Origin of the sequence: Flaviflexus salsibiostraticola (genome assembly GCF_003952265.1) — a bacterium.
GTDB classification, from domain to species: Bacteria; Actinomycetota; Actinomycetes; order Actinomycetales; family Actinomycetaceae; genus Flaviflexus; species Flaviflexus salsibiostraticola.
On record NZ_CP034438.1, the window covers coordinates 1491416 to 1722101 of the forward strand.

The 230686-nt window shown below is 66.1% G+C and carries 204 protein-coding genes, 5 tRNA genes, 2 pseudogenes and 1 riboswitch (2 of these 212 cut by a window edge); of the genes and pseudogenes, 104 read left to right on the plus strand and 107 right to left on the minus strand.

Annotated elements, in window-relative coordinates; translation table 11 throughout:
- From dtd to EJO69_RS06890, 5 genes are all read right to left on the minus strand, one after another.
- Positions 1-325 carry the 5' portion of a D-aminoacyl-tRNA deacylase gene (gene dtd / locus EJO69_RS06870; protein WP_126040488.1) on the minus strand. Its footprint begins 107 nt before the window's first position, so the window shows 325 of its 432 coding nt (coding positions 1-325); it begins with the start codon at positions 323-325; its stop codon lies off the left edge, out of view.
- Entirely contained in the window at positions 325-627 is a 303-nt protein-coding gene (locus tag EJO69_RS06875; protein ID WP_126040490.1) for a DUF2516 family protein, read from the minus strand. Before EJO69_RS06875 ends, dtd begins: the two co-directional genes overlap by 1 nt.
- On the minus strand, positions 624-1685 hold the full coding sequence (ygfZ, locus tag EJO69_RS06880; protein ID WP_126040492.1) for a CAF17-like 4Fe-4S cluster assembly/insertion protein YgfZ: 1062 nt from the start codon (positions 1683-1685) through the stop codon (positions 624-626). The genes EJO69_RS06875 and ygfZ overlap by 4 nt, the downstream gene beginning before the upstream one ends.
- Positions 1682-2239 carry a heme-binding beta-barrel domain-containing protein gene (locus EJO69_RS06885; RefSeq protein WP_126040494.1) on the minus strand — a complete coding sequence of 186 codons (558 nt, stop codon included), beginning with the start codon at positions 2237-2239 and terminating at the stop codon, positions 1682-1684. Before EJO69_RS06885 ends, ygfZ begins: the two co-directional genes overlap by 4 nt.
- Before the next feature lie 134 nt (positions 2240-2373).
- Positions 2374-3102, minus strand: a complete 729-nt coding sequence (locus EJO69_RS06890; RefSeq protein ID WP_126040496.1) for a hypothetical protein — start codon at positions 3100-3102, stop codon at positions 2374-2376.
- 604 nt (positions 3103-3706) lie between these two features.
- Between EJO69_RS06890 and EJO69_RS06895 the strand changes: the two genes are divergently transcribed.
- Positions 3707-4849: an IS1249 family transposase gene (locus tag EJO69_RS06895; RefSeq protein WP_281272833.1), complete on the plus strand. Its 1143-nt coding sequence runs from the start codon at positions 3707-3709 to the stop codon at positions 4847-4849.
- Positions 4850-4982: 133 nt separating this feature from the next.
- Here EJO69_RS06895 and pstB read toward each other — a convergent pair whose 3' ends face one another.
- The 8 genes from pstB to EJO69_RS06930 form a co-directional block, all read right to left on the minus strand.
- Positions 4983-5762 (minus strand): phosphate ABC transporter ATP-binding protein PstB, encoded by a 780-nt coding sequence (pstB, locus tag EJO69_RS06900; RefSeq protein ID WP_126040498.1) that lies wholly within the window; start codon positions 5760-5762, stop codon positions 4983-4985.
- 23 nt (positions 5763-5785) lie between these two features.
- The gene (gene pstA, locus EJO69_RS06905; protein ID WP_126040500.1) at positions 5786-6889 is read right to left on the minus strand and encodes a phosphate ABC transporter permease PstA; all 1104 of its coding nucleotides are present in this window, start codon (positions 6887-6889) and stop codon (positions 5786-5788) included.
- Positions 6886-7992 carry a PstC family ABC transporter permease gene (locus EJO69_RS06910; protein ID WP_245993537.1) on the minus strand — a complete coding sequence of 369 codons (1107 nt, stop codon included), beginning with the start codon at positions 7990-7992 and terminating at the stop codon, positions 6886-6888. The genes pstA and EJO69_RS06910 overlap by 4 nt, the downstream gene beginning before the upstream one ends.
- A gap of 76 nt (positions 7993-8068) precedes the next feature.
- Positions 8069-9259 (minus strand): phosphate ABC transporter substrate-binding protein PstS, encoded by a 1191-nt coding sequence (locus EJO69_RS06915; RefSeq protein ID WP_245993540.1) that lies wholly within the window; start codon positions 9257-9259, stop codon positions 8069-8071.
- 155 nt (positions 9260-9414) lie between these two features.
- On the minus strand, positions 9415-10398 hold the full coding sequence (locus EJO69_RS06920; RefSeq protein ID WP_126040504.1) for an NUDIX hydrolase: 984 nt from the start codon (positions 10396-10398) through the stop codon (positions 9415-9417).
- Complete coding sequence (locus EJO69_RS06925; protein ID WP_245993543.1) at positions 10395-12707, minus strand: RNA degradosome polyphosphate kinase; 2313 nt, start codon at positions 12705-12707, stop codon at positions 10395-10397. Before EJO69_RS06925 ends, EJO69_RS06920 begins: the two co-directional genes overlap by 4 nt.
- A 51-nt stretch (positions 12708-12758) precedes the next feature.
- Positions 12759-13562 carry a mycothiol synthase gene (gene mshD / locus EJO69_RS12430; protein WP_211331375.1) on the minus strand — a complete coding sequence of 268 codons (804 nt, stop codon included), beginning with the start codon at positions 13560-13562 and terminating at the stop codon, positions 12759-12761.
- Positions 13562-14170: a hypothetical protein gene (locus EJO69_RS06930; RefSeq protein ID WP_126040506.1), complete on the minus strand. Its 609-nt coding sequence runs from the start codon at positions 14168-14170 to the stop codon at positions 13562-13564. Before EJO69_RS06930 ends, mshD begins: the two co-directional genes overlap by 1 nt.
- A 126-nt stretch (positions 14171-14296) precedes the next feature.
- Between EJO69_RS06930 and EJO69_RS06935 the strand changes: the two genes are divergently transcribed.
- Positions 14297-14368: transfer RNA gene (locus EJO69_RS06935), tRNA-Lys, on the plus strand.
- 120 nt (positions 14369-14488) lie between these two features.
- On the opposite strand, the gene EJO69_RS06940 is transcribed toward EJO69_RS06935, so the two are convergent.
- Positions 14489-15169: a GNAT family N-acetyltransferase gene (locus tag EJO69_RS06940; RefSeq protein ID WP_342769237.1), complete on the minus strand. Its 681-nt coding sequence runs from the start codon at positions 15167-15169 to the stop codon at positions 14489-14491.
- Here EJO69_RS06940 and EJO69_RS12315 point away from each other — a divergent pair.
- Positions 15168-15344, plus strand: coding sequence for a hypothetical protein (locus EJO69_RS12315; RefSeq protein WP_164519896.1), 177 nt, complete (start codon positions 15168-15170; stop codon positions 15342-15344). The genes EJO69_RS06940 and EJO69_RS12315 overlap by 2 nt on opposite strands.
- Positions 15345-15487: 143 nt before the next feature.
- Here EJO69_RS12315 and EJO69_RS06945 read toward each other — a convergent pair whose 3' ends face one another.
- From EJO69_RS06945 to EJO69_RS06965, 5 genes are all read right to left on the minus strand, one after another.
- A complete protein-coding gene (locus EJO69_RS06945; protein WP_126040511.1) occupies positions 15488-15757 on the minus strand; it encodes a GlsB/YeaQ/YmgE family stress response membrane protein in 270 nt (89 codons plus the stop codon).
- Between the two features lie 128 nt (positions 15758-15885).
- Positions 15886-16731, minus strand: a complete 846-nt coding sequence (locus tag EJO69_RS06950; RefSeq protein ID WP_126040513.1) for an EamA family transporter — start codon at positions 16729-16731, stop codon at positions 15886-15888.
- 101 nt (positions 16732-16832) lie between these two features.
- Complete coding sequence (locus EJO69_RS06955) at positions 16833-17570, minus strand: endonuclease/exonuclease/phosphatase family protein (protein WP_164519897.1); 738 nt, start codon at positions 17568-17570, stop codon at positions 16833-16835.
- Positions 17554-17979, minus strand: coding sequence for a peptide-methionine (R)-S-oxide reductase MsrB (gene msrB / locus EJO69_RS06960; protein WP_126040517.1), 426 nt, complete (start codon positions 17977-17979; stop codon positions 17554-17556). Before msrB ends, EJO69_RS06955 begins: the two co-directional genes overlap by 17 nt.
- Positions 17976-19508, minus strand: coding sequence for a mechanosensitive ion channel family protein (locus EJO69_RS06965; protein ID WP_126040519.1), 1533 nt, complete (start codon positions 19506-19508; stop codon positions 17976-17978). The genes msrB and EJO69_RS06965 overlap by 4 nt, the downstream gene beginning before the upstream one ends.
- 78 nt (positions 19509-19586) lie before the next feature.
- On the opposite strand from EJO69_RS06965, the gene EJO69_RS06970 reads away from it, so the two are divergent.
- The 5 genes from EJO69_RS06970 (at position 19587) to EJO69_RS06990 (ending at position 21392) form a co-directional block, all read left to right on the plus strand.
- The gene (locus tag EJO69_RS06970; RefSeq protein WP_126040520.1) at positions 19587-20066 is read left to right on the plus strand and encodes a very short patch repair endonuclease; all 480 of its coding nucleotides are present in this window, start codon (positions 19587-19589) and stop codon (positions 20064-20066) included.
- Between the two features lie 238 nt (positions 20067-20304).
- Positions 20305-20377, plus strand: a tRNA-Glu gene (locus tag EJO69_RS06975).
- A 25-nt stretch (positions 20378-20402) separates the two neighbouring features.
- Positions 20403-20476, plus strand: a tRNA-Asp gene (locus tag EJO69_RS06980).
- 35 nt (positions 20477-20511) lie between these two features.
- Positions 20512-20584: transfer RNA gene (locus EJO69_RS06985), tRNA-Phe, on the plus strand.
- Positions 20585-20651: 67 nt separating this feature from the next.
- The gene (locus EJO69_RS06990) at positions 20652-21392 is read left to right on the plus strand and encodes a GNAT family N-acetyltransferase (RefSeq protein ID WP_126040522.1); all 741 of its coding nucleotides are present in this window, start codon (positions 20652-20654) and stop codon (positions 21390-21392) included.
- Between the two features lie 72 nt (positions 21393-21464).
- Here the strand turns inward: EJO69_RS06990 and EJO69_RS06995 are convergent, their stop codons facing one another.
- The gene (locus EJO69_RS06995; protein ID WP_245993545.1) at positions 21465-25340 is read right to left on the minus strand and encodes an ExeM/NucH family extracellular endonuclease; all 3876 of its coding nucleotides are present in this window, start codon (positions 25338-25340) and stop codon (positions 21465-21467) included.
- A gap of 336 nt (positions 25341-25676) precedes the next feature.
- Positions 25677-25919, minus strand: a pseudogene (locus tag EJO69_RS12760) (lamin tail domain-containing protein); the annotation flags it as partial.
- Between EJO69_RS12760 and EJO69_RS12575 the strand changes: the two are divergent.
- From EJO69_RS12575 to EJO69_RS07005, 3 genes are all read left to right on the plus strand, one after another.
- On the plus strand, positions 25837-26031 hold the full coding sequence (locus tag EJO69_RS12575; protein WP_245993548.1) for a hypothetical protein: 195 nt from the start codon (positions 25837-25839) through the stop codon (positions 26029-26031). The pseudogene EJO69_RS12760 and the gene EJO69_RS12575 overlap by 83 nt on opposite strands.
- Positions 26032-26187: 156 nt before the next feature.
- Complete coding sequence (locus tag EJO69_RS07000; protein ID WP_245993551.1) at positions 26188-26661, plus strand: phage holin family protein; 474 nt, start codon at positions 26188-26190, stop codon at positions 26659-26661.
- Positions 26654-26935 carry a DUF3618 domain-containing protein gene (locus EJO69_RS07005; RefSeq protein WP_164519899.1) on the plus strand — a complete coding sequence of 94 codons (282 nt, stop codon included), beginning with the start codon at positions 26654-26656 and terminating at the stop codon, positions 26933-26935. The genes EJO69_RS07000 and EJO69_RS07005 overlap by 8 nt, the downstream gene beginning before the upstream one ends.
- A gap of 74 nt (positions 26936-27009) precedes the next feature.
- Here the strand turns inward: EJO69_RS07005 and EJO69_RS07010 are convergent, their stop codons facing one another.
- Positions 27010-27198 carry a BldC family transcriptional regulator gene (locus tag EJO69_RS07010; RefSeq protein ID WP_126040527.1) on the minus strand — a complete coding sequence of 63 codons (189 nt, stop codon included), beginning with the start codon at positions 27196-27198 and terminating at the stop codon, positions 27010-27012.
- A gap of 173 nt (positions 27199-27371) precedes the next feature.
- Here EJO69_RS07010 and EJO69_RS07015 point away from each other — a divergent pair, with 173 nt between their 5' ends.
- A complete protein-coding gene (locus tag EJO69_RS07015) occupies positions 27372-27581 on the plus strand; it encodes a DUF3073 domain-containing protein (RefSeq protein ID WP_126040528.1) in 210 nt (69 codons plus the stop codon).
- 107 nt (positions 27582-27688) lie between these two features.
- Here the strand turns inward: EJO69_RS07015 and purM are convergent, their stop codons facing one another.
- The 6 genes from purM to EJO69_RS07045 form a co-directional block, all read right to left on the minus strand.
- Entirely contained in the window at positions 27689-28762 is a 1074-nt protein-coding gene (purM, locus tag EJO69_RS07020; protein WP_126040530.1) for a phosphoribosylformylglycinamidine cyclo-ligase, read from the minus strand.
- Entirely contained in the window at positions 28759-30225 is a 1467-nt protein-coding gene (gene purF / locus EJO69_RS07025; RefSeq protein ID WP_126040531.1) for an amidophosphoribosyltransferase, read from the minus strand. The genes purM and purF overlap by 4 nt, the downstream gene beginning before the upstream one ends.
- Positions 30215-31723: an RNB domain-containing ribonuclease gene (locus tag EJO69_RS07030; protein WP_126040533.1), complete on the minus strand. Its 1509-nt coding sequence runs from the start codon at positions 31721-31723 to the stop codon at positions 30215-30217. The genes purF and EJO69_RS07030 overlap by 11 nt, the downstream gene beginning before the upstream one ends.
- A gap of 9 nt (positions 31724-31732) precedes the next feature.
- On the minus strand, positions 31733-31984 hold the full coding sequence (locus tag EJO69_RS07035) for a hypothetical protein (protein ID WP_126040535.1): 252 nt from the start codon (positions 31982-31984) through the stop codon (positions 31733-31735).
- Complete coding sequence (locus EJO69_RS07040; protein ID WP_126040537.1) at positions 31981-32349, minus strand: sterol carrier family protein; 369 nt, start codon at positions 32347-32349, stop codon at positions 31981-31983. The genes EJO69_RS07035 and EJO69_RS07040 overlap by 4 nt, the downstream gene beginning before the upstream one ends.
- A gap of 71 nt (positions 32350-32420) precedes the next feature.
- A complete protein-coding gene (locus tag EJO69_RS07045) occupies positions 32421-35114 on the minus strand; it encodes a bifunctional metallophosphatase/5'-nucleotidase (RefSeq protein ID WP_164519900.1) in 2694 nt (897 codons plus the stop codon).
- A 234-nt stretch (positions 35115-35348) separates the two neighbouring features.
- On the opposite strand from EJO69_RS07045, the gene ptsP reads away from it, so the two are divergent.
- Positions 35349-37016: a phosphoenolpyruvate--protein phosphotransferase gene (ptsP, locus tag EJO69_RS07050; protein WP_126040541.1), complete on the plus strand. Its 1668-nt coding sequence runs from the start codon at positions 35349-35351 to the stop codon at positions 37014-37016.
- A 149-nt stretch (positions 37017-37165) separates the two neighbouring features.
- On the opposite strand, the gene gdhA is transcribed toward ptsP, so the two are convergent.
- The 8 genes from gdhA to EJO69_RS07090 form a co-directional block, all read right to left on the minus strand.
- Positions 37166-38518 (minus strand): NADP-specific glutamate dehydrogenase, encoded by a 1353-nt coding sequence (gene gdhA, locus EJO69_RS07055; protein WP_126040543.1) that lies wholly within the window; start codon positions 38516-38518, stop codon positions 37166-37168.
- 166 nt (positions 38519-38684) lie between these two features.
- Positions 38685-39758 carry an IS110 family RNA-guided transposase gene (locus EJO69_RS07060; protein ID WP_126042269.1) on the minus strand — a complete coding sequence of 358 codons (1074 nt, stop codon included), beginning with the start codon at positions 39756-39758 and terminating at the stop codon, positions 38685-38687.
- Between the two features lie 363 nt (positions 39759-40121).
- Complete coding sequence (gene purL / locus EJO69_RS07065; protein WP_126040545.1) at positions 40122-42380, minus strand: phosphoribosylformylglycinamidine synthase subunit PurL; 2259 nt, start codon at positions 42378-42380, stop codon at positions 40122-40124.
- Positions 42377-43066: a phosphoribosylformylglycinamidine synthase subunit PurQ gene (gene purQ, locus EJO69_RS07070; protein WP_126040547.1), complete on the minus strand. Its 690-nt coding sequence runs from the start codon at positions 43064-43066 to the stop codon at positions 42377-42379. The genes purL and purQ overlap by 4 nt, the downstream gene beginning before the upstream one ends.
- A complete protein-coding gene (gene purS / locus EJO69_RS07075; protein ID WP_126040549.1) occupies positions 43063-43314 on the minus strand; it encodes a phosphoribosylformylglycinamidine synthase subunit PurS in 252 nt (83 codons plus the stop codon). The genes purQ and purS overlap by 4 nt, the downstream gene beginning before the upstream one ends.
- Positions 43315-43424: 110 nt before the next feature.
- Positions 43425-44324, minus strand: a complete 900-nt coding sequence (locus EJO69_RS07080; RefSeq protein ID WP_126040551.1) for a phosphoribosylaminoimidazolesuccinocarboxamide synthase — start codon at positions 44322-44324, stop codon at positions 43425-43427.
- A 173-nt stretch (positions 44325-44497) separates the two neighbouring features.
- Complete coding sequence (gene purD, locus EJO69_RS07085; protein ID WP_126040553.1) at positions 44498-45715, minus strand: phosphoribosylamine--glycine ligase; 1218 nt, start codon at positions 45713-45715, stop codon at positions 44498-44500.
- Between the two features lie 140 nt (positions 45716-45855).
- On the minus strand, positions 45856-47733 hold the full coding sequence (locus EJO69_RS07090; RefSeq protein WP_126040555.1) for a phosphoenolpyruvate carboxykinase (GTP): 1878 nt from the start codon (positions 47731-47733) through the stop codon (positions 45856-45858).
- 364 nt (positions 47734-48097) lie between these two features.
- Between EJO69_RS07090 and EJO69_RS07095 the strand changes: the two genes are divergently transcribed.
- Positions 48098-49132, plus strand: a complete 1035-nt coding sequence (locus EJO69_RS07095) for a hypothetical protein (protein WP_126040557.1) — start codon at positions 48098-48100, stop codon at positions 49130-49132.
- A gap of 88 nt (positions 49133-49220) precedes the next feature.
- Here the strand turns inward: EJO69_RS07095 and EJO69_RS07100 are convergent, their stop codons facing one another.
- The 4 genes from EJO69_RS07100 to EJO69_RS07115 form a co-directional block, all read right to left on the minus strand.
- Positions 49221-50504: an adenylosuccinate synthase gene (locus EJO69_RS07100; RefSeq protein ID WP_126040559.1), complete on the minus strand. Its 1284-nt coding sequence runs from the start codon at positions 50502-50504 to the stop codon at positions 49221-49223.
- A 222-nt stretch (positions 50505-50726) separates the two neighbouring features.
- A complete protein-coding gene (locus tag EJO69_RS07105) occupies positions 50727-51632 on the minus strand; it encodes a class C sortase (protein WP_245993840.1) in 906 nt (301 codons plus the stop codon).
- Positions 51632-53359, minus strand: a complete 1728-nt coding sequence (locus EJO69_RS07110) for a SpaH/EbpB family LPXTG-anchored major pilin (protein WP_126040560.1) — start codon at positions 53357-53359, stop codon at positions 51632-51634. Before EJO69_RS07110 ends, EJO69_RS07105 begins: the two co-directional genes overlap by 1 nt.
- A 49-nt stretch (positions 53360-53408) precedes the next feature.
- Positions 53409-54926 (minus strand): SpaH/EbpB family LPXTG-anchored major pilin, encoded by a 1518-nt coding sequence (locus tag EJO69_RS07115; protein ID WP_126040562.1) that lies wholly within the window; start codon positions 54924-54926, stop codon positions 53409-53411.
- An 803-nt stretch (positions 54927-55729) separates the two neighbouring features.
- On the opposite strand from EJO69_RS07115, the gene EJO69_RS07120 reads away from it, so the two are divergent.
- Entirely contained in the window at positions 55730-58096 is a 2367-nt protein-coding gene (locus EJO69_RS07120) for a glycogen/starch/alpha-glucan phosphorylase (RefSeq protein WP_245993554.1), read from the plus strand.
- A gap of 162 nt (positions 58097-58258) precedes the next feature.
- The gene (locus EJO69_RS07125; protein WP_126040566.1) at positions 58259-58693 is read left to right on the plus strand and encodes a hypothetical protein; all 435 of its coding nucleotides are present in this window, start codon (positions 58259-58261) and stop codon (positions 58691-58693) included.
- 158 nt (positions 58694-58851) lie between these two features.
- Here EJO69_RS07125 and EJO69_RS07130 read toward each other — a convergent pair whose 3' ends face one another.
- From EJO69_RS07130 to EJO69_RS07150, 5 genes are all read right to left on the minus strand, one after another.
- The gene (locus tag EJO69_RS07130) at positions 58852-59259 is read right to left on the minus strand and encodes an arsenate-mycothiol transferase ArsC (RefSeq protein ID WP_126040568.1); all 408 of its coding nucleotides are present in this window, start codon (positions 59257-59259) and stop codon (positions 58852-58854) included.
- 96 nt (positions 59260-59355) lie between these two features.
- Positions 59356-60375, minus strand: a complete 1020-nt coding sequence (locus tag EJO69_RS07135; protein WP_126040570.1) for an NADPH:quinone reductase — start codon at positions 60373-60375, stop codon at positions 59356-59358.
- A gap of 259 nt (positions 60376-60634) precedes the next feature.
- A complete protein-coding gene (gene fbaA / locus EJO69_RS07140) occupies positions 60635-61657 on the minus strand; it encodes a class II fructose-bisphosphate aldolase (RefSeq protein WP_126040572.1) in 1023 nt (340 codons plus the stop codon).
- Positions 61658-61957: 300 nt separating this feature from the next.
- Positions 61958-62947: an asparaginase gene (locus tag EJO69_RS07145; RefSeq protein ID WP_126040574.1), complete on the minus strand. Its 990-nt coding sequence runs from the start codon at positions 62945-62947 to the stop codon at positions 61958-61960.
- A 2-nt stretch (positions 62948-62949) separates the two neighbouring features.
- Entirely contained in the window at positions 62950-64227 is a 1278-nt protein-coding gene (locus tag EJO69_RS07150; RefSeq protein ID WP_211331378.1) for a hypothetical protein, read from the minus strand.
- Between the two features lie 128 nt (positions 64228-64355).
- Here EJO69_RS07150 and EJO69_RS07155 point away from each other — a divergent pair, with 128 nt between their 5' ends.
- The 4 genes from EJO69_RS07155 to EJO69_RS07170 all read left to right on the plus strand — a co-directional run bounded on the left by EJO69_RS07155 (position 64356) and on the right by EJO69_RS07170 (position 67145).
- On the plus strand, positions 64356-65048 hold the full coding sequence (locus tag EJO69_RS07155) for a GntR family transcriptional regulator (RefSeq protein WP_164519901.1): 693 nt from the start codon (positions 64356-64358) through the stop codon (positions 65046-65048).
- A 122-nt stretch (positions 65049-65170) separates the two neighbouring features.
- A complete protein-coding gene (locus EJO69_RS07160) occupies positions 65171-65416 on the plus strand; it encodes a hypothetical protein (protein ID WP_126040578.1) in 246 nt (81 codons plus the stop codon).
- Positions 65417-65538: 122 nt separating this feature from the next.
- Positions 65539-66336 (plus strand): hypothetical protein, encoded by a 798-nt coding sequence (locus tag EJO69_RS07165; RefSeq protein WP_126040580.1) that lies wholly within the window; start codon positions 65539-65541, stop codon positions 66334-66336.
- Positions 66333-67145: a Sir2 family NAD-dependent protein deacetylase gene (locus tag EJO69_RS07170; RefSeq protein ID WP_245993556.1), complete on the plus strand. Its 813-nt coding sequence runs from the start codon at positions 66333-66335 to the stop codon at positions 67143-67145. Before EJO69_RS07165 ends, EJO69_RS07170 begins: the two co-directional genes overlap by 4 nt.
- Positions 67146-67188: 43 nt before the next feature.
- On the opposite strand, the gene hemQ is transcribed toward EJO69_RS07170, so the two are convergent.
- From hemQ to EJO69_RS07185, 3 genes are read right to left on the minus strand one after another with little or no spacing between them, the layout of a single operon-like run.
- A complete protein-coding gene (gene hemQ, locus EJO69_RS12705) occupies positions 67189-67893 on the minus strand; it encodes a hydrogen peroxide-dependent heme synthase (protein WP_342769199.1) in 705 nt (234 codons plus the stop codon).
- Positions 67894-67903: 10 nt separating this feature from the next.
- Positions 67904-68884 carry a ferrochelatase gene (locus EJO69_RS12710; protein WP_126040581.1) on the minus strand — a complete coding sequence of 327 codons (981 nt, stop codon included), beginning with the start codon at positions 68882-68884 and terminating at the stop codon, positions 67904-67906.
- Positions 68877-70175: a glutamyl-tRNA reductase gene (locus EJO69_RS07185; protein ID WP_126040583.1), complete on the minus strand. Its 1299-nt coding sequence runs from the start codon at positions 70173-70175 to the stop codon at positions 68877-68879. The genes EJO69_RS12710 and EJO69_RS07185 overlap by 8 nt, the downstream gene beginning before the upstream one ends.
- Before the next feature lie 56 nt (positions 70176-70231).
- On the opposite strand from EJO69_RS07185, the gene hemE reads away from it, so the two are divergent.
- From hemE to hemL, 6 genes and pseudogenes are all read left to right on the plus strand, one after another.
- Positions 70232-71227 carry a uroporphyrinogen decarboxylase gene (hemE, locus tag EJO69_RS07190; protein WP_211331379.1) on the plus strand — a complete coding sequence of 332 codons (996 nt, stop codon included), beginning with the start codon at positions 70232-70234 and terminating at the stop codon, positions 71225-71227.
- Positions 71191-72522: pseudogene (locus EJO69_RS07195) on the plus strand (protoporphyrinogen/coproporphyrinogen oxidase); the annotation flags it as partial. The gene hemE and the pseudogene EJO69_RS07195, both read left to right, overlap by 37 nt.
- 83 nt (positions 72523-72605) lie before the next feature.
- The gene (gene hemC / locus EJO69_RS07200; protein ID WP_164519902.1) at positions 72606-73472 is read left to right on the plus strand and encodes a hydroxymethylbilane synthase; all 867 of its coding nucleotides are present in this window, start codon (positions 72606-72608) and stop codon (positions 73470-73472) included.
- Positions 73469-74149, plus strand: a complete 681-nt coding sequence (locus tag EJO69_RS07205; protein ID WP_126040591.1) for a uroporphyrinogen-III synthase — start codon at positions 73469-73471, stop codon at positions 74147-74149. The genes hemC and EJO69_RS07205 overlap by 4 nt, the downstream gene beginning before the upstream one ends.
- 19 nt (positions 74150-74168) lie before the next feature.
- A complete protein-coding gene (hemB, locus tag EJO69_RS07210) occupies positions 74169-75101 on the plus strand; it encodes a porphobilinogen synthase (protein ID WP_126040593.1) in 933 nt (310 codons plus the stop codon).
- Entirely contained in the window at positions 75094-76389 is a 1296-nt protein-coding gene (hemL, locus tag EJO69_RS07215) for a glutamate-1-semialdehyde 2,1-aminomutase (RefSeq protein ID WP_245993559.1), read from the plus strand. Before hemB ends, hemL begins: the two co-directional genes overlap by 8 nt.
- A 133-nt stretch (positions 76390-76522) precedes the next feature.
- Here the strand turns inward: hemL and EJO69_RS07220 are convergent, their stop codons facing one another.
- The 4 genes from EJO69_RS07220 to EJO69_RS07235 form a co-directional block, all read right to left on the minus strand.
- Positions 76523-77107, minus strand: coding sequence for a TrmH family RNA methyltransferase (locus EJO69_RS07220; RefSeq protein WP_245993561.1), 585 nt, complete (start codon positions 77105-77107; stop codon positions 76523-76525).
- Positions 77104-77679, minus strand: a complete 576-nt coding sequence (locus EJO69_RS07225) for a LemA family protein (protein ID WP_126040598.1) — start codon at positions 77677-77679, stop codon at positions 77104-77106. The genes EJO69_RS07220 and EJO69_RS07225 overlap by 4 nt, the downstream gene beginning before the upstream one ends.
- Positions 77680-77983: 304 nt before the next feature.
- Complete coding sequence (pyrE, locus tag EJO69_RS07230; RefSeq protein WP_126040600.1) at positions 77984-78547, minus strand: orotate phosphoribosyltransferase; 564 nt, start codon at positions 78545-78547, stop codon at positions 77984-77986.
- 38 nt (positions 78548-78585) lie between these two features.
- Positions 78586-79362 (minus strand): SDR family NAD(P)-dependent oxidoreductase, encoded by a 777-nt coding sequence (locus EJO69_RS07235; RefSeq protein ID WP_126040602.1) that lies wholly within the window; start codon positions 79360-79362, stop codon positions 78586-78588.
- Between the two features lie 30 nt (positions 79363-79392).
- On the opposite strand from EJO69_RS07235, the gene EJO69_RS07240 reads away from it, so the two are divergent.
- The gene (locus EJO69_RS07240; RefSeq protein ID WP_126040604.1) at positions 79393-80187 is read left to right on the plus strand and encodes an exodeoxyribonuclease III; all 795 of its coding nucleotides are present in this window, start codon (positions 79393-79395) and stop codon (positions 80185-80187) included.
- A 3-nt stretch (positions 80188-80190) separates the two neighbouring features.
- On the plus strand, positions 80191-80463 hold the full coding sequence (locus tag EJO69_RS07245; RefSeq protein WP_126040606.1) for a hypothetical protein: 273 nt from the start codon (positions 80191-80193) through the stop codon (positions 80461-80463).
- A 57-nt stretch (positions 80464-80520) separates the two neighbouring features.
- On the opposite strand, the gene EJO69_RS07250 is transcribed toward EJO69_RS07245, so the two are convergent.
- Positions 80521-81288 carry a serine hydrolase domain-containing protein gene (locus EJO69_RS07250; RefSeq protein ID WP_126040608.1) on the minus strand — a complete coding sequence of 256 codons (768 nt, stop codon included), beginning with the start codon at positions 81286-81288 and terminating at the stop codon, positions 80521-80523.
- A gap of 16 nt (positions 81289-81304) precedes the next feature.
- Here EJO69_RS07250 and EJO69_RS07255 point away from each other — a divergent pair, with 16 nt between their 5' ends.
- A complete protein-coding gene (locus EJO69_RS07255) occupies positions 81305-82066 on the plus strand; it encodes an HAD-IIA family hydrolase (RefSeq protein WP_126040610.1) in 762 nt (253 codons plus the stop codon).
- 89 nt (positions 82067-82155) lie between these two features.
- Entirely contained in the window at positions 82156-82491 is a 336-nt protein-coding gene (locus tag EJO69_RS07260; protein WP_126040612.1) for a YnfA family protein, read from the plus strand.
- A 7-nt stretch (positions 82492-82498) separates the two neighbouring features.
- Here the strand turns inward: EJO69_RS07260 and EJO69_RS07265 are convergent, their stop codons facing one another.
- Positions 82499-83047, minus strand: coding sequence for a GNAT family N-acetyltransferase (locus EJO69_RS07265; RefSeq protein ID WP_126040614.1), 549 nt, complete (start codon positions 83045-83047; stop codon positions 82499-82501).
- Positions 83048-83180: 133 nt separating this feature from the next.
- Here EJO69_RS07265 and EJO69_RS07270 point away from each other — a divergent pair, with 133 nt between their 5' ends.
- The gene (locus EJO69_RS07270) at positions 83181-83654 is read left to right on the plus strand and encodes an ASCH domain-containing protein (RefSeq protein ID WP_126040616.1); all 474 of its coding nucleotides are present in this window, start codon (positions 83181-83183) and stop codon (positions 83652-83654) included.
- Between the two features lie 57 nt (positions 83655-83711).
- On the opposite strand, the gene EJO69_RS07275 is transcribed toward EJO69_RS07270, so the two are convergent.
- The gene (locus tag EJO69_RS07275) at positions 83712-84485 is read right to left on the minus strand and encodes an LLM class flavin-dependent oxidoreductase (protein ID WP_126042424.1); all 774 of its coding nucleotides are present in this window, start codon (positions 84483-84485) and stop codon (positions 83712-83714) included.
- A 38-nt stretch (positions 84486-84523) separates the two neighbouring features.
- Here EJO69_RS07275 and EJO69_RS07280 point away from each other — a divergent pair, with 38 nt between their 5' ends.
- The 7 genes from EJO69_RS07280 to EJO69_RS07315 all read left to right on the plus strand — a co-directional run bounded on the left by EJO69_RS07280 (position 84524) and on the right by EJO69_RS07315 (position 90723).
- On the plus strand, positions 84524-85960 hold the full coding sequence (locus EJO69_RS07280) for a recombinase family protein (RefSeq protein WP_006358979.1): 1437 nt from the start codon (positions 84524-84526) through the stop codon (positions 85958-85960).
- A 181-nt stretch (positions 85961-86141) separates the two neighbouring features.
- On the plus strand, positions 86142-86354 hold the full coding sequence (locus EJO69_RS07285) for a hypothetical protein (protein WP_006215449.1): 213 nt from the start codon (positions 86142-86144) through the stop codon (positions 86352-86354).
- Positions 86354-86602, plus strand: coding sequence for a hypothetical protein (locus EJO69_RS07290; RefSeq protein WP_006215448.1), 249 nt, complete (start codon positions 86354-86356; stop codon positions 86600-86602). The genes EJO69_RS07285 and EJO69_RS07290 overlap by 1 nt, the downstream gene beginning before the upstream one ends.
- A gap of 351 nt (positions 86603-86953) precedes the next feature.
- Positions 86954-88366, plus strand: a complete 1413-nt coding sequence (locus EJO69_RS07300; RefSeq protein ID WP_245993563.1) for a Rep family protein — start codon at positions 86954-86956, stop codon at positions 88364-88366.
- A complete protein-coding gene (locus EJO69_RS07305) occupies positions 88363-88953 on the plus strand; it encodes a hypothetical protein (protein WP_126040620.1) in 591 nt (196 codons plus the stop codon). Before EJO69_RS07300 ends, EJO69_RS07305 begins: the two co-directional genes overlap by 4 nt.
- The gene (locus EJO69_RS07310) at positions 88950-90236 is read left to right on the plus strand and encodes a relaxase/mobilization nuclease domain-containing protein (protein ID WP_126040622.1); all 1287 of its coding nucleotides are present in this window, start codon (positions 88950-88952) and stop codon (positions 90234-90236) included. The genes EJO69_RS07305 and EJO69_RS07310 overlap by 4 nt, the downstream gene beginning before the upstream one ends.
- 10 nt (positions 90237-90246) lie before the next feature.
- A complete protein-coding gene (locus tag EJO69_RS07315) occupies positions 90247-90723 on the plus strand; it encodes a hypothetical protein (RefSeq protein ID WP_006215443.1) in 477 nt (158 codons plus the stop codon).
- A gap of 370 nt (positions 90724-91093) precedes the next feature.
- On the opposite strand, the gene merA is transcribed toward EJO69_RS07315, so the two are convergent.
- The gene (gene merA, locus EJO69_RS07325; RefSeq protein WP_126040624.1) at positions 91094-92515 is read right to left on the minus strand and encodes a mercury(II) reductase; all 1422 of its coding nucleotides are present in this window, start codon (positions 92513-92515) and stop codon (positions 91094-91096) included.
- A gap of 105 nt (positions 92516-92620) precedes the next feature.
- Between merA and EJO69_RS07330 the strand changes: the two genes are divergently transcribed.
- Positions 92621-93010: a heavy metal-responsive transcriptional regulator gene (locus EJO69_RS07330; protein ID WP_006215441.1), complete on the plus strand. Its 390-nt coding sequence runs from the start codon at positions 92621-92623 to the stop codon at positions 93008-93010.
- 43 nt (positions 93011-93053) lie between these two features.
- On the opposite strand, the gene EJO69_RS07335 is transcribed toward EJO69_RS07330, so the two are convergent.
- Positions 93054-93302 (minus strand): LLM class flavin-dependent oxidoreductase, encoded by a 249-nt coding sequence (locus EJO69_RS07335; protein ID WP_211331380.1) that lies wholly within the window; start codon positions 93300-93302, stop codon positions 93054-93056.
- Positions 93303-93598: 296 nt separating this feature from the next.
- On the opposite strand from EJO69_RS07335, the gene EJO69_RS07340 reads away from it, so the two are divergent.
- Genes EJO69_RS07340 through EJO69_RS07350 form a run of 3 tightly spaced genes read left to right on the plus strand, consistent with a single transcriptional unit; the run spans position 93599 to position 97336 of the window.
- A complete protein-coding gene (locus EJO69_RS07340) occupies positions 93599-94603 on the plus strand; it encodes a methylenetetrahydrofolate reductase (protein ID WP_126040626.1) in 1005 nt (334 codons plus the stop codon).
- 25 nt (positions 94604-94628) lie between these two features.
- Positions 94629-96941 carry a 5-methyltetrahydropteroyltriglutamate--homocysteine S-methyltransferase gene (metE, locus tag EJO69_RS07345; RefSeq protein ID WP_126040628.1) on the plus strand — a complete coding sequence of 771 codons (2313 nt, stop codon included), beginning with the start codon at positions 94629-94631 and terminating at the stop codon, positions 96939-96941.
- A 56-nt stretch (positions 96942-96997) separates the two neighbouring features.
- Positions 96998-97336 (plus strand): DUF4440 domain-containing protein, encoded by a 339-nt coding sequence (locus EJO69_RS07350; RefSeq protein WP_126040630.1) that lies wholly within the window; start codon positions 96998-97000, stop codon positions 97334-97336.
- A gap of 211 nt (positions 97337-97547) precedes the next feature.
- On the opposite strand, the gene clpB is transcribed toward EJO69_RS07350, so the two are convergent.
- Together clpB and EJO69_RS07360 are read right to left on the minus strand one after the other, a co-directional pair.
- Complete coding sequence (gene clpB / locus EJO69_RS07355; protein WP_126040632.1) at positions 97548-100157, minus strand: ATP-dependent chaperone ClpB; 2610 nt, start codon at positions 100155-100157, stop codon at positions 97548-97550.
- Between the two features lie 125 nt (positions 100158-100282).
- Entirely contained in the window at positions 100283-101725 is a 1443-nt protein-coding gene (locus EJO69_RS07360) for an amidase (protein ID WP_126040634.1), read from the minus strand.
- Positions 101726-101899: 174 nt separating this feature from the next.
- Here EJO69_RS07360 and moaA point away from each other — a divergent pair, with 174 nt between their 5' ends.
- The 6 genes from moaA (at position 101900) to EJO69_RS07390 (ending at position 110757) form a co-directional block, all read left to right on the plus strand.
- Positions 101900-102988 (plus strand): GTP 3',8-cyclase MoaA, encoded by a 1089-nt coding sequence (gene moaA, locus EJO69_RS07365; protein ID WP_211331381.1) that lies wholly within the window; start codon positions 101900-101902, stop codon positions 102986-102988.
- On the plus strand, positions 102989-103234 hold the full coding sequence (locus EJO69_RS07370) for a MoaD/ThiS family protein (RefSeq protein ID WP_126040638.1): 246 nt from the start codon (positions 102989-102991) through the stop codon (positions 103232-103234).
- Between the two features lie 404 nt (positions 103235-103638).
- The gene (locus tag EJO69_RS07375; protein ID WP_126040640.1) at positions 103639-106083 is read left to right on the plus strand and encodes a DMSO/selenate family reductase complex A subunit; all 2445 of its coding nucleotides are present in this window, start codon (positions 103639-103641) and stop codon (positions 106081-106083) included.
- A gap of 427 nt (positions 106084-106510) precedes the next feature.
- Positions 106511-109069, plus strand: a complete 2559-nt coding sequence (locus EJO69_RS07380; RefSeq protein ID WP_126040642.1) for a DMSO/selenate family reductase complex A subunit — start codon at positions 106511-106513, stop codon at positions 109067-109069.
- Positions 109070-109084: 15 nt separating this feature from the next.
- Entirely contained in the window at positions 109085-109723 is a 639-nt protein-coding gene (locus EJO69_RS07385) for a DMSO/selenate family reductase complex B subunit (protein ID WP_126040644.1), read from the plus strand.
- Positions 109723-110757, plus strand: a complete 1035-nt coding sequence (locus EJO69_RS07390; RefSeq protein WP_126040645.1) for a dimethyl sulfoxide reductase anchor subunit family protein — start codon at positions 109723-109725, stop codon at positions 110755-110757. Before EJO69_RS07385 ends, EJO69_RS07390 begins: the two co-directional genes overlap by 1 nt.
- Positions 110758-110836: 79 nt before the next feature.
- Here EJO69_RS07390 and EJO69_RS12765 read toward each other — a convergent pair whose 3' ends face one another.
- Positions 110837-110944, minus strand: a complete 108-nt coding sequence (locus EJO69_RS12765; RefSeq protein ID WP_425454744.1) for a hypothetical protein — start codon at positions 110942-110944, stop codon at positions 110837-110839.
- 255 nt (positions 110945-111199) lie between these two features.
- Here EJO69_RS12765 and EJO69_RS07400 point away from each other — a divergent pair, with 255 nt between their 5' ends.
- Both EJO69_RS07400 and EJO69_RS07405 read left to right on the plus strand, forming a co-directional pair.
- Complete coding sequence (locus tag EJO69_RS07400) at positions 111200-111835, plus strand: TorD/DmsD family molecular chaperone (RefSeq protein ID WP_126040647.1); 636 nt, start codon at positions 111200-111202, stop codon at positions 111833-111835.
- On the plus strand, positions 111832-112704 hold the full coding sequence (locus tag EJO69_RS07405; protein WP_126040649.1) for a 4Fe-4S binding protein: 873 nt from the start codon (positions 111832-111834) through the stop codon (positions 112702-112704). The genes EJO69_RS07400 and EJO69_RS07405 overlap by 4 nt, the downstream gene beginning before the upstream one ends.
- Positions 112705-112831: 127 nt before the next feature.
- Here the strand turns inward: EJO69_RS07405 and EJO69_RS07410 are convergent, their stop codons facing one another.
- Positions 112832-113881 carry a molybdenum cofactor biosynthesis protein MoaE gene (locus EJO69_RS07410; RefSeq protein WP_211331383.1) on the minus strand — a complete coding sequence of 350 codons (1050 nt, stop codon included), beginning with the start codon at positions 113879-113881 and terminating at the stop codon, positions 112832-112834.
- 112 nt (positions 113882-113993) lie between these two features.
- On the opposite strand from EJO69_RS07410, the gene EJO69_RS07415 reads away from it, so the two are divergent.
- From EJO69_RS07415 to mobA, 4 genes are read left to right on the plus strand one after another with little or no spacing between them, the layout of a single operon-like run.
- A complete protein-coding gene (locus EJO69_RS07415; protein WP_126040651.1) occupies positions 113994-115145 on the plus strand; it encodes a ThiF family adenylyltransferase in 1152 nt (383 codons plus the stop codon).
- Positions 115142-116356 (plus strand): molybdopterin molybdotransferase MoeA, encoded by a 1215-nt coding sequence (locus EJO69_RS07420; protein WP_126040652.1) that lies wholly within the window; start codon positions 115142-115144, stop codon positions 116354-116356. The genes EJO69_RS07415 and EJO69_RS07420 overlap by 4 nt, the downstream gene beginning before the upstream one ends.
- The gene (moaC, locus tag EJO69_RS07425) at positions 116353-116832 is read left to right on the plus strand and encodes a cyclic pyranopterin monophosphate synthase MoaC (RefSeq protein WP_126040654.1); all 480 of its coding nucleotides are present in this window, start codon (positions 116353-116355) and stop codon (positions 116830-116832) included. Before EJO69_RS07420 ends, moaC begins: the two co-directional genes overlap by 4 nt.
- Positions 116829-117380 (plus strand): molybdenum cofactor guanylyltransferase, encoded by a 552-nt coding sequence (mobA, locus tag EJO69_RS07430; RefSeq protein WP_164519903.1) that lies wholly within the window; start codon positions 116829-116831, stop codon positions 117378-117380. Before moaC ends, mobA begins: the two co-directional genes overlap by 4 nt.
- A 140-nt stretch (positions 117381-117520) precedes the next feature.
- Here mobA and EJO69_RS07435 read toward each other — a convergent pair whose 3' ends face one another.
- Genes EJO69_RS07435 through EJO69_RS07450 form a run of 4 tightly spaced genes read right to left on the minus strand, consistent with a single transcriptional unit; the run spans position 117521 to position 120121 of the window.
- Positions 117521-118216, minus strand: a complete 696-nt coding sequence (locus EJO69_RS07435) for an ABC transporter ATP-binding protein (RefSeq protein WP_126040657.1) — start codon at positions 118214-118216, stop codon at positions 117521-117523.
- Positions 118213-119007, minus strand: a complete 795-nt coding sequence (locus EJO69_RS07440; protein ID WP_211331384.1) for an ABC transporter permease — start codon at positions 119005-119007, stop codon at positions 118213-118215. Before EJO69_RS07440 ends, EJO69_RS07435 begins: the two co-directional genes overlap by 4 nt.
- On the minus strand, positions 119004-119729 hold the full coding sequence (locus tag EJO69_RS07445) for a substrate-binding domain-containing protein (RefSeq protein ID WP_126040659.1): 726 nt from the start codon (positions 119727-119729) through the stop codon (positions 119004-119006). The genes EJO69_RS07440 and EJO69_RS07445 overlap by 4 nt, the downstream gene beginning before the upstream one ends.
- Positions 119726-120121, minus strand: coding sequence for a TOBE domain-containing protein (locus EJO69_RS07450; RefSeq protein ID WP_126040661.1), 396 nt, complete (start codon positions 120119-120121; stop codon positions 119726-119728). Before EJO69_RS07450 ends, EJO69_RS07445 begins: the two co-directional genes overlap by 4 nt.
- 571 nt (positions 120122-120692) lie before the next feature.
- Here EJO69_RS07450 and EJO69_RS07455 point away from each other — a divergent pair.
- Positions 120693-122768 (plus strand): prolyl oligopeptidase family serine peptidase, encoded by a 2076-nt coding sequence (locus EJO69_RS07455; RefSeq protein ID WP_126040663.1) that lies wholly within the window; start codon positions 120693-120695, stop codon positions 122766-122768.
- Here the strand turns inward: EJO69_RS07455 and EJO69_RS07460 are convergent.
- Positions 122761-122991 carry a hypothetical protein gene (locus tag EJO69_RS07460; protein ID WP_126040665.1) on the minus strand — a complete coding sequence of 77 codons (231 nt, stop codon included), beginning with the start codon at positions 122989-122991 and terminating at the stop codon, positions 122761-122763. The two genes, EJO69_RS07455 and EJO69_RS07460, sit on opposite strands and share 8 nt — an antisense overlap.
- Positions 122992-123282: 291 nt before the next feature.
- On the opposite strand from EJO69_RS07460, the gene EJO69_RS07465 reads away from it, so the two are divergent.
- Together EJO69_RS07465 and EJO69_RS12320 are read left to right on the plus strand one after the other, a co-directional pair.
- Positions 123283-124311: an NAD(P)-dependent alcohol dehydrogenase gene (locus EJO69_RS07465; RefSeq protein ID WP_126040667.1), complete on the plus strand. Its 1029-nt coding sequence runs from the start codon at positions 123283-123285 to the stop codon at positions 124309-124311.
- A 255-nt stretch (positions 124312-124566) separates the two neighbouring features.
- Positions 124567-125316, plus strand: coding sequence for a hypothetical protein (locus tag EJO69_RS12320; RefSeq protein WP_164519798.1), 750 nt, complete (start codon positions 124567-124569; stop codon positions 125314-125316).
- Positions 125317-125344: 28 nt separating this feature from the next.
- Here the strand turns inward: EJO69_RS12320 and gluQRS are convergent, their stop codons facing one another.
- The 5 genes from gluQRS to dnaK form a co-directional block, all read right to left on the minus strand.
- Positions 125345-126259 carry a tRNA glutamyl-Q(34) synthetase GluQRS gene (gene gluQRS, locus EJO69_RS07475; RefSeq protein ID WP_126040671.1) on the minus strand — a complete coding sequence of 305 codons (915 nt, stop codon included), beginning with the start codon at positions 126257-126259 and terminating at the stop codon, positions 125345-125347.
- 105 nt (positions 126260-126364) lie between these two features.
- The gene (locus EJO69_RS12685) at positions 126365-126820 is read right to left on the minus strand and encodes a heat shock protein transcriptional repressor HspR (protein ID WP_126040673.1); all 456 of its coding nucleotides are present in this window, start codon (positions 126818-126820) and stop codon (positions 126365-126367) included.
- Entirely contained in the window at positions 126817-127815 is a 999-nt protein-coding gene (locus tag EJO69_RS07485; protein ID WP_126040675.1) for a DnaJ C-terminal domain-containing protein, read from the minus strand. The genes EJO69_RS12685 and EJO69_RS07485 overlap by 4 nt, the downstream gene beginning before the upstream one ends.
- A gap of 56 nt (positions 127816-127871) precedes the next feature.
- Positions 127872-128510 carry a nucleotide exchange factor GrpE gene (locus EJO69_RS07490; protein WP_245993568.1) on the minus strand — a complete coding sequence of 213 codons (639 nt, stop codon included), beginning with the start codon at positions 128508-128510 and terminating at the stop codon, positions 127872-127874.
- Complete coding sequence (gene dnaK / locus EJO69_RS07495) at positions 128507-130360, minus strand: molecular chaperone DnaK (RefSeq protein ID WP_126040677.1); 1854 nt, start codon at positions 130358-130360, stop codon at positions 128507-128509. Before dnaK ends, EJO69_RS07490 begins: the two co-directional genes overlap by 4 nt.
- Before the next feature lie 384 nt (positions 130361-130744).
- Between dnaK and EJO69_RS07500 the strand changes: the two genes are divergently transcribed.
- Both EJO69_RS07500 and EJO69_RS07505 read left to right on the plus strand, forming a co-directional pair.
- Positions 130745-131368 carry an SRPBCC domain-containing protein gene (locus tag EJO69_RS07500; protein ID WP_126040679.1) on the plus strand — a complete coding sequence of 208 codons (624 nt, stop codon included), beginning with the start codon at positions 130745-130747 and terminating at the stop codon, positions 131366-131368.
- A 228-nt stretch (positions 131369-131596) separates the two neighbouring features.
- Positions 131597-132316, plus strand: a complete 720-nt coding sequence (locus EJO69_RS07505; RefSeq protein WP_126040681.1) for a MarR family winged helix-turn-helix transcriptional regulator — start codon at positions 131597-131599, stop codon at positions 132314-132316.
- Here the strand turns inward: EJO69_RS07505 and EJO69_RS07510 are convergent.
- Both EJO69_RS07510 and EJO69_RS07515 read right to left on the minus strand, forming a co-directional pair.
- On the minus strand, positions 132313-133299 hold the full coding sequence (locus EJO69_RS07510; protein WP_126038221.1) for an IS481 family transposase: 987 nt from the start codon (positions 133297-133299) through the stop codon (positions 132313-132315). The two genes, EJO69_RS07505 and EJO69_RS07510, sit on opposite strands and share 4 nt — an antisense overlap.
- 165 nt (positions 133300-133464) lie before the next feature.
- A complete protein-coding gene (locus EJO69_RS07515) occupies positions 133465-133947 on the minus strand; it encodes a hypothetical protein (RefSeq protein WP_126040683.1) in 483 nt (160 codons plus the stop codon).
- A gap of 313 nt (positions 133948-134260) precedes the next feature.
- Between EJO69_RS07515 and EJO69_RS07520 the strand changes: the two genes are divergently transcribed.
- Entirely contained in the window at positions 134261-135763 is a 1503-nt protein-coding gene (locus EJO69_RS07520; protein WP_126040684.1) for a hypothetical protein, read from the plus strand.
- A 72-nt stretch (positions 135764-135835) separates the two neighbouring features.
- On the opposite strand, the gene narI is transcribed toward EJO69_RS07520, so the two are convergent.
- The 5 genes from narI to EJO69_RS07545 are packed head-to-tail and all read right to left on the minus strand — an operon-like array spanning position 135836 to position 144008.
- Entirely contained in the window at positions 135836-136594 is a 759-nt protein-coding gene (gene narI / locus EJO69_RS07525) for a respiratory nitrate reductase subunit gamma (protein WP_126040686.1), read from the minus strand.
- Complete coding sequence (gene narJ, locus EJO69_RS07530) at positions 136581-137282, minus strand: nitrate reductase molybdenum cofactor assembly chaperone (RefSeq protein ID WP_126040688.1); 702 nt, start codon at positions 137280-137282, stop codon at positions 136581-136583. The genes narI and narJ overlap by 14 nt, the downstream gene beginning before the upstream one ends.
- A complete protein-coding gene (gene narH, locus EJO69_RS07535) occupies positions 137282-138937 on the minus strand; it encodes a nitrate reductase subunit beta (RefSeq protein WP_126040690.1) in 1656 nt (551 codons plus the stop codon). The genes narJ and narH overlap by 1 nt, the downstream gene beginning before the upstream one ends.
- Positions 138937-142659 (minus strand): nitrate reductase subunit alpha, encoded by a 3723-nt coding sequence (locus tag EJO69_RS07540; RefSeq protein WP_126040692.1) that lies wholly within the window; start codon positions 142657-142659, stop codon positions 138937-138939. Before EJO69_RS07540 ends, narH begins: the two co-directional genes overlap by 1 nt.
- A gap of 14 nt (positions 142660-142673) precedes the next feature.
- The gene (locus EJO69_RS07545) at positions 142674-144008 is read right to left on the minus strand and encodes a nitrate/nitrite transporter (protein WP_211331385.1); all 1335 of its coding nucleotides are present in this window, start codon (positions 144006-144008) and stop codon (positions 142674-142676) included.
- Positions 144009-144267: 259 nt separating this feature from the next.
- Between EJO69_RS07545 and EJO69_RS07550 the strand changes: the two genes are divergently transcribed.
- From EJO69_RS07550 to EJO69_RS07585, 8 genes are all read left to right on the plus strand, one after another.
- Entirely contained in the window at positions 144268-144834 is a 567-nt protein-coding gene (locus tag EJO69_RS07550) for a TetR/AcrR family transcriptional regulator (RefSeq protein ID WP_126040694.1), read from the plus strand.
- Positions 144835-145130: 296 nt separating this feature from the next.
- Positions 145131-145856 (plus strand): biotin--[acetyl-CoA-carboxylase] ligase, encoded by a 726-nt coding sequence (locus tag EJO69_RS07555; RefSeq protein ID WP_126040696.1) that lies wholly within the window; start codon positions 145131-145133, stop codon positions 145854-145856.
- An 11-nt stretch (positions 145857-145867) separates the two neighbouring features.
- Positions 145868-147640: an acetyl/propionyl/methylcrotonyl-CoA carboxylase subunit alpha gene (locus tag EJO69_RS07560; protein WP_126040698.1), complete on the plus strand. Its 1773-nt coding sequence runs from the start codon at positions 145868-145870 to the stop codon at positions 147638-147640.
- A gap of 35 nt (positions 147641-147675) precedes the next feature.
- Positions 147676-149241, plus strand: a complete 1566-nt coding sequence (locus EJO69_RS07565) for an acyl-CoA carboxylase subunit beta (RefSeq protein WP_126042434.1) — start codon at positions 147676-147678, stop codon at positions 149239-149241.
- 12 nt (positions 149242-149253) lie between these two features.
- Positions 149254-158358, plus strand: a complete 9105-nt coding sequence (locus tag EJO69_RS07570; RefSeq protein ID WP_126040700.1) for a type I polyketide synthase — start codon at positions 149254-149256, stop codon at positions 158356-158358.
- On the plus strand, positions 158355-158810 hold the full coding sequence (gene acpS / locus EJO69_RS07575) for a holo-ACP synthase AcpS (RefSeq protein ID WP_245993570.1): 456 nt from the start codon (positions 158355-158357) through the stop codon (positions 158808-158810). Before EJO69_RS07570 ends, acpS begins: the two co-directional genes overlap by 4 nt.
- 836 nt (positions 158811-159646) lie before the next feature.
- Positions 159647-160567 (plus strand): hypothetical protein, encoded by a 921-nt coding sequence (locus EJO69_RS07580; protein WP_126040702.1) that lies wholly within the window; start codon positions 159647-159649, stop codon positions 160565-160567.
- A 70-nt stretch (positions 160568-160637) separates the two neighbouring features.
- On the plus strand, positions 160638-161258 hold the full coding sequence (locus tag EJO69_RS07585) for a hypothetical protein (RefSeq protein ID WP_126040704.1): 621 nt from the start codon (positions 160638-160640) through the stop codon (positions 161256-161258).
- A 234-nt stretch (positions 161259-161492) separates the two neighbouring features.
- Here EJO69_RS07585 and EJO69_RS07590 read toward each other — a convergent pair whose 3' ends face one another.
- Complete coding sequence (locus EJO69_RS07590; protein WP_126040706.1) at positions 161493-162116, minus strand: NUDIX hydrolase; 624 nt, start codon at positions 162114-162116, stop codon at positions 161493-161495.
- 81 nt (positions 162117-162197) lie between these two features.
- Here EJO69_RS07590 and EJO69_RS07595 point away from each other — a divergent pair, with 81 nt between their 5' ends.
- A complete protein-coding gene (locus EJO69_RS07595) occupies positions 162198-163157 on the plus strand; it encodes an L-lactate dehydrogenase (RefSeq protein WP_126040708.1) in 960 nt (319 codons plus the stop codon).
- Between the two features lie 102 nt (positions 163158-163259).
- Positions 163260-163751 (plus strand): hypothetical protein, encoded by a 492-nt coding sequence (locus tag EJO69_RS07600; protein WP_126040710.1) that lies wholly within the window; start codon positions 163260-163262, stop codon positions 163749-163751.
- Positions 163752-163784: 33 nt separating this feature from the next.
- Here EJO69_RS07600 and EJO69_RS07605 read toward each other — a convergent pair whose 3' ends face one another.
- Positions 163785-164288 carry a hypothetical protein gene (locus EJO69_RS07605; protein ID WP_126040712.1) on the minus strand — a complete coding sequence of 168 codons (504 nt, stop codon included), beginning with the start codon at positions 164286-164288 and terminating at the stop codon, positions 163785-163787.
- 140 nt (positions 164289-164428) lie between these two features.
- Between EJO69_RS07605 and EJO69_RS07610 the strand changes: the two genes are divergently transcribed.
- Entirely contained in the window at positions 164429-165787 is a 1359-nt protein-coding gene (locus EJO69_RS07610) for an FAD-dependent oxidoreductase (protein WP_126040714.1), read from the plus strand.
- 234 nt (positions 165788-166021) lie between these two features.
- Positions 166022-166981, plus strand: coding sequence for an ROK family glucokinase (locus EJO69_RS07615; RefSeq protein WP_126040715.1), 960 nt, complete (start codon positions 166022-166024; stop codon positions 166979-166981).
- Positions 166982-167054: 73 nt separating this feature from the next.
- Here EJO69_RS07615 and EJO69_RS07620 read toward each other — a convergent pair whose 3' ends face one another.
- From EJO69_RS07620 to EJO69_RS07630, 3 genes are all read right to left on the minus strand, one after another.
- Positions 167055-168524, minus strand: a complete 1470-nt coding sequence (locus EJO69_RS07620; protein WP_211331386.1) for an alanine/glycine:cation symporter family protein — start codon at positions 168522-168524, stop codon at positions 167055-167057.
- A 186-nt stretch (positions 168525-168710) separates the two neighbouring features.
- A complete protein-coding gene (locus EJO69_RS07625; RefSeq protein WP_126040717.1) occupies positions 168711-169619 on the minus strand; it encodes an ATP-grasp domain-containing protein in 909 nt (302 codons plus the stop codon).
- Positions 169620-170032: 413 nt separating this feature from the next.
- Positions 170033-171232 (minus strand): MFS transporter, encoded by a 1200-nt coding sequence (locus tag EJO69_RS07630; protein WP_211331387.1) that lies wholly within the window; start codon positions 171230-171232, stop codon positions 170033-170035.
- A 196-nt stretch (positions 171233-171428) separates the two neighbouring features.
- On the opposite strand from EJO69_RS07630, the gene EJO69_RS12325 reads away from it, so the two are divergent.
- The 5 genes from EJO69_RS12325 (at position 171429) to EJO69_RS07655 (ending at position 174943) form a co-directional block, all read left to right on the plus strand.
- Positions 171429-171935 carry a YflT domain-containing protein gene (locus EJO69_RS12325; protein WP_245993572.1) on the plus strand — a complete coding sequence of 169 codons (507 nt, stop codon included), beginning with the start codon at positions 171429-171431 and terminating at the stop codon, positions 171933-171935.
- A 97-nt stretch (positions 171936-172032) separates the two neighbouring features.
- On the plus strand, positions 172033-173364 hold the full coding sequence (locus EJO69_RS07640) for a DUF4921 family protein (protein WP_211331388.1): 1332 nt from the start codon (positions 172033-172035) through the stop codon (positions 173362-173364).
- Positions 173364-173678 (plus strand): DMT family transporter, encoded by a 315-nt coding sequence (locus EJO69_RS07645; protein WP_126040719.1) that lies wholly within the window; start codon positions 173364-173366, stop codon positions 173676-173678. Before EJO69_RS07640 ends, EJO69_RS07645 begins: the two co-directional genes overlap by 1 nt.
- Entirely contained in the window at positions 173675-174046 is a 372-nt protein-coding gene (locus EJO69_RS07650) for a DMT family transporter (protein ID WP_126040721.1), read from the plus strand. Before EJO69_RS07645 ends, EJO69_RS07650 begins: the two co-directional genes overlap by 4 nt.
- 84 nt (positions 174047-174130) lie before the next feature.
- Positions 174131-174943 (plus strand): glycerophosphodiester phosphodiesterase family protein, encoded by an 813-nt coding sequence (locus EJO69_RS07655; RefSeq protein ID WP_126040723.1) that lies wholly within the window; start codon positions 174131-174133, stop codon positions 174941-174943.
- Here the strand turns inward: EJO69_RS07655 and EJO69_RS07660 are convergent.
- From EJO69_RS07660 to EJO69_RS07705, 10 genes are all read right to left on the minus strand, one after another.
- Entirely contained in the window at positions 174900-175751 is an 852-nt protein-coding gene (locus EJO69_RS07660; protein WP_126040725.1) for an ABC transporter ATP-binding protein, read from the minus strand. The genes EJO69_RS07655 and EJO69_RS07660 overlap by 44 nt on opposite strands.
- Entirely contained in the window at positions 175748-177373 is a 1626-nt protein-coding gene (locus tag EJO69_RS07665; protein ID WP_245993574.1) for an ABC transporter permease, read from the minus strand. Before EJO69_RS07665 ends, EJO69_RS07660 begins: the two co-directional genes overlap by 4 nt.
- Before the next feature lies 1 nt (position 177374).
- A complete protein-coding gene (locus EJO69_RS07670) occupies positions 177375-178352 on the minus strand; it encodes a thiamine ABC transporter substrate-binding protein (protein WP_211331389.1) in 978 nt (325 codons plus the stop codon).
- Positions 178353-178402: 50 nt separating this feature from the next.
- Positions 178403-178507: riboswitch (TPP riboswitch) on the minus strand.
- 15 nt (positions 178508-178522) lie between these two features.
- Positions 178523-178783 (minus strand): DUF4235 domain-containing protein, encoded by a 261-nt coding sequence (locus EJO69_RS07675; RefSeq protein WP_126040729.1) that lies wholly within the window; start codon positions 178781-178783, stop codon positions 178523-178525.
- A 39-nt stretch (positions 178784-178822) separates the two neighbouring features.
- Positions 178823-179203 (minus strand): monovalent cation/H(+) antiporter subunit G, encoded by a 381-nt coding sequence (gene mnhG / locus EJO69_RS07680; RefSeq protein WP_126040731.1) that lies wholly within the window; start codon positions 179201-179203, stop codon positions 178823-178825.
- Positions 179193-179573 (minus strand): MrpF/PhaF family protein, encoded by a 381-nt coding sequence (locus EJO69_RS07685; protein WP_126040733.1) that lies wholly within the window; start codon positions 179571-179573, stop codon positions 179193-179195. The genes mnhG and EJO69_RS07685 overlap by 11 nt, the downstream gene beginning before the upstream one ends.
- Positions 179570-180205: a Na+/H+ antiporter subunit E gene (locus EJO69_RS07690; protein ID WP_126040735.1), complete on the minus strand. Its 636-nt coding sequence runs from the start codon at positions 180203-180205 to the stop codon at positions 179570-179572. The genes EJO69_RS07685 and EJO69_RS07690 overlap by 4 nt, the downstream gene beginning before the upstream one ends.
- The gene (locus tag EJO69_RS07695) at positions 180202-181773 is read right to left on the minus strand and encodes a Na+/H+ antiporter subunit D (RefSeq protein ID WP_126040737.1); all 1572 of its coding nucleotides are present in this window, start codon (positions 181771-181773) and stop codon (positions 180202-180204) included. Before EJO69_RS07695 ends, EJO69_RS07690 begins: the two co-directional genes overlap by 4 nt.
- Positions 181770-182246 carry a Na(+)/H(+) antiporter subunit C gene (locus EJO69_RS07700; protein WP_245993575.1) on the minus strand — a complete coding sequence of 159 codons (477 nt, stop codon included), beginning with the start codon at positions 182244-182246 and terminating at the stop codon, positions 181770-181772. Before EJO69_RS07700 ends, EJO69_RS07695 begins: the two co-directional genes overlap by 4 nt.
- Positions 182243-185272 (minus strand): Na+/H+ antiporter subunit A, encoded by a 3030-nt coding sequence (locus EJO69_RS07705; RefSeq protein WP_126040739.1) that lies wholly within the window; start codon positions 185270-185272, stop codon positions 182243-182245. The genes EJO69_RS07700 and EJO69_RS07705 overlap by 4 nt, the downstream gene beginning before the upstream one ends.
- Positions 185273-185405: 133 nt before the next feature.
- On the opposite strand from EJO69_RS07705, the gene EJO69_RS07710 reads away from it, so the two are divergent.
- Positions 185406-187583 (plus strand): (Fe-S)-binding protein, encoded by a 2178-nt coding sequence (locus EJO69_RS07710; RefSeq protein WP_245993577.1) that lies wholly within the window; start codon positions 185406-185408, stop codon positions 187581-187583.
- Between the two features lie 115 nt (positions 187584-187698).
- On the opposite strand, the gene EJO69_RS12435 is transcribed toward EJO69_RS07710, so the two are convergent.
- Positions 187699-188829, minus strand: a complete 1131-nt coding sequence (locus EJO69_RS12435) for a chromosomal replication initiator protein DnaA (protein WP_211331569.1) — start codon at positions 188827-188829, stop codon at positions 187699-187701.
- A 216-nt stretch (positions 188830-189045) separates the two neighbouring features.
- Between EJO69_RS12435 and EJO69_RS07720 the strand changes: the two genes are divergently transcribed.
- The 5 genes from EJO69_RS07720 (at position 189046) to EJO69_RS07740 (ending at position 194488) form a co-directional block, all read left to right on the plus strand.
- On the plus strand, positions 189046-189990 hold the full coding sequence (locus tag EJO69_RS07720; protein WP_211331390.1) for an AEC family transporter: 945 nt from the start codon (positions 189046-189048) through the stop codon (positions 189988-189990).
- Between the two features lie 10 nt (positions 189991-190000).
- Positions 190001-190507 (plus strand): GNAT family N-acetyltransferase, encoded by a 507-nt coding sequence (locus EJO69_RS07725; protein ID WP_126040741.1) that lies wholly within the window; start codon positions 190001-190003, stop codon positions 190505-190507.
- A gap of 218 nt (positions 190508-190725) precedes the next feature.
- Positions 190726-192099, plus strand: a complete 1374-nt coding sequence (locus tag EJO69_RS07730) for an ABC transporter substrate-binding protein (RefSeq protein ID WP_126040743.1) — start codon at positions 190726-190728, stop codon at positions 192097-192099.
- A gap of 71 nt (positions 192100-192170) precedes the next feature.
- Positions 192171-193529, plus strand: coding sequence for an ABC transporter permease (locus tag EJO69_RS07735; protein ID WP_211331391.1), 1359 nt, complete (start codon positions 192171-192173; stop codon positions 193527-193529).
- Positions 193526-194488, plus strand: a complete 963-nt coding sequence (locus tag EJO69_RS07740) for a carbohydrate ABC transporter permease (RefSeq protein WP_126040745.1) — start codon at positions 193526-193528, stop codon at positions 194486-194488. The genes EJO69_RS07735 and EJO69_RS07740 overlap by 4 nt, the downstream gene beginning before the upstream one ends.
- A gap of 128 nt (positions 194489-194616) precedes the next feature.
- On the opposite strand, the gene dcd is transcribed toward EJO69_RS07740, so the two are convergent.
- Positions 194617-195195, minus strand: a complete 579-nt coding sequence (dcd, locus tag EJO69_RS07745; protein ID WP_164519904.1) for a dCTP deaminase — start codon at positions 195193-195195, stop codon at positions 194617-194619.
- Positions 195196-195351: 156 nt separating this feature from the next.
- Here dcd and EJO69_RS07750 point away from each other — a divergent pair.
- A tRNA-Gly gene (locus tag EJO69_RS07750) sits at positions 195352-195422 on the plus strand.
- A gap of 151 nt (positions 195423-195573) precedes the next feature.
- Positions 195574-196509: an aldo/keto reductase gene (locus EJO69_RS07755; RefSeq protein ID WP_126040749.1), complete on the plus strand. Its 936-nt coding sequence runs from the start codon at positions 195574-195576 to the stop codon at positions 196507-196509.
- A 23-nt stretch (positions 196510-196532) separates the two neighbouring features.
- Here the strand turns inward: EJO69_RS07755 and EJO69_RS07760 are convergent, their stop codons facing one another.
- The gene (locus EJO69_RS07760) at positions 196533-198338 is read right to left on the minus strand and encodes a glycoside hydrolase family 15 protein (protein WP_126040751.1); all 1806 of its coding nucleotides are present in this window, start codon (positions 198336-198338) and stop codon (positions 196533-196535) included.
- A gap of 99 nt (positions 198339-198437) precedes the next feature.
- On the opposite strand from EJO69_RS07760, the gene EJO69_RS07765 reads away from it, so the two are divergent.
- Positions 198438-199694: a glucose-6-phosphate dehydrogenase gene (locus EJO69_RS07765; RefSeq protein ID WP_164519905.1), complete on the plus strand. Its 1257-nt coding sequence runs from the start codon at positions 198438-198440 to the stop codon at positions 199692-199694.
- Between the two features lie 142 nt (positions 199695-199836).
- Here EJO69_RS07765 and EJO69_RS07770 read toward each other — a convergent pair whose 3' ends face one another.
- Positions 199837-202767, minus strand: coding sequence for a type ISP restriction/modification enzyme (locus EJO69_RS07770; RefSeq protein ID WP_164519906.1), 2931 nt, complete (start codon positions 202765-202767; stop codon positions 199837-199839).
- On the opposite strand from EJO69_RS07770, the gene EJO69_RS12330 reads away from it, so the two are divergent.
- From EJO69_RS12330 to EJO69_RS07790, 5 genes are all read left to right on the plus strand, one after another.
- Positions 202735-203118, plus strand: coding sequence for a hypothetical protein (locus tag EJO69_RS12330; protein WP_164519907.1), 384 nt, complete (start codon positions 202735-202737; stop codon positions 203116-203118). The genes EJO69_RS07770 and EJO69_RS12330 overlap by 33 nt on opposite strands.
- A gap of 260 nt (positions 203119-203378) precedes the next feature.
- Positions 203379-203783 (plus strand): hypothetical protein, encoded by a 405-nt coding sequence (locus tag EJO69_RS07775; RefSeq protein WP_126040756.1) that lies wholly within the window; start codon positions 203379-203381, stop codon positions 203781-203783.
- Between the two features lie 115 nt (positions 203784-203898).
- On the plus strand, positions 203899-204579 hold the full coding sequence (locus EJO69_RS07780; protein WP_126040758.1) for a YqeB family protein: 681 nt from the start codon (positions 203899-203901) through the stop codon (positions 204577-204579).
- Between the two features lie 28 nt (positions 204580-204607).
- Complete coding sequence (locus EJO69_RS07785; protein WP_126040760.1) at positions 204608-205027, plus strand: (deoxy)nucleoside triphosphate pyrophosphohydrolase; 420 nt, start codon at positions 204608-204610, stop codon at positions 205025-205027.
- A 108-nt stretch (positions 205028-205135) separates the two neighbouring features.
- Complete coding sequence (locus EJO69_RS07790; RefSeq protein ID WP_126040763.1) at positions 205136-205792, plus strand: TetR/AcrR family transcriptional regulator; 657 nt, start codon at positions 205136-205138, stop codon at positions 205790-205792.
- A gap of 1 nt (position 205793) precedes the next feature.
- Here EJO69_RS07790 and EJO69_RS07795 read toward each other — a convergent pair whose 3' ends face one another.
- From EJO69_RS07795 to EJO69_RS07820, 6 genes are read right to left on the minus strand one after another with little or no spacing between them, the layout of a single operon-like run.
- Positions 205794-206393, minus strand: coding sequence for a tetratricopeptide repeat protein (locus tag EJO69_RS07795; protein WP_126040764.1), 600 nt, complete (start codon positions 206391-206393; stop codon positions 205794-205796).
- A complete protein-coding gene (locus tag EJO69_RS07800; protein WP_164519908.1) occupies positions 206390-207373 on the minus strand; it encodes a vWA domain-containing protein in 984 nt (327 codons plus the stop codon). The genes EJO69_RS07795 and EJO69_RS07800 overlap by 4 nt, the downstream gene beginning before the upstream one ends.
- On the minus strand, positions 207370-208374 hold the full coding sequence (locus tag EJO69_RS07805; RefSeq protein WP_126040769.1) for a vWA domain-containing protein: 1005 nt from the start codon (positions 208372-208374) through the stop codon (positions 207370-207372). The genes EJO69_RS07800 and EJO69_RS07805 overlap by 4 nt, the downstream gene beginning before the upstream one ends.
- Positions 208368-208781 (minus strand): hypothetical protein, encoded by a 414-nt coding sequence (locus EJO69_RS07810; RefSeq protein ID WP_126040771.1) that lies wholly within the window; start codon positions 208779-208781, stop codon positions 208368-208370. The genes EJO69_RS07805 and EJO69_RS07810 overlap by 7 nt, the downstream gene beginning before the upstream one ends.
- The gene (locus EJO69_RS07815; RefSeq protein WP_126040773.1) at positions 208774-209664 is read right to left on the minus strand and encodes a DUF58 domain-containing protein; all 891 of its coding nucleotides are present in this window, start codon (positions 209662-209664) and stop codon (positions 208774-208776) included. Before EJO69_RS07815 ends, EJO69_RS07810 begins: the two co-directional genes overlap by 8 nt.
- Positions 209661-210653, minus strand: coding sequence for an AAA family ATPase (locus tag EJO69_RS07820; RefSeq protein WP_126040775.1), 993 nt, complete (start codon positions 210651-210653; stop codon positions 209661-209663). The genes EJO69_RS07815 and EJO69_RS07820 overlap by 4 nt, the downstream gene beginning before the upstream one ends.
- Positions 210654-210712: 59 nt before the next feature.
- Here EJO69_RS07820 and EJO69_RS07825 point away from each other — a divergent pair, with 59 nt between their 5' ends.
- Genes EJO69_RS07825 through EJO69_RS07835 form a run of 3 tightly spaced genes read left to right on the plus strand, consistent with a single transcriptional unit; the run spans position 210713 to position 214450 of the window.
- On the plus strand, positions 210713-212707 hold the full coding sequence (locus EJO69_RS07825; protein WP_126040777.1) for a bifunctional copper resistance protein CopD/cytochrome c oxidase assembly protein: 1995 nt from the start codon (positions 210713-210715) through the stop codon (positions 212705-212707).
- Positions 212708-212723: 16 nt separating this feature from the next.
- On the plus strand, positions 212724-213617 hold the full coding sequence (locus EJO69_RS07830) for a hypothetical protein (protein ID WP_126040778.1): 894 nt from the start codon (positions 212724-212726) through the stop codon (positions 213615-213617).
- A gap of 53 nt (positions 213618-213670) precedes the next feature.
- Entirely contained in the window at positions 213671-214450 is a 780-nt protein-coding gene (locus EJO69_RS07835) for a YwiC-like family protein (RefSeq protein ID WP_126040780.1), read from the plus strand.
- A gap of 166 nt (positions 214451-214616) precedes the next feature.
- Here EJO69_RS07835 and hisC read toward each other — a convergent pair whose 3' ends face one another.
- Positions 214617-215672 carry a histidinol-phosphate transaminase gene (gene hisC, locus EJO69_RS07840; protein WP_126040782.1) on the minus strand — a complete coding sequence of 352 codons (1056 nt, stop codon included), beginning with the start codon at positions 215670-215672 and terminating at the stop codon, positions 214617-214619.
- 35 nt (positions 215673-215707) lie between these two features.
- Between hisC and EJO69_RS07845 the strand changes: the two genes are divergently transcribed.
- Both EJO69_RS07845 and EJO69_RS07850 read left to right on the plus strand, forming a co-directional pair.
- Complete coding sequence (locus EJO69_RS07845; protein WP_126040784.1) at positions 215708-216091, plus strand: phage holin family protein; 384 nt, start codon at positions 215708-215710, stop codon at positions 216089-216091.
- Positions 216088-216846, plus strand: a complete 759-nt coding sequence (locus EJO69_RS07850) for a fructosamine kinase family protein (protein WP_126040786.1) — start codon at positions 216088-216090, stop codon at positions 216844-216846. Before EJO69_RS07845 ends, EJO69_RS07850 begins: the two co-directional genes overlap by 4 nt.
- A 28-nt stretch (positions 216847-216874) precedes the next feature.
- Here the strand turns inward: EJO69_RS07850 and EJO69_RS07855 are convergent, their stop codons facing one another.
- Positions 216875-218554, minus strand: a complete 1680-nt coding sequence (locus tag EJO69_RS07855) for a long-chain-fatty-acid--CoA ligase (protein ID WP_126040787.1) — start codon at positions 218552-218554, stop codon at positions 216875-216877.
- Between the two features lie 117 nt (positions 218555-218671).
- Here EJO69_RS07855 and purB point away from each other — a divergent pair, with 117 nt between their 5' ends.
- Positions 218672-220009, plus strand: a complete 1338-nt coding sequence (gene purB, locus EJO69_RS07860; protein WP_126040788.1) for an adenylosuccinate lyase — start codon at positions 218672-218674, stop codon at positions 220007-220009.
- Positions 220009-220752 carry a DedA family protein gene (locus EJO69_RS07865; protein ID WP_126040789.1) on the plus strand — a complete coding sequence of 248 codons (744 nt, stop codon included), beginning with the start codon at positions 220009-220011 and terminating at the stop codon, positions 220750-220752. Before purB ends, EJO69_RS07865 begins: the two co-directional genes overlap by 1 nt.
- A gap of 132 nt (positions 220753-220884) precedes the next feature.
- Here the strand turns inward: EJO69_RS07865 and EJO69_RS07870 are convergent, their stop codons facing one another.
- Positions 220885-221829: a Ppx/GppA phosphatase family protein gene (locus EJO69_RS07870; protein ID WP_126040790.1), complete on the minus strand. Its 945-nt coding sequence runs from the start codon at positions 221827-221829 to the stop codon at positions 220885-220887.
- 54 nt (positions 221830-221883) lie between these two features.
- On the opposite strand from EJO69_RS07870, the gene EJO69_RS07875 reads away from it, so the two are divergent.
- From EJO69_RS07875 to pgm, 5 genes are read left to right on the plus strand one after another with little or no spacing between them, the layout of a single operon-like run.
- Positions 221884-223272 carry a hypothetical protein gene (locus EJO69_RS07875; protein WP_126040791.1) on the plus strand — a complete coding sequence of 463 codons (1389 nt, stop codon included), beginning with the start codon at positions 221884-221886 and terminating at the stop codon, positions 223270-223272.
- Positions 223269-223514: a heavy metal transporter gene (locus EJO69_RS07880; RefSeq protein WP_126040792.1), complete on the plus strand. Its 246-nt coding sequence runs from the start codon at positions 223269-223271 to the stop codon at positions 223512-223514. The genes EJO69_RS07875 and EJO69_RS07880 overlap by 4 nt, the downstream gene beginning before the upstream one ends.
- Before the next feature lie 10 nt (positions 223515-223524).
- On the plus strand, positions 223525-226107 hold the full coding sequence (locus tag EJO69_RS07885) for a lysylphosphatidylglycerol synthase transmembrane domain-containing protein (protein WP_126040793.1): 2583 nt from the start codon (positions 223525-223527) through the stop codon (positions 226105-226107).
- Positions 226104-227387, plus strand: a complete 1284-nt coding sequence (locus EJO69_RS07890) for a DUF2079 domain-containing protein (protein ID WP_211331392.1) — start codon at positions 226104-226106, stop codon at positions 227385-227387. The genes EJO69_RS07885 and EJO69_RS07890 overlap by 4 nt, the downstream gene beginning before the upstream one ends.
- Before the next feature lie 45 nt (positions 227388-227432).
- Positions 227433-229085, plus strand: a complete 1653-nt coding sequence (pgm, locus tag EJO69_RS07895) for a phosphoglucomutase (alpha-D-glucose-1,6-bisphosphate-dependent) (protein ID WP_126040796.1) — start codon at positions 227433-227435, stop codon at positions 229083-229085.
- 107 nt (positions 229086-229192) lie between these two features.
- Here pgm and EJO69_RS07900 read toward each other — a convergent pair whose 3' ends face one another.
- Positions 229193-229801 carry a CPBP family intramembrane glutamic endopeptidase gene (locus EJO69_RS07900; RefSeq protein WP_126040797.1) on the minus strand — a complete coding sequence of 203 codons (609 nt, stop codon included), beginning with the start codon at positions 229799-229801 and terminating at the stop codon, positions 229193-229195.
- Positions 229802-230102: 301 nt separating this feature from the next.
- Here EJO69_RS07900 and EJO69_RS07905 point away from each other — a divergent pair, with 301 nt between their 5' ends.
- Positions 230103-230686, plus strand: the 5' portion of a protein-coding gene (locus tag EJO69_RS07905) for an IS110 family RNA-guided transposase (RefSeq protein WP_126042269.1). 490 nt of this gene lie beyond the right edge of the window; only the first 584 of its 1074 coding nucleotides appear in the window; its start codon is at positions 230103-230105; the stop codon falls past the right edge of the window.

Consider the following 230686-nt stretch of genomic DNA (forward strand, 5'->3'; position numbering starts at 1 on the left):
GCTCCGCGACCGCCTCGTAGAGCGGTTCGGCGACTTCCCCCGGAGCGGCGGTGGTCCACGACGGCCGCCGGCCCTTCCTCACGTCGCCGTAGAGCGTGAATTGGGAGACGACGAGGACCTCGCCGCCGACCTCCGTCACGCTCATCTCCGTCTCCCCATCGAAGACCCGCAGGTCCGCGATCTTGCGGGCGGTGAGCTCGACCTCGCGCTGGGTGTCCGACGGGGTGACGCCGAGCAGGACGAGGAGTCCACGACCGATCTGCGATACCCGCTCGCCACCGACGCTCACGCTCGCGCTCGAGACGCGGGAGATGACAGCGCGCACTACCAGGAGCCCCCGCGACGGTTGCCTCCGCCCCCGCGGGGGATCTCATCGAGCCTCGGCTTGATCGAGCCGAGGTAGTAGACGACGAGCACGAAGAAGCCGAGGGAGATGAGGAACGAGCCGGGGATGCGGAACGGCATGAGGCCCGCGCGGACGACGAGGCCGAGCAGGAGGACCCCCACCCACTTCCACTTGCTCATCGTTCCCGCCCAGTCGAAGGCCGCCTGCTGGCGGGTGGCCGCGTCGATGACCGCCCACAGGAAGAGGGCGATGACGAAGAGGTTGAACAGGGCTCCGATCATGACGGGAGCCTGCGGATCTTAGGCCGGTCATAGGACAGCTCCGTGCGCCCGTCAGGGTTGACGATGACCTCGGCGAGGGCCGGGATGCCATCGACCGTCAGCGCCGCATCGACAGGCGTGTTGCGCTTGAGTAGTCCGAGGGCGACGGGACCATGGTCCATGTCCCTCGCCGCGCTCGTCACCGTTCCCACGGTCTTCTCCCCCATGAGGATCTCGGTGCCGCGGGCGGGCAGTCGCTCCTCGGAGCCGTCGAGCTGGAGCAGGACGGCTCGGCGGGGCGGGCGGCCGAGATTGACCGTCCGGGCGATCGCCTCCTGGCCGCGGTAGCAGCCCTTCTCGAGGTGGACCGCCGTGCGAAGCCAGTCCCATTCATGCGGCAGCGACTTCTCGTCGACGTCGATGGCCGGGCGGGGCCTGAGATCGACGATGCGCTGGGCCTCCCAGGCGAGCATCCCCGCCATCGTGCCCTCCCATTCATCGATGGCGGCCATGAGCTCGTCCTTGGGCAGGAGGGCGATGAATCGCTCCTGACCCCTGGCCGGGTGGTCATCGGTGCTGGGGCCGTAGGCGACAGACTTGGCGCCGACAGCGGGCCACGGATCACGCCACGTGAGGACTGCGCGCGGCACGGCCGCGCTCCCGTACCCACCGAGGAGCGCGAGATCATCGCGGAGAACGATCTCCACCCGCATCATGAACTTCATCTTCTGCAGGAAGGAGCGCAGCTCCTCCCCGAAGCCGGCGTCGGTGATGAGGTGGAGGGTTTCGCCGTCATCGACGACGTAGGCCGCGACCTGGATTCGCCCCTCGACCGTGAGGAGGATGAGCTCGGTGGACTCCCCCGGCTTGAGATCGGTCAGGTGCTGGGTCGTGAGGCTGTGGACCCACGTGAGGCGGTCGGGACCGCTCACGGTCACAACCTCGAGGTGCGACAGGTCGACGAGGGCGGTCCCGGCGAGCAGCGCGCGCTGCTCGCGGGCAGGCGATCCGTAGTGGGCGGGAACAGCAGCATCGATGCCGTCGCCGAGGACGGCGCCGGGAAGGCTCGCGGTGCTCATCGCTTGATCGCCACCTTCGACAGGCGGCCCGCGGCGTAGGACTGCATCTCTTCCCCAAAGGCGGCCATGTCGTAGGCGAACAGCAGGTCGGATTCGACCATGCCCACCTGCAGCTGGCTGGCGTTGACGTGAGCGCCCGTCGCGGAGCGGACCATCGCATCCGATACCAGGCTCATCCGAGGAGACTTCACGACGCCGACGTAGAGGGCGACCCGGCCGTCCGGGGTGGCGATCATCGCCTCGACCTCGCCCTCCGTCTCGGGGGACTGCCGCAGGTAGCCTGTGGCCTCCTGCCAGAGCCGATCCTCGGTCAGCTGGGCGACACCGATGTGACCCGGCAGCTCCTTGTCGATGTCATCGGGGTTCTCGTTCGCGAGGTACCACGTCGACTGGATCGTGAGGTAGGGGCCGCCGTTGTTGGAGACCTCGAGCTCGCAGATGATTGCGGCGTCATCGATCCCCGGGTAGCCGAGCATGCCGTAGCCCCGCCACCTGCCGACCAGCCACGCCATCGGATAGGTCTCGGGCGCCAGGCCCTCTGGAATTTCAAACATGGCTCCAGCCTAGCGAACCGCGCAATGCTGGACGAGAACCGTGCCCTCCGCACTTTCCCAGCCTCCATGCGGATCTCCGGTCATGGCGCCGATTGCGGCCGCTCGCCGTGCGCTGTGTTCGCGGCGGGCGCAGATCAGGTGATGACGAGGGCGAGCGTATAGGCGACAACCGCGGCCGCACACAGCGGCACCATCGCCAGCGTCGCCCCCGGCCGGCGCCTCGTTGCAGGCGGCAGCCGCCGAAGGATTGAGTCGAACATTGCGAGGATCGAGCCGGCCGCAAGGCCCGCGAGGGGTGCTGCGTACCAGGCGATATCCGAGAACAGCATGAAGAGCAGGCCGCCCGAAAAACCGCCGGTCATGTAGACGACGTGCCGGAGGCTGCGCAGGGAATGCGGAATAAGGATCTCGAGGACAATCGCCACGGCAACAGCGGTGAGAACGGCCCGCGCCGCCGTCACTCCGGCATCGAGTGCGAGCGTCCGGGTCCACAGCGCCCCCATGACGACGAGCATGGAACCCGCCACCGTTCCGGAGATCTGCTCGAGTAGGCGCGGACGGCCATCCCGCCTCGCCATCTCCGCGACGAAACCGACAACGACGGTGAAGCCCGCGACGAAGGCGAGCTCACGCACACCGAAGAAGTAGGCAACGGCGTTCGCCGCGACGCTGACGGCGACGATGACCCTTCGGGCAGTGCCAGGGTTGGGCAGATCGATGAGGAAGGCCCACCCCGTTGCGAGGATGAGGCCAATGATGACGCCGGCGACCGCAGTGGCGACCGGGCCAAGCGACACCGCGCCGAAGAGGACTGCTGCGCCGACAAGGCTGACAAGTGCCCGCGCGCGGGCGCTCATCGTCATCTCCACTCCATTCACCACCCCTTGATCTTGCCATGAGTGCTGGCCTTACGCCGATCTGCCGGTCGAAAGGCGAGCAGAACCGTGAAAGAAAGTGCATGGGACGTCAGGTGCGGATGCACGCCCGGGACTTCCGTCGCGTGACCTGGCCCACAGGTTGACGCGGGGTCCAAAGACGACAAGAATATGAGTACGGCATCGGATCGCGAAAGCCCCGGGCTCCAACTATTGCCGCTACGAGCGGCCTACGCGCCGACAGGCGCTATCCGGTTCGGTGTCGCTACAGTCAGCGCCGGCATTGCCGGCGCTGACTTCTTTCTTCGGTCGGATGCTCGGCTGCGGCTTATAGGACATTTCGTGTTGGTTTGACCCTGATCTTTTGTTGCTGTGCCGCCATTAGGCCGGTGTTGAAGTTCGTGCGGCTGAACTTGATGGGTGGACATTTCGTGTTGGCTTGACCCCGACCTTTGGTTGCTTTGACGCGGAAAAGTGGGGGTTGAAGTTGGTTTCACGGGGCCGGCTTATAGGACATTTCGTGTTGGTTTGATCCCGACTTTTCGGCGCGTTCTCACCGAAAAGGCCGGGTCCAAGTTGCCTGATAGGGAGGGTGAACACTCCTTATTGCCGCCCGTGCGAGCAGGCGATGACACGCTATGGAAAGACCAGTACGGGACGTCAGCGCTACCGCTGTGCCGGGTGCAGGACGAGTCGCGTAGCGGCGATCGACACCTCCGCGAAAGACTTCGCCCTGTTCTTGTCCTTTCTGTTTTCCCGCCAGCGCCAGCGAGACCTGCCCGGGGCGGGACGGACCTTCCGTCGGCGCACCGCACGGTTCTGGCAGCTGTGGCCCACCCCCGAGGTGGTCGACGAGGTCCACCGGGTAATCTACGTCGATGGGATCCACCTCGGACGCAGCGCCGTGATCCTGATCGCCTCCACCGACACCCATGTCGTGGGCTGGTACCTCGCACGCAGTGAACACAGCCAGGCCTGGGGTGCGCTGCTGGCCCGGATCGCACCGCCACAGGTAGTGGTCACCGATGGTGGATCAGGCTTTGCCAAAGCCCGCCGGGCGCACTGGCCCACCACGAAGGTCCAGCGCTGTACGTTCCATGCTTTCAGCCAGGTGCGTCGCCAGACCACGACCCGGCCCCGCACTCAGGCCGGAGTGGAACTCTACGGCCTGGCTAAAGCGCTGCTCCACGTCCGCGATAACACCGGGGCCGCGGCATGGCTGGCCGCTTACACCCAATGGCGCGCCACATGGGAGGCCTTCCTGGCTGAGCGCACTCGACTCGCCACGGGGCAGGTCGTACTCACTCACCAGCGTCTGGTCACGGCCCGCTCAGCCCTCGATACGCTGATCCGGACCAAGACCTTGTTCACCTACGTCGATCCCGCCAACTTCCCGGTCGACGCCTACCTGCACATGCCACTGCCAGCGACGAATAACCGGATCGAGGGTGGGATCAACACTCAACTGCGGGCCCTGCTACGCGATCACCGCGGGATGAGCCTGGACAGGCGGATCAAAGCGATCATGTGGTGGTGCTACATGCACACTGAATACCCTGCCAGTCCCGCACGCATCCTCAGGACCATGCCCACCGACACCCAGATCCAGGCCTACTACCGAGCTGCGGCCAGCCGCGGCGAACACGCCCGGGACATCGGCCTGCCGGGCATCGGCACCGCAGCCGTCTGGAACGAGCTGCACCACTCGACCAGCTACATCACAACCTGGGACTGACACCCCTCCGATCAAACAAAACCAACACATTTTGTCCTATAAGCCTCGGCTGCGTAGCGAAGAGCATCCCCGGAAGACAATCTCTTTCACGCAGATGCCCGCCGGCTGGAGCCGGCGGGCATCGCGTTGAGGATCAGCCGAAGCGGCCGGAGACGTAGTCCTCCGTGTCCTTCTTGGCCGGGTTGGAGAAGATCTTCTCCGTCGTGTCGTACTCGATGAGGTGGCCGGGCTTGCCGGTGCCCTCAATGTTGAAGAAGCCGGTCATCGACGATACACGAGCCGCCTGCTGCATGTTGTGCGTGACGATGACAATCGTGTAATCCTTCTCGAGCTCACGGATGAGGTCCTCGATTGCGAGAGTCGAGATCGGGTCAAGCGCCGAGCACGGTTCGTCCATGAGGAGAACCTCAGGCTTGACCGCGATGGCGCGGGCGATGCAGAGGCGCTGCTGCTGGCCACCGGACAGCGACGAACCGGGACGGTCGAGGCGATCCTTGACCTCTTCCCAGAGGTTCGCTCCGCGGAGCGAGAACTCGACGAGCTCCTCCGCCTCGGACTTCTTCATTTTGCGGGAGTTGAGCTTGACGCCCGCAAGGACGTTGTCCGCGATCGACATGGTCGGGAATGGATTCGCCCGCTGGAACACCATGCCGACCGAGGCGCGGACGTCGACAGGGTCGACTCCGGGTGCGTAGATGTTCTTTCCGTCAATGATCGCGTCGCCCTCGACCCGTGCGCCGGGAATGACCTCGTGCATGCGGTTGAGTGACCTCAGGAAGGTCGACTTTCCACAGCCGGAGGGACCGATGAGGGCGGTCGTTGAGCGGGGGGCGATGTGCATCGTCACGTCTTCCACGGCGAGGAAGTCGCCGTAGTAGATGTTGAGGTGCGAGACGTCAATGCCTTCGTTCACAGAATGTTCCTTTGTCGGTCAGCTTATCGCTCGCCCTTGGGCGCGAACGCCCTGGCGATGAAGCGGGCTAGGAGGTTGAGGAGGAGAACCAGGAGGATGAGGGTGAGCGCACCCGACCACGCCAGCTCGCGTGTTGCCTGGTTCGCCCAGGATGAGTAGACGTACGTCGGCAGCGTCTCCATGTAGCCGGTGAACATGTTCCAGTTGAACACGTTCGTCGTGCCGGTCGTGATGAGGAGCGGAGCGGTCTCGCCGATGATGCGGGCGACGGCGATGACGACGCCGGAGACGATGCCGGGGAGCGCCGTGCGGAGCACGACCTTGATGATCGTGCGGGACTTCGTGACACCCAGCGCGTACGACGCCTCACGAAGCTCGTTGGGGACGATGCGGAGCATCTCCTCCGTGTTGCGGATGACGATCGGCGTCATGAGGACGACGAGCGCGACAGAGCCCATGAAGCCTGTCTTCATCTGCAGCGCAGCCGACGTTCCGACGAAGTACTCGGCAATCGTCGGGATCATCGCGGCCGCGAAGAGGCCCGCGACGATCGACGGGATGCCGGTCATGATGTCGACGAGGAAGGTGACCGTCTTCGCCATCGGCCCCGTGCCGTACTCGACGAGGTAGACCGCCGTCATAATACCGAGCGGGACGGCGATGAGGGCCGTCGTACCGGTGATGAGGAGCGTGCCGAGGAGGGCATGGCCGGCGCCGGTCGCGTGATCGGCGAGCGTGAGGCCGTTGCGGTCGTTCGTGAGGAACTCCCACGTCAGCTCGCTGTAGCCGTTCGACAGCACCATCCACAGGAGTGAAATGAGCGGGGTGACCGCGAGGAGGAAGGCGGTGACGATAAGCCCACCGATGAGCCTGTCGGTTGCGTACCTGCGGCCCTCGACGATGAATGCGATGACAGTCGAGATGATGAGGTAGAAGACGACCGTGAGGACGGCGGTGGCGATCGGGGTGATGCCCTCTGTGCCCCAGAAGTGGAGCAGGCCGGCCGCGAGGACGAGGGCCACAAGAATGATCGCGGGCGTGAACCACGTCGGGAGTCGCCTGCCACGGGAGGCCATCCGCTGGGGAGGCGCCTCCTGCTGCTGCGGCTGCTGGGTCAAGATGCTCATGCGTTGGCCCCCGAGAATTCCTTGCGGCGGTTGACGATGCCGCGTGCGATGAAGTTGACGACGAAGGTGAGGACGAACAGCAGCAGGCCGAGCGCGATGAGGAACGGCTGCTCAAGCGACGGATTGTCCGGCGTGCCCGCGCTCGCCTCGGGCCAGCGCAGCGCGATCTGGGACGCGATCGTCGAATGCTGTCCGACCGAGAAGATCTTGAAGTTGATCTCGAGGCCTGCGGAGAGAACCATGAGGAGCGCCATCGTCTCGCCGAGTGCGCGGCCGAGGCCGAGCATCGAGGCGGACACCATGCCCGACCTGCCCATCGGCAGAACGGTCATGCGGATCATCTCCCAACGGGTCGCACCGAGGGCCATCGCAGCCTCCTCCTGGAGGCGCGGGGTCTGGATGAACACCTCACGGCAGAGCGCCGTGATGATGGGCAGAACCATGATCGCGAGAACGACCGCGCCCATCGCCAGGTTTCGTGCGGGGCCGGCTGACATCGTCACGATGTCGGGAGTGATCGGCCACCAATCCCAGTTCGCGGCAGCGTAGTCGAAGCCGGGCAGGCCACCCGTCCAGACCGCCTCGCCGTCGACCATCTGCTCCTCGCCGGCAAGCCAGACGAGGAAGGGCCGGAACGTGGTCTCGATCCACGAGAAGATGGGCCGCAGGATCGGCTCGAGAGTCGACATGCCCCACATGCCGAAGATGATCGAGGGGATGGCCGCGAGCAGGTCGATGATGTAGCCGAGGCCCTGCGCAAGCCGGCGCGGCGCGTAATGCGAGATGAAGAGCGCGATTCCGATCGCCAGCGGCACGGCGATGATCAGCGCCATGATCGAGGAGAGGACGGTGCCCCACAGAGCGCGGGCGGCGAAGCTCCAGAACGTGATCGGCTCACCGCCGACCTGGGCGAACCCGACGTCCGCCTGAATCTCATCCGCCGGCGCTGTGTACACCTGGTAGGACTGGAGGAGCAGGAAGAAGGCCACCGCGCCGAGCAGGACCAGGATGGCGATCCCCGCCGCGTACGCGAAACCCCGGAAGGTCCTGTCCCCGCTGGAGCCCGCCGATCGCTTCGGCCTGCTCGTCGTGACTGTTGACACGCGATACTCCTTTTTCAGCGCCCGTAGGCGGGCTGGCCAAAGGCCAGCCCGCCATCAGGCTCCACAGTGCGGCAGATTACTGGGTGACGATCGAGTCGATCGCGGGCATAACCCGGGATTTGAGGTCGTCAGAGATCGGGGCGTTGCCGCCGCCGGCTGCCGTCGCGGCCTGCTGGCCTTCGCCGGATGCCATGAACGAGAGGTAACCCTTGACGTTCGCGGCCTCCTGCGCATCATCGTACTCGGTGCAGGCAACGACGTACGAAATCATGACGACCGGGTAGGCGTTCTCGACGGAGCCATCACGCTTGAGCTCAACCGTGAGGACCTTGTCGGTCGCATCGGCGGTCGGCTCAGAGCCGTCCACGATCGCGGCCGCAGCCTCGGGCGAGTAGGCGAGGAACTCGCCGTTGACCTCGACGTTGGCGGCCGACAGGTCGCCGATCTGCGAGGCGTCACCGTAGGTGATGGCACCCTCGGTCTGAGCGGTGAGGTCCATGACGCCGCTGGTCTTCTCAGCGGACTGCGTGCCCGAGATCGGCCATGCGTCGTTCGGCTCGTAAGGCCATGCCTCTTCGCCGGCTGCCTCAACGATGTACTCGGTGAAGTTCTCGGTCGTGCCCGAGTCGTCGGCGCGGTTGACCGGGACGATGTCGAGGTCGGGGAGCTCGACGCCCTCGTTGTCGGCGGCGATCGCCTCGTCGTTCCAGTTGGTGATCTCGCCCGAGAAGATCGCGGCGACGTTCGCGGCCGAGAGATTGAGGTCCTCAACGCCGGGGAGGTTGTAGGCGATAGCGATCGGCGAGATGTAGAGCGGCAGCTCGAGCACCTCGGAGCCGCAGCGGTTGGCGGCGGCGTCGAGCTCTTCCTCGCTGAGAATCGAGTCAGTGCCGGCGAAGGAGACGGCGCCGGAGATGAACTGCTCGCGGCCCGTGCCCGAACCGGTCGGGTTGTAGTTGACGGTCACGCCGTAGTCAGCGGAGAAACGGTCACGCCACGCCTGCTGTGCGTTCGCCATCGACGAGGCGCCGGAGCCGTTGAGCGAGCCGGAGACGCCAAGCTCGCCGATCGGCGTGGGGACGTCGGACGGACCCTCCGAGTCGCCGGAGTCGGTGGTCTCAGCGTCAGTGGTCTCCTCGGCCGCGTCGGTCGTCTCGGGTGCGGCTGTGTCCTCGGCATCGGAATCGTCCGAGCAGGCGGCAAGTGTGACGGCAAGGGCGGCGGCGAGAGCCAGCGACGCGGCCTTGCGGGAACGGGTGATGTTCACAGTAGATTCCATCCTTCAGATCGGGGTAGGGCGGAGAGCCCGTGACCGAGACCAACGCTAGGGCGGGTTGGTGAAGCGAGAACCGGTTTGAGGTTAACGGTGCGTGAACGATGCTATGATCCGGCTCACGAAAACGCCAGAGGACGTGGTCCCAATCATCCCAAAACGGACGGGCGGACCTTTTCGAGGGAAACAATTGTTGCCGAATGTCCGCGCCGGCGGGCGACGTGCGCGACGAGAACCTCACCCGTCCTCAGCCACGGATCAGTCTTCGGGACCTGCTTGATGATCGAATACTGCGCCCTGTTCTCGAGGGCCGCGACGATCGTCGGCAGCGTGGGCCGGTGCACGCAGATCACGGCGGAGGCCTCGTTTCGGCGCACCATGAAGTCGACGAGCTTATCGACAACCTTGGGCTTCGACTCGTGCGAGGCCTCGGTCAGCTCGTCATACATCTCAATCTCGGTTCGCAGCGCCTTCGCGTACGGCCTCATCGTCGCAACGCACCGCTCCCACGGACTGGAGACCACCCGCGTCACCCCATAGGCGGCGAGCAGCGGCACGAGCTCCCTCGCGTGCTTCTCACCGATGGGGGTGAGGGGACGGGTCGCCTCTGTGCCGGAGCCGCCCTTCCACGCCGACCTCTTCATCGCCCGCGTGTGCCGGGCGACCAGGAGGGGCCACGTCTTCAGCTTGCCGTCGGAGTACTGGTCGATGAGTTTTCCGAGCAGTTCCCGATCCGATTCGTGGGCGAGCATCTGGTATGCGAGCCGGGTCGGGATCCAGCGCTTCTCATCGATCTCACTCTCCTTCGCGGGCTTGACCCGCGGGCGAGACTTGTAGACCTTCGTGTTGATCGAGAGTGGCTGTGCGGCCCAGTAGTGGGTCGTCTTCTTCCGGCCGTCCCCCAGGCGGTAGGAGACCTTCCCGAGAGGCTGGCCGAGGCTGATGGCGATGCCCGTCTCCTCCTCAACCTCACGCACAGCGGCAACCTGGATGTCCTCACCATTGTTGAGCTTGCCCTTCGGGATCGACCAATCATCGTAGGAGGGACGGTGGACGAGGAGGACCTCGAGGGTCCTCCCGTTCAGCCGCCAGACGATCGCCCCCGCGGCAAGGACGTCCGCCCGTCTGCTCAACTCTTCACCCTGGCCCGCGCACGGGCCATGAGGAGCTCCTGGATATCGGCCAGCTTGTTGCCCTCATCATCCTTGTGAACGCGGCGCCAACCAGACGGCTCGAGATGCCACGACGACGTCGTGTCGGCCGTCGCGAGGTTGAGCAGCTCGATGAGATGGTCGCGGTGGCCGCGATCGGCGATGGTGATGAGGGCCTCGACGCGGCGGTCGAGGTTGCGGTGCATGAGATCGGCGGAGCCGATGAGGACCTCCGGGTCCCCGTCCTTGGCGAAGGCGAAGACTCGTGAATGCTCGAGGTAGCGCCCGAGGATCGACCGGACCGTGATGTTCTCCGACAGCCCGGGTACACCGGTCCGCAGGGCGCAGATGCCGCGGACCTGGACGTCGATCTGGACGCCCGCCTGCGAGGCGCGGTAGAGGGCGTCGATGATCTTCTCGTCGACGAGGGAGTTGACCTTGATCTTGATCCACGCCTCCTTGCCCGCCTCCGCGTTTCGCGCCTCGCGGTCGATGCGTTCGATGAGACCGGTGCGGACGGTGCGGGGCGCGACCAACAACCGGTGGAACTTCGACCGCGGCGCGTAGCCGGACAGCTGGTTGAACAGACGGGTCAGGTCTTGGCCGACGTCGCGGTTCGAGGTCAGGATCCCCAGATCCTCGTAGCCGCGCGCGGTCTTCGGGTGGTAGTTGCCGGTCCCGACGTGGCAGTACCGGCGCAGGCCATCCTCCTCCTGACGGACGACGAGGCAGATCTTGCAGTGGGTCTTGAGACCGACGATGCCGTAGACAACGTGGACACCGGCGCGCTCCAGCTTCCTCGCCCACTCGATGTTCGCAGCCTCGTCGAAGCGTGCCTTGATCTCGACGATCGCGAGCACCTGCTTGCCCGCGCGGGCCGCTTTGATGAGGGAATCGACGATCGGGGAATCGCCGGATGTCCGGTACAGGGTCTGCTTGACCGCCAGCACCTGCGGGTCGGCCGCGGCCTGGGCGATGAACTGCTGGACCGAGGTCGAGAACGAGTCGTAGGGGTGGTGGAGGAGGATATCCCGCTCCCTGATTGCATCGAAGAAGTTCGTCGGCGTCGACGACTCGACCTCGGCGAGGCCCCGAGGTGTCACGGGGACGAACTTCTTGTACTTGAGTTCGGGGCGATCGAGATCGTGGATGACGTTGAGCCCGGTCAGGTCGAGCGGGGGCGGCAGATGGTAGATGTCGCTCTCGCGCACGCCCAGCTCACGTGCCAGCAGGTTGAGGACATGGTCGGAGGTTCCCTCGGCGACCTCGAGCCTGACGGCGGGACCGAAACGGCGCCGCGTCAGCTCCTTCTCCATCGCGGTCAGGAGGTTCTCGGCGTCATCCTCCTCAACCTCGACGTCCTCGTTGCGGGTCACGCGGAAGGTGTCGTATTCGACGACCTCCATGCCCGGGAAGAGGTAGTCGAGATGGGCGCCGATGATCTCCTCGAGCGGCACATACGAGGTGTTGCCTCCTGTGGTAGGAACGTCCTCGGGGCGGTACGGCCTGCCGTCGGCATCGACCGCGATGAAACGCGGAAGCAGCGGAGGAACCTTGACTCGAGCGAAATGCTCCTTGCCCGTCTGGGGATTGCGGACGACGACGGCAAGGTTGAGCGAGAGTCCGGATATGTAGGGGAAGGGATGGGCGGGATCGACCGCGAGGGGTGTCAGGACGGGGAAGATCTGGGCGCGGAAGAACTTCCGCAGCCTCTCGTGCATCGTGTCATCCAGCTCGTTCCAGTGGAGGATGTCGATCCCCTCGCCGGCCAGCTTCGGCTTGACGTCCTCGGAGAAGACGCGAGCATGGCGCGCGGTGAGCTCGTGGGCGCGGACCGAGATGCCCTCAAGCACCTGGCGGGGCGAGAGCCCGGCCGCCGACGGGACGGCCAGTCCGGTGGCGATGCGGCGCTTGAGGCCGGCCACCCGCACCATGAAGTACTCGTCGAGGTTGGAGGCGAAGATCGCGAGGAACCACGCCCGCTCGAGCAGCGGCAGATCCTGATCCTCGGCCTGTTCGAGCACCCGCTCGTTGAAGGCGAGCCAGGACAGCTCACGGTCGGCGAACCTGCCGTCCGGCAGCTCGTCGCTCTCCTCCTCGTCGGCCAACTCAGTCTGCTCTGTGAGGGTGGCGAGCGGGACGGCCGATCCGACACGGGCGGCCGCACGGATGCGGGCCCTGCGGGCGAGCTGATCCTCCTCGTCGTCGATCAGATCGGCCCGGGTTGGGGTATCGACTGCGTCGCCGTCGATGTCGCTTCCGTCAGGAGTGGTATCAGGTTCGCTGTCCATACGGATATCATTCCATGTCCAGGCAGACTGGAACATTCATCTCGGGAAAGCTCAACCGAGCTCGTACTGGATGTCGCTCCGGGCCAGCGTGAAACCGGCCCGCTCGTAGGTGGCGAGGGCCGACCTATTGTCGCCCTCGACGTAGAGCATGACCTGGTCGGCGCCGCCTTCCGCGAGGTCGGCGAGGCAGTGGGCGGTCAGCCATCCGCCCAGTCCCCTCCCCTGCCAGGAGGGGTTGACTCCCAGGACATAGAGCTCGGCAGGGTCGCGCTGCAGCCAGTAGTAGCCGACGATCTCGTCGCCGACGACAGCGACGGTGATCTCCCCGCCGCTGGGGTGGATATCGGCCTCGGTCATCGCCCCCTGCTCCGGGTGGTCGGCGAATGCGAGGGCATTGACGGCAACAAGCGCGCCGGCGTCCGCGTCCCGGTACGGGCGAAGTGCGACATCGTCCCTATCTGCAGGGCGAGCCGCATCGCCAAGATCCCGCCTCAGCTGAAGAAGCTCCCGCACAGAGGTGAGCCCCGTGCTTGCCGCGAGCGCCGCAGCCGCGGGGAGGTTGCCGTGCGACCACAGCCGCATCGGATTGACGGTCTGGGAGACATGCTCGACGAGCCGCCGCCCGATCCCCTGGCCGCGGTGCTCGGGATGAACGGCGAGCTCGCTGCCCTCCTTGCCCATACAGGCGAGGCCAACGAGCTCCGCGTCGTAGATCGCGAGGTACCGAGCCGGCCGGTCTTCGGCGACATCCCGGTGGGACGCCTCTCCGAATGCCTCCACATCATCGTGGTGCTCGACGAGGGCCGCGAACGTCCTAAAGGCGTCCAGGTCCGGGCGAGCAGTCGAAATCCGCATCAGTCGAGTCGCCCCTTGTCGAAGAGTCCGGCGCCGATTGCCAACTCCTTCGCCGTCTCGATGAGGGCGTCGTTGCGGCGGGTCACGAGAGTCGCCAGGTCATGGGTATCCGATGAGATCCATACGGCGTCGAGATTGCCGAGGAAGAACGCGAAGGCCGCGGAGTCCCGGAGCAGGTCGGCGAAGCCGTCTGCTCCCTCTCCGGCGAAGACCGATGCCCAGCGCTCCTGGATCTCGGCGGGCGTCCGGGGTTCCGGGCGCTCTTCGCTCTCGGCCACCGCACTGCTCGCAGCGTGACGGCGCGCCACATCGTCCGGCTCGCGCCTGATCCACTCGCTCAGCAGGTATCCGCGCCAGAGCATTCCGCCAAGAGTGTCGGCGGGCGCCCGCACCCAGGCTTCGGCGATGAGGTCGATGCCCTCCTCATCGATGAGGGCCATGATCCGCTCGCGCACGTCATCCTCAATATTCTGGCGAGAATCCGTCGGGACAAGAGCCTGCGCGGCCGCGTGGGAGATGAGGGAGCTCTCGGCGGGATCCGGCTCACCCGTCAGGTACTCGACCTGCTCGGGGTCGATCTGGGCTGGCCTTCTGGGACGCTTGTTCATGATGTCCTCCCTCAGTAGAGACTTCCTCGTACCCTATTGTCTCTCATCACAGCCCAGGTGATGAGCACCTTCACGAGGCAGATCTGGTGCTAGTATCGTTGCTTGGCTCCACGTCGAGCCGAAGGCGGGCCTCTAGCTCAATGGTAGAGCTCCGGACTTTTAATCCGTAGGTTGTGGGTTCGAATCCCACGGGGCCTACCGCTTCCCCCGGTGACGCCGTATAGGCCGAGCCGGGGGATTTCCTGCTCTCCAGCGCTCCGGCGCGAACTCCATCGCTTCCTCAGCACCATTCGCACCCTGCAGCGAACCTTGCCGCCCTCAGACTTCGGCGCTCAACTGCCGTGGGGATCGAACTGCGGAGTGCAGCAGCATATCGACCCGCCGTCCCCCAATCACCTGATGCTGTTTCACCAGTCCTTCAGGCTCATATCCTGCAGTCTCCGCCGTGCGTCGCGACGCGATGTTCCACGGCTCAATGTAAAGCTCGATGCGCTGCAGCTCCAGCAGCGTCCACGCGAAGTCGGTGAGCGCGGTCAGGGCCTGTGCGGCGACGCCACTCCCCCTGAACTGGGGCGCGACCGCATACCCGGCGGACGCTCGGCCCGCCTCAATCGCCGTGAGCGACAGACCGGCCTGGCCCACCCCCTCATCCGAATCGCGAAGCGCCACGCAGAAGGAGTAGCCCGCACCGGTCGCGAGGCGTTCGTGCTGCCTGTCGATGTAGGCGAGTGCCTGAGCGCGGTCCGCGCGCGCCGGCAGCGTGCCGGTCATCGGCACGTAAGGATCGGTCGCCAGGTCCTGCAGCATGGGGACGTCATCGGCCCTGAAGGCTCTCAGATGAACGGCGCCATGCGCGGGTGGCGACGAGGGCATGACCAACGGGAGCCTCACGTCATTTACAGCCTTTCTGAAGTCGACGATCGTTTCTCCGGAACTGAGCCTCACGAGAATCTGGTCACGGCCCGTATTGCGGGGCATCCTGCGGCAGGATGATCTCATGGACGATTCAGAGAAGAACGCCAAACTGACTCGCACGATTCGAGTTCTCTATGGCACCGACCCAGTCGAGGCCCAGCGGCAGCTCGACTGGTGCAACGACAACCTCGACTCCGATGATGACATTCCCGTCATCGCGCAGACCCTGCGGGAGATCATCGGCGAACAGAGCGCCTGACTTTGGGGGTGCCGATGCCCCATCTGAGGCGTTGTCGGATTCGCTTTCTGTGCGGCTGAGCGCCCGGCGCCGGCGAGCAGACCCCACTCTTATGCGAAAGGTGGGCCGGTTGCCCGGCCCACCTCTGCTGTCATTGAGGAGCTCTACATTCGCGTGCGGCGGCTGCTGCTTCCGCGGTTGGTGATACCGATGTAGAGAGAGATGAGAACAATGGCGAGGACGATCGACACGACCCACTTGAGGATCGTGGAGTCGGAGCCCATCGGGCCTTCGACGAGCCACCAGCCGAGGGCAGTGCCGCCGGCGCCGAGGATGATCGTCCAGATCATTCCGATGTTCTGATCGCCCTTCATGAACAGACGGGCGAGGGCGCCGATGATGGCGCCGACAATGATTGTCGCAATGATACCCATCGTGGTTACCTCCTGTTGCGGGAGCCGTTTGTCGACTCCGTTCGTGCCTACAGTAGATGTGAACTCGCTGATCCGCGCGTTATAAGCGAATTGTTCCCCTGAATTTCACCATCCCCGTAAACAGGTGGTTATTTATCAGCCTGCCGTGAAATGTTGCGGACTGCCGGTCGATAGCTTGATACGAACACCGCGATCGAGATGAGAAGCAGGCCGAGGAGCTCGCCGACCGTCGGCAGCTGGCGCAGCATGGCGAAGGCGACGACAGTGCTCATGGCCGGCAGGATCGAGTTGAGGATCGCGAATGTCGTGGCGGGTACGTTTCGCAGGACGAGCTGGTCGATGACATAGGGAACGGCGGACGAGAGCACGGCGACGAACACGAGGGTGAGCCAGAATGCCGCGTCGGGACGGAGACTGATCAGCTCCGGCACCGCGAGCGGGCTGTAGACGATTGCGGCTCCCGCCATCGCCACCGCGAGGCCATCAATGCCCCTGTCGAATCCCGCGACACTCTTGCCGAGCAGCATGTAGGCGATCCAGCAGAGCCCAGCCGCGAGTGCGAAGAAGAATCCGAGCGCCACGTCGGGGTCGGTGAGGTCGAGCCCCATCCACGAGATGAGGAAGACACCGACCGCGACGAGGATGACGGATATCGTCGATCGCTTCGTCCGCGCCGTACTCGCAAGGAGAACGGGTCCGAGGAACTCGAGGGCAACGGCCGTTCCGATCGGGATCCGAGCGATCGCCAGGTAGAACAGAATATTCATCGCCCCGAGCGCCAGCCCGAAGGCGAGCGCCCTGCGCTTGTGCGGGTAACGCCACGGCCTGCGCCAGGCGAGGAGGAAGAGGGCGGCGAAGAAGATCCGCCCCCAGCCAACGGCGGTGCCCGACGCGAGCACGAAGAGTCCCACAGCGATCGAGGCGCCGACGTATTGGGAGAGCCCCGACAGGAGCATGGCAGACACGTTCTTCACCCAGCCAGTATGGCCGGGGTGCGACGATCAAAGCCAAAGCAGACCACGTGGCGGCGCACGCCCGCCGGAGCCGAACCGTCGGCCAGCTGTGGTGGATGCGCTCAGGCGGGGAGGGCGATGGCGGCGAAGACACCGCGATGGTCGGAGAAGGCGAACCGCTCGATGGAGGCCTCTTCTGCCTCGAGGCTGGCAACGATGTAGTCGAGCTGGAAGCGGGGCCTATCGGCGGGGTAGGTCTTCCCATTCACGAGGCTCGGCCAGATCGATCTGTTCTCGCGCTGGTTGAAGTCGCCTCCCAGCACCCACGGTCCGGGCAGTGTGTGAAGGAAGGCCTCCGCCTGGCGGAGCTGATCCTCCCCCACTCCCTCATGCCACGACAGGTGGGTTGAGGCGACCGTCACCCGCTGCCCTCCGACGTCGAGCGTGCCCGCGAGGACCTGCCTCGGCTGATCCATGTCGACATGCATGTTCCTCATGCGGGGCAGGGGCCTCGACGTTGTCAGGTGGTGATGGTGCCACGTGGCGGGGTAGCGGGAGGCGATGCCGACGCCGGTTCCCCGCTCCCCTGGTCGGGTCGGCCTCGGCCGGACGAGCGGCAGAACCGTGGCCCACGTGCTGCGGCCGGGAAGGAACTGCGAGTACTCGAGCCCGCACGCCCGGGCGACCTGCGTTGTGTGATCGACACAGCGGGACGTGAGGACGCCTCGATCCGCCTCCTGGAGGAGGACGACATCGGGCCGCAGCGCCGCAATCTGGGACAGGCCCCGGGCGAAATGGTCCCGGGGCCTGCCCTGCTGCAGATTGAGTGAGAGAACCCGCAGGCTACCCCTCGACTGCATCTCCACCATCGGCAGGGATGAAGGTGAGGGAGACGGAGTTCATGCAGTAGCGGTTGCCCGTCGGGGTCTGCGGAGCATCGGGGAAGATGTGGCCAAGGTGCGAATCGCACGCCGCACAGCGGACCTCCGTGCGGACCATGCCATGGGTGCGGTCCTCAATGAAGGTGACGGCGTCGTCCTTCGCCTCGTAGAAGCTCGGCCAGCCGCAGTGTGCATCGAACTTCGTACCGGCCTCGAAGAGCTCGGTGCCGCACGCCTTGCAGGCGTAGGTGCCCTCGCGCCCCTCGTCGAGCAGTCGGCCCGTGCCCGGACGTTCCGTCCCGGCCTGACGGAGAACCTGGTAGGAGATCGGGTCGAGCCGCTCACGCCATTCGTTATCGGACAGTGTCAGGAAGTTGGTGTCGCTCATCTCGTCTCCTCAGAGTCATTGTCTGTTGCCCCATCATCGTCCACTGCGTTCCTCTGCGCAGCCCTGCGTTCGCGTTCGGCGATCGCCTCCTCGCCGGGCCCGGAGAACCCCTTCTTCCGCTCCTCTGCCTGGGCCGATCCCGTGAAGAGGGATGCCTCGTGGCCGGGCTTGACGTCCGTCGCCGTGTGCGGGGTCGAGGACAGCTCGTCCTCGGAGCGCTCCACGGGGCTGCGGGCCGCAAGAGATCGGCGGTGCGGCAGGTAATCGGTGGGGAGGACGACGGTCTCCTCGAGGTCGACGTCCTTCTGCGGGGTGCGCGGCTTCTCGACGGGGGGCTCCTCATCGATGAGCTCCTTCGGATCCGGGTACTCGGCCACGGCCGCCTCGAGATCCTCGATCGACGCGTACAGGCTGCGGGTATACGGCAGAGCCCTCGGCACCTTCTCCTGGATCCATTTGACCATGTGCTCGCGCGTGTAGTTGCGCAGGTCGGTCAGCGTCGCCGAGTCGGCGGCCGAGACGAGGATGGCGATGCGGACGCGCCCATTCTCCGCGGAGTCGACCTGGAGGACGGCAGTCCTGCCATCCCATAGGTCGGTCTCGTTCAGGCACCTGTGCATCTCCGACCTCATCGCATCGACCGGGACCTGCCAGTCGAGATCGAAGTAGACCTTGCCCAACATGTCGGTGTCGCGTCTCGTCCAGTTCTCGAACGTCTCTGTCGTCAATTTGGAGGAGGGGACGATGAGGCGCCGACCATCCCACACCCGAACCACAACATAGGTGAGGGTGATCTCCTCAACGACGCAATACTCGCCGTTGATGATGACGACATCATCGACACGGAGGGAATCGGAGAAGGCGACCTGGAGGCCCGCGAACACATTGCCCAGCGTCGACTGGGCGGCGAGGCCGGCGATGACGGAGATGAGGCCGGCCGACGCGAAGAGGGATGTCCCCGCGGCCCTTGCCGACGGGAAGGTGATGAGGACTCCGCCGATGCCGAACGTCCACACGAGCGCCACGAGGACGCGTCGCACGATCTGGAACTGGGTCTGGATCCGCTTCGCCCTCTTCGTCGCCGTCCGTTCGACGTGGCGAAGGACCGCCGCCTCAAAGCCGACGACGAGGCTGGCGACGAACCACGTGCCCGCGATGATGATGAGGATGAGGCCGATATGGAAGATCGGGTGGCGCCAGCCCGGTTCCACCTCCCCGGCCGCGGGCTCGCTGCTGAGCGAGAATCCGATCCAGGCACCGGCGAGCATGAGGGTCAGCTGCAGCGGACGCTTCGGCGGCCCAGGGGCGGGCTCCAGGATCGGGTGCCGGCGGCCCGCCACCTGTGCGATGACGATGAGGAGGATGGCGGTCAGGAGGCCGATCGCGGCACCGATGAGCGCTGAGCCGATGATGCTGACGATGTCGACCGTCACGGTCACAGCCTGCTCGACACCCTGCTCAAGCGTCATCTCCCCCGACGGATCCTCGGTGGGGTCGACCGTGGACGCAAGGTGCAGTAAAGCCTTCATAGATTCCACACTATTCCACCGATTGCACTCACTTCGAGAGGTTCACTCAGGCGACCGGCCCGGACTATCGTGCGGGGTATGGACAGGCCGAAGCCGTCGTCGTACACCGCCCAGCAGACGATGAAGGCGAATAGGCGCCGGGATACGAGGGCAGAGCTCGCCGTCAGGCGCCTCCTTCATCGCGCCGGCGCTCGGTACCGCGTCGATTACGCTCCTGATCCTGCCGACCGTAGGCAGAAGGCCGACATCGTCTTCACTCGGGCACGGATCGCGGTCTTCATCGACGGATGCTTCTGGCATGGCTGCCCGCAGCACTACATCCCACCGAGGTCGAACGCCGACTACTGGCTTTCGAAGATTGAGGGCAATAGGAAGAGGGACGCAGACACCTCCGCACACCTGAAGGCCGTGGGGTGGCGGGTCCTGCGGTTCTGGGAGCACGAAGACCCCGCCGCCATCGTCGAGCAGATCCTGCAGGAGCTGATCACCGCCCGAGCAGGCCGCTCCGCTGCGGTGCTCAAAGCGGAGGAGACTGGGCAGGAGGGGGTCGACCGCTGACGGCCCGCCGTCTGCCATGAAGACGCGCCTCCACGAGGCGCTGACCCGAAGCAGAGCAGGGCTCAGACTTCCGCCGAAACCCCTCCACAGTGGGTCCGGCAGGGGCGTCGGAACCCCCCCCCGAAAAGCCGGTGAGTAAGGACACAGGCTCCGCTTTGCATTGCAGGCAGATTTCTAGTTATGCTGGTCTAGCTTCGAGCGGGACGGAAACGGCACGAGCGAGGCAACCAGGATACTGGCCCCGATCGTCTAGCGGCCCAGGACCCCGCCCTTTCACGGCGGTAACACGGGTTCGAATCCCGTTCGGGGTACGGCGAAGGTCGAACAGTATATCCAGGCCCTGTAGCGCAGTTGGTTAGCGCGCCGCCCTGTCACGGCGGAGGTCGCGGGTTCAAGTCCCGTCAGGGTCGCAGATTGCCCGGCTATGCCGGGCAATCTTACATAAGCCTCTGTAGCTCAGTTGGTAGAGCGTTCGACTGAAAATCGAAAGGTCATCGGATCGACGCCGATCGGAGGCACAGAAATCCCCGGGTCTCCGGGGATTTCCTGTTTCTACCACAATGTGACAGCCCGTAGGCTTTCTCCATGTCGATCACACTTGAGGTGCCGGATCCCGCTGAGGTGGCCTTCGTGCACTCACTCACGCGCAGCCGCGTTGCGGGCAGCTTCCAGGGCACGCGACTCATCATCAAAGTTGACGGCGCCGCCGCCGGCGTCGGCCTCATCTCCTCACATGACGCGAACGCGAATCTGCTCGTCGTACGGGCGGACGCCAGTCATGACCTCGAGGAAACCGGGCTGGCGCTTCTCGCGGAGCGAGCCCTGTCGCGATCGAAGACCTCGACGGTTACCCTCCACCACACACCAGTACGACCGGATGACACCGACAGCGCCGCCCACCCGCTCGATCAGCGGGAGTGGGCCCTCACCCAGTCACTGATTGTTGAGGACTTCGGCAATGCAGACTCCCCCGGCATCGCAGCCCTCTGCCGCGCCGAGGGCTGGCGGACATACGCCGATCCGGACGTCGCGGCACAGGGTTGCGCAGCTCCCGGGGTGACGACACTCGTCGTGCGCAACACCCTGACCGGCACCGTCGCGGGCTTCGCGCAGGTGCTGTCGGATGGGATCGCCCAGGGCTACCTCGCCCAGCTCATCGTCCACGCCGCCTACCGTCGAATCGGCCTGGCCCGAACGCTCGTCGAAAAGGTCTACGCCAGGAGCGGCGCGAAGCGTCTCGACCTGCTGACGGACGACGCGCAGGCCTTCTATGACTCCTTCACGGGCGAGGCGAAGCCCGGTTACCGGATCTATCCGGGTTCCTGACTGATGACAAGAGGCTCCCCCGGGGTTATCCCCGGGGGAGCTCCTTACTGGACTAAGCCCGAAACGTCAGTCTCAGACGATCCTGTTGACGGCCGGGGTGTCGATACCATCGCCATCCCAGTCACCGATCAGGACCTTGTCGCCAGCGCGACCGTATGCGATCTCGTGGTCGGCGTGGCCGCCCTCGAGCTCGTTGTTGACGTAGAAGACATTGCCGCGGCGAACCGCGATCGTGTCGTATCCATCGCCGTCGAAGTCGCCCACGTAGACATCGTCACCGGCGCGGCCGTAGACGAACGACATCTCCGCATGGCCGCCGACGAGCTCGTTGTTGACGTAGAACGTCGTACCGCGGCGAACCATGAGGGTATCGACGCCGTCGTTGTCCCAGTCGCCCGCGAACACCTGATCGCCGGCCCGACCGTAGTCGAACTGGATCTCGGCGTTGCCGCCGACGAGCTCGCTGTTGAGGTAGAAGGTGTTGCCACGACGGACACCGAAAGTGTCCTTGCCATCGCCGTTCCAGTCGCCGACGAGGACCTCATCGCCCACGCGGCCGTAGTTGAACGAGACCTCGGCGTTGCCACCGACGAGCTCGTTGTTGCCGTAGAAGGTGTTGCCACGGCGGACGGCCAGGGTGTCCTTGCCATCGCCATCCCAGTCGCCTGCAAAGACCTCATCGCCGCGACGTCCGAAGGAGAAGACGAGCTCGGCGTAGTGCGAGGTCCAATCGTTGGCGATGAAGAAGACGTTGCCGCGGGGAGCCGGAGCCGGCTGCGGAGCAACGTACTCGAAGGTCCACTCCGTCACCGCATCGTCCGCGAGGACATAACCCTCGGCAGCACGCGCAGTCACAGTCGTGTCCTCCGTGATCGCCACCGTACCGGCCTCGACAACAGCGCCGCCGATCAGGTACTCAACACCCTCAACCTCAGGAATGGTGATGACGTTATCCTCGAAGGCCGGAGCAACAGGAGTCACCTCAACAAGAGGAGCAACGTACTCGAAGGTCCACTCCGTCACCGCATCGTCCGCGAGGACATAACCCTCGGCAGCACGCGCAGTCACAGTCGTGTCCTCCGTGATCGCCACCGTACCGGCCTCGACAACAGCGCCGCCGATCAGGTACTCAACACCCTCAACCTCAGGAATGGTGATGACGTTATCCTCGAAGGCCGGAGCAACAGGAGTCACCTCAACAAGAGGAGCAACGTACTCGAAGGTCCACTCCGTCACCGCATCGTCCGCGAGGACATAACCCTCGGCAGCACGCGCAGTCACAGTCGTGTCCTCCGTGATCGCCACCGTACCGGCCTCGACAACAGCGCCGCCGATCAGGTACTCAACACCCTCAACCTCAGGAATGACGATGACGTTATCCTCGAAGGCCGGAGCAACAGGAGTCACCTCAACAAGAGGAGCAACGTACTCGAAGGTCCACTCCGTCACCGCATCGTCCGCGAGGACATAACCCTCGGCAGCACGCGCAGTCACAGTCGTGTCCTCCGTGATCGCCACCGTACCGGCCTCGACAACAGCGCCGCCGATCAGGTACTCAACACCCTCAACCTCAGGAATGACGATGACGTTATCCTCGAAGGCCGGAGCAACAGGAGTCACCTCAACAAGAGGAGCAACGTACTCGAAGGTCCACTCCGTCACCGCATCGTCCGCGAGGACATAACCCTCGGCAGCACGCGCAGTCACAGTCGTGTCCTCCGTGATCGCCACCGTACCGGCCTCGACAACAGCGCCGCCGATCAGGTACTCAACACCCTCAACCTCAGGAATGGTGATGACGTTATCCTCGAAGGCCGGAGCAACAGGAGTCACCTCAACAAGAGGAGCAACGTACTCGAAGGTCCACTCCGTCACCGCATCGTCCGCGAGGACATAGCCCTCAATGGCGCGTGCAGTCACAGTCGTGTCCTCGGTGATCGCCACCGTACCGGCCTCGACGACAGCGTCGCCGATCAGGTACTCAACTCCCTCAACCTCAGGGATGGTGATGACGTTGTCCTCGAAGGTCGGAGCCTCGGGGCTGACGACGACGACATCGTTGACGCCGGGAATGTCGAGTCCTACGACGATGGGGTCGTGGTCCGACGAACGGAACGGGCTGTTCTCCTCGAAGAGGTCGGCCACGTTGTAGTTGTAGCGCGAGTACTCGAGGGCGATCGCCTCAACGGAGTTGATGTTCCACACCGCCGCGTCGGTCACCCACTCGGAACCCTCTGCACTGGCGAAGATGTGGTCGAGGGACCCGACACGCTTGCCGAAGGTGTACGTGTAGAAGTGAGTGTCGTGGAGGGCACTCTGAGCGCGCAGGAGGTTGGTGTAACCCGCCGCCTCGAGAACCCGGAGCGGATCCTCAGCAGAGTACGAGTTGAAGTCACCGACGAGGAAGACCGGCATATCGCCGTACTCCGCATCAGCGAAGGCGACAAGCGCCTGGGCTTGGGCGATGCGGTCCGGGTTGGCGTTGCCCTGGCCCGTTCCGTCGTCCGTGCCGGACCCCTTCGACTTGAAGTGGTTGTTGATTGTCGCGAACTCCTCGCCGACCGGCTCGCCGGCAGCATCGAGTGCCTGCCATGCCTGGCCGAGCGGCTCACGAGCATTGCCGAACGCGGCGCTGCCGATGAGGATCTTCGAATCCTCGGTCGGAGCGACCTCGTCAACCTGGTAGATGAAGGCGAGACGAATGACGTCTTCGTTCGTCGGAAGCTGAGCCGGCGAGGCGGCGTAGCCCCACTTGTCGAAGCCGGCGTCAGCGTTGAGCGCTGCAACCAGGTCCGCAAGCGCCGCGTCGCGGTTCTTTCCGAATGCGGCAGACATCTCGATCTCCTGGATGCCGACGATGGAGGCGTCGAGCTCCTGGATGGCGGAGACGATCTTGCCCTCTTGGCGTGCAAGGTTCTCTGCGTTGAACGCACCGCGAGCCTGGCAGCCACCCCTCACCGTGATCGGGTTGCCCTGACGGTCGTTGTAGGAGGTGCATCCAACAAGGTCGGTACCGAGGGTGGTGAAGTAGTTGAGAACGTTGAAGGTGGCGATGGTGACATCTCCGCCGACCACGGGGGCGTCAGCCACCCGGGTGTTCTCGAACGCGACGAAGTCGTCGTTCTCGCCCGTCACCGGCACCGTGGGCTGAAGGTTCCACTGGAAGCGGTAGTCGAGGATGACCGGCTCGTTGATCTGGGCGTCGGCGCCGACGCGAACCGGATCGGTGATGCTGATGTAAGGCAGCGGGAGCTGGTGGTTGTTGTTGCTGAAACTCGTGTAATCGCGCGACGTACCATCATCCAGCGTGATCATCTTCTGCAGGTTCTCGGCGACGAGGGCATCGTGCAGAGCCTTCTCGTGAACCGGGTGGTAGATGTCCGTCGCGGTGGGGAGCGGAGCATCGTCCATCGCAAGCGCGACCGAACCGTATCGGTTGGTCTCGTACGTATCGGTGACGGTGAACTGCACCTCGGCAACATCAAGCAGCATGCCCTCGAGGCGCTCGCGCTGAGCGTCCGTCGTGAGGTCAACAGGCGTGACGACCGCGGGAGTCGGTGCCTCGAATGCCTCATCCAGCACGGTGATGGTCGGGCTGGAGAGCTGCGTCAGCGTGTAGTATTCACCGGCCGTGCCCGTGACGGAGATGTACTGTCCGACCTCGACGGTGGGGGCGGAAGCCGTGTAGACGAAGATGCCGTGCGACGCATCGCCGATCTCTCCACCAGTGCCCGGGGTCTGCATGTAGAATCCGTTGAAGCCGCCGGTCGGGTACACGGCCGTGACAACGCCATCGGTCGTGACCTTCTGGCCGTTGAGAGGCGTCGCGCTACCGGTGCCCTGGATCTCGGCGATCGTGACAGTTGTGGGATCCGGATCAGGATCCGGATCGGGGTCGGTGCCACCACCGGTGCCAGCGGAGTTCTGCGGGGTAGGTGCCGAGACCAAAGTGAAATCGACAGAATTATTGTCAGTGTCGACGCCATTTGTACGGGTGATCGAACCTGGAGTCGACGTGTTTGTACCGGGGTAGGCAGCGACTGCCGTCTCGAACTTATTGGATCCGCCCCAGCCTACGAAATCAACGAACACTGGGTCGCCGGCCCTGTTGCCAGATGGAACTCCGGTAAGCCTACTCGTTCCATCGACAAGCCCGAATGATCCCGTAGTGCCGCTAGGAGCCAAGCTTGACGTGACATCCGGCGTGGGAAGTGCCGTGCCGTTGGACCCATTGCTGTTGAGCTGGATGAGGAAGTAGCCATCCGCTTCGATGGACTTCCCACTAAAAGTAATGACGGTCGCATTCGCGTCCGCGCTCGTTTCCGCGAAATACTGAAGCGACATACTGCTGAGATCGATCGTCTGCTCTGTAGGATTGTAGAGCTCGACAAACTTGTGAGTGTACGGCTGACCTGACGATCCGCCTCGGGTATATACCTCGTTGATGACGACGTCGCTGCCGTCCGGAGCCGCCTGGGCGGGTATCGCCCATACCGGCGAAACGATCAGCGCTCCGGCGCCGATCATCGCCAATCTCCTGTTCAGAGATGATTTCATATGTCCGTCCTCTTTAACTAGACCAACCGAGACACTTTTAGTGAATCTCTCCCAACCTGCCATAGATGCGCAGGTGGTGTGACCTGTTTCTCCAAACAGACCTTCGCGGTTTGGAAATGTATCACCGGAAATTTGAGGGCCGTTCTCTCGAGAGCGAAGTATTGAGGCGCGCGCTGGCAGTGTTATCGCGATAGAGTGAGGGAGATCTATCGACGAGTTCATCGGAAGGAGATGGACGGTGACAGCATCCGAACACGAGAACAGGGGACCCGCGGTCCCATCGGACCTCGGCGGGTCGACACTGCCCCCCGTTGAGGAGAAGCAGAATCCCCGCTCGATCGGCGAGCTTGTTGCCGGCATCAGCGAGCGCTTCTCCCGCCTGATTCGGGATGAGATCGAACTGGCGAAGGTGCAGGCTGCCGCGAAGGCTCAGAAGCTCGGAGTCGGTGCAGGCCTCCTGGCTGCGGCCGGCGTACTCGCTCTCTACGCCTTCGGCATTCTCCTCCTCGCCGCCGTCTGGGGCATCGCCAACGCACTGCCGCTGTGGCTCTCCGCCCTTATCGTCGGCTTCGTTCTTCTCCTGATCTGCGCAATCCTCGCTCTTGTCGGCATCAAGAGCATCAAGAAATCGAACGAGTATGTCGTCGACCCCAAGTCCGGGCTCATCAACGACATCGAAGCAGCGAAGAAGGGACTGGCCACCGATGAGTGAAGCACCCAAGCGCAGCGCGGCCGACATCGAGGCCGACCTTCAGCGCACCCGCCAGGAGCTGACCGACGTCGTCAACGAGCTCTCGACGCGCCTTGACCCGAAGGCCAACGCCGCCGCCGCGGCTGAGGAGGCCAAGGCAAAGGCGAACGAGTTCCTCGCCAAGGCGAAGGCCGTCCCGACCGACGCGAGCGAAGGCGACTCGACCGCAATCGGGATCCTTGCCGCCGCTGCCGCAACAGCGGCTCTCGCCGTCTTTCTCATCTTCAAGAAGTAGGGCGACACCAGGGCATGAAGAATGGAGGGGCGTCATCGCCCCTCCATTCCACTATTCTCAGCGCAGCTGGTCGGCTAACGCCTGACTGTTGATTCGAGAAGCCGCTCGACCTCGTCCCTCCGGAAGCGACGGTGCCCCCCGAGCGTGCGAATCGATGACAGCTTCCCTGCATTGGCCCAACGCGTGACCGTTTTCGGGTCAACGTGGAACAGCGCGGCAACCTGTGACGGCGTCAGCAGGTCTGTTTCGGTCTGTGTGTGCATTGGTCCTCCTCAGCTTCACGGACGCTGTGTCCAGATTCGCAGTAAATGCCAGGTTATTCCGGGGTCCAAGGTCCCGAATTCTGGAATTGCCTGGCGTGACGTAGAATCTGGAGTGCCGTCGTTATACTCTGAGGGCATGTAACTGACCGAACTAGTTGAGGGGGGTCGACGCCATGGGGCGCGGCCGTCAGAAGGCCAAGCAGCGCAAGGTCGCTCGCAATCTGAAGTACACCAGCCCGGATACTGATTACCGTGCGCTGGAGCGTGAGCTTGTCTCGAGGGAAAGTGCCATCGCCGAAGAAGAGCCGGACGATGTCGACGAGGAGTACTCGGATTACGAGTACGGCTACTACACCGATGAGGACGAAGAAGGCGCCGTCTGAGTCGGGGCTGAGGCTGAGTTGGGGCGCGGATATCATCCGCGCCCCAAGCCTTTTCCCTCATTGAATGGGCTCGCAGCTTTTGCTGCGAGCCCATTCTCGTTCGGTGTCTAGAGTCCCGCGTACTGACCCGTCAGGCGGACACCGCCGCCCTGCACGCCCTTCGCGCCGCGCAGCGCCTGGCCGCCGTCGTCTGCCAAGACCCGGCCGGCCTCCCACGCGGGAATACCCGCGGCGACGCAGGTGTCGATGACGGCCTGGCCGTGCTCCTGGGGAAGAATCGCCAGCATGCCGATCCCAAGATTGAGCGTCCCCTCGAGGTCCGCGGTCGGCACACCTCCGAGGTCGGCGATCACCTTGAAGATCGGGGGGACCTCCCACCGCTGGACCTCGGCGAGGAGACCCTGCGGGAGGACCCGCGCAAGGTTCGCGGCGAGTCCGCCGCCCGTGACATGGCAGAAGGCGTGGGCGCGGTCGGCGACCTCGAGGCACACGTTCGTGTAGAGCCTGGTCGGGACAAGAAGCTCCTCGCCGATGGTCCGGCCGAGATCGTCGACGTGCTTCGTGTAGTCCCAGCCGTTGACCTCGAGGACCTTCCGGACGAGGGAGTAGCCGTTCGAGTGGATGCCGGAGGACGCCATGGCGATGATGACGTCGCCCTCGCGGACACGCTCGGGCCCGAGCACGGCGTCGGCTTCGACGACGCCGGTGGCCGCCCCCGCCACGTCGTATTCATTCTCGCCGAGGAGGCCGGGGTGCTCGGCGGTCTCGCCGCCGAGCAGCGGCGTATTGATCGATGCGCAGGCGTCGGCGATGCCGCGGACGATGTCGGCGATCCGCTCCGGAACGACCTTCCCGCAGGCGATGTAATCGGTCATGAGGAGGGGCTTCGCCCCGACGACGACGATATCGTCGACGACCATGCCGACAAGGTCCTGGCCGATCGTGTCGTGGATGTCGAGCGCCTGCGCAATGGCAACCTTGGTGCCGACGCCGTCCGTCGATGTCGCGAGGTACGGCTTCCTGTAGGCGAGGAGTGCGGAGGCGTCGAGAAGACCCGCGAAACCGCCGACTCCCCCAACAACGGCCGGGCCATGTGTGCGTGCGACAGCAGACTTCATGAGCTCCACTGCGCGGTCACCTGCCTCGGTGTCGACGCCTGCCTGCGAATAGGTGATCTTCATGAGTCCTCCGACAAGGGGTCAAGCCCGGCCGCCGCTCGTGCGTGGTCGACCGGGAGCGGGTACTTCCCCGTGAAGCATGCCGTGCAGAGGCGATGCTCGGGGACGGTGGTGGCGGCGATCATGCCCTCTTCGGAGATGAAGCCGAGGCTGTCCGCCTCGATCGAGGCTCTGATCTGCTCGATCGTGAGGCCGGATGCGATGAGTTCGGCGCGGGTTGCGAAGTCGATGCCGAAGTAGCAGGGCCACGTGACCGGCGGTGAGGAGATCCGGACGTGGATCTCGGCGGCGCCCGCGGCCCGCAGCATCCGCACAAGCGCACGCTGGGTGTTGCCGCGGACGATCGAGTCGTCGACGACGACGAGGCGCTTGCCCTCGATGACCTCACGCAGCGGGTTGAGTTTGAGCCGGATGCCGAGCTGGCGCATGGTCTGCGTGGGCTGAATGAAGGTGCGGCCCACGTAGGCGTTCTTCACAAGGCCCTGGGCGAAGGGGATGCCCGATTCCTGGGCGTAGCCGATCGCGGCGGGGGTGCCCGAGTCGGGTGTGGCGATGACGATGTCCGCGTCCACGGGGTGCTCACGGGCGAGCACCATTCCCATCTCGTTTCTCGCCGCGTTGACGCTGCGTCCGGCGATCGTCGTGTCGGGCCTGGCCAGGTAGACGTACTCGAAGATGCAGCCGCGAGGCGTGGCATCCGCGAAGCGCTGCGAGCGGACGCCGCTCTCATCGATGGCGAGAAGCTCACCGGGCTCGATCTCACGGACGTAGGTCGCACCGACGATATCGAGGGCGGCGGTCTCGGAGGCGACAACCCAGCCGGAGGCGAGCCTGCCGAGCACGAGCGGCCGGAAGCCGTAGGGGTCGCGGGCCGCGTAGAGCGTGGTCTCGTCCATGAACGCGAGCGAGAAGGCGCCCCGCAGTGTCGGCAGCACCCCCATCGCCGCCTCTTCGAGGGAGCCGTATTCGTCGAGGCAGCCGAGCAGGGCCGTCATGACGGCCGTGTCCGTCGAGGATCCGCGGCCGAGCTCGCCCGTGAGGTCCTCACCGGACTTCTCCCGCACGCTCTCCATGAGTTCCTGCGTGTTGACGAGGTTGCCGTTGTGCGCGAGCGCGATCGTGCCGTACGGGGTCGGGCCAAGGGTTGGCTGGGCGTTGCGCCAGGCCGATCTCCCCGTGGTCGCGTACCGGACGTGGCCGACGGCGATGTGGCCAGCAAGCGGCCGCAGATGGTCCTCGTTGAACACCTGGGACACGAGACCCATGTCCTTGTAGACGAGGATCTGCTTCCCGTTCGAGGCGGCGATGCCGGCGGATTCCTGACCGCGGTGCTGAAGTGCGTAGATCCCGAAGTAGGTCAGGCTCGCGACGTTCTCCCCCGGTGCCCACACCCCGAAGACGCCGCACTCGTCCTGTGCCTTCTCCTCGGGATCAAGGACGTCGGTCAATCGACCGTCACCGTTCATGTCTCTCCTCTACATGGTGGAACTGGGGCCCCTCGGGGCTGACTTTGACGAGCCTGACCGAGATGTCTTTCCCGATCGGGAGGTCCTCCCCGTGGATGACGGCCTCAACAGCAGGCTCACGGAGCATGACGATCCCGAGCGGCTCACCATTGCTGTCCGTGTCGATGACGACGCCGCGGAAGATCTCACCCTCCCGGCCGGAGAGGATGAGCGCCTCGAGGGCGTTGACGGCACCGCGCTCGTAGGCCGCCGCGCGCTGGCCCGCCCTGGCCATCGTCTTCGGCAGCGTGGGCAGCGCCTCCGTCACCCACGCCGGCACGTCCTCGCCGGCACAGATGCAGCGGCACACCTCAAGCGCATACCGGTCGACGAGGCGCCGCAGGGGCGCTGTCACGTGGGAGTAGATGGAGGCGATGGCAGCGTGGCCGGTCTGTCTGTCACCTCGAGTGTCGTCACCAGCCGCGCCCTCAGCCGGCTCGTCCGACTCACCGCCGGTCGACTTCGCCGGCAGGGCCAGGTAGGAGGCGCCCCGGAAGAGTCCCGCCGCCTCGTTGAGGAACGCGGCGTGGCCAGCGTTCGAGGAGTCGAGGGATCGGACAAAGGTCGGGTAGTCCATGTCAGCCGGCCACTCGAGGTCGAGTGCGGTCGCCACCTGGCGGAGCCTCACGTAGTCCTTCTCGCGAGCCGGGGGAAGCGTGCGGAGAATGCCGATCCCGGCCTTCTTCATCATCCGCGCCGCTGCCATGCCCGTCAGGAGGGAGATCTGCGCATTCCACTCATCGACGTCCGTCGTGCCGCGGTAGGCGAGTTGAAATCCTCCGTTGGTCGCCTCGATGAGCTGTTCCGGCAGGTCGAGGGAGACTCCTCCGCGGGCGATCTCCCGCTCAATGCGGAGCCGACCCACCTCGGACAGCAGCTCGGTGAGGTCCGCCGGCACCTGGCCCGGCAGGGTCCCGTCACCCTCGTGGGCGCGCTGCACCTGCCGGTAGGTGAGCTGGGCACGCGATCGCACCTGGGCGAGCTCGACTGTGGCGTGCTGGAGACCGCCCGCCTTGTCGAGGTGGAGGTTCCAGAGGTAGGCGGGGCGGTCTTCGCCCTCGAGGAGCGATGCGACTCCCGCGGCAAGCTCTCGCGGATGAAGTGGGATGGACCCGTCGGGGCCGTAGAGCGTCACGCCTCGGGCGTGGACCTCACGGTCGAGGGTGCCGCCCGGCTCGATGAAGAGACCGACCGCGCTGATCGCATAGCGCACGAGGTAGCCGTCACCCTCCCGCGAGAGGTGGAGCGCCTGGTCGAGATCCGCCGCATCCGGCGGATCGATCGTGACGAAGGGAATGTCGCGATGATCGGGCAGCACCGACAGGTCGACTGGTCGAATGTCGGCCACAGCCTCGGCAGGATAGTCGACGGAGATACCCAGCCTGTCGCGCAGGCCCGCCATCGCGGCGAGAACCTCTCTCGGGTGTGCGACGTTGACGCCGACGATGCGCTGAGCCATAACCGACCGCTATTCGGACGTCTTCTTGAGCGATCTCCGGTCGAGGAGAAGCGCTGTCAGGGCGCCGAGGGCGAATCCGATCGGCACGGTGAGAAGAAGCACTGCGAACGTCACGTCGCTCAGCTCGTAGCGGCCCGCGTTCGGACCGAATTGGACGAGAAGGATCCCGACAAGTGCGCCGAGGATCGCGCCGACGAGCATGAAGCGGCCGTACTTGGGGGCGCGCCGCGGGTCGGTCACGTAGAATTCCTCGTCAGTCATGGCTGCCTTCCTCGAAATAACGGCAGTGCCTCACTGAGGTCCGCCCGGATGCCAGACGCTCCCACTTTACCTGCACGAACAGCATCATCCCATCCTGTCCGTCCGCACGCGAGATCGAGCCAGGTCTCGAGATCGATCTCGACAACGTTGGGTGGGGTGCCCCGCCGGTGGGTCGGGCCGCCGATCACCTGAACAGCCCCGACGTAGGGCACCCGCACCTCGACGGCCTTCCCAGGGCGGAGGGCTGCGAGCTCCTCGAGGGCGCCCCGACCCGCGGTCCGCTTCTCTGCCATCGTCAGCTCCTCACCCGCCAACAGGCGGGCGAACAGCCCATCGACGATCCCCGGCTCAATGCGTCGCTTCATAGCCCTCACAATAGCGGGACGCCCACCGAGCGGTGGGCGTCCCTGTCTGCTATCCGCCGGAGCGGGATCAGTTATCGGCGCACGGCCGGGGTGTCGACTCCATCGCCATCCCAGTCGCCGACGAAGACATCGTCACCGGCGCGACCGTAGGCGAGCTCCAGGTCGGCGGGGCCGCCCTCAAGCGCGTTGTTGATGAAGAAGACATTGCCGCGACGGACCGAGATGGTGTCGTAGCCATCACCGTCGTAGTCGCCCGCAATCGCCATGTCGCCGGTGCGTCCGTAGTTGTACGAGATCGTGGCGTTGCCGCCGATGAGCTCGTTGTTGACGTAGAACGTGTTGCCGCGACGGACGGTGATCGTGTCGACCTCGTCGTTGTCCCAGTCGCCCGTGAAGACCTCGTCGCCGACCCGGCCGTAGTCGAACTGGACCTCGGCCTTGCCGCCCTTGAGCTCGTTCATGAGGTAGAAGGTGTTGCCACGGCGGACACCGAAGGTGTCGGAGCCGTCGCCATCCCAGTCACCCACGACGACCTCGTCACCGAGGCGTCCGTAGACGAACGAGGTTTCGGCGTCGCCGCCCTTGAGCTCGTTCGTCACGTAGAAGGTGGTGCCGCGACGGACAGCGAATGTGTCATCGCCGTCGCCATCCCAATCGCCCACGAGAACCTCATCGCCCACGCGGCCGAAGCTGAACTCGGTGTCGGCGACAGTCGAGGTCCAGTCGTTGGAGACATAGAACCAGTTGCCGACCGAGGGGACGACCGCCGGGGCCACCGTGACCGGGACGGTCACATCAGTGTCGACGGCGCCGCCTTCGAAGGTGGTGACGATGCGGAGCTCCGAGTCTGCCGGTGCGTTGCCCGGAACAGCGAACGAGACGCTCGCGCTGCCGGTGTTGTCGAGGTTCGGGGTGACATCGGTGTTGATGTCGGAGGATCCGACCTCGGTGCCGTTGAGGTGGAGCGTAACCGTGGTCGGCTTCTCCTCGAGAGCGGTGTAGGTCAGCGACCACAGGTCGACCGTGCCGGTCTTGCCCGCGGTGAGGTCGGCCTGCATGCCGATCGAGCGCTGGCCCAGGGGCAGCACGTCGGCCTCGCCGGCGATGAGGTAGTTGACGTAGCCCTCGAGGTCGACGATGCCGGTCTCGCGGAAGTTCGTGCCCTCACGGAAGACTGTGAAGCCATCCTGGCCGCCGAGGAGGAAGGTGTTCGACGCGACGGTGTAGGTGGCTGCCCGATCGACCGGGACGCCATCGATCCAGACATCGATGATGTCTCCGCCGTCAGCGGCGAGGGGGTTGTACGTGTAGGTCACGTTGTCCGACAGGCCGAGGCGCAGGACCGGGCGCGAGGCGCCGGGCTGGAACTGCTGCTCGAGCATGGTGTAGACCTGCTCGCCGGTGAGGTCGATCGAGCCGACCGTGTTGCCGAACGGCTGGGTCGAGTACGCCTCGCCGTAGGTGACGACGCCATCGCCGTCCTGGTCCATGTCCGCGCGGACACCGCCCGGGTTGATGATGCCGAAGTCGGCGCCGACAGCGGTCGAATTGACCGTCATGAGGGCGGCGTTGGCGAGGTGGTTGCCCATCGAGGACTCGGTGCCACGGTTGGCGCCCATATCTGAGCCGCTGTTCGTTCCGCGGTAGGCGTTCTCGGTGATCTCCGCGAGAACCTCAGCGCCGAGGACCTCGGCCTGCTCAATCGCGTCATCGACAATGGCCTGGATGGTGGCATCCGGGGTGACCGACTCGTCGAGCTCGATGATCGCCGCCTCGTCGACCGTGACGACGCCCTCGGCGTCGACGGTCAGCGTCGCGTGACCGAATGCCTGACCGTACTGGCCGGCCTGGATGATCGGCGCGCCGGCAACGGTCTCGGACACGTTCTGGATGTGAGTGTGACCGGCGAAGACCAGGTCAACGTCCTCCGACATGCCAACGGCGACCGAGTCGCCCTCGTGGAAGAGGGAGACGACGACATCGGCTTCACCATTGGCGTCGTCGCCGTCCTTGAGTGCAGCCGCCACCTCGTTGGTCTTGGCGACCGGGTCCTGGAACGTGAGTCCCTCGATGCCGTCGGCCGCGACGATCGTCGGAGTCGTCTCGGTGACGGTGCCGACGAAGGCCACGTCGACGCCGTCGATGTTGACGATCGAGTAGGGAGGCGTGTTGATCTCGGGCGCGCCGTCGACGTTGACGCCGAGGTACTCGAAGTCGATGAGGGGAAGGACGCGATCCCTGAGGTCCGCGTAACCCTTATCGAACTCGTGGTTGCCGACGGCCGAGACATCGAGGCCCATGGCGTCGAGGACGTCGAGCGTTGGGACATCCTGCGCGATCGAGGACACGAAGGCCGAACCGCCGATGTTGTCACCGGCGGAGGCGAAGAGGGTGTTCGGGTTCGACGTGCGGATCACGTCCATCTGCGTCTGCAGGAACGGCATGTTCTCGATGTAGCCGTGGAAGTCTGTGATTCCGAGGATGTCAATCGTGACGGGCTCGGTATTGGTGTTCAGCGGAGCGACATCTGCGTCGCCAGTCTCAGTCTCAACGACTGCCGGGGTCTCGTCCGGGGCCGGGGCCTCACCGGTGGTGTCCTCGGCGGGGGCGTCTGTCTCGGGTGCTGGTGTGTCGACGACCGCTGTGGTTTCGCGGTCCTCGTCAGCCGGTGCAGCAGCCGCCGGGGCAACGATGCCCAGCGCGGCGATTGCCGTCGCAGCGGTCACAGCAAGGGGGCGTTTTGTGCCCTGTAGGTGAATTCGCATCACATACATCCTTATCTCTGGAGTAATCTATGGCACATTCCAACCTACATGCGATTGATGTACGGCGGGTTAACTTTGAGGAACCGCTTCGCCTGGGCCATTCTTCGGCGAAATTCCGCCTGCGACCAGCGCAGAGACCCCGCCGCCCGAGACGTGGTCACCTCCCGGGCAGTCCCGCGACGCCGATACAATGCATAAAAACCACATACTCTCTGCATTCGGGAAGGACCACGAATGAAAGCGTCGCTCACCCTCTACGGGACTCCGGTCGTACCGGGCGTCTCGTACGCGAAGACCGCCTGGAGCCGGTCAGTCCCCGAACCCGAGGAGACGGCCGAAACCATCCCAGCGGAATCGCGCGAGAGCGAGAAGAACCACTTCGCGGCGTCGGCCGACGCGGTGGCGCAGCGGTTGAGGGACCGCGCCGCCAACACCGTCGGCACCGCCTCGGACATCCTCGCCGTCTCCGCGGGCTTCGCGGCCGATAAGGGCTGGCGCCGCGAGGTGTCGAAGAGGATCGACTCCGGGACACCCGCCGTTCAGGCAGTCGCCCAGGCGACCCAGATGTTCGTCGAGATCTTCGAACAGGCCGGCGGCCTCATGGCCGAGCGTCGAACCGACCTGCTCGACATGAGGAATCGTGTCATCGCCGAGCTGCGGGGCGAACCGGAGCCGGGTGTACCCGTGCCGGACGAGCCCGTCATTCTCCTCGCCGACGATCTCGCACCCGCGGACACCGCGGGCCTCGACCCTGATCTCATCCACGGCATCATCACACGACTCGGCGGGCCCACCTCCCACACGTCGATCATCTGCCGCCAGCTCGGCATCCCCTGCATCGTCGCCGCCCGAACCCTCTCCGAGGTCCCGGAGGGCGTCGACCTCATCATGGACGGCGACTCCGGTGAGTTCTCGGTCGATCCCGACCATGAGGAGGCCGAGGCGCTCGCGAGGATCGACGCCGAGAGGCGCAGGCTCGCCCGGGAGTGGCATAGCCCCGCACAGACGAAGGACGGCCACACCGTCGAGATCCTCGCCAACGTCCAGGACGAGCCGGGCGCCGCACGCGCCGAGGCGTCCGAGGCGGCCGGCATCGGCCTCCTCCGCACGGAGCTCTCCTTCCTCAACACCCCGACCGAGCCCTCGGTCGAGGAGCAGGTCGAGATCTACAGCTCCGTGTTCCGGCACTTCCCCGGCCAGAAGATCGTCGTCCGCACGCTCGACGCCGGGTCGGACAAGCCGGTGGCCTTCGCCTCCGTCCCCGATGAGGAGAACCCGGCCCTCGGCGTGCGCGGGCTGCGCACCTCCGGTATCGACATGGGCCTGCTCACCCGCCAGATCGAGGCCCTCGTCCAGTCCGCCAAGCGGCACGATGGCCCGAGCTGGATCATGGCCCCCATGGTCTCGACCGTCGCCGAGGCCCGCTGGTTCGCGTCGATGATCCGCGAGCACGGCCTCACCGCCGGCATCATGATCGAGGTCCCGTCGGCCGCGATCATGATCGACCAGTTCCTCGAGGAGATCGACTTCGTCTCGATCGGCACGAACGACCTCACCCAGTACGTCATGGCCGCCGACCGCGGCAACGCGAATCTCGCGACCTACACGGACAACTGGCAGCCCGCCGTCCTCACCCTCATCAACCACGTGGCCCAGGCCGGCATCCGCCACGGCAAGCCCGTCGGAGTCTGCGGTGAGGCCGCGGCCGACCCGAACCTCGCCGCGGTCCTCATCGGCATGGGAGTGACCTCGCTGTCGATGGCGTCCGGCGCGATCCCCTACGTCGGATCCAGGCTCGCCACGGTCACCCTCGAGCAGTGCCGGGAGGCGGCTGCGGCCGTTCTCGAGGCGAGCGACCCGAACGGAGCCCGTCAGGCGGCCCTCGCCGTCCTCAACGGTTGACTCTGATCCATGCGGGCCCCGCCACGGCGGGGCCCGCATCTCCACCACCGCGCGCAGACGGATCCAAGGAGCTCCCGGGAGGAGCGTCGCACCAGAAGAAGAGAAGAGGCGGCGGGCCTATGGCCCGCCGCCTCCTTCCATTGTTTGTCTTAGACGAGACCCTGCGCGATCATCGCGTCCGCGACGCGGACGAAGCCCGCGGCGTTGGAGCCCGCGACGTAGTTGTCGGGTCGGCCGGTGTACTGCATGGAGTGCTCCGCACACTGGGTGTGGATGTCCTCCATGATGGCGTCGAGGCGTCCCGCGACGTCCTCAGCGGTCCACGACTGGCGTGCCGAGTTCTGCTGCATCTCCAGCGCGGAGACAGCCACGCCGCCCGCGTTCGCAGCCTTGCCGGGGCCGTAGAGGATGTCGGAGTCGTCGAACACGTCGACGCCGTCCGCGGTGGTCGACATGTTCGAGCCCTCGGCGACGGCCTTGACGCCGTTCTTGATGAGGGCGCGGGCGTGGTCGGCGTTGATCTCGTGCTGCACGGCGGACGGGAGCGCAATGTCGACGGGCACGTCCCAGATGGAGCCGCGCTGGTGGAACTCGGCGCGGGGCCGCTCCTCCACGTAGTCGGCGACACGGCCGCGGTAGACCTCTTTGATCTCCTTGAGGAGGTCGAGGTCGACGCCGTCGGCGTCGTAGACCCAGCCGGAGGAGTCGGAGAAGGTGACGGGGCGGGCGCCGAGCTGGATGAGGCGCTCGATCGCGTAGATCGCGACGTTGCCCGAGCCGGAGACGGAGACTGTCTGGTCCTCGAGGTCCTCGCCGCGGGTCTTGAGCATCTCCCGGGTGAAGGCGACGAGTCCGTAACCGGTCGCCTCCGTGCGGACGCGCGAGCCGCCCCATCCCACGCCCTTACCGGTGAGGACGCCGGCTTCGAACTGGCCGACGAGCCTCTTGTACTGGCCGTACATGTAGCCGACCTCGCGGCCGCCCACGCCGATGTCGCCGGCGGGGATGTCCATGCTCGCGCCGATGTTGCGGTAGAGGCCGGTCATGAACGACTGGCAGAAGCGCATGATCTCAGTGTTGGACCGGCCGGCCGGGTTGAAGTCCGAGCCGCCCTTGCCGCCGCCGATCTGCTGGCCGGTGAGGGCGTTCTTGAAGATCTGTTCGAAGCCGAGGAATTTGACGATTGATGCCGAGACGGTCGGGTGGAAGCGGATGCCACCCTTGTAGGGGCCGAGGGCCGAGTTGAATTGGACGCGGTATCCACGGTTGACGTGGTACGTGCCCTCGTCGTCAATCCACGGGACGCGGAAGTGGATGACTCGCTCAGGCTCAACGATTCGCTCGAGGATTGCCTCGTCCTGGTACTCGGGATGCTGCTCGAGGACGGGCGCCAGAGTTGTCAGCACACCCGCGACGGCTTCGTGGAACTCCGCCTCGCCTGGGTTACGAACGGCCAGTCTGTCGAGGACTGACTCAATGTAGTTATTCGCAGTGCTACTCATGGCAAGAACGTTAGTTCATCAGAAGAACTCGACCTATCCATGTCCACTGCGAAATACTCCACATTTTCGCGATCTTCCGTTGATTTCTCGCGGTTATCGGACGATTCGGAAGAAGTGGCGGAAAAACGGCGCTCCCGCGCGCCTGCCCCTGACGCCCTTCTAAGTGTCAAGCAGCAATCTGCGTCTGATTGATTACCTGGGTTCTGGTTTTGAGCGCGTAGAACATTTCCCGTGCGAGGTATCGTTTCACGCACCTGAGGGCTTCCATTTTGGAGTGCCCTTCGGAGAGTTTCTTCGCCACATAGTCCTGGGTTCTCGGGTCGGTTCTGAGTCTGCCGATCGCGATGATGTGCAGGGCAGAGTTGGCTTGCCGGTCACCACCCCTGTTGAGCCGGTGACGGTGTGTTTTGCCTGATGATGCCGGGATCGGGCTCGCCCCACACAATGCTGCGAACGCGGCTTCTGAAGTCAGCCGGTCGGGGTTGTCTCCCGCAGTGATCAGCAGCTGAGCTGCAGACTCATAGCCGACCGCTGGTTTTTTGATGAGGTCTGGGGCGAGATGATCAACAATGTTTTTGATCATGACATCAAGATCAGCGATCTCATCAGTGAGTTCCAGGTACCTACGTGCAAGGGATTTCAAAGCGATCTTGTACGCGCCAGTGACATCGCGATACTTCGTGAGATCTGGTCGCCATGCGGCTAGGGTGCGGATGAGTTTCATGCGAGTCAGGGTGCGCAGCTGGTCACGGAGTTCGTCTGGTGCTGACACGATGTTCATGCGGATCATCTGTAACGCGACTCGTCTGGCAGCGACCGCAGTTTTACGGGACACTTTCAACACCCGTAGGGATTCAACCAGCCCGTCACGGGTTTTCGGGGTCACGGCACGCACCCGGGCATAGGCTGCGTGAGCAGCATTCTCTGCATCGAGGGTGTCGTCTTTGCCTTTGCGCCTTCGGAGGGCTTGGTCGGGGCCGGTGACTTCGAGTACTTCGATATCTTGTGCGTGGAGGTAGCGCAACAGGCCCGCCCCATAGGTGCCGGTGCATTCCACCCCGATCCTGGCGATCTGTCCGAAGGAGCGTAACCAGTGCACGAGCAGCTTGTACCCATGCCTGGTCGTAGGAAAGAATTCGGTTGCGAGTACCCGGTCGTGCTGATCAACTACCGCAGCAACATGCAGGTCTTTGTGGGTGTCTACGCCACCAACGACAGTGATGAAAGGTTGTGAGGTCATGAGGTTTCTCCAATCGATGTGCATTGTTTGTGGTGCTTTCGTATCGACCGGTAACCTGGACAAGACAGTAAAGAGAAAAGGTGTTCAGGCCCTTCTTGAGTCACATGATCACGGCGAGGCGAAAGCCTCGCCGTGAGTGTTCTCGAATGGTCGACAGGTCCGGGGAAAGACACGCTGGTCGATCAGAGTGTGAGTCAGAACCTTTCGGGAACACTCACGGCACCTGACCGACTGTTCAGGGGTCGATCGCTGTGTGGGTCAAACCATTCGAGAAGATCAGGCACTTCTATTCTTACTGTCTCTCTGGAGGGGGCCTGCGCGCGGGAGTGCACCCTATCGGGTGAGGAAACCGCTTGGCAATACCTACTTCTGCGGTGCCCGAGGAGTGGGACCGACGAGCTCATCGAGAAGGAACGAATACGTCCCTTCACCCTGAATGACGAGCCGATCACCGCCCGTCGTGCCGATCCGTGCGGCGAACACACCCTCCGCCTCAGCGGCGGCGTGGACGGCCGGGAGCAGCTCCTCGGGAACGGCGATGACGGCCCGGGCCTGCGACTCCGAGAACAGTGCGACGAAGTCGTCCACCGCGAGGGCCGACAGGTCGACCGAGGCGCCCACGCGGTTGCGGAGCACCATGTCCGTCAGGCTCTGGATGAGGCCGCCGTTCGACACATCGTGCGCAGCCCTCGTCACATCCGCCTCCGCAAGTGCGATGAGGACGCGACCAAGTGCCGCCTCACGACCCAGATCCACGCGCGGCGGGACGCCGCCGAGGTGGCTGTGGATCGTGCGCGCCCAGGCAGAGCCGTCGAGCTCGTCGGCGACGTCGCCGAGGGCGACGATGGCGAGGCCCTCCTCCGCCCACCCGGACGGCCGTGCGACGGCGACGTCATCGAGGACGCCGAGCATGCCGACGACCGGGGTCGGGTTGATCGACTCGTCGCCGGACGAGTTGTAGAGCGAGACATTGCCGCCGGTGACGGGGATCCCGAGCTCGGCGCAGCCGTCCGCGAGACCCTCCATCGCCTTGACGAGCTGCCACATGAGCTCGGGCTTCTCCGGGTTGCCGAAGTTGAGGCAGTCCGTCACCGCGAGCGGTGTCGCACCGACGGTGGCAACGTTGCGGTAGGACTCGGCGAGTGCGTGGCGCGCACCCTCGTAGGGGTCGAGCTTCGTGTACCAGCCGTTGGCGTCGGTCGCGATGGCGACGCCGCGCCCCGTCTCCTCGTCGACGCGGATGACACCCGCGTCGTCCGGCTGGGCGAGCGCGGTGTTGCCGCGGACGAAGCGGTCGTACTGACTCGTCACCCAATCCTTCGGCGCCTGGTTCGGCGAGTGGAGGAGCGCGATGATCTGGTCCCGCAGCTCCTCACCCGGGACCGGGCGGGTCAGCCGATCGCTCGTGTCGGCCTGGAGGGCGTCCTGCCAGGAGGGCCGCTCGTAGGGACGATCGTAGACGGGGCTGTCGATCGCGACCGTGGCCGGATCGACATCGACGATCCTGTGGCCGTCGTGGTCGATCGTCAGCCTGCCGTCGCCGGTCAGCTCGCCAATGACGGAGGCCTCGACCTCCCACTTGTCGATGATCGCCATGAAGTCGTCGAGGCGCTCGGGCGAGACGATCGCCATCATCCGCTCCTGCGACTCGCTCATGAGGATCTCGCCCGCGTTGAGCGTGGGATCGCGCAGCAGCACCTCTTCGAGGTTGACGTGCATGCCCGAACCGCCGTTGGCAGCGAGCTCCGAGGTGGCGCAGGAGATACCGGCGGCACCGAGGTCCTGGATCGCCTCCACCGTGTTCTCACGGAACAGCTCCATGCAGCACTCGATGAGGACCTTCTCCATGAAGGGGTCGCCGACCTGGACGGAGGGCCGCTTCGTCGGCACGCCGCCGTCGAACGCCTCCGAGGCGAGGATCGACGCGCCGCCGATGCCATCGCCGCCGGTGCGGGCACCGAAGAGGACAACCTTATTGCCGACGCCTTCGGCGTTGGCGAGGTGGATGTCCTCGTGGCGCATGATGCCGACCGCGAGCGCGTTGACGAGGGGGTTGCCCTGGTAGGAGGAGTCGAATTCGACCTCGCCGCCGATGTTGGGCAGGCCGAGGCTGTTGCCGTACCCGGCGATGCCGGAGATGGCACCACCGGCGACGCGCCACGTGTCGGCCTCATTCGGGTCGCCGAAGCGCAGCTGGTCCATGACCGCCACCGGGCGTGCACCCATGGCGATGATGTCGCGAACGATGCCGCCGACGCCGGTCGCCGCACCCTGGTAGGGCTCGACGTAGGACGGGGAGTTATGGGATTCGACCTTGAAGGTGACGGCCCAGCCGTCGCCGATGTCGACGACGCCCGCGTTCTGGCCCATGCCGACGAGCAGATGCCTCTTCATCGCCTCGGTCGTCTTCGCCCCGAACTGTTCCTTGAGGTGCTTCTTCGAGGACTTGTAGGAGCAGTGCTCGGACCACATGACGGAGTACATGGCGAGCTCCGCGTTGGTGGGCCTGCGGCCGAGGATCTCCTTGATGTAGGCGTACTCGTCGTCCTTGAGTCCGAGGGCCGCGTACGGCATCTCCTCATCGGGGCTCGCCGCGGCCCGGTCTACGGTGTCGTGGATCATCGGAGTACCCCCATGAGTGACTGGAAGATGACGAGGCCGTCTGTGCCTGTGCGGATGCCGGCCTGCGAGTCGGGGCCGAAGCCCGCCTCGACGGCGTGCTCCGGGTGGGGCATGAGGCCGACGATCGAGCCGGTCTCGTCTGCGATGCCGGCGATGTCGTTGTGGGAGCCGTTGGGGTTGCCGTCGAGGTAGCGGAACACGACGCGGCCCTCCCCCTCGAGCTCGGCGATCGTCTCATCGTGCGCCTGGTAGGATCCCTCGCCGTTCTTCAGCGGGATGACGATCTCATCACCCTCGGCGAATCCTGACGTCCATGCGGTCGAGGTGGACTCGACGCGCAGGCGCTGCTCGCGGCAGATGAACTTCTGGTGGTCGTTGCGGACGAGCGCTCCGGGAAGGAGCCCCGACTCGCACAGGACCTGGAAGCCGTTGCAGATGCCGAGGACGGGCATGCCCGTCTTGGCGCGGTCGATGACCTCCTGCATGACCGGGGCGAGGGCGGCGATGGCACCGCACCGAAGGTAGTCGCCGTAGGAGAAGCCGCCGGGGATGATGACCGCGTCGACACCCTTGAGGTCCCGATCCGCGTGCCACAGTTCGACGGGCTCGCCACCGGCGAGCCTCACAGCCCTCCGCGCGTCCCCCTCGTCGAGAGTGCCCGGGAAGGTGATGACTCCGACTTTCACTGGTCCTCCGCATAGACGCCGACAACGTCCTCGATGACCGGGTTGGAGAGCATGTTCTCCGCCGCTCGCCTGGCGGCCGCGAGGGCCTCCTCTGTGACGGCACCATCAACGGCAAGCTCGAAGCGCTTGCCCTGGCGGACGTCGGTGAATTCGGTGAAGCCCTGGTGTGGGAGAGCTCCGGCAATGGCCTTACCCTGAGGATCAAGGATTTCAGGCTTAGGCATGACTTCTACGATGATTCGTCCCATACCAGGGATTCTAGACCTCGCGGGGCCTATCGCACTGACCGGTTCGACCTGTGGGCGGGAGGTGAGCGATCACTCCTTCCGGGTTCACCCCCGGAGCCGGAGCTGACCGATCAGTCCTCCCAGGTTCGCCCCGTCAGCCGCTCGTAGGCGCGGACGTAGCGCTCCTTCGTCTTCTCGACGACGTGAGTGGGCAGCTCCGGCGGCTGGGAGACCCGATCCCAGCCCGATTCGTCGGAGGTCAGCCAGTCTCGGATGTACTGCTTGTCGAGCGACGGCTGCGGGCGGCCCGGTACGTACTCGCTCTCGTCCCAGAACCGCGACGAGTCCGGGGTGAGGATCTCATCGCCGAGGACGAGGCCGGACTCCCCCGGCTGCATCCGCCGACCGAACTCAAACTTCGTGTCCGCGAGAATGATCCCCCTGTCGGCGGCGATCTCTCGAGCGCGACGGTAGAGGGCGATCGACGTGCCCCTCAGCGCACGGGCAACATCCCTGCCGACCATCTGCTCCGCCCGGTCGAACGTGATGTTCTCGTCATGCTCGCCCATCTCAGCCTTCGCGGCGGGCGTGAAGATCGGCTCGGGGAGCCGGTCGCTGTCCTTGAGACCATCGGGCAGCTCGATCCCACAGACGGCGCCCGTCTTGCGGTACTCAGACAGCGCCGATCCGGTGATGTAGCCACGAACGACGCATTCGACCGGCACCATCTCGAGGCGTTCGGTGATCATCGCGCGCCCCTCGACGGCCTCCGGAACATCAGTGGAGATGAAGTGGTTCGGTGTCACATCCCCGAGCTGCTCAAACCACCACAGCGTCATGGCGGTGAGGATCTTGCCCTTGTTCGGGATGGGAGTCGGCAGGACGTGGTCGAACGCGGAGATGCGGTCCGAGGCCACGATGAGAACCGTGTCGCGCCCGTCGTGCGTCGCCAGCTCGGTGGGCGCATAGAGATCGCGCACTTTGCCGGACTTCACGTGCGTCCACCCCGGCAGGTTGAGAGAGGGATTCATGGGGTCATCTTCCCATGAAAGGCCACGTGCGGCCCGGGGTTTCGGTCTCGATTCTCACGGCTCGATCCGTTGCCCCAACCTGCGGAAACACCGCAGGAAGACACCCCGCGGCCACGCGCCGTCCTCCATATCACCACCGCGGTGAATCCGGCGCCCCAGTCGCTGCCGGCGGCTCAGACTCCGGCGGCGATATCGGTTCGGTACTGGGCGCCGTCGAACGGGCGGATCCGCGCGTACGCGTCCTCGCGGGCCTCGGCCACCGTGTCGCCGTACCCGCGGACGCACAGCACCCGCCCTCCACAGGAGACGATCTGCCCATCCTCCATCGTCGTCCCAGCCTGCACGTCGTCCGCCTCGCACTCGACCGGGACACCGATCCGGAGCCGGCCCGGGTAACCCTCACTTGCGAGGACGACGGTGACGACAGCCCCGGGATCCCATTCGAGCGGAGGCAGGTGCTCGAGCCTGCCGGTGGCGGCCGCGAGGAGGACCTCCGGCAGCGGCGTGCGCAGGCGCGGAAGAACCGCCTGCGTCTCGGGATCGCCGAACCGGACGTTGAACTCGATGACGCGGATGCCGCGGCTCGTCAGCGCAAGACCGACATAGAGGATGCCGATGAAGGGCGTGCCCATCCGCTCCATCTGGCGGATCACGGGGTAGGCGACCCGGTCGAGAGTCTCCTCGACCAGACCCTCCGGGGCCCACGGCAGCGGAGAGTATGCGCCCATCCCGCCCGTGTTCGGCCCCTCGTTGCCGTCCTTGAGCCTCTTGAAGTCCTGAGCGGGTTCGAGCGGGATGACGGTCCTGCCGTCGCAGACGCAGAGCAGAGAGATCTCCTGCCCGTCGAGGTATTCCTCGATGAGGACCGAGCTGCCCGCCTCGAGGCACGCGTACGCGTGATCCCGCGCCTCCTCAAGGTCGCCTGTCACGACGACGCCCTTGCCGGCCGCCAGACCGTCGTCCTTGACGACGTAGGGGGCGGGGAACATCTGCAGCGCCTCGTCGACCTGCTCACGGGTGGTGCAGATGTGGGCCATGGCTGTGGGCACCTCGGCGAGCGCCATGATCTCCTTTGCGAAGGCCTTCGACCCCTCGAGCCGTGCGGCCTCGCCGCCGGGCCCGAAGACGGCGAAGCCCGCCGCACGGAGATCGTCGCTCACGCCCGCGACGAGTGGTGCCTCGGGGCCGATGACAACGAGGTCGACCTCGTGCTCGCGGGCGATCTGCTCCATCGCTCCACCGTCGAGGATGTCCCCGTCGAGGCACTGCGCGTTCTCGATCTGGGCGATGCCGGGGTTGCCGGGGACTGCGATGAGGACGTCGGCGTGCGGTGCCATCGCCAGTGCAAGAGCGTGCTCGCGGCCGCCGGAGCCGAGGAGGAGGATCTTCATGGGACGAGCTTACCGCCGCGGGGATTGCATGACGGGGTCGGGGCGGTGATGCCCGAAGAGTGGGCGGGCCCGGACACGTTGATGGGCAGGCGCCGAGGCGCCTGCCCATCGCACCCTATGCGAAGAGAGTGCTGCGTGCTCTACGAGAGCAGAGCGCTGCGTGCGGCCTCGATGCGGCCGCGGAATTCGGCGAGCTCGCCATGGATGGCGGGCGGAACCTTATCGCCGAACTTCGTGAAGTACTCCTCAACCTGGTCGATCTCGTTCGCCCAGGCGTCCGGGTCGGTCTCGAAGAGCTTGTTCCACGTTGCCTCGTCGACATCGGTGCCCTCGAGGTTGAAGTCCTCCAGCTTGGGGTAACGGCCGGTGATGCCGTCGACTGCGTCGACCCGACCATCCGCGCGGCGGACGATCCAGTCGAGGACGCGTGAGTTGTCGCCGAAGCCGGGCCACATGAAGCGGCCATCCTCGTCCTTGCGGAACCAGTTGACCTGGTAGACCTTCGGGAACTTGTCGCCGAGCTTCTCCTGCATCTCGACCCAGTGGCCCCAGTAGTCGGCCATGTTGTAGCCGCAGAAGGGGAGCATGGCGAACGGGTCGTGGCGGAGCGAGCCCGCCTTGACGTCGGTCGCGGCAGCGGTGACCTCAGAGGCGACCGAGGCGCCGATGAAGACACCGTGGGCCGACGTGTACTGCTCGGCGACGAGCGGGACGTTCGTCGCGCGGCGGCCACCGAACAGGATCGCGTCGACTGCGACGCCCTCCGGCGCCTCCCAGTCGGGCGAGATGATCGGGCACTGGTCGGCTGGAACCGTGAAGCGCGAGTTCGGGTGCGCGGCGAGCTTGCCCGCCTCGGCATCCGCCTTCGTGTAGTCGTTGCCGTGCCAGTCGATGAGGTGGTCCGGCATCTCACCGTCGACGCCCTCCCACCACACGTCACCATCGTCTGTCAGGGCGACGTTCGTGAAGATCGAGTTGGCGCGGGCGGTATCCATCGCCATCGGGTTCGTCTTGTAGGACGTGCCCGGTGCGACGCCGAAGAAGCCGGCCTCGGGGTTGATGGCGCGGAGCCTGCCCTCGGCGTCGGGACGCATCCAGGCGATGTCGTCGCCGATGGTCTCGACCGTGTAGCCCTCGATGGTGGGCTGGAGCATGGCAAGGTTCGTCTTGCCGCAGGCGGAGGGGAAGGCAGCCGTCACGTGGAACTGCTTGCCGGTGGCATTCTCGGTCAGGCGGAGGATGAGCATGTGCTCGGCCATCCAGCCATCGCGGCGTGCCATCGTCGAGGCGATGCGGAGTGCAAAGCACTTCTTGCCGAGCAGCGCGTTGCCGCCGTAGCCGGAGCCGTACGACCAGATCTCGTTGGTCTCCGGGAAGTGGGTGATGTACTTCTCCTCGTTGCACGGCCACGAGGTGTCGGGGCGCTCGTTGCCCTCAGCGTCGACCAGCGGGTAGCCGACCGAGTGGACAGCGGGGACCCACTCCTCGCCCTTGCCGATGAGCTCGAGGGCGGGAATGCCCATGCGCGTCATGATCCTCATGTTGACGACCACGTACGGGGAGTCGGTGATCTCGATGCCGAGCTGGGAGATCGGGCCGCCGATCGGGCCCATCGAGAAGGGGATGACGTACATTGTCCGGCCGCGCATCGAGCCGTCGAACAGTCCCTTGAGGGTTTCCTTCATCTCCTTCGGGTCGGCCCAGTTGTTCGTCGGACCAGCATCCTCCTCCTTCTCGGAGCAGATGTAGGTCCTCGACTCGACGCGTGCGACGTCCGAGGGCAGCGAACGCGCGAGGAAGGAGTTCGGTCGCTTTTCGGGGTTGAGCCGCGTGAACATGCCCGACTGGACCATCTGCTCGGTCAGCAGGTTCCACTCCTCGTCCGAGCCGTCTGCCCAGAAGATGTCCGTCGGCTTGGTCAGGTTCGCGATTGTGGTCACGAATTCGATGAGATTATCCGGAGCGATCTCCGGAGCTTCCGCCTTGACAGCCTCAACTGTGTAGGTCTTGTCAGTCATCGCGCTTCCTCCTAGAAACTGGGCGATGGTGTTTCCTTGTTTGGTCAAGCACCGATATAGATTATTCCCCGCAATGAGCCTTTTGAGCTGGGACTATTGGCATTATTCCGCTTTGGAGATAACTAGGACTGTTGACCTAAAAACCCCTTCAATGGTATCCCATTTTCGGCTTTAAAAGACCGTTTTGGGCGTTTTGCCCACCCGTTTTGAAACTCCGACCATTCCGGACAATGTTCACCTGCAATTCATCTCAATCTGCAGGGCCGGCCTCCCCACAGGACTCCCCGCCGCCTCTGGTGGTCGGAATACGGCTCCCGCCGTATCCTGGACCTCAATTGCATGACGGCGCTCTGAAAGGACAACCATGAGAAGCCGAACCACGAAGGCCCTGGCGATAGGCGCCATCGCCCCCACCCTGCTCATCCTCTCAGCGTGCCGCGCCGACATGGCGATCGAGATCAAGGAGAGCGGTGCCGCCAACGTCGTCCTCGAATTCGAGGACACGACCGGGGAGCTCGAAGGCCTCGGCATCACCTGCGACGACATGTTCTCCGACCTCGGCATCGAGGACCCCCTCGACACCGCAGTCGAGGAGGAGGTCTCGATCGAGGACATCTCCGGCGACAACCTCGCCTGCCGCATGACGACGTCGACCACCGAGAGCGTCGTCGACGGTGAGGTCCTCATCGACAACGGTGACACCTTCACATTCGTCGGCGAGGCGGACCCGTCGATGACAACGGAGGACATCCCGCCGGGGATGGACTTCGAGTTCACGGTGACGATTCAGATGCCGGGTCAGATCACCGAGGCGACTAACGGCGGCCAGATCGACGGCAACAGGGCGACCTACGATGCGTTCGAGGCATTCTCAACCGGCTTCGAGGTGACCGGCAGCAAGACCGGTGGCGGCGATCAGGCCGAAGACAATGATGGCGACACCGCGGACGATGGCGGCTTCCCCGTGTGGGGCTGGGTCCTCATCGGCGCCGGCATCCTCCTCCTCATCGGCCTGGTCGCCTGGATCCTCTCCAACAGGAACAAGAACCAGGGCCCCGGTGGCCCCCAGGGCCCGTACGGACCGGGTGGCCCCTACCCGCCGCAGGGCGGACAGTTCGCCGGACCTACGAGCGCCTTCGGCGTCCCGCAGGTCGGCCATCACGACGCCCAGGGTGGCCAGTTCCAGGCCCCGCACGGCGGCTACCAGCAGGGCGGCCACCCACAGCAGGGCAACTACCCCAGCCAGCAGGGCGGCTACCAGCAGAACGGCGCCTGGAACCCCGACACCAACTACCACGGCGGGCAGAGCCAGGGCGGGCACGGCCACGACGCGGGTCAGGGCGGCGAGCGACGCCCGGATCCCACCGACCGCTACCGCGGCGACCAGGACGGCCGATGACGGCCGAGTGATCCGATCGGCGAACTGACAGAGATAGGGGTGAGGGCGGGAGAAATCCCGCCCTCACCCCTATCTCCAGCGCCGCTCGTTACACGAGCGGGTGGCGGACGATCGTCTGCTCGCGGCCGGGGCCTACTCCGATGGCGGAGATGCGGACGCCGGAGAGCTCCTCGAGCGCAAGGACGTAGTCCTGCGCGTTCTTGGGAAGCTCGTCGAAGCTGCGTGCGTCCGAGATGTCTTCGCTCCATCCGGGGAAGTACTCGTAGATCGGCGTCGCGTGATGGAACGACGTCTGGTCGGCCGGCATGTCATCGTGGCGGACACCGTCGACGTCGTAGGCGACGCAGACGGGGATCTCCTCGAGCGTCGAGAGGATGTCGAGCTTGGTGAGCACGAGATCGGTCAGGGAGTTGACCCTGGTCGCGTACCGCGCGACGACAGCGTCGTACCAGCCGCACCGGCGGGGCCTGCCCGTCGTCGTGCCGTATTCGCCGCCGCGCTCGCGCAGCCAGTCGCCGGACTCGTTGAGGAGCTCGGTGGGGAAGGGACCTTCGCCGACGCGGGTGATGTAGGCCTTGGCGACGCCCGCGACGCGGTCGATGCGGGTGGGGCCGACGCCCGAGCCCGTGCATGCTCCGCCGGCCGTGGCCGAGGAGGAGGTGACGAACGGGTAGGTGCCGTGATCGACGTCGAGCATCGTCGCCTGGCCGCCCTCGAAGACGACCGTCTTCCCCTCATCGAGCGCCTCGTTGAGCAGGTTGGTGACGTTGCAGACCATCGGCTCGATGCGATCCGCGTACTTGAGCAGCTCCTGCGTCACGAGGTCGACATCGGCGGCCTTCGTGTTGAAGACCTTGAGGAACATGCTGTTCTTCTGGTCGAGAGCGGCCTCGACCTTCTGGCGGAGGATCGACGCATCGAAGAGATCCTGGACGCGGATGCCGATCCTGTTCATCTTGTCCGCGTAGGTGGGGCCGATGCCGCGACCGGTCGTGCCGATCTTCCTCTTGCCGAGGAAGCGCTCGGTCACCTTGTCGAGGGTCCTGTTGTAGGACGGAATGATGTGGGCATTGGCGGACACGCGGAGCCGCGAGGCGTCGACGCCCCGGCTCTTCAGCTCATCAAGTTCCTGGAACAGCACATCGAGGTCGACGACAACACCGCCGCCGATGACGGGCGTGCACGTCTCCGTGAGAGCGCCCGCAGGAATGAGGTGGAGGGCGAACTTCTCGCCGTTGACCACGATCGTGTGGCCGGCGTTGTTGCCGCCGTTGAACTTGACGACATAGTCGACGTCGGTGCCGAGCTGATCGGTTGCTTTGCCCTTCCCCTCGTCGCCCCATTGGGCTCCGATGACAATAAGTGCGGGCATCGTGTGTCTCCTTCAATACTCGGTCTGCAGGCCAGTTCAGTCTAGACCTGCGCGCCAACCGGGACTTCGGTGTCTCGAGGTGCGGCCGACGCCCACGAGCATACTCGCCCCACCTGCGGGACCATGCCTTATTCATTGAGGATCACAACGTCTGCAGTCGAGGTCACTCAGTGACGCTGGGCCCCGTTCGCGCCTGCTGGTGATGGCCTCGCCACTCGCCGATCAGCCGCTGTGGCTGGCGCGCCTCGAGCGGTCCGCATCGACCCGAACCGCGGCCCGCCCTCTCGGGCGGAACAGGATGAGGCCTGCCGCGAGCGAGCCTGCGGCGAACCACATCGCCCACCAGGGGAAGCCTGCACCCACCCCGACCCCGAGATCCTCAATCGATTCGGCGGCGGCGTCGGTGCGCTGGGCGTGGACGAGCAGCCGGTGGCTGTTGACACCGATCGGCGTGCACGTGAAGAGGGTGACCCAGTCCTCGCCCTCGACGATGGCGAGGGACTCGGTCTCCTCAGCGTCAACGATCTCAATCGCCTCGACTCGGTAGTGGTGCTCCTCCCCGAGAACACTGATCCAGAAGATATCCCCCACCCCCGCCTCATGCAGCGGCGAGAAGAGCTTCGCTCTGACGAGTCCGCTGTGGGCGGTGAGGACCGAGCGCGTGCCCGGCCCGCCCACCGGCAGGGAGGCGCCATAGAGGTGGCCGACTCCGGAGGAGATGACGGTGCCGGATGTCCCGTGGTAGATCGGGAGGCTGATGCCGACTCCCGGATAGCTGAGCGTGCCGATGGCGTCCGTGCCGCTGACCCTCAGCATCTCCTCGTAGGCGGCATAGAGCTCACTGCCGATGATCGAGTCCTCGAGTTCGGAGACGTACGGGTCAGTGAGCGGGCCGGGGCTCAGCTGCTCGTTGTAGGCGTACGCCGCATCGAGCACTCGCTGCCGCTCGGCACTCGGGGCGCTCTGGACCTGACTGACATAACCGGCGATCACGGACTCGTGCGCGCGTGCGCTGAACCAGTCGGCCGCCTGCGGATAGAGCAGGAGCCCGATCCCGATCATGGCGAACACCTGGAGGAGAACGTCCCGGCCGACCCGCCGGCGCCTCGACACCTCGGCTCGGAGCATCACCGCTCGCTCTCCCTGCGCCTGCCGCGAAGCAGAGCAATCCCGCCGCCCACGAGGAGGAGACTGAGGATGCCGGCCCCGGCGAGGCTCGCCCCTGTGAACGGCATTCCGCCGGGACGCTCGACAACCGGGCCTGGCCCTGGCGCAGCACCATCCGAGGTCCCACCGCTGGGGCTCTCTATGCCGCCGGGCCCATCTCCGGGGCTCTCTGTGCCGGTGCCGATGCCGGGCTCGCCGTCACCGGCGAGCACGATACAGACGAGCGTGGGACGGACCGTCTCGGCGGTCTCCTCGACGACAGCACCGATCAGAGCGGCATCGGCCCAGCGCCACTCCTCGGGCACGGATGTGGGCGCCACCCAGTAGCGACGGAAGAGAGGATCGGAGGGTGCCCGGTCGAGACCGTTGACGAAGCCCGAGTAGCGCAGACCGGTGATATGGAGGAGACCATCGGCATCGGTCCTCCATTCGCGGACGCCGCCAATCGTCACGGGGTTCCTACCCGCAGCCGCATCACCGCGGGACGTGAACACCTGGAATCGGGCGCCCGACAGAGCGATATCGGGCTCCCCCTCAAGACAGAAGGTGAGGGCGAGCGTCCCCCATCTCGTCGTGGCCTCTCCGGCCAGGCTCGGCATGGAATACTCAGATGTCGCCACACCGGATGACTCGACGCTGGGCGCCCGGGCGCCGGATGCGGCACGAGTCCCGTCGACGCCCCCGGACGAGGTGAAGAGCCGCACCTCGGTCGTGTGCTCACCCTCGGTGAGGATCCGGGTGCGATAGGAGATGACAACACTGGCGGCCGGGTCAAGAGCCCTCGCCGCGCTGAGCCTCTCACGGCCCGTTGCCGTGAACAGCACCTCGAGGGTCTGCCTGCCGTCCTCTTCCACCACCCGGCTGGTGTAATCGCCGGCTGCCAGCGGCTCGGCGCCGCGGCCGTGCAGGATTACTGTGTCGGTCGCCCGCCCCACCAGCCTGGCTGAGGGCGCCAGAAGACTCTGGACGCGGTACGCATCCATGGTGGTCGGAATTCCCGTCCGCGTCGTCCATGTGACCGGATCGCCGAGAGCCACGGCCGTTTCGTCATCCACTTCGATCGACGCGCTCACAGTCTCGGCCTTCGGGTACACGTGAACCGTGTAGAGCCAGTCGCTGCGGCTCTCCGGGTTGGTCATGGGAAGGCTGACGAGAAACGGTGCGGCACCGGCCACGCCCTCAGGCGCATGGGTCTCCTCAACGAGGTAGAGGCCGACACCGAGAGTGCCCCGCGGTCCGCCCAGCCGGAGCACACCATCAGGCCCCGTGACACCCCGATCGACCGGGTTCCCCGCGGCGCTGCGCAGAGCCTCTGCCACCGTCAGCCGCGACGCCACCCGTTGGCCCTCCGCGGTCGACACATCGACTCCCGGCACCATGCGGATCTCGAAGGTGGCGCCTGCGACCGGCGTGCGAGGGGATCCGGGGTCATCCAGCGGCCGCCCGTCGGATATGGCGGTCACCGGGCCGTCGAACCTCGTGATGACGAGCTCGGTGACAGCATGCGGGTCGATGAGGGGCGTGGCGGCAGCCGGAGCTGCCAGCGAGGGCAGAATCAGGAGAACGACGGCGAGAAGAACGGCTCGTGCCAGCCCGCCCACGACTGGGCGAGCTGGCACGGGGGCAGGTTCTGCGGGGCCCCAGGAGCGAGCGTGCACTCCGGGCGACGCCGGCTTGGTCTCATCCATGCGGCACCCCTCCCCGGCCCGCTCGGCAGTGCCGAGCGGGCTCTCTGAGTCAGACCGCGGCATCATCCCTGCGGCGGCGTGACGCGACGAGGACGAAGCCGAGGATGGCGAGGCCGGCGACGGTGAGCACGGCCGTGCCCTGGCCGCCGGTCAGCGGCAGAACGAAAGCACCCGTGTTCGGCGCCTGCTCGATTGTCAGCGTCTGGCTCACCGAGGTGAGGTCGAGCTCGATCGGATCGGGGAGCAGCTGGTGCCCCTCGGGGGCGGTGGTCTGAACGAGCCAGTAGGTCTGGTAGCCCTCGGAGCCTGCCACAACTGCCGCGCCGTCCGCCCAATCGCTGAGGCGCAGGCCCTCGATCGTGAAGGACCCATCCTCTCCGGTCGTCCACGAGTCCGTGCTGTCGGCCATGACGAGGCGCCCCGTGGCGCCCCCTGCCAGAGCATCGGCCTGCGAGGTGTAGATCCGGAAGACGGCGCCGCTGAGGTCCGCGCCGCCCGTCAGCTCGACGGTGGCAGATCCGTAGCGGATCTCCGCGCTCGCGGGGAGCGGACGGCCGAGATCCTTCGCATCCTGGTTGGGATAGACCAGCGCGGTGTTGGTGATGGCGGCGGCCGCAGCGACAGTGGTCTCGAAAGAGAGAACGACCCTCGCATCGGGGTCGGCATTGACCGCTGCCGCGAGCGCCGCACGACCGGTTTCGGTGAACTCGATGTCGAGGGTGGTCGATCCGGACTGCGGAGTCGTCGTGGCGACGAAGGCGTCGGGATTGGCGAGAGTGCGGCTGACTCCGTCGACGGTGGAGGAGATGGTCACCGCCACCGAGCTCTCAGCGAGAGTCAGCTCTGCATCGGTCAGCGTATCGGCGATGCTGAAGTGATCCGGTGCCATGAACCGGTCGGACGGGCCGGTCGCTGCCGGGTTGGCGACTGTGGGAATGTCGGCCGTGACGGTCCAGGCGACGCTGCCGCCGATCGAGAGGACGTCCCTGTTGACGACGGTCTTGTCAGCGCTGATGACGGAGCTCTTCGGATAGATGGAGAGGTCGGCCAGCCAGCCGTCCAGCGTGTCCGGGTCGGTCATCGGGAGGGTCATGAGGAAGGGCTCGGCCGCCGTCACTCCCAGCGGAAGAGACGCTACATCCTCGTCGACGAGGTAAACGCCGCGGGGCAGTGTTCCCGACACGGTGCCATCGGGGCCGGTGGTGCCCAGCACAGTGGCAGGGGTATCGCTGATCGCGGCGCGTGCGGCGGCAACGGTCAGATCCGCCGCATAGTTCTGGCCAGCGTTCGTCCCCGCGTCGTTCGCCTGCCCTGCGGCAGTGCCGGGGACGAGCGTGTAGCTGAAGGTCACGCCCTCGATGGGGGTGCCGACGGCGGCGGGGTCCTGGACTCCCGAGGCCACGGGTCCGAGAACGTCCGGCTGCTCGAGCTTCGTGATGGTGACATTGACGGTGTCCGGCGGGTTCGGCAGGGTGACGGCCTGGGCGGCTCCACCGCCGACGACCATTGCCACCGTCGTCAGGACCGCTCCCGCGGCGGCGAGCAGTCCTCTCTTCTTATTCATCATGTGTCCTCCCTCAGGGACCCCGGCCGTGGCCGGGTGTGTAAAAGCTGATCCGCACGCCGGCACTGAGCGGGCGATGCGTTGGTTCTGTGGGCAACGATGGCGCGGGGTGACGGGTGAGTCGAGCTCCTCGCCGACGGAACGCCGATGCTGGCGACGGCGATGTCCTCGCGGAATCTCCGGTCGCCCGTGCGGTGGGTGATGGACTGCCCGCGAACCTGGGATGGCAGGCCTCGCGGTGGGCAGATTCCATCGAGCAGAGGTGGGGTGGCGGAACTGGCGGCACGGTGAGCTCGCAGCTGCATCGCACATCACCCACTTCTCTCTTTGGCAACCGAAGGCCGTTGACAGGCCCTTGAGACTGAGTACTCCGATCAAGCAACATATCGTTGTATCAACAGGCGTTGTTCCGGCGTTTGCACCTTCTTTGACAATAAGGTAGGCGCGCTTCCACCGATGATGTCCGAAGCCGCCAAAGGGTACATTTCGGGCACGCTTCTCGGCAGCTCTGGTCGCCGGATATAACGTTCGGGACCATGGTCCCGGCACGACTGGGCTTTCGCGCCAAGTCGCGCGCATCAACAAGAGGGTCGCCGTCGCCAGTCGATCGCGACTGACGAGCCGCCACTGCGCGCGACATCGTCGCTCGACCGGATACCATGATCGGCGTTTCGCCTGGCAGCGTCAGTCCCTCGGTACCCTCCCCCACCGTTCAGTCACGATGCCGGATAGTTTTCGTCCGATGGGCGGGACCAACTACTGTGGAAAGCAGGGCATCACTGCCGCCTTTAATCCAAGGAGAAAATGTGACTTCTGATCTCACTTCCAGCCTGGGCTCTTTCACCCGAGCTGTCGCGGGACGGTCCCCTGAATCTTCTACCCCCCTGGAGGTCTGGGCAGGGCTCTCTGCCACCATCGTCGACCGCATCGCCGAGGACTGGGAGCAGTCCGCGCTCCGCGCCTCGGCCGGCCGCCAGCAGCACTACTTCTCTGCTGAGTTCCTCATGGGACGCGCGCTGCTCAACAATCTGACGAACCTCAACCTCGTCGACGACGCGAAGAAGGCGGTCGAGGCCTACGGCCAGAACCTCTCCGACGTCCTCGAAGCCGAGCGGGATGCAGCGCTGGGCAACGGCGGCCTCGGCCGCCTCGCTGCCTGCTTCCTCGATTCGTGCGCGACGCTCGATCTGCCGGTGACGGGTTACGGCATCCTCTACCGCTACGGACTCTTCAAGCAGTCGTTCGAGAACGGCTTCCAGCATGAGCATCCGGACCCCTGGATGGAGGAGGGCTATCCCTTCGTCGTCCGCCGCGAGGAGCAGTCCCGGTACGTGAAGTTCGACGATATGGACGTCCGCGCCGTGCCGTATGACATGCCGATCACGGGCTACGGCACGAACAACGTCGGCACCCTCCGGCTGTGGAAGTCGGAGCCGATGGAGGAGTTCGACTACGACGCCTTCAACTCCCAGCGCTTCACAGACGCGATCGTCGAGCGTGAGCGTGTTGCCGACCTGTGCCGCGTGCTCTACCCGAACGACACGACCTACGAGGGCAAGGTTCTCCGCGTCCGCCAGCAGTACTTCTTCGTCTCGGCCTCGCTGCAGGCGATGGTTGACGCCTACGTCGAGAAGCACGGCGATGACCTCACGGGATTCGCCGAGTACAACTGCATCCAGCTCAACGACACCCACCCCGTCCTCGCCATCCCCGAGCTCATGAGAATCCTCCTCGACGATCACGGGATGACGTGGGAGGACGCATGGGAGGTGACGACGCGGACGTTCGCGTACACGAACCACACGACGCTCGCCGAGGCGCTGGAGACCTGGGAGTACTCGATCTTCCAGCAGCTGTTCGGCCGCGTCCTGGAGATCGTGGCCGAGATCGACCGCCGCTTCCGCATCGACATGGCGCAGCGCGGCATCGCCGACCATCGCGTCGACTACCTCGCCCCGATCTCGAACGGTCGGATCCACATGGCATGGATCGCCTGCTACGCGAGTTTCTCGATCAACGGCGTCGCAGCCATTCACACGAACATCCTCAAGAAGGACACGCTCCAGGACTGGTACCAGATCTGGCCGGAGAAGTTCAACAACAAGACGAACGGAGTGACACCGCGGCGCTGGCTCAACCAGTGCAACCCGCGCCTCGCCCGCCTGCTCGACAAGCAGGTCGGATCGGACGCGTGGGTCTCCGACCTCGACCTGCTCAAGCCACTGGCGAAGAAGGTCAAGGGCAAGCGCCTCATCAACGAGCTCATCAAGGTCAAGAAGGCGAACAAGCAGGACTTCGCCGACTGGATCGAGAAGCGCCAGGGCATCACCATCAACCCCGACGCGGCCTTCGACGTCCAGATCAAGCGCCTGCACGAGTACAAGCGCCAGCTGCTCAACGCCTTCTACGTGCTCGATCGCTACTTCCAGATCAAGGACGACCCGAGTCTCGATGTGACCCCCTCGGTCGCGATCTTCGGCGCGAAGGCAGCCCCCGGCTACTTCCGCGCGAAGGCGATCATCAAGCTCATCAACGAGATCGCGGAGCTCGTCAACAACGACCCCGAGATCGGTGACAGGCTCAAGGTTGTCTTCATCGAGAACTACAACGTCTCCCCCGCCGAGAAGGTCATCCCGGCTGCCGACATCTCCGAACAGATCTCGACGGCCGGCAAGGAGGCCTCCGGCACCGGCAACATGAAGTTCATGATGAACGGGGCGCTGACGCTCGGCACCCTCGACGGCGCCAACGTCGAGATCGTCGATGCCGTGGGCGAGAACAACGCCTACATCTTCGGCGCCAAGGAGGAGGAGCTCCCCGAGCTCATGGCCTCCTATGACCCGTACGCGACGATGGAGGCGACGCCGGGACTCACCCGTGTTGTCAACGCGCTGACCGACGGCACGCTCAATGACGGCGGCTCCGGCATGTTCGCCGACATCCGCCGCTCACTGCTCGAGTCCGGCCCGGATGGCTCCGATGTCTACTACGTCCTCGGTGACTTCGCGTCCTACCGCGAGGCCCGCGATCGCGCCCTCGAGGACTACCGCGACGAGGTCGAGTGGGCGCGGAAGTGCTGGCTCAACATCTGCGCATCCGGCCGTTTCTCCTCTGACCGGACGATCCGCGACTACGCCAACGAGGTGTGGCACATCGAGCCGATCGAGAAGTGATCGACCTCTTCCCCGGGAGCAGCCGCTCCCGGGGAACTGCTCTCTGCAGGCGATGCGCCTCCTCTCCATCGGCGGCCCCTCCACCGACCGCCGATGGAGAGGAATCTGCGCCGCTCCGACCCGGCCCGCGTAGTCTGTCGGTAACGAAGAAACGGGGACCACATGATTGACAGGCTGATCAAGGCTGATCCACTGGCGGACGCAGGCATCACCGCCGCGACGACTCTCACGTACTACGCGCTGCCGGACTTCGTCCGGTCCAAGCTCCTTCGATACCTCGGGAAATCAGTCCTGCTCGGACTGTCGACCGGGCAGGCCATCGTCACCGCGAACGCGACGCTGCCGGAGGACAGGGAGAACATCCGCAGGCTGCTCGACAGGGCCGATAAGGACACGATCAGAAAGACGGCCGGCATCGTCGCCGCCGCGGGACTCGCCACGACCGTCGCCGCGATCGCGGGTGAGAAGTACATCTTCAACCGCGGCGAGCGGGCACGCGACGCCGGTGCGCGGCTGCCCCACACGAAGCAGGGCCTCGTCCTCGCCGCGCTCGCAGGCGGGCTGGTCTACGCGATCGAGAAGGCCGAACAGGACTGACGCCCCGCGGGCTCACTGGGCGGAGTCTTGTGCGGATGGAGGAAAGCGCGTACGCAGGAGCTGAGATTCAGTCGATCCCGCTCAGCGCAATTCACGCCGCCGCGCGAGTCAGAGCACCTCCGGCGCTGAGAACTCCAGCGGGTACGGCAGTCTGCCGGTCAGGCAGATTCCCCGGTCATCTCCGCGTAGAGGCTGTCGACTCGTCGGGCGATGTCATCGCGCACCAGCCTCATCCGCTCCATGCCTTCGATTCCACGCAGCGACGGCTCATCGGTCACCCAGACGTCGACCTGCTTCGCGTCCGCAAAGAGGCCTGGGTCCGCCTCCTCGCCGAGGATGACGACCCGGTCGACACTCGAGACGACCGCGGGATCAAGGCCCTTCGGGTGCTCGCCCTCGACGGATCCACCGACCTCGGCTAGGCTCTCGACCGCGAGCGCGTTGAGCTCGCCAGCGGGCTTGGTGCCGCAGGAGTGGACGTTGATCCCCTCTTTCATTCGCATAAGGGAGGCGGCGATCTGTGACTTGCCGCCGTTCTTGACACAGACGAACAGGACTGAGGGCATGGTTCCTCCTGGAGCGGTGCGATGCCCGGGCGGGCACACCTGCGAGTGTAACGACTGTGTGCGGCGACGTTTTCTGGGGGCCGCCGATTGAACAGGCTAGAGCGTCACCAGCGCCTTGCCGTGGAAGCCGGGCGCCTCAACGGCCGCGTGCGCCTGCCCGATCTCGTCAAGGCTGAAGAGGACGATGGGAAGGCCGTGGGCCTCGCCCACGCTGAGGGCGCCCGCCTCGAGCGCCCACGTGACCGTGTCGGCGGCCCACTGCATCTCGTCCTGCGGAAGCTCGATGGTACGGATGCTGCGGAGGGTGATGTTCTTGGCCTGAAGGGCCCTGAAGTCCACCTCGGCCGAATTCCCGCCCTCGCGGGCGTAGAGTGCGATCGTTGCCCTGAAGGCGGCGAGGTCGATGTCGGACTGGATGTTCGCGGCTGGGCTCACGTCGACGATGAGGTCGTAGCCGTCCGGGCTGAGCTCCCGCAGAGCCTGTTGGGCATCCGTGCGCGTTCGATCGACACTGGCGTCGGCGCCGGCGAGCTCCACGGCCTGGAGCTTTGAGGGGGAGGCTGCGACGACAACACGTGCGCCGAGATGCTTCGCGAGCTGAATGGTGAAGTGCGCGACCGCGCCGCCACCGCGCACGAGAACGGACCTGCCCGCGAGAGCATAAGTCGACGGGACAATGAGCCGGTCCTCGTGCCGACTGAGACAGAGCGCCGCGGTGATGGCGGGTATGCCGAGGCTCGCGCCGAGATCGAACGACGCGTTCTCCGGGAGGGGCATCACCCTCTCGGCAGGTACGACCGCGAGATTGGCAGCTGTGCCGACTTCTCTGCCCACTCCCCAGACCCACACACGCTGTCCTTCAGTGAGCCCCGCAGCGTCCGACCCAAGGCGACGGATGATGCCGGCTCCATCGGTGTGGGGGATGAGCCCACCCTCGGGTATCGGGACATTCTGCGCCCCAGCACGCGTTTTCACATCGAGGGGGTTAATGCCCGACCTGCGGATCTCGACGACGACGTCGTGCGGGCCCGGATCCGGGACATCCTGCGCCTCGACACCGATCACACTCGGGTCTCCGAACTGTCGATAGCGTGCCACCCTCGGCTGGTCGACCATGGAACCACTCCCTGCTTAATATTTGCGAGCAGACTGTCCCAAGGACGCGCTCACTCCACCACCCTACTCACTGGCCTTGCGGGCGGGGCAGGTACTGGATGGTGAGAACGCGGAGGTGATGGTCGGCGGCTCGCCCTCGTGGTCGGCTGACACGAGGTGAGGCGCGTCGGAGAGGGGGCGCCGTCAGCGACGCATGTCTCTTCCAGGCACGAGAAAGGCGGCAGGCCTCATGGCCTGCCGCCTTCCGATGAAGAGGGTGTTACTTGATGCGGGTGCCGACAGAGCCGAGCTGCTGGCAGGCCTCGACGATGCGGTCGGCCATGCCCTTCTCGGCGGCCTTGCCCCAGGCGCGGGGGTCGTACATCTTCTTGTTGCCGATGTCGCCGTCGACCTTGATGACGCCGTCGTAGTTCTTCAGCATCCAGTCGGCGACGGGACGCGTGAAGGCGTACTGGGTATCGGTGTCGATGTTCATCTTGATGACGCCGTTCTTGACAGCGGTCGCGATCTCCTCCTCCGAGGAGCCTGAGCCGCCATGGAAGACGAGGTCGAACGGCATCTCCTTGCCGTACTTCTCGCCGACAGCCTTCTGAATCTCGCCGAGGAGCTCGGGGCGGAGCTTGACGAAGCCGGGCTTGTAGACGCCGTGGACGTTGCCGAAGGTGAGGGCGGTCAGGTAGCGGCCCTTCTCGCCGAGGCCGAGGGCCTCGACCGTGGCAACGCCGTCTGCTGCGGTCGTGTAGAGCTTCTCGTTGATCTCGCCGACAACGCCGTCTTCTTCGCCGCCGACGACGCCGATCTCGATCTCGAGAATGGTGTTGGCCTTCTGGGAGAGCTCGAGCAGCTCCTTGGCGATCTCAAGGTTCTCCTCGAGCTCGACAGCAGAACCGTCCCACATGTGCGACTGGAACGCGGGCAGCCCGCCATTCTTGACCTGCTCGGCCTCGATCTCCAGAAGCGGGCGGACCCACGTATCAATGTTGCCCTTGGCGCAGTGGTCGGTGTGGAGGGCAACGGTGACGTCGTAGTTCTTCGCGACCTCGCGTGCGTAGGCCGCCATCGCGAGCGAGCCCGCGACGCGGTCCTTGCGGGTGGAGCCCGACCAGTACTCTGCACCGCCGACGGAGACCTGGATGATGCCGTCGGACTCAGCCTCGGCAAAGCCCTGCAGCGCAGCGGTCAGTGTCTGCGAGGACGTGACGTTGATCGCCGGGTACGCGAAGCCCTGCTCCTTCGCGCGGTCGATCATCTCGTTGTAAACCTCGGGGGTTGCAATAGCCACGGTGGGACTCCTTCGTTAGACGGCTGTAACCACCGTTTATTCTCGCATGATCCGTGGTGTTTCAATAGGCCCACCAGGGGGAAAGCGATGGAACGTTCCCAAGATCACGGCCGATTTCACGCGGTTTCTGCCGTATGCCGAGACTCGAGAGCGTCCAGCGAGATCCAAGCCGCTGCCACCTTCCGTGCACAGAGGTCGAGTCAGCGGGCTCGCTTCGCGCGGCACCCTGCGCACCATCCGGCTCCGACGACAGAACCGCGCCCCGTGGGGCGCGGTTCTGTCGCGGCGGTTCGTGTGTCGCTAGAATCCCCTCGCGGCGATCTCCCTGCGGATGGTAGCCTCGTCTGCTCCGAACTCAAGGAGCACGTGGACGAGGAGCCGAGTCTTGCGGGCCGTCAGGAAGCCGGTCGGGATGAGCCCACGCGCGATGAGGTCCTGTTCGGAGCCTGGGTACCCGTAGGACTTCTCGAGGGTGGTGCCGCTGCCCGTGCGGGAGGCCATGATGACGGGGATGCCGCTCCTGACAAGCTCCTCGCACGCATCGGACACCGGCTCGGACATGTGCCCCACTCCGGAGGCCTGGACGACAAGGGCCGGGGGCTCGAGGGAGGCGATGGCCCGCACCCAGTCCCCCTCGTCCCCGAACGGGGTCTCGACAATGGGAATGCGGATCGGACCATCACCCGGCGCCGGCAGCGGGTCGAACATCCGCATCGGCCGAAGCGCCATCCGCAGCCGTCGCTCGGCAACCCGGCCGACCGGACCCCAGCCGGGCGACTGGAACGTCCACACAGCCGTTGCATGGGTCTTGGCGGCAAGGCGGGCGAGGTGCACGGTGTCGTCAAGGACGACGAGTACTCCCATCCCCCTTGCGTCCTCCGACCCGGCGGTGACAACGGCGGCCAGCAGGTTGGCGGGCCCGTCGGCACCCGGCAGGTTCGGCGATCTCATCGCCCCCGTGACGACGAGCGGCTCCTCCCGATCCCATAGGAGATCGAGGAGGTAGGCGGTCTCCTCGAGGGTGTCGGTGCCGTGAGTGAGGACGACGCCCGTCGCACCCTCGTCGATCGACCTCGTCGCGAAGTCGAGCGCATCGAGGACGTTCCTTGGAAGAATCGCGGGTGAGGCGACGTTCGAGATGGTCTCGGCGCGGATCTGTGCGACGTCGGCGAGAGCAGGTACTGCCCCCACCAGATCATCCGCGGACAGTTCTGGCCTAACGGCACCCGTACCCTCGGCCGACATGGCGATGGTTCCGCCGAGAGCTCCGACAGCGATGATCGGCTTCATGATCAGAATCCTCCGAGAACGACGGCGACGATGGAGACGAACAGCAGTCCACCCAGCTGGGACGGCCGCTGGAAGCGGTTCGCCGCCTTCAGCTCAGATCCGGGAACCACAGGAACTGTGGTCGCGAGTGCAGCGACCGGGCCGCCCGTGAGGAAGTATTGCATGATCGCGGTCGGACCGGCTGCGGCGACAGCCGCAGCCAGCGGATTCACATCACCCTGCGCCATGACGATGGTGAGCATGGGGAGGATGATGGCGGCGGATGCGGAGTTCGACTGCGTGAGAAGGCCGGCTACGGCCGAGACGAGCACCAGCGTGATGATCGGGGCAGCCTCGATGAGAGGCTCGAACCAGCCGCCGAGAAGGCCGGTGATGCCAACGGCCGCGATGACGCCGGAGAGGTAGAGAAAGCCGATCGTGGCGATGAGCGGGATGGCGACGCGCTTGACCGATTCGAGCATCGACTTCTCCGCCTCCATTGGATTGGCGCGGGCCATGATCATGACGATGACCGAAACGACGAAGCCGACCGCGAAGACCGGGTAGCCCATGGCGAAGCCCACGACAAGCAGGAGGAACGGCAGGAGGACCCACCAGACTGACGGCTCTCCCTCCTTGCGGGCGAACTCGGACAGAGCCTCCTTCGATTCCTCGGCGGACGTCGCCTTGACCTTCTTGACGTCACCACGCATGCGGGCGAAGGACAGACCGAAGATGGTGAGCGCAGTCGCGAGGCCGATCGCGTTGATCCAGCCGAAGGTGATGCCGGCTGTGGCGATGACGGCGAGGAGCGTGGGGTGGGTGAATCCCGCGAAGTTGCCGAGGTGGCCCGCGTGGGCGTGGGTGCCGGCGGACTTGTTCGGGTCGACACCCAGTTTGACCGAGGCCGGTCCGGTGACGACGGCGGTGATGGCGGGCTGGGTGAAGCCGGTGAAGCCGCCGATGATCCCGGCGGCGATGCCGCCGGAGGCGGCGACGCCCGGCCCTCGTCCGAGCTTGTTGCCCTGGCGGATGATGGCGTTGACGAGAACCCTCAGGTATCCCGTGTGCTCCATCGCGCCGATGAAGATGAGAACGCCCGCCATATCGGCGATGACGGGGTTGAGGCCGCCGATGACGAGCGACTTGATCGTCGTGTCCTCGGCTTCTCCCGTGACCGGGATGCCGTAGACGAGCGCCGCAAGCGTGGCGCCGACGATGGCGGTCGTGTAGAGCGGCGTTCTGCCGACCACCATGAGGATGATCGTCACGCCGATCAAAATCTGTCCTGCGATCTCCACGGGAGCTCCTTCCGAGATGAATATTTCTTATAAGATATATTCTGTAAAATTCGACTCGATGGACTTATGTCCCGAGGGAAGCATTGCGTTGGGAGCTGATGGTGGAAGATGGACCAAGGGAGGTGGCGATGACCCGCAACACAGAGCACGCCGGCACGTGGCTGACGGGATCGCCGCGCTCTGCCGGAGCGCCGCGGACCCAGGCGGACTACGCCCATACCGCGATTCGGAAGGCGATCATCACCGGTCGGCTGAAGTCCGGGGACAGGCTGGTCCAGGCAGACCTCGCCCGCGACCTCGATCTCTCCATCACGCCGGTGCGAGAGGCTCTTCAGCGGCTCAACGAGGAGGGTCTTGTGGCCTCCCTCCCCTATCGGGGAACGACTGTCGCCTCGCTCGATCTGTCGGCAATCGAAGAGATCTACAGCATGAGGAAGCTGATCGAGCCTCTTCTCATCCGCAGGACGATCGATTCCGTCACCCAGGAGGACATCTCACTCGGCCTCAGCCTCATCGAGCAGATGGAGGGAACAGATGATCTCCTCGATTTCACAGCCATCAACGAGAGGTTCCATGAGGTCACGATGAAGTACGACAGCTCGTGGACCTCGCGGATGGTCCAGATGCTGGCGGGAGCCTCATCCCCCTACGTGTCGATCTCGCTGCGACTGCGGCCCGAGCAGGTCGAGGAATCCCACGCCGCCCACCGAGCCATCATCGACGCCCTCATCGCGAAAGATACTGAGCGGGTCGTCGAGCTCGAAGTCGAGCACCTGGACTCGACTCTGCGAATCCTTCGGGAACTGGGCAGCCAGGTCTGATTCCGTTCGGCAGCATCCGCCGCGCCCTGTCCCGGGCAGTCGCCCCGACCGCCACCCGCGACCCGATTTCCCAACCGCGGACGCGGCCGATGTCGTAGCGTGGCAGGAGAAAGGGGGCACTCATGGCTGACGATTCCCGCGAGCGCCACGGCGAGGACAGGCACGATGACCACGACGACCGGCCCGCCGACAGGCGGCACCCCGATGACCTGCTGGGCCACAGCGCCGATTATCGGATCGCCCGCAGTGCGAGCGGCGGCTCGAGCGGAGACGACTTCAATCTCCTGCGCAGCAAGCCGGCCCTCTACCCGGCGATAGCCGGCCTCATCCTCGTCATCGCAATCCTTCTTCTCCCGCTCATCCTCTGACATCTCCCGCTCATCCTCTGAGCGCAGAGTGCGCGGCCGCAGGGGTTGGAACCGACTGCTCAGAAGCAGCCTGCCTCACCCCCACCGGCGGCCGAACACGTGCCGTACGTATACTGGTCGGCATGCGCATCGGCACCAGTTCCTCAGCCCTCCACCTCGCTCAGGCCGCGGCCGCAGGCGACACCCTGCTCGTGGCAGACGGCTTCGACGGGTACGAGATCGTCGAGGTCGATGGCGGGCCTGAGGCCCTGCGGCAGGCCCTGCTCGCCGGTCACTGCGACGTCGCCGTCCACGCGGCCTCCGACATTCCGCTGGCCGATCATGTGGATCTCTCCGTCGTTTTCCTTCCTCGGGAGAGCCCTCAGGATGCGTTCGTCGGTCCCACGGACTATCGGGGCATGCCCCACGGGGCGCGGGTCGGGGTCGATTCGGCCAACCGCGCCGCGCAGATCACCCACTTCCGGCAGGACCTGCGGCCAGTCGACATCGGCGGGGACCTCGAGGAGCGTCTCGCTCGGGTCGGCGAGCTCGACGGCATCATCGTCTCCCGGGCAGAGCTCACCCAGCTCGGCCGCGACATCGGCCAGGATCTGCCCTACGAGGTCATGGTGCCCGTCGCGGGCCAGGGGGCGGTTGCCCTCGAAGCGCGTCGCGGCTCGCAGGTCGAGCACACTCTCGACCTCGTCGACGATCAGACGACGAGACTGGAGATGATCGCCGAGCGCAGCTTCGTCCGCGAGCTCAACCTCGCGCCGTCGGCCCCGGTCGGCGTTCTTGCCCGCTCGACGGGCAGAACGGTCGCGCTCCACGCCCGGTTCATGGGCAGCGGCAAGGTCGAGATCCGGCGCAGCTCCAACAATCCCGAGAAGCTCGGCCACGATCTCGCGGCCGAGTTCATCCGCCGCGGGGTGCGGGCGTGAGCATTGAGCGCCTCGCGGAGCTCATGAGCCGCGGCGATGTCGTGGTCGTCTCCGGTGCTGGGCTCTCAACGGATTCCGGTCTGCCCGACTATCGGGGCAGTGGAGGCTCGGAGAAGCCGAGCGTCGACTTCGACATGTTCACGGGCTCGCACACGTGGCAGCGCTGGGTGTGGCAGAGGAACCAGGAGACGTGGCGGGCCCTCGACGCCCTCGCACCGACGGAGGGTCATACGATTCTCGCCGAGTGGGAGCGGGACGGCATCGTCACCGGCACCGCGACGCAGAACATCGACGGGCTCCACGTCAAGGCGGGCTCGGAGAGGGTGGCGGAGATGCACGGGTCGTTTACCCGCGTGACCTGCCTCGACTGCGGCGAGGTCACGGACCGGGCCGCCCTCGACCCCCGGCTGCGCGAGCTGAACCCGCACACGGTCGACGATCCGGATCCGGCGAATGCGGCGATCCTCGCCGAGGCGGACTATGCCAAGGCGGCCGAGTCCACGTTCACCGTCGCCCAGTGCGCCTCCTGCGGGGGCACCCTCAAGCCCGACATCGTCTTCTTCGGCGAAGCCGTTCAGGCGATGGACGAGGCCTTCGACTACGCCCGAGACGCGAAGACGATCCTCGTGGTCGGCAGCTCCCTGCTCGTCATGACGGGGATGTGGGTCGTCACCCAAGGACTGTCCTCCGGCGCCGACATCGCCATCATCAATCGCGGGCCGACTCAGGCCGACAGGCTTGCGGATGTGCGGATCGAGGGCGGGATCTCCGAGACACTCGCAGCCGTCGACAAGATCCTCACAGGCTGACGCAGCCCGGGTGGTCCCGCTGCACGAGCGATCGTAACGGTCGCTATTCTCCCTGTGGTTGGCGGACTGCCCACTCCGAGAGTGAGACGCGCGAGCCCGTATAGAAGGGCGTATCAACTCGCACGTGCCTACGCGCCTCCGTGTATCGGAAGTCCCTCATGAGGTCGACGATACGGTGGAGCTCGTCCGCCTCAAGAGCAAGGATCCACTCGTAATCGTTGAGCGCGAAGCAGGCGACCGTCGACGCGATGACGTCCTTGTAGGGAACGCCCTTCATGCCGTGGTCCCGGAGGATCGCCATCCGCTCGTCGTCCTCAAGCAGGTACCACTCGAAGGAGCGGACGAACGGATAGACGGCCATATACTTCGGCGCCTCATCGCTGAGAAGGAATCCCGGCAGGTGCCTCTTGTTGAATTCAGCGGGCCGGTGCAGGCCGGCCACCGACCAGACAGGAGTGATCGGAAGTTTCGACCCGAGCAGGGCATGATAGGCGGCCTGCAGCTCCTCGATCGTCTCGGCATGCCACCACACCATCAAGTCAGCATCTGCACGGAGCCCTGCGACGTCGTAATAGCCGCGCACCGTCACGCCGGTCGCCGCAACCGCGGATTCAGCGTCGGCGACGACGGTTTCGCGCTCGTCCGGCGAGATCTCGCCGGTCGTCGCGAAGACGGACCACATCGTGTAGCGGATCGACGTGTTGACATGATCAACGGTCTCGTCGTCAGGGGCGTGCAGTGACGTCACGTGTGTCTCCTTAGAGTGCGGGGAGGGTTGCGGAGCGGGAGAGTGCACAGCAGTTCTCCTCGCAGTATGAGGTTCTGCCGGGATTCTGCAGTAGGTCGGCGATTTGGGAGATGAAATCCGGATCGGTGCCCACAGTCGCGGCACGCTCGAATGCGAGGCCGAGCTCTTCCGCCTTTGCCTTCGCCTCGGTGTCGAGGTCGTAGAGGACCTCCATATGATCCGAGATGAAGCCGATGGGCGCGACGACGACGCCCGTGATGCCGTCAGTCTTGAGATCCTCGAGATGATCACAGATGTCCGGCTCCAGCCATGGAGTGTGCGGGCTTCCAGAGCGAGAGCAGTACGCCATGTCCCAATCCTCGACGCCGAGCTCGTCCGCTATCCGGCGCGCGAGATCGAGATGCTGCTGCTCATATGTCATGCCGAACTCCAGACCGGATGAGTCGTTCATCGCGTTCGGGATCGAATGAGTGACGAAGATGAGTCGCGACCCGGGAGCCGCCTCCAAGGATTCTCGAACCGCAGTCACGCTCGCCCGGTAGAAGCCGTCGGTATTCCAGAACTGCTTCACCTTGCGGATGGTCAGATCAGGCAGATCGACCTCGCCCAGCCAGCGCGCGAGGTCCTCTCGATACTGACGGCACGATGAGTAAGAGGAATAGGCCGATGTGGCGATGGCAAGGATGTTCCGCGCGCCGTTCTCGTACAGCTCCTTGATGACATCGTTGCCGTAGGGCTCCCAGTTGCGGTTGCCGAGCGCGACGGGTGTGTGATCACCGCGCCGTACGAGCTCGTCGCGAAGATCCTCGACAAGGGCGGCGTTGAGCTCGTTGATCGGCGATTTGCCGCCGAACATGTAATAGTGCTCCCCCACCTGCTCAAGGCGTTCATCGGGGATCCCCCGGCCTTTGGTTGCATTTCGCAGGAACGGAACAACCTCCTCGGGCCTGTTCGGGCCTCCGTAGGAGACGACGAGGTAGGCATCAACCATTCGAGTTATCCTTTCGCGGGCATGCCGAAGGGGCAAGGACCGGGTCGGTCGGTTCGGGGAGCGCCATTCCGAAGACGAGCTCGGCGGCCTCATGGAACTGGTGTCCCCGACCGCTCTGGGCTGCCTGCTGAGCGGCTCTCGTGGGGTGGTAGGCGATTGCGGCAGCCAGACGCTGCAGGGCGCGGACGGCATGTTCCGCCGGCACATCGCCCGCGGCCGGCATCCTGCTCAGCTCCTTCTCGAGCTCGGTCGCGTACATGTTCCGGACGGCGACGATGAGCGGGTCCATGGTCCTGCCGAGGAGATCTCCGTCGAGCTTCTCAAGTCCTTCAGCGATGAGCCGCTGAGCACTCTCGACATCCCCGGCGGCCGCTGCCGGGACGTGCCTGCGCACGGTCTCAAGGTCGATGAGAGTGACATCCTCGAGGTCGCCCGCCGCAGATTCGACGTCTCTCGACCTCGCGAGGTCGACGAGAGTGAGCGGCCCTCGGGTCTTCTTCGCCTTACGCACGGCGTCCACGGTCAGAACCGGCGATCCAGTGCCCCTGCAGAGCACGATGACATCGGGCCACGCCAGGTCGAGTTCCGGAGAGAACGAGATTCCATGATCGGCCGCGAACTGTCGGCCGCGCCCGGACTTGGACCATACCCGCACCTCCTCCGCGCCGCGCTCCTCGAGCGCCGCGACCGTCGCACCCGCATACGCGCCTGTGCCGACGAGCAGAACATTGACGCCCGACCAGTCGGTTGCCGGGACGGTGGGACCGCCGATGTCGTCCCAGTGGTACTGACCGCGTTCACATGCGACGTTGCCCGCCAGATCCAGTGCGACGCCGACGATGGAGCGGCCAGCACGGGAGAAATCGGTCTTCGCCGCGATTTCACGGGATGTGCGGAGCGCACCCTGGAGCGTCTGTTCGAGGAGGGGCGAGGTGGTGCCCTCCTCACGGGCCTCGGCAAGTGCCCGGCGGAACTGCCCGACGATCTCCCGCTCTCCGACGACCATGGAATCGAGCCCTGAGGCAACCTCGAACACATGCCGAGCAGCGTCAATTCCGGTGAAGGCCGTGATCTCCACCTCGCTGCCCAGAAGCTCCATAGCCTTCCGGGCCGCGTGCTCCTCCGCCTCGAGATACACGTCGTATCGGTTGCACGTCGACAGCACCACGGCGCCCGAGATCCCCTCGCAGCCGAGGATGTCCCGCTTGATGCGGGCGCCCCGCTGGGCGAGTGACTCGACGTCAGAGATCTCGAGATCGTGGTGATTTGCTGTTAGGACCACAAAGCTCACGAACCAATTGTCTCCCTAAACTGGCTTCAAGGTCCACTTCATCGGAGAATGGGCATGTGCACCTTCTCAACGATGCAGCCCGGGGTATCCGCGGCGAGCGTGTTCCCGTCTGGTTTATGAGGCAGGCCGGCAGGTCTCTTCCCGAGTATCGAAAGCTCCGTGAGAACACCAACATGCTCGACGCGTGTCTGACTCCGGAGTTGGCGGCGGAGATCACCATGCAACCCGTGCGCCGGCACGGTGTCGATGGCGCAGTTTTCTTCTCCGACATCGTCATCCCGCTGAAGATCGCAGGCATCGATGTCGATATCAAGCCTGGAGTCGGTCCCGTATTCGGCAGGCCAGTTCAGTCGGCCGCCGACATCACTGAGCTCACCTCCCACACACTCGAGGACTCTCCCGAGATCCGCGAGGCGATCGGGATCTGCGTGCAGGAGCTCGATGTCCCCGTGCTCGGCTTCGGCGGCGCACCGTTCACGCTCGCCGCCTACATGGTTGAGGGCAGGCCCTCCCGTGATCATCTGGGGGCGCGCGCACTCATGCACGCGGACCCTGCGAGTTGGGACCGACTGATGACATGGGCTGCCGACATCACCGGTCGCTTCCTCGAGATCCAGATCGAAGCCGGCGCCTCCGTCGTCCAGCTGTTCGACTCCTGGGCGGGCTCGCTGTCGGTCGCCGATTACGAGTCGAAGGTGCTCCCCTACTCCAAACTGGCGCTCGAGCGGGCGACCGTGCCGACGATCCACTTTGGGACCGGCACCAGTCTCTTTCTTGAGCAGATGGCGTCGTGTGCTGACGTGCTGGGCGTGGACTATCGGATGCCGCTGGACGAGGTGGCTCGTCGCGTCCCGGGGAAGCCGCTGCAGGGCAACATCGACCCGGCTCTCCTCGCAGCGCCCTGGAGCGTTCTCGAGGAGCACATCGACGCGGTGCTGGCCGCGGGCCGCGCAGCCCCCTCCCATATCCTCAACCTGGGCCACGGCGTGCCGCCCACGACCGATCCGGATGTGCTCACGCGCATCGTCTCCTACGTCAAACAGACCCTATGATCGTCATCGTCGGGGGCGGCCTCGCAGGCCTCATCACTGCGCGCGAGCTCTCCCGAGCCGGCCACGAGGTCACACTTCTCGAGAAGCGCGACAAACTCGGCGGGCTCGTAGCCGCAGAGACGATCGGCGGCGTCCGGGTCGATATCGGCGCGGAGTCGTATGCTCGGCGCTCTCAGCGCGTCACCGATTATCTGGCGTCGCTGGGCTTGGAGACGCTCCTTCCCGCGGGGCGGTCGTGGATCTGGGATGGTGCGGCCCTGCCGATCCCTGCGGACTCGTCCCTCGGCATCCCTGCAAATCCCTCAGCCGACGACGTCGCGTCGATCATCGGCGACACCACGCGCGCCGAAGAGGACCTCACCCTCGGTCCTGAGGTCGGCAGTGATGCGGACACCCTGGGGGATCTGGTCGAAGCGCGTATGGGCACAGCGGTGCGAGAGCGGCTTGTACGCCCCATCGCCGGCGCAATCTACTCCTCGGACCCGTCGAACCTCGCCATCAACCCGCAGCTCAAGGCTGATTTCCTCGCCGAGGGAAGCCTCGCGAAGGCAGTCGCCAAAGGACTGTCCGGGCCAGCGGTCGCCTCGGTCGTCGGCGGCATGTTCCGCCTCGTCGACACGCTCGCCAGGCAGGCCCAGGAGGCTGGCGCCGAGCTCCTCACCTCCGCGACGGTCACGTCACTCGGCAGGGCTCCGGCCGGGCAGACGACTGTCACTGCGCTCGTCGAGGGGGCGGAACGCTCGTTCGTCGCCTCGCACACCGTCCTCGCGGCCGATCTCGCCTCCGCCCGGTCCCTCCTCGGACACGTCATGGATCTTGAACCGTTGACGATCCCGCAGGGGAGACCGACGACGCATGTGACGCTCGTGCTCGATGCGCCAGAGCTGGATGCGGCACCCCGAGGATCTGGTCTCCTCTGTGTCGCAGGGTCGTCGCGCGCCAAGGCACTGACCCATCTGTCCTGCAAGTGGCCATGGTTGCGCGATGTCACCGACCGCCACATCATCCGAGTGTCCTACGCACTCAACGAGGACATGTCGGCAGGCCAGGCTCTGGCGGACGTCAATCAGCTCATGGGTGTCGCCCTCACCGAGGAGGTGATTGCTGGCTCCCGCACTGTGCGCTGGGGCGGAGCCCTCACGCCATCCACCCCTGAGCTGAGGGCGTGGGCGGACGCGCTCGAGCCGCCCCCCTCCATCAGCATCGTCGGCGCGTGGAAGGCGGGCACCGGCATCTCTGCCGTCATCCCCCACGCGCTCGACACGGCTGCGGCGATCCTCGCGCGACTCAGGTAGAGCACCCTCGTCGCTTGTGCTGATTCCGGGACTGAGCCGCCGCTTGCTCCCGAGGCACACCGCGGGGTCGTATCATGGCACATATGCATACGCTTCGCGTCGGCACTCGGACGTCCTCTCTCGCCGTGTCCCAGGCAACCGCAGTCGCCCGGGACATCGTCGAGGCTGACCCCAATCTCACCGACTTCGAGATCATCGGCATCACCACCAAGGGGGATGTCGATCGGTCCCCGCTCTCTGTCATCGGCGGCACGGGCCTCTTCACCTCGGCCGTCCGCGATGCCCTGATCGCCGGTCAATGCGATATCGCGGTCCACTCTGCGAAGGACCTTCCAGCGGCTGATCACCCCGCTCTATCGATCTTCTTTCCCCCGCGGGTGAGCCCCCATGATGTGTTCTGCGGCCACGTCGACTACCGCGATCTTCCTCCCGGTGCCACGATCGGCTCAGGCTCCCCTCGGCGCGCGGCACAGCTTCTCCACTTCCGGCCGGATCTCACGGTCGTCGACGTCCGCGGCAATGTGCCGACGAGGCTCGCACGCATCGACCATGACCTCGACGGCGTCATCCTTGCGCGTGCAGGTCTGCTGAGGCTGGGGATCGACACAGGTCAGGACCTGCCCTTCGACGTCATGGTCCCCGCTGCCGCCCAGGGCGCCCTCGCGCTTGAGACCGTCAAGGGCTCGCCGTTCGAAGAGCCGCTGTCACGCGTCGACGACCGCAAGACACGGCGTGAAGTCACCGCAGAACGCGCCTTCATGGCGGCAATGGGAGCGGGCTGCACGACACCGGTCGGGGTGCTCGGGGACGCATCCGGATCGACGGTCTCTCTGCATGCGCGCTACGTCGGCGGCGGTGCAGAGGTTGAGGGCCGACTCATCGCCGACGATCCCATCGCCGTCGCGACCGAGCTGGCAAACGAGTTCATCGACCGCGGAGTCGGAGAATGAGAGTCGCCATCACTCGACCCCGCTCCGCTCTGACACAGGGCTGGCACGCGATGCCGGTCACCTCCCGGAGCCCGATCCCCTCAGGGATTGCCGCCGTTGCAGACGCGCTGAGGGTGGGGAACACGGACTGGATCGCGGTGACCTCGCCCTTCGTCTTCCATGTCCTCGAATCGAACGGCATCGCCCTGCCGAGGGACCTGCATCTGGCCTGCGTCGGCGAGGCCACTGCCGCGGCCGCACCGAGAGATGCCGACTTCATCGGCCCCCCGCCCGCGAGCGCTGAGGCCATGGTCCGCTCATTCCCACGCGGGACGGGACGCGTCCTCTTCCCCTGCTCCGTCCAGGCGAGCACAGTCCTCGAAGAGGGTCTCCGCGATCTCGGCTACTCGGTCGACCGCGTTGACATCTACCGCTCCGAGGATGATCCCGTCGGGGTTGCCGCGCTGGCCTTGCTCGAGTCGGATGCCGTGATCGTCACGGCGGGCAGCGCTGCCCGTTCGATCGCCGCGCACTGGCCCTCGAACGCGACCCTGCCCCCGCTCATCGCCATCGGTGAACCGACCGCACACGCCCTTCACGCGGCAGGAATCCCTGCTGCCGCCACCTCTGCCACCCCCGATCGCAACGGCCTCGAGGCCTGTCTGGAAAGGATCAGCCGTGATTCATCGACCGCGTAGATTGCGCACCACCCCCGCCATGAGAGGCCTCGTCCGAGAGGCCGGCTTCACCGCCGGCAGCCTCGTCCTGCCGATGTTCGTCCGCGAGGGCATCTCCGAGCCCGCACCGATTGCCTCGATGCCGGGCGTCTACCAGCACACGATCGATTCCCTCAAGGCCGCGGCTCGGGAGGCTGTCGATGCCGGGGTCGGCGGTCTCATGCTCTTCGGAGTCCCGGCCGACCATGACGCCCTCGGCTCGGCTGGCGTGGACCCCGACGGAATCCTCAACCGTGGGCTGCGCGCCCTGAAAGAGGCAGTGGGCGATGAGGCTGTCATCATCGCCGACCTGTGCCTCGACGAGTTCACCGATCATGGCCACTGCGGCGTCCTCGACGTCGACGGAACGGTGGACAACGATGCGACGCTGGAGATCTACAGCGCGATGGCGGTGGAACAGGCTCGCGCCGGAGCCCACATGCTCGGCCTCTCGGGCATGATGGATGGCCAGGTCTCCGCCTGCCGAACGGCTCTCGACGAGGCCGGCTTCACCTCCGTCTCGATTCTCGCCTACTCAGCCAAGTACGCATCCGCCTATTACGGCCCCTTCCGAGAGGCAGTCGACTCGCAGCTGAAGGGCGACCGCCGGACATACCAGATGGATGTGGGAAACCGGACGGAGGGCCTGCGAGAGGCTCTCCTCGATATCGACGAGGGAGCGGATGTCGTCATGGTGAAACCCGCAGGCTCCTACCTCGACGTTCTGTCGGATGTCGCCCAGGCATCGACCGTCCCCGTCGCCGCCTACCAGGTGTCCGGCGAATACGCGATGATCGAGGCGGCGGCGGCCAACGGCTGGCTGGATCGAGACCGGACCATCATGGAGTCAGTCACCGCGATCACCCGTGCCGGCGCCACCATCATCTGCACCTACTGGGCCACCGAGATCGCGAAGAAGGTATCACGTGTCTGATCTGTTCACACGCGCGCAGCGCGTCATCCCCGGCGGCGTGGACTCGCCCGTCCGCGCTTTCGGCTCGGTCGGCGGCTCCCCCGTCTTCATCGACCGGGCCTCCGGTCCCTTCGTCTACTCCCGCGAGAGGCAGTACATCGACCTCGTCGGGTCGTGGGGCCCTGCCCTGCTCGGGCACGCTCACCCCGTCGTCGTCGACGCTGTCCAGCGCGCCGCAGAGCGCGGCCTCTCGTTCGGCGCTCCGACCGAGGCCGAGATCGAACTCGCCGAACTTGTCATCGACCGGGTCGATCCGGTCGAGAAGATCCGTTTCGTCTCAACCGGCACAGAGGCGACGATGACCGCGATTCGTCTGGCGCGCGGGTTCACGGGCAGGGATATCGTCGTCAAGTTCGCCGGCTGCTACCACGGGCATGAAGACTCCATGCTCGTCGCGGCAGGGTCTGGTGTCGCCACCTTCGGCATGTCGTCCTCCGCCGGTGTTCCGAAGGGTACGGTCGAAGACACCGTCGTCCTGCCCTACAACGACCGAGAGGCGGTCACGCAGCTGTTCGCCTCCCACGGCGATCGCATTGCCGCCATTATCACCGAGGCGGCTCCCGCCAATATGGGGGTCGTCCCGCCCGAGCCCGGATTCAACGCCTTCCTCAAGGCGGAATGCGAGAAGAGCGGTGCCCTTCTCATCCTCGACGAGGTGCTGACTGGGTTCCGCGTCTCTCGCGCAGGCTTCTGGGGCATCGATCAGGCCACCCCGTACGAGCCGGACCTCCTGTGCTTCGGCAAGGTCATCGGCGGGGGCATGCCTCTTGCGGCACTCGGCGGACGCGCGGACGTCATGGACCACCTCGCACCGCTCGGCCCCGTCTATCAGGCAGGCACTCTCTCTGGAAACCCATTGGCGACGGCGGCCGGCATCGCCACGCTCACACTGGCCGACGATGAGGTCTACGCGGCAGTCGACAGGGCCGCCAACGCCTTATCGGATGGCCTCTCACGGAGCCTGACCAGCGCGGGAGTCGCCCACACCATCCAGAAGGTCGGCTCGCTCTTCTCCATCCTGTTCTCGGATGACCCAGCGGGCAGCTACGACGACGTGATCGCACAGGACCAGTTCCGCTACGCGCCCTTCTTCCACTCGCTCCTCAGCTCCGGCATCCATCTCCCACCGTCCGTGTTCGAAGCCTATTTCGTCTCTGCGACGCACGACGAGGAGATCATCGCTCGCATCCTCGACGCCGCCCCGGAAGCGGCTCGCGCGGCAGCCGAAGCATCCAGCGCCCGCACCTGAGCATCATCGTGTCGGCCCGCAGTATCACCACCATCACCCGCGGGCCGACGCAGGCCGACAGGCGATGTGCGGATCGAGGGTGGGATCTCCGAGACGCTCGCAGCCGTGGACCGGCCCCTCGCCGACTGAGGGTTCAGCCCCTGTACTGGTGGGTGACCGACCAGGAGTGGATGGCGATCGCGGCCGCGGCCGCCACGTTCATCGACCTCGTCGACCCATACATGGGAATCTGCCGCACCTCGGTGCACTCCGCCAGGAGCTCGGGCGAGATCCCGTTCGATTCCTGACCGAAGACGAGGATCGACCGTTCGGGCAGTGGGCTCGCCTCAAGGTCCGTACACCCCGGGACGTTGTCGATGCCGATGATCGCATAGCCGTTGGCCTGCGCCCATCCCGCCAGATCGGCCGGCTCGGGCTGGTGGATGATGTCGAGATAGCGGTCGGTCACCATGGCCCCGCGCCGGTTCCACCGGCGCCTGCCGACGATGTGGACACCGCCGACGTTGAACGCATTGCCGGTGCGCACGATCGAGCCGATGTTGAGATCGTGGTCGAGATTCTCGATCGCAATGTGGAGCGCCGACCGCGACTCGTCAAGGTCGGCCCTGATCGCCTCAACGCTCCAGAACCGGTACCGATCGACGACGTTGCGCGTATCGCCCTGCTCGATCAGCTCGGGATCGAGCCGCGGGTCGACCGCCTGCTCGGCGTCCGTCACTCGGCCACCCCACCCGCGGCGGCCACTGCGGGTACCGGCATCGCCGTCCACGTGGACTCGAAGCGCTCGGCGGGCCTCAGCCCCATGAGGCGAGCGACAACAGCGCCCGAGGGAGTCTCGAGCACGGCGTTGTAGGCATCGACATCGGCGTTATAGGCCCGCCGTTCGCCGGAGATGCGGTCGTCGATGGCGGCAAGCTCGGCTCGAATATCGCAGAACGGGCCCGAGGCCTTGAGGCCGGGCGTGCACTCGCCCGTGGCGAGCGCTCGGTCCACTGCCGCGCTGAGCTCGCCCTCCAGTCGCGCCTGGTCGGCAGCGGAGCCCCGGGCCTGCTGGGCGCGGCCACGCGCCTCGACCAGGTCACTCACGACCTCATCTGGCGCTCTACCCGTGAGGGCGTCGATGAGCATGGGGATGAGCTGGCGACGCCGATGGCTCTCGACCTCGATCTGCTGCCAGGACCCCTCCACCCTCTCGTGCAGGTGCCTCAGGCTCCTGCTGCTGGCACCAGCCCATGAGGCGAGGATGAGGATGATGAGGGCGACGGCGCCGAGGATGACTCCGACATGCATGGATGACTCCAGTCTCGATGATCAGCGGCACCAGCATAGTCCCTCGCCGCTGTTCGGCCACTGTGCCTCCGAGCACGGCCCGCCCGGGGCGGACCGACGTCCGCACGCACCCGCCAGCTCACGCCGAGTGCGCACATCGGATGTGGCACGATCGACGGCGCGCGCCGACGCGATGGGACCACTCCACGAAGGTTTTCGCCTGGCGCTGCTCACGAGTGAGCGATCAACCCGCCGCGTTGGAGTCGACCGCGCCCGACTCCGCGGAGCGCACCCGCCAGCCGGGTATGGCTCAGCAGGATTGGGCTCAGCGCAGCTCGTCGATGGAGAGGGCCGCGAAGTAGGGCACGCCCGCCGCTTCGATCCGCTCCTTCGCACCCGTATTCCGGTCGACGACGACGGCGACGGCGACAGGCTCCGCGCCCGCCTCACGTGCGGCCTCAAGTGCCTCGAGGGGAGATCCACCGGTCGTGGACGTGTCCTCGAGGATGACGACCCGGCGGCCCGCGATCTCGGGTCCCTCGACCCTCCGTTGCATGCCATGGCCCTTCGCGGCCTTGCGGACGACGAAGGCGTCGACGGCCAGGCCCCGCGAGGCGGCCGCATGAAGGATCGCGGCTGCGACGGGATCCGCTCCCATCGTCAGTCCACCGACCGCGTCGATCTCATCGGGTCCGAACCCCGACTCCTCGAGCATGTCGAGCATGACGTGGCCGATGAGGGGGGCGGCCTCGTGGTGGAGGGTCGCCCTCCGCATATCAACGTAGTGGTCCGACACAAGGCCGGAGGCGAGGGTGACCTCACCCTCGATGACGGCGAGTTCGCGGACGAGCTCGATGAGGCGCTGGCGCTGGGGGTCGTTGTTCTTCACGGGCCCCAGTCTACGTGTGCGGGGGCGCAGGAGCTGAGTCAGGTGCCGGCGGCACGGCCGGAGCGGCCGGGCCCGGCGACCCGGCGGACGAGTGCCCGCGGTGAGAGCCGGAGGATCCCCGCCGCGGCCGCGTAGACGGGCGAGGGAGTGACGATGACGCGGCCGCGACGGACGGCGTCGAGGGAGCGGGAGGCCACCCTGTCGACGGGGATGAAGGCGAACTCGGGCCACTGGCTCGCGTCGACGTTGGTCCGTGCGTGGAAGTCGGTGTGGACGAGTCCCGGGCAGGAGACGGTGACGTTGACGCCGTGGGGCCTCAGGGTCTCGGCGAGGCCCTCCGAGAAGGTCCGGACCCAGGCCTTGTGGGCCGAGTAAGTGCCCTGCGCGGTCAGCGAGGTCATCGACGAGATGTTGAGGATCGCGCCGTAGCCCCGCCGGGCGAACTCGCCGGCCGCGGCGTGGCAGATGATGAGGATGGCGCGGGCCATGACATCCATGCCCTCGAGCTCACGGTCGAGACTGCCGCCGAGGAAGCTCTGGCCGAGCCCGAATCCGGCATTGTTGACGACGAGGCCGATGGGGCGCTCTCGGCTGGCGACACGCTCCCCGACCGCGCGGGCGCCCTCCTCCGTGGCAAGGTCGGCGCGGAGCGTCTCGACCTTCTGCCCGGTGAAGGTGCGGATCCTCTCCGCGTACTCCTCGAGGGCCGGGACGTTCCGAGCGACGAGGACGATGTCATTGCCCTCGGCCGCCAGCTGCCAGGCGATCTCTCGGCCGATGCCGGAGGTGGCGCCGGTGACCAGTGCTGTACCCATATCGAGAGCCTAGCTGGAATAATGGCCGGCATGAGACTTGTGACCTGGAATGTGAACTCCGTCCGCACCCGCATCGATCGCGTCATCGGCTTCCTCGAGCGTTCGAATACGGATGTGCTCGCCATCCAGGAGACGAAGTGCCGGGTCGACCAGTTCCCGTACGCACCCTTCGAGGAGGCCGGCTACGAGGTCGCCGTCACCGGCCTCAACCAGTGGAACGGTGTTGCCCTCATCTCCCGCGTCGGGATCGAGAACGTGCGCACCCAGTTCGAGGGCCAGCCCGCCTTCGCGAAGCCCGATCAGGAGCCGGTGGTCGAGCCGCGTGCGATCGGCGCCACCTGCGGCGGGATCGACGTGTGGAGCCTCTACGTCCCCAATGGCCGGTCGATCACCGACCCGCACTACGCCTACAAGCTGTCATTCCTCACGGCGCTCGCAGAGCAGGGCAGGTCGCGCCTCGCCGACGACCCCTCGGCCGACATCGCCCTCGTCGGCGACTGGAACGTCGCACCTCAGGATCACGACGTGTGGGACATCGAGCTGTTCCAGGACAACCTCTATGTGACCGATGGCGAGCGCCGCGCGCTGCAGTCCGTGGTCGACGCCGGCTTCGCCGAGGTCACCCGCGAACACGAGCCGGACCAGTACACGTTCTGGGAATACCAGCAGCTCCGCTTCCCTAGGAACGAGGGGATGAGGATCGACTTCCAGCACTTCTCCCCCTCCCTCGCCGGACGAGTCGCGCACGCGAGCATCGACCGCGATGAGCGCAAGGGCAAGGGTGCCTCCGACCACGTCCCCGTCATCGTCGACATCGAGGACTGACCGATGCCGTGCCCCGCTCTGCCCTCCCACGAGCCGCCCGTCTATGGCTCGGCGCAGCCGCGCCGGGCGGGCACGGCTGCGGGCGTGCTCGCGATCCTCTTCTTCTGGACGGGGACGATCGGGTGCGCACTCGGCTACGTGTCGATCGCGCAGGCCCGCAGGGCCGGGGACTCTGCCTCGCTTGGCATCATCGGCTTTGCGCTCAGCTTCGCCGTGTTCCTCGGCGTCTTCGTCTACGTGCTGCTCGGCGTCATCGACGTGTGGGGCGCGCTCTGACGGGGCACTGCCGACTCACCCCGGGGCGCTCAAGGGGTTCGTTCTGAGCCTGCGGGCTCAGAACTCCTCGCCCGCCCTCATCCGGTCCGTCAGGCCCGGCCACAGGTCCTTGTGCTTCTGGCCGAAGTCCTCGTCGCCCAGATAGACGCCGGTCAGCTGGACCTCGGGATCGACCCAGAGGAACGAACCGGACTGGCCGAAGTGTCCGAACGCCGATGGCGAGAAGGTCGCCCCGAGCCAGTGGGGGTCCTTCGTCGCCCTGATCTCGAAGCCGAGACCCCATGCATTGTCCTGCTGCCGGCCGTAGCCCGGCAGGATCCCGGACAGTTCGCCGAAGCTGGGTGACGTCGCCTCAGCGAGAAGCTCCTCGGGGATGAGGGTGGGCTCAAGGAGCTCTCGACCGAAGGCCGCAAGGTCCGCGGCATTGCCCTCACCCGAATGGGCGGGTGATCCCTCGATGAGGATCGAGGACAGGCCGAGCGGCTCGAGCACCGTCTGCTCGATCCAGGATTGGATCGACGTGCCGACTTTCGTCTCGATGTGCTCTCCAAGAACCTCGATTCCCAGGTTTGAGTAGACGCGGCGCCGGCCCGGCTCCGACACGGGGCCGCCCTCGTCGAACGGCAGGCCCGAGGCGTGGCCGAGAAGATGGCGGATGGTCGCGGGTCCCGCCTCCTCGTCGAGGTCGAGCAGATGCCGGTCGACGGCGATGAGGGCGGCGTAGGCTGCGAAGAGTTTGGTGACTGACGCGAAGCGGAAATTCCGTTCGATGTCGCCGCGATTTCGGATGACTTTGTCTACAGAACTGAGAATGACGGCTTCCACGTGCTAAGTGTAGGACATGAGCTCTTGGCTGATTGATATGGATGGCGTCCTCGTACACGAGGGCCTGGCACTGAACGGGGCCCGGGAATTCCTCGGGCGCCTCGAAGAGAACGGCATCCCCCACCTCATCCTGACCAACAACTCGATCTTCACGCCGCGCGATCTCGCCGCGCGGCTCTCAACCTCCGGCATCGAGGTCGACGAGAGCCGGATCTGGACTTCGGCACTCGCCACGGCACGATTCCTCGCCACCCAGTCCGATTCCCGCCGCGCCTACGTGGTCGGCGAGGCGGGCCTGACGACGGCTCTGTATGAAGAGAACTTCATCATGACGACCGCGAACCCGGACTTCGTCATCCTCGGCGAGACGCGCACCTACTCCTTCGAGGCGATCACCAACGCTATCCGCCTCATCCAGGGCGGCGCCCGCTTCATCGCCACCAACCCTGATGCGACCGGCCCCTCCGCCGAGGGCGACCTCCCGGCGACCGGTGCCGTGGCGGCCATGATCGAGAAGGCGACGGGCCGGAGCCCGTTCTTCCTCGGCAAGCCCAACCCGATCATGCTCCGCTACGGCCTCAACAGGATGGGCGCCCACTCGGAGAACACCTCGATCGTCGGCGACCGCATGGACACCGACATCCTCGCCGGTATCGAGGCCGGCCTCCGCACGCACCTCGTCCTCACGGGTTCGACCCGCCGGGAGGACATCTCGAAGTTCCCGTTCCGGCCCGAGCACGTCCACAACTCGATCGCCGACGTCATCGACTACGTCTGAGCAGATCCCACTGAGGGGCGCCGTGGTTCACACCACCGGCGCCCCTCCTTCTGTCTGCCCGTCCCCGGGTCTCGTGCCATCATGTCGGCATGGACATCTCGCGTTCGATCGCCCTCTTCGTCGCCGCAGCGCTCGCCGAGATCGGCGGGGCCTGGCTCGTCTGGCAGGGGGTGCGCGAGCATCGGGGTTGGCTGTGGATCGGTGCCGGCGTCATCGCCCTCGGCATCTACGGGCTCGTCGCCACGCTGCAGCCGGATGCGAACTTCGGCCGGATCCTCGCCGCCTATGGCGGGGTGTTCGTCGCGGGATCGCTCCTGTGGGGAATGGCGATGGATGGCTTCAGGCCGGACCGCTACGACGTGACCGGCGCCCTCCTCTGCCTCCTCGGAGTCGCCGTCATCATGTACGCGCCGCGGGGCGCCTGATCCAGCGTTAGGAGCTGGCCGGGATCTCCCACGAGATCGGGGTGGCCGTACCCGACTGCCAGTCGCGCCGCAGGATGCTGTACGCGACGGAGGCGAGTGGCTCGGCTCCATCGACCGGCCACCCTTCACGGTAGTAGGCCTCCTGGACCCAGCCGCACCTCTCGAACACGCGCCTCATCGGGACATTGTCCTCACGGGTCTGACCTTCGAAGCGGTTGACCTCGGGCATGAGGCGGAAGATCCTGTCGGTCGCGACGCGGAGGATGTCCGCCGCAAGACCCAGGCCCCGAGCCGACTCGGCGAGCCGCAGGTCGAACAGCGGCGCCATATCCGTCAGGTCCTCATAACGGAAGAACCCGATCCGCCCGTGCGTCTCGTGCTCGATCCAGTAGGAGTCGTTGTCCTCATCGCGGTAGGCGCCGGCGGCGATCAGCTCCTCCACCTGCTCGGCCGTAGGCCTGGCATTGACATGGAAGGGGAAGGCATTCGCCGTCATGAAGGAGACGAGCGCGTCGCGTTCTGCTGCGGGGTCGATTCGGGTGAGGCTGATAGTCACAGGCAGAGACTATACGCACCCCGCTGGCCGCCCTGCACCTGCTGATGAGCAGGTCAGAAGGACTCGTCGACAGCGCTTGGACCCCGCTGCCGCAGGCGTTATCCTCCCGCCCAGGATCGGATACCCTGGCGCGATGACTGTTGAAGAGTTCTGGAGGGAATGCCGCGAGGCGCTGCCCGGCCTGCCGGCGGACATGCCGGAGGCATGGGCCTTCGGGGCCCTGCCCGAGCATGCCGATGAGCTGCTGGCCCTCGTCCTTGCCGGCACGAAGACCGCGACAGCGTCGTCGCTGTGGGATATCGAGGCCACCGGCGAGATGATGCCGAGACCGGGCGATCTCAGCATCATCCTCGACGGCAGTGGGACCCCGCGTGCCCTCATCGAGACGACGGCGATCGCGATCGTCCCGTTCGATGAGGTATCGCAGGAGCATGCGTTCGCCGAGGGCGAGGACGATCGGACACTCGACTCATGGCGGGAGATCCACGAGCGCTACTGGCGCCGCCACTCGGAGAGTCCCCGGGGCTTCGAGAGGGGAATGCCGGTCGTGTGCGAAGAATTCCGGCTCCTGCACAGCTCATTCAACAGTAGCCCTCTCTCGTGCTGACCGCCCGGCCTGCTCAGTCCTGCCCCACAATCGAGCCTCGAAGCGCTGACGGCTCCATCAGCGCCAGCCGAGGCCCGGCGCGATGTGGGAGAGGACGGAGTCGATGAGGCGGCCATTGAATTCGACCCCGAGCTGGTTCGGCACTGTGAGCAGGAGGGTGTCGGCGGCCTGAAGCGCCTCGTCCTGTCCGAGCTGCTCGATGAGGGCATCGGGTTCGTCCGCGTAGGTCCTGCCGAACACGGCCCGGGCGGAGTCGAGGTGTCCGAACTGGTCGTTGCGGCCTCCGGGGATCGAGTACCTCCGATCCTCGTCCGTGACGATGGGGAGGATCGACCGGGACACTGACACCCGCGGCTCGAAGCCGTGGTCGTGGCGCGCCCATTCGCTCCTGAACTCTTCGATCTGTCGGCGCTGCTGGACGTGGAAGGGCTCGCCCGACTCATCGTTCTTCAGGGTCGACGACATGAGGTGCATGCCCTGGCGAGCGGCCCAGCGGGCGGTCGAATTCGAGCCCGCACCCCACCAGATCCGCCGCCGCAGACCCTCCGAGTACGGCTCGATCCGCAACAGGCCCGGCGGGTTGGGGAACATGGGTCGGGGATGCGGCGCGGCGAACCGCCTGCCGTCGATGACCTCGAGGGCCTCCTCTGTGTGGGCGCGCGCCATGTCGGCGTCGGACTGACCCTCGCCCGGCTCGAATCCAAAGTGACGGAAGCCGCCGATCACCTGCTCCGGCGAGCCGCGGGAGATGCCGAGCTGGAGGCGACCGCCAGCGATGAGATCAGCCGCCCCCGCATCCTCCGCGAACTGGAGCGGGTTCGCGTACTGCATATCGTGGTTGCAACGCCCGTTCACGTAAGCTTGGTTGCATGGTCGAACTGGTAGCGCTGAGGAAGACGAACGAGGTGGCCGCGTACGTCCGCGCCTCCATGGACCGCAAGGGCGACCGCTGGACGGTCGATACGCAGCTGAGGAAGATCAGGGCGCTGGCCGAGGCCAAGGACTGGAACGTCGTCGAGGTCTACGAGGACAACGCGGTGTCGGCGACGAAGAAGCGCCGCGCTGGCACCCGGTGGGCCGAGATGCTGGACGACGCCCGCGCGGGCCGGTTCTCGATGGTGGTCGCCGTGGACATGGACCGGCTCCTGCGCAGCACGAAGGACCTGAACACGCTGATCGACCTCGGTCTGCGCGTCGTCACCGTGGACGGCGAGATCGATCTCTCGACGGCGGACGGCGAGTTCCGGGCGACGATGCTCGCCGCTCTCGCCCGGTTCGAGGCGCGTCGCAAGGCCGAGCGACAGATCAGGTCGAACGAGCGCCGACGTGCCGAGGGCATCCCCACGTCCGCCTGGAAGGCGTTCGGATGGTCGAGGGAGGGTGAGCTGATCGAGGAAGAGGCCGACGCGGTTCGGCGGGCCTTCGACGCGTTCCTCGGCGAGCCGTCGCTGTCGATCCGGCGCATCCGCGAGGACCTGAACAGCGCTGGTCACCTCACCGCCCGCGGCTCGGAATTCTCCGTCGATGCCGTGCGCTACCTGCTCGCGAACCCGCTTTACTGTGGCTACATCAAGCACTACGCATCCGGCGAGCTGTACCCGGTGCAGGGCGAGGCGTTCCCGCCCATCGTCAGCGAGCAGACGTGGCGGACCGCGGTGGCGAAGCTGGAGGACAACGTGCGGAGGTCGGCCAGGCAGGGCAACCAGCCGAAATACCTCCTGTCGACGATCGGGCTGTGCGGGAAGTGCGGTGCGACGCTCGTCTCGGGGACGAACAGCCGCAAGCAGCCGACGTATCGCTGCGGCGAGCAGTTCCACCTCACCCGCCAACGCGAGCCCGTCGATGCGATGGTCACCGAGGCAGTGCTCACCCGCCTGTCGTCGGTGGACGTGCACGACCTCGTGATGCCGCAGGAGGACGACGGGCCGGACCGCGAGGAGCTGCTGACCGAGCGGAACGCCCTGGTCGAGCGCGTAAAGGAGCTGAGCCCGCTGCTGCGCGACATCCATCAGCCGGTCCTGGAGATCACCGCGGCGATCAACGACGTGAAGGTCCGCATCGACGAGATCGACGCGGAGCTGCTCGACCGCTCGGTATCCGTGGCGGCGAAGCTGCTGGCAGACGTGGAGGAGGCGGTCGGCACCGCGGAGCGTCGCGAGGTTGTCGAGTCGAAGTGGAAGGCGTTGGACATAGACCGCCGCCGGATGCTCGTGGACGAGCTGGTGACTGTGACCATCGAGCCCATCGCGCCCGGTCACGTGAAGTTCGACCCCGACCTCATTCGCATAGAGCCGCGTCGCGACTGACTCATGAGTCAACTCGTCATTGCAATGGTGAGTCGACTCGCGGGAGAGTGGTTGCAGACAAGAAGATCCCACCGGGGCCGCGACTTAGAAGCGCGGGGTTCTGCTCCCGGATGAGTAGCCGGTCAAACAGCCCAACTACCGTGGCGGGGAACCGGAAGATACTCATATCTGAGGACTTCCGATGTCTGTCGTTATCGACGTTCCCCGCGCATCCGCGCTTGACTGCCCTGCTCTCGATCAGGACTCGTCTCCCGTTCCGCATGCTGATGGGCTCGATCCCGTCATCGCCGCCGCCCGCGCCGCCGGTCGCCGAGCCGGTGAGCGCCTGGCACTCACTCCGCTGACGCCGCGACAGCGCGCCGCCGTCGCCGCCGTGATGGGCGGTGGTCGCTGATGAGCGCGAACTCCGCCGCCTTCGATCACCTGACCAGCTTCCGCTGGCGACAGGGCGACCCGTCCCTCGCCGATGGCGAGGCCCAGCTCTACGACCTCGGCGTGCTCCGCTCCGTGCTGGAGGAGGCCGTCGAGATCGCCGTCGCCGACGCCCGCGCCGACGGGGTGACCTGGGCCAGGATCGGCGACGCCCTCGGCGTCACGCATCAGGCTGTCATCAAGCGCTACGGCCGGGGCGGTGGTCGCTGATGCACGCCGACGCACGCAACCTCAGCACCGCACCCGCCGACCTGACCCCGCCCGGAGGGCCTGGCCTGGCACCCGCCGAAGGCGGGCTGCCCATCGCCGTGATGACGGTCCGCAGCCGTGCTTCGCACTCCAAGAGTTTCGGGGGCCTCATTCGTTCCTACGGGCGCGGCAAGGGCTTGTCGATTGCCGCGCCTTGCAACAACGCGCCTGGTCAGAAGCCGATTCCGTCTTCGCTGCGTCGCGTCGCCTCGCGGGTTCATTTGAGGTCTCATTTGGGGGTCAATACGGGGTCATTTAGGCGCCGCACCCCCTCTGCGGCCCTCCACGCCGCCTGCGACGGGGGTGGTCGCCGTGGCTAAGCAGGAGAACAACCCGACGAGCATCGGGCTCACGCAGTACCTCGATCCGTCGTACTGGACCTGGGCTGCCGAGGACCCGAACGGGGCCGCGCTGCTCGAGCAGGGAGCCGGGGCGATCCTCGCCTACGTCGCGCAGCGGCTCGAGGCCATCGGCTGCGGGGTCATCGAGGCCTACGGAATCGTGCACGACAAGGATGAGCGCGAGGTCTGGAGCGACACGGAGAAGGCTCTGGTGGTCGAGCCGAAGCCCGATCACCTGCACGCGGTCATCAAGTTCGCCAGCCGTGCGAAGAGCGCGCCGCTGGATCGGCTCGCGTTCGGCATCGGCGTCGAGCCCCAGTACGTCGAGAAGCCGGGCCGCGGTCGGTACGCCTTCGACAACATGCTGTCGTACCTGACTCACGTGAAGTATGCGGACAAGCATCAGTACGCGCCGTCGGAGGTCGCCACGGTGCGCGGGCCGGACTACCTCGGGATCGACGCCCAGCGCCGGGAGACCTGGCTCAAGGGGCGCGCCCACGTGAAGAAGAAGGTCGTCGCGGAGAACTTCGAGGACATGCGGGAGCGGGTGCTGCAGGGCGAAATCACGCGGGATCAGATCATGCTCACGGACGAACTGTTCGACATCTACTCGCGGCATCAGCGGGAGATCGACGACGCGCTGTCGGCCTACGGCCAGCGCCGCGCGTACCGGGCGGCCGCGAAGCTGCGCGCCGGTGCCTTCTCGACGCACGTGGTGTTCGTCCACGGGGATGCCGGGATCGGCAAGACTCGGTTCGCAACGGATTTCATCACCGAGGCGATTAGCGCGGCCAATGCACATGGCGAGCGGTGGCAGGTCTACCGTGCCGCGACGGGGAACCCATTGGATGACTGGCGGGGCGAGGAGGTGCTGCTGCTGGACGATCTGCGGGCCTCGGCGATGGACGCGAACGATTGGCTGCTGCTGCTCGATCCGTATAACGCCTCGCCTGCGAAGGCTCGGTACAAGAACAAGGGCGAGGTGGCTCCGCGCCTCATCGTGATTACGGCGACGATCGAGCCGGTCGAGTTCTTCTACTACGCCCGCCAGAAGGGCAACGTGGACGAGGCGCTGGACCAGTTCATCCGCCGCCTGGCGTCGGTCGTGAAGGTCTACCGCGCCGACGACATCAACCGCTACCTCGTGCAGCACATCGGGAAGATCGAGCCCTACGAGTGGCACCAGTGCAGCATCCCGACCGCCGCGCACACGCCCGGCATGTACGGCAACGCGTACCACCAGAACGCCGGGTCGCGGGAACTGACGTACGGTCCGGAGACCTCGGCGGAACACGACGCGGACGGTGCGGTCGCGGAGCTGCTCAGCGGGCTCGCGGTGCGAAGTCCGGACGTGCCGCTGGCGCTGATCGAAGGTGCCGCATGAGCACCGATCAGCATTCGCTCTTCCAGGGGGTCGAGGGGGCCGGAGGCCCCTCGCAAGCAGGGCTGGAGGACACGAGCGTCAGCGATGTGTCCGACAGGCCTACTGCTTGCCACTCTGGCGTACAGGTGGAGCAGCAGACCGACTCCCAGGTGAACACCGGTCGGGCTGATGCGGAGGCTGTGCGTCAGAGTCACGGCGGCGCGAAGCGTCGTCGTGGGGGCCGCGCGAAGCTCGATACCGACTTCGGGGAGGAGACGCTCGCGGCGCTTCGCACTCTTGCGAAGCGGCTCGGGCTGGCTCCGAGCACGTGGGTACGGACCGTCGTACGCGATGCCCTCCACGCCTCCCGCTCGGAGGAGTTGGACGCCGCCGTGGCGGCGCACCTGCTCGGGGTCGAGGCGCGTGTGCAGGCGTCGGCGGACGCTCGTGAGCTGGCTGCCCAGGTGCGCCCGCTGGCGATCAACGTCAACGACTTGGATCGCCGCGCGCGCGCCGGTGAGGCGGTGGCGCTGTCGTCGGAGGTGCCCGAGCTGATCGAGCTGCTGCGCGAGGTCCGCGCCTTGCTCGGGGATCGGACGGCCGCATGAGCACCACCCACTACAGCCCGAGCACCAGCGCCGCCGACGCCGAGCGCTATATCCGCGGGAAGGAGGACGAGCGGGGCGTCGCGATCACGTGCGAAGTGCCGGGAGGCCCTGGCGCATTCTCGGCGCGCGCACGGGCGCTCACGCAGAACACCACGCGCGAGGTCGAGGCGCTGCATTACCGGCAGTCTTTCAGCGACGAGGAGTTCGACCCGAAGAACCCGGAGCACGTGCAGCGGGTGAACGATCTCGGCTATCAGCTCGCGAAGAGGATGCACCCCGACTCGGACTGCCTCGTGGTCAGTCACGTGGATGGCCGGGGCAGAAAGCCGCATAACCACATCTTGGTCATCAATCACAGCAACCGGACCGGAAAGGCGCTCTCGGACTACCGGACGTTCCACGATCGCAAGGCCGGGAACCAGCGGGGCGTGCAGTCGGCGAACGACGAGCTGATGCGAGAGCACGGGCTCTCGGTCGTGAAGCGGCTGGAGCACGCGCCGAAGGACTGGGAGCTGCGCCGCGAGGACTTCGAGGAGGGCGGGCTCGACCGCGAGATGGGTGACCGGATGAGCGCCGCACTGGCCGACCCCCGCGTGGTGGACAAGGCCGGTCTCGAAGCGGTGATCGAGGAGCAGAACCAGCAGCTCGACGACGCCGGGGAACGTGTGCCGAGGATGCGGCTGCACAGCCCCGTCAGCAAGAAGGGCAAGCGCGCCGGGCAGGAGACCTGGACGCTCTACATCGAGGACCGCCGCGGCGAGTCCGGCCGCGCCGATCGCCGCAAACGCGCGAGCGCGCTCTCGGCGGACTTCACCCCGGAGGGCGCGCAGGCGTTCTTCGACTACCACCAGCAGCAGAAGGAGCAGGAACATGAGCGCAGCGCTCGACAGGCTGAAGCAGCAGAACGGGCCCGTGCAGTCGCCGCAGCCGCTCGGCAGTCCGGAGACGATGGAGCTGTTGACCTCGATCCTCGCCGCCGTCGAGGCGCAGAATACGAGGATTGCCACGCTGACCGAGCAGCAGAAGAAGCTCGCGGGGTTCGTGAAGGTCATGGACGAGGAGACGACGAGGCGGCTGGAGCGGATCACGACCCCGGCGTCGACCTCCTCGCCCTCCAGCGACGTGTCCGCGAGGATCGCGAGTATCGAGAGCAGGCAGAACGAGATCGCGAGCACGCTCGGCGAGTTCGCGCAGAGTCTCAACGGCGAGAGCTTGAACGCCGCGTCGCGAACCTTGGTCGCGGAGGCGCAGAAGAATCGCGCGGCTACGGCCTCGGCGATTGAGGGTCTGAAGGTGCAGGCCACAACGAACCAGAAGCTTGTGAGCCAGGTCGGCGGCGCGGTGCAGCGGATCGAGAAGCGTACTGAGGAGCGGGTCGAGAAGGCCGTCGAGCAGGTCGCCGGGGAGGCCTCGGCCACGATGACCGCGAACCTCGACGCCTCGAACGAGCGCGCCGAGCGGATGATGGCGGCGACGGCGAAGCTCGAAGCGCGTCAGCTCTGGTCGGCCGCCGCTGCGATGTGCCTCGCCCTGCTGCCGGTGGTCGTGGTCGTCGCCGGGCTCTGGATGGGCATCGCCGGTCTCATCACGGGCGCTCAGTGGGCGCTCGACGTGGACGGGCGCATCTGGCTCGGCATCGGGCGCTGGCTCGTGGTCTCCGTGGGTCTCGCCGGGGCCGGCTACGGGCTCTTCGCGTCCGTCCGCTCGGCCGCCGGTCTCGTGGAGACGTGGAAGGGTCGCGGGGTGCCGAAGTGGCCGAGGTGGCGATGATGGCTGGATCCGCTCGAGCTACCGGTTCCGATCAGCGGTCGAAGGATTTTCGCAGCAGCCGGTCCTGCGGCCTCGGTGCCGCCGCCCTAACCTGACGAGCATCCCCGCCGTGACGGCCATCACGACGGCGATCCCGGCACCGATGATCCAGGGGTTACCGAGGAGCCCACCGACGCCCGCGAGTGCTCCGCCCGCCGCGATGAGCGGCAGGCCGCAACAGAGCAGCAACGGAAGCGCGCAGCATGCCAGCAAGAGCAGTCCGGTCCCTGCAGCGACGACGGGACCGGCGCGCCGTTCGTCGCGGTCCTGATCGGCGCTCGTCGTCTGCACCTCTTCAGGATGAGATCTCCCCGATTGCCTGCGCTGCCGGTCATGCGCAGCACGACAGCAGCGACGGGTCGGTGGTGAAGGCCTTCGTGGCGATCCGGATGCCCTCGGCCATCGTCAGGTAGGGAGCCCAGGCGTCGGCGATCTCGGCGACGGTCTTGCCGAGCACGTGGACACCGGCGGCGGCGAGCTCTCCGGCGTCCTTGGCGACGGCGGTCAGGCCGAGGATCTCGTTCGTGTCGGCGTTCACGACGATCTTGATGAACCCGCGGGTGTCGCGGTTGACCAGCGCGCGGGGCACGTGGTGCAGCGGCAGGACGCGGCAATCGCAGCGGATCCCCGCAGCAAGCACTTCCTTCTCGGTCATCCCGACCGCTCCGATCGCGGGCCCGGTGAACGTCACCCGCGGCAGGCGGGAATAGTCGACGGCACGATCGGCGTCGGCGAACGCGTTCTCGGCGACGAGGGTGCCGTGGTGGGCGGCGACGTAGACGAACTCGGGGTGCCCGGTCACGTCGCCCGCGGCCCAGATCCGCGGGTTCGAGGACCGCAGCCGGTCGGAGACGACCACCTCGCCGGAGTCCCCGGTCTTCACCCCGACCGCATCGAGGTTCAGGCCATCGGTGACGGGACGGCGTCCGAGGGCGACGAGCACCTGCTCGGCGCGGAACTCCTGCGAGTCGCCGGACACGTCGGCGGTCACGACGGCCTCGCCTCCCGTGCCGCGGGAGACCCGGGTGGGCACCACGCGGCGGACGACGCGGATGCCTTCGTCGGCGAACGCCTCCTGAAGCGCCTTGGACACCTCCGGCTCCTCCTTCGAGGCGAGCCGGGACCGCACCAGCAGCGTGACCTGCGAGCCGAGGCGAGCGAACAGCTGCGCCTGCTCCAGGGCGACGTAGCCGCCGCCGAGCACCAGCAACGACTCAGGAACCTCAGCGAGTTCCATTGCCGTGGTCGAGGTCAGGTACCCGGTCTCCTCCAGGCCGTCGATCGGCGGAGCCCACGGGCGAGAACCAGTCGCGACCAGGAAGTGGTCGGCCTCGATGGTCTCGACCGTCCCGTCGCCGGCGATGATCTCCAGTACCGGGGCGTCTGGGCCGCCGGCGAACGATGCATCGCCGCGGCGGACCTGCCAGCCGTAGGAGTCGGCGACGTCGGCGTACTTCTCGCCGCGCAACGACTCGACCAGCGCCTGCTTCCCGGCGATCAGCGCAGGCATGTCCACTGTCTCAGCCGTCGCCGCGATCCCCGGGAACCGGCCTGAAGCGTCGGCGGCGACGTGACGGGTGTCGGCAGCGGCGATGAGGGCCTTCGACGGCACGCAGCCGGTGTTCACGCAGGTGCCGCCGAGCGTCCCGCGCTCGATCATCACCACCGACTTGCCGAGCGTGGTCGCACGGATGGCGGCGGCGAATGCTCCGCCTCCGGATCCGATGATGGCGAGGTCGTACTTGGTAGGCATCGCTGCTCCTGTCAGTCCTTGGCTTTCTGCTCTGTCTCAGCCATACTGGACCTTCCAGTGCAGGGGAAGGTCAAGCCTGCTCCTGCCGAACGATCGGAGGCCGCGATGCGCATCGGAGAACTCGCCGAACGCGCGGGCACCACGGCGAAGACGCTCCGCTTCTACGAGGGGCAGGGGCTGCTTCCGCCGGCCGAGCGCACGCAGTCCGGCTATCGCGACTACGCACCCGAGACGGTCGCCCGGATCGACTTCGTCCACCGCGGCCAGGCCGCGGGCCTCACCCTCGCCCAGATCCGCCAGATCCTCGACATCCGCGACGGCGGCCATGCGCCCTGCGAGCACGTGCGCGACCTGCTTGACGTGCGCCTCGCTGAGATCGAGCAGCAGATCGCGCAGCTCTCCGTGCTGCGCGACACTATCGCGGACCTCAGACAGGACGCCGCGCACCCGGACCCTGAAACGTGCAGCACCGATCAAGTGTGTAGGTACTTGTAGACGACGGTAGCCAATGACTCCAACGCTACAACCCCGATATGCGCTACCGCATGTCAATGACCCCGGTGCCGATCTCGATCCTCTCGGTTCGGGCTCCGATCGCGGCGAGCAGCGGAAACGGTGAAGCGAGCTGCCGAGCGAAGTGGTGGACCCGGAAGTAGGCCCCGTCCGCCCCGAGCTCCTCGGCAGCGACGGCGAGGTCGATGCTCTGGAGGAGCGAATCGGAGGCGGAGCGGACCTGGGAGGTCGGGTGGTCGGTCCAATGTCCGAACGAGAGAAAGCCGATCTTCATACCGCCCTCAACGCAGGGCCCACGCAGGGCATTCCCCCACCCAGCGGACGACCGGCCCGTCTGCTCTCCGAGACGTACGTATCACCTTCTGGACAGAGTGTGACGCTGAGGGAATGTCGGAGAAGATGGGGGCATGTTCGCGCCTGTGATGACGATGACCCGCTCCGCCGGGGATCTTCGCGCGCGAATGTGCAGCTGACTCCTTGAGCTTCCCGGGGCTTTCCCCGGCATGCTCACACGAAACCTTTCAACGGCCCGAAAGCGTATTGTCAGAGCACACGTCAAAGGAATCTCTTATGTCGTCAATCTTCGGTGGACCCCTCGTATCCTTCGAGCTCATGCCGCCCCGCAATCCCGATAACGCTCCAAAGTTCTGGGGCACCGTCAAGCGCCTCATGGATTTTCGTCCCGACTTCGTCTCGGTCACCTACGGTGCCGGCGGCAGGAATGCGGACACGGCGCACGAGGTCATCGCCCAGCTGGTCCGGCACACCCCCGTCCAGCCGATCGCCCACTTCACGTGCGTCGGCATGTCCCGCGCCGGCGTCTACGAGGAGCTCGCGAAGTACCTGCGCACGGGGGTGCGCACCTTCCTCGCGCTGCGGGGCGACCCGCCGGTCGGGGATCCCGACTGGTCCCCCGCACCCGACAGCCTCCAGTCGGCCGTCGAGCTGGTCGCCGCGATCCGCGAGATCGAGGAGAAGACCTGCGCCGAATCCCCCTCGGCAGCCCTGCGAAAGGCTTTCCGCCCCCTCACCATCGCCGTCGCCGCGTTCCCGAACGGCAACCCTGCCGCCGGCACGAACGTCGATGACGAGGTGAACCGCCTGCTCGTCAAGCAGGCGGCGGGGGCGAGCTTCGCGATCACCCAGCTGTATTGGGATCCGAGCGTCTATGTCGACTTCGTGGCGCGCAGCCGCCGTGCGGGCGTCCACATCCCGATCGTGCCGGGCATCCTGCCGCCCGTGGAATCGCGTCGCCTCCACCGCACAGCCGAGCTGACCGGGATCGTTGCCCCACGCGGGCTGCTCGAGTCGATGGAGGAGGCGGAGCGGGCCGATGCCGAGAGCGGCGAGAGCACCCACGCGTACGACATCGGGGTGTCCTACGCGGCCTGGCTCGCCCGGCAGGCTCTCGAGGCGGGCGCCCCCGGCCTCCATCTCTACACCTTCAACCGGGCGGAACCGTCCCTCGACGTCCTTCGCCGCCTCGGCATCACCCATGACGAGCCCGACGATCATGCCCTGCGGCCCGTGCCGACAGCGTCCGCCGTCAGCCTCTCACCCCAGTACCAGATCTGATCCGACACACACCAAGGGAAAATACATGTCACTGCCATCCACCATCCTCGGATATCCGCGAATCGGGCGTAAGCGCGAGCTCAAGAAGGCGGTCGAGTCCTACTGGGCCGGCGGTATCGACGCCGACGGTCTCGCGGCCGCCGAAGCAGAACTCCGCCGGGCGAACCTCGCCCGCCTCGTTGAGCTCGGCCTCGGCGCGGACGACTCCTCGCTTCCGGAGAACTCCTCACTGTACGACCAGGTACTCGACGTCACCCACCTCCTCGGGGCGGCGCCCGAGCGCTTCGCCGGCCGGGAGGGCCTCGACCTGTACTTCGCGCTGGCGCGCGGCGACTCGTCCGTCGCCCCGCTCGAGATGACGAAGTGGTTCGACACGAACTATCACTACCTCGTCCCCGAGATCGGCCCCGATACTCCGATCTCGTTCGCGAACCGGGATGTTGTCGACCGCTTCACGCAGGCGAAGGGGTGGGGCTACACGACCCGTCCCGTCATCGTCGGCCCCGTCACCTACCTCGTCCTGTCGAAGCCGGCCGGCGAGAACGGCAGCCCCCTCGATCGCCTCGATGATGTCGTCGCCGCCTACGGAGAGCTCCTCACCGCGCTCGCCGAGGCCGGCGCCCAGTGGGTCCAGTTCGATGAGCCGGCGCTTGTCTCGGATAATCTCACCGTCCCCCGCACCGAGATCGCCCACCTCGTCGAGCAGGTCTGGACGGGCCTGGCGGCACGCGAGAACCGCCCCAACATCCTCCTCGCCGCACCCTACGGCGATTCCTCGGCCGTCTTCCCCGCCCTTGTGAGGACGGGTGTCGAGGCGATCGGCGTCGACCTCGACCGCGGCACACTCCCGACGCCGGAGTCCCTCGCGAACGAGGGGGTCAGCCCCTCGGATCTGGCCGGACGGACCCTTGTCGCCGGCGTGGTCGACGGCCGCAATATCTGGGCGACCGACCTCTCTGCGGCTGCCGAGAAGCTCGAGGCCGCCCGGGGGCTTGGAGCCGATGTCCTTGTCGGCACCGCCACCTCCCTCCAGCACGTCCCCCACGACACGGCCCTTGAAACCTGGGACGATCCCGCGCTCAACGAGAACCTCCACGCCTGGCTCGCCTTCGCGGACCAGAAGGTCGGTGAGGTCGTCCTCCTCGACCGCGGCATCCGCACCGGCCTCGACTCCATCAGGGCTGAGCTCGATGCGAACGCCGCTGTCCTCGCGCAGCGCGCCGCGACCGAGGGTGTCTCGGTCCCCGCAGTCCGCGAGCGCGTCGCCGCCCTGACGGGTGCGGATCGGACGCGCGGCGACTATGCCGAGCGCCGGGCCGCCCAGGCGGCACGCCTCGGTCTGCCGGACCTGCCGACCACGTCGATCGGCTCCTTCCCACAGACCGCCGAGGTGCGCCAGGCCCGCGCCGCGCACGCCCGGGGCGACATCGACAACGCGGCGTACGAGGCGCGGATGAAGGAGGAGATCGAGCGCACGATCCGTCTTCAGGAGGAACTCGACGTCGATGTCCTCGTCCACGGCGAGGCCGAGCGCAATGACATGGTCCAGTACTTCGCGGAGCTGTTCGACGGCTTTGCGGTGACGAAGCACGGCTGGGTCCAGTCCTACGGTTCGCGATGCACGAGGCCCTCGATCCTCTGGGGTGACGTGGCGAAGTCGCGGGAGATGACGGTGCCGTGGTGGTCCTACGCCCAGTCGCTCACCGACCGTCCCGTCAAGGGCATGCTCACCGGGCCCGTCACGATCATCGCCTGGTCGTTCGTCCGCCGGGACATTCCCCTCTCCGAGGTCGCTGACCAGATCGCTCTGGCCCTGCGGGATGAGGTGGCCGCTCTGGAGGAGGCCGGCGCAGCCGTCATCCAGGTCGATGAGCCGGCCCTTCGCGAGCTGCTCCCCCTCGATCAGTCGAGGCACGCCGACTACCTTGCCTGGTCGGTGGGAGCATTCAACGCCGCGACGGCGGGAGTCGAGCCCGCGACGCAGATCCACACCCACCTCTGCTACTCGGAGTTCGGGCAGATCATCGACGCGATCGCGGCACTCGACGCGGATGTCACCTCAATCGAGGCAGCCCGCTCACGCATGGAGGTGCTCCCCGATCTCAAGGAGCACGGCTTCGCGCAGGGCGTCGGCCCGGGCGTGTGGGACATCCACTCCCCCCGTGTGCCGTCCGTCGAGGAGCTGACCTCCCTGCTCGAGCTCGCCGTCGAGTCCGTCGATCCGGACCTGCTCTGGGTCAACCCGGACTGCGGCCTCAAGACGCGCGGCTACGAGGAGACGATCGCCTCCCTCACGAACCTGGTCGCCGCGGCGAAGGCCGTCCGCGCCACAATCTGATCGACTGATCTGTCTGGGGCTGCTCACGCAGCCCCAGACTCATCTACAGTGCTGCCATGGCACTCCTCGATGACCTGCTGGCCTACGAACACCGTCTCTCCTCTGCGGATATTGGCTTCTATCGGCATATCTGCAGACCCGATGCCCTGTTCATCATGCCGGGCATGATCGCGTCCCTCGAGGAGGCGATCGCGGGGCTCGAGCAGTCCCCGCCCTGGGACAGCGTCGATCTGTCCGACGTGTCGCTGCGCATGCTCGGCTCGAACGCCGCCGCGATCATCTACCGATTCACTGGCACCCGCGGGACGGCGACCTACAGAGCCGACATGGTGTCCACGTATGAGAACAGAGGTGGATGGCGACTCGTCCTCCATCAGCAGACGCCGCTTGCCTGAACCGGACCACTGACGGCCGTCCTGCTGGGCGCGCTGCCTGATGACTGTGCCTATGGCTGTGCCTGATGGCGCCTGAAGGACACTCGCGTGTTGCCGCATGGCCGCAGGCGCTGCTCACACATCAGAATCGGCTCTGTCCTTGAACGAAGGACAGACGGCTGTGGGGCCAGCCGCTCATCGCGGCTGGCCCCACAGGGTCGATCGACCGGTGTCAGGCGACCGGTTCGGTGGAGACGACGGTGAGGGTCATACCCTGGCCGAGATCCTCGGGGGAATCGACCATGACGGTGTCGCCGTCGCTGACCGTGCCGGCGAGGATGAGCCTGGCGAGCTCGTCGCCGATCTCCCGCTGGATGAGGCGGCGGAGCGGCCGGGCACCGTAGGCGGGATCGTATCCCTCGACGGCCAGGTAGTCCCGCGCTCTCGGGGTGACATCGAGTGTGATCCGGCGGCTCTGGAGCCGCTGTGCCAGGTGCGCGACCTGAAGCTCGACGATGCTGGCGATCTCGCTCATGCCGAGTGGCCTGAAGTAGACGATGTCATCGAGGCGGTTGAGGAACTCAGGCTTGAAGGCTCCCTGGACTGTCCGGTCGACAGCCGCCCTCTTCTCCTCCTCGCTCAGCGTCGGGTCCGCGAGGAACTGTGAGCCGAGGTTCGAGGTGAGGATGAGGATGACGTTGCGGAAGTCGACCGTCCTGCCCTGACCATCGGTCAGTCGACCATCGTCGAGTACCTGGAGGAGGATGTCGAAGACCTCCGGGTGGGCCTTCTCGACCTCGTCGAGGAGGACGACGGCGTAGGGCCGTCGGCGCACCGCCTCGGTCAGCTGACCGCCCTCCTCATAGCCGACGTAGCCCGGAGGCGCACCGACGAGACGGGCAACCGAGTGCTTCTCCGAGTACTCCGACATATCGATTCGGATCATGGCCCGCTCATCGTCGAAGAGGAAGTCCGCGAGCGACTTCGCGAGCTCCGTCTTGCCGACGCCGGTCGGGCCGAGGAACAGGAACGAGCCGGTGGGCCGATTCGGGTCCGCGATGCCCGCACGGCTGCGCCGCACAGCGTCCGACACGGAGGCGACGGCCTCCTTCTGACCGACGAGGCGCTGGCCGATGACGTCCTCCATGTGGAGGAGCTTCTCGGTCTCGGTCGCGAGCAGCCGGCCGACGGGGATGCCGGTCCAGGCGGCGACCACCTGGGCGATCTCGTCCGCGTCGACATGCTCGGCGATCATCGGCTCGAGGCCGTCATCCGGGGACTCGTCCGCCTCACCCTCGGCGATTCTCTGCTCGACCTCGGGGATGTCGCCGTTCTGGATCCGGCCGGCATCCTCATAGCGGCCCTCGCGGATCGCCCGCTCGAGTTCCGTGCGGAGCTCGTCGAGCCTCACCTTGAGGTCGCCGACGCGGTTGCGGCCGGCCTTCTCGTTCTCCCACCGGGCATTGAGTGCGGCGAGCTCCTCCGACCTGTCGGCGAGTTCGCTGCGGATCTTGTCGAGCCGCTCGGCATCCGTGTCATCACCAAGCGTGTCGACGAGGTAGGACTCCTCCATCTTCAGCCGGTCGACCTGGCGCTGGAGGGTGTCGATCTCCTCGGGCGAGGAGTCGAGCTCCATGCGCAGCCGTGACGCCGCCTCATCGACGAGATCGATCGCCTTGTCGGGGAGCTGACGGCCGGAGATGTAGCGATCGGACAGCTCCGCCGCCGCGACGAGCGCACCGTCGGAGATCGTCACCTTGTGGTGGGCCTCGTACTTGGGGGCGATGCCGCGGAGGATCGCGACCGTGTCATCGACCGAGGGCTCGCCGACAAAGATCTGCTGGAACCGCCGCTCGAGCGCCGGGTCCTTCTCGATGTTCTCGCGGTACTCGTCGAGCGTGGTCGCACCGACGAGGCGCAGCTCGCCGCGGGCCAGCATGGGCTTGAGCATGTTGCCCGCGTCCATCGACCCATCCGAGCCGCGGCCCGCACCGACGACGGTGTGGAGCTCGTCGATGAAGGTGACGATCTCACCGTCGGAGTCCTTGATCTCCTGGAGGACCGCCTTGAGGCGCTCCTCGAACTCCCCGCGGTACTTGGCGCCCGCCACCATGGCGGCGATGTCGAGGGCGATGAGTCGCTTGCCGCGCAGAGACTCGGGCACATCGCCGTCGACGATGCGCTGGGCGAGGCCTTCGACGACGGCGGTCTTGCCGACGCCGGGCTCACCGATGAGGACGGGGTTGTTCTTCGTGCGGCGCGAGAGGACCTGGACGACCCGGCGGATCTCCGTGTCCCGGCCGATGACCGGGTCGAGCTTGCCGTCGCGGGCGATCTGGGTGAGGTCCTGGCCGTACTTCTCGAGCGCGTCGTACGTGCCCTCGGGGTCCGGGGAGTCGACGCGTCGGCTGCCGCGAACCTGGCCGAGGACGTCCTGCAGCTGGTCACGGCCGGCGCCGGCCGAGCGGAGGATGTCGCCAGCGCTCGACTGCGAGGCCGCGAGCCCCATGAGGAGGTGTTCGGTCGAGACGTAGGCGTCGCCGAGCGCGGTCGCCTCCTTCCCCGCATCCGACAGCACGAGGCTGAACGGACGGGAGGCGGCCGGTTGGGCGACTGAGGAACCCTGCGCGCCGGGAAGCGCGGTGAGCGTCGCCTGTACGCGCTGATTGAGGGCACCCCGATCGACGCCGATCGCGTCGAGCATACCGATGGCGACGCCCTCGTTCTGCCCGAGCAGGGCGGCGAGGAGATGAATCGGTTCGAGCTGAGGATTGCCGGCCCGGACTGCCATCTCCAGCGCGGAGGAGATGGCCTCCTGCGACTTGGTTGTCAGCTTATCCATGAGACTCCTTCACGTACTGATGCTTCACAGGATAGAACGCAGATAAACTTGAGTCTATTCCACTCAACTCTGGATGTGGTGCCAACCTCGGTGCACGCGGGTCCGGACCAGAGTCCGCTGGGCCCTCACCGGGAGTGATCGAGCCCCGGTTCGCGGATGGTCGGCCACGGATCCGCCTGCTCGATGTCACGGGCGAGGGAGAGGAGCAGAGCATCCCCGCCCGGCCGCACCGCCCCGAGCATGGCGCCGAAGGGAAGCTCGACCCCATCGACCTCGGCTCGATGGACGGGCAGGGTGATCGAGGCGTTGCCCGTCATGTTCCACGCGCTCGCCCACGGCGTGAACCTCATCTGCGCCTCGAAGTCCGCCTTCCCGTCGGGGAGCCTGATCTCCCCCGGGTGGACGGGCGGACCGGACAGGGTCGGGGTGAGGATGACATCGACATCGGACCAGCCGGTCGCCGCCTTGCGGGCGAGCGTCTGGACGGCGCTGATGGCGATCGCGAAGTCGGCGGCGCTCAGCCTGCGCCCCTCCTCCCGCAGCCACCGCGTCAAATCGGTGACGGACTCCTCGTCCTCCTTCGACAGGGGGATCGCTGCGGCCGCACCCGTCCAGAGCGGCATGAAGGCGAGCCAGTCCTCGGGCGTGAAGGGTCTGTGCACTCGTGTCACCGAATGCCCGAGGGATTCGAGGGTGCCTGCGAGCCGGAGGGCCGCCTCTTCGGCGTGGGGATAGAGGTCGACGGAGTCGACATTGAGCGGCTCGAGGAGCAGCCCGATCCGCAGCAGGCCAGTGGCCTTTCTGCTCGCCTCAAGGTAGCTGCCCGCAAGGTCAAGCACCTCATCGCGAGGCGCGTGATAGCTCTCGCCCGGCCACGGCTTCGCGAGCACGTCGAGCAGGGCCGCCGAGTCCTCGACCGTGCGGGTGATGACCCCGTGGGTTGTCAGACCGGATCCACTGACCCCGGCCGGTCCCGGCGAGACAACCCCACGCGAGGCCTTGAAGCCCACCGCGCCGCAGGCGGCGGCGGGAATGCGGATGGAGCCGCCGCCGTCGGAGGCGTGGGCGGCAGGGACCATGCCGGTCGCCACGGCCGCGGCCGCGCCGCCCGAGGAACCTCCGGCGGTTCTGCTGACATCCCACGGGGTGCGGGCGGGCGGCCCGATCTCCGGTTCCGTGTAGGCGGGGAAGCTGAACTCCGGGGCCGACGTCTTGCCGACCATGAGGGTCCCCGCCTCCTTCAGCAGCGTGACGACGCCATCGTCCTGCTGGGCGACATTGCCGACGAAGATGGCGGCGCCCTGCTCCCAGGGCTGGCCGGCGACCGGGGTCGCGTCCTTAATCGGGAGCGGCACCCCGTCGAATGGTCGAGTGGAACCCTGCGCCACCCGCGCATCCGTCTCGTCCGCCTGCCGGCGCGCCAGCTCTTCGGTCAGATGCGCGAAGGCGCCCACCTCGGGGAAGTCGGCGATGCGGGCAAAGGTATGGTCGAGGACCTCGTGGGCCGAGACCTCGGCGGATCGGATGGATGCGGCGAGCTCGAGTGCGCTCAGTTCATGGATAGACATTGAACCTCCTCCGACCATCCTACGAACGATGCAGGATAGATCACAGAATCCACCCTCCGCCTGTGAGACTGAAGTCCCTGGGTCAGCGTTCTCATGTTGTCTGCGTGTCGTGGCCAACATGCATTTCCACATGCAAACCTGGAGAAAATGGGCACTCTGCCATATCTTGGAGGCATGAGTGGAAGTGTCGTTTTGGGAATCCCGTCCGTGCGCAGCGCAGTGCCGGACGTGTCGGAGCGCCCAGACACTCCGCTTCTCACAGACCGCTTCGGCCGGATCGGCCGCGATCTGCGGGTCTCCCTCACCGACAAGTGCAACCTGCGATGCCAGTACTGCATGCCTGCCGAGGGCATCGACCCGCTTCCCAGCGATCGGCTCCTCACCGACGACGAGATCGTCCGCCTCATCAGCATCTCCCTCACCCACCTCGGGGTCGAGGAGGTCCGGTTCACAGGCGGCGAGCCGCTGCTGCGCAAGGGTCTCGAATCGATCGTCACCGCCGCATCGCAGATGACGAATCACCTCGGCCACAAGCCCGAGCTGTCGCTCACGACCAATGCCCTTGGGCTCTCGAAGAGGGCAGCGAAACTCAAGGCTGCAGGCCTCGACCGCGTCAACATCTCCATCGACTCGATCGAGCCGGAGGTCTACGCACGCCTCACGCGGCGCGACCGGCTCAAGGATGCGGTCGAGGGAGCGAGGGTGGCTCAGGAGGTCGGCCTGACCCCGGTCAAGATCAACGCCGTCCTCATGCCCGGCGTCAATGACGATCAGGCGGTGCCGCTGCTCAAGTTCTGCCTCGACAACGGCTACCAGCTGCGCTTCATCGAATACATGCCGCTCGGCCCGCGAGGCTCGTGGAAGCGCAGCGACATGATCACCGCCGAGGACATCCTCGGCATGCTCGAGACCGAGTTCGAGCTGACGCCACTGGGCGACACGGTGCGCGGCACCTCACCCGCCGAGCTGTGGGAGGCCTCGAGCCCCCATCACCCCACCGGCAGTGTCGGCATCATCGCCTCGGTCACCCGCCCGTTCTGCGGCACCTGCGACCGCACCCGCCTGACGGCGGACGGCAAGATCCGCAACTGCCTTTTCGGGGACTCCGAGATCGACCTCATGGGAATGATGAGGGGCGGGGCGACCGACGAGGAGATCGCCAACCTGTGGCGCGGTGCGATGTGGGTCAAGAAGGCCGGTCACGGCATCGACGATGAGGGCTTCCTCCAACCGGATCGCCCCATGAGTGCAATAGGTGGATAAATGGTAGAGATACGATACTTCGCTTCCGTGGCCGAGGCCGCGGGCACACCGACCGAGCTCATCGCCATTCCCGATGGCATGACCGCCGGCCAACTCCGCTCGCAGCTCGCCCATCAGAGGCCGGGTGAATTCTCCCGCCTAGTCGGCATCTCCGCCCTGCTCGTCAACGGCGTGAGCGCCGATGACGTCACGGTCCTCCCGGAACGCGCGAAGGTCGACGTTCTGCCGCCCTTCGCGGGCGGATGAGAAGCACCCGCATCACAGTCACCTCAACCGGCCGGCCCCTCCCTGGGGCCGGCCGCTGTCGTGGAACCAGCAGGCGCTCCGCTCGCGTGATGGTCTCGCCGCAGCGCCATTGGGCGGCTCGCGACGACAGTGCGCGCACATCCTTAGAAAATCGGACAAACCACCATAAATCCGTATTAACCTACATCTGTCTGTCCAAATATCCGTCAACTCGGACGACATTCGTCCACCATGCACGCTGACACCTTTTCCTCCTCGCGTCGACAGGGAGGAATCCGCACCAACAAGACGATTGATGCGATCGCCATGTCCGATTTGCGAGCCCCGTCGTAGGACCTTCAGCCCGACATCCGCCAGAACACTGAATGGACCCTGAAGTGAAGCCACACTTTAAGGAGCTCTCAATGACTTCGATTGCGGACCACAGGGTCTCAAGACGTTCATTCATGAAGTGGTCAGGCGTTGCAGGAGGATCTGCAGCGCTCGTAGCCACGGCCGCCCATGTCGGCATGCCCGGAATCGCCCCCGCCGCTGCTGCGGATGGCATGGAGGGTGTCGACGCCACCGTCTGGAACGCCTGCCTCGCCAACTGTCAGTCCCGCTGCCCGCTCCGCCTCCAGGTCAAGGATGGCACCGTTGTGCGCGTCCTCCCGGACAACACCGGCTCAGATGAGCTGGGCGACCTTCAGATCCGCGCGTGCGTGCGTGGACTCAACCAGCGCGAGCGGATCTACTCCCCCGACCGCATCAAGAAGCCGGTCAAGCGCGTCGGCGCGCGCGGCGAGGGTAAGTGGGAGGAGATCTCCTGGGAGGAGGCCTTCGACACGATCGCGTCCGAGATGAAGCGCGTCAAGGACGAGTACGGCAACGAGGCTCTCTGGTACCACTACGGCTCGGGCTCGACGGGCGGCAACATCACGAAGCGCGGCACGTGGCCCCGCCTCATCAACACCTTCGGCGGCTACCTCGGCCAGTACGGCGATTACTCCACCGCACAGATCACCGCCGCATTCCCCTACCAGTACGGCGGCTGGATGGGCTCGAACTCCCTTGAGGATGCTCAGCATTCGCAGCTTCAGGTCATGTTCGGCAACAACCCGCTCGAGACGCGAATGTCAGGCGGCGGCGAGCTCGGCGTCGTCCAGAGGATCCGCAAAGACTTCGGCGTCCGCACGATCTCAATCGATCCGCGCTACAACGATACTGCTGTCGATGCGGATGGCGAATGGGTCCCGATCCGTCCGGGCACCGATGCTGCTCTCATCGCTGGCATGATCCACGTCATGGTGACCGAGGACCTCCAGGATCAGGACTTCCTCGACACCTACTGCGTCGGCTTCGACGAGGACACCCTCCCCGAGGGCGCCGCGAAGCACTCCTCCTACCGCTCCTACCTCGAGGGCAAGGGCCCCGATGGGATCGAGAAGACCCCCGAGTGGGCCGCGGATATCACCGGCGTCCCTGCCGACCGGATTCGCCGGCTCGCCCGCGAGATCGCGACAACGAAGCCGTGCGCCGTGACGCAGGGCTGGGGCGTCCAGCGCCACGCCAACGGTGAGAATGCGGCGCGCGCCGTCTTCACACTCGCAGCAGCGATCGGCCAGATCGGCGTCAAGGGCGGCGGCAACGGCGCCCGTGAGGGCAACTACAGGATCCCCGTCAAGGCGTTCCCCCTGTTCGACGGTGAGGCCCCTCCTGTCAGCACTCAGATCTCGTGCTTCAACTGGATCGATGCCATCAATGACGGACCGTCGATGACGGATGTCAAGGACGGCGTGCGCGGCAAAGAGAAGCTCGACGTCGGCATCAAGCTCATGGTCGTCAACGCCTCGAACACGCTCATCAACCAGCACAACGGGGTCCACGTCACTCAGGAGACGCTCAAGGACGACAGCAAGTGCGAGTTCATCGTCGTCATCGACCACCAGTGGACCCCGAGCTGCGACTGGGGCGATATCGTCCTGCCCTCGACCACGAACTTCGAGGAGAACGACCTCATCCCCGGCGGCAGTTGTGGCGACATGGGCTGGGCGATCTGGGGCGGCAAGGCCATCGAGCCGCTCTACGAGACCAAGATCGGCTACGAGATGTGCACGGAGATCGCGAAGCGTCTCGGCGTCGAGGAGGAGTTCACTCAGGGCCGCACCCAGGAGGAGTGGCGCACCTGGCTGTTCGAGGGCACGAAGGCCGACTTCCCCGACTTCCCGTCCGAGGAGAAGATGGAGCAGATGGGCGTGTACCGCCACCACAACCCCGCGGGCACGACGATCGCCATGAAGGACTTCCGCGAGGACCCGGAGGCGAACCCGCTCATGACCCCGTCCGGGAAGATCGAGATCTACTCCGCTCAGCTTGCTGAGATGGCGAAGACCTGGGTCTTCGAGGGCGTGACCGAGGGAGACAAGCTCACGGCGCTACCCGAGCAGATCGACACGTGGGAGGGCGCCCTCGAGGCACGTGAGAACACGGAATACCCACTCCAGTGCATCGCCCACCACTACAAGGGCCGCACACACTCCTCGTACGCAAACCTGGCCAAGAACCTCGAGGCGCATCCGCAGATGGTGTGGATCAACCCGAAGGATGCGGCAGACCGGGATATTGAGAACGGCGACATCGTCGACGTGTTCAGCCCCCGGGGGACACTGCGGACCGAAGCTCGCGTCACCCCGCGCATCGCACCCGGTGTCGTCTCCGTGCCCCAGGGCGCCTGGTATACGCCCGACAAGGATGGCGTCGATCTCGGCGGCAACATCAACACCATCATGAAGTACCACCCGTCCCCGCTCGCGAAGGGCAATCCGGGCCACACCTCGCTGGTCCAGATCAAGCGTCACAGCCGGGTGTAAGAGGTCGCGGGCACACCGCACCGTTTGAGGGGGATGAGCTCTCCGGGATATCCGGACCTCATCCCCCTTGTCGTACCCCACCGCCGGCAGGCTGGGCGGGCCGCCACGACCGACCCCGTTCATGCTCTGGACACCTGCCTCTCGCACCAATTCCTGCCCGCACCATTTCCGCAACAGTGGCTTACCTTAATTGGACGTCGATCACTCCCTGGGACCCAGGTCACTTCTTCGTCCATTAATTTCCAAGGCCGCTTTCAGGAAGTGACATTTCCCCAGGTTGTCGCGGTATCTCGAGATCGGGGTATTTTCCGGTAACTGGGCCAAATCGGAAATCTCGTGAGTTAGACGAAGGTCCCATAGTGCCCCTATTTACAACCGCAAAACTGCAATTATTCAACAACTAGCAAGCAACCTTGGGAGGTTCACAATGACAATTGTTGAAGCTGGGGGCCGACGCGGGCTGTCGCGTCGTTCCTTTATGAAGTGGTCCGGCGTCGCCGGCGGCTCTGCAGCCCTCGTCGCCACTGCCGCTCATCTCGGCATGCCCAGCACCGTGGCCAACGCCGCGGAGGGCGTTGAGGATGCGGACGCGACCGTCTGGTCTGCCTGCACCGTCAACTGCGGCTCCCGCTGCCCCCTCCGCCTCCAGGTGAAGGACGGGACCGTTGTCCGCGTCCTCCCTGATAACACCGGCGATAACGAGCTCGGCAACCAGCAGGTTCGCGCGTGTGTCCGTGGCCGCTCGCAGCGCCACCGCATCTACAACCCCGACCGTCTCAAGAAGCCGATGAAGCGCGTGCCCGGCACGAAGCGCGGCGACGAGCAGTGGGAAGAGATCTCCTGGGAGCAGGCTCTCGACGAGATCGCCGAGAAGATGGAAGACATCAAGGGACGCTACGGCAACGAAGCGTTCTACATCCAGTACGGCACCGGCGTGCTCGGCACCGTCATGTCGTCCTCGTGGCCGCCGGATCAGAGCCCGCTGGCCAGGATGCTCAACTACTACGGCGGCTACCTCGACCACTACTCGGATTACTCCACCGCGGGCATCACCCAGGCCTACCCGTACTTCTACGGCACCTGGCTCTCCTCGAACTCCTTCGATGATGCGAAGAACTCGAAGCTCCAGGTCATGTTCGGCAACAACCCGCTCGAAACACGTATGGGTGGAGCGAGCCAGCTGTTCGTCACCCAGAAGACCAAGGAGATCTCCGGAGTCCGCACGATCGTCATCGATCCGCGCTATTCGGAGACCGCAGCGGTCCTCGGCGACGAGTGGATCGGCCTGCGCCCAGGCACGGATGCCGCGCTCATTGCCGGCATGATCCACGTCATGCTGGAGGAGGACCTGCAGGATCAGGACTTCCTCGACAAGTACTGCGTCGGTTTCGACGAGGACACCCTCCCCGAGGGGGCCCCGAAGAACTCCTCATATCGCTCCTACATCGAGGGCAAGGGCACGGACGGCGTCGAGAAGACCCCCGAGTGGGCGGCCGACATCACCGGCGTCCCCGCCCAGAAGATCAGGCAGCTCGCCCGTGAGATCGCCAACGCCAAGCCGGCCGCGATCACGCAGGGCTGGGGCTCGCAGCGCCACGCCAACGGTGAGAACACCGCTCGCGCGATCTTCCTCCTCGCAGCCGTGACCGGCAATATCGGCGTCGCCGGTGGCGGCACCGGTGCCCGCGAGTCCGCACAGGGACTCGGCATCTCCAGCCCGTTCTACTCGGAGATGAAGCCCAACGCATCGAACAAGATCATCTCGGTCTTCGGCTGGATGGACGCGATCGAGCACGGCCCCGAGCTCAACACCTTCAACGCAGGTGTATGCGAGAAGGTCGCCCCCGGTGTCCGCGCCAACAAGGTGCCGGTCGATGACGAGGGCAACCCGACCAACATCAGCCTCGAGGTCCCGATCAAGGCCCTCTTCCAGTACGGCTCGAACTCGCTCGTCAACCAGACCGGCGACAACAACCGCACCGTGAAGATCCTCCAGGACGAGTCCCTCGCCGAGCTGATCGTCACCTGCGACATCCAGTACACGGTTTCGGCGCGCTACTCGGATTACATCCTCCCCGGCACGTCCACCGCCGAGGAGACCGACATCCACCCCGGTGAGGGCTCAGGCCCCATGGCCTACGGCATCGTCTCCACCCAGGCGATCGATCCCCTCTACGAGTGCAAGTCGATGTACGACATCTGCACCGAGCTCGCCGACAGGCTCGGCATCAAGGATGAGTTCACGGGCGGCAAGACCCGCGAAGAGTGGCTCCAGGCCACCATCGATGCCAGCCGCGAGGCGGATCCCGAGCTTCCGACCTACGAGGAGTGGAAGGAGATGGGTATCTACCGCAGGAATGCTGGCCCAATCGTTTCGGCAGCCGACTTCCGCGAGGATCCCGAGGCGAACCCGCTTCCGACCCCCTCCGGCAAGATCGAGATCTACTCGAGCCGCCTTGCAGCCATGGCTGAGAAGTGGGAGTTCGGAGTCTTCCGTCCCGAGCTCGAGGGCGACAAGCTGACCGCCCTCCCCGAATACACCGAGGTCTGGGAAGGCGTCCACGAGGCTCGCACCTCGGAGAAGTACCCGCTCCAGGTCATCGGCCACCACTACAAGGCCCGCACTCACTCCAGCTACGGCAACGTCGACTGGATGAAGGAAGCCCACACGCAGTCGGTGTGGATCAACCCTGTTGACGCTGCTGAACGCGGCATCAAGAACGACGATGAAGTGTTCGTCTACAACGAGCGCGGAACCGTCAGGCTGCCTGCAAAGGTGACCGAGCGCATCGTCCCAGGCGCACTCTCAATCCCCCAGGGTGCCTGGTACGACCCGAAGACCGATGTCAAAGCCCCTTCGGGCGCCAACCTCGACCTGCCGGTCGACATCGCCGGCTCGGTCAACACTCTCACGTCGCACCATCCGTCGCCGCTGGCAAAGGGCAACGCCGTGCACACCACAATCGCCAACGTCGTCAAGGCCTGAAAGAGGTAAATAGAAATGGCTACCGCTGAAGTTACAGCAGGAGCGAACTACGGGTTCTTCTTCGACCAGACACTGTGCACGGGCTGCAAGGCCTGCCAGGTCGCCTGTAAAGATAAGCACGACCTTCCGGTCGGCATCAACTGGCGTCGCGTCGTCGAATACTCGGGTGGCTCCTGGCAGCAGTCCGGGAACACGTTCACTCCGAACATCTTCACCTACTACACGTCGATCGCGTGCAACCACTGCGAGGACGCCATCTGCATGGAGGTCTGCCCGACCACCGCGATGTCGCGCCGCGAGGATGGCACGATCTACGTCGACTCCGACAAGTGCGTCGGATGCCGCTACTGCGAGTGGGCCTGCTCCTACTCCGCACCGCAGTTCAACGCAGAGACCGGTCAGATGACCAAGTGCGACCTCTGCTACGACTACCGGTCGACCGGTCAGGACCCGGCCTGTGTGGACGCCTGCCCGTCGCGTGCGCTCGACTGGGGTCCTATCGACGAGCTGCGTGAGCAGTACGGAACCACCGACAACATCGCGCCGCTCCCGGATCCGTCCGTGACCAACCCGCGCCTGGTGATCAACCCGCACCGCGACGCCCAGTCCTGGGATTCGCAGTCCGGCGCCATTGCGAACCCGAAGGAAATCTGATGAACCTCCACGAACTCCCCATGATCATCTTCACGGTCCTGGCGCAGCTGAGCGTCGGCGCATTCGTCGCGCTCGGTGTGATCAACGTTCTCGGAATTCCGAGGTACGGCCGTGACACCATCGAGCGGGTCACCGACCCGGCGATCTACGCGATCGGCCCGACTCTCGTCCTCGGCCTCATCGCCTCCATGTTCCACATGAACGACGTCTCGAACATGTTCAACGTCATCAGGAACTGGGACACCTCCTGGCTGTCCCGCGAGATCATCTTCGGTGTCGGCTTCGCCGCCCTCGGCTTCCTCTTCGCCATCATGCAGTGGTTCAAGATCGGCAGCCATGCCGTCCGGCAGATCATTGCCGGCCTCGCCGCGGTCGTCGGCCTTGGCCTCATCTACTCGATGTCGATGATCTACTACTCGGTCGAGACGATCCCCGCGTGGAACACCTGGGCCGTTCCGTTCCAGTTCTTCGCGACGACCTTCCTCCTCGGCGGTCTCGCTGTCGGATCGGCGATCCTCATCCACATGTCGCGCCGCTTCAAGCACACCGAGAAGTCCACCAACGGTGACGAGTTCACCGAGGTGGATCCCCCGATCCGCACGAATGGTGGAGTCGGCCTGCTCGAGCGCACCCGCGTCCGCGCAGAGACGATGACCCGCGAGCCGATCACAGCGACGTCGAAGGACGTCAAGGTCGCACAGTCGGTCATCCGGTGGATCGCCATCACCTCGGTCGTCATCGGTGTCGCCATCTTCATCGGCTACATCGTCCACATCACCGGCCTCGCAACCGGTGTGGCAGAGCAGCAGCTCGCCGCTGAGCAGTACCAGACCGCATTCTTCCTGGTCCGCCTTGCTCTCCTCGGCATCGCCGCTGTCCTCCTCGCCGTGTACACCTTCAAGTCCGCGAACCAGGAGTTCACCACCCCGAAGACCATGACGGTCCTCATGGTGTCGGCACTCGTGCTCGCCACTGTCTCTGAGTTCATGGGCCGCTCGGTCCACTACGACACTCTCTTCCGAGTGGGAATGTAGTCCTGACAGGGAGGAAGGGCGGCACCGACCGGTGCCGCCCTTCTCTTGTCGCAGAGCCTTCGCAGTGGATGCGGTCAGATCATGCCTGCTCCGGCGACTGATCCTTCATGTACTGGTCGACAAGGGATTTGATTGTGGCGATGAGGGCGGTCGATTCGCCGTCGCCCCGGCCGACCGCGATACCGATGAGGAACGCAGTGAGCGGCGCACCCGGCCTCGAGGGCCGTAGGCGATCTTTCCGATCAGCTGAAGCAGCGGGGCCTCGGCCTCTGCCATGACCTCGGGAGCGATGTTGAGCTCCTCAGCAACTGCCGCGAGCCAGCTCCTCATGGCCTCCATCTTCTCGGGAGAATCCTTCGACATCTATTCCTACCTTTCCTCGGCGTAATGCCCTTATTGTCCCACGACGCTAGACTTAAACGAGAACCCTCAAAGGAGAAACGTGAATCCTTCCCTACCTTCCCCGGAATCGCTCGACCGCCTCGCCGCAGCCTTCGCCACGCTGGGCCGACTCCACCTGCAATCGCCGGATCAGGAGACGCTGGACCAGCTCAAGGGGCTGCTGGACGAGTGGCCGCTCGACGCGAAGGACGACACTGCTTTCGGTCTCGACGAGCTGCGCAAGTCCTTCGACAAGGACGAGACCGTCGCTGAGATCCGCCGGGACCACAACCTGCTGTACGGGGTGACGGCGACCGCCAAGGTGCCCCCGTACGAATCTGTCCACCGCAACCAGGACCGGCTCGTCTTCGACAAGGAGACCCTTGAGGTGAGGGCAGAGTACCGCAAGCTCGGACTCCAGGCACCCAAGCTCAATCAGGAGCCGGATGACCACATCGGTCTCGAGTTCAACTTCATCGCCCAGTCCTGCCTGCGCAGCCTCGACGCCCTCGACCAGGGGTCGACGACGGACGCGTCCCGCTACTACGGGATCGGCGCGGTCTTCATGCATCAGCACATCAATGAGTGGGTGCCGCAGATGCTCGAGCAGGCCGCCGAGGCCGCTGATACCCACTTCTATTCGGGTGTCATGTACCTGTCCCTCGGCGCGATCGGCGCATTCGCAGAGGCCGAATGACCAGCCTTCGCCTCCTCCACTCCTGGCTGCGGGCCAATGAGCCCGGGCCGATCGCGCTCGTCGCCGGAGGGGAGCCGGAGCTGGTCACAGAGAAGGACATCCCCGCGGTCCTTCTTCCCGGGCCCCTCGGGGAGGTTCCCGCGCATGAGCTTCTTGAGGCCCTCGGCCTCGGCGCCATGGTCATCCACCTCCACGGGGATCCGGGCCCGCTCGAGACGCTGAGGACGACCCTTGCGGTCGCGGGAATCGATCGTCTCCAGCTCGGCACCCCCGCCGTCAAGCCGCGCGAATCGTTCGGCGTCGAGGACGTCCCGCATTCGCGGCGCAATCTCTTCGGGCTGGGCAGATCCGATCTGCCGCTGCCGGACGAGACCCTGCTGCCGGAGGACCGGGAGCGTCTCGCCCTCCGGAGCCTCCTCGAGGCTGAGGGAGTGGACCCGTCGGCCCTGTCCGAGGCGCCCTCCCACGGCCTCGTCCTGCGGACGTCGGGGTGCACGGCGTGCGGTGTATGCGTCAAGGCATGCCCGACGGAGGCCCTCGAGCTGTCCCACCTGGAGACCGGCCCCGACCGGCGGATCACGACCCTCGCGGTCTACGACTCGGCCTGCATCGGCTGCCGCCGGTGCGTCGAGCTGTGCCCCGTCGACGCCTTCACGGTCGCGGGACCCACCTCCTGGGAGACGAGGCTCGGCGAACGCTCCCGCAGGCCGCTGGAGACGATCCCGACGGTGCGGTGCGAGCGCTGCAAGACGTACTTCCCGATGAGGGAAGGCGGGACGCTGTGCGCGACCTGCAGGGCCACCCGCGAGAACCCGTTCGGCATCCGCTGGCCCGAGGGCGTCCCGAAGCCACCCGGAGCCCGGTTCTGAGTTCGAATCCAACGTTGAAGCCCCACCTGCCGTGCAGGTGGGGCTTCATTGTCAGTGAGCACCGACGGCGTCACGATCGCTCAGCGGGGACTCTGTCCTCGTCCGCGATGACCGTTCCGCGAGGAGGTCAGGCCGAGCCGGTCCATTCGTGTGAGCCGTCGGGGAACTGCTGCTTCTTCCAGACGGGCAACTGCAGCTTGACCTGTTCGACGACCTCGTTGAGCGCGGTGAAGGCCTCAACCCGGTGTGCGGCGGAGACGGCGGCGCCGAGGGCGATGTCGCCGATGGCGAGATGGCCGGAGCGGTGGACGACGGCGATCGCCTCACATCCGGATGCCTTCGCCACCTCGTGGGCGACCCGTGCGACGACCGTGCCCGCGTCGGGGTGGGCCTCGTAGTCGATGGAATTGACCGAGCGCCCAGCATCGTGGTTCCGGACGATTCCCTTGAAGGTCATGACGGCGCCGGCCTCGGGCCGCTCAACGAGCCGGACGAGCTCGTCCATGTCGATCGGGTCGCCGGTCACGGTCGCGTAGACGACATCGGCATCGTGATCGGGGTGCTCGGAGGCATGCTGAGTCTCCCAAGTCGCCTGGGCGTGCGGGGTCAGCTGGACCTTCGCGCCGTGGTGGTGGGCGGCGGGAACATCGAGGGTCGAGAGGTGGCCGCCGTGGTCGTGGGAGAGGTGCGGGACCGGGTGGTCCCCGCCCTCGAGCTGGTCGACAACGTGGTCGAGCAGAGGGCCGATGACGTTGATCGTGTCCGTCACGCCTCCCCGGGAGCCTGGCGCGTTGACGACGAACGCGTCTGCGCCGTCGACGGTGACGATGCCGGCGAGTGCGCGGGAGAGCGGCGCTGCCGGAGCGTTCTTCGCGGCCTGGCGAATGAGGGACTCGATCCCGTCGAGGCGCTTGGAGATGAGGGGAAGGGTGCCCTCCGGAGTCTCATCGCGCGGGGAGATGCCGGTGCCGCCGGTGGTGACGATGACGCGGGCACCCTCTCGCACCGATTCCTCGATGGCGGTGCGAACGGAGTCCGCGCCATCCGGGATGATTCGGGTCCTGTCGACAGACACGGACCAGCCGCCCAGAAGGGCAGCGGCAAGGGGGCCGGACAGGTCTTCTCTTTCACCGCGGGAGCATCGGTCCGAGACGGTGAGAACATGAGCGCTGATCACGTGCCCATCCTACCGTCAAGGCTGGGTAGGACGGGGAGCGGCCACCGCGAGAGTGGGCAAAACGACCCTGGTCCCAGAAATTGGACAGGCTGAAACCGGTAGAATCTGCACTATGCTGCCTCTCGTCGAACCGGGCCCACCGCTGACCCCAGAACAGACCGTCAGGTACTCGCGCCACCTCATGCTGCCGGAGATCGGCGACATCGGGCAGCGGAGACTGAAGAACGCCCGCGTTCTCGCGATCGGTGCGGGCGGCCTCGGGTCCCCCTCGCTGCTCTATCTGGCCGCCGCCGGAGTCGGCACCCTCGGCGTCATCGACGATGACCTGGTCGACCGGTCGAACCTGCACAGGCAGGTGCTCCATACCGACGCCGGTGTCGGAACCCCCAAGGCATCCTCCGCCGCACGGGCCCTCACGGACCTCAACCCGGATGTGACGGTTGTCGAGCACAGGCACCGCCTGACTGAGGACAACATCGACGAGATCTTCTCTCAGTACGACCTGGTCATGGACGGGACGGACAACTTCCAGACCCGCTACCTCGTCGAGGCTGCCTGCACGCGACTCGGGATTCCCGAGGTGTGGGGGTCGATCCTCCAGTTCAACGGCCAGGTCTCCGTCTTCTGGACGGGTGAGCGCGCCGTCGCCGCTGGGGCACCGGGTCCCGATGGGATCAGCCTGCGCGACCTGTTCCCCACTCCCCCGCCGCCCGGCGATGTCCCGTCGTGCGGTGACGTCGGCGTGCTGGGCGCCCTGCCCGGCCAGATCGGGACGATCATGGCGACCGAGGCGGTCAAGCTCATCTGCGGCATCGGCGAACCCCTCGTCGGCCGCGTCATGGTCGTCGACACTCTCAAGGCGGAGATCTACACGGTGCCCTTCGGCCCGCGTCCCCTGCCGCGCCCCGAGCCGCTCACGGCCGCACAGCTGCTCCCGTACTGCTCCGCACCGAAGGTGGCGGAGGTCGACATCGTCGAGTTCGCGCGACTGCGCGAACAGGGCGTCCGAGTCCTCGATGTCCGTGAGGACTCCGAGCGCCGCGCCGCCCACCTGCCCGGCTCCGAGCACATCATCCTGTCGGAGATCCTCGAGCGGCCGGAGCTGGCCGCGGGCGAGCAGCCGGTCTACGTGCACTGCAAGGCGGGCGCCCGCAGCGCCCGCGCGGTGGAGGCGATGGGCAGGGTCGGCATCCAGGCCATCAATGTGGCCGGCGGTCTCGACGCCTGGCAGGCAGCCGGTTACGACGTGGAGGTTCTCGCATGATCAGTTTTGATGAGTACCGGGAGCGCGTTCTCGCGCTCGGCTCAGCGCTCTCAACGGAGGCAGTGCCCCTGCACGCCGCCCAGGGCATGGTGACGGCCGAGCCGGTGTTCGCCCGCTTTGCCGTCCCCCCATTCGATAATTCGGCGATGGACGGCTTCGCCGTCCGCTCCGAGGATGTTGCCGATGCCCCGGTCACGCTCCGGGTGGCGGCAGATATTCCTGCCGGCCGCACCGACATTCCCGAGCTCGAGCCCGGCACCGCGATGAGAATCATGACGGGCGCACCGATGCCGAAGGGCGCGGATGCGATCGTCCAGGTCGAGAAGACCGCGAACCCGGGCCAGAACATGCTCGGCGAGGCACCCGATGAGGTGACGATCCTCGAGGCCGTGCCCACGGGCAGGAACCTGCGGCTCGCGGGCGAGGACATCGCCGCCGGGGAGCTCGCCGTCGAGGCCGGCGTCCGACTCGGTGCTACCCAGCTGTCGGCCCTGGCCTCGATCGGCCACGGCTACGTCACGGTTCACCGCCGGCCCGTCATCGGCGTCCTGTCGACAGGCTCCGAGCTGAGGAAGCCCGGCGAGGATCTCCTGCCCGGCCAGATCCCCGACTCGAACTCGACCCTCGTCCGGCTCATGGTGCGGGACGCTGGTGGACGCGACATTCTCCTCTCCTCGTCGACGGACGACGTCGATCGCTTCGGTGCGACGATTGAGGAGCACGGCTACCTCGATGCCCTCATCACAACCGGCGGCGTCTCCGCCGGCGCGTTCGATGTGGTCAAGGAGTACCTGACGAAGCAGGGAGTCGACTTCGTCGCGGTTGCCCAGCAGCCCGGCAAGCCGCAGGGCTCCGGCATGATCACGATCGGCGATCGCCCGATCCCCGTCCTGTGCCTGCCCGGCAACCCGGTCTCCGTGTTCGTGTCGATGAAGGTCTACGGCGAGGGCCTCATCGCCACCCTCTCCGGACAGTCCGACACCGACATCCCCTGGCAGTTCTGGAAGTCCGGAGCCTCGTGGACGACGCCGGCCGGCAGGGCGCAGTTCATGCCCGTCGTGGCCGACGGCGATCGGGTCATCCCCGCCGCCGCGGGCGGCTCCAAATCCCACCTCGTCTACTCGCTCATGAAGACCCGCGGGCTCGCCTACATCCCCGCCGAGGTCGAGAGCGTCGACGAGGGTGACGATGTGAGAGTGTGGTGGCTGTGAAATTCACTCATCTGACCTCGACCGGTGAGGCCCACATGGTCGACGTGTCCGCGAAGAAGCCGTCCGTCCGCGAAGCATCGGCCGTCGGCACCGTCACCTGCTCCCCCGAGGTCGTTCAGGCGCTTCGGGACGGCACCGTCCCCAAGGGTGACGTCCTCGCCGTGGCCCGCATCGCCGGCATCGCCGGCGCCAAGCGCGTGCCCGATCTCCTTCCGCTCGCCCACCCGATCGCCCTCCATGCGGCAACCGTCGATCTGTCGATCGAGGACCACGGGGTCGACATCAGGGCGACCGTCCGCACCGCCGACATCACGGGTGTGGAGATGGAGGCGCTGACCGCGGTCACCATCGCGGCCCTCGCCATCGTCGACATGGTCAAGGGCGTCGACCGCTCGGCTGAGATCACGGGATGTCGGATCATCGCGAAGTCGGGCGGCCGCTCGGGAACCTGGTTCCGGCCGGGCTACGAGGAATGATCGGCGCGATCGTCCTCGCGGGAGGCAACGCCCGCAGGCTCGGCGGGGCCTCGAAGGGTGACGTCGTCGTCGGCGGGCAGACGATGCTGACGTCCGTCACCGACGCCTGCCAGGCCGCTGGCGTGGCCCGTGACAACATCGTCGTCGTGGGCCATGCCGAGACCGAACTGAAGAGGACGGTCGAGGACCCTCCGCGATCGGGCCCCGCCGCCGGCATCGGAGCCGGACTCGACCACGTGACAGGAGACCGGCTCTTCATCCTCTCCTGCGACATCCCCTTCATCGCCTCGGGCCTGCCCACCCTCATCGACTCCTACGCCGGCGACGGTGTGTGCTTCGGCGGCGAGAAGCCCCAGTATCTTGCGGGCCTGTATTCAGCGAGCGCCGTGCGCGCCCGCGCGGAGAAGCTGATCGAGGAGGGCGGCCTCGCGGGCCTGCCCGTCCGGGCGCTGCTCGGCGCGCTCGATGTCACCGTGCTCGGCCCCAGCCCCGCCGCTCGTGACCTCGACACGTGGGACGAGGTCGAGCAGGCCCAGCGGGAACGTTAGACCGCGAAGGCTCCGTCGCTGAGCTGGCACCGACCGCAGGTCGTGGAGGCCGGTCGGCCGACCCTCCCTCACGCGGGAGTGAGCAGGATTCTGGCCTGCGGCGTGCACATCGCCTGATTGGGGCGCATGGACGGGGGTTCTCATCCCCCGAGGAAGTACCTGCGCAGCAGGGAGTTCTCGTCACCCATACGCTCATCCACCGGCCCGTAGTCGGAGACTCTTCCGTCGGCAAGGACCGCAACATCGTCGGCGAAGGCGCGGATGTCGGCAATGTCGTGGGTGACGACGACACCGGTGCGACCCTGAAGGGCATTCCGGATGAGGGACCGGAGCTCGACCGCCGCAGCGACGTCCATCGCCGCCAACGGCTCATCAAGAAGAAGGATCGTCGGTTCGACGGCGATGGCGCGGGCGAGGGCGACACGCTGCTGCTGACCGCCGGACAGCTGATTCGGCATCCTGTCGGCGAGCTGGTCGATGCCGATCCGTGCGAGATGGTCGTGGGCGTGCTCGCGTGCCCTCTGCCGGTTCACGCCCCTCGCCCGCAGCCCGAACGCCACATTGTCGAGCGCCGACATGTGTGGAAACAATGTCGGGTCCTGGGAGAGGAGGGTGATGGGCCGCCGGTGCGGACTCACCCACTGATCGCCCGCGACAACCGTCCCATCGAGCGCGATGGTCCCGCCCGGATCGGGGACGATGAGACCGGCGAGGAGGCCGATGAGGGAGGACTTGCCGGAGCCGTTGCGGCCGATGACGGCAAGGGTCCGGCCCTCCCCGTGCTCGAGGTCGAACCGCAGTCCCCTGTCGGCGATTCCTGCGTGGAGCGAGATCATGCGGTCCTCACCCTTCTCCCGCCGGCGGTCAACGAGACGACGAGGAAGGCGAGGACGAGAAGGACGAGCGACAGGGCGAGAGCCGTGTCCGGGTCGACCTCGCGCTGGAGATAGATGGCAAGTGGAATCGTGCGTGTCGTTCCCTCAAGGGAGCCCGCGAAGGTGAGCGTCGCCCCAAACTCACCCAGGCACCGGGCGGCCGAGAGAGCCGTCCCCGAGACGAGCGCCGGCAGCATCATCGGGAGGGTGACGTGGACGAGGATGTGGGTGGGTGATGCGCCGAGAGTGGCCGCGATCTGGGCGTGGGAGGTGCGGTTCGAGCGGAGTGCCGCCTCGAGGGAGGTGACGAGGAACGGCATGGCGACGAAGACCTGCGCCATGACGACAGCGGTCGACGTGAAGGCGATGTCGATGCCGAGGACCGACAGCTGTTCGCCGAGCAGCTTCCTCTTCCCGAAGGTCGACAGGAGGGCCAGTCCGGCGACGACCGGGGGCAGGACCATGGGGATGGTGACGGCGACCCGGACGAGCTCCGCCGCCCGGCCCGTCAGCCGGGACATGTAGACGGCGAGCGGAACTCCGAGGAGAACACAGATGATCGTCGAGATGGTCACCGTGCGGAGTGAGACGCCCAGTGCCGCGAGCGCGGTGTCGGAGATGAGGATGCCCGGCACATCCGCCCACGGCATGTCGATGAGCATGCCGACGATCGGCAGAGCCAGGGCGAGGATGGCGAGAGCTGCGCCGATCAGTATCCATCGGGGCGGCGCCCCCGCAGTCCGCCACATCATGGGATCGAGAACCCGATGGCTTCCATCCGCTCCCGGCCTGTGCCGGTCGTGAAGGCGTCGATCCACGTCTGCTCGAGCTCGTCCGCCTCAGAGGATCCGATGACGAGCAGCGGGTAGACGTTGGGGAAGTCCTCCGAGAGGGGTATGGCGATGGTCTCGACGGAGTCGCCGGCGCTGTTCGCATCCGTCCGGTAGACGAGCCCGACGTCGCCCTGGCCGGAGGTGATCTTGCCGAGCACATCGGTCACCGACTGCTCCTCCGACACAGGAGTGAGAGTGAGTCCGTTCGCGGCGGCGAGCTGCTGGGAGACCTCGCCGCAGGGAACCTGGGGTGCACAGACGATGAGGTCGGATCCGTTTACGGACTCGTCGAAACCGATGATGCCGGCCGGATTGCCGGCGGGCACGGCCATGACGAGCTCGTTCGTGGCGATGACGTCCAGCTGTGTGCCGAGACCGCCATCGATGATCCGATCGGCCGTGGACTGGTTGGCGGTCACGAGGATGTCGGCGCTCGCACCGGCGTTGATCTGCGCAACGAGGTCGGAGGAGCCGGAGCAGACCGTCGTCACGTCGGCGTCGATGTCATCCGCCGCTGCCTCGGCGAGGTCGCACATCGACGCGGCAACCATGACCGTGAGCGCGCGGTCCTCGACTGCGCCGCCCTGCGAACAGGCCCCCAGCACGAGAAGGCCAGCGCCCATTGTGAGCAGCCGCTTCATCTGATGACCCCTGATCTGACGGACACGTTCGTCGCCTTGACGAGCGCGGTGGCAGGTGAACCGACCTCGAGCTCCATCTCCTTGACGGCTTCGGCGGAGATGAGGGAGACGACGCGGTAGATCCCGCACTGGAGGTCGACCTGGGCCATGACCCCGTCCATCTGGATCCGGGTGACGATGCCGGCGAACTCGTTGCGAGTCGAGACCGCCCCATCGTGGTCGGCCTTGCCTTCGGCGAGTCGAATCGCGAGCGACGCGACAGACTTCCCGTCAACCCAGATTCGCCCGCCATCCCGGCGGGATTCGAGGGATCCGTCATCAATCCAGCGGCGGATCGTGTCATCGGAGACCCCGAGCAGCCGTGCCGCATCCCGAACCTTGTATTCAGACATATTCAGAAGATTACACCGCAGATACGGCCAGCTGTGGACGATGGTCCCGCAATTGCAACGTTCACATGCAGCCCCCATCTCACCTGTTCGCTCGCAGAGGATCGGACACGTCAATGGTGTCGAATCCCACACTCGAGGGCATTCCGGGGGTAAACTTGTGAGCACGCCGATCGAATGGTCGGTGATCCCCGACGGAAGGAGGCCCTATGAGTTATTTCGTTAAGGCAGAGGAAGCGAACTCTGCGAAGGCCGTCCAGGTCTCCGACTAGTCGCCCCGGTGCAGCATCCCCAGAGGGAATGCGCCAAGCACCGCCAAATAATCTAGGGCGTCAGAGTTCCGATCACTCGGACATGAGTACACGCTGAACTTGCCCGCTGTGCCCGGCCAATGGCCGGGCACAGTGCTGTTCCGAGGAGTTTCACCGACCGGGCGTACCTCACGACGTATGCTCCACCGCAGTCCAGGAGCCCGTGAGAGACAACGGCCTCGGGCCGACAGCTTTCTCATCGCGTCACAGCAGACCATGGAGGCAACGGTGCCCGCCCAGCGCACCTCACCTAAACTGTCCACATGACTGATCCGAGGCTATGGCTGGAAGATTCGAACGACGTGGCTCTTGAGTGGGTGAAGGAGCGCACCGAGAGGACGCTCGACTCATATCGAGGAAATCGATTCGACGCGAAGCGATCCGCCATCTTCGACATCCTCTCCGCCAAGGACAAGCTGGACCTCGGTACCCTGCGCGGGGATTACGTCTACAACTTCCATACGGATGCGGATCATCCGCGCGGCCTGTGGCGGCGGACCACCCTCGAGAGCTACCTGGACGAGCCCGAGTGGGATGTCCTGCTCGACATTGACTCCCTCGGCCAGGAGGAGGGTGAGTCGTGGGTCTTCGGCGGGGCGAATCTCCGCAGGCCCCTGTTCGACCGCGCCCTTATCACCCTCAAGCCCGGCGGTTCCGATGCGAACGTCGTGCGCGAGTTCGACCTCGACACTCGGACGTTCATCACCGACGGATTCGAGGCGCCCGCCTCGAAGGGCTCGATGTCGTGGATGAGGAGGGATTCCGATGCCGTCCTCATCGCCCGCGACTTCGGCGCGGGCACCCTCACCGACTCCGGGTACCCACGGTCCGTGCGCCTCTGGCGGCGCGGCACCGATATCGATGACGCGCCGACCATCCTCGAGGGCGAGCGCGAGGACATCCTCGTCTCTGCCAGCCACGATTTCACGCCGGGCTATGAGCGCACCTTCGCGGTGCGTGCCAAGGACTTCCGGGACACGGTCGTCTATGAGGTCGACCATGACACGCTCGAGCTCAAGGAGATTCTCCTGCCGCACAGCGCAGGCGTGGGCACCATCCGCGACTGGGCCGTCGTCGAGCTGCGATACGACTGGGAGCTCAAGGGCGAGACCTTCCCGGCGGGCTCGCTGCTCGCCCTGCCCTATGAGGATGCGCTGACGGGCCCCGTCCCGGAGCGGATCGTCAAGATCTTCACGCCCACTCCCCAGGCATCCCTGGCCGGGATGACCGAGATCCAGTCCGGAGTCGTGTTCACGACTCTCGACAACGTCCGTTCCCGCGTCTACTTCGCCTCCATCGACACCTGGGAGGTCACCGAGCTCCACCCCGAGCTCGGTGAATTCGACTCGATCGGCGTCGGCGCCGTCGATCGCGAGAAGGGCGATGCCGTGTGGGTGACGACGACGGGCTTCCTCACGCCGACAACGCTCCTGTACGGGACCGCCTCGAAGGACGGCCTCGACGTCACGACGGTCCGCTCCACCCCGGAGCGCTTCGACGCCGACGGAATGGTGGTCGACCAGCGATGGGCGGTCTCCGCCGATGGCACGCGGGTGCCGTACTTCCTCGTCGGGAGCCGGCAGGCGCTCCGTGGCGAGCATCCTGCACGCTGTCTGCTGGATGGGTATGGCGGGTTCGAGGTCTCGCGCACCCCGGGCTATCTCGGAACGTATGGGAAGGCGTGGCTGGAGGATGGCGGCGTGTACGTGCTCGCCAACATCCGCGGCGGCGGCGAGTTCGGGCCCGCCTGGCACCAGGCCGCACTCACAAAGAACCGCAAGCGCGCCTATGAGGACTTCGCAGCGGTGGCTCGGGACCTTGTCGCCACGGGGGTGACGACCGTGCCTCAGCTCGCCGCGATCGGCGGCTCGAACGGCGGCCTCCTCATCGGCAACATGTACACGACCTACCCCGAGCTGTTCGGAGCCCTCGTCACGCGGGTTCCGCTGCTCGATATGAAGAGGTTCTCCCACCTGCTGGCCGGCGCGTCATGGATGGACGAGTACGGGAACCCCGACACGGACGACTGGGACTTCCTCCAGCGCTACTCGCCATACCACAACGTCGCGGAGGACGGCGAGTATCCGCCGATTCTCGTCATGACATCGACGAAGGACGATCGGGTTCACCCAGGCCACGCGCGGAAGTTCACGGCGCTCCTAGAAGAGCTTGGGCACAACGTCGAGTACTACGAGAACATCGAGGGCGGACACGCGGGGGCGGCGGATGCCGAGCAGAGCGCGCTCAGCCTGGCACTCATCTTCGAGTTCCTCAATCGTCGACTCGCCGAGGGCCCCAGGGCAGAAGAAAAGCCGGCCTCAGCCGACTGCGTCAGATAAAGAGGGCGTAGAAGCCGACCATGCCGAGAATGACGATCACGGCGAGAACGGACTTCCACACGGGGGGCTTTCGCGGGGTGTAATCGTGTCCAGGCACATATCCTCCGAAGTCGTAGCCACCAGAGTTCAGGCGCTTCTGTCCGCGGGTTCGATTCGTCAATCCAGGCCTCCCCAAAAGAATAGACAAGGTGGCGCGCAGCGTCCGCGACGTGAGCCGCGCCATTCCACCCATGGTACTGTGCCCGACCGAGAATGACCTAGAAACCGGCGGGTTCCGTCGATCCTCGCTGTAGCAGAAAGCAACGTAGCGATCTTCATGCCATAGTGAGCGCTGGTCACATCATGGCCTCCCGGTGGGACAGGCTGATCGCACGCCGAGATTGCATACCGCCCTGATGAGGGCCGTTTTACGCTTGTTCACGCGCCATCGAGCCTTTGTGTCATCCCTTGTGGGCGGCGTCACGCTGGCATAGTCTCAAAGGACTACTTCACCTCCAATGACGGAAGGGTCTCAATGAAGGCAGTAAGAATCCACAAGTATCACGAGATGCCGAAGCTCGACGAGGTTCCGGAGCCGGAGATCACCGGCCCCTGGGATGTCATCGTCAAGGTCGGCGCGGCAGGCCTGTGTCGAACAGACCTCCACATTATTGAAGGGCAGTGGGATCCGATCCAGAACCCCACGCTCCCCTACATCCTGGGTCATGAGAACGCCGGCTGGGTGCATGCAGTCGGCCCCGCTGTCACCAACGTCGAGGTTGGCGACACGGTCATCATGCATCCGCTCGTCACATGCGGGCTGTGCCCCGAGTGCCGTCGCGGCAACGACTCGCACTGCTCGAACTCGTCCTTCCCCGGCCTCAACGCTGAGGGCGGCATGGCCGAGTACATGCTGACCAATGCGCGCGCCGTGGTGAAGCTCGATCCGAAGCTGCAGCCGCGGGACATCGCCGCACTGGCGGATGCCGGTCTCACGGCCTACCACGCGGTTCGCAAGACCGTTCCGAAGCTCCATCCCGGCACTCACGTTGTCGTCATGGGCTCCGGCGGCCTCGGCCACATCGGCATCCAGTCGCTTCTCGCACTGACCCCGGCCCAGATCACTGTGGTCGACAAGTCGGAGGCGGCACTCGAGCTCGCGAAGAGCCTCGGCGCTCATCACACCGTGCTGAGCACGGATGATGAGACTGTCATCAAGCAGGTCCATGACATCACCGGCGGCGGCGCCCACGTTGTTCTGGACTTCATCGCGGAGATGGGCATGGAGCTCCTTGGCCCCCAGCTCATCCGCAACCAGGGTGACTACTACGTCATCGGCTACGGCGGCATGGTGAAGATCGAGACCCTCTCGATCATCTCCCGCGAGATCAACGTCATCGGCAACCTTGTCGGCACGTACGAGGATCTCGTTCAGCTCATGACGCTCACAGCAGAGGGCAAGATCTCCCTTCACACATCCGTCTACGACCTTGCGGCGTATGCGGATGCGATCAACGACCTCGACAACGGTCGACTGGTCGGTCGCGGAATCCTCGTTCCGTAACCACCGGGTAGTCAGTGGCGGCAGGGCTGATGCCCTGCCGCCACTCTTCATATTCCCCACAATCCGCGGCGAGCAGTCGGCCCGTGAGCGCCAACTTCTGACACAGAGATTCATTGTGAGCGGAAGCGCATCCGTCGAGAAACGCCATGACCATGACTCTCATTCCGTGGAGATAAAGTCCCAATGTGCCCTTTCCAGCGGATACGGTGACCTAAGACAACCCCCTGAACTCGGAGAGCCTCGATGATGACCCGCATGTCTGTCGCACTGATTGCCCTCGGCGCCCTTACCCTCGCCGGCTGCTCCTCCGTTGAGGAGGCCGCGCCAGCAGCCTCCATCGAAGAGACCGCGACGTCCCCCGAACCGACATCAGCGGCGGAAGAGACGGCAGCGGCCCCCACGGAAGCTCTACCAAGTCCCGAAGCTGCGCCGGAGCCTCAGCCCGCCCCGGTCCCTGCGCCGCCCGCACCGGCACCCGCCCCAGTTCCTGAGGCGGCCGCACCCGCAGCCCCAGCGCCCGCGAATCCTCCGGCCAACACCTCCAAGTTCGGCCCCACGGTCAAGAACGGTCGCGGCAATGTCGTGAAGAGCATTGGACAGCTCGCGGGATATGACCAAACTGCTTCCGGGAACATGACCGTGGAATTCAGAGTCACTGGAATCCGGCCGAACTTCCAGTGCACCAGCAGCTACTCCGGTCCATCACTCAACGGCAACTACATTGCCGTCTCGTTTGAGGTTGAGACGTTGCCGTCGCTCGCGGAGGCTCCCGTTCCAGCGTTCCACCTCAGCGAATACAACATGGCCATCCTCTCCCCCAGCGGCGTCCTCGAGAACGATTCCGTTGGAAATGCGCCCTGGTGCCTTCAGGATTCTGAGGAGCTGCCCTGGGGCATAGGCCCTGGCCAGAAGGCGTACGGCACGATCGTCCTGGACAGCGCACACACCTCAGGCAGCCTCCTCATCGCCCTCCCTGGAGGAGCCAGATGGGAGTGGACATTCTGAGTCCGGCGCTCTCAGCAGCAGAGACGGCCTAGAATTCGGGATTGTCTGGATCGAAGACCCACGGCTCTCTCGAGATGCGATCCAGCTCGAGCTGCTCGAGGAAGTCGACACCATTGTCACTCTCGATGCCGAGCGAACGCGAGATGAGGGAGAAGATCTGCGCTGTCTGCCATCCCAACTCGTGGAGCTGTCCGAGCGTGACGGCCCCGTCCCTCTTGGCGAGCCTCTGACCATTCGTGTTGAGCACGAGCGGGACGTGGATGTAGTCCGGACTCTCAAACCCGAGCAGCCGCTGAAGGTACACCTGACGGGGTGTTGACTCGAGCAGATCGTCTGCTCGGACCACCTGTCGGACCATCTGATGCTCGTCATCGACCACGGCCACGAGGTTGTACGCATAAGCACCATCACCCCGCCGAACGACGAAGTCGTCGATGTATCCGGTGTATTCGCCACACACACGATCGGTGATGGTCAGCGCCTCACCCGAGGTGCGCAGTCGCAGCGCCGGCCCCCGGTCCAGAGGGGCGAGCTTCTCACGCCCGGCCTCTCGCTCACTGGCCGACAGATCCCGACACGTCCCGGGGTAGGCTCCCGGCGGCGCGTGCGGGGCACGCGGGGCGTCACGGATATCGGCGCGGGTGCAGTAGCACTCGTACAGAAGATCCTTCTCGAGCAACCGGTCGACGACCTCGGCGTAGGCAGCGGTACGCTCGGACTGAAAGAGCACGTCACCGTCCCAGTCGATGCCGATCGCGGCCAGGTCGGAAAGCTGGGAATCGACGTATTCCAGGCGGCACCTCTCGTCGAGGTCCTCCACCCTCATGACGAATCCGAGGCCGGCCCTGCGGGCGCAGGCCCAGGCGATGAGGGCGGTGCGGAGGTTGCCGAGATGGAGGTCGCCACTGGGCGAGGGCGCATAGCGGCCCGCTGCGTCGGTCATCACTCACCTCCAGAGGCAAGGATAATGGAAGGATTGTTGAACGAGCAGAGCCGCCCCGTGGGCGGCTCTGCTCGAGTCCTGCATCGCTTTACGGCCGTCACGCGCTTACTGCCTCGGTCGCCAGATCACGAGAGCGGAGCCGCTTCGTCGAGTGTCGGCCGGTGGGCGCTCGCCGCGCGACAGCGCGATGATCGACCCATCCTGGGTTGCGGCGAAGACGCGCCCTTCGACCGCCTCCTTCTCGAGGAGCATGGTCTTGAGGCGGTCGAGCGCCGACTTCAGACGGCCGTTCTCCCGCCTGAGCCTCTTGACCTCATGCTCGAGCTTGAGGATGCGGGAGATGCCGGCGAGGTTGATGCCCTCCTCCTGGGAGAGCTGCTGGATCTCCTGCAGCGCCTCAACGTCGTTGAGGGAGTAGCGGCGGCCACCGCCCTTTGTCCGGGAGGCGACGACGAGTCCGAGCCGGTCGTACTGACGAACGGTCTGGGCATGCATCCCCGCCATCTGCGCCGCGATCGAGACGGAGAAGACGGGTTCGTTCCTGGACAGGGAGGGGCTCATGACACCTTCGCCATCCTCGCGAAGTCAGCACGCGGGTCAGCGTCGCCGGTCGCCTGATGGAAGGCCTCGACGGCCTCCTTGGCCTCGTTCGACAGCTTCTTGGGCACGACGATCTTGAGCGTGACCAGCATGTCCCCCGGGGTCCCCTTGCCCTTGACCCCGCGGCCACGCACCCGCAGCGTCGTCCCTGAGGACGAGCCGGCGGGGATCTTCACGGTGACGGAGTCGCCGTGAACCGTGGGCACCTGGACCTGAGCGCCGAGCGCCGCCTCCGAGAAGGAGACCGGCAGCGTCATCTTGACGTTCTTGCCGTCCAGCTCGAAGACCGGGTGCTTCTCGACCGAGATCGTGAGGATGAGGTCGCCGGGCTCGCCGCCGCCCTCACCGGGCTGGCCCTTGCCCCGCAGACGGATCTTCTGACCGTCGTGGACGCCGGCCGGGATCCGCGCCGTGAAGCGCTTGCCATAGTTCGAGACCTGGACGGTCGTGCCGGACACCGCCTGGGCGAGCGAGATCGACGTCGAGGCGGTCTCATCGGCACCCTTCTGGGGTCGGCGGCCGTAGCCGCCCCGGCCGAAGCCCTGCCCGCCGAAGGGGCTGCCGCCCCCGCCACCGCCGAACATGCCGGACAGAATGTCCTCAAAGCCGCCCGCACCGGTCGTGTGGGTGCGTGCTCCGCCCCCGCCGAACATCGACGAGAAGACGTCTTCGAAGCCACCGCCGCCGCCCGCACCGCCTGCGGAGAAGCGGGCACCGCCCGCGCCCATCGCGCGGATCGCGTCGTACTGCTTGCGCTCCTCGGGATCCGAGAGGACGGCGTATGCCTCACCGACGTCTTTGAATCTGCTCTCCGCAGCCGCGTCACCCGGGTTCTTGTCCGGATGGTGGGTGCGCGCGAGCTTGCGGTAGGCCTTCTTGATCTGGTCCTCGGTCGCGTCCTTCGGAACGCCGAGCACCTTGTAGAAGTCCTTGGTCAGCCAATCCTGACTAGCCATGGCGCATCACCTTTCTCGATCGTGTGCCGGGCCGCTGGGCGGCCCGGCACTGACCGTCACTGCGGAGAGACAACGCCCACCCGTGCGGGGCGGAGAACCTTGTCTCCCATCTTGTATCCGGGCTGGATGAGGGTGCCGATCTGCTCGGACTCCACATCCTCAGAGGGGGTGTTCATGAGCGCGTCGTGGATCTCTGGTTCGAACGGCTCGCCGACCGCCCCGAATCGCACAAGCTGGTAGTTCGTCGCGAGGGTGTTCTCCACCTTCGTGGCGATCTGGCCGGCCGGGCCCTCGAGGTCATTGTGCTGCCGGGCCAGCTCGATGTCATCGAGGACGGACAGGAGCGTCTCGAGGACGGAGGCGATGCCGGCCTGCTTCTGGGCGGCGGCCTCCGACTTCGAGCGTCGGACGTACGCGTTGTACTCGTGGGAGACGTTGTAGACGTCGGCGCGAGCGCGGGCGAGCTGATCCTCGAGATCGACGATCTTCGCCTGAGCGGCATCGAGGGGATCGATTTCGGCCACCTCAGAATGCGGGCCGTCGCCGGCCGGCTCGGGGGCCGCGGCCTCAGCCGCGGGCCCCTCACCGGACTCAGTCCGATCCGACGCAGCCTGCGCTGCGGGATCCAGCTGAGTCTCGTCCACTCCGCCAGAGTCCTCGGAGATCATCTCGTCGGGCGTCTGGTTGTCATTCACTTGTCGTTACCATCCTCGTCGTCGACAACCTCGGCGTCGACAATATCCTCGTCGCCCTCAGCAGGCTCCTGTCCGGAGCCCTCCGGGGTGCCGGCATCCTGCTGGGCGTAGAGCGCCTCGCCGATCTTCTGCGACTTCTCGGTCAGGGTCTCGTTGGCCGTCTTGATGGCCTCGACATCCTCGCCCTCGAGCGCGGACTTCAGGTCGTCGACAGCGCCCTGGACATCGGAGACGAGAGCATCGTCGAGCTTGTCCTTGTTCTCCTTGAGGAGCTTCTCGATGGAGTATGCCTGCTGCTCGGCGAGGTTGCGGAGCTCAGCCTCCTCCTTGCGCTTGGCGTCCTCGGCCGCGTGGGCCTCGGCCTCCTTGATCATGCGGTCGATCTCGTCCTTCGGCAGGGCCGAGCCGCCCGTGATCGTCATCGACTGCTCCTTGCCGGTGCCGCGGTCCTTGGCGGACACGTGGACGATACCGTTGGCGTCGATGTCGAAGGTGACCTCAACCTGGGGCATGCCGCGCGGGGCGGGTGCGATTCCGGTGAGCTCGAAGGTGCCGAGCGGCTTGTTGTCGCGGGCGAACTCGCGCTCACCCTGGTAGACCTGGATGAGGACCGACGGCTGGTTGTCCTCCGCGGTCGAGAAGACCTCGGAGCGCTTGGTCGGGATCGCGGTGTTGCGCTCGATGAGCTTCGTCATGACGCCGCCCTTCGTCTCGATACCGAGCGAGAGGGGGGTGACGTCGATGAGGAGGACGTCCTTGCGGTCACCGGTGATGACGCCAGCCTGGAGGGCGGCGCCGACGGCGACGACCTCATCCGGGTTCACAGACTTGTTCGGCTCCTTGCCACCCGTGAGCTCCTTGACGACCTCGGTCACCATGGGCATACGCGTCGAACCGCCGACGAGGACGACGTGGTCGATCTCGCTCAGCTTGATGCCCGCATCCCTGATCACGTTGTTGAAGGGGACCTTCGTGCGCTCGAGCAGGTCGCTCGTCATGTCCTCGAACTTGGCGCGCGTGAGCTTCTCATCGAGGTGCAGCGGGCCGTTCTCGGTCTGCGAGAGGTACTGGAGGGTGATGTTCGTCGAGGTGGCGGAGGAGAGTTCCTTCTTCGCCTGCTCGGCGGCCTCCTTGAGACGCTGAAGCGCGATCTTATCCTTCGACAGGTCAACGCCGTAGTTGTTCTTCGCCTGGCCGACGAGCCAGTCGACGATCTTCTGATCCCAGTCGTCACCGCCGAGGCGGTTGTCGCCGTTGGTCGCACGGACCTGAATGGTGGAGAAGTCGTCATCGTCCTTGCCGACTTCGAGCAGGGACACGTCGAACGTGCCACCGCCGAGGTCGAAGACGAGGATGAGCTCGTCCTCCTTGCCCTTCTCCAGGCCGTAGGCCAGAGCGGCCGCCGTGGGCTCGTTGACGATGCGCTGCACGTTGAGGCCGGCGATCTGGCCGGCGTCCTTCGTGGCCTGGCGCTCGGCGTCGTTGAAGTAGGCGGGCACGGTGATGACCGCGTCGGTAACCTCTTCGCCGAGGTAGGCCTCAGCATCGTTCTTCAGCTTCGTGAGAATGAAGGCAGAGATCTGCTGCGGGGTGTACTTCTTGTCGTCGATGGCGACAGTCCAGTCCGTGCCCATGTGGCGCTTGACCGACTGGACGGTGCGCTCAACGTTCGTGACGGCCTGGCGCTTGGCGATCTCGCCGACGAGAACCTCGCCCGACTTCGAGAAGCCGACGACGGACGGGGTGGTGCGCGAGCCCTCTGCGTTCGCGATGACGGTGGGTTCGCCGCCCTCGAGGACAGCAACGCACGAGTTCGTGGTGCCGAGGTCGATGCCTACTGCACGTGCCATAGTGAATATCTCCTTCCGGGCCGAAGCCCTGCCGCCGAAGCGGCATCAAAATTTTCCTCCTCAAGTGTGGACCGTTCGGGAGGGTTATGTCCAACCGACTGGTCTTTTCTTGAGTCCACTCATGTCAACTTTAACGCTACATGCTTTATTCCCACCAGCCGAAAGTGCCGCCACTGCGCGGATTCCAGATCCTGAGGGCCGGCTGAACGAGGTCGGTGTCGTTCAGCTCTCGGTGGAGCCATGCTTCGTACAGATCGCCTCCGCCGGCACCCGCCCAACCCGATTCTGCTGACCGTGGACAGCTTCGGAGCGCGACTTCCGTCGTGCTCTGGCACGTACAGGTGAGTAGGGTGAGGAAGAGGATCAAATGCAGGGGAGAAACCGATGGACTTCGACGCTCAGGTCAAGGCGGTCACGCGGCGCACGGCGGACCGAGGCAGGAAGCACATTGTCGAGCTGGAGCAGGTGCTCACAGCCGAGCCCGCAGCGGTGTGGGACGCACTGACGAGTCCAGATGCGATGAGCCAGTGGTTCGACAACCTCGAGGGCAGCCTTAAAGAGGGCGGAGAGTATCGCCTGACCCTCAGCCGACACCACGGTCGCATTCGCGATTGCGTTCCGAACCGGCGCCTCAGCGTGACCTGGGAGCACGAGGGGTCCTTCTCAAGCCTCCGCATCACACTCGCATCGGCGGGCGAGGGCACCCGACTCACGCTCGCGCACGAGGTCCTGGCTGATGAGCATTGGGAGACATTCGGGCCGGCAGCGACCGGCATCGGCTGGGACGGCGCCCTCTACGCGCTGTCGCTCTACCTCCAGGGCGATGCGTCATCACGACCGGACGAAATGGCGGCGCTGATGGCAACGCCCGAGGGGCTTCAATACATCAGCGATCTCGCCGAAGCGTGGAAGCGCGCCCACATCGCCGGCGGTGCCAGCAGGCCGGAGGCTGAGGAGCTGGCGGCGAGAACAGCAGCTTTCTACCGGGGAGAGCCGCCGCCGAAGTAGCGTTCGAGCTTGCCGGAGGCGACACATCGCCTCTCACCCGCCCCTCGATCTCTTTGTCCGAGAAAGGCGGGAAGCATCATCCACGAGCGGCCCGAGACCACTGGTCTCGGGCCGCTTTGCGTCACTCCTCACTAAATCTGATGGTACCTGTTGCATCACCACTTCTCCTGCCCTATATTTACAGCAGGCACCTTTTCAACAGGTACCAATTTGAAGTTAGGAAACAGTGTGAACGACGATCTCTACAGAAAATTCAAGTACACGATGCATCTCATGAAGCCGCACCGCAGGGGCGGCCGCGGTCGCGGCCCCATCCATCCCGCCGCCGATCCCACGCGCGGGCAGGGCCGAATCCTGGCAGCGCTCAAGCTCCAGGACGGCATTCCGACGAGGGAGCTCGCCTTCATCCTCGGCATGAGGGTGGCATCGCTCAACGAGCTTCTCGTCAAGCTCGAGGCCGCGGGCCTCGTCGCCCGCGAGCAGTCACCCGAGGATCGCCGGGTCGTCCTCATCTCCCTCACCGAGGACGGTCGGAGCATCGAACAGCTGCGCCCCGAGGTCCCGGACGTCTTCGAAGCGCTCACTGAGGATCAGCGGGACCAGCTCGATGCGATCCTTGACGCCATGATCGCGCACCTCGAGGAGGGGTTCGGCGAGCCGAGCGAGGACTTCACGTCATGGACGGAGCGCGTCCGCGAGCGCGTCGGGGACGACAGGTTCGAGGCGTGGATGAGGGATGCCGAGAAGCTGGGCCCCGAGAGCCCGGTTCACCACTACGCGCGGCGGCGCGGACTCCACCACATGCACGCCGGGTTCCAGGGCGGACACGAAAGGCACCGTGGTGGCGGGTGCGAAGGTGGACACGAGAAGCGCCGCGGCGGCGGCTGCGAGGGCGGCCATGAACGTCGCGGTGGGGGCGGCCGATGCGACCACGGAGACATCTCCTAGCTGTACTGTCCGGGGAGGTTGGTTAAGCGGGTGATTGGGGCGAGCCTGTCGCAGGCTGTGTGGGGTCGGTGATGATTATAGTGATGCAGCCATCCTGGTAGGGCGTCTCGTCGCTCGGTTTCTGAGGTGTAGCAGCGGGCGTAGCCCCACCCGTCTGCCAGGGTGCGGTGGAAGCGCTCGATCTTCCCGTTGGTCTGGGGTCGGTACGGGCGGGTCCGTTTTGCTGTGATCTTCAGCCTGGCGCAGGTTTCGCGCCATAATATCGAGCGGTAGGCCGGACCGTTGTCGGAGAGCACTCTTTCGACGGTGACGCCTCGGGTGTTGAACCAGGCTGTGGCCCGCTCCAACACCCCGACGGCAGTGAGAGCGGTTTCATCATTGTGGACTTCGGCGTAGGCGACGCGAGAGTAGTCATCGATGACGGTGTGGACGAAGGCGTGGCCCATCTTCGGGTTGTGGTGGTGGTTGCGGGCCTTGTCCGGCGTTGCTATGCGGTTGCGGCCTCCCTGTTGGCGACCGACGAAGCGCCAGCCGCCGCCATCGGGGATGTTGCCGAGCTTCTTCACATCGACGTGAATCATCGAGCCGGGGTGGGGGTGTTCATAGCGGCGCACCGGCTCCCCGGTGGCGCGATCCATATGGGCGAGTCGGTTCAGCCGGCAGTGGCGCAGGATCTGATGAACGGTCGAGGGTGCCAGCCCGACCCGGACGGCCAGCTGGACCGGCCCTTCCCGCAGCCGCAGCCGCAGGCTCACGATTCGTCTTCTGATCTTCAGCGGGGTCTGGTAGGGAGAGGTCTTCGGGCGAGAGGAACGGTCCTGCATGGACTCACCAGCCCGGTAGCGGTCGGCCCAGCGTTTGACCGTCGGCCAGGAGCATTGGAACCGAGCCGCGACCTCGGCAATCGGCACCTGCTGGTCGACGACGAGCCGGGCGACGGTCAAACGGGCGCGAGGGGTCAGGGCTGCATTAGCGTGGGACATACGGAGGGCCTTCCTCGGAGTGCTGGTTTCGCAACTCCCACTCAACCGCGGAAGGCCCTCCCTTCACGTCACAAGTCAGCGCGTGTCATCGCACTGCCTCAACCAACCTGTCCGGTCAGTACACCTAGGCCCGGCGCTCCGGACAGAATGCCCTGGGATGTCGGCTCAGTCGTCCCAGGGTCGGCAGCCCGTGTTGACCTGGAAGATAAGGCCGCTGCCACGAGCCTTCGTCACGTGGACAACGCCGCCATCGGCCCTGTTGTAGAAGTCGACATAGAACCACGCGCTGCCGCTCGAGTCGATCATGTGGTCGTAGCCGATGGGCTCCACTTCCTCTTTGACGATCTCGAGGATCCGGGGGAAGTCCTCATCGGCAAGACCGAAGGTCATCCCCTCATCCCGCGACGTGTATCGACCCTCTCCGCTCGGGAACGTGCACGTCGCGTAGTCACCGCTGACGTAGCGGGTCTGGCTGACGTTCTCCCAGAGCTGGGCCCCGAACGTGAGGTCGATGCGCGCCCGAACGTTCTCGAGCGCGCGCGCCAGCAGAAAGTCCGCCGTCGCAATATCGACGCGGGCGGCGAGCGGCTTGTCGCCGTCGAAGAAAAGGCCTTCCTCCACCATCGACGCAGTACTCCCAATAGTCATGTGGAATATTTACCAGCCACGTGCTGTGTGCCACCGGGGCCAAGGTCCCTTGCCCCGCGGCGGTGGCTGCGGATAATACCATGCCGTTGCGGCGGTTCACGCCTGCGCCTCTGACATTCTCCTGCGATTCGGTCGATGAGCCTGATGGATGAAGGCCTTACCGGGCTGAACGAGTAACACTGTAGCTGTGACAGGCACCACGTGTCGAGATAATTGGAGCGGTTCGCTCTACCAGGTTTGTGAGCCTGGGAATATACTGAGCACACAGCATCTGACCCGGGCCGATGGGGCTCATGGCTGGAAGGGAACTGTCATGGCCGCCAGAATCATCTTCACCGTTCTTGCCCTGATCGCCGCCGTCTTCGCTCCCGCATCGTCTGCCGGCGCGGCGGACGCGAAGAACTTCGACCCGGGCTACATCATCTCCGACAGCGAGTTCTACGACTGGGACTCGATGACCGCACCCCAGGTGCAGTCCTTCCTCGAAGGCGTCAACCCGAACTGCGTCGCGGGCACCGACGGCACCCCGTGCCTGCAGGACTACACCGAGAACACCCCCGACACCCCGGCGCGCAGCGGCTGCGCCGCCCACGTCGGGCGGACGGGCGAGGTCGCCTCGAAGATCATCGCCGACGTGGCGAAGGAATGCCGGATCAACCCCCAGGTCTTCATCGTCCTCCTCCAGAAGGAGCAGGGGCTCGTCCTCGCGACCGGTAGCCAGCTGACTCCGCAGCGCTACGAGCGGGCGACGGGGCTGTCCTGCCCCGACGGTCCGGATGGTCAGCCGATCTGCGATCCCGCGCACGGCGGCTTCTACAAGCAGGTCCGCGGAGCCGGTGAGCGGTACAACGACTACCGAGACAAGCCGACCATGTACAAGAACTACCGGCCCGGGCAGACGTGGAACATCATGTACCACCCGAACTCGACCTGCGGCACGGGCCCGGTCTATATCGAGAACATGGCGACCACGCTCCTCTACACCTACACGCCGTACCAGCCGAATAGGGCGGCCCTCGACAATCTCTACGGCTCGGGGGATGCCTGCTCCTCGTACGGCAACCGCAACTTCTGGCGCTACTACACCGACTGGTTCGGCAATCCGACCGCGGACAACTGCATGACGACGGGTACATGCCAGTTCTTCCTCGTCAACGACTGGACGACGACGCAGGCCCGCCTTGGGGTCCGGATCACCAACGCGCCTGCCGGTACCCCGCTCGCGGGCACGTGGGCGTCAGGCGCCCCCGAATCCGTCGGCGTCCGCGCGGACGCAAACATGTACCTGCGGACCGACCATTATTCCGGGCCCGCCTCCATCGTCTATCGGTACGGCCGAGTGGGCGATGACGTGTTCGTCGGCGACTGGAACGGCGACGGCATCGACACGCCCGCGGTCCGCCGCGGCAACACGTGGTACCTCACCAACACGGTCGGCGCTGCGTATGCGGACATCAAGTTCACATTCGGCAGGGTGGGCGACACGGTCCTCATCGGCGACTGGAACGGTGATGGCATCGACACCCCTGCGGTCCGACGCGGCAACACCGTCTTCCAGTCGAACAGCTTCGACGGGGGGATCGCCGATCATACGTACAGCTATGGCCGCACGGCTGATGAGGTCATCGTCGGCGACTGGAACGGCGACGGGATGGACACGCTCGGCGTGCGGCGCGGCAACACGTACTACCTGAAGAACACAACGACAGGCGGCGTCGCCGACATCGTCGTCAACTACGGGAGGGCCACTGACCGCGTTGTCGTCGGCGACTGGAACGGCGACGGCATCGACACGCTCGGCGTGTACCGGCCCTAAGCATCACAGACGGGGCCGGCAGGGTGACGCAGATGAGGGGACCATGCGGTCCCCTCATCGTCATGCGCACTGTCAGCGCTTGGGCTTGCCGCCGCTGAAGTCGACGCGCTCCCAGCCGCGCTTGGGCTGCTGGGTAGAGATCGTCCTCTGGCGCGAGCGGTAGACGATGTCGGGGCGGGTCGTGTACCCGACCGGTGCCGAAAAGGCGTGGACGAGCCGGGTGAACGGCCAGATCGCGAACAGGAGGAAGCCGGCGATGACGTGCATCTGGAACGACAGCGGCACGCCGACCATGAGCTCCGGTTCGGGGTTGAGGATGAAGAGGTTCCGCAGCCAGGGCGAGATCGTCTCCCGGTAGTCGTACCCGTGGCCGGAGGTGAACACCTGGTTGATGAGGGTGGCGATCATGCCGAGGAGGATCGGCACGGCGAGGAAGATGTACATGATCTTGTCGTTCCTCGTCGTCGCGAGGAAGACATCACCATAGGTGCGGCGGCGGACGATGAGGAGGGCGAGCCCGATGACGGTCATGGCCCCCGCGATCGTGCCGGGGATCGTCGCGATCCAGTGGTAGACGGTGTCCGTGATCCCGACCGACCGGGTCCACGTCTTCGGGATCATGAGCCCGAGGAAGTGGCCGAAGGCGACGAAGAGGATCCCGAAGTGGAACAGGGGCGAGGCGAGGCGGAGCCACACGGACTCGTAGCTCTGGGACGAACGGGTCGTCCAGCCATACTGGTCGTACCGCCACCGCCAGATCATGCCGACGACGAAGGCGATCATCGAGACGTAGGGAACGACCACCCACAGGATGAGGTCAACGGCTTCCATGGTTCTCTCCAAACGTGAAGGGCTCGAGCGGGCCCATGGCGGTGACGCCCACCATCTCGGCCGGCGGGCCGTCGGTGATGAGCCTGAGGTACCGCTCCTTCGTCGCCTGATCGATGGCGGGGAGGGTCATGCACAGAGCGGCGACGAGTCCCGCATAGGGACTGCCCGCGCTCTCGAGCGTCGTGCGCAGGAGTTCGATCCCCTCCCGATGGGAGGAGAGCAGGTGGCCCGCGATCTCCGCGTCCCCCGTCGCCGAGAACTCGAGCACCATCGGCAGGTAGTCGGGCAGCTCCTGCCGGGCGACCTCTCGGCCGCCCGCGCGATAGGCCTCGGTGAACCGGACCAGCGCCGTGCCCCTCTTCCTCGTATCCCCCGTCAGGTAGTACGAGAGGTACATGGTCGCCCTGCGCTTGAGGTCGAAGATCGAGACGTAGTGCTTCTCGAGCTCCTGGAGGGAGTGGGTCTGCGGAGCATCGAGGAACCGGGCCAGCTCCTGCGCCACGGGCGTGGGCAGGTTGGCGGCTGCGAGCTCGCTGCGGATGAGGTGGAAGTGCTCGTACCTCTCCGGTGTCGGATAGTCGAGGAGGATCGACGCCGCCATGTGGATGAGCCGGCGCTGGTCGGCGTCGACGCGGACAGCGGGCGTCTCCCTCAGGTGAGAGACGGGGATGAAGGAGGTGGGCAGCATCAGTGACCATCCGATCCGGACGGCGGGAAGAGCCCGCCCGTCCCCTTCTTCGGGCTCCAGCCGAACAGGTTGACCCGGCCCGGGGTCGAGGGAGTCGTCGGATCGGTCTCGCGCTGCTTGGCGGAGACCGCCATCATCTGCCCCGCATTCATGCCCAGCCCCGCGCCGTCGGCGCCGATGCCGGGGCCGGTCATGCCGACCGAGCCCTCGAGCGAGCAGCCCGCCTGGAGGGCGATCTCGTCGAGCTCGCGGGCCGTCTCGGCGTGGGCGGTGGGGATGACGTAGCGCTCGTCGTAGTCGGCAATCGCCATGAGGCGGTACATGTCCTCCATGTCCTCCCCCGTCATACCGACCGCGGCCGCAATCTCCTCATCGCCGTCCCGGCCGAGATTGATGTCCCGCATGTAGGACCGCATGGCGGCGAGCCTGCGGAGCGACTTCTCGACCGGCTTCGTGTCACCGGCGGTGAACAGCTCCGCGAGGTACTCGAGTGGCGTCCTCATCTTCGACAGCGCCGTGAAGAGGATCCTGAAGTCCTCCGGGTCGGAGGTGGTCTTCGAGACCTCATCGACGATCGGGGTGAGCGGAGGCACGTACCAGACCATGGGCAACGTGCGGTATTCCGGGTGGAGGGGCAGGGCCACCTCGTATCGGGAGATCAGCTGCCACACGGGCGACTTCTGGGCCGCGAGGATCCAGTCATGGGGCATGCCCTGGCGCTCGGCCTCGGCAACGATCTGCGGATCGAAGGGGTCGAGGAATGCGGCGCGCTGAGCGTGGAGCAGGTCGTGCTCGTTCTCGACGGAGGCCGCCTCGGTCACCCGGTCGGCATCGTAGAGGACGATCCCGAGGTAGCGCAGGCGGCCGACGCAGGTCTCCGAGCAGACGGTCGGCAGGCCGACCTCGATGCGGGGGAAGCACATCGTGCACTTCTCGGCCTTGCCGGACTTGTGATTGAAGTAGACCTTCTTGTACGGGCATCCCGAGACGCACATGCGCCAGCCGCGGCACTTGTCCTGGTCGACGAGGACGATGCCGTCCTCGACGCGCTTGTACATGGCGCCCGACGGGCACGAGGCCACGCACGACGGGTTGAGGCAGTGCTCGCAGATCCTCGGCAGGTAGAACATGAAGGTCTTCTCGTACTCGAGCTGGACCTCCTCGTTCATCTTCGCGAGGATCGGGTCCTTCGCGGCGATCTCGTGCGATCCGCCGAGATCGTCGTCCCAGTTCGCGGACCACGAGATCTGCATGTCCTCGCCGGTCAGCAGCGACTTGGGGCGGGCGACGGGCACGTGGGCCGAGTTCGCGGGTGCGTTGAGGAGCATGTCGTAGTCGTACGTCCACGGCTCGTAGTAGTCCCGGATCCCCGGCATGTCGGGGTTGTAGAAGATGTTGAGGAGCTTCTTGGCCCGGCCGCCGGCCTTGAGCTTGAGCTTCCCGTTCCTCTTGAGCTCCCAGCCGCCCTTCCACTTCTCCTGGTCCTCGTACGTCTTCGGGTAGCCGAGCCCCGGGCGGGTCTCGACGTTGTTGAACCACACGTACTCCATGCCCTCACGGTTCGTCCACACCTGTTTGCAGGTGACGGAGCACGTGTGGCAGCCGATGCACTTGTCGAGGTTCATGACCATCGACATCTGAGCCATGATTCGCATCAGTACTCCACTTCCTGAGAGCGACGGCGAATGACCGTCACCTCGTCTCGCTGGTTTCCTGTCGGACCGACATAGTTGAAGGCGTAGGCCTGCTGTGCGTAGCCGCCGATGAGGTGGGTCGGCTTCATGAGCACCCGGGTGAGTGCATTGTGGATGCCGCCGCGGCGGCCGGTCAGCTCGGCCTTCGGCACGTCGACCGTCCGCTCGGTCGCGTGGTGGAGGTAGACCGTGCCCTCGGGCATCCGGTGAGAGACGACCGCCCTCGCAACAACGACACCGTTGCGGTTGTAGGCCTCGACCCACTCGTTGTCCTTGACCCCAATCTTCGCCGCGTCCTCGATGCTCATCCACATCGCAGGACCACCCCGGCCGAGCGACAGCATGTAGAGGTTGTCCTGGTACTCGGAGTGGATCGACCACTTATTGTGGGGCGTGAGGTAGCGGACCGCGACCTCGGCGACCTGCTCATCGCCCGCATAGCCGGTTGTCTGCTCGCCGATCTTCGCGTCCCCATACAGCCTGTGCAGGTCGAGCGGGGGCTTGTAGGTCGGCAGGTTCTCTCCGAGGTCCGTCATCCAGTCGTGGTCGAGGAAGAAGTGCTGGCGCCCCGTCAGGGTATGCCAGGGCTTCTCGTGCTCGACGTTGATGACGAACGCAGAGTAGCGGCGCCCGCCGGTCTCCGAGCCGGACCACTCCGGTGAGGTGACGACGGGGATCGGCGCCTCCCGGGTCTTCGCGAAGGTGATGAGCGTCGACTCGTTCTCCTCGGCGAGGGAGGCGAACTCCTTGCCGACACGCTTCTCCATCTCCTTGAAGCCCTGGAGGGCGAGGCGGCCGTTGGTGGCACCCGCGAGGGTGAGGATCATGTCGGCGGCCTTGCGGTCCGTGTCGATGAGGGGACGGCCCTTGGCAATGCCGGAGCGGGCGACGCCGTTGCGGCTGCGCAGCAGCTCCATCTCCTTATCAGGGCGGAAGGTGACGCCCTTCGTCGTCATCCCGACCTTCTCGGGCAGCGGACCGATCGCGTTCCACTTCTCGAAGACCTTCGTGTAATCCCGTTCGATCGTGATGAGCTTCGGCATGGTGACGCCCGGGATCATGTCAGTCGACTCGTAGGGATCAACGGAGCCCCGCGGCATCGCCAGCGCGTCCGGTGTGTCGTGGCTGAGCGGCGCCGCAACAACGTCCTTCCGCGTGCCGAGGTGTTTGACCGCCATCTCCGAGAAGTCCTTCGCGAGCGTCTGGAAGATCTCGTAGTCGGTGCGGGCCTGCCACGGCGGGTCGATGGCGACGTTGAACGAGTTGACGAACGGATGCATGTCAGTCGTCGAGATGTCGAACTTCTCGTACCAGGTCGCCGCCGGCAGGACGACGTCCGAGTGGAGGGTCGTCGAGGTCATGCGGAAGTCGGCCGTCATGAAGAGGTCGACCTTGCCGCGGGCCGCCTCCTCGCGCCACACCATCGACGTCGGGCGATTCTCCGGGCCGTTCTCGGCGCCGCGGACCGAGTGCCCGGAGCCGAGGAGGTGCTTGTAGAAGTACTCCGCGCCCTTCGCGGACGAGCCGAGGACGTTGGTGCGCCAGTTGAAGATGACCCGCGGGAAGTTCTCCGGGTTGTCGGGATCGGTGCACGCCCACTCGAGGTCGCCCTTCTTCAGCTGGTCGACGACGTACTGGGGCACCTCCATGCCCGCCTCCTCCGCACCGTCGGCGATGTCGAGCGGGTTGCGGTTGAACGTCGGGTAGGACGGCATCCAGCCCCGCTTCGAGGCCTCGACGAGAGTGTCCGCGGTCGTGCGGCCCTTCATCGACTCGCCCGCGAGCGGGGAGGCGAGCGCCTCGACGGGGAGCCCGTCGTAGCGCCACTGATCGGTCGCGAGGTACCAGTAGGCCGTCGTGATCATCTGCCGAGTCGGGCGCTGCCAGTCGAGGGCGAACGCGTACTGGGCAAAGCCGGTGATCGGGCGGACCTTCTCCTGGCCCACGTAGTGCGCCCAGCCGCCGCCGTTCTTCCCCTGGCAGCCGCACATCATCGTGAGCGCCAGCATCGTCCGATAGATGGTGTCGGAGTGGAAGTAGTGGTTCGTCCCGGCACCCATGATGATCATTGAGCGGCCGCGCGACTCGTCCGCGTTCTGGGCGAATTCGCAGGCCACGCGCTCGATCGCCTCGACATTGACGCCGGTGATCGCGGCCGCCCACGCGGGCGTGCCGACGGCCGTCTCGTCATCCTCACCCTCCGGCCAGGATCCCGGCAGACCCTCGCGGCCCACGCCGTACTGGGCGAGCATGAGGTCGTAGACCGTTGTGACCGTCCGGCCGGCGATCTGCGTCGTGGGAACTCCCCGGCGGTAGACCTCGGCGGAGCCGAGGTGCTTCTCGCCCTCGGAGGCGTTGGCGGAGATCTCGGTGTCGAAGCGGGTGAGGAGAACCTTGGCCGTGCCGTGCCCGGCGAGGTCCTGGAGCGTCATGAGCGGGTCGCGGCCCTGGAGGTCGAGGTTCCAGTGCCCGAGTCCCGACTCGGTGAACCGGTCACCCAGGCTGCCGTTGGGGACGAAGGGCTGGCCGAGTGCGTCGATCATGACGGTCTTGAAGGCCGGCTGATCACCCGCATCACCCCACGCGCCCACCTCCTGGAGGTCGGCGGCGGTGAGGAACTTGTGGGGCATGAGGGCGCCGTCGCGCTCCGTCAGCTCGATAAGGAAGGCGGAGTCGGTGTACTTCTTCATGTAGTCGAAGAAGTACGGGGTCCTCTTCTTCACGTGGAAGTCGCGGAGGATGACGTGGCCCATGGCGAGGCCGAGGGCGCCATCGGTGCCCGGGTGGACACGCAGCCACTCATCGGCGAACTTCGTCGCATCCGAGAAGTCCGGCGAGACCGAGACGACCTTCGTTCCCTTGTAGCGGACCTCCGTCATGAAGTGAGCATCCGGCGTTCTCGTCACAGGCGGGTTCGAGCCCCACATCATGAGGTACGAGGAGTTGTACCAGTCGGCCGACTCCGGCACGTCCGTCTGATCGCCGAACACCTGGGGGGATGCCATCGGCAGGTCCGCGTACCAGTCGTAGAACGACAGGATCGTGCCGCCGATCATCGAGTAGAAGCGGGTGCCCGCGCCGTAGGAGACCTGGGACATGGCGGGGATGACGGTGAAGCCCGCCGTGCGGTCGGGGCCGTACCGTTTGACCGTGTAGACGTGGGCCGCGGCGACAAGCTCGTTGACCTCATTCCACGAGCATCGGACCAGCCCGCCCCGGCCCCGCTGCTCCTTGTAGGAGCGGGCCTTCTCGGGATCCTCGACGATCGACTGCCACGCGTCGACCGGGTCATCGAAGTCGGCCTTCGCACCTCGCCAGAGGTTGATGAGCTGGGCCCTCACGTAGGGGTAGCGGACCCTCGTCGGGGAGTACGTGTACCAGGAGAACGCGGCGCCTCTCGGGCACCCGCGCGGCTCGTACTCGGGCATGTCCGCCCCGATCGACGGATAGTCGGTCTGCTGCTCCTCCCACGTGATGATGCCGTCTTTGACGTACACCTTCCACGAGCAGGATCCCGTGCAGTTGACGCCGTGCGTCGAGCGGACGACCTTGTCGTGGCTCCAGCGGTCGCGGTAGAAGGCCTCGCCCGCACGAGGGGACTTGAGGAACATCTGGCGCAGATCGTCCGAGGCCTCACCCCGCCGCAGGAACGTGCCCAGTTTGAGGATCGGTGATGTTGACATGATGGACCTTCCAATCATCCGGGGTAGGGCGCACCCGGGCGCGCGTAGCGGAACCAGCAGATCACGGCGCAGATGATGCCGTAGATGACACAGATGAGGTACCAGGTGTACGGAGTCATCGCGGTGAGGGCGATGCCGACAAAGAACGGGCCGAAGGCCGCGATCGCGGCGGTGAAGCCGATGGCGCCGCCCGCCTGGCGGGCCGGCATGATCATCGGCATCTGCTTGAACGTCCCGGCGTTGCCGATGCCGGCGAAGAAGAACATCGCGATCATCGTCCACAGGAAGCCGGTGAACTCATCTGGGCTGTCGGGTCGGAGGAAGAACGTGCAGGCGAACAGGGAGATCGTCATCCCGATGATGGAGATAAAGGTCCACACGGCCCCGCCGAACCGGTCGCAGAGCGGACCCCAGACGATGCGAACCGCGGAGGCGATGAGGGGGCCGAGGAAGGCGTAGGTGACGCCCATCGGCAGCCCCTCCATGCCCGCGAACTGGGAGGCGTCCCCGTAGATGTTCTTGATGAGGAGCCCGAACTGGGCCGCGAACCCGGAGAACAGACCGAATGTCATGACGTACATCGCCGTCATGTACCACGTGTTCGCGTTCGAGAAGATGTCGAGCTGCTGGCGGATGTTCGCGGTGACCGGAACGTCCTTGAGGAGCGTGAAGGCGAGGATCGCGGCGACAACCGCCCAGGGGACGAAGACGATGGCGGCGTTGTAGACGAACACGGCGTCACCCGAGGACGTTCGCTGCGGCGAGAACGCCCCCATGCCGAGGAGCCCGAAGCCCATGAGCCACGGCCCGACCAGCTGGATGATCGACATGCCGAAGTTGCCGACGCCAGCCTGGATGCCGAGTGCGGTGCCGGACTTGGCCTTCGGGAAGAAGTAACCGGTCGACGGCATGTAGCCGGAGAAGGAGCCGCCGCCGATGCCGCACAGAAAGGACAGGACGAGGAGCCACCAATAGGGGGTGTTCGCGTCCTGGACGGCGAAGAACCAGCCGATCATCGGGATGATGAAGAGCAGCGAGGAGTACCCAACGAGGCGGCGGGTGCCGATGATCGGCGGCAGCACCATGTAGACGAGGCGGAGCAGGCCGCCGGACAGGCCGGGCAGCGCCGTGAGCCAATAGAGCTGGGCCGCGGTCAGGTCGAAGCCGATCTCGTTGAGCTTCGGGGCGATGGCGCTGACGAGGAACCACACGCAGAACGCGATGATCATCGAATAGGTCGACACCGTCAGCGTGAGCCACGCGCGCGCCGAGCTCCAGCGCTCCGGATCCTCCTTGTCCCAGTTGGACAGGTCCGGGTTCAGCTTCGATCCCTCAACTGCTTTCTGCATCTCTTCTCCCACCCAAGCGTGACGCACGACTCGAGAACAGAATTGCACGGTTTACGCCGTGAGAAACGCTGAAAGGGGGTGAAGTTCTCCGGATTTAGCGAAGAATTTTGTTGCCATAATGGAACGTCGGCCACACCTCGCCCGCAGGTGCGCAGCCACCTCGGGGAACCGGCCGCGCGAAGGCCTCGGAATAGCAGGAGGCGGGCACGAGCCTGTCAACCCCTGCACGATCCCTGGGGCGACCTGACAGTATTGACCCATGACCGGCAAGAGAGAAGCGAAACGGCGGGACAAGACCGAGCGGGTCCTCCAGGCCGCCAGGGAGGTCTTCTCCGGCGCGCCCTTCGACTCGGTGACGACGGCGCAGCTCGCCGACCGGGCGGGCCTGACGACGGGCACGTTCTTCCGCTACGCGGGCTCGAAGGCCGAGCTGTTCATCTATACCTACTCGACCGTGCTTGAGCAGTGCATCGAGCAGACCCGCGCACTGCCGCCCTCGGCATCCCGCCGGGACAGAATCCTTGCGCTGGCCGATCCGATGATCACGGCGACGGAGAATCAGCCGGGAAATGTGGCGGCCTTCCAGCGGGAGGTCCTCTTCGGTGTCGGCTCGGGCCCGAACCGCGAGCGCGCCCTCGGCCTCGTCATCGATTTCGAGAGAGAGCTCAAGACCATCCTCGACGGCGACAGGGATCTCGCCCACGCGCTCTACGCAACGCTGTACATGGCGGTTGTCCGCGTCTCGGTCGGCACGCTCAAGCCGGAGGACCTGCGCGCGAACGTTGAGCACAGGGTCGACTATCTGCTGAGAGTCCACGGCGACTAGGAGCGCCAATCGCGGAGTTTCGCGTCCTGGAATCCGGACAGAACTCTCCGGCGTGTCGGAGACAACAGGCCCGAATTCGGCCGCCGAAGACACCTCATACGACACCTCGGCACAGCCATGAAACGCTGACACAGGGCCGTTACACCTCAGTCACCCCGCGACATCGAGACCTGAGACCTCAACCACATTACCGCTCAGTAACTTACGATTAGGTAGGCTTCAAGAAGCAAAGTCGCTAAACTTCGAAAACAGAGCGCACTCCGTTTTGGTGCGTGGAGATCTGTTCAAGGAGTTGGATGCTGCGGACTGTGGAGTCGATCGACTCGACGAATGCTGAGCTGGCGCGTCAATGGGCGGCGGGCGAAGCCGCCGACGGCGACGCACTTCGTGCCCTTCACCAGAGCTCCGGACGGGGCCGACTCGGCCGCTCGTTCATCGAAACGCCCGGCGAGGCCCTCCTCGTCTCCATCCTCCGCATCCTGCCCGACAGCGAGACCCTCCGCAGCCACGTCGGCTGGTTGACCCTCGGCACGGGCCTCGCCATGGTCGCCGCCGTTCAGCCCGTCGCGGGCGGCCGCGTCAACCTCAAGTGGCCGAACGACATCATGCTCGATGGGAAAAAGCTCGGCGGAGTCCTCGGCGAACTACTCGATCCGGCCGACGGCGTCCTCCCGGTCGTCCTCGGCTGCGGCATCAACGCCATGGGGGCTCCCGTCCCCGGCTCGATCTCCCTGACCGACGCGGGGCTGCCGTCCGATGCGGACACTGTCGCCGAGATCCTCGACCGGTTCCGGGTCGAGGTCGATGCGCGGGTCGACGCCGTCATCGACAACAGGATCGATGAGCTCCATGCGGAGCTGGCAGAGCACTGCACCACTCCCGGCCGCGAGGTGCGGGTGACGACCGCGGGCGGCTCCACCATCGAGGGCATCGCACGTCAGATCGACATCGACGGCGCCCTCATCGTCGACACGGGCACTGACCGCGTGCGGGTCAGCGGCGCCGACGCTGACCTCATCTGAGAAGGAAACCAATGCTATCGACCATTCTTGTCGCCAATCGCGGCGAAATCGCCGCCCGGATCATCCGGACGATCCACGACATGGGGCTCACGGCTGTCGCAGTCTATGCCGACCAGGACCTCAACTCCCCCGCTGTGGCACTCGCCGATCAGGCGTACGCGCTCGGCGGGTCGACGCTGGCCGACACCTACCTCAATGGGGATCGGATTCTCGAGATCGCGACGAAGGTCGGGGCGGATGCCATCCACCCCGGCTACGGCTTCCTCTCCGAGGTGCCGGCCTTCGCCGACGCGGTGGCCGAGGCCGGGATCGCCTGGATCGGGCCCGCCGGCGCGACGATCACCCAGCTGGGCGACAAGATCGGCGCGCGCCGGACCGCGGTCGCGGCAGGTGTCTCCCCCGTGCCCGGCACGAATGATCCGGTTGAGTCGATGGAGGAGATCCGCGCCTTCGCGGCCGACTACGGCTTCCCGATCGTCGCGAAGAGGAGCGATGGCGGCGGCGGGCGCGGCATCGTCATCCTCCGCACCGACGCCGATATCGACGAGTTCGAGGCCCGGCACGCCGGCACCGGCGGCGACCTCGGCGCCTACTTCCTGGAGAAGTTCATCGAGTCAGCCCGTCACATCGAGACACAGTGCATGGCTGACACCCACGGCGGGTTCGCGGTCGTCACGACCCGCGACTGCTCCGTGCAGCGCCGCAACCAGAAGCTCATCGAAGAGGCACCCGCACCCTTCCTCCCCGAGGGCGTCGAGGAGACGGTGACAGCCTGGTCCGAGGCGCTGTTCCGCCAGACCGATTACGTCGGCCTCGGCACGTGCGAGTTCCTCCTCGACTCCGACGGCTCCGTCTACTTCCTCGAGGTCAACCCCCGCCTCCAGGTCGAGCACACGGTCTCCGAAGAGGTGACCGGCCTCGACCTCGTCGCCGAGCAGATCCGCATTGCCTCCGGCGAGGCGATCTCCGAGGTTCCGACGGTGCGCGGCCATTCGATCGAGCTGCGCATCACCTCCGAAGATCCGGGTGCCGACCTCATCCCGACCGCGGGCACCATCACGGAGCTCGAGTGGCCGAGCGGCCACGGCGTCCGTGTCGAGACGGGCGTGCGGGTCGGCGACGTCGTCTCCCCCGACTTCGACTCGATGATCGCGAAGCTCATCATCACCGCCGGAGACCGCGAGACGGCCATCAGGAGGTCGCTGCGCGCCCTCAAGGAGCTGACGATCGCGGGGATCGCGACGCCGAAGGACCTACTCGCCGACATCCTCCGCCACCCCGCCTTCGCCGAGGACTTCTCGGTGGGCACGAGGTGGATGGAGACGCAGTACCTGCCCAACGCGGACCTGCCCCAACCCTTCACCGGCGCCCCCACGGCCGACGACGCGTCGGACCGCCGGTGCTTCGTCGCCGAGATCGACGGACGGCGGCGGCAGATCAGCCTGCCCGCCGAGTTCTTCGCCTTCGCGGGCGCAACCGTCGGTGCGGCCCGCCCCCAGCAGCCCCGCCGCACCTCGGGCAGGAACGGTTCGGCGGCGGCCGGCACGGCCGCGGTCGCCGCCGACGGCGTCATGTCCGCCCCCATCCAGGCGATCGTCGTCCGCATCTCGGTCGAGGTCGGCCAGGAGGTGAAGAAGGGCGACGTCCTGCTCGTCCTTGAATCGATGAAGATGGAGAAGTATGTCCATGCTCCCTGCGACGGGACGGTGGCCGAGATCTACGTGACACCGGCTCAGAACGTTCCTGCACACACACCACTCATCAGACTGGAGGAGGACAGGTGAGCATCTCGACCCTGAGGGGCATCGTCTCGCGCGTCATGCCGGCGCGCAGGCACCACGCCCCCGTCATCAAGGCCGCCCGCATCGACTACTCGAAGATCGCGGAGACGGCCGAGGAGAAGGCGACCGCCTATCAGCATGCCAAGGGCAAGAACACGGCCCGCGAGCGCATCAACCAGCTTCTCGATCCCGACTCGTTCGTCGAGATCGGCCGGTTCGCGGGCGGCAACCCCGCGGACGGGTTCCTCGGCGCCGCGGTCGTCACCGGCTTCGGTGAGATCGCCGGGCGACCGGTGGCCGTCTATGCGCAGGACTTCTCGGTCCGCGGCGGCACCCTCGGCCGTGCGGAGGGTCAGAAGATCCTCGCGCTCATGGACAAGGCACTGGCGATGAAGATCCCGGTCGTCTCCATGCTCGATTCGGGCGGCGCCCGGATCCAGGAGGGCGTTGTCGCGCTCAGCCAGTACGGCCGGATCTTCAAGAAGACGTGTGAGGCCTCGGGCCTCATCCCTCAGATCTCGATGATCCTCGGCCCGTGCGCGGGCGGTGCGGTCTACGCTCCGGCGCTCACCGACTTCATCGTCATGACGAAGGAGAACTCCCACATGTTCGTCACGGGCCCCGAGGTCGTCAAGGCCGTCACCGGGGAGACCGTGTCGATGGCGGAGCTCGGCGGCGGCGAGCTGCACAACGTCCAGTCGGGTGTCGCGCACTACCTGGCGGACGATGAGACGGACGCGATCGACTACGTCCGTTCACTCCTGTCCTACCTGCCTTCGCACGCCGGTGAGCCGGCCCCGCACTACGATTACACCCCCTCCATCGAGGACGAGAAGGCCGCGGCCGAGGTCAAGAGCCTCGTGCCCGAAGAGTCCCGCCAGCCGTACGACATCGTCGAGGTCATCGAGCATCTCGTCGACTACGGGGAGTTCCTCCAGGTCCAGCAGGGCTTCGCAGGCTCAGTCGTCATCGGCTTCGCCTGCATCAACGGCTCCGCCGTCGGCATCGTCGCGGACCAGCCCAACAACAACGCGGGCACCCTCGACGTCGACGCCTCGGAGAAGGCGGCCCGGTTCGTCCGCTGCTGCGACGCGTACGGCCTGCCGATCGTCACCCTCGTCGACGTGCCCGGCTACCGGCCGGGCACCGAGCAGGAGGAGTCCGGCATCATCCGTCGCGGCGCGAAGCTCATCTTCGCGTACGCGAACGCGACGACCCCCATGGTCACCGTCGTCCTCCGCAAGGCCTACGGCGGCGCGTACATCGTCATGGGCTCGAAGTCCATCGGCGCCGATTTCGCGTTCGCGTGGCCCGATGCGGAGATCGCGGTCATGGGCGCCGAAGGCGCCGTCAACATCCTCAAGCGCCGCGAGATCGCGGCCGCCGGTCCGAACGAGAAGGACATGGCGGACACCCGCACGCGGCTCGCCGCCGAATATCAGGCGAACCACATCAACCCCAGCCTCTCGGTCGAGACCGGTGAGCTGGACGGGATCATCGATCCCGCACTCACCCGCCAGACCATCGCGGAATCTCTCGAAATCCTGCGGACGAAGGATCGTTCGTACCCCGGACCCAAGCGCCACTCCAACGGCCCGCTCTAAGAAGAAGGACACATGACGACGAAGACTTCACATTCATCCCGGACCATCGACAGCGAGTCCTCTTCCCGGAGCTTCATGCTGGACACCCCAGTCCAGCCCCTGGCCGCCAGCTTCATCTCCCGCCTCGCCTCGGGCGAACCCTACGTTCTCCTGTTCGCCGGCCAGGCCACCCCGTGGCGCGAGACCCTTGCCGAGATCGGCGAGGACTCGAACCTCGCGCACTCGATCCGCTCCCTCATCGCGGACTCTGACCGCCTCCTGGCACCGATCGCGGCCCCGCTGGCCGCCGCCGGCGCGGGTGCGCTCACGCTCGAGGGCATGAGTGCCTCGAATGACCCGGCCGTCTCGGTTCCCGGCATCACCGCCGCCCAGTACGCGCTCCTCCACGCCCTGTCCTCCGCCGGTCTCGACATCGGAGTCTCCCGCCCGGTCGACATCCTCGGCCACTCGCAGGGCATCCTCGGTGCCGAGCTCGCGAAGGCGTGGGCGACGAAGGACGCGGACGAGCTGTCCCGCACCTTCGCGATCGCCCGCCTCATCGGCGCCGCCGCATCACGCACCTGCCGTGCGGCCGGCATGGGCCACGCGACCCGCAGCCCGATGCTGTCGGTCCGCGACGTCTCCCGCACCGACCTCGAGGCAATGATCGAGGGCACGGGGGCGACGATCTCGATCGTCAACTCCCGCCGCCGCTTCATCGTCTCCGGCCACCCCGCAGCGCTCGAGCGCGTCGAGATCGCGGCCGCGGCCGCCGAGAAGGCCGATCGCGCCGAGCTCGCCGCGAAGACCCGCGGCGGTATGCCGCTCAGCCCGGTCCTCGAATACCTTCCGGTCGAGGCCCCCTTCCATCACGAACTTCTCCGCCCCGCCTACGACCAGGTGCTCGCCTGGGCGGAGGCCTGCGGCATCGACGGCGCTGAGCCGCTCGCCCGCGCCGTGCTCCTCGATCCGGTCGACTGGGCCGCGCAGGTGCGCGACGCCCAGCGCCACGGTGCCGACTGGTTCGTCGACCTCGGCCCCGGCTCGACCGTCGGCCGGATCACGACCGACGTGCTCGAGGGCACCGGCGCCGGCATCGTCTCCGCCGGTGCGCTCACCGACATCGATCGCCTTGCGGCGCCCGGCACGGAGCCGCAGCGCACCGCCGACTGGTCGAGGTTCGCCCCGCGTCTCATCGAACTCCCGACCGGTGTCGCGGTCGAGACCGCGTTCAGCCGCCTGACCGGCAACTCCCCCGTCCTCCTCGCCGGCATGACGCCCACGACCGTCGATCCGGAGATCGTGGCGGCCGCCGCGAACGCCGGTTTCTGGGTGGAGATGGGCGGCGGCGGTCAGGTGACCGCCGAGGTGTTCGCCGAGAATCTCGCGGGACTGAAGGCGCAGCTCAACGAGGGCCGCACCGCCCAGTTCAACGCCATGTTCATGGACCGCTACCTGTGGAACCTCCAGTTCGGTGGCCAGCGTGTCGTGTCGAAGGCCCGCGAGTCGGGCGCCCCGCTCGACGGCGTCGTCGTCTCCGCCGGCATCCCCGAGCTCGATGAGGCTCCCGAGCTCATCGCCACCCTCCAGTCCGAGGGCTTCCGCTACATCGCCTTCAAGCCCGGCACGGTCGCTCAGATCCGCCACTCGCTCCAGATCGCGAAGAGCGTCGACACGACGATCATCCTCCACGTCGAGGACGGTCACGCGGGTGGTCACCACTCGTGGGAGAACCTCGACGACCTGCTGCGCTCGACGTACGCCGAGATCCGCCGCCAGGAGAACGTCATTCTCTGTGTCGGCGGCGGCATCGGCATCCCCGAGCGGGCTGCCGACTACATCTCCGGCCAATGGGCGCTCGCCTACGACCTGCCGCTCATGCCCGTCGACGGTGTCCTCATCGGCACGGCGGCGATGACGGCGAAGGAGGCGAAGACGCAGGACTCCGTCAAGGAGCTGCTCGTCAAGACCCAGGGTGTGCCCGCGTCCGAGGGCGGCTGGGTCGGCGCCGGCCAGTCGAAGGGCGGCATGACCTCCGGTCTGTCGCACCTGCGCGCCGACATGTATGAGATCGACAACGACGCGGCCGCCTGTGCCCGTCTCGTCGCCGAGGTCGAGGGCAAGCCCGAGCTGCTGCGCTCGCGCCGTGCCGAGATCATCGAGGCCCTCAACAAGACGTCGAAGCCCTACTTCGGCGACCTGGGCGAGATGACGTACGCGGAGGTCGCGACCCGCTTCGCTGACCTGTCCCACCCGTGGGTCGACCCGTCGTGGCTCACCCGCTACCACGAGCTGCTCCAGCGCTTCGAGGCGCGCCTGTCGCCCGCCGACCACGGCCCGGTCGCGACCCTGTTCCCGACCGAGACTGACGTCGAGGACGGCCGCCCGGCCGCGGAGAGGCTCATCGAGGCCTACCCGCTCGCGGAGGAGCTCACGCTCACCCCGTTCGACTCGGCCTGGCTCATCGCCCTGTGCCGCAAGTACCCGAAGCCGATGGGCTTCGTGCCCGCCATCGACGATGATCTGCTCCGCTGGTGGGGCCAGGACTCCCTGTGGCAGGCCCAGGACGACCGGTACGATGCGGACGCTGTCCGCATCATCCCCGGCCCCGTCTCCGTCGCCGGCATCACGACCGTCAACGAGCCGATCGCACAGATCCTCACTCGCTTCGAGGACGCGACGATCGCGCGCCTCGAGGACAGTGCGGAAAGGCTGACCGCCTACTCGAAGCTCGCGAACGCAAAGGACGCCGCCGAGTACATCCGCGCCGTCCCCTTCATCTCCTGGACCGGGCACCTCATGGACAACCCGGCCCACACGCTCAGCCCGAACGCCTACGATCTCGAGATCGACGGCGATAAGGCGACGATCTCGGTCAAGCTCGACACGTTCTGGGACGGTTCCGACGCGTCCGTCCACGCCGTCCGCGAGCTTGTCATCCCCCTTCTCCTGCCCGAGTCGGTCCGGGACGGCGGCGTGCCCGTCGTCGATCCGGAGCGCCTGCCCGAGTCGATGTTCAACCTGCTCGCCGGCACCGCCGGCGTCGGCAACACCGCCGTCCAGGGCGACTTCATCCCGGCACTGCCGACGATGGTCGACTCGACGCGGAGTGCGTTCGGGGAGGCCCACTACTCGTTCACGCTGCCGGCAACCCTCGGCGCGGACCACACCGGCGTGACCGGCGGTGCGCTCGACCTCGACACGGCGACGATGGTGCCCGACGCTCTGCTCGGCACGTGCTGGCCCGCGATCTACGCGGCGCTCGGCTCGGCGCTCGTCGACGGCTACCCCGTCATCGAGGGCCTGCTCAACGCCGTCCACCTCGACCACACGATCCGGTTCGACCGCCCGGTCACCGACCTGCCGCTCGGCACGATCGACGTCATCTCCTGGGCCGACTCCATCCAGGAGTCGTCCTCGGGCAGGATCGTCGAGGTCGACCTCGACCTCTTCATCGACGGCGAGAAGATCGGCCACATGGAGGAGAGGTTCGCGATCCGCGGCCGCGCCTTCGGCTCGCAGCTGCCCGCCGACCCGCCGTTCGCGGGCGGAACGACCGCCGAGGTCGTCGACACCCCGCGGTCGACCCTCCTCAAGACGACGGTGACGGCTCCAGCCGACATGACCCCGTTCGCGTGGGTCTCGGGCGACTTCAACCCGATCCACACCTCGCACCGCGCGGCCCGCGTCGCCGGGCTCGAGGCACCCCTCGTCCACGGCATGTGGCTCTCCGCAACCGCTCAGCACGCCGCCTCCGCGGTCGATGAGAAGGGCGGAGCGCTCAAGCTGACCGGCTGGACGTACCGCATGTTCGGCCTGGTCGACCTGAACGACGAGGTTGACATCACCGTCGAGCGGATCGGCCGCCTCAAGGGCGGGGGCCTCGTCCTCGAGGTCACCTGCAAGGTCGGCAGCGAGCTCGTCTCGACCGGCACGGCCACGACCGCGGCCCCGTCGACCGCCTACGTCTACCCCGGCCAGGGCATCCAGTCCCAGGGCATGGGTCTGTCGGAGCGCGCCTCCTCGAAGGCCGTCGCCGACGTGTGGGAGCGGGCCGATGCCCACACCCGGAAGGTGCTCGGCTTCTCGATCCTCGCCCTCGTCCGGGACAACCCGGTCGAGCTCACCGCGAAGGGCGTCACCTACCGCCACCCGGAGGGCGTCCTCAACCTCACCCAGTTCACCCAGGTCGCACTCGCCACCCTCGCCTTCGCACAGACGGCGCGTCTGCGCGAGGCCGGTGCCGTCGTCGACGGCGCGTACTTCGCGGGTCACTCGCTCGGCGAATACAACGCGCTGTCCGCCTACGCGGGCACGATCGACCTCGAGACCGTCGTCGAGCTCGTGTTCCACCGCGGCGCGACCATGCACAACCTCGTGCCGAGGGACGAGCAGGGCCGGTCGAACTACCAGATGGGTGCACTGCGCCCGAACCAGTTCGGCGTCGGCCACGACGATGTCACGGACTACGTCGCGGGCGTCGCGAAGGCCTCGGGCGAGTTCCTCGAGATCGTCAACTACAATCTCGCAGGCCAGCAGTACGCGATCGCCGGCACGATCAAGGGCCTCGCGGCCCTGGCGGCCGATGCGGGCGAGCGTGCGAAGAGGGCCGGCGGCAAGGGTCCGTTCATGCTGGTCCCCGGCGTCGACGTTCCCTTCCACTCCGCCGTGCTCCACGACGGTGTTCCGGAGTTCCGCGACCGCCTGACCGAGCTCCTTCCCCAGGAGATCGACTACCGCCGCCTCGAGCACAAGTACATCCCCAACCTCGTGGCAACCCCGTTCGAGCTGACGCAGGACTTCGTCCGTGAGATTCTCACGGTCGTCCCCTCCATTCAGCTCGAGGCCGTCCTCGAGAACTGGGAGGAGCAGCTCACCGACAAGTCGGCCCTCGCCCGAATCATCCTCATCGAGCTCCTGTGCTGGCAGTTCGCCTCACCGGTCCGCTGGATCGAGACGCAGGATCTCCTGTTCTCGACCTCAAAGCTCGATGTCAACGAGATCGTCGAGATCGGCCTCGGCGCCGCTCCGACGCTCGCGAACCTCGCCTCGAAGACCCTGGCCCTGCCGGAGTACACCGACGCCTCGGTGACGGTTCTCAACGTCCAGCGCGACGAGAAGATCGTCTACCACGAGGACGTTCGGACCATCGCCGACGACGAGGAGCCGGAGGAGACCACCGCCGCCTCGGCAGCGCCCGTCTCTGCAGCGCCCGCCGCTGCGGCTGCACCCGCTGAGGCGGCACCGGCCGCCCCGGCCGCGCCCGCCGGTTCGGTCGAGCGTCCCGCCGACCTGCCCTACCGGGCATCGGATGCCATTAAGACCCTGCTCGCGTTCGCGAACAAGGTCCGTCCCGAGCAGATCGGTGCGGCCGACACGACGGGAACGCTGACCAACGGCGTCTCCTCGAGGCTCAACCAGCTGCTTATGGACTTCTCGGCCGAGCTCGGCCTGGCCAGCGTCGAGGGTGCCGCCGAGGCGGACGTCACGACACTGTCGGCCACGGTCGACCGCGCGGCCCACAACTACAAGCCGTTCGGCCCGGTTCTCGGTGAGGCGATCAAGGACAGGATCCGCAAGCTCTTCGGCGCCGCCGGACAGAAGCAGTCCTACATCGCCGAGCGCGTGACCGGCGTTTGGCAGCTCGGGGAGGGCTGGGCCGCACACACGACCGCGGCGATCCTCCTCGGCACCCGCGCAGGGGCCTCCGCCCGCGGCGGTGACCTTGCGACGCTCGCGACTGAGGCCGGCTCGACCGCTGACGTCAACGCGATCATCGATGCGGCCGTGGCCGAGGTCGGCGCCGCCCGCGGCATCCCCGTCGCCATCCCCACCGCCGGCGGCGGTGGAGGAGCGACCGTCGACTCGGCCGCACTGGACGAGTTCGCGGAGTCGATCACCGGTGACCGCGGCGTCCTCGCGGACACCGCCCGCCACCTGCTCAGCGTGCTCGGTCTGAACGAGACCACACCCGCGTCCTTCGACCATTCGGAGGAGGAGGAGCTCCAGACGCTCGTCGAGACCGTCGAGGCTGAGCTCGGCTCCGGCTGGGTCAAGCTGGTGACGCCGTCCTTCGACCCGCGCAGGGCCGTCCTGCTCGACGACCGCTGGGCATCCGCCCGCGAGGATCTGGCCCGCCTGTGGGCAGGCCAGGAGCTCCCCGAGTCCGTGTCCTTCACGGGTGCGGGCCGGGCCGTCGCCGACCAGGCCGCCTGGTGGGCGGGTAAGTCCACCGGTGCCCTCAAGGCGCGCTACGAGCAGATCGCCAAGGACGCGCTCGACGCGACCCCGGGTGAGTACTCGGGCCAGGTCGCGATCGTGACGGGCATGGCGCCGAACTCGATCGCCGGCGGCGTTGTCGCGGGCCTTCTCGCGGGCGGTGCGACCGTCGTCGCCACCGCATCGCGCGTCGACTCGGCTCGCCTGAGCTTCGCGAAGACCCTCTACCGGGAGAACGCGTCGGCCGAGGCCGCGCTGTGGCTCGTGCCCGCCAACCTCTCCTCGTACCGGGACGTTGACGCACTCGTCGAGTGGATCGGCGCGGAGCAGACCGAGACGGTCGGATCCGACGTCAAGGTGACGAAGCCGGCCCTCATCCCCGACCTGTTCTTCCCGTTCGCGGCACCGCCCGTCTCGGGCACCGCGGAGGACGCAGGCCCGGCGACCGAGACGCAGGCCCGCCTGCTGCTGTGGTCGGTCGAGCGGTCGATGACGGCACTGGCGAAGATCGGTGCGGACACGCATGTCGATCACCGCCTCCACGTCGTCCTGCCCGGCTCCCCCAACCGGGGCACCTTCGGCGGCGATGGCGCGTACGGCGAGGTCAAGGCCGCGTTCGACGCGATCGCCAACAAGTGGGAGGTCGAGCCGTGGGCCGAGCGCGTCACCATCGCGCACCCGAGGATCGGCTGGGTCGCCGGCACGGGCCTCATGGGCGGCAACGACCCGCTCGTCACCGCCGCACAGAAGGCCGGGATCCGCGTGTGGACCCCGTCCGAGATCTCGGGCGAGCTCCTCGCCCTGTGCTCGGCCGAGGCCAGGGCACGGGCCCTCGAGGGCCCGATCGACGCCGACCTGACGGGTGGCATGGGCAAGATCTCGATCGCCGCGCTGCGCGATGAGGCTGAGATCGTTCCCGACATCATCAAGACGGCCGCACCGACCCTGCAGGCGCTGCCCTCCCCGGTCCGCACGGCGCAGCCGACGGCCGAGTGGGGCCAGGTGTCCGCCTCGCTCGACGACATGGTCGTCATCGTCGGCATCGGTGAGGTCAGCCCCTGGGGCTCGGGCCGCACCCGGTTCGAGGCCGAGTACGGCATCCAGTCGGACGGCTCGGTCGAGCTGACCGCGGCCGGCGTGCTTGAGCTGGCGTGGATGACGGGCCTGCTCCGCTGGCGGGACACCCCCGTCGCGGGCTGGTACGACACGGACGACAAGATCGTCGACGAGGCCGACATCTTCGATCGCTACCGCGATGAGGTCGTCGCCCGCTCGGGCGTGCGCACCTTCGTCGACTCGATCGCCATCGATAACCTCACGAGCCCCGAGGGTGTCGAGATGTTCCTCGACAAGGACGTGACCTTCTCGGTCGACTCCGAAGAGGCCGCGAAGTCCTACGTGGAGGCCGACCCGGCGTTCACGGTCGCCCACGAGGTCGACGGCGAATGGCAGGTGACCCGCAAGCAGGGCGCGAGCAGCCGCATGCCGCGCCGGGCCGCGATGGCCCGCAAGGTCGGCGGCCAGTTCCCGACCGACTTCGACCCGACCCGCTGGGGCATCCCCGCCTCCATGGTCGAGTCGATCGACCGGATCGCCGTGTGGAACCTCGTCTCGGCCGTGGATGCCTACCTCTCGTCCGGTTTCACGCCGGCTGAGATCCTCCAGGCCGTCCACCCCTCCGATGTGGCGATGACCCAAGGCACCGGCTTCGGCGGGATGACATCGATGAGGAAGCTGTTCCTCGATCGCTTCCTCGCCGAGGACATCCCCTCCGACATCCTCCAGGAGACCCTCCCGAACGTCGTCGCGGCGCACACGATGCAGTCGTACATCGGCGGCTACGGGTCGATGATCCACCCGATCGGCGCCTGCGCCACCGCAGCCGTCTCGATCGAGGAGGGTGTCGACAAGATCGCCTGCAACAAGGCCGACTTCGTCGTCGCCGGCGCCATCGATGACATCTCCGTCGAGTCGATCGAGGGCTTCGCCTCGATGAACGCGACGGCGGATTCGGACGCGATGGCGGCGAAGGGCATCAACGAGCGCTTCTACTCCCGTGCGAACGATCGTCGCCGGGCAGGGTTCGTCGAGGCCCAGGGTGGCGGCACGGTCCTTCTCGCACGCGGCTCGGTCGCGGCGCAGCTGGGGCTGCCCGTCCACGGAGTCGTCGCGTTCGCCCAGTCCTACGCGGATGGTGCGCACACGTCGATCCCCGCACCGGGACTCGGCGCGCTCGCCGCGGGCCGCGGCGGGAAGTCCGCCAGGCTGGTGAAGAACCTCGCCGACCTCGGCGTCGCCGTCGATGACATCTCCGTCATCTCCAAGCACGACACGTCGACCAACGCGAACGACCCGAACGAGTCCGACCTCCACACGAGGCTCGCGGAGGCGATGGGCCGCGAAGTCGGCAACCCGATGTTCGTCGTCTCGCAGAAGACCCTGACCGGGCACGCGAAGGGTGGTGCCGCCGTCTTCCAGACGGCCGGTCTCGCCGACATCTTCCGCACCGGCAGGATCCCCGCGAACAGGGCCCTCGACAGCGTCGACCCGGCGCTCGCCGGCTCGTCCCGACTGGTCTGGCTGCGTGAGCCCCTCGAGGCTCCGACGACGATCAAGGCGGGCCTGCTCACCTCGCTCGGCTTCGGCCACGTCTCTGCCCTCGTCGCGCTGGTTCACCCGGCCGCGTTCGAGCAGGCCGTGCGCCAGGAGCTCGGCGAGGCCGCAGCCGAGGCCTGGCTCGCATCCGCAACCGCCCGCCTCCGGGCCGGCGTGCGCCGCCGCGAGGCCGGCATGCTCGGCCACGGGCCGCTCTACACCCCGATCGAGGATCGCCGCTTCAAGGGCGAGACGAAGGAGATCGAGGCCGCGATGCTGCTCAACCCGAAGGCTCGCCTCGCACAGAGCGGGTTCTTCCAGTGATCATCGGCGTGGGCGTGGACCTGGCCGAGGTGGAGTCCTTTGCTTCTCAGCTGGACTCCCCCGGCACGGTCTACGCCCGCGCCTTCACCGGCCAGGAGCAGCGCACCGCGAGGCTCAGGGCAGCGGTGTCCGGCTCCCCCGCCGCTCATCTGGCAGCCCGGTGGGCGGCGAAGGAGGCCTTCATCAAGGCCTGGTCCGCCGCCCTCATCGGTACCCCGCCCCCGATCAGCCAGGAGGACGTCGTCTGGTCGCAGATCGAGGTCGTCGCCGACCGGTGGGGCAGGCCCTCGCTCACCATCCATGAGCCGCTCGCCCGCACCGTCGCAGCATCGCTCGAGGAGCGGTACGGGCCGGGGTCGACGTCGTGGCACGTGTCGATGAGCCACGACGGCGGGATGGCGATGGCGACGGTGATCGGCGACTTCAGCATCGGCTCTGAGCGCGATCGCTGACCTAGAAATGTGAGCATCAACCAGCCCGTGCCTAAACAATCAGGACGGAATGCGGTGAAATCGACCTAAAATCTGCCGAACTGGGGATACTGCTATCATGCAGCATCTCAGAAGCAAAGGTTGAAGACAGATGACGCCTACTCCCGCATAACGATCTTATTGATTTCGATCCTGCTCGTTCCTGCGACGACGACGCTCGGCTATCCGGTGACATCCTTTGACAACCTTCAAGCGTCCGACACCGAACTTCATAGGCCGAGACAGGAACTACTCCAAGAGCTTTTCAGTGAGTCCGAAGACGGGCTGACTGAGGAGCAGCTAGCCGAGTTGGATAATCTACTGGACGAACTCGGCACCGATTCCATCGACTTGTTCGAATCCCCCGTTGGGACAATTGGTTTAGAATCCAACTCAGGCGGGATAATCATCAATCCCGGCCAGACTTTCCCTGACAGTGGCGCAACCTTCAGAGATCGGTGTTGGTCTTCTACCCAAGGCGTCTGGGTAAGGGAGTCAACTCAAAGACTCGCTACAAAGCCAACTTCTCAGTGCACCCATAAGCCACGGAGCATTTCGTTCATATCACAGTTGCGTTCCTGGGGGATCTGGTCGGCGACATTGCGTTATTCAGAGTCCTCTGGCGCGCTGGTACCCGTTCGTCCTTCATACACTTGGCTAGGTATGCAAGGAATGAAATGTCACAGTAGTCAAACGACGAAGTGGCAAGCAGTGAATATTCACTTCATCACAGATTACAAGGGGTGCAGGCACGTCTTACTCTCGAGAAGTGGGGTTTATTCTGTTGACTGCCGGCACCCCTAACCTCGGGAGCAATAATGGTGCAACTCAATTCACGGGGGCGCGAGCACAACCTGCTGGCGTCAATGCCCGCACTCTTCTTCTTTCTTTCACTCTCGACCATGGATCATCGTGTCATCGGAGAAGCACCGCTCGATCCTGTTACACATCTGTCCGGACCTGAGTCAGAAACAGCATCGCGTCTCACCCGCGCGGTAGCGGAGCGGGGAATGCCAGCGCTGTTCGGACCTATGGACGATGTACTCACCCACGTCGGTCGCATTGCCACAGAACTGAGCTTCGGTTCCCTCGCACCTCTAAATCGACCGGGATACCGGCTGTCGTCCTTCCGCGAGTGCTTTCGACCCCTCGCTCACGCCATCGCAGCTGAATCCGAGTTCACTTGGTGGTGGGAGGGCGCGCACACGCATCGGGTGACAGCAAAGGACATTGGAACCTCTCCAGGCAGGGATCTCGAGAATGAAAGCCGCTGGTCGAACCAGCCGCGCAGCTCAACGACGATTCAGACGACGCCAGGCCCCATCGGTCCGTACGAAAGTACTCTCGCGGTCTGCTTCGACAACGATACGGAGTTCGGCGGAGACCATCGTACGATGCAGCTGGCGGATCATGACTCCCTCGGACGTGGCCTGAGCATCGCATCGGCGGCAGACTGGGCTGCTCTTGTCGAGTACGCGAACACTCCGGTGACGAGCCGTTCCCGCAAACGCTACTGGTCAGAGTTCCTCGGCGAACGCCAGTCATGGGTATCTCCGGACTGGCAGAGAATCTCAGGGGCATACTCGTGGGTTGAACTGACGCTCGGCGGTTTCCTCTCCGCCGCCTATCAGCCCATTGACACGCGCGTCGGAACATCGGCGATCGTCGGATGGACGCCGGGGGCTACGGTCTTCTTCCACGTTGATACCTCGCCGTACCGCGGGTGGGCGGAGAATTGAAACTCTTCGAGGACGTCACATCTTCCTGAGAGCTTGTCGGGCGGAGGTTGGCAGTTCTTGAGAGCCGATCGTGCGTGCCGGCGATGAGGTGCTGGTCGGAGACTGGGATGGCGACGGGATCGATACCCTCGGCGTTCGCCGCGGCAACACGCTCTTCCTCAGGAACAGCCACGCCGGCGGCACCGCCGACGTCACGTTCAACTACGGACGTGTTGGCGATGAGATCCTCATCGGCGACTGGGACGGCAATGGAACCGACACCCTCGGCGTCCGTCGCGGCAACACGCTCTTCCTCAGGAACAGCCACGCCGGCGGCACCGCCGACGTCACGTTCAACTACGGACGTGTTGGCGATGAGATCCTCATCGGCGACTGGGACGGCAACGGGATCGACACCGTGACCGTCCGACGTGGGAGCGTCTTCTACGTCATCGACGCCCTCGTCGGAGGGAATGCCGACACGGAGTTCGCGTACGGTCGCGTCGGCGATGATGCGTTCGCGGGCGACTTTGATGGGGACGGCGCCGACACATTCGCGCTGCGCCGCGGGAACCAGTTCTTCATCAAGAACTCGCTCTCAGGCGGACCTGCGGACTCGACGGTTGTCTACGGTCGCGCCTCCGATCGCCCGCTTATCGGCGATTGGGACGGCGACGGCATCGACACCCCGGGTGTGAACCGCGCGGGCTGACCCGCTGCACCCTGACTGCGCCGCCCCTGGAGGGGCGGCGCAGTTGTCTAGTGTGGCGTGGTTCTGGGGACGGGAGGCACCTGCGAGTCGCGGCCGACTGGCTGGAAGCTGGGCTGGTTAACGGCGTGCTGGCCACAGCCGTTGAGCTGGCCGCGCTCACGCGCCAGGGTCGAGGGGCCGGGGGCACGGGCGGTGCGGGACAGATCCCTGTCCTTCGCCGTGTCGGCAGTTCCCCTATCCGCTGCGCTCGCGCCGATAGTCGCCGGGCACCTCGATCACCTTCGACTGGTTCCACGTCTGCTCCCAGCCGCCGACCTTGAGCAGGCCGTCGAGCAGGTGCGCCGTGAAGCCCCAGACGAACGCCTCCTCGAGGTGGAAGGCAGGGCCCTCGTAGGGTGAGCCGGGGATCGTCGCCGTGTAGCGGATCTCGGGGTCGGCAAGCGTCGTGAGCTTCGGCAGGAAGACCGAATCGACCTCGCCCTCGTCGACGACGCGGGGCCTCTCATCGATGCCGATGATGCCGAGGATGGGGGTGATGAGGCTTTCGGAGGCTGCCAGCGACATGTCGGGCAGCTCTCCAAGCACTCTCACCTTCGCCGGCTCGATGCCGACCTCTTCATGGGCCTCCCGCAGGGCGGCCTCAACGACAGTTTCGCCCGGGTCGAGACTCCCACCCGGAAAGGCGACCTGACCCGGGTGGAAGCGCAGGGTGAGGGCTCGGCGGGTGAGGACGATCCTCGTGTCGTCCTCGTCGGTGAGCGCCATGAGCACCGCCGAGGCCCGACCGCCCCGGGCGCCCCGGCTGAGCGGAATGGGGAGGTCGCCGAACCTGTCGACGAGGTCATGGAAGCGGCTCATTCACTCATTATGATCGACGATCACTCAAACGGGCAGTAGCTCACCCTTGGCTCCCGGGGCCGACTCGGTGAGAATGGGACTATGAGTGACATCGCAACCACCACGAAGCTCTCGATCGTCGGGGCGGGATCTGTCGGATCCTCCCTCGCCTACTCCGCCCTCCTCCGCGGCTCCGCCAATACCGTCGCCCTCTACGACCTCAACACGGCGAAGGTCGATGCGGAGGTCCTCGACCTCGCGCACGGCAGCCAATACATGAGCCAGTCCCAGATCATCGGCGGCAGCGATGTCAGCTGCGTGGCCGGTTCCGACATCGTCATCATCACCGCGGGCGCCCGCCAGGACCCGGGCCAGTCCCGACTCGACCTCGCAGGCACGAACGTCGAGATCCTCTCCTCCCTCCTGCCCCAGCTCCTTGAGCAGGCACCGAATGCGATCTACATGCTCGTCACGAACCCGTGCGACGTCCTGACGACGGCAGCGATGAAGATCTCCGGGCTTCCGCGCAACCGTGTGCTCTCATCCGGCACCGTGCTCGACACATCCCGCCTGCGATGGCTGGTCGGCCGGGAGATCGGCCTCTCGCCCCGCTCCGTCCACGCCATGATGGTGGGTGAGCACGGTGATACCGAGTTCGCCCTCTGGTCGTCGGCGTCGATCGGCCAGGCCCCCCTCATCGAATGGGAGGACGAGGACGGCCGCCGGGTCTTCGACGAGGCGCGGCTCGACGCCCTCGAGGCGGAGGTGACCGGCTCCGCCTACAGGGTCATCCAAGGCAAGGGTGCGACGAACTATGCGATCGGCGTCGCCGGCGCCCGCATCGTCGAGGCGATCCTCGGCGACCAGAAGGCGGTCCTGCCCGTCTCGACCCTGCTCGACGGGTACCACGGCATCTCCGGCGTCGCACTCTCCGTGCCGTCCGTCGTCGGCCGCAACGGCGTCGAACGGACCCTCACGTTCCCCATGAACGAGCGGGAGGAGGCGAAGCTCACCAAGTCCGCCGAGGCGCTGCTCGCCGTCCAGAAGTCACTCGGGATCTAGAAGCCCTTCAGCCTCTGGACATCCCTCGCCCTCGAGAAGTCCTTCAGCATTCGACAATCCGGCCCGGGGCCCTGCCCCGGGCCGGATCTCTACACTGGGGACATGCTCTTCCGACGCCGTCGCACACGCGAGTCCGCACCCGTCACCGATCCCGAGATCGACGCCTCGATCCATTGGCTGGGGTCCCGGGGTCTGGTTGTCCGCGATGCGGTGAGCCGCGAGGACTGGATCGCAGCGACCGAGGATCCGACCGACCCGCTCTCGCTCGCAGCAGCGAGGATCGATGGGGCGCCCTGCGTCGAGGTGCAGCTGGCGGTGACGCTCAGCGCCGCTGACCTTACTGAGGGGATCGATGCGCTCGCCGACGGCCTCGGACTGCCGATCGACGAGGCAGCGGTCCGTGACGACACTCTTCGGTTGCGCAGCGGAACCACAGAGCTGACGTTCTCGCGGGATGGCCGGGACACAGGCGACGTCCTCCTCGAGGTTGTCGAGGCGTTCACCGACTCCGCCCACGTTGCCCTGCGCCGTGGGCTCAACTTCGCGATCGTCCACCGCGACATCGCCCCGCAGGCTGAGGCGCTCTTCCGGTGAGGCCAGGCGACGGATCAGCCTGATCTCGACCACTCAGCGGCGGATCTGCAGGTGGGCGAGTACGTCCCGCGCTCGCGGACTCATCTCCCTCGCCCCCTCCTCGGATTCCAGGTGGATGACGTACCGCAGGCCGCCCTTGACCGTGTACCAGGTTTCCGACGTGCGGTTGACCTGCCGGTAGCGGAGCCCAGCGGCGGGGGCCGCGTCGATCATGCGCTCACCGATGGCCACGGCCTCAATGCCCCGCCCCTCAAGCTCAAGCACCCGGCGGTCGCGGTGCTCGCGGGCGGTCATCGTCGACGGAATCCCCTCCTGGATGACAATGCGGCTCCCGGCACCCTCACCGGCCGTGAGCTCGGCGGCCAGGATCGCGTTCCAATAGCCGGTCGCCGACCCCTCGAGGTCCTGCCAGCCGTCCACGACGATCTCGACGGACGTCACTGGGCTCACCGCCGCGGGCGGATCATCCGCGGCAAGGCACGCGGACAGTGCAAGCGCCGCCGCCAGCACGGCACCCACACTGCGGAACCCCTTCATCCCCCGAGTGTAGCCAGCGATCTGTTGACGGCGCCGGGCGGTGCAGCAGGCGCCGCGCCCGCACTCCCGCTCACGAAAGGCCCCGCCTCTCACCATCTGCCCAGGTAGGCTCGGTGTACAGGCCGAGAGGGGACGCTGCCATGGAATTCGATGTCGCTGTCATTGGCTGGGGGAAGGGCGGCAAGACGATCGCCGGGGCACTCGCGCGAGCGGGGAAGAGCGTCGCCATGATCGAGCGGTCGACGGACATGTACGGCGGGGCCTGCATCAACGTCGCCTGCATCCCCACCAAGGCTCTCATCCACTCCGCTGAGATCCGCCCCGAGAAATCGTTCGACCCGGACTACTTCGACCAGTCCGTCGAGCGGCGGGACTCCCTGACGGAGGCAATGAGGGGCAAGAACTATTCGATGCTGGCGGACCTCGAGACCGTCACCATCATCAACGGCACGGCCCGCTTCACGGGCCCCCACAGCCTCCTCGTCGAGGCGGGCGATGAGGCGCTTGAGGTGACGGCTGAGACGATCATCATCGACACGGGGTCGATCCCGCGCCTGCCGGAGGTTGCCGGCGCCGAGCTGGGCGGCCGGTTCCACACGTCTGTCACCCTGCAGCATGCTCCTCTGCCCGAGCATCTCATCATCGTCGGCGGCGGCTACATCGGCATCGAGTTCGCGTCGATGTTCGCCCAGTATGGGTCGGAGGTGACGGTTCTCGACAAGAACCCGCGCCCCCTCCATAGGGAGGACTGGGACGTGGCGGCCGAGGTGTTCGACTCCCTCGCCGATTCTGGCGTTCGCCTCGTCTCAGGGGCGACGGTGCTGAGGCTCTGCCAGGAGACGGACTGCGCCGCGGTCCAATATCTGTGGAATGACCAGGAGCAGACGGTGCGGGGCGATGCTGTCCTCATCGCCCTCGGTCGCAGGCCGAATACGGACGGGTTGGATCTGGCCGCAGCCGGCATCGAAACGACCGAGACCGGCGCCATCAAGGTCGATGAGCGGCTCGCGACATCCGTACCGGGCGTCTACGCAGTCGGAGACGTCAACGGCGGGCCCCAGTTCACCTACATCTCCCTCGACGACAGCCGCATCGTCCTCGACCAGCTGACCGGATCGGGCACGCGCACGACGGCGGACCGTGTCGCCGTGCCCTCAACGATCTTTACAACACCGCCGTTCTCGAAGGTCGGTATGACGGTCGAGGAGGCCCGAGCCGCGGGCCACACGGTCAAGATCGCAGTCAAGAAGGTCTCCGACATCGCCGCCATGCCACGGCCGAAGATCGTCGGCGACCCCCGCGGGATCATCAAGATCGTCGTCGATGAGGCCACCGACCTCATCCTCGGCGCCGCCCTCGTCCACGTCGATTCCCAGGAGGTCATCAACCTCGTGGCGCTGGCGATGCGGCACGGGGTCACGGCCTCCGAGCTGAGGGACACGATCTACATCCACCCCTCCTCCACGGAGGCTCTCAACGAGGTGCTCGCGTCGATCTGAGCCCGGGCGAACCACGGACGTGCGGTCAGCGCAGCGGTTGGGGATGACCGACGACTTGGCGGTCCCAGCTGGGCGGTCACGACCAACCGCCGCCAGCCGGCTCGACGGTCTGATCAACCGCTGGCCCATCACACGCCGAGGACCGACGGACAGGTGCTGTCCCCGACGACTCCTGTGCGGATATCAGGTACTTTGACCATCCACAATGCCATTCGATCGTGCCATGATGGCGATATGGGACTTTCGATCGGCATCGATGTTGGCGGAACGAAGATCGCGGGAGGAGTGGTTGACAGCAGCGGGAGAATCATTGCTCGTGTCCGACGGCCATCACCCGCGGACGACGCCGAGGCGATCGTGGACGAGATTGTTGGCATCGCCAAAGATCTCGCGAGCAGCCACGAGGTCCACTCGATCGGGATCGGCGCCGCAGGCTTCGTCGGCAAGGACCGCCGCACGGTCCTCTTCGCCCCGAACATCGCGTGGCGCGATGAGCCGCTCGCGGACCGGGTGGAATCGGCGCTCAACCTGCCCACCATCATCGAGAACGATGCGAATGCGGCCGCGTGGGGCGAATATTCGCACGGGGTGGCGACGAACGCCGAGTCCATCGTCTTCGTCACCCTCGGTACGGGTGTCGGCGGAGGCATTATCATCGACGGCCAGCTGCTGCGAGGCAGCAACGGTTTCGCGGGCGAGATCGGGCACATGAACCTCATCCCCGACGGCGTCAAGTGCGGCTGCGGGTCGCGGGGCTGCTGGGAGCAGTACAGCTCCGGCACAGCGCTGGTTCGCATGGCGCGAGAGGCAGCCATGGAGGCCCCGGATCGCGCTCAGACACTCCTCAGCCTCGCCGGCGGCAATCCGGCGAAGATCACCGGGCGGTTCGTCACCCAAGCGGCACGGATGGGGTGCCGGGTGGCGCGGAAGGCCTTCGATCAGGCGGGCCGCTACGTCGGCATCGCCCTCGCCGACCTCGTCTCCATTCTCGATCCCGACATGTTCGTCCTCGCCGGCGGCCTCTCCGAGGCCGGCTCCCTCATCCGCAATCCTGCCGAAGAGGCCTTCATGGATCAGCAGGTCGGCGGGGACTACCGCCCCGCCATTCCCATCGTCACCGCCAAGCTCGGCAATAATGCAGGCATGATCGGCGCGGCCGATCTCGCCCGCCGCGCCTTCGACGGAATCCGCTGACCCCGGCGTCGGACAGTCCCGGCCGGTGCTGTCCGACCGGGACTGCGGCCGGGAGTGACCGGCCGCGATCGAATCAGCGCCCGGTCAGCTCGTAGGTGTCGATCCCGCCATCGCGGTCCTTCATAAACATCGCGACCTGCGCCTTCGACGCCCGCAGGTCGGGGTCGTTCTGGAGGTAGTGGCGGGTTTCGCGGGCGATGAGGCCCGACATGACGAGAAGTCCGATGAGGTTCGGCAGTGCCATGAGTCCGTTCATGACATCCGCGAATCCCCACACGAGGGAGAGGGAGGTCGTGGCGCCGATGTAGACGACGATGCAGAAGATGACGCGGTAGGGCATGACACCCCCGCGGCCGACGAGGCGCTCGACGCACCGCTCGCCGTAGTAGCACCAGCCGAGGATCGTCGAGAACGCGAACAGCGCAAGCGAGATCGTCACAACCCAATGGCCCCACTGGCCCGGCAGGCCCGACGAGAACGCCTCGCCGGTGGCGAAGGCCGCGTTGTCCTCCGACGTCGCCCAGGCACCGGTGGTGATGAGGACGAGGGCTGTGCAGGTGACGACGATGATGGTGTCGATGAAGGTCTGCGTCATCGACACGAGCCCCTGGCGGACCGGGTGGGTCGTCTTTGCGGCTGCCGCCGCGATCGCGGCGGATCCCATGCCGGATTCGTTGGAGAAGATGCCGCGCGCCATGCCGAACCTCATCGCCTGTGCGATCGTCGCGCCGATGAAGCCGCCGGTGGCCGCGGTGCCCGTGAAGGCGTCTGTGAAGATGAGGCCAAAGGCTGCGGGCACGGCGCTCACATTGACGAGGAGGATCCAGATCGAGGCCACGACGTAGAGCAGGATCATGAGCGGCACGAGGGCGGAGGTGACGCGGCCGATGGACTTGATGCCGCCGATGAGAACGGCGAACGCAGCGATCATGAGGACGATGCCGACCACCCACGTCTCGAGCCCCCAGGAGGAGCCGACGTTGCGGGCGATGGCGTTGGCCTGGGTCATGTTGCCGATGCCGAAGGAGGCGATGACGGCGAAGACCGCGAAGGAGATCGCGAGGACCTTGCCGATGGAGACGCCGCCGACCTTCTTCGTGATGCCGCGCTCAAGATAGTACTGGGGACCACCGGAGACCTCCCCCGCATCATCCTTCGTCCGATAGCGGACGGCCAGGAATGCTTCGGAGTACTTCGATGCCATGCCGAGGATGCCGGTCACCCACATCCAGAACACCGCGCCCGGACCGCCGAGGGCGATGGCCGTGGCGACGCCGACGATGTTACCCGTACCGACGGTTGCCGCGAGCGCGGTGGTCAGGGCCTGGAATTGGGAGACATCTCCGTCATCCGCACCCTCGTCGCGCCTGTCCTTGAGGCCCAGACGAAGCGCCGGTCCAAGCTTCGTGAATTGGATGCCGCGCAGTCTGACCGTGAGGACGAATCCGGTGATGGCGAGCAGGGGTATGAGGACAAAGGGTCCCCAGATGATGCCGCCCAGGGTGTCGAGTACCAATGAGATCGACTCTTCCAATTGTTCCACTGCTCACTCCTTCAGTGCCAGATAACCGCGCGGATCCGGCGTTTCCAGGATCCGCCGGGTTCTATAAGGTGACACGGTACAGGAGGGGGAGCGGTTTCGAGTCTCATTTCACCCCAAAGCACCCTTGTGTCCGGATACTGGTCGCCGATCTCACGGCACGTCCAACCCGGGATCTCACACCCGAACTCACCCGCGCTCGTGTTTCCCACCGTCAGCCGTACACCGTTTCGAGGTATCCGTAGCCCTCCAAGACCGCCTCGAGGATCTCGGGCGCGTACTCGCTGTGCACCCCGAAGCGAGGGGCGATGTCGAGGACGACGGGCTCTCCCTCCGCCCCCGCCGGATGGTGATCTCCGCGGGACCGGTCAGCCCGAGTGCCGCGGCGGCGTCGAGGGCCAACTGCGCCACCCTCCCGTCGTCCGAGTACTCAACGCGCGGAGCACCCGTCGACCACGTGTGCGTCCTATCTCGCCGTTCGACGACGACAACGAGCGGGAAATCATCGGAGGCGTGGGAGCGATAGACCATCGGGCGGTACTCTGCGCCGGGGATGAACTCCTGGCCCACCCAGGAGTCGTCGAGCCGCAGCCAATCGACGTCGGACTCGCGCTCGATGTGCTCGACGGTGGTGCCGCGGCGGGGGATCCGTGGCTTGAGGATGATCGGTCCTCTCATGTACTTGAGGACCTGCTGCGTGGACGCGAAACCGCTCGGCAGACAGAACCGGGGAACGGGCACTCCGGCTCCCTGCAGCACCGCCATCGTCAGGTACCGGTCGTGGGCGATGCAGACGGCCCCAGCCTCACCGATGACAGTGGGGGCGGGAAGCCGCCCGGCTGACGCCGCCATGGCCAGCTGCGGCAGCTCCGCTCGGGCTGTGGGGATGACGAGGTTGATGGCGTGGTCGGTGAGGAACCGGCTGAGGACGGTGAGCAGGGCGTGGTCCGACGCGGGCGGTACAGCACCGACCTCGACGAAGCTCGAATCGGGGCGCGGCTCCATGTCCACGCCGTAGACCTCGTGGCGTGTTCCGTCGAGTTGTGCGGCCACGGCGCGGCCGGCCGGGCCGGCGCAGCCTGTGATGAGGATTCTCATGGCAGCACACCCCCGGGTCGCGGGCGCACCCTGTCCGTACGACCCTCCAACGCGCTCGGGGGCCGGGCGGAAACGGGCGGCTGACGCCGCGAGGACCCTCGCCCGCCGCGCGAGTGCACGGGAGGGGTCAGAGCGCCGCCTGGGGCGGCGATGGGCGGGATCATGGTGACAACCTGGTGCAGGACAACGTCGAGCCGCATAATCAGCGGCGGCTTTCGCGCCGGCGCAGTTATGCGGAGGTGACAGCTCGCTGACTGGCCGTTGTCGATCAGTGGCCGTATGGATCCCACGGATCCTTCGAAACGCGACCGCCGACAGGCGCTCGCCGATCACGAGGCACCGTGGCGAATCTCCAGGCTAGACCCGCGCGAAAGTGCAGGTCAATGGGCCTGCCGATGTTGACGGCCGTCCTCTCAGCCGTCCTCACCGCGGGTGTAGCCGCGGTAGCTGTCCCCACGGGCCGGCAGCCAGGCGACGATCGCAATGATGAGGATCGCGCCGGAGATCATGAAGGCATAGGAGTAGCCGAAGTGGTCGGCGATGAGACCCGCGAGGAGCGGGCCGATGATCTGGCCGAGATCCCCCGCCATCTGGAACGTCGAGACAACCTTGCCGCCCGGGCGGCCATCGAGGACATCCGCGACCGCACCCTGCTGGCCGGGTTGGATGAGACCGGCGCCGAGTCCGGTGATGAGGGCGACGGCGACGAGGAGGATCGGGCTGTCGAGCGCTCCGAAGACGATGGTCATGATGCCGGCGATGACGAGGCCGGGGACGATGACGGTGATGCGGCCGTAGCGGTCCGACCAGCTGCCCGCGACGACGAGGGAGATCGCTGTGCCGATGGCGCCGGCCGTGAGGGCGGCGCCGGACACCCATTCCCCGTAGCCCATGGCAACGCCGGTGGCGAGGGGGATCATGGTGAGCCGCACACCCATGTTCGTCCACGCGTGCGAGAAGCTCGTGACGAGGACGGCACGGTACGTGGGCGAGGAGATCGCCTCACGCACTGTCATCGGCCTGATCTCGATGCCCTCCTTCGATACCTCCTGGCGGTGCGGCTCGGGCAGCGCGACGAGGATGACGAAGAACGAGACCATGAGGGTGCCCGCATAGATGAAGAACGGCAACCGCAGGCCCCACACCGCGAGGAGTGACCCGAGCGACGGGCCGAGGATGTTGCCGAGCAGGAAGGCCGACCCATAGAGGGACGAGGCCCGCCCGCGCTGCCCCGGAGGGGAGAGCTTGATGATGAGGGACATGGCGGAGACGGAGAAGAAGATTGAGCCGATGCCGCCGACGCCGCGGAGGATGAGGAGCTGGGTGTAGTTCTGGGCGAGGCCGCTGGCGGCTGAGGAGATGGCGACGATGAGGATCCCCGCCATGTACATCTTCCGCTCCCCGAACATGTCGATGAGCTTCCCGCCCGGGGTGGAGAAGGCGATCCGCATGGCGGCGAAGACTGAGGTGAGTGCGCCTGCCGCCGTGACCGAGACGTCGAAGGAGCGGGCGAACTGAGGGATGATCGGGGCGACGATTCCGTAGCCGAGGGCCACCGCGAGCGCGGCCGCAACCAGCACCCAGATCTCCCTCGGCATCTTCGCCTTCTCCAACCAGCACCCCTCTCTCGTCCGCACTCTGCGGACAATTCTCTCACCACTGTCTCATGTGCGCGGGCAATCGCCCGCGTCCCGGCGTTCGCTTTCGAGCGATCCTCATGGTCCGATTTCGACCACTCTCTCCGGCCATTCCAGCCATCTCCCAGCCGTGGGCGATCAGGTATTCAGACACCGCTCCTAGTCTGACCCTATGGAAAGCAACGAGCATCTCGACCGATACTCCTCCGGCGTTGATGAGGGCGATCGCTCCCCGCACCACGCCTCGACGATCAACTACCGGGTGTTGACGACGGTGCGCTCATACTCGGAGGCTCAGCACATCGTCGACACACTGTCCGATGCGGACTTCCCGGTCGAGAATGTTCGCATCGTCGGCCTTGGGCTCGAGTCCGTCGAACAGATCACGGGCAGGAGGACAACGTGGACGGCGGCGTGGCAGGGCGCGCTCTACGGTGCGTGGATGGGCGTGTTCTTCGGCCTGCTCTTCCTCTTCTTCGCCCCCGTCGTCGCGTGGCGCGTGCTGCTGACCGCCGTCGCACTCGGCCTGCTCTTCGGCGGCATCGCCGGCGCCTTCGAGCACGGCATTCAGCGCGGCAGGCGTGACTTCTCCTCGGTCGCGACCACTCGCGCCTCCCGGTACGAGATCCACATCGTCGCCGGGCTCGTCGATGACGCGAGCCGCATCCTCAACACCTGAGTCCGCTCACCGCAACCGCAGCCACTGCCCGTATTCTGCGCCTCATGCCAGCCGAGATTCGCCCGGGACCGGTGCGTCGACCGTATAGGCTAGCGGCATGGGACAGCCGCATTTCTCTCAGCCCGCTCCGCTCACACGCATGGCAGACGGGACGGTCAAGCAGATCAATCCCTTCTCGGGAACCGAGGTGTGGACGGTGCCCGGGAGGGCCAATAGGCCGCTGACCCTCGTCAATCCGCACCCCTCCCCGATCGACCCCGACAGCCACGAGCGGCACTGCTCCTTCTGTGCGCAGCGGGTGCTCGAGAGCCCGCCCGAGAAGTCCCGCGTCATCTCGACCGACAACGGGTTCAAGATCGTCGAGAGCACCTCCGTCGATGACCTGGCGAAGCCGTGGGAGTTCCGCAGGGTGCCGAACCTGTTCGAGATCGTCTCCTTCGACTACTGGACGAAGAACTACGGATACCAGCTTCCCCAGGAGCGCGCCCAGCGCCGCGACCGCTACATCGCCGACCCCGCCGGCAAGGCACACGTCCTCAGCGTCCTCCAGACGAAGGCGAAGGCGTCGGGGATGACGGAGGAGGAGTGGATCCGGATCCCCGAGAGCGAGCGCCTCGAGGGGGCGAATGCGTTCTTCGGCGGCGGTCACGATGTTGTCATCGCACGCCGGCACTTCACGGATGGTGCGACGCTCGACAACCAGCTGGCCGCCTCGGGGAGCCTCACCCCGGCGGAACATGAGTGGTACATGAAGCTGACGATCGATGCGATGAGGGACCTCTACTCGTCGAACCGCTACGTCCGCTACGTCCAGGTGTTCCAGAACTGGCTGAAGCCGGCCGGCGCCTCCTTCGATCACCTGCACAAGCAGCTCGTCGCGATCGACCAGCGCTCGGTCAACGCCGAGGTCGAGGTCGCCAAGGTCCGCCTCAACCCGAACATGTACAACGAGCTCGGGGTCGACTACGCGGGCTTCCAGAACCTCATCATCGCCGAGAGCCGCCACGCGGTCGCCTTCGCCGGTTTCGGACACCGCTACCCCACCCTCGAGGTCTACTCGAAGGCGGCGGAGCCGATGCCGTGGGAGCAGTCGAACGACGAGCAGCGCGGCATGTCCGACATGCTCCACGCCCTCCACGTCGCAACAGGACCCCACGTGCCGACGAACGAGGAGTGGCACCATAAGCCGATCGACGTCGACATGCCGATGCCGTGGCGGATCCTCCTCAAGTGGCGGGTGTCGACCCTCGCCGGGTTCGAGGGCGGCACGAAGATCTACGTCAACACGATCGACCCGTGGACGCTCCGCGACCGGATCGTGCCACGGCTGCTCGAGGCCCGCGCCAATGGCGAGATCGCCTCGAACATCAACATCGCGACCGAGTGTGCGTGCCGGGTCAACTCGCTCCGGTACAACCCCTACCTGTAGTGGACTGGTTCGTCCTCGTCGCCTCCGGGCTGTTCGAGTCTGTCTGGGCGACCGCCCTCGGCCGCTCGAACGGCCTGCGCAGGCTCGTCCCCAGCCTCATCTTCCTCATCGCCTCGATCATCTCGCTCGCGGGGCTCGCATGGGCGATGACGACGATCCCGACGGGCACGGCCTATGCCGTGTGGACAGCGATCGGGGCTGTCACGACAACCGTGTGGGCGATCGGGACCGGCGCGGAGCGGGCGACGATCCTCAAGGTTGTCTGCCTCCTCGGCATCATCGCCTGCATCGTCGGCCTCAAGGTGACGGGATGAACTGGCTGACGCTCATCCTCTCCGGGGTGCTCGAGGCGGTCTGGGCGACCGCCCTCGGCGCCTCCAACGGTCTGACGGTCCTCGGCCCGACGATCGTCTTCCTCATCGCCCTCGTCATCTCGACCATCGGCCTGGCGATCGCGATGAAGACGATCCCGACGGCGACTGCGTACGCCGTATGGACGGGGATCGGCGCGAGCCTGACCGTTGTGTGGGCGATGCTGACGGGCGCCGAGCCGTTCTCCCTCATCCGCATCACCCTCATCGTCATCCTCATCGCCTGCATCATGGGTCTCAAAGCATCCGAGGGCGCGAGTGCGCAGAGGACGACGGCGACTGCGGTCGGCGACAACGTGACGGGCCGGTGACCGCGTCGAAGCGGTTCGGTGAATGACTGGCGACGGATCGGATATGGCCTTCGCCCGCCGGATATCCCGCCCTAGACTGAGGCTGTGAGCCTGCCTTCGGTATTGCGCGCCTCGGCGGCGCCCGCGCCTGCCCGCACGTGGTCGCCGGGCGACCGGCCTCTCGTCATCGCCCACCGCGGCGGGGCAGCCCTCGCTCCCGAGAATACGATGGAGGCGTTCGAGCAGGCTGTCACGCTCGGTGCCGACATGCTCGAGACCGATGTTCAGATCACTGCCGATGGGCATGCGGTTGCCTTCCATGACGAAACGATGGACAGGATGACGAATCTGAGCGGCCCCATCCGCTCCTTCACTCTTGCCCAGGTTCAGGCGGCCGAGGTGTACGGGCCGGACGGCCAGGCCGCCCGCATCCCCACCATCGCCGAGCTGCTCGACGCGTTCCCGATGCGATGGGCGATCGATCTGAAGAACGGGGACTCGATCGTGCCCCTGGCCGAGACGATCAACCGGACCGACAGCGCGGGCCACGTCTGTGTCGCCCACGCGTGGGATTCGTGGCTGGACCGGGTCCGTGAGCTGACGAGCCCGCGGCTCGAGAGGAGTCTCGGGTGGGAGGGGCTCGCCATGCTCGTCGCGTGCGCGAAGGCCGGCATCACTCCGCCCACGTCCTTCGCCTCGGGCGCCTGGGTTCACATCGGCTGGCGGCCGGCTGGGATCACGCTCATGAAGTCGGCCCGCTTCGCCGACCGGATCATCTCCCTGAGCCACGATGTCGGCATGGGGGTGCGGGTCTGGACGATCAACCGGGAGGATCGGATGAGGCGGCTGCTCGATCAGGGGGTCGACGGGATCTTCACCGATCGGCCGGACCGGCTCCTGTCGATCCGAGGGGTGTGATCCGCAGCCGCACGCCGTCGCCCGTCACCGTGCCGGGGATCTCGATCTCGGCCGGCAGGGCCACCCTTGTCCCCGCCTCGGTCGGCTCGATGACGCGGCCCTTGACGATCGCGGCCGAGCCGAGGAAGTCCGTGACCTCGGGGACGGCAGGGGAATGGAGGAGCTGCTCGGGGGTGCCGATCTGGAGGAGCCTCCCCTCATCCATGATCCCCACCCGGTCCGCGACCGCGAACGCCTCATCATGGTCGTGGGTGACATAGATGGCGGTGGCTCCCGCGCCCTTGAGGATCGTGCGCAGGTCCTGCGAGAGCCTCTCCCTCAGCACCCGGTCGAGTGCGGACAGCGGCTCGTCGAGCAGAAGCAGGTCCGGACGCGGCGCAAGCGAACGGGCGAGGGCGACCCGCTGGGCCTGCCCACCGGAGAGCGTAGTGACGCTCCGCTCCCCCATCCCCGCCAGGCCCACGAGCTCGAGGACCTCCTCGACCCGCCGTGCGATCGTCCCTCGGTCCTGGCCCTTGAGCCCGTAGGCGATATTGCCGGCCACCGTGCGGTGGGTGAACAGTTGGGCGTCCTGGAAGACCATGCCGATCCGGCGCCGGTGGACGGGCACGCCCGCGACCGATGAGCCGTCGATGAGGATCTCCCCGGTCGAGGGCTCCAGTCCGACGACGCCCCGCAGGAGGGAGGACTTCCCGCACCCGGACGGACCGAGGAGGGCGAGAATGTCGCCCGTGTCGACGGTGAGGCTCACCCCGTCGACGGCGCGCAGGTCACCGTAGGAGACCGTGAGGTTCTCGAGCTCGATCATCGGGGATCCTTTCGTGCCGCCTCCGCGGCGGCCATGATGGACGCGGCGAGGAGGGCGAGGACGACCGCCCCCGCCATCGCCATCCCATAGTTGTTCTCCCCGGGACGGCCGAGCAGGCGGACGATGATGACGGGGAGCGTCTGGCTGTCCGGCCTGGCGAGGAAGGAGGTCGCGCCGAACTCGCCGAGCGACGTCGCATACGCAAAGCCGATGGCGATGCCGAGGCCCCGCAGGAGGAACGGCCCGTCGATCGTCGCCAGCACCCGCCACGGTGAGGCGCCGAGCGTCGCCGCGGCCTCCCGCCTGCCGGGCGCGATCGAGGCGAGCGTCGGTGTGAGGGACCGGACGACGAGGGGTAGGGCGACGACGGCCTGGGCGATCGGGACGAGAAGGGGCGAGCTGCGCAGGTCGAGCGGCGGGCTGTCGAGGGCGATGCTGAACCCGAAACCGACCGTGACCGCGCTGACCCCGAGCGGCAGGAGGATCGCGCCCGCGAGGATCGACTGCCCGCTCGCGAGGGGCCCGTGGACCCTCCGGGACAGGACGAGGGCGAGGGGGACGCCGATCGCGAGTGCGATGAGGGTGGCGATGAGGCCGATGCGGAGGGAGTTGCCGATCGCCTCGAACACCGTTGCCCCTCCCGCGAAGCCGGTTCCGGACGTGCCGAGCAGTCGGTAGTTGTCGGTCCCCCATCCGTCCCCGACGCGGAAGGACCGCGTGACGAGGGCGATGAGTGGGAAGGCGATGAGGGTCACCATCGTCGCCGCCGTCATGACGAGCGGCGCGGCGTCCGCCCGCGCCAGCGGCGTCACGTGGCGGCTGCGCAGCTGCAGCCGGCCCGCGGTCCTCCTGCTGAGGGCCTCGCTCACGAGGAGGGTGAGGATGACGATGACGATCTGGAGGAGGGAGAGGATCGCGGCCGTCCTGTTGTCGAGCATGCTCGTCGACTGCCGCCAGATCTCCGTCTCGAGCGTCCCGTACCCGGGCGACCCCAGCGTTCGCACCAGCCCATAGCTCGTCGAGCAGAACAGGAAGACGATCGCGCCCGCCGAGGCGATCGCCGGCGCCAGCTGCGGCACGGTCACCGTGAGGAAGGCGCGCGACCTCGACGCGCCGAGGGTGCGGGCCGCCTGGACGGCGCGCGGGTCGAGTGTCTGCCAGAGGCCGCCGACTGTGCGGACGACGACCGCATAGTTGAAGAACACGAGCGCGAGGATGACGGCGGTGACCGTCTGGTCCATTCCCAGCGACTCGAGCGGGCCGCCCCGGCCGAGCAGGGCACGGAAGGCGACGCCGACGACGACGGTGGGCAGGACGAAGGGGATCGTCGCGAGGGCCCGTGCCGCCCGCTGGCCCCGGAACGAGCATCGATACAGCACGTAGGCGCCGGGCACGCCGAGGATGATGGCGCCGACGGTGCCGAGCGCGGCCTGGTAGAGGGTCTGGCCCGTGACGAGCCAGGTCCGCCGGTCGGTGAGGACCTCGGTGAAGCCGGTGGGGTCGATGCCGTCCTGCCAGATGCCGCGGACGAGCATTGCCCCCGTCGGATAGAGGAAGAAGACGGCGAGGAACGCCACGGGGATGATCACCGCGGCGGTCCACGCCGCCCTCCACAGCCTCACGTCAGCGCAGGTCCGCGAAGGCGCTCAGCAGCTCGCCGCGGTCCACCCGCTGCGGGTCGACCATGATCGGGGTGTCGGACAGCTCCGCCACCTCCTGCCACTCGGCCGGCAGCTCCTGGTCCGTGACCGGGTACATGTACATGTTCTCCGGAATCGAGGACTGGAATGCATCGCTCAGCATGAAGTCGATGAACGCCTGGGCACCCTCGGGGTTCGCCGCCCCCTCGACGACGCCGGCGTACTCGACCTGGCGCACGCACGTGTCCGGCAGGTAATCCGTGCCCGGAGCCGCGGCCGGGCTCGACGAATAGGAGAGGACGAGGGGGTAGGGGCCGTCGCCGTCGGCGCCGGAGAAGTCCGAATAGTAGGCGTCGGACCAGCCGCTCGCGACCCGGGCACCGCCATCGAGGAGGTCCGCCCAGTAGTCCTGCCAGTCATCCCCGAATTCTGTCGCGGTGGCGACGAGGAATGCATATCCGGGTGACGACGTCGCGGGGTCGATGACGGCGGTGAGCGCCGCGTACTCCGGGGCCCGCAGGTCCTCGAGGCCCTCGGGAGGGGTCATGCCCTCCTCCTCGAACCAGGCCGTGTCGATGTTGATGCAGACATCGCCCTGGTCGATCGGGGTGAGGCTGTCCGCGACGACGAGGCTCTCAGCCGACTCCGGCAGTGCCGGGGACGTGTAGGGGGCGAGCAGGGCCTCCTCGATGACGGTGCGGGCGATGAAGGTGTCGACCCCGTACACGCCGTCCGCCTGCGGATTGTCCCGATTGAGGATGAGCTGGTTGACGAGGACCCCGCCGTCACCCGGCGCGATGGTCTGGAGCGTGTAGCCGCTCTCCTCCTCGAATGCTGCGATCTGCTCCTCACTCATGACGAACGAGTCATGGGTGAGGATCGTGACGGCCTCCTCCTCGGCGTCGCTGCCGCAGGCCGCGAGCAGCGCGAGCGAGACGAGACCGACTGCTGTCTTCTTCATATCAACCTCCATAGCTGGAGGGGAAAGACCCCTGCCCATATGGGCAGGGGTCCGAGAGATTCCCGACTTCCTTCGCCGGTGCTAACCGGAGCAGGTTCGAGGGTCTGCACATCGTGTGCACTCTCAGCGTGGTGAGCGCTCCCCTGTCGTACGAACCATCCTAGTCGATATCAGGCGTCGACTGCGACTGCCTTCGCTCCCTGTCCGTACCAGGAGCTCGCCTTCTTCATGACGAGGTTCCTGATGATCGTGTTCGTGGCAGCGGCGACCACGGAGAAGACAACGGCCTCGACCAGGTTGGACTGGAAGTCATCCTCGTTCGGTGCATCGTGCCCCGTTGCCGCCTGCCATCCGAATTCGACGATCTTCTTGGCAACAAGGCCAGCGAGCAGGCCTCCGCCCGTGCTGACGATCTTCCATCCGATATCCATGCCCTATCCTTTCGCGTGATGCTGACGTGTGATCTGGGTCTATTGTGTCGCACCCGGGCCGAGCCTGCCACCGACGCGGGTCGAGTCGATGTCCTCCCCGAGCTCATCGACGATGAGGTCGGAGGAGACGATCCCGCCCGTCCGGTACCCCGCACGCCCGATCATGTGAGCGGAGATCGGGGAGGTGATGAGCTGGAAGGCGACGACGAGGCCCGCCGTCCACGCGAGCGGTACATCGCGGACGATGAGGGCCATGCCGATCATCGAGAGGATGAGCCCGAGCACCTGCGGCTTCGTGGCCGCATGCTGGCGAGACAGGAGGTCGCGGAACCGCAGGACGGCGATGGCGGCGACCAGGGTGAGGGCGGAGCCGCCGATGAGGAGGGTTCCGCCGAGTAGGGTGAGGGCGTTATCCAGCATGCTGATCCTTCGCCTCGTCGGGGTCGTGGACTTCCTCGTCATCGTCATCGCGGAGCCGTTCATCCTCGAGGATCTTCGCGACCTCCTCCTTCGTGAGGATGCGCTTGTCCGCCGTCGGCTCATGTGCGACGAAGCGCGCAATCGTCGTCGATCCGATGAAGCCGACGATGGCGAGGACGACGAGGACGGGGAGGAGGTCCGTCCGGCCGGTCGCTGCGGAGATGACGGCGACGGAGCCGAGGATGATCGAGGTGAGCAGGTCGACGCCGACCATGCGGTCGAGCATCGAGGGTCCCTTCGACACACGGACGATGACGGCGAGGGCCGAGAGGAAGTACAGGAATCCGCAGATGGCGGCGACAACGATCATGATTCCTCTCCTGCCGGGGGTGCGTAGGGGACGGGCAGGCGCTCCCCCATCCGCCAGCCCGGCACGAAGCCGGCGTCGATGAGCTGGTCGTGCGAGGCGAAGGCGCGGAGGATCCTCTCCTCCTGGTCGAGCACGGCCTGGTGGGCGGCCTCGAGCCCGCCCGCCATCTCAATGTCGAAGACGTGGATGTAGAGGGTGCCGGAGGCGGCATGGACGTCGACGACAACCGAGCCGGGCACGAGCGAGGTCATGCCCGCCAGCATCGTGAGGAATACGTCGGAGTGGCCGCGGGACTGGACACGGATGACGGCGCCCTTCGGGTGTCTGCCCATGATCGCGTAGACGGCGATCTCCGTCGACGCCTTGACGATTTCGTAGATGAAGACGGCGACGAGCCTCAGGAGGGCAAGCGGCCGGAACCGACCGTCGAAGGTCGCGGCCGGCAGCGGTGTGAGGGTCGTGAGGAGGAGGGCAAGGAGGAAGCCGGCGACGACGTTGCCGGTGCTCACCTCGCCCCACAGGAGCGTCCACACGATTGTCAGCCAGATGAGCATGCCGCCCGTCGCGTACGGGAACCGGCCGGGCCGGTAGGTGGCGCGGCGGATGGAGATGCGTGCGTTCGACTCGGTCATTCGCCAGCCTCCTCATCGTCAGCCACCCTGTCCGCGGTGCCCGGGTCGCTCACATCATCCGAGATCCCCGTGCCCCGGTCGCCGTCGGGCAGGACGGCGACGATGTAGGGGCCGCGGCGCTCGAGATCCGTTGCAGCCCGCTCTGCGTAAGCATAGATCGGTCCGGCGAAGGCGGCGATGGCGAGCGACATGGCGACGAGCCCGCCGGCCGCGCCGTACATGCCGAACGGGATCCTCTTCGGCTCGACCTCCTCCTCCGGGTCCTGCCAGAAGGCGAGGTTCCAGGCCCGCAACACCGCGTACAGCGTGAGGAGCGAGGTGACGAGACCCGCGCCGATCAGCCACCAGTCGATGGTCTGCCCGCTGTCCGCAGAGGCGGAGATGAGGCCGACCTTGCCGAGGAATCCTGTCATCGGCGGGATCCCGGCCAGGCCAAGTGCCGGGATGAGGTAAAGGGCGGCGATGACGGGGGCCGTCTTCGCGATCGATCCGAGTCGTTGGAGCGACGTCGATCCACCGTGCCGCTCGATGAGGCCGGCGACGAGGAAGAGGGCCGTCTGGACCGTGATGTGGTGGATGACGTAGTAGATCGTCGCGGCCAGGCCCGCCTCGGTCGAGATCGAGATGCCCCAGATCATGAAGCCGATGTGGGAGACAAGCGTGAATGAGAGCATGCGCTTGATGTCGCGCTGGGTGACGGCGCCGAGGATGCCGATCACCATCGTTGCGATCGCCAGCACGGCCAGTACGTCATCGAGCCTGCCCTGGGGGAAGAGCAGCACCTGCGTGCGGATGATCGCGTACACGCCGACCTTCGTCAGCAGGCCCGCGAACACGGCCGTCACGGGTGCCGGCGCCGTCGGGTAGGAGTCGGGCAGCCAGGCGTGCAGCGGGAACAGCGCCGCCTTGATGCCGAAGGCGACGAGGAGCATCGCCTGAAGGGCGAGGCTGACACCCGGGTCGATCTCCTGCAGCCTCGTGGCGAGCTGGGCGAAGCTCAGCGTACCCGTCGCCGCATACGTCATCGCGATCGCGATGAGGAAGATGATCGACGAGAGCATCGAGACGACGACATAGACGGTGCCGGACCTGATCCTCGCCCGCGTCCCTCCCATGGTGATGAGGACGAAGGAGGCGGCGAGCAGCGTCTCGAAGCCGACGAAGAGATTGAACAGGTCGCCCGTGAGGAAGGCGTTCGACACGCCCGCGGACAGGATGAGGTAGGCCGGGTGATAGACGGCGGTCGGCGCCGCCTCCTCCCCGTCCTCGACGCCCTGGGCAAGGGAGTAGATGAGGACCGCGAGGGTGACCGCGACCGAGACGAGGAGCATGAGGGCCGATAGGCGGTCCGCGACGAGGGTGATGCCGACGGGCGCCGCCCAGTCGCCCACATCGAAGACGAGCGGGCCGTCGTTGACGAGGACGACAAGCGCGAACGACGTCGCCAGAGAGATCGTGAGGATCGTGACGGAGATGAGCCACTGGACCCGCCGATAGGTGGAGAAGGCGAGCGTGATGCCGGCCCCGAGGAGGGGTAGGACAACGGGGATTGCGACGAGCCAGTTCACCGATCATCCCCCACCGAGATCGAGTCATCCTGGGTTTCGTCGAAGGTTTCAGCCACCGCGTCATCAATCTGATTCTGCTCGTCTCGAACAAGCCGCTCGTCGCGCTCCGCCATGGCCGCCAATCTCTTGTCCTCGATATCGTCCTGAACCTCATCATTGCCGTCGAGCTGCCAGGACCGGTAGGCGAGCGCGAGCATGAAGGCTGTCGTACCCATGGTGATGACGATCGCGGTCAGCATCATCGCCTGAGTGAGCGGGTCCGACATCTCCTCGGCGGGCGCCTCGCCGACCAGCGGGGGCGCACCAGCCCGGCCACCCGCAACGAGGAAGGCGATGTTAACGCCATTCGCCAGGGAGGAGAAGCCGAGGACGATGCGGGACAGGGACCGCTCGAGGATGAGGTAGACGCCGACGGCGACGAGCACCGCCGCGAGAATGACGAGGCTGAGGGAGGGGGTCGTATCGATCATCATGTCGAGCTCTCCTTGGCCTCGCGCAATGTCACGGCTTCCTTTCGTCTGTCGTCCTTCGGGGTCGGCACAACCGAGCCATCATCATCGAGGCCCTCGAGCTCGCCGTGGCGATCGACCTCGGCTCCGAGCGAGCGGAGGATCTCGAGGACGAGCCCGACGACGACGAGATAGACGCCGACGTCGAAGATGATGGCGGTCGCGAACTTGACCTCGCCGAAGATCGGCATGACCAGGTCGAACTTGGCGGACTCGAGCGTTGTCCCGCCGAGGATGATGGGCGCCAGCCCGGAGAGCGTGGCGACCATAAGCCCGGAGCCCATGAGGATGCCGGGGTGGAGCGGCATCGCCGCGCCGAGCTCGTAGCGGCCGCCCGCCAGGTACCTCATCGTCAGAGCGATCCCCGCAAGGAGGCCTCCCGCGAAGCCGCCGCCCGGCAGGTTGTGGCCCGAGAAGAGGAGGAAGAGCGAGCCCATGAGCATCGTGTGGTAGATGAGCCGGGTGCCCACCTCGAAGATGACGGAGCGGCGGGGCGTGGCGAGCGTGCTCGCCGCAGGGAGCCACCGGCGGTTCCGGCCGGGTACGCGGACCTGGCGCTCCTGCAGCTGAGCATCAAGCTGCTCCGCCGCGCGCCGGATCTGGTCGTCCTCCTGCGGGCGCAGCCACACGCGGTACTTCGTGTCCGGCTTTGCGATGTTGCGGCGGGGGTCGATCCTGCCCTGACGGTCGCGGATGAAGAGGAGCGAGGCCACGCCGATGGCGCACGCGGCGACAACAGAGATCTCCCCCATCGTGTCCCAGGCGCGCATATCGACGAGGGCCACGTTGACGATGTTCTTGCCGTAGCCGAAGTCGTAGGCCTCACTCGGGAAGTACGACGAGACGGGCGGATGCTGGCGGGCATTGGCGGCGAAGAAGGCGAAGGCACCGACGCAGGCGCCGACGACAATGCCAAGGCCCGCCCGGAACCAGCGGGACGTCGCCATCGGCCTGTTCGAGAAGTAGGCGGGCAGGCGCCGCAGCACGAGGACGAATACGAAAAGAGTGATCGTCTCGACGAGGACCTGGGTGAGGGCGAGGTCGGGTGCGCCGTGGAGCTCGTAGATGAGGGCGACGCTGTAGCCGGAGATGCTGAGCAGGAGGACCGCCTTGAGGCGCCTCCTCGCCCGTGCCGCGAGGACGGCGGAGACGCAGGCGATGATGACGACCGGAACCTGGAAAGCCGTGTCATACCATCGGTAATCCAAGTCGACGGCGGTGTCCCCGAAGACGAGTGCGCCGGTGCCCGCGAGTGCCGCTGTCGCGAGGATGATCGACAGGTACATGGGCTGCGAGCCCGATTGGACGCGGGCCGTCACATCGCCCGCAAAGTGTTCGAGCCCGACGACGATCCGGCGATACGCGCCCTCGGCTGAGAATGGGACAGCGGCCCGGCGTTGGACCTTCTCGAATGGCTTCCGCACGGCGAAGAGGATGATGCCGCCGACGATGATGCTTCCGGTCATGACAACCGCGAGGCCGAAGCCGGCCCAGAGAGTGAGGTGGCCGGACTCGCCCGGGTAGAGGTCCGCGTGCCCGATGAGGAGGGACTCCCACCAGCTCGGGAGGAGGCCGAGGATGAGAGAGGCGGCGGCGAGGATGACCGGCGGAATGATGATGATGGCGGAGCGGTTCTTCAGCTCGGTCGGCTCCACACCGGGCTTGTCCCAGAAGCAGCCCCACCAGAACCTCAGTCCGTAGGCGAGGGTGAGGATCGAGCCGAGGACGATCGTCCAGGCGACGACGAGGTCGAGCGTTCCGCCGTAGGTCAAGGCGTGGAGGGCCGCCTCCTTGCCGACATACCCGGCGAAGGGCGGGATTCCCGCCATCGAGAGGACCGCGAAACCAGCGGCGGCGGCGAGCAGGGGCCGGCGACGGCCGATGCCGCTGAGCTCCCGCAGGTCGCGGGTACCCGTCATCCAGTCGACGATGCCGACACTGAGGAAGAGCGCGGACTTGAAGAGCGCGTGGGCGGTGAGGACCGCGAGGCCGGCGAGCGCGACCTCGGCCGTGCCGTAGCCGACGAGGACGAGCATGAAGCCGAGCTGGGAGACGGTGCCGTAGGCGAGGACGAGCTTCGTGTCGTTCTGGCGGAGCGCGCGGTACCCGCCGAGGAGCATCGTGAACAGACCCGCGGGGATGATGATCCACAGCCACACATCCATCTGCGCGAATCCCGGTGCGAGGCGGGCGACGAGGTAGACACCGGCCTTGACCATCGCGGCGGCATGCAGGTACGCGGACGTCGGAGTCGGCGCCGCCATCGCCGCCGGCAGCCAGAAGTGGAAGGGGAAGATCGCGGACTTCGACAGGGCGCCGAGCAGAAGGAGGACGACGGCGGTCGTCACGTAGCCGGTGCCGACACCGGCCGGGGCGCCGTCGAGGAGGGTTCCGGCAGAGGCGGCGCTGACTAGATCGGTGAAGGAATAAGAGCCGCTGGGCAGCTCGCCGAGGAGGATGATCCCGCCGAGCATGGCGAGCCCGCCCGCGGTCGTGACGATGATCGCCTCCATCGCCGCCCGGCGCGATGCGCGGCGGTCGCGGTAGTGCCCGATGAGGAGGAAGGAGAAGACCGTCGTCAGCTCCCACATGATGTACATGATGAGCGTGTTGTCGGTCGTGACGAGGCCGAACATGGCGCCGGCGAAGGCGACGAAGAAGGCCGCGAATCGGCCGAGGCCGCTCGCTGTGCGTGAGAAGTAGCGGGCGGAATAGATGAGGACGAGCGCACCGATACCGGTGACGAGGAGCGACATGACCCACGAGAGGGTGTCGAGCCGGAAGTCTCCGGCGAGCCCGAGTTCGGGCACCCATGTGAGGGTCTGTTGCGGATAGCTGCCCTCGAGCACCGCCGGACCCTGGGCGACCGTCCACACGAATCCAGCGAGGGGGACGAGCGCCGCGACGAAGAAGCCTTCTCGGCCGAGCCACTTCATCACTGCCGGCATTGCGAGTGCAACTACCCCGAAAGCAATGAGCAGCTCGATCATCCACACTCCCCTGGTAGTCCTTTATTCACTTTAACCGACACATTGTCGCACTCCCTGTCAGACTTCTAACATCTTTAACAATTGCGCAGGGACAGGCTAATTTGAGACAAGGACATCTCTCAGAAAGGCCACCGTGCTCCCTACCTGGTCTCTTGCCATCGTCGGTGCCATCGCTGCCATCTGCGTCGCGGTCTTCGTGCGCGGGCTTCTGCGGATCGTCGGAATGACCCGCATGGGCACCTCGGCGCCCGACCGCCTGACGCCGGTCGGCCCCCGCCTGTGGCGGGTCGTCAAGGAGACCCTCTCCCACGAGCAGTTCAAGCATCGGCCCTGGGTCCGCGCGGCCCACTGGGTGGTCATGCTGTCCTTCCCCATCCTTGCCTTCACCCTCATCACCGCCTTCTTCCAGCTCGCCGATCCGGGGTGGACGATGCCGGTGCTCGGCGACTTCGCCCCGTGGGGCTGGCTCGTCGAGGCCTTCGCGTGGGCCGGCCTCATCGGCGGCATCCACCTCACCCTCGTCCGCACCCGGACGGGCCGACGCGGCGAGCCCACGGACGTTCTCGAGACCGGCGACGGATTCCCGACGACATCCCGGTTCTTCGGCTCCGTCAACTGGCAGGCCCGCTACGTCGAGTTCACGATCGTCGGCGTCGTCGCCTGCGTCATCATCATCCGCGGAGCCGACTACGCCTACCTCGGCGGCGACGTCATCGACTTCCCCCTGACGTTCTGGATCGGGTCGCTCATGGGCGGCCTCTCCCAGGCCGCGCTCGGCTGGATCATCACGATCGTCTCCGCCCTCAAGCTCGCCATGTCCCTCGCCTGGCTCGTCGTCATCGGCCTCGTCCCGTCGATGGGTGTCGCGTGGCACCGCTTCCTCGCGCTCGTCAACGTCTACGCGCAGACCAATGCCGATGGCGGGCCGGCCCTCGGGCCGCTGCCCGATCTCTACGTCGACGGCACGCCGCTGCGGATGGACAGCGTCGAGGATCTCGATGAGGATGCGACACTCGGCATCTCCACCGTCTCCGACATCTCGTGGAAGGGTCTCCTCGACACCGCGACGTGTACGGAATGCGGACGCTGCCAGGATCTGTGCCCCGCCTGGAACTCGGCCAAGCCGCTCTCCCCCAAGCTTCTCGTCACGACGGTGCGCGACCATGCCTTCGCCTCGGCGCCGTTCGCGAAGGCCGCCGCCTCGCTCGAGGATGTCCACAGTGGGGACCTGCTCGGCGCCCTCCTCGACGCCGATGCGATCGGCGAGCACATCGAGCGGACACCCGATGCCCCCCTCATGCCGAATGTCGTGACCCCCGATGTGCTGTGGGGCTGCACGATGTGCGGCGCGTGCGTCGATCAGTGCCCCGTCGATATCGAGCATCTCGACCTCATCATCGGCCTGCGCCGCAACCAGGTCCTCATGGAATCGGCCTTCCCCGCCGAGCTCGGCAAGATGTTCACCGGCATGGAGAACAAGGGCAACCCGTGGGGCCTCAATCCCCGCAAGAGGCTCGACTGGGCGAAGGGTCTTGACTTCGAGGTCCCGCAGGTCGGGGTCGACGTCGAGTCGGCGGCCGACGTCGACTACCTGTTCTGGGTCGGCTGCGCCGGCGCGTTCGACGATCGGGCGAAGAAGACCTCGGCCGCGGTCGCCGAACTCCTCCACACCGCGGGCGTGTCGTTCGCCGTCCTCGGGGACGGTGAGTCCTGCACGGGCGACCCTGCCCGGCGCGCCGGCAACGAGGTGCTCTTCCAGATGCTGGCCGAGCAGAACATTGAGACGCTCAACGAGGTCGGGGCGACGAAGATCGTCGTCTCCTGCGCCCACTGCTTCAACACGATCGCCAAGGAATACCCGCAGCTCGGCGGCCACTACACGGTTCTCCACCACACCCAGCTGCTCAACCGCCTCGTGCGCGATGGCAGGCTGACGCCGGTCCCACCCTCAGAGGAGGAGCGGAAGACCATCACCTATCACGACCCCTGCTTCCTCGGCCGCCACAACAACATCTACAGTCCGCCCCGCGAGCTGCTCGGCGACGTCAGGGAAATGGAGCTGACGCGCGAGCGCGCCATGTGCTGCGGCGCGGGCGGCGCCCACGCCTTCTTCGAGGACAAGAATGGTGAGCCCATCTCGGCGATGAGGACGAGGCAGGCGATGGCAACCGGGGCCGAGGTCATCGCGACCGCCTGCCCCTTCTGCACCACGATGCTGAACGATGGCGTCCGCGGCGAAGGGGCCGATATCGAGGTCAAGGACGTGTCGCTCCTCCTCCTCGAGGGCGTCCGGCGCGGTCAGGAGTCCTAGGCCTCTCAGGGCTCTGGATACCCGAACACGCTCCGGCAACCCACCACGCAACGACCCTTCGACATGAGTCAGCCGCGCCCGAAGGCGCGGCTGACTCTTTCAGTTCGTCGTGTGGCTACGGCTGGATCTCGCCCGACTCGTAGCGGGTCACGCAGTCCGCGAGCGAACCCTCTGTACGTCCGCCGCAGGTCTCGGCGAACGCCTCGTAATCGCTGTCGATCGCGCTGTTCCACCACAGCTCATCGCACGCCTCGAAGTCGCCGGCCTCGCACGCATCCCACATCTCATCGAGCATGGGATCATCGCCGTACGTCGTGACGGGTGTACCCGTCTCGACGTCGGTGGCGCACAGCGCAGTCGCGTCGTCTTGGGTGCGGCCGCACGTGCTGCCGAACTCCTCGTACTCCGTGTCGAAGCCCGAGGAGAAGTACAGCTCATCGCACGCCACCATGTCGCCCTCGGCGCAGGCATCCCACAGCGAATCGAGCTCAGCATCGTCACCGTAGGTGAACGGCGTGTCTGAGGTCGGCTCGGTCGTCCGCGGCGCGTCCGTCGTCGGAGTGTCCGTCGTCGGGTCGAGGATGAGAGTCTCTTCCGCCGCGGGGTTGGGATCGTCCCCACCGAGGACCCCCGTGCCGAAGAGGATGCCGACGACGATCGCGATGAAGAGCAGGACCGCGAGGACGATCCAGGCGACGAGAGGTCCGCGGCTCTTCTGCGGCTGGCCGTAACCGCCGTACGGCGGATATCCGCCGTTATACCCGGCTGGGTAGGCGCCCGGCTGGCCGGGATGTCCCTCGTGGCCGTACCCCTGCTGGCCGTACTGGGGTGCCCCGTGGCCGGGCTGGCCATAGGGCTGTCCATAGCCGGGCTGTCCGTAATCCTGCTGACCCTGCGGGCCATCCTGTGCCGGCTGGCCGTAATGCGGGGATCCGTAGGGATACGCCTGAGTCGGCTGGCTCGGCGGGTACTGCTGACCCTCGGGCGGGAAGGACTGCGCCCCGTAGGACTGGTAGGGATCCTGCGTTTGGCCGTAGCCCTGCGGGTAGGCCTGCGTGCTGTCGCCATAGCCGGGCTGGAACTGGGTATCGTCGCGGCCCGCGTCCGGCTGGAAAGCCTCGGTGTCGTCGCGCTGGCCCCAGCGGGCCTCACCCGTGGATTCGGGAGCACTGTCGTACGCCTGCTCCGGCGGGTCGGAATCGTGGCCTTCGTCGCCCGGTCGGCGACCCTCGGTATTGTCTGACATGTCTACACTTCCATCGTGCTGGCATAGCCTCGGTCGGTAAAGGCCAGGCTACTCCCAAACAGGATCGGCGGCGATGACAGGCACGGAACTCCGCCATGTGAACACGAGCCGACCCACGCGGGCCATCCCACCCGCTGGTTCCTTCGCCCTCGCTCTGACAGGTTGACCGCATTTCGGCATACTGGTGCGGGGAGAAGGCGGTGCACAGTGGATGTCGTGGCAGTGAGTGCGCCGTTCTTCGCGCTCATCCTCCTCGGATATCTCGCCGCCCGGTTCGGGCTGCTGCCGATGGCGGCGCTGCCCGGCCTCAACACCTTCGTCCTCTATTTTGCGCTGACCGCGATGCTGTTCCGGCTCGGATCCCAGACCCCCACAGCCGACCTCCTCAACCCGTGGGTGATGGCGACCTGGCTCGGAGCCGCGCTCATCTGCCTCGCGCTCGCGATCGTGCCCGGGCTCAAAGCCGGGGTCAGCTGGCGCGACGCCTCCTTCGGCGGCCTGGCCACCGCCTCTCCGAACATGGGGTTCATGGGGATTCCCCTCCTCATCGCCCTCCTCGGAGCAGACGCCCTCGGGCCGCTCATGCCCGTCATGATCATCGACATCGTTGTCATCCAATCCCTCGTCATCGCCCTCGCACAGCGCGGCATTGGGGCGGGGACACCGCGATGGAGGAAGGCGGCGGGCACGGCCCGCCAGGTCCTTGCCAACCCCCTCGTCTGGGCGATCGTCGCCGGCGCGGCATGGGGCACCACCGGATGGTCGATGCCGGGTCCCATCGATCAGACCATCTCGCTCCTCGCCGATGCGGCGACCCCCACAGCCCTCTTCACGATCGGGGGCGTCCTCGCCCGAGAGCAGGCAACCGCCACGGGGATCACGAGCCGCGCGACGCAGGCGTACATCGGCTGGCTCACCGCGGTCAAGCTCCTGGCCCTGCCCGCCGCCGTCTGGCTCATCGGCCAGGCCGTCGGGCTCGCAGGGCCATTCGAGGAGCTCACCGCCCTCGTCCTCATCGCAGCCCTGCCCACCGCCGCGAACTCCTCGATCCTCGCCGAGCGCTTCGGCGCCGACAACGCCGTCGTCGCCTCGGTCATCCTCACCTCGACCGCCGCCGGCTTCATCACCTTCAACGCGATCGCCGCCCTCCTCGTGGCATAGCCTGACTCTCATGGACTGGCGCAGCAGGGATCTTGGCATGGGTGATGCGGACGGTGTCCTCGAGGCCTTCCGATCGAGCGATGACATGGACCGCCAGGGCCACGTCGTGTCGATGGAGACGGCCCAGCTCTACGTCGGCCGACTCCTGGGCGAGGGCTTCCGCACCCGCGTCGCCGCCGACCGTGACACCGACCGGGTCCTTGCCCTCGCCGGCGCCCAACTCGACCGCGCCAATGCGAGCGCCTGGATCTTCTACTGGGCACATGCCCGCGCCCGGGGCGCGGGCATCACCTCCCAGCTCGTGCGGGACTTCTGCAACGATCTCCTGCAGGACGACCTCCATCGCCTCGAGCTCGGCTTTCGGGTCGATAACCCCGCCTCCGCACGAGTTGCCGAGCGTGCCGGCTTCGTCATCGAGGGCCGCGAGCGCGAGAAGTTCCTCGTCGAGGGCGAGCGGATCGATGTCATCACCTGCGGGCGTCTGGCCACCGATCCGTGGCCGGGGACCGGCCTCTGACTCTCTCCCGCCAGGCGGTTCAACCGGGCCACGACACAGCCGACCCGGGGCGCCGTGACGCATTCGGGCCACCGCATGACAAAGCGGGGTTTTCGACGTCAAACTGTGCTTCACGCGGCGACATGTTCTCATTTCCTCTTTGAATCACAGTCATAAGGGTTTAACCTGGCCGTGTCAGGGTGTGGACGATCTCACACCATTTCCTTTTGGGAGGTACCATGCGACGACGCATGAAAGCAGCAGCCGCCCTCGTGTCAGCATCCATGCTCCTCGCCGCCTGCGGCGGGGATGCGGAGGATACGGAGACCCGAGGGACCGATTCCGAGACCACAGCCGAGGACACGGAGGGCACCGACGATGGTGACTCGACCGGGGAGGCCAGCGGAGACTACCCAGATCTGTCGGGGCAGACGCTCGATGTCGCATCCGACTGGTCCGGCGCCGAGCAGGAGAACTTCGAAGAGGTTCTCGCCTTCTTCGAGCAGGAGACCGGGGCGACAGTGACCTACCAGTCGCTCGGCAACAACGTCTCGACCGCGCTCGGCACGCAGATCGAGGGTGGCGGCGCCCCAGATATCGCGCTCGTGCCCCAGCCCGGCCTGGTCGACCAGCTTGTCGAATCGGGCGACATCGTCCCTCTCACGGATGACGTCGTCTCGACGGTTGAGGAGAACTACGCGGACACGTGGAAGGATCTGTCGACCTACGACGATGAGCTCTACGGCGTCTGGTTCAAGGCGGCCAACAAGTCGACGGTCTGGTACAACGTCGGGGTCTATGAAGATGCCGGTGCCGAGATCCCCGAGACGTGGGAAGACTTCACGAGTGCTCTTCAGGTCGTCTCCGATTCGGGCGTTCCCGGGCTCGCGGTCGGCGCCGATGTCGGCTGGCCGCTGACAGACTGGTTCGAGAACGTCTACCTGCGCACGGCAGGCCCGGAGATGTACGACCAGCTGGCGGCGCACGAGATCCCGTGGACCGATGACTCCGTCATCGAGGCCCTCGAGGTCCTCGGCGGACTGTGGGGCGATGACACGCTCCTCCTGTCGGGCGGCGCCCAGCGCTCCTTCCCCGACTCGGTCACCGCGGTGTTCTCTGACCCGCCGCAGGCCGGCACGGTCTATGAGGGCGACTTCGTCGCCGGCAACATCGCCGAACAGACGGACTCGGTCGTCGGCGAGGATGCCAACTTCTACCCGTTCCCGTCGATCAACGACTCCCCCGACGCCGTCATGGGCGCCGGCAACGTCGCGATCGCCTTCAACGACGACGAGGGCACGATGGCGCTCATGTCCTACCTGGCCTCGCCCGATGCGGCGAACATCTGGATCGAGCTCGGCGGCTTCACCTCGCCGAACCAGAACGCCGACATGGACCTGTACCCGGACGATGTCTCTCTTGCCATCGCCGAACAGCTGACCTCCGCCGAGGTCTTCCGGTTCGACCTCTCCGACCTCACCCCGTCCGCCTTTGGCGGCACCGAGGGCGAGGGCATGTGGCAGCTGCTCATCGAGTTCTACCAGAACCCGGATGACATCGAGGGCACCGCACAGGCCCTCGAGGACGCGGCCGTCTCCGCCTACGGCGGCTGATTTCGAACAGGGGCGGGGCGCATGCGTGCGCCCCGCCCCGCGTCGGCGCATCGCGCCCGATAGAGGTACCCATGTCGAACACCGCAGTCACTCAGAAGCCGGCAGGGAAGAAGCTGCGCGGCAAGGCACCGATGACGACGCAGAATCGGTGGCTGCTCGCCATCCTGCTCGGGCCGGCGATCTTCTTCCTCACCGTCTTCGTCGTCTATCCGATCGGCTACTCGATCGTCCGGTCGACCTATTCCCGCAACGGCGAGGACTTCGTCGGTGTCGGCAACTACGTGCGGGTCTTCACCGACCCGCAGACCTTCACCGCGTTCAAGAACAATCTCATCTGGGTGCTCGTCGCGCCCCTTGTCTGCACGGTCCTCGGCCTCATCTTCGCCGTCCTCATGGAGAAGATCGCCTGGTCGACCGCCTTCAAGCTCATCATCTTCATGCCGATGGCGATCTCGATGCTGGCCGCCGGCATCATCTTCCGGACGGTCTTCCAGCAGAACCCCGAGATCGGCCTCGCCAACGCCGTGACCGTCACGGTTCAGGAGGTCTTCTCGTCGGGGTCCCACTATCCAGAGGCGCGCCTCAGAGAGGGCCCTGAATTCTCGAGCTTCGAGCAGCAGGGCGGGACCGGCGCCGAGATCATGTCGACGGGCGAGTTCGCGCCCGGCGAGGTAGCGCTCATCCCCCTCATCGGCATCGCCCCCGAGCATGTCGGCGATGATCCGACACCGGCCGTCGAGGCACAGCCCGCGGACGGGACGATCACCGGCACCATCTGGCTCGACTTCGTCCGAGGCGGCGGCGGTGAGAATGGTCAGATCGATGCGGACAAACCCGGCCTGGGCGGGATCACCGTCGAGGCGATCAACCGAAGCGGGGACGTGTGGGAGACGACGACAGAGGATGACGGCACGTTCGTCTTCGAGGACGTGTCAGAGCCGCTGACCATTCGCGTCCCGGCCACGAACTTCACCTCGGGCCCGACCGGCATCAACTGGCTCGGCCCGGACCTCATCACCCCCGTCATGATCCTCGCCTACGTGTGGATCTGGGCGGGCTTCGCGATGGTCATGATCGGCTCGGGCCTGGCCGCCGTCGATCGGTCGCTGCAGGAGGCCGCGAGAACAGATGGCGCATCCGAATGGCAGGTGTTCCGGCACATCACCGTCCCGCAGCTCATGCCGGTCCTCACGGTCGTCATCGTCACCCTCATGATCAACGTCCTCAAGATCTTCGATCTCGTCTACGTCATACCGCCAGGAGCCTCGAAGAACGCGGCCGATGTGCTCGCGACCCGGATGTGGACCGTGTCCTTCGGAGGCGGCAACGATCAGGGCCTCGGCTCGGCACTCGCCATCGTCCTGCTTCTCCTCGTCATCCCGTTCATGCTCATCAACATCCGCAACTTCCGCAGGGGAGGCAACTCATGACCACGTCAGACGTCGAGCGGGAGATCGCCGATCGCTCCGAGCAGGGCGAGACGCAGCGGAAGGTCAAGCCGAAGGGCTCGGGCCGGTCGATGATGGCGGGCGAGCGGAAGAAGACCGTGGGCGGCAGGATCGTCGCACTCTTCAACAACTCGCTCGTCAACGCCATCCTCGTCATCGTCGCCCTCATGTGGCTTGTACCGACGATCGGGCTCTTCTTCTCCTCGCTCCGCTCCTCCCAGGCGAACGCCACCTCGGGTTGGTGGACAGTCTTCTTCAAGAGCCACGAGCTGACGATCGACAACTACCGATCACTGCTCGGCAACGACACGATGGTGCAATCCCTTGTCAACACGATCATCATCGTCGTGCCCACGACCCTTGCGGTCGTCGCGATCGGCGCCATGGCGGGTTATGCACTGGCGTGGATCGACTTCCCGGGCCGGGACTGGGTCCTCATCGGCGTCGTCGCCCTCATGGCGGTGCCCCTCCAGGTTGCCTTCATCCCGCTTGCCCGCCTCTTCGGCAGCATCGGGATCTTCGGGACCTACGCCGCCGTCATCCTCTTCCACATCGCCTTCGGGTTACCGTTCGCCGTGTTCCTTCTGCGGAACTACTTCACGAACATCAGCGAGGAGATGCTCGAGGCGGCCCGCATCGACGGAGCATCTGAGATGAGGATTTTCCTCCAGGTGGCGCTGCCGCTCGCCATGCCCGCGATCGCGTCGCTGGCGATCTTCCAGTTCCTCTGGTCGTGGAACGACATGCTCGTCGCCCTCATCTTCGCCGGGCCAGGATCCCAACCGATCACGGTGGCAATCCAATCCCAGCTGCGACAGTTCTCTTCGAACATCGACATCCTCTCCGCCGGAGCATTCGTGTCGATGGTCGTCCCCCTCCTCGTCTACTTCGCCTTCCAGCGCTACTTCGTCTCGGCGATCATGGCCGGCACCACGAAGTAGGCGACCCCGCCGGGTCGGTGCCCGACCCGATTTCCACACGAACGCAGTGAGCGCCCCCAATGGGGCGCTCACTGCATGATCAGACTCTGCCGATCTCCGTCCGGACAATCAGAATGACGGTGGGAGAATCAGTCCTCGATCTCGGTCCTGTGGAAGTTGATCCACGAGCGCGAGGCGGTCGGGCCCCGCTGGCCCTGGTAGCGCGAACCGTGGGCGCCATTCCCATAGGGCGCGTGGGCGGGCGAGGACAGCTGGAAGAAGCACAGCTGGCCGACCTTCATCCCCGGGTAGAGCTTGATCGGCATCGTCGCCATGTTCGACAGCTCAAGGGTGATATGCCCCGTGAATCCGGGGTCGATGAAGCCAGCGGTCGAATGGGTGAGGAGGCCGAGACGGCCCAGGGAGGACTTACCCTCGAGGCGTGCCGCGATGTCATCGGGCAGCGTGACGCTCTCATAGGTCGAGCCGAGGACGAACTCGCCGGGGTGGAGGATGAACGGCTCATCGGTGATCTCGACAAGCCTCGTCAGATCCTCCTGCTCAGCGGCGGGGTCGATGACCGAGTACCGATGGTTATCGAACAGGCGGATGTACTTGTCGATCCGAATGTCGAGGGAGGACGGCTGGACGAAGCCAGGGGTCCACGGGTCGATTGTGATCCGGCCCGCATCGACCTGAGCGAGGATATCTCTGTCTGAAAGAAGCACACATCGAGTGTGCCAGAAACGAGCGGCTCGCCCCCGCGTTGTGGAAAACCTCTCATAGCCGCCCGTGCCATCCGCATCGACCGACGCATACCGGGACCGACCGCCGCCAGTCGACTTTGGTCGATCGAGAGGCAAGGGGATAACATAGGTCAGTACGCGGGTGTAGTTCAATGGTAGAACTCCAGCTTCCCAAGCTGGTAGCGCGGGTTCGATTCCCGTCACCCGCTCAGAGCGAGAAGCCTCGGCGCCGATGGTCGCCGAGGCTTCCTCCGTTTCAACCGCCTTGCATGCGCCGGGTCCATTCTTCCCTCCACTCGCATGTCAAAACCGGATGTCGGATTCGGCCCCCAGCCGCAAGCGGGTCGCTAACCTGGCCACATGAAGACGATCCACATGCGCCACGCCGACCTGCAGGTGCCGAACATGGCGCTCGGGCTCCTGCGGATCGCCGACCTATCGGACGACGAGGTGCGCGCGCTCGTCACATCCGCACGCGATGCGGGGATCGACTACTTCGATCATGCCGACATCTACGGCACCCGGCTCCACGAGTGTGAGGAGCGGTTCGCCCGAGCCCTCCGGCTCAGCAGCTCTGAACGCGATCGGATTACCCTCCAGACGAAGGTCGGGATCGTGCCCGACGGCGGGTACTACGACCACTCCTACGACCATCTGATCACGCAGGTGGAGGGGTCTCTGCGCGCGCTCGGCACCGATCGCATCGACATGCTCCTCCTCCATCGACCCGATGCTCTGGTCGAGCCCGAGGAGGTTGCCCGAGCGTTCGACGAGCTCTACTCCTCGGGGAAGGTCCGCCACTTCGGGGTCTCCAACCACACGCCGGGCCAGATCGACCTGCTGAAGACGGCCGTGACACGACCGATCGTCGCCAACCAGGTCCAGCTCTCCATCACGCACTCCCCAATCATCGCCCAGGGGATTGCGGCGAATACGCCGGATTCCGACCAGGCGGCAGTGCGCGATGGCGGAGGACTGATCGACTACTGCCGGATCAACGGGATCACGATCCAGGCCTGGTCGCCGTTCAAGTCCGGATCCGGGGAATCCGTCCTCTTCGATCGGGGGCGCCACCCTGAGCTGACCGAGCGCATCGACGCCTTGGCGGCGCAGTATGGGGTCGAGCCCGAGGCGATCGCCGCCGCGTGGATCACCCGCCACCCGGCCGACATGCAGGTCATCCTCGGAACGACAAGACCAGCCAGGGTCCGAGCAGCGGCCGCGGGATCGGACCTGCCGCTCACCCGGGCGGAGTGGTATGGACTGTTCAGCGCGGCCGGGTGGCACGTGCCGTAGGAGCCATCCAGACGCGGCGGGGCTCAGCCCGTGTAGTCACCGCTCGAGGGGTCCCTGCCCGACACGGCGTCGGCCGCGCGGATGAGGCCGAGGTGGGAGAACGCCTGCGGGTAGTTGCCGGCGAGCCTCTTGTGCTCCGTCGAGTACTCCTCGGAGTAGAGCCCGAGCGGCGATGAGACGGCGATGACCTTATCCATGAGTGTGCGAGCGTCGTCCCTGCGCCCCGACATCGCATACTGTTCGACCAGCCAGAACGTGCAGAGGATGAACGGGTACTCATCCCCCTCGAGACCGTCCTTGCCGGCCTGGGTCCGGTATCGCTTGACGAAACCCTCGCTGTCGACGAGGTCCTGTTCGATGCGGGCCACGGTCGAGAGCATGCGCGGATCGTCGTAATCGAGGTAGCCGACGTGGGGCAGCTGAAGCAGGGAGGCGTCGACCTCGGTCGACCCGTAGGTCTGGGTGTAGGACTTGATGTCCTCGTTCCAGCCCTTCTCCTCGATCTCTCGGGCGAGCCGGTCACGGCAGGCCCGCCATTCGTCGATGGGACCCTCGAAGCCATACTCCTCGACCGCCTTGATCCCCCGATCGAACGCGGCCCACATCATGGCCCGCGAATGCGTGAACTCGGCCAGCTCGCCCCGCATCTCCCAAATGCCGTGCTCGAGTCTGTCGAGGTTCGCCGAGGCATACTCAAGGAGCGCGGTCTGCAGGCCCCAGGAGCGCTCGTCCTCATCGATGCCCGCCTCCCGCATCTTGTCGAGCGCGACCATGACCTCGCCGACGACATCGCCCTGGAACTGGTCGGCCGCGCCGTTGCCGATGCGGACGGGCGCCGAATTCTCGTATCCGGGGAGATGGCTCAGCTCAAACTCGGGCAGGTGGCGCTCGCCCGCGAGTCCATACATGATCCGGAGCGAATGAACATCACCCGCCAGCGACCTCAGAAGCCACAGCCGCCAGGCCATGGCTCCCTTGGTGAAGCCGTGGGCGATGAGGGCCTCGATGGCGAGCGCGGAGTCCCTCAGCCACGTGTACCGATAGTCCCAGTTGCGCATGCCGCCGAACTCCTCCGGCAGTGAGGTCGTCGGTGCGGCGACGATCCCGCCGGTGGCGTGGTCCGTGAGGGCCCGCAGGACGAGGAGGGAGCGGGTGATGTAGTCGGCGTAGGGCCCATCGGCCTCGATGTGCTCCGACCAGTCGCGCCAGTATTCGAGCGTGTGCTCGAGCAGCCTCTCATAGTCATCGCGGGTCGGGGCCGGGCCGTAGCTGAGCGACCAGATGAGGTCCCAGCGGAGGCTCTCTCCCTCGCCGACCGCGAACCGGCCCTGATGGGTCTCCCCGTGCGCGTCGGGAAGGGGGCCGGTCAGGTGGACGGCACCAGGACCGGCGACGGCATAGATGGCGGGCCTGCCGTCGATCTCCGTCCGCTCAACCCAGGGGATCGACTCCCCGTAGTTGAAGCGGATCCGGAAATCCATCTCCAACTCAACCTCGCCCTCGAGGCAGATGGCCTCGCGGATGAGGTCGGATTCGTCCTCCATCTTGCCTCGCGTCGGCATGTACTCGGTGATGAGCACCCGGCCGGTCGGGGTGCGCCACTCGGTGTCGAGCACGAAGGAGCCGTCTCGATACTGCCGGGAGAGAATCTCGCCCCCGACGGGCGCCAGCCGCCACCTGCCATGCGATTCGTCCCCGAGAATTGCGGAGAAGACCGCGGGACTGTCGAAGCGGGGGAAGCAGAGCCAGTCAATGGAGCCATCGTCAGACACCAGGGCGGCCGTGCGCATATCGGACAGAAGGGCGTAATTCTCCAGATGGGTGCTCATACGCTCATCGTGACAGCGAAACACCTCAAGGAAGAGGAAATTCGGCGCAGCGCGATATTTCCATGGGACTTCCCAGCTTTGTTCGGAAGTCTGGGTCACATGACTACGACATTGATCATCCTCGGGGGCGCGGGCGACCTCGCGCAGCGCCTCCTCATCCCCGGCATCGCCGAATACGTCTCAGTCCACGGCGCCGACATCACCATCGTCGGCGCCGGCCGTCACGAGCACGACGACTACCGGGCCTTCGTCCGGGACGCCGCCGCGCCCGTCGACGAGAAGGTCGCGGAGCGGCTCGCCGCGGACGCCGAGTTCGTCGTGGCGGATGCGACGGATCGGGAGGACCTGAGGAATCTCCTCGAGGGACGCTCGAACGTCGTCCTCTACTTCGCCCTGTCACCCGCGATCGCCGTCGACTCGATCAGGGCGCTCAAAGACGCCGAACTGGCCGAGGACATCACGCTCGCCATGGAGAAGCCATTCGGTGCGGACGCGGACGATGCTCGGGAGCTCAACCAGCAGCTCCTCGACCTCGTCGACGAGGAGCAGATCTTCCGGGTCGATCATTTCCTCGCCACCTCCGGCACCCTCAACTTCAAGGTGCTGCGGTCGACCAACCGCCTCATCGCCTCCTCCTGGTCGAACGAGGACGTCGAATCGATCCGCCTCGTCTACAACGAGACAGTCGCCCTCGAGGGGCGCGCCGAGTTCTACGAATCGACAGGCGCGGCCGAGGATATGCTCCAGTCCCACCTCCTCCAGACCCTCGCCCGGATCCTCGCCGACGACGGGACGTCACCCGAGGAGATCCTCCGGGCGATCCGCCCCACGGATGAGGTGCGCCGGGGGCGCTACACCGAGGGGGAGGTCGATGGTGAGAGGGTTCCCTCCTATGTCGACGAGGATGGCGTGGATCCCGACAACGGGACGGAGACGTGGTTCCGGGTGGTCGTCGACGTCGAGACAGAGAAGTGGCGGGGAGTGCCAATCACCCTCGAGTCCGGCAAGGCCTTCGGCGAGGACGTCAAGCAGATCGAGGTCACCTTCAAGAGGAGCGGGGACAACCCGAACAACACCCTCACCCTCGCCTTCGACACCGAGGATGTCGAGATCACCCTCAACGCGGCGGACCCGGCGAGCGAGGACTGCGCCCAGATCACGCTCCACACCGACCTCGCCCCGGTGCGAATGTCGGCCTACGGCCGCGTCGTCAAGGGCATTCTCGAGCGGATCGACCACCTCGCGGTCCCGGCACAGGCGGCCGAGCTCGGCTGGGATGTCATGGAGGCAATCGCGCAGAAGCTTCACCGTGCGCGAATGGAGGAGTACCCCGCGGGCACCGTCGCTATCGACTGACACTTTCGGAGCGGTGCTCGTCGGGCGAGACTCTATTTCGCCTTGAGGCCGACCTCGGGCAGCACGGCCGATTGGCACGCATTCATGAAGAACTGGCACTCATAAAATCAGACCCTGCGCACAATCTACTCAGCTAAACCAACTAGAGGAGAGCCCTCTGATTTCGCTTGGGGGCTTTCGTCTCAGCAGGCGTCGGCGGCCCGAGGAGGGTGACCGGAATCAATGGTCCGCTGACAACTTTGCCGAGCAATTCGATTCCTTCAGATTCAGCCTCTACGAGATACTCAACCTGCCATAGGAGTTCAAGAAGCTCCCGGTCAAGCTGCCAGTCGTCTGCTTGAATCTGGTCCAGTGGTGATGATGACCTGCCGGCTGGTATCTTCATTCGATAACCCAGCCAGGAGCCGACAATCTTCATGCCCGAAACGCTGTAACTCATAATCTCCGGCGGAACGTTTCGAAACACTCCTCCATCGCCGATTACGAGCTCTCGGGCCTCTTCGTCGTAGTTCCACTGTTCCGGATATGGTGATCGTGGCGTCTCTGTTGCGATCACAGCTTGACCTCTGTAGCGCGCACGGATGGGCTGTCCGAACTGGTTCAGTTCGCTACACCGCTCGCCCCAGGTCTGCTCGAAGATGAGGCCTTGACCGAAGTCCCTCACCTGCTTGAACAACTCGAAGTCCTGTGTGAACGGCACCCTCGCCGCCGACTCGTCGAGCTCCACTTCGTAAAGTGCTGTGTAAGCACCCGTGCCAAGCAAGCCAAAGGCATAGAGTGCAACATCTTCTGCAGTTATCTTGGTTTTAAAGGCTTCGTCCAGAGCGCCCAGGAGCTTGGCGGAAATGTTGTGATCAAGAATTCCAGAAGTCCGGAAAAGTGGGTATATGTTTTTTGCCCCGAACGATCCCCGGAAGTAGTCGAGATCCGGAACGTAAGGACTGACCGTAAACGCCGGTCCCGTGCCCAGGCGCGTGGTTGTGAGCGTGGCGAAATATAGCTGGTGCTCGGACAGCGAGTCCCATAATTGGGGCCTCGGCCGATCACAGAGTCTGCTGTCCGGGTATACGAACTGTCGATCGAAACTCCTATAGCCATAACGCACAGGAGCTGTCGATGAATTGTCCTGGGTAAGCGGCCGAACCTGTTGCCCGCTGATCAGATGTTCTCCGCTTGTGTCAACGGTCTTTTGCGATGTCTCACGAAAATTGATCGAGAGGTTATCGATTTCTCCGGTCAGCGTGCGCCACCGCCTCTCGAGCGCTCGTTCGGTTGGAGCGATAGGCCACTTTCGCTTGAACTGGACGCCTGAATGAGACCATGGAAAAACCCAATCCAGCGGGGCAAATTCAGCAAGCCCCGCCGCCGTGTCGGGCACGAACTTCGAATGCCACTCGGTTGCTTTCAGTGGAGTCCACCGGTCGCCACTATCCGGCGAATCCAAAGTTCGAAGAGCTGCAAGTTTTTCGTCGCGTGTTCCTTGAATTCGCACGTAGTGGACCTGCGCCTTTGATCGAACTCGGTCGCTGTGCTTTCGCACCGTCCCGGTCGAGTTCTTCTCCCATTGGATGCCAAAGAAAATGGCAACCGGTGTTTGGATATTGAAGACGTTCTCCTCCTTCCGAGCTCCACGACCCTCCCCTCCAAGGTCAACAATCCAGATCTCGTCGAATACTCTCCTCATGTATTCACGCATTCCGGCGAACCCGGGTCCTCGCAGATACGAAGCCGAGGTGATGAAAGAGACGACGCCTGCTTCGTCCTTGTGCTGTTCGCACGCCTTCCAAATCGCCCAGCGGATGAAGTAGACGTAACTGTTGTACAAGTTTTTCGCGTGCCCGCCCGCTCCAATCTCCTGGAGGGGTTCGATGAAGTCGTTGAGAAGTGGAGGTCGTCCTTGAACCTCCTCAAGAATGACGTTCGGGAATTGTTCCGAACCCGAACCAAGCGCTTTCTCTCTCGAACCACGGTCGTATGGCGGGTTTCCAAGGATGACTCGGATCCTCGTCTGCTCGTTCTTGACCAAGCCTGCCCGACGGGTTTCCTCATTAATATTCTGCTCGATCTCCCAGAAAGAGATCTGCTGGTTCTCTCCGGAGATGTCGCCCGGGTCCGTAAGCGTGTTTGTCAGAAAGACCTGCACGCCATCCCGCCCGAGGTCAACACCCGTCTGCTCGAGCATCTGTGTCAGCCTCAAGTGCGCGACAGAATACGGACCGACGAGGAGTTCAAATCCGAATAGCCTCCGTCCAAGACTTCGAGCATCGGCTTGAGGTGACCTCGAGTCGCTGAGAACGCGTTCGGCGACCGCGAGCAGATATGCTCCAGTCCCGGCGGCTGGGTCGAGGATATTCACCCCGTCTTCCCCAAACCCTCGTTGCCGTCCAAAACGTGTCTTGAGAATCTCATCCAATAGGCGGACCTGAAACCGCACTACTTCGACAGGGGTGTAATAAACCCCTGCATCATTGCGCATCTTAGGATCGTAAGCAGCCAGAAAGTCCTCATAGAAGTAAAGCCACGGGTCTGACTGAGAGCTCAGTTTCTCGGCATTGACGGCTCCAATCACCGATTCAAGAAGGCTAACGGCGCCTTCTATGGGCGCGCGATTCATCGGTTGCGCCATAAGCCTAAGAACGGATCCGATCAGCTTGTGCCCATTTCGGAGGAGAGAATCTGTCACCGCGGAAGCAGTGAACGTGTCGGCGTCTTGGCCGGATTCAATCCGGGCGAGGAGGAGCGCGTAGGTGAACGTCTGGGCAAAACTGTCCGCAAAGTCTTTATGCGTCGCACCTGGCATCAAGTCGGCCTGCCATTTCTCGTACAGCACCGGCAGCCCGCTGGTCGTGCTGGCAGACTCCTGAAGGACGCTGATGACCGAGTCACGCAAGAAGGACGTCAATGGAGCGAGATGCTCCGCGAGCGCCCTCGGAGAGGAGGGCGTCATTGGCTTCCAGCTCAGGAACTGCGCGAGGAGCTCTCTCAGAGCCTTGACCTGCTCATCTGGGAGTTCAAGATCCGCTGATGGAGCAAGAAGTACATGAGCCAGTGGACGGCCGGCGCCGTGGCGCACGAGCGTCCATTCCCAACCATTGCAGTACAGAAGATTAGGGTGGTGTTCGAGTCTCGCCCATTGATCTCGATCGTGTTTGGTCCATCCTTGCTTCCGGTAGGGATTCGCTCCCTTCAAAGGGGCCTTAAGCTCGACGTGCCCGACGAGCGCACCATGCCCTCTCTTAATGGCCATGTCGAGTCGAACGCCTTCAACCACGTCACCTTCGACCTGGCGGTGTTCTGTGATGGCTCTAATATTGCCCGGCAACGTCGCTGCCAATTCCGTAAAGAAGTTTCCTATTGGTATTTTGAGCTGATCTTCTGGATTTGTGCGGCTGTCGATCTGCAATTCCTTGTCGATGCCCGCTAGGTCACTAACCAGCCGACTCAAGGCTTGCCTGAACCGTCCCTCATCCATACTCACGCTCGTCATCGTCAGAAGTCCTCTTCGCAACCAAAGTCCGTCAACAAACTATTATCGTCCAGTTCTCTTATGAAGGCCCAAAGACAGGGAGCATGTCGGACAGGTGTCCCTAGTCTGCCCGCGTCATTAAGTCCCCGCGAAGTCCCCCCTCCCCCTTTCCACCGATTGGTGCCAGAATTGCGGTACCTGGATGTGAGGAGTGGACGATGAGACTGCTCGCCCTGCTGTCTGCCCTGCTCGCCGGCTTCGTCGGCTACTCCCTCGCGGGCGATGATGGCGACCCGGCGCTCATCACGTGCTCCTTCGCCGCGTCCGCGCTCTCGCTGATCGCCGCGCTCTGGCCGCGCCGGCGCGAGCCCGCGAGGGGCTACTCCTCGACGCTCACTCCCGTCTATACCCCGTCCGTCGCTCCTGCGCCCGCCATCGATGCCCTCGCCCCGAAGCATTCTCCGGCGGGTTCGTCGACGCTCTCCGCCGAGCAGCGCCTCCTCGTCGTCCACAAGCTCCAGCAGCGGAAGAAGCCCGAAGCCGTGAGGGACGTGAGGTCGTGGACCGGCGTCAGCGCCAAAGAGGCCCGGGATATCGTCGATCGCATCGAACGAGTCGTCTGACCGGCCGGTCCCTGGCCTCGATGACGGTCGGCCCGAGGCCACGCGAATCGCACGCGGGTACAACTACCCTCTGCTCGGGGTACCCATACCCTGTCGGCTCGGGCAGAGTAGTGCCATGGACGCGACGGTGGTGTCCGAGGGCAGAACAAGGCGGCTCTCCTTGACCGTGGGGTTGATGGGGGCAGGTGCCCTCCTCGGCGCTCTTGTCGGCTTCGTTGTGGAATTCCTCCTCTCCCTCGGCGACTTCTCGGGCATCTTCGGCATTGCCAGCCGTCCCGGCGAGCCCATCGGGATCCTCATCATGACCGGGATCGGACTGCTCCTCGGCATCGTCGCCGCCGCGACGATCATCGCCGAATCGCCCCACATCGAGGTCTCGGACCGCGACATCCACCTGCGGTGGAAGGGTGCCCATGTCCGCGTGCGGAAGGACCTCATCACCGCCATCCACCTCGGAGAGGATCTCGTCCTCTACTGCCGGGACGGAACCGAACTCGCCCGCGTGGGCGCGGTCAACCCGCAGGTGCTCCGATGCACGCTTATCCACCACGGCTACCCAACCCCGTCACCCGTCCAGCTGGGAGAGGAGGACTTCACCTCCGACCTCACGCTCCTCGACGACACGGCCCAGCGGATCATCCGCGCCCGCATGAAGGCTCTGCGAGCAGGCAACTCCGACATCGCTGAGATCCTCCGTCGGCAGCTCGTGGGCATGGGCGTCATGACGCGCGACCTCCGGGTCAGCAGGATCTCCATCCGCACCGAATTCCGCCGCCTCCAGTCGACCTCGAACTGAGGCCGGCAGTCTGCGGTATCGTGACTGCGTGTCTCTCGTCGTCGCCGCCGCCATCGTTGATTCTCTCGAGCATCCGACCAGGCTCCTCGCCGCCCAGCGCTCCTATCCGAAGGACCTCGCCGGCAAGTGGGAGCTGCCCGGAGGAAAGGTCGAGGAGGGTGAGGAGCCCGAGTCCGCCTGCCTCCGGGAGATCCGCGAGGAGCTCGGAGTCACCCCCACACTCGACCGGATCGTCCCCGGCCCGGAGGGCGATTGGCCGATCGGCCGGCACACGATGAGGGTGTGGCTGGCAACCATCGACGGGGAGCCGGAGTGCGGCCCCGACCACGACGAGCTGCGCTGGTGCACTGCCCTTGAAACCCTCGGCCTCGACTGGCTGCCCGGCGACATCGCCCTCGCAAAGAAACTGGCCTCGTGGATGCTGCCGGCGGGGAACCACATCCTCTGACCGCGCGCCGGACGCGGCTCATCGACCGCGCTCCCGTGACGCGCACATCACGGCCACAGACTTTTCCGACGTATTCCGGATTTGTGTCTTGACACGTAGACTGCCGTCATGCCCAAGATCACCGGCCGCACCCTGCTCGAGCATCGCAGCACGACACGACGCCGTCTCATGGAGACGCTCGATGCGCTCATGACGGAGCGCGGCTTCGAGAGCGTATCGATGTCGGACGTGGCGAACCATTCGGGGATCCGCCGCACGACGATCTACAACCACTTCACGGACAAAGAGGACCTCCTCATCGCCTTCGTCGAGGAGAAGATGTCGAACTACCTCTCGACGACGCGGGAGATGCTGCGCGGGGTCGACAGCTCGACCGATCGGATCCGGATCTACGTCCGGACGCAGCTGCTCGCAGAGCGCCGCTACCTCATGGCCCCCGGCCCGCCCCTCAAGGACGTCATCAGTCCCGGCGCGGGCAGGAAGCTTGCTCAGCACATCAGGCAGACCTCCGATCTGCTGCGCTCGATCCTTGATGATGCGATCGCCGACGGCACGATCCCCGAGCAGAACACCGATCTGGCGATCATGCTCGTCAACGGCACCCTGACGGGGCGGCGCGTCCCTCAGGATGAGCCGGCCCGCACCGAGTTCTTCCTCTATGCCGAGAGGTACGTGCTCCAGGCCCTCGGCGGGTCGATGCCGGACGAGCCGACTGATCTCGGGCCCGTACCCCAGGGAGAGACCGCCGCCCAGCGCTCGCGCTGATTCACCAGTTCTCGCCGGAGCCCCCGCCGCCGCCCCACTCCATCTCGTCCTGGCGCTGGCGCCGACTGTCGTCGTTGCGCTCCTCCAGCTCTTCGAGCTGGGGATCCGCCTCAGGCTGCTCGGCCTCGTCGGGCTCCTCCCCACTCTCATTCTCGCTCTCGGACTCGCTCTCCTCCTCGACAGCCGTCGGATCGGGGTTCGGGCACGTGTCGATGACGGCTTCGGCCTCATCGGTCATTCCCGCCTCGGCGTAGCCGAGGTAGAGGTTGGCGCGGACCGTGCACTCATACGAGTTCGGATCCTTGACGCCATCGATGACATCCGCCGTCGGCACCGATTCGAGGGCGACCTCGAGTCGGCTGATGCCCGAGCGGGTTCGGCCCTGGGCCAGGAGTGCCGTGCCCTCGCCGAAGGCGGGCCGCCAGGTCTCGAGGGGGGTGATGCGGGAGGCGGTCGCGAAGCGGCGCTCGGCCGTCTCGAAGTCGCCGGCCTCGTAGGCGGACCTGCCGAGCTGCATCGTCCCCCACATGAGAAGCGCCCAGACTGCGAGGGCGATGATGACGGTTCCGACGACGGCGGTGATGAGATGGTGGGTCCTCATCGCGCCCTCCGAAGGGCCGCAATCTGAGGCGTCAGGTGCCACAGCTCCCAGCCGACCAGGCCGAGCAGCACCAGCCCGATCGGCCACAGGATGGGATTGAGTCGGCCACTGTCCTCCCGGCCGTCCGCCGCGAGCAGATCGACCGGGATCTCGGCCACAAGCTCGCCGGCCCCGCCCGGGGCGTCCCGGTGGACGTAGTCGAGGCCGAGCTGATCGGCGAGGGCGCGCAGATTATCCTCATCGATGCGGGAGATCGCATCCGTACCGGTCTCGGGGTCCTGGATATACCGGCCGCGGTCCTCCGTACCCCAGGACGAGCTGAGCATCCGCCCGCCGGCCTCCGTGCCGTACCCGAAGACGAAGCCGTCATCGACCAGCCCCGCCATGGCGCCGTAGTCGGCACTGTCCTCGGCGTCTGAGTCGGCGGTGTCCTCCCCGTCGCTGAAGACGAGGACGATGCGAACATTCTGAGGGTTGTTCTCCGCGGCGCGCGTGAGGGCGTCCTCGAGCACGGGTGCGGGTCGGGCGAGCGATGAGCCCTCGGAGAAGTTCGTCGACTCCCGGCGGGCCGTCTCCAGCCAGGCGAGGGCGGCCCGCGAGTCGGTCGTCAGCGGCAGCTGCTCGGTCGCGGTCGAGGAGAAGGCGATGACGGAATAGCGCGCGCCGGGGTTCGCGTCGATGATGTCGCGCATGTCCGCCTTGACGCCGTCAAGGCGCTGCTCCGTGCCGTTGTAGTCCTCCGCCGCCATCGATCCCGTGAGGTCGACGACGAAGAAGAGGTCCGCGTTCGAGACCCGCTCCTCCGCCGAGATCTGTGAGGCCGGAGTCAGGCCGAGGGCGGCAACGGCGGCGACCATGAGTCCGCGGCGCAGCAAGGTCGCGGTGTCCTTGGACCTGCGCCACCCGGCCACGCAGAGCGCTCCGAGAAGGACGGTGACGGCGAGGGTGACCGGCCAGGGCCACAGCATCATGAGTCTCATAGCCGGTACCGCCATCCGATCCCGATGAGCAGGGCGACGCCGACCGCGGCGAGCACCGGCCACACGCCCGGATCGTCGAGCAGGATGAGGACGGGGTCGGCCCCGAGGGCGACGGCCTGCTGGGCCTCGATCTGCTCGAGGAGCGCGGCCGCGGCCTCGCGATCGCCGGCGACGAGATAGTAGCCCCCGGCGGCCTCGATCTCGGACTGGAGCTGGCGCGCCTCGAAGCTCTCCGACCCGTAGTAGGTCTCGATGTACATCCCGTGGATCATGATGCTGCGGTCGTCCGCGAAGCGCACGGCCTCGGGCAGCGTGTAGATCTGTGCATCGGGTGTCGAGACCTCGTTGTCGGTGGCGAGGATGATGCTGCGCGAGCGCTCCTCCTCCGGCTGGTCGAACTGCAGCGCGCAGTTGACGAGCCCATCGCCGACAAGCGAGGCGCCGCCTGTGCTCGTGAGGAACGTGCCCGATGTGAAGCTGTAGTACGCCTCCGCGTCGGCCGGGACGTCGGTGTACGGCACGGTCCGCAGGGCCTCGGCACCTTCGAGGAGTGTGGCCGAGACGAGGTCGTAGTCATCCGTGAGCGGGAAGACGACCCTGGCATTCGAGTTCCAGATGACGAGGGAGACCCGCTCGCCCTGGAACTCTCCGACCAGCTCGGCGAAGGCCTCCATGACCTCCGAGTCGAAGCCGATGACGGAGCCCGAGACGTCGAGGCAGAGGACGATATCGCGCGAGGCGAGCTCCTCGTCCCTCATCTCGCTCGAGTGCGGCCGTGCGACGAGGACGGAGGCGGCGATCGCGGTGGCGGCGAGGACGACGAGTCCCGCCCCGGCCGCGAGGCGGAGGCTCCGCAGCCGAGCCTGATAGCGGGGCAGGAGCCTGCCCGGCAGGGTGTGGGCGACGTAGACGGTGCCTTCCCGGCGGGGCGGGGTCGACCACCGGTAGGCGACGATGGCGAGAAGGACGAGCGGCAGGGCGAGCGCCCAGGGATTCACCATGACCCCACCGCACCCTTCGCCTCGTCGGCGATCCGCTCGACCTCGCCCGATATGAATGGGCTGAAGGAGGGCTCCTCCAGCTGTCTCAACAGCCGCGCGAAGGCCTCCCGTCCGGCTTCGATCTCGGAGACGGTCATGCTCGCCATCGGCACGCCCCAGCGCTCGGTGCCGTAGTCGCGGAGCACCTTCGCGAGCGCGAGCGCCGCGACCCGCGGATCATCGGAGTGGGAGATGGCGTCATCGATCTTCGCCTGCCAGGTGCGGATGCGCACGGGGGTGAGGTGGGGCTGCTCTCGCAGCTTGGAGATCCGCCACCCCAGCCACAGGGCGAGGATGATGAGCAGGCCGATGGCGATGATGAGGAACAGCGGGGGCGGGCCGAAGGGCGTCGCGAGTGAGTCAGCCACGGACCCCCCTCCGGAGGGTCTCGACGATGACGGGGACAACATCCTCCGACGAGGCGACAACGCTCTGCTTGACCCGGTGGGCCCTCAACAGCCTCCGCGTACCCTCGATGAGGGCGGCCCGCTGCTCGGCCAGCATGCGGGCCAGCTCCGGGTCCCGCCGCGCGTAGGCCGGCAGGGCGATCCCCTGCCCGATGTCGACCATCCGCTCATGGTCGGCCGTCATCGGCATGTCGGCGACCCGGACGACGAGAAGCTCGTGCCGAGCTCGCACCCTCCGCAGAATGTCGACGTCGCTCGGCTGCGGCCACGCCTCATCGGTCACGAGGACGATGAGGGATCGCTGGCGGGTCAGGGTGAGGACGTGGCCGAGCAGCCCGGCGACATCGCTGCCCGCCCGGGTCTGCTCGTAGGCACTCGCTGCCCGGTTGAGGAGGAACTCGAGATGATCCCGGCCGTGCCGCGCCGGCAGTGCGCCGCCCGAGACTGCGTCCCCCCAGACGAGGCCGAGCCGGTCGCCTCGGCTCGAGCCGAGGTAGGCGAGAACATCGGCCGCCCAGAGGGCGATGTCGGACTTCCGCTCCCCGGAGGGGGCCGCCGCCAGCATTTCGGCACCCGTGTCGAGCACGAGCTGGGTGAAGACATCCGATTCCCGCTCGAAGCGGCGGATGATCGGATGGCCGACCCGGGCGGACGACTTCCAGTCGATCGCGGAGACCTCATCACCGACCTGGTAGTCGACCTGATCGTCGAAGTCGATTCCATGGCCGGTATAGATCGAGGAATGCTGGCCCTCCGCGTGCCCGACCGCGCGGCGGATCGTCGGCAGCTCGAGCCGGGCCCGCACGAGAGCCATGCGGGAGGCGGCATTCCCCCTGCGCCTCATGGCGCAGGCACCGCCGCGAAGACGGAGTCGATGATCGCCTCCGGCGGGATCTCGGCCGCGAGAGCGTCGTAGGTGCGGATGAGCCGGTGCCGGAGCACCGAGTGCCGCATGATCCTGATGTCGTCGGGGACGACATAGTTCCGACCCTCGAGGAGGGCGCGGGCCTGGCCGACCCGCATGAGGGCGAGCGAGCCGCGCGGGGAGGCGCCGACCCGGACGTGCCGGCCGATGTCGGGGATGGGGCGGGGGCCGCCACCCCGGGTCGTGTTGATGAGGGCGACGACGTAGGCCTTGATCGCCTGATCGACGTAGACTCGGCTGGCGATGCCCTGGAGGAAGAGGACATCATCGGTCGTGACCGGCTCGGTCTCTCTGCCGAAGGCCCGCTCCGCGGTCTTCGTGAGGATCTCGATCTCCTCGGAGGGGGTGGGATAGGTGAGGACCTCCTTGAGGAGGAACCTGTCCATCTGCGCCTCGGGAAGGACGTATGTGCCCTCCTCATCGACCGGGTTCTGGGTGGCGAGCACCATGAACGGGTCCGGCAGGCGATAGATGGTCCCGCCGATCGAGGTCTGCCGCTCCTGCATCGCCTCGAGCATCGCCGACTGGGTCTTCGCCGACGAGCGGTTGATCTCGTCGAGCAGCACCATGTTCGCGTGGACGGGCCCGAGCTGGGTTGAGAACGTGCCCGTCTCGTACGTGTAGATCTGGGTGCCGACAATGTCGTTCGGCATGAGGTCCGGCGTGCACTGGATGCGGGAGAAGGAGCCGGAGATCGCCTCCGAGAGGGTGACCGCGGCTGTTGTCTTCGCCAGCCCGGGCACCGATTCGAGGAGGACATGCCCGCGGGCCATGAGGGCGACGATGAGGGCTCGGTAGAGGGATTCCTGTCCGACGACGGTCGCCGAGAAGATCTCGCCGATCCGGGCCAGCACCTCGCGGGCCCTCGTCATCTCCTCGTCGGCGATCTGACCGTTCGCAACCTGCATGTCTCTCCCCTCGACATCATTGGATCACGCCCACCTGCCCGAGGACATACTCTTGTGGGGTGACCACTACCCTACGCCTGCTCAATCCGGCGGGGATCTCCTGGCCGATCATCGTCGGAGTCCTCGCCACGATCGTCGCCGGTCTGACGACCGGAATCTACGCGGAGGCACTCCTCGCAGACCCGGGGGCGGCGACGCGGTGGGCGGTCCCTCTCCTCACGTACGCCCGCGACTTCACGGCAGCGCTCACCCTTGGCGGCTTCCTCGTCGCCGCGACCATCTACTCGCCGACGATGGAGGAGCGGCCGCGCAGGAGGGTCACGTACGATTCGCCCGAGTGGTCGCGGATCATGCGGTTCTCACGGACAGCGGCGATCATCTGGCCGATCATCGAGGCCGCGCTCCTCATCGTCACCTACTCGCAGGTCGGCGGCATCGCACTCACCTCTCCCTCCCTCGGCGCGGGCCTGTGGCAGTTCATCACCGCCATCGAGCTCGGCCAGATCATGGTCTGGTCCGTCGTCCTCACGGTGCTCGTCTCGATCGTCGCCGTCATGGTCTCAACCCTCGGCGGGGCCGCCTGGGGCGTGGGGCTCTCCGCCGTCGCCATGGTTCCGATCGCACTGACCGGCCACGCCTCCGGGGCCGCGTCCCACACGCTCGCCGTCTCCTCGATCTACATCCACCTGCTCGCCATGAGCGCGTGGGTGGGTGGCCTCATCGCCCTCCTCGCGACCGCGCCCCGGCAGCGCCGCCTCGCATCCTACGTCCACCGCTACTCGGCGATCGCGGGGTGGGCGGTGGGCCTGACGGTCTATTCGGGGTTCCTCGCGGCATTCATCCGCTTCAACGCACCGAGCGAGCTCGTGACGACGAGCTACGGCAGGCTGCTCCTTGCGAAGGTGCTCGCGACCGGCCTGCTCGCCCTCGCGGGCCTCATCCACCGCAGGCGGACGATCGCCGTCGTCGAGTCGACGCCGCGGCCCTTCACGCGTCTCGCCGTCGGCGAGGGCCTCCTCATGGCCGGGATCATCGGCGTGGCCGCAGCGCTTGGCAACTCGGCGCCGCCGGTGCCGCAGGACCCCGTGCCCGACCCGTCCCCGACCTTCCTCCTGTCGCAGAACCCTGTCCCGCCCTACCCGGAGGCGATCAACTACCTCACCCAGTGGCGACTGGAGCCGATCCTCGCCCTCGTCGCCGTCGTCGGCATTGTCCAGTACGTGCGCTGGGCCAGGCGCCTGCGGCGCCGGGGCGATGCATGGTCGGGTGCGCGGACGTTCTCATGGGTGCTCGGCATGGTCGTGTTCTTCTGGATCACGAACGGCGGGCCGACGGTCTACGGGGCGGTCCTCTTCTCGTCCCATATGTTCATGCACATGGTGCTCGCCATGGTCATCCCCATCCTCATGGTCCTCGGCGCGCCCGTCTCACTCGTGGCGCGGGCCGTGCCCGCCCGCACCGACGGCTCACGCGGCGGGCGGGAGATCCTCCTCGCGGTCGCCCACTCCCGCTACGGCGGCTTCTGGGCGAACCCGATCATCGCCGCCATCAACTTCGCGGGGTCCCTCGTCCTCTTCTACTTCACGGACCTCTTCTATCTCTCCCTCACGACGCATGTCGGTCACCTGCTCATGGTCGCCCACTTCACGCTGGCCGGGTACATGTTCACCAACGCCCTCATCGGGATCGACCCCGGACCGACACGGCCACCGTACGCGCTGCGTCTTGTCCTCCTGTTCGCGACGATGGCATTCCACGCCTTCTTCGGCATCGCCGTCATCTCCTCGACGAGCGTGCTCGCGAACGAGTTCTTCGGATGGCTGGGACTGCCGTGGGGGGTGGACGCCCTCGCCGACCAGGAGGTCGGCGGCGCCATCACCTGGGGCATCGGCGAGTTCCCAACCGTCGCGCTCGCGATCGCGGTCGCCGTCGCGTGGAGCATGTCCGAGGATCGGCAGGCGAAGCAGAGTGACCGCCGGGCCGACCGGGATGACGATGCCGAGCTGAGGGCCTATAACGAGATGCTGGCGGCCCGGGCGCGGGGCGGAAAATGACCGCGGGCGGCGACCTGTGCCAAGATTGACCCATCCCGCCGCCGAGGGCGGGGGAGAGAAGACGGATGCGACGATGAATAACGAGCCGCAGAAGGCACCGGGACTGAGCGCCGGGGTCAAGTCCATGCTCATCATCCTGGGCATCATGCTGTCGATCATCATCTTCCTCATCTGGTCCGCGATCATCCGCGGCGCCGGCGACATCGCGGCAGGCTCACTCACCGGCCCCGGGCAGACCCAGTCCGAGGCTGCCGAGCAGACGGACGACTCGGGTTCGACCACGGACCCGGTCGCGATCGCACGCGAGCCGATCATCGCCATGGTCAATGCCCCCGCCTGCGAGAACCCCGAGAACGACGCAGCCCTCCTGTCGGACCTCGTGACGGCCTCCTCGGGCGGACTGGCGGAGGACGACCGCCAGCTCATCATCGACACCCTCCACCGGGTGGACGAGACCTGCCCGAAGGACTTCTCGCTCGAGCTCTCGGCCCGACTCTCGGGCCCGGGAGCCGCCCTCGAGCTGTCCCAGATATCTGCCGAGGCCGACTGGGTGAGCAGGGCCCGGCCCGCCCCGGACGGCGCGACTACGATCTCGCACTTCTCGACGGACCGCCGCAACATCCACTGCACGCTCGAGAGCACCCGCGCCGCGTGCTCGATCTACACGTACTCCTTCCCCTCGATCCCCGCCTCATGCGAGACGTACACCCAGACCTTCGTCGTCCAGGAGTCGACAGATGCGAACGCGCTGTGCTCCTGGCGGCTCCAGTCCGAGAACGAGGTCGGTCCGGGTGTCTACGCGAACGAGAACTTCGCGTGCGAGGTCAAGGAGAACTCCTCGGTCGAGTGCTGGTCCCAGCTGTCGGGTAAGGGCTTCGAGGTCAACCGCACGGGATCCCGAACCTTCTGACCCGAGCATCCCTACGTCCCAAATCTTCACGATTTTATCCGTGATAATGAGGTATGGCTTCTAAAGGGTGGGTGCCGAACTATCACGGCGCATGGGCGATGATCATCGTCCCTCCGTTCGTCGGAATGATCCTCTCCTCCTTCCATCTCGAGCATCTGCTCCTGCTCGCCGTGTGGTGGATCGGCTACTTCGCCTTCTTCTCGACCGGGCTGTGGCTGCGGTCCCGCCGTAAGCCCCGCTACCGCCGGCCCGTCATCGTCTACGGCGCGCTCACGGCGCTCGCGGGACTGCCGCTCGCTCTCCTCGTGCCGGAGCTCCTCATCTGGATCCCTGTCTTCGCGCCGCTCGTCCTCATCACCCTCCACCAGTCGATCAACCGGAGGGACCGCTCGCTGCTCAACGACACCGTCACGGTCCTCGCGGCCGGGCTCCTCACCCCGGTCGCCTTCCACCTCGCCACGGTCCTCGGCACCGTGCCCGCGGGCAGGCATGGTTGGGAGGCGTGGGACTGGATGTGGCTGGCGGCGGCCTCGATCACGGCCTACTTCATCGGCACCGCCTTCTACGTGAAAACGAACATCCGCGAGCGCGGCAACGAGGGGTTCTTCTGGCTGGCGGTCGGATATCACGCGGTCTTCGCCGTCGCTGCGACGGTGCTGGCGGCGATGGGGGTCGTCCCCATCCTTCACGCCATTGTCTGGTGGGCCGTCACCGCCCGGACGTGGGCGGTCGCCACCTATTCACGGAGGATCGGCCGGAGGATCTCGGCGAAGGCCATCGGCATGTGGGAGGTCGTGACGACCATCGCGGTGACCGGGTCGCTCCTCCTCTGACAGTGCCAAGCCCGGCGTCAGGCCCGGCCTGTCGCCCTGAAGGCGCGATGTCCTGCCCTGAAGCTCCGGTTCCGAAGCGGGCACGGCGCGGACGTCACTGATTCATCCTCACAACACCGGCCTTCGCTCACCGACCAACGGCGACCGTCCGGTCCCCGCGCCGCAGTCACCGGGCGGCGTAGAGACGAGCAGCCGCCGTAATCCGCTCGTTCGCGGCGGTCGAGCCGATGCTGATGCGGACTCCATCGCCCGGGAACGCGCGGACGGTGATCCCGCTGCGGGTCGCGGCCTCAACGAACGGCTCCGTGTCCGCCATCTCCAGCCACAGGAAGTTCGCCTCAGAGCGCGGCACGTCGAACCCGAGTGCGGCAAGTTCTGCCGCGACGCGCTTCCGCTCGGCGGCGACGAAGTCCGTCCTCATCCGCACCTCGTCCGCCTCGTCGAGCGCGGCGATCGCCGCGCTCTGGGAGAGGGAGTTGACGCCGAAGGGGGTGGCGACCGCACGGAGGGTCGCGGCGACGTCCGGGTGGGCGATCGCGTAGCCGACCCGGAGGCCGGCGAGCGAGTAGGCCTTCGAGAAGGTGCGGAGGATGACAAGGTTCGGGTGATCGGCCAGGAGCTCGACCGAGCGGATCGGGTCGACCATGCGGACGAAGTCGATGTAGGCCTCATCGAGGACGACGAGCACGTCGTCGCCCACCCTCTTGAGGAAGCGGAACAGCTCCCGGTGGGTGAGGGCCGTGCCGGTTGGGTTATTCGGTGAGCAGACCATGATCGCGGCGGTCCTGTCCGTGACCGCATCCGCCATCGCATCGAGGTCGTGGCCGCCCGCCGGGGTGAGTGGGACCGGAACGGCCGTGCCGCCAGCGACGGTGATGGCGATGGGGTAGGCCTCGAAGCTGCGCCAGGCGATGACGACCTCACTGCCCGGGAAGCAGGCGGCGTCGAGGATCTTCTCGATCATGGCGACCGACCCATTCGAGGCGACGATGCTGTCCGCGCTCACGCCGTGAAACGCGGCGATCCTCGCCGTCAACCTCGTCGCGTGCATGTCCGGATACATGTGGAGGGAGCCGATGCCCTGGGCGATGACGGCCTGAACCGAGGGGAACGGGCCGTAGGGCATCTCGTTCGAGGAGAGTTTGATGACCGAGGGGTCCGCGCCGGGCCTGCCGGGCACGTAGGCGGGAATGGCGGACAGGTCATCACGGAACAGGCTCATGCACCCATCATCTCCCACTCAGTAGTGTGGTGCCCATGAAGTTCATTGTTCGCACCCTGGTCTCCGCGCTCGCCCTGTGGCTGACGAGCCTGCTGCTGCCCGGCATCGAGGCCCCTGCCGCCCAGTCCGACACGCAGTTCGCGCTCTACCTCCTCGGCATCGGAGCGATCTTCACCCTCGTCTCCATGATCATCCGGCCGATCATCGTCGTCCTGTCGATCCCGTTCTACATCCTCACCCTCGGACTGTGGGCGCTCGTCGTCAACGCCCTCATCCTCCTCCTCTCCTCGTGGATCGCCGATCAATTCGGCTGGGGCATGACGGTCGACGGGTTCTGGTGGGCCGTTGCCGGCGGCCTCGTCGTCGCCATCATCATCATGATCATCGACGCGTTCCTGCCGAAGAGCCTGCGCCGATGACCTTCGTCAAGCGGGGCAGTCGGCGCCAGATCGCCTTCGAGGCGGCGGGGCTGGCCGATCTTGCTGCGCACGGCGCCCGGGCCGCCGAACTCGCCTGGGTGGAGGAGACGTCGCTCGCGACAGTCCGGATCGAGAGCGCACCCGCCACGCGGGAGCATGCCCGCGAGCTCGGGAGGATGCTCGCCAGCCTTCATTCCCACGGCGGAGATCGCGTCTTCGGACAGGCCCCGCCCGGCTTCGACCTCGCCGAGCACGGCGCGGGGACCATGGGCCAGGAGGCCCTCCCTCTCGTGACCGGGGGTGCCCGGCCGTGGGGAGTCTTCTACGCGGAGGACCGGATCCTCCCCTACCTCGACTCCGCCCTCGCGGGCGGATCGATCGATGCCGATGGTGCCGACACGATCCATGCGCTCGCGGAGCGCCTGCGGGACGGCGTGTTCGACACCGACGATCAACCGTCGATCCTCCACGGCGATCTGTGGTCCGGGAACGTCATGTGGTCCCCGTCGGGGGCCGTGCTCATCGACCCCGCCTCGCACACCGGCCACCGGGAGTCGGACCTTGCGCAGCTCACCGTGTTCGGCGTGCCGCATGGTGAGGACATCATCGGCGGATACGAGGAGGTCCATCCCCTCTCGGACGGATGGCGAGAGCGGGTCGGCCTGCACCAGCTCCACATCCTCATCGTCCACGCCTCACTCTTCGGCGGCAGTTACGGCAACCAGACGGTCCGCACGGCGGCCCGCTACGCCTGACCGCCTGCTGCGCCTGACTGACTCACGCTCAGCGCTGTCTGAGATAGGGCTCGATCTGGGCCTTCGCCTCCCTGCGGAGCACCTTGCCGAGCATCGACCTCGGCAGGTCGAGGACGGGCACAATGCGGCGGGGCACCTTGTATCCGGCCAGGTACTGGCGGCAGTAGGCCCGCACCGCCTCCGTGTCGAGGGTCTCGCCCTTGGTGATGACAACGGCGGCCACCACCTCCTCGCCGGATCCACTGTCGAAGCCGACCACCGCGGCATCCTCAATCGCCGGGTGCGTGACGAGGATCTGCTCGACCTCCGAGGGTGCCACGTTGAAGCCGCCGGTGATGATGAGCTCGCGGACCCGGTCGACGATCGTCGTGAAGCCATCCTCGTCGACGGTGACAATATCTCCAGTGCGAAGCCAGCCCCCGGGCAGGAGGGTCTCTCTCGTCTCCTCCTCGTTCTCCCAGTAGCCCTGGAACACCTGCGGGCCGCGGAGGAGCAGTTCACCCTGCTCGCCCTGGGCGACCTCCCCGGCCGGATCCTCGATGTCGACAACCCTCATCTCAGTCGAGGGGAAGGGGATCCCGATCGTGCCGGTGCGCCGTGTCGCGTGGAACGGGTTGCCGAGCGCGACAGGCGAGGACTCGGTCATGCCGTAGCCCTCGACGAGCAGCCCGCCGGACTGCGCCTCCCACATCTCGACGATGTCGTCGGTCAGCTTCATGGCTCCGGAGATGCAGTAGGCGGCCGATGAGAGGGAGATGCCGCGCTCCTTCGCGCGCTCAGCTGTCTTCCGGTAGATCGGCGGCACCGCGCAGTAGACCGTCGGCGGGTGCTTCTTCACCGCGTCGAGGACCAGGTCGACATCGAAGCGCGGGAAGAGGATGAGGTTGGCCTGCTTGAGGATCCCGAAGGTGAGGTAAAGGGTCATACCGAACGCGTGGAACATCGGCAGCAGCGCGTAGACGTTCTCCCGGCCCGTCTGCGCGCCCAGCATCCACGCCTCGCCCTGGCGGGCGTTCGCGTACAGGTTCCGGTGGCTGAGCATTGCCCCCTTCGGGGCTCCCGTCGTCCCCGACGTGTACTGGATGACGGCGAGGTCGTCGACGTCGGGCCGCGGATGCTCGTCCGCAAGCGCGGGCCCAGACAGCAGGTCCTTCCAGGGGATGGTGCCCATTGTCACCGTTGTCAGCGCGTCCCTCTTCTTCCGGAGGGAGGCGACCGGCAGGCCGAGCGCCCAGCGCTTGAGTACCGGGAACTCATCGAGCAGGTTGACGGCGACGATGGAATCGACATCGAAGGATTGGATCTTCTCAACAGACGTATCCCAGGCGATGACGACACGGGCGCGATGGTCGTTGAACTGGGCGAGCAGCTCTCGTTCTGTATAGAGCGGATTGTGCTCGACGACGATCGCACCGAGCCGCAGCACCGCGTAGAACGCAACGACATGCTGAGGGCAGTTGGGGAGGATGAGGGCGACGCGGTCGCCGGGGCGCACGCCGAGCCGGCGCAGCCCCTCGGCGACGGAGGCGATCTGCTCCCCGAGGGTCGCGTACGTCGTCTCGCGGCCGAAGAAGGTCATAGCGGGGCGCTCGCCGCCCTGCTCAACAGCGGTCTCGACGAGTTCGATGAGGGAGTCGGTCGGCATCTCGATCTCAGCGGGAACACCCGGCTGGTAGTGGGCCGTCCATGGCAGAGCGTCGTGGGTCATGCCTTCATCTTCGACGATAAGAGCCGGTCGGGGCAACAGACGATGGCGGAATCCGAGAACCCCCACACTCTGTGGCGGAGCGGGCGGCAAACGGCCACGTGTCGCTAGCATGGTGCCATGAGCACTCTCAGCCCGCTTGACGGCCGGTACGCATCAGCAGTGTCCCCCCTTGTCGACCATCTCTCCGAAGACGCACTCAACAGGGCGCGTGTCACGGTCGAGGTCGAATGGCTCATCTACCTCGTCGACGCCGGCATCCTGCCCGGCGAGTTCAGCCCCGAGGAGCGGGAGGAGATGCGGGGGATCGTCGTCGACGCCGCCGAGCTCGCCGAGATCGAGGCCGAGACCCGCCACGACGTCAAGGCAGTCGAGTACTACCTGCGCCGGAGGGTCAAGTACCCCGACATCGTCCATATCTTCTGCACCTCCGAGGACATCAACAACCTCGCGTATGCACTGACGATCAGGGATGCCGTGCACACCGTGTGGCTGCCGGCCGCCAAGCGGCTCGTCGGCGCGATCGAGGAGCTCGCCTACGAGCACCGGGATCAGCCGATGCTGTCCCGCACCCACGGACAGACGGCCACCCCGACCACCCTCGGCAAGGAGATGGCGGTGTTCGCCTGGCGGCTCACCCGCCAGCTCGAGCGGATTGCGAAGACCGAGTACCTCGGCAAGATCAACGGCGCGACCGGCACGTACGGCGCCCACGTCGCGGCCCTGCCGGAGGTCGACTGGATCACCCACTCCCGCCTCTTCGTCGAGTCGCTCGGGCTGACGTGGAATCCGCTCACCACCCAGATCGAGTCCCACGACTGGCAGGCCGAGCTGTACTCCGACATCGCCCGCTTCAATAGGATCCTCCACAACTTCGCGACCGACGTGTGGACCTACATCTCCCTCGACTACTTCCACCAGAACCTCGCCGCGCAAGGCTCGACCGGCTCGTCGACAATGCCGCACAAGGTCAATCCGATCCGGTTCGAGAACGCGGAGGCCAACCTTGAGATCTCCTGCGCCCTGCTCGATGTGCTCGCCGCGACGCTCGTGACGAGCCGCATGCAGCGCGACCTCACCGACTCGTCCACCCAGCGCAACATCGGCGTCGCCTTCGGCCACTCGCTCCTCGCGATCGACAACGTCACCCGGGGCCTCGCGGGGCTCGAGGTCGGCACCGAGGCGCTCGCCCGCGACCTCGACAATGCGTGGGAGGTGCTCGGTGAGCCGATCCAGCAGGCGATGAGGGCCGCCGCGATCAATGGGGCGACCGGCATGGACAACCCGTACGAGCGGCTCAAGGACCTCACTCGCGGGCAGAAGGTCACCGAGGAGATGATGAGGGACTTCATCTCCTCCCTCGGAATCCCCGCCGAGATCGAGGCCCGCCTGCTTGAGCTGACGCCGGCAGGCTACACTGGCCTGGCTTCGAAGCTCGTCGATCATTTGGGAGAATAATGCAGCAGGAGCTGACCGGCATCGCCGGATGGGCCGTTGATGTCATGGAGACGCTCGGAGGTTTCGGGGCCTTCCTCCTCATCGGCCTCGAGAACCTCTTCCCGCCCCTGCCGTCCGAGATCATCCTGCCGTTGGCGGGCTTCACCGCGTCGGTCGGCACCCTCGGCCTCGTTGAGATGATCATCTGGTGCACGGCCGGCTCCGTGGTCGGCGCGTGGGCGCTCTACGGCGTGGGCGCGGCCCTCGGCCGGGAACGCACCCGGAGGATCATGGGCGCCCTGCCGCTCGTCAATGTCGATGACATTGTGCGGACCGAAGCGTGGTTCGACAGGCACGGCAAGTGGACCGTGTTCCTCGGCCGCATGATTCCGATCTTCCGCTCCCTCATCTCGATCCCGGCCGGCGTCACGAGGATGAGGCTCGCCGGGTTCACCGCCCTCACGCTCGGCGGCTCCCTCATCTGGAACACGATCCTCATCGGCGCGGGCTACGCCCTCGGCGAGAACTGGCACGTCGTCGAGGACTGGGTGAGCACGTTCTCCACCGTCGTCGCCATCATCGTCCTCGCCCTCCTCATCTGGTGGGTGGCCCGCCGTTCCATCAGCAGCATTAAGGCGAAGAACGGCACACAGGCGGAGGCCACCGAGGCCCCGGAGCATGAGAGCGGCTCAGTGGCCAGCACCGACACGTCCAGCACCGACGCGTCCAGCGCCGCCACACCTGAGGATCCTGAGCAGCGCTGAGCTGGACTCGGCCAGAAGTAAGCGAAGACGGAGAAGCGGGAGCCGAATGGCTCCCGCTTCTTCTCTGTCTGATTCGTCTGTCTAATTCCGTTCAGCAGGACGTCGCCGACTGCAGGCGCCGACCTCGCCCGGCTAGACCGCGTCCCCGTTGCGTATCTGGCTCTCGAGGTAGTGGAGGATCGCGCCCTCCCTCATGGCCCAGGGGCAGATCTCGATGCGGTCGAGCTTGAGGGACTTCATCGCACGCCACGCCACTTCGGCTCCAGCCACGATCTGGAAGGTGCGCTCGGGGGTGATGCCGGGAAGCTCTGTGCGGGCGGCGGCGGGGATCTTGGCGAGCCGCGGGACCCAGTCCTCGAGGTCGGAGCGGGACATGCGGCGGCGCTCGGTCGGACCGACGACGGCGACGAGCTGGCCGCCGAGTCGGGCGAGGGAGCGGAAGGTCTTCGATGTTCCGACAACATGGTCGGGTTTCGGCAGCTGCTTGAGAGAGTCCGCGAGCGGCTTCATCTCCATCTTGATGTAGTCCCTCATCTCCTCGACCTGCTTCTCGGTCGGCGGATCATCCGTGAGGAACTGCCTCGTCAGGCGGCCCGCACCGAGCGGGACCGAGGCGGAGAATTCGGGATTCTCGTCCGTGCCGTAGGCGACCTCGAAGGAGCCGCCGCCGATGTCGAGGACAAGGAGGCGGCCGGCCGCCCACCCGTGCCAGCGGCGCGCCGCGAGGAAGGTCAGGTCGGCCTCCTGCTTGCCCGACAGGACGGTGAGGTTGATGCCGGACAGCTCCTCGAGCCCGGCGAGGACCTCGGGGCCGTTCGCCGCCTCGCGCAGGGCCGAGGTTGCCATGCCGATGACCTCCTGGGCGCCGAAGCGCTCGGCGAACACCATCGCGCGGCTGACGGCCTCCCGGAGGGCGGTCACACCCTCGTCGACGATCCGATTGTCATCGTCGAGATACTTCATGAGCCGGACGACGGTGCGGTCATCGGCAGCCGGGGCTGGCCGAGCACCGTAGTGGGCATCGACGACAAGCATGTGGACCGTATTCGACCCAATATCAAGGACTCCGAGACGCATGGACCAAGCGTAATGCAGTACCCTCGGTTGTGGACCCAGAAAGATTGAGGAATCGTGTCGAATACTTACTCTCTGCCACTGACACCCGGCCAAGTGCGCGGCTTCACGGAGAACGGCCTCGACTACATCTCCGGCCTCGCCGTCATCGCCGACGACATCGATGAGATCACCGAGATCCCCGACCTCATCGAGCTGTTCCAGCTCGGCTTCGAGGGCAGCCCGTTCAAGACCGATGAGCCATTCTACTCGATGGAGCTCGTCGCGGGCCCGCTCGTCCAGTCCCGCCGGGCCGTGGGCCCCCTCCACCCGGAGGCGTTCCTCGGCGGCATCTTCGAAGTCCTCCCCTTCGACGCGACCGGCGTCGCGAAGGCCGCGGGGCTCGAGACGAGCCTCCTGTGGGTCGAGCCCGCCCGGGTGACCGCGGGATCGACGATCTGGAAGCATATGCCGGGCGAGGATGAGCCGGAGATGGTCGCCGCCTACCATGGCGTCGCCTACGGCTGGGAGACAGAGGCCGGATTCAAGGCGATCGTCCCCTCGAACTTCATCGGCACCGTCATCAAGCGCTCCTGGGGCGAGATCCCGTGCGACGTCGAGATCGAGGATGGCAGGCCGGTTGCCGTCACGCTCGTCTCCCCCGCGGAGCCGCCCACCGAGGAGGGGTTCGAGCAGATCGAATCCGGCCTCTGGGCGAAGAGGCTCGCCTACAGCGAGGACATGGAGATCTACGAGTCGCAGAAGATCGCGAAGGTCGATGGGCTTCCCGCCCGGGTGCTGCGGCCGATCAGGCGCGACAATCAGACGATGCTCGAAGTGCAGGCGCTCCTGCCGGACGCCCCGTACGCGCGGGCGAACGGCTACTCCCGCTACGCGCCGACCGTGTTCGTCAAGGCTGTGCCGCTCGAGGGCATGAAGGCCCAGGTCCGCAACGCCACACCGACGACGTGGGTCATCGACGACATCCGGCCCGCAATGTCGAACGACATGGTGGGCAAGGACCTCACCGACACGACGGCCCTCATCCCCGACATGTTCAAGCTGCTCGTCAACGCGGTCCCGGACGGCTTCTCCTCCATCACCCTGTTCATGCAGATCGTCGGCAATCACTTCGTGTTCCTCGGCGAGTACACGAAGGACGGCGAGACGGAGCGACTGACCTCGATCCCGACCTCGCTCGTCCACTACACCCGCCAGCTGAAGAAGAACACGTACACGCCCGAGGACGGCGGGTTCTTCCTCGCCAAGTTCGTCTTCGACTCGACCGGCACCGGCAACTTCGGCTTCAACAAGCAGGACCAGCCGATGTGGGCGTCCCAGGTCCCGGTCGACGACTGGAAGAAGGACCTCGAGGAATACCCGCGGCCCGGATCTGCGACCCCCGACTGGCTCATCGATGCGACAACCGGCAGACTGGTCGGATCAGCAGCCGAGGAGGACTCATGATTCAGCTCAAGATGACGGGCATCAACAGCGATGTCGACGTCGCGAAGGTCGTTGAGCAGCTCGAGAACATCGGATCGCTCAACGAGATCATGGTGACCCTCGGATCCGACTCGAACGCGACGGTCATCGTGACCGGCAGCGCGGACGACGATACGCTGCGCGACGCGGTCTCGAAGGCCGGCAGCTACTCGCTGCTCGGCATCGAGCGCCAGGGCCTCGATCCCTACAACCAGGACCGCTGACCCTCCCCTCATGACACGGAGAGCCGCTCTCCTCGTCGACGCCGAGGATCGGTGGATACGCAGGCCGCGCGACCTTTTCGGCGCGCTTCTTTCCTTCGCAGGGATTGTCTTCATCTTGGCGTTCTCCGTGTACGCCGCGTCGACGACGGTCGCAGTGACAACGGACGTCCGTGAGGCGACGAACGACTTTCTCGCGGCGGTCTTCATCATGCCGGTCAACATCCTCGAGGGCCTGCTCACCTTCTTCGCCCCACTCGCCGTCCTCATGGAGCTCATGTGGACGCGGCGGTGGCGGGCGCTCGCGAGCGCCGTCCTCGCCATGGTGTTCGCCGGGATCCTGTCAAACGTGACGGTCTGGCTGCTCAAGGAATACCTGCCGGATTCCCCGATCACGAACACGATCGCGGTCGCCGTCGAGGGCCAGTCGATCATCCTCCTCGTGCCCTACATGGCGATCATCGCGGCGCTGTGCACGGCCGCGGGAACCCGCGGCTCCCTCGTGTCGGTGCGCTGGACGTGGCCGCTGCTGTGGATCGTCGTCATCCTCTCGATCCTTCAGGGTCAGCAGACCCTGCCGGGCGCGATCTCCATCGTCCTCCTCGGCTCCGTCGTCGGCCAGCTCGTCGTCTTCCTCATCGGCACCGTGCCCGAACGCGCGGGCGGCCTCAGCCTCATCCGCCTCATCCGCCGAGCCGGCGTCGACGCCGCCGAGGTCGTTCGGGTCGGGGCTATCGACATCGACAATCTCTACGCGTGGCGGGTGACGACGTCGTCCCCGATCGGCTATCTGGACCGGTTCGGCATCGCCCAGATCCAGGAGCTCCTCACCCGAGCATTCGACCCCATCGACATCGTCGATGAGGACTCGAAATCGGAGGGGATCGTGCCCGAGGCGGCCGTCGACCCGGTTGCCGTCTTCGAGGACTACGAGCGATTCTCCGTGCCCCGCTCGGACACGATCTCCCGGAACTACGTCATCATCGACTCCAGCGGCGTCGCCCATCATGCCGCCGTCCTCGATGGGGATCGGCACCTCCTCTCGTGGCTCTCCTCGACCTGGTCGAAGATCCGCCTGCGGATCCAGTACAGGCAGTCGGATGCGACGATCCACGGCACGGCCGACAAGGTCACGCTCATGACGCTTGCCGCCCAGCACAGCGGCATCGTCGGCCCCGACCTCGTCGGAGTCTCCTCCTCCGATGACTCCGTCGTCATCCTCACGAAGCTGCTGCGCGCGCCCACGCTCGCGGAGGTGGAGGAGGAGGATCTGACGGACGAGGTCATCGACCAGCTGTGGGAGGTGCTCGCAACCGCCCACAGGAAGGGCCTCGCCCACCGCAACATCCACGCCGGCATCGTCCTCCTCGACAAGGGCGAGCTCATCGTCACGAACTGGCATGACGGGACGATCGCCTCGTCCGAGATCGCCCGCCGCATCGACCTCGCTCAGGGCATCACCATGCTCGCAGCCCTCGTCGGCACCGAGCGTGCGCTGGCCTCTTTCGAGCGCGTCTACAGCCGCGAGCAGCTGCTGACGACCGCTCCGATCATGCAGCGGAGCATCCTGCCCCGTCAGACGGTGTCGCGCATGGGGAAGGACGTTGCGAAGAGCCTGCGGGAGGCGATCTCGGCCCGCGTCCCCTCGAACGAGACCCCGACCCAGATCGAGGTGCGGCGCTTCTCGCCGAAGACGGTCGTCTCGGTGACGATCGGCGTGTTCGCGGTCTACATCCTGCTCGGCTCGATCAACTTCGCCGACGTGTGGGCGGCGATGCGGCAGGCGAATCCGCTGTTCCTCGTCGCCGCCTTCGGCGGCTCTGTCCTCACGTACTTTGGGGCGGCGCTCCACCTCAAGGCCTACACGCCTGAACGGCTCCCGCTCGGCGAGACAACAATCGTCCAGGTGGCCGCGTCGATCATCACGCTCGTCATGCCGGCTGGCATCGGCCCCGCCGCCCTCAACCTGCGCTACCTCAACAAGAAGGGAATTCCGACCACCCTCGGGGTCGCGACTGTCTCCCTCGTCCAGATCGCTCAGCTCGTGACGACAATCCTCACTCTCATCCTCGTCGCCCTGTTGACGGGGGAGATGGGGGCCCTGTCCCTGCCGTCCGGCTCGCTCATCTTCACGATCGTCGCGCTGCTCGCCATCGTCGCCGCACTCCTCCTCATCAAGCCGCTGCGCCGCTGGCTCTCCGCAAAGATCCAGCCGACCTTCGACCAGGTGTGGCCCCGAGTCGTCTGGCTGATCTCGCATCCTGACAAGATCCTCCTCGGCATTGCCGGCTCTCTTCTCCAGACGGTCGGCTATGTGGCCGCCTTCGGCTTCTCGCTCGCCTCCTTCGGGTACACGCTGCCCGTCATGACCCTCGCGATCACCTTCCTCATCTCGAACACGCTCGGCTCGGTCGTGCCCTCCCCCGGCGGTATCGGCCCCGTTGAGGCTGCCCTCACGGGCGGTCTCGCGGTCGCGGGAATCCCCTACTCGATCGCACTGTCGACCGCACTCATCTACCGCCTGCTCACGTTCTGGGGCGGGGTTCCGCTCGGATGGTTCGCCCTGCGCCACCTCCAGCGGAAGGATCTTGCGTGAGGCGACTCATGCCGGCAGGCTTCAGCCTTGCCGCCTTCGTCCTCTACACGGCCCTGTCGTGGATCATGTGGGACAACTACATCTCCCCCTCGTGGGATCTCGGGATCTTCACCCAGCTGGCGAAGGCCTACGCGAACGTCGAGGTCCCGATCGTCGACATCAAGGGCGACGGATACAACCTGCTGGGCGATCATTTCCACCCGATCCTCGTCCTTCTCGCGCCGTTCTACCGGCTCTTCCCCACGGGCTTCACCCTGCTCGTCATCCAGTCGGCACTGTTCGCGGCCTCGGCGTGGCCGATCGTCAGCCTGGCCCAGGAGCGGCTGGGCCGCGGCCCCGCCCTCCTCGTGGGCGGCTCCTACGTCCTGTCGTGGGGCCTCTTCAACGCCGTGTGGGCACAGTTCCACGAGATCGCCTTCGCGGTCCCCCTCCTCGCATTCGGCCTCGTGTGGTGGGTGCGGGGCAGGAAGATCCACGCCGCGGTCGCCATTGCCCTGCTTGTCTTCGTCAAGGAGGACCTGGGGCTGACCGTGGCCGCGTTCGGCCTCGCGATCTACCTCCGCGAGCGCAGCCGCGAGAATCTCCGCTTCGGGCTGTTCTTTGTCGCCTGGGGTCTCGTGTGGGCCGCGCTGGCGACGATGGTGATCCTGCCGGCCCTCAACCCGTACGGCCAGTGGGACTACACGGACAATCTCTCGCTCGTGAGCCAGCTGACGGCCGGGATGCCGGAGAAGGCCTTCACCGTCGCCCTCCTCATCCTCGCCGCCGGCATCGTCGGCGTCCGCTCACCCCTCATGCTCATCATGCTGCCGACCCTCGCATGGCGCTTCGTCGGCAATGTCAGCTTCTACTGGGGATGGGAGTTCCACTACTCCGCCCCGCTCATTCCCATCGCCGCCGTCGCCCTCATCGAGGCCGCGACCGGCAGGTGGCGGACACTCGCCCCCGTCATCGCCCTCGCCGCGGCGATCGGCATGCTGACCCAGACCCGGGTCGATCTTCTGTGGGACCGCGAGGGCTGGCAGGCGGACGCGTCAGGCGCACTCGCCGTCGCCCAGTCATACGACACGGTGGCGAGCGACACCAGTCTGCTCGCCTACCTCGTGCCGCACACGAATGCGTATTGGCTCGGGACTCTCGGGGAGGTCGTGCCCGACGCGGTGGCAGTTGACCGGCTCCGACGCGTCGACGCCGAGGAGTGGGCCGAGGAGTATATCGGGGGCGAGTGGCGAACCGTCTACCTCGATGAGCGCTGGCAGGTCGTCGCGCCCGCTGATTGACGGTTCTCCCACGCCATTCGAAGATTCGAGTGGCACTATTGAGTCATGAGTGATCGAGCAGGTACCCCAGCACGTCCAGAAGACCTCATCGACGTCGACGAGGTCGTCTCCGCCTACTATGACCGTGAGCCGGTCGAGCCCGTGGCCTTCGGCACCTCGGGGCACCGCGGCTCGTCCCTCGACGGCGCCTTCAATGAGGGCCACATCGCCGCCATCGCCGCCGCCATCGTCGAATATCGCGCGGAGCAGGGCTATGACGGTGAGCTCTACATCGGTCGCGACACACACGCACTGTCGGAGCCCGCGCAGCGCACCGCCGTCGAGGTCTTCGCGGCGCACGGCGTGACGATCCGCCTCGATGCACGCAACCGCTTCACCCCGACCCCGGCAGTCTCCCTCGCGATCCTCCGCGCCAACGGCGCGGGCACCGATGCGGGTGTCCGGGTCAAGGGGCCGGGGCTGGCCGATGGGGTTGTCATCACGCCCTCCCACAACCCGCCCCGCGACGGCGGCTTCAAATACAATCCGCCGACCGGCGGCCCGGCCGATTCCGAGGCGACCTCATGGATCGCGGCCCGCGCGAACGAGCTCATGAAGGACTGGCGGTCAATTCCGCGCCTGCCGTACGAGGAGGCCCGCGTCGCGCCCGGCACGGGGACCCACGACTTCCTCTCCGCCTACGTCGACGACCTGGAGAACGTCATCGACATGGAGGCGATCCGCACCGCGGGAGTGAAGATCGGGGCGGACCCGATGGGTGGGGCCTCGGTCGACTATTGGGGTGCCATCGCCGAGCGATACGGAATCGACCTCACGGTCGTCAACCCCGAGGTCGACCCGACGTGGCGGTTCATGACCCTCGACTGGGATGAGAAGATCCGCATGGACTGCTCCTCCCCGTACGCGATGGCGGCGCTGCGGGACCGCATGAGCGGGGACGCGCCGTTCGACATTGCGACAGGCAATGATGCCGACGCAGATCGGCATGGCATCGTGACGAAGGATGGCGGGCTCATGAACCCGAACCACTTCCTCGCGGTTGCGATCGACTATCTGTTTACGCACCGGGAGGGGTGGCGGAAGGACGCGGGGATCGGCAAGACCCTCGTCTCCTCCGCTCTCATCGACCGTGTCGCCGACGCCCTCGGCCGGCGCCTCGTCGAGGTCCCCGTCGGCTTCAAGCACTTCGTGCCCGGCCTGCTCGACGGCTCGCTCGGCTTCGGCGGTGAGGAGTCGGCCGGCGCCTCCTTCCTCCGCAGGGACGGCACCGTGTGGACGACCGACAAGGACGGCCTCCTTCTCTGCCTCCTCGCCGCTGAGATGGTGGCCGTGACCGGCAGGACGCCGTCCCAGCTCCACGCCGAGCTCGTCGAGAAGCACTCACCCTCGGCCTACGCCCGCATCGACGCCCCCGCCTCCAAGGAGGAGAAGGCGAAGCTCGGCGCCCTGTCCCCCTCGGATGTGACGGCGACGGAACTCGCGGGCGAGGAGATCACCGACCGCCTCGTCAACGCCCCCGGCAACGGCGAGCCGATCGGCGGACTCAAGGTGACGACGAAGAACGCCTGGTTCGCCGCGCGCCCCTCGGGCACGGAGGACGTGTACAAGATCTACGCCGAGTCCTTCAAGGGCGAAGAGCACCTCGCCGAGGTGCAGGAGGCCGCCCGCGAGGTGGTCAACGCAGCACTGAAGGGCTGACAGGCTCCGCCTGACATGCAGCGGGACCCGCCGTAGTGGCGGGTCCCGCTGTCTCCTGCTCTGCTCTGTCTATGGTCCGGGCCGCTCGCACGCGAGGGCGGCGCCCGCTACAGCTGGAAGGCGGCCGCTGCGGCCAGCGCGCCGAAGGCGTTGAAGGCCCAGTGGAGGCCGATGGGGGCGAGGATCGAGTCGGCTCGGTGACGCAGCCACGTGAAGGCGGCACCCGCGAACGAGGTGGCGATGACGGCGAGGCCGATTCCGGCCCACTGGGCTCCGGTTCCCGAGCCGAGAATGTTCGTGAGGCCGGCGTTGCCCGCGGTCAGGTGGAGCGAGGAGCCGATATGCCAGAGTCCGAACAGCAGCGAGCCGATGATGACGACGGCTTTGAGTCCGCCGAGCTTGTGGAGCGAGCTGTGGAGGATCCCGCGGAATGCCAGCTCTTCGGGCAGAACCGTCTGGATGGGGATGAGAATGAACGCGGCGACAAGCGCCTTGCGTGCCGACGAATAGGTGTCGCTGAGGAAGAAGTCACGAGTGATCGGCAGGAGCATGCCGATGATGACTGCGAGCAGAACAGCCCCGGCGGCGATACCGCCGTAGATAAGGCCCTTCTTGACGGTTCTCCGAGATAGGCCGATGTCGGCCCACGTGTGGCCGAAGGCCTTGCCGACGGCGAGGATGATGATCGCGCCGAGGGGAACCGTGAAGAACCACATCGACAGTAAGAATAGAAGTGCCTGATCTTCTCGAATGGTTTGACCCACACAGCGATCGACCCCTGAACAGTCGGTCAGGTGCCGTGAGTGTTCCCGAAAGGTTCTGACTCACACTCTGATCGACCAGCGTGTCTTTCCCCGGACCTGTCGACCATTCGAGAACACTCACGGCGAGGCTTTCGCCTCGCCGTGATCATGTGACTCAAGAAGGGCCTGAACACCTTTTCTCTTTACTGTCTTGTCCAGGTTACCGGTCGATACGAAAGCACCACAAACAATGCACATCGATTGGAGAAACCTCATGACCTCACAACCTTTCATCACTGTCGTTGGTGGCGTAGACACCCACAAAGACCTGCATGTTGCTGCGGTAGTTGATCAGCACGACCGGGTACTCGCAACCGAATTCTTTCCTACGACCAGGCATGGGTACAAGCTGCTCGTGCACTGGTTACGCTCCTTCGGACAGATCGCCAGGATCGGGGTGGAATGCACCGGCACCTATGGGGCGGGCCTGTTGCGCTACCTCCACGCACAAGATATCGAAGTACTCGAAGTCACCGGCCCCGACCAAGCCCTCCGAAGGCGCAAAGGCAAAGACGACACCCTCGATGCAGAGAATGCTGCTCACGCAGCCTATGCCCGGGTGCGTGCCGTGACCCCGAAAACCCGTGACGGGCTGGTTGAATCCCTACGGGTGTTGAAAGTGTCCCGTAAAACTGCGGTCGCTGCCAGACGAGTCGCGTTACAGATGATCCGCATGAACATCGTGTCAGCACCAGACGAACTCCGTGACCAGCTGCGCACCCTGACTCGCATGAAACTCATCCGCACCCTAGCCGCATGGCGACCAGATCTCACGAAGTATCGCGATGTCACTGGCGC

Excerpts from the sequence above, each read along its gene's own strand:
- EJO69_RS06875 (WP_126040490.1), bottom strand. The coding sequence starts at position 627 with ATGATCGGAGCCCTGTTCAACCTCTTCGTCATCGCCCTCTTCCTGTGG.
- ygfZ (WP_126040492.1), bottom strand. The coding sequence starts at position 1,685 with ATGAGCACCGCGAGCCTTCCCGGCGCCGTCCTCGGCGACGGCATCGAT.
- EJO69_RS06885 (WP_126040494.1), bottom strand. The coding sequence starts at position 2,239 with ATGTTTGAAATTCCAGAGGGCCTGGCGCCCGAGACCTATCCGATGGCG.
- EJO69_RS06890 (WP_126040496.1), bottom strand. The coding sequence starts at position 3,102 with ATGACGATGAGCGCCCGCGCGCGGGCACTTGTCAGCCTTGTCGGCGCA.
- pstA (WP_126040500.1), bottom strand. The coding sequence starts at position 6,889 with ATGAGCATCTTGACCCAGCAGCCGCAGCAGCAGGAGGCGCCTCCCCAG.
- EJO69_RS06925 (WP_245993543.1), bottom strand. The coding sequence starts at position 12,707 with ATGGACAGCGAACCTGATACCACTCCTGACGGAAGCGACATCGACGGC.
- mshD (WP_211331375.1), bottom strand. The coding sequence starts at position 13,562 with ATGCGGATTTCGACTGCTCGCCCGGACCTGGACGCCTTTAGGACGTTC.
- EJO69_RS06930 (WP_126040506.1), bottom strand. The coding sequence starts at position 14,170 with ATGAACAAGCGTCCCAGAAGGCCAGCCCAGATCGACCCCGAGCAGGTC.
- EJO69_RS12315 (WP_164519896.1), top strand. The coding sequence starts at position 15,168 with ATGGACGATTCAGAGAAGAACGCCAAACTGACTCGCACGATTCGAGTT.
- EJO69_RS06940 (WP_342769237.1), bottom strand. The coding sequence starts at position 15,169 with ATGAGATCATCCTGCCGCAGGATGCCCCGCAATACGGGCCGTGACCAG.
- EJO69_RS06945 (WP_126040511.1), bottom strand. The coding sequence starts at position 15,757 with ATGGGTATCATTGCGACAATCATTGTCGGCGCCATCATCGGCGCCCTC.
- EJO69_RS06955 (WP_164519897.1), bottom strand. The coding sequence starts at position 17,570 with ATGCAGTCGAGGGGTAGCCTGCGGGTTCTCTCACTCAATCTGCAGCAG.
- msrB (WP_126040517.1), bottom strand. The coding sequence starts at position 17,979 with ATGAGCGACACCAACTTCCTGACACTGTCCGATAACGAATGGCGTGAG.
- EJO69_RS06965 (WP_126040519.1), bottom strand. The coding sequence starts at position 19,508 with ATGAAGGCTTTACTGCACCTTGCGTCCACGGTCGACCCCACCGAGGAT.
- EJO69_RS06970 (WP_126040520.1), top strand. The coding sequence starts at position 19,587 with ATGGACAGGCCGAAGCCGTCGTCGTACACCGCCCAGCAGACGATGAAG.
- EJO69_RS06990 (WP_126040522.1), top strand. The coding sequence starts at position 20,652 with ATGTCGATCACACTTGAGGTGCCGGATCCCGCTGAGGTGGCCTTCGTG.
- EJO69_RS12575 (WP_245993548.1), top strand. The coding sequence starts at position 25,837 with ATGACGACGTCGCTGCCGTCCGGAGCCGCCTGGGCGGGTATCGCCCAT.
- EJO69_RS07005 (WP_164519899.1), top strand. The coding sequence starts at position 26,654 with ATGAGTGAAGCACCCAAGCGCAGCGCGGCCGACATCGAGGCCGACCTT.
- EJO69_RS07010 (WP_126040527.1), bottom strand. The coding sequence starts at position 27,198 with ATGCACACACAGACCGAAACAGACCTGCTGACGCCGTCACAGGTTGCC.
- EJO69_RS07015 (WP_126040528.1), top strand. The coding sequence starts at position 27,372 with ATGGGGCGCGGCCGTCAGAAGGCCAAGCAGCGCAAGGTCGCTCGCAAT.
- purM (WP_126040530.1), bottom strand. The coding sequence starts at position 28,762 with ATGAAGATCACCTATTCGCAGGCAGGCGTCGACACCGAGGCAGGTGAC.
- purF (WP_126040531.1), bottom strand. The coding sequence starts at position 30,225 with ATGAACGGTGACGGTCGATTGACCGACGTCCTTGATCCCGAGGAGAAG.
- EJO69_RS07030 (WP_126040533.1), bottom strand. The coding sequence starts at position 31,723 with ATGGCTCAGCGCATCGTCGGCGTCAACGTCGCACACCCGAGAGAGGTT.
- EJO69_RS07035 (WP_126040535.1), bottom strand. The coding sequence starts at position 31,984 with ATGACTGACGAGGAATTCTACGTGACCGACCCGCGGCGCGCCCCCAAG.
- EJO69_RS07040 (WP_126040537.1), bottom strand. The coding sequence starts at position 32,349 with ATGAAGCGACGCATTGAGCCGGGGATCGTCGATGGGCTGTTCGCCCGC.
- EJO69_RS07045 (WP_164519900.1), bottom strand. The coding sequence starts at position 35,114 with ATGCGAATTCACCTACAGGGCACAAAACGCCCCCTTGCTGTGACCGCT.
- ptsP (WP_126040541.1), top strand. The coding sequence starts at position 35,349 with ATGAAAGCGTCGCTCACCCTCTACGGGACTCCGGTCGTACCGGGCGTC.
- gdhA (WP_126040543.1), bottom strand. The coding sequence starts at position 38,518 with ATGAGTAGCACTGCGAATAACTACATTGAGTCAGTCCTCGACAGACTG.
- EJO69_RS07060 (WP_126042269.1), bottom strand. The coding sequence starts at position 39,758 with ATGACCTCACAACCTTTCATCACTGTCGTTGGTGGCGTAGACACCCAC.
- purL (WP_126040545.1), bottom strand. The coding sequence starts at position 42,380 with ATGATCCACGACACCGTAGACCGGGCCGCGGCGAGCCCCGATGAGGAG.
- purS (WP_126040549.1), bottom strand. The coding sequence starts at position 43,314 with ATGGGACGAATCATCGTAGAAGTCATGCCTAAGCCTGAAATCCTTGAT.
- EJO69_RS07080 (WP_126040551.1), bottom strand. The coding sequence starts at position 44,324 with ATGAATCCCTCTCTCAACCTGCCGGGGTGGACGCACGTGAAGTCCGGC.
- purD (WP_126040553.1), bottom strand. The coding sequence starts at position 45,715 with ATGAAGATCCTCCTCCTCGGCTCCGGCGGCCGCGAGCACGCTCTTGCA.
- EJO69_RS07090 (WP_126040555.1), bottom strand. The coding sequence starts at position 47,733 with ATGACTGACAAGACCTACACAGTTGAGGCTGTCAAGGCGGAAGCTCCG.
- EJO69_RS07095 (WP_126040557.1), top strand. The coding sequence starts at position 48,098 with ATGAGAAGCCGAACCACGAAGGCCCTGGCGATAGGCGCCATCGCCCCC.
- EJO69_RS07100 (WP_126040559.1), bottom strand. The coding sequence starts at position 50,504 with ATGCCCGCACTTATTGTCATCGGAGCCCAATGGGGCGACGAGGGGAAG.
- EJO69_RS07105 (WP_245993840.1), bottom strand. The coding sequence starts at position 51,632 with ATGCTCCGAGCCGAGGTGTCGAGGCGCCGGCGGGTCGGCCGGGACGTT.
- EJO69_RS07110 (WP_126040560.1), bottom strand. The coding sequence starts at position 53,359 with ATGGATGAGACCAAGCCGGCGTCGCCCGGAGTGCACGCTCGCTCCTGG.
- EJO69_RS07115 (WP_126040562.1), bottom strand. The coding sequence starts at position 54,926 with ATGATGAATAAGAAGAGAGGACTGCTCGCCGCCGCGGGAGCGGTCCTG.
- EJO69_RS07125 (WP_126040566.1), top strand. The coding sequence starts at position 58,259 with ATGATTGACAGGCTGATCAAGGCTGATCCACTGGCGGACGCAGGCATC.
- EJO69_RS07130 (WP_126040568.1), bottom strand. The coding sequence starts at position 59,259 with ATGCCCTCAGTCCTGTTCGTCTGTGTCAAGAACGGCGGCAAGTCACAG.
- EJO69_RS07135 (WP_126040570.1), bottom strand. The coding sequence starts at position 60,375 with ATGGTCGACCAGCCGAGGGTGGCACGCTATCGACAGTTCGGAGACCCG.
- EJO69_RS07145 (WP_126040574.1), bottom strand. The coding sequence starts at position 62,947 with ATGAAGCCGATCATCGCTGTCGGAGCTCTCGGCGGAACCATCGCCATG.
- EJO69_RS07155 (WP_164519901.1), top strand. The coding sequence starts at position 64,356 with ATGACCCGCAACACAGAGCACGCCGGCACGTGGCTGACGGGATCGCCG.
- EJO69_RS07160 (WP_126040578.1), top strand. The coding sequence starts at position 65,171 with ATGGCTGACGATTCCCGCGAGCGCCACGGCGAGGACAGGCACGATGAC.
- EJO69_RS07165 (WP_126040580.1), top strand. The coding sequence starts at position 65,539 with ATGCGCATCGGCACCAGTTCCTCAGCCCTCCACCTCGCTCAGGCCGCG.
- EJO69_RS12710 (WP_126040581.1), bottom strand. The coding sequence starts at position 68,884 with ATGGTTGATGCCTACCTCGTCGTCTCCTACGGAGGCCCGAACAGGCCC.
- hemC (WP_164519902.1), top strand. The coding sequence starts at position 72,606 with ATGCATACGCTTCGCGTCGGCACTCGGACGTCCTCTCTCGCCGTGTCC.
- EJO69_RS07205 (WP_126040591.1), top strand. The coding sequence starts at position 73,469 with ATGAGAGTCGCCATCACTCGACCCCGCTCCGCTCTGACACAGGGCTGG.
- hemB (WP_126040593.1), top strand. The coding sequence starts at position 74,169 with ATGAGAGGCCTCGTCCGAGAGGCCGGCTTCACCGCCGGCAGCCTCGTC.
- EJO69_RS07225 (WP_126040598.1), bottom strand. The coding sequence starts at position 77,679 with ATGCATGTCGGAGTCATCCTCGGCGCCGTCGCCCTCATCATCCTCATC.
- EJO69_RS07235 (WP_126040602.1), bottom strand. The coding sequence starts at position 79,362 with ATGGGTACAGCACTGGTCACCGGCGCCACCTCCGGCATCGGCCGAGAG.
- EJO69_RS07240 (WP_126040604.1), top strand. The coding sequence starts at position 79,393 with ATGAGACTTGTGACCTGGAATGTGAACTCCGTCCGCACCCGCATCGAT.
- EJO69_RS07245 (WP_126040606.1), top strand. The coding sequence starts at position 80,191 with ATGCCGTGCCCCGCTCTGCCCTCCCACGAGCCGCCCGTCTATGGCTCG.
- EJO69_RS07255 (WP_126040610.1), top strand. The coding sequence starts at position 81,305 with ATGAGCTCTTGGCTGATTGATATGGATGGCGTCCTCGTACACGAGGGC.
- EJO69_RS07260 (WP_126040612.1), top strand. The coding sequence starts at position 82,156 with ATGGACATCTCGCGTTCGATCGCCCTCTTCGTCGCCGCAGCGCTCGCC.
- EJO69_RS07270 (WP_126040616.1), top strand. The coding sequence starts at position 83,181 with ATGACTGTTGAAGAGTTCTGGAGGGAATGCCGCGAGGCGCTGCCCGGC.
- EJO69_RS07275 (WP_126042424.1), bottom strand. The coding sequence starts at position 84,485 with ATGCAGTACGCGAACCCGCTCCAGTTCGCGGAGGATGCGGGGGCGGCT.
- EJO69_RS07280 (WP_006358979.1), top strand. The coding sequence starts at position 84,524 with ATGGTCGAACTGGTAGCGCTGAGGAAGACGAACGAGGTGGCCGCGTAC.
- EJO69_RS07285 (WP_006215449.1), top strand. The coding sequence starts at position 86,142 with ATGTCTGTCGTTATCGACGTTCCCCGCGCATCCGCGCTTGACTGCCCT.
- EJO69_RS07290 (WP_006215448.1), top strand. The coding sequence starts at position 86,354 with ATGAGCGCGAACTCCGCCGCCTTCGATCACCTGACCAGCTTCCGCTGG.
- EJO69_RS07305 (WP_126040620.1), top strand. The coding sequence starts at position 88,363 with ATGAGCACCGATCAGCATTCGCTCTTCCAGGGGGTCGAGGGGGCCGGA.
- EJO69_RS07310 (WP_126040622.1), top strand. The coding sequence starts at position 88,950 with ATGAGCACCACCCACTACAGCCCGAGCACCAGCGCCGCCGACGCCGAG.
- merA (WP_126040624.1), bottom strand. The coding sequence starts at position 92,515 with ATGCCTACCAAGTACGACCTCGCCATCATCGGATCCGGAGGCGGAGCA.
- EJO69_RS07330 (WP_006215441.1), top strand. The coding sequence starts at position 92,621 with ATGCGCATCGGAGAACTCGCCGAACGCGCGGGCACCACGGCGAAGACG.
- EJO69_RS07335 (WP_211331380.1), bottom strand. The coding sequence starts at position 93,302 with ATGAAGATCGGCTTTCTCTCGTTCGGACATTGGACCGACCACCCGACC.
- EJO69_RS07340 (WP_126040626.1), top strand. The coding sequence starts at position 93,599 with ATGTCGTCAATCTTCGGTGGACCCCTCGTATCCTTCGAGCTCATGCCG.
- metE (WP_126040628.1), top strand. The coding sequence starts at position 94,629 with ATGTCACTGCCATCCACCATCCTCGGATATCCGCGAATCGGGCGTAAG.
- EJO69_RS07350 (WP_126040630.1), top strand. The coding sequence starts at position 96,998 with ATGGCACTCCTCGATGACCTGCTGGCCTACGAACACCGTCTCTCCTCT.
- clpB (WP_126040632.1), bottom strand. The coding sequence starts at position 100,157 with ATGGATAAGCTGACAACCAAGTCGCAGGAGGCCATCTCCTCCGCGCTG.
- EJO69_RS07360 (WP_126040634.1), bottom strand. The coding sequence starts at position 101,725 with ATGTCTATCCATGAACTGAGCGCACTCGAGCTCGCCGCATCCATCCGA.
- moaA (WP_211331381.1), top strand. The coding sequence starts at position 101,900 with ATGAGTGGAAGTGTCGTTTTGGGAATCCCGTCCGTGCGCAGCGCAGTG.
- EJO69_RS07370 (WP_126040638.1), top strand. The coding sequence starts at position 102,989 with ATGGTAGAGATACGATACTTCGCTTCCGTGGCCGAGGCCGCGGGCACA.
- EJO69_RS07375 (WP_126040640.1), top strand. The coding sequence starts at position 103,639 with ATGACTTCGATTGCGGACCACAGGGTCTCAAGACGTTCATTCATGAAG.
- EJO69_RS07380 (WP_126040642.1), top strand. The coding sequence starts at position 106,511 with ATGACAATTGTTGAAGCTGGGGGCCGACGCGGGCTGTCGCGTCGTTCC.
- EJO69_RS07385 (WP_126040644.1), top strand. The coding sequence starts at position 109,085 with ATGGCTACCGCTGAAGTTACAGCAGGAGCGAACTACGGGTTCTTCTTC.
- EJO69_RS07390 (WP_126040645.1), top strand. The coding sequence starts at position 109,723 with ATGAACCTCCACGAACTCCCCATGATCATCTTCACGGTCCTGGCGCAG.
- EJO69_RS07405 (WP_126040649.1), top strand. The coding sequence starts at position 111,832 with ATGACCAGCCTTCGCCTCCTCCACTCCTGGCTGCGGGCCAATGAGCCC.
- EJO69_RS07415 (WP_126040651.1), top strand. The coding sequence starts at position 113,994 with ATGCTGCCTCTCGTCGAACCGGGCCCACCGCTGACCCCAGAACAGACC.
- EJO69_RS07420 (WP_126040652.1), top strand. The coding sequence starts at position 115,142 with ATGATCAGTTTTGATGAGTACCGGGAGCGCGTTCTCGCGCTCGGCTCA.
- mobA (WP_164519903.1), top strand. The coding sequence starts at position 116,829 with ATGATCGGCGCGATCGTCCTCGCGGGAGGCAACGCCCGCAGGCTCGGC.
- EJO69_RS07435 (WP_126040657.1), bottom strand. The coding sequence starts at position 118,216 with ATGATCTCGCTCCACGCAGGAATCGCCGACAGGGGACTGCGGTTCGAC.
- EJO69_RS07440 (WP_211331384.1), bottom strand. The coding sequence starts at position 119,007 with ATGATGTGGCGGACTGCGGGGGCGCCGCCCCGATGGATACTGATCGGC.
- EJO69_RS07445 (WP_126040659.1), bottom strand. The coding sequence starts at position 119,729 with ATGAAGCGGCTGCTCACAATGGGCGCTGGCCTTCTCGTGCTGGGGGCC.
- EJO69_RS07450 (WP_126040661.1), bottom strand. The coding sequence starts at position 120,121 with ATGTCTGAATACAAGGTTCGGGATGCGGCACGGCTGCTCGGGGTCTCC.
- EJO69_RS07455 (WP_126040663.1), top strand. The coding sequence starts at position 120,693 with ATGACTGATCCGAGGCTATGGCTGGAAGATTCGAACGACGTGGCTCTT.
- EJO69_RS07460 (WP_126040665.1), bottom strand. The coding sequence starts at position 122,991 with ATGGCGCGGCTCACGTCGCGGACGCTGCGCGCCACCTTGTCTATTCTT.
- EJO69_RS07465 (WP_126040667.1), top strand. The coding sequence starts at position 123,283 with ATGAAGGCAGTAAGAATCCACAAGTATCACGAGATGCCGAAGCTCGAC.
- EJO69_RS12320 (WP_164519798.1), top strand. The coding sequence starts at position 124,567 with ATGTCTGTCGCACTGATTGCCCTCGGCGCCCTTACCCTCGCCGGCTGC.
- gluQRS (WP_126040671.1), bottom strand. The coding sequence starts at position 126,259 with ATGACCGACGCAGCGGGCCGCTATGCGCCCTCGCCCAGTGGCGACCTC.
- EJO69_RS12685 (WP_126040673.1), bottom strand. The coding sequence starts at position 126,820 with ATGAGCCCCTCCCTGTCCAGGAACGAACCCGTCTTCTCCGTCTCGATC.
- EJO69_RS07485 (WP_126040675.1), bottom strand. The coding sequence starts at position 127,815 with ATGGCTAGTCAGGATTGGCTGACCAAGGACTTCTACAAGGTGCTCGGC.
- dnaK (WP_126040677.1), bottom strand. The coding sequence starts at position 130,360 with ATGGCACGTGCAGTAGGCATCGACCTCGGCACCACGAACTCGTGCGTT.
- EJO69_RS07500 (WP_126040679.1), top strand. The coding sequence starts at position 130,745 with ATGGACTTCGACGCTCAGGTCAAGGCGGTCACGCGGCGCACGGCGGAC.
- EJO69_RS07510 (WP_126038221.1), bottom strand. The coding sequence starts at position 133,299 with ATGTCCCACGCTAATGCAGCCCTGACCCCTCGCGCCCGTTTGACCGTC.
- EJO69_RS07515 (WP_126040683.1), bottom strand. The coding sequence starts at position 133,947 with ATGACTATTGGGAGTACTGCGTCGATGGTGGAGGAAGGCCTTTTCTTC.
- EJO69_RS07520 (WP_126040684.1), top strand. The coding sequence starts at position 134,261 with ATGGCCGCCAGAATCATCTTCACCGTTCTTGCCCTGATCGCCGCCGTC.
- narI (WP_126040686.1), bottom strand. The coding sequence starts at position 136,594 with ATGGAAGCCGTTGACCTCATCCTGTGGGTGGTCGTTCCCTACGTCTCG.
- narJ (WP_126040688.1), bottom strand. The coding sequence starts at position 137,282 with ATGCTGCCCACCTCCTTCATCCCCGTCTCTCACCTGAGGGAGACGCCC.
- narH (WP_126040690.1), bottom strand. The coding sequence starts at position 138,937 with ATGCGAATCATGGCTCAGATGTCGATGGTCATGAACCTCGACAAGTGC.
- EJO69_RS07540 (WP_126040692.1), bottom strand. The coding sequence starts at position 142,659 with ATGTCAACATCACCGATCCTCAAACTGGGCACGTTCCTGCGGCGGGGT.
- EJO69_RS07545 (WP_211331385.1), bottom strand. The coding sequence starts at position 144,008 with ATGCAGAAAGCAGTTGAGGGATCGAAGCTGAACCCGGACCTGTCCAAC.
- EJO69_RS07550 (WP_126040694.1), top strand. The coding sequence starts at position 144,268 with ATGACCGGCAAGAGAGAAGCGAAACGGCGGGACAAGACCGAGCGGGTC.
- EJO69_RS07555 (WP_126040696.1), top strand. The coding sequence starts at position 145,131 with ATGCTGCGGACTGTGGAGTCGATCGACTCGACGAATGCTGAGCTGGCG.
- EJO69_RS07560 (WP_126040698.1), top strand. The coding sequence starts at position 145,868 with ATGCTATCGACCATTCTTGTCGCCAATCGCGGCGAAATCGCCGCCCGG.
- EJO69_RS07565 (WP_126042434.1), top strand. The coding sequence starts at position 147,676 with ATGCCGGCGCGCAGGCACCACGCCCCCGTCATCAAGGCCGCCCGCATC.
- EJO69_RS07570 (WP_126040700.1), top strand. The coding sequence starts at position 149,254 with ATGACGACGAAGACTTCACATTCATCCCGGACCATCGACAGCGAGTCC.
- EJO69_RS07580 (WP_126040702.1), top strand. The coding sequence starts at position 159,647 with ATGGTGCAACTCAATTCACGGGGGCGCGAGCACAACCTGCTGGCGTCA.
- EJO69_RS07590 (WP_126040706.1), bottom strand. The coding sequence starts at position 162,116 with ATGAGCCGCTTCCATGACCTCGTCGACAGGTTCGGCGACCTCCCCATT.
- EJO69_RS07595 (WP_126040708.1), top strand. The coding sequence starts at position 162,198 with ATGAGTGACATCGCAACCACCACGAAGCTCTCGATCGTCGGGGCGGGA.
- EJO69_RS07600 (WP_126040710.1), top strand. The coding sequence starts at position 163,260 with ATGCTCTTCCGACGCCGTCGCACACGCGAGTCCGCACCCGTCACCGAT.
- EJO69_RS07605 (WP_126040712.1), bottom strand. The coding sequence starts at position 164,288 with ATGAAGGGGTTCCGCAGTGTGGGTGCCGTGCTGGCGGCGGCGCTTGCA.
- EJO69_RS07610 (WP_126040714.1), top strand. The coding sequence starts at position 164,429 with ATGGAATTCGATGTCGCTGTCATTGGCTGGGGGAAGGGCGGCAAGACG.
- EJO69_RS07615 (WP_126040715.1), top strand. The coding sequence starts at position 166,022 with ATGGGACTTTCGATCGGCATCGATGTTGGCGGAACGAAGATCGCGGGA.
- EJO69_RS07625 (WP_126040717.1), bottom strand. The coding sequence starts at position 169,619 with ATGAGAATCCTCATCACAGGCTGCGCCGGCCCGGCCGGCCGCGCCGTG.
- EJO69_RS12325 (WP_245993572.1), top strand. The coding sequence starts at position 171,429 with ATGGAAAGCAACGAGCATCTCGACCGATACTCCTCCGGCGTTGATGAG.
- EJO69_RS07640 (WP_211331388.1), top strand. The coding sequence starts at position 172,033 with ATGGGACAGCCGCATTTCTCTCAGCCCGCTCCGCTCACACGCATGGCA.
- EJO69_RS07650 (WP_126040721.1), top strand. The coding sequence starts at position 173,675 with ATGAACTGGCTGACGCTCATCCTCTCCGGGGTGCTCGAGGCGGTCTGG.
- EJO69_RS07660 (WP_126040725.1), bottom strand. The coding sequence starts at position 175,751 with ATGATCGAGCTCGAGAACCTCACGGTCTCCTACGGTGACCTGCGCGCC.
- EJO69_RS07670 (WP_211331389.1), bottom strand. The coding sequence starts at position 178,352 with ATGAAGAAGACAGCAGTCGGTCTCGTCTCGCTCGCGCTGCTCGCGGCC.
- EJO69_RS07675 (WP_126040729.1), bottom strand. The coding sequence starts at position 178,783 with ATGGATATCGGATGGAAGATCGTCAGCACGGGCGGAGGCCTGCTCGCT.
- mnhG (WP_126040731.1), bottom strand. The coding sequence starts at position 179,203 with ATGCTGGATAACGCCCTCACCCTACTCGGCGGAACCCTCCTCATCGGC.
- EJO69_RS07685 (WP_126040733.1), bottom strand. The coding sequence starts at position 179,573 with ATGATCGTTGTCGCCGCCATCTGCGGATTCCTGTACTTCCTCTCGGCC.
- EJO69_RS07690 (WP_126040735.1), bottom strand. The coding sequence starts at position 180,205 with ATGACCGAGTCGAACGCACGCATCTCCATCCGCCGCGCCACCTACCGG.
- EJO69_RS07700 (WP_245993575.1), bottom strand. The coding sequence starts at position 182,246 with ATGATGATCGATACGACCCCCTCCCTCAGCCTCGTCATTCTCGCGGCG.
- EJO69_RS07705 (WP_126040739.1), bottom strand. The coding sequence starts at position 185,272 with ATGATCGAGCTGCTCATTGCTTTCGGGGTAGTTGCACTCGCAATGCCG.
- EJO69_RS12435 (WP_211331569.1), bottom strand. The coding sequence starts at position 188,829 with ATGTCAGACAATACCGAGGGTCGCCGACCGGGCGACGAAGGCCACGAT.
- EJO69_RS07725 (WP_126040741.1), top strand. The coding sequence starts at position 190,001 with ATGGACTGGCGCAGCAGGGATCTTGGCATGGGTGATGCGGACGGTGTC.
- EJO69_RS07730 (WP_126040743.1), top strand. The coding sequence starts at position 190,726 with ATGCGACGACGCATGAAAGCAGCAGCCGCCCTCGTGTCAGCATCCATG.
- EJO69_RS07735 (WP_211331391.1), top strand. The coding sequence starts at position 192,171 with ATGTCGAACACCGCAGTCACTCAGAAGCCGGCAGGGAAGAAGCTGCGC.
- EJO69_RS07740 (WP_126040745.1), top strand. The coding sequence starts at position 193,526 with ATGACCACGTCAGACGTCGAGCGGGAGATCGCCGATCGCTCCGAGCAG.
- EJO69_RS07755 (WP_126040749.1), top strand. The coding sequence starts at position 195,574 with ATGAAGACGATCCACATGCGCCACGCCGACCTGCAGGTGCCGAACATG.
- EJO69_RS07760 (WP_126040751.1), bottom strand. The coding sequence starts at position 198,338 with ATGAGCACCCATCTGGAGAATTACGCCCTTCTGTCCGATATGCGCACG.
- EJO69_RS07765 (WP_164519905.1), top strand. The coding sequence starts at position 198,438 with ATGACTACGACATTGATCATCCTCGGGGGCGCGGGCGACCTCGCGCAG.
- EJO69_RS12330 (WP_164519907.1), top strand. The coding sequence starts at position 202,735 with ATGAGCCAGTGGACGGCCGGCGCCGTGGCGCACGAGCGTCCATTCCCA.
- EJO69_RS07775 (WP_126040756.1), top strand. The coding sequence starts at position 203,379 with ATGAGACTGCTCGCCCTGCTGTCTGCCCTGCTCGCCGGCTTCGTCGGC.
- EJO69_RS07780 (WP_126040758.1), top strand. The coding sequence starts at position 203,899 with ATGGACGCGACGGTGGTGTCCGAGGGCAGAACAAGGCGGCTCTCCTTG.
- EJO69_RS07790 (WP_126040763.1), top strand. The coding sequence starts at position 205,136 with ATGCCCAAGATCACCGGCCGCACCCTGCTCGAGCATCGCAGCACGACA.
- EJO69_RS07795 (WP_126040764.1), bottom strand. The coding sequence starts at position 206,393 with ATGAGGACCCACCATCTCATCACCGCCGTCGTCGGAACCGTCATCATC.
- EJO69_RS07800 (WP_164519908.1), bottom strand. The coding sequence starts at position 207,373 with ATGAGACTCATGATGCTGTGGCCCTGGCCGGTCACCCTCGCCGTCACC.
- EJO69_RS07805 (WP_126040769.1), bottom strand. The coding sequence starts at position 208,374 with ATGGTGAATCCCTGGGCGCTCGCCCTGCCGCTCGTCCTTCTCGCCATC.
- EJO69_RS07815 (WP_126040773.1), bottom strand. The coding sequence starts at position 209,664 with ATGAGGCGCAGGGGGAATGCCGCCTCCCGCATGGCTCTCGTGCGGGCC.
- EJO69_RS07820 (WP_126040775.1), bottom strand. The coding sequence starts at position 210,653 with ATGCAGGTTGCGAACGGTCAGATCGCCGACGAGGAGATGACGAGGGCC.
- EJO69_RS07835 (WP_126040780.1), top strand. The coding sequence starts at position 213,671 with ATGGCTTCTAAAGGGTGGGTGCCGAACTATCACGGCGCATGGGCGATG.
- hisC (WP_126040782.1), bottom strand. The coding sequence starts at position 215,672 with ATGAGCCTGTTCCGTGATGACCTGTCCGCCATTCCCGCCTACGTGCCC.
- EJO69_RS07845 (WP_126040784.1), top strand. The coding sequence starts at position 215,708 with ATGAAGTTCATTGTTCGCACCCTGGTCTCCGCGCTCGCCCTGTGGCTG.
- EJO69_RS07850 (WP_126040786.1), top strand. The coding sequence starts at position 216,088 with ATGACCTTCGTCAAGCGGGGCAGTCGGCGCCAGATCGCCTTCGAGGCG.
- EJO69_RS07855 (WP_126040787.1), bottom strand. The coding sequence starts at position 218,554 with ATGACCCACGACGCTCTGCCATGGACGGCCCACTACCAGCCGGGTGTT.
- purB (WP_126040788.1), top strand. The coding sequence starts at position 218,672 with ATGAGCACTCTCAGCCCGCTTGACGGCCGGTACGCATCAGCAGTGTCC.
- EJO69_RS07865 (WP_126040789.1), top strand. The coding sequence starts at position 220,009 with ATGCAGCAGGAGCTGACCGGCATCGCCGGATGGGCCGTTGATGTCATG.
- EJO69_RS07870 (WP_126040790.1), bottom strand. The coding sequence starts at position 221,829 with ATGCGTCTCGGAGTCCTTGATATTGGGTCGAATACGGTCCACATGCTT.
- EJO69_RS07880 (WP_126040792.1), top strand. The coding sequence starts at position 223,269 with ATGATTCAGCTCAAGATGACGGGCATCAACAGCGATGTCGACGTCGCG.
- EJO69_RS07885 (WP_126040793.1), top strand. The coding sequence starts at position 223,525 with ATGACACGGAGAGCCGCTCTCCTCGTCGACGCCGAGGATCGGTGGATA.
- pgm (WP_126040796.1), top strand. The coding sequence starts at position 227,433 with ATGAGTGATCGAGCAGGTACCCCAGCACGTCCAGAAGACCTCATCGAC.
- EJO69_RS07900 (WP_126040797.1), bottom strand. The coding sequence starts at position 229,801 with ATGTGGTTCTTCACGGTTCCCCTCGGCGCGATCATCATCCTCGCCGTC.